A 230,686-nucleotide genomic window follows, 5' to 3' on the forward strand; every position below is an offset into this window, starting at 1 on the left:
TCCCTGAACGGATTGCGGCGCGTCTGGATACTGTATTAGCCAGGAGTGACAAAGCGTAGATGTTTACCAAAATTCTCGGTACGGGCAGCTATTTGCCTAGCCAGGTGCGCAGCAACGCGGATCTGGAAAAAATGGTGGAGACTTCGGACGAGTGGATTGTCACCCGTACCGGTATCCGTGAGCGCCGCATTGCTGCGCCGGATGAAACAGTAGCGAGCATGGGTTACTCGGCAGCACAGCGCGCCCTGGAAATGGCGGGTGTGGCAGCCAGTGATGTGGGCTTAATTATTGTCGCGACGACATCCTCCAGCCACGCATTCCCCAGTTCAGCCTGCATGATCCAGCAAATGCTGGAAATCGACGATTGCGCCGCTTTTGACCTTGCGGCAGCATGCGCGGGCTTTACCTATGCGCTGAGTGTTGCCGATCAATACATCAAAAATGGCGCAGTGAAACATGCGCTGGTGATCGGGGCTGACGTGCTGGCACGGACCCTGGATCCGGCGGATCGTGGCACCATCATTTTGTTTGGTGATGGCGCGGGTGCTGTGGTACTGGGTCAGAGCAGCGAACCGGGCATCATTTCAACTCATCTGCACGCGGATGGTCGCTACGGCAAACTGCTGACTCTGCCTTATCAGGATCGTGAACAGCAGGATCAGCCAGCCTACCTCACTATGGCGGGCAATGAAGTCTTCAAAGTGGCGGTGACTGAGCTGGCACATATTGTGGATGAAACATTGCAGGCGAATAATCTCGATCGCGAAATGCTCGACTGGCTGGTACCTCATCAGGCTAACCTGCGCATTATTAGTGCCACAGCAAAAAAACTGGGTATGGGAATGGATAAAGTGGTGGTGACGCTGGATCGTCACGGTAACACCTCTGCGGCCTCCGTACCGAGCGCGCTGGATGAAGCTGTACGTGATGGCCGTATTAAGCCCGGACAACTGATTCTGCTGGAAGCCTTTGGTGGTGGTTTCACCTGGGGTTCCGCGCTGGTTCGCTTTTGATTACAGGAACGAAAGATGACGCAATTTGCTTTTGTGTTCCCGGGACAGGGATCACAGACCGTAGGTATGCTGGCTGAGCTGGCCGCTGAATACCCGCAGGTAGAAGCCACTTTCCGTGAAGCTTCTGATGCGCTGGGTTATGACTTATGGCAACTGGTCCAGCAGGGACCGGCAGAAGAACTGAACAAAACCTGGCAGACGCAGCCAGCATTGCTGGCCGCATCCGTCGCAATTTATCGTGTCTGGCAGAGCAAAAATGCCGCACAGCCGGTGTTGATGGCTGGCCACAGCCTGGGTGAATACTCGGCGCTGGTTTGCGCAGGGGTGCTGAATTTCGCCGATGCCATCAAGCTGGTGGAACTGCGCGGTAAACTGATGCAAGAGGCCGTTCCGGAAGGTACCGGTGCGATGCAGGCCATTATCGGTCTGGATGATGCGGCGATTCGTAAAGCCTGTGAAGAGAGTGCGCAGGGACAGGTGGTTTCTCCTGTCAACTTCAACTCCCCGGGGCAGGTTGTTATTGCGGGCAACAAAGAAGCGGTTGAGCGTGCGGGTGCGGCCTGTAAAGCAGCAGGTGCCAAACGTGCACTGCCGTTACCGGTCAGTGTGCCATCACATTGCGCGCTGATGAAGCCAGCTGCAGATAAACTGGCCGTTGCACTTGAAGCCATCAGCTTTAATGTGCCTTCGGTGCCGGTAGTCAACAACGTTGATGTGAAGTGCGAAACCACGCCAGACGCCATTCGTAGCGCGCTGGTGCGTCAGCTGTATAGCCCGGTTCGCTGGACCGAGGCGGTTGAATTTATTGCCACACAGGGTGTGACTCAGCTGCTGGAGATGGGTCCAGGCAAAGTGCTGACGGGTCTCACCAAACGTATTGTGGATAGCCTGACCGCTGCAGCCGTGAACGATCCTGCTTCACTGAATGCAGCGCTTACCCAGGAATAAGAGGAAAATCATGAGCTTTGAAGGTAAAGTTGCGCTGGTTACCGGCGCGAGCCGCGGCATCGGTCGCGCCATTGCGGAAACGCTGGCAGCGCGTGGTGCTAAAGTGGTGGGTACCGCCACCAGCGAAAGCGGCGCGGAGGCAATCAGTGCTTACCTCGGCAATAGCGGCAAAGGTTTGCTGCTGAACGTGACCGATTCTGCTTCGATTGAGAGCGTACTCGAGAAAGTTCGCGCAGAATTTGGCGAAGTGGACATTTTAGTCAATAATGCAGGCATTACGCGTGATAATTTGCTGATGCGCATGAAAGACGATGAATGGGCGGATATCCTGGATACCAACCTGACATCGGTTTTCCGTCTTTCCAAGGCGGTTATGCGTGCCATGATGAAAAAACGCGTGGGCCGAATCATCACCATTGGTTCTGTAGTTGGAACCATGGGTAACGCGGGTCAGGCAAACTATGCAGCAGCAAAAGCAGGTTTGATTGGCTTTAGCAAATCACTGGCGCGAGAAGTCGCGTCACGTGGTATTACCGTGAACGTCGTTGCGCCGGGCTTTATTGAAACGGACATGACGCGCGCACTGAACGAAGACCAACGTTCGGGCATATTGGCAGAAGTTCCGGCAGGTCGCTTAGGCAACCCGCAGGAAATCGCCAATGCAGTGGCATTCTTAGCCTCTGACGAAGCAGCCTACATCACAGGTGAAACGCTGCACGTCAACGGCGGCATGTACATGGTCTGATAATCACGAAATCATTTGCATTATTTGCGGCAAAAACCGCAGAATAGCGTAAAATCGTGGTTCGACCGGCCGGGATTTTGTTGCATCTTTTTCAACATTTTATACACTACGAAAACCATCGCATAAAGCGAGTTTTGATAGGAAATTGAATAGCATGAGCACTAAGACTATTGAGGAACGCGTTAAGCAAATCACTATTGAGCAACTGGGGTGCAAAGAGGACCAGGTTACCAACAGTGCTGCTTTCGTTGAAGACCTGGGCGCTGATTCTCTTGACACGGTTGAACTGGTGATGGCTCTGGAAGAAGAGTTCGATACTGAGATTCCAGACGAAGAAGCTGAGAAAATCACTACCGTTCAGGCAGCGATCGACTACATCACTAGCCACCAAGGCTAATGAATATCTTCAGGCGGTCGCTCGACCGCCTGAGTTTTATTGTTTGCCCCACATAGTTTTTTTATCCCTCCCTGGAGGACGAACGTGTCTAAGCGTCGTGTAGTTGTGACCGGTCTTGGCATGTTGTCTCCTGTCGGCAATACCGTAGAGTCTACCTGGAGTACTCTCCTTGCCGGTCAGAGCGGCATTACCCTGATCGACCATTTTGATACTAGTGCCTATGCAACACGTTTTGCTGGTCTGGTAAAAGATTTCAATTGCGATGAATTTATCTCGCGCAAAGATCAGCGCAAGATGGATGATTTCATCCAATACGGCATTGTTGCCGGTATACAGGCTATGCATGACTCCGGTCTGGTAGTCACTGATGAGAACGCCAGTCGTGTTGGTGCGGCGATTGGTTCTGGCATCGGTGGACTGGGTTTAATTGAAGAAAACCATAGCTCGCTGGTGAATGGCGGTCCGCGCAAAATCAGCCCGTTCTTTGTGCCTTCCACCATTGTAAATATGGTCGCAGGTCACCTGACGATTATGTTTGGTCTGAAAGGTCCGAGCATTTCTATCGCTACAGCTTGTACTTCAGGTGTTCATAACATCGGCCATGCGGCACGCATCATTGCTTACAACGATGCTGATGTCATGCTTGCGGGTGGCGCAGAAAAAGCCAGTACGCCGCTGGGCGTGGGTGGATTTGGCGCGGCGCGTGCGCTCTCAACCCGTAACGAGAACCCGCAGGCGGCCAGTCGTCCGTGGGATAAAGATCGTGATGGCTTTGTGCTGGGCGATGGTGCAGGTATCGTCGTGCTGGAAGAGTATGAGCACGCGAAAAAACGTGGTGCGAAAATTTATGCTGAAGTGGTTGGCTTTGGCATGAGTAGCGATGCCTACCACATGACATCACCACCGGAAAACGGTGCAGGCGCGGCGCTGGCGATGGCTAACGCACTACGCGATGCACAGCTGAACCCGGAACAGATCGGTTATGTCAATGCGCACGGTACTTCAACGTCTGCTGGCGATAAAGCCGAAGCGCAGGCGGTGAAGTCGATCTTTGGTGCGGCAGCCAGCTCTGTTATGGTTAGCTCTACCAAATCGATGACCGGCCACTTGCTCGGTGCGGCAGGCGCGGTTGAGTCGATCTACTCGATTCTGGCACTGCGCGACCAGGCGATCCCGCCGACCATCAACCTCGACAACCCGGATGAAGGTTGCGATCTGGATTTCGTGCCTCATACCGCACGCCAGGTCAGCGGCATGGAATATACGCTGTGTAACTCCTTCGGCTTCGGTGGAACCAACGGTTCGCTGATCTTCCGCAAGGTGTAAATCGTTTTGCCTGGAATAGAGGCCCGCAATGCGGGCCTTTTTTTATATTTTGTCACGTAGTCGCGTGGAATCTTACGGCCTTCAATGGTATTCAAAGCAAGGTCAATTCATTGAGGTCGTTATGATGTGGATAAATGGAACAGAACAGACGCAGCTTGCAGCGCGCGATCGTGCTGTACAGTTTGGCGATGGCTGTTTCACCACCGCTGCGGTGATAAACGGTCATATCCAGCTGTTACCTGCTCACCTGCAACGCTTAAAACAGGGTTGTGAACGCCTGCTGATGGCAGAGCCTGACTGGCAGCAACTCGAAGTGGAAATGTGTAGCGCCGCACAAGGGCAGGAGCGGGCGGTATTGAAAGTGATTCTGACGCCCGGTGCTGGCGGGCGTGGCTACAGTCGGAATGGATGCAGTCACCCCACGCGCATTATCTCCCTCTCTCCCTGGCCCCACCATTATCAGGCACTGCAACAACAAGGCGCACGACTGGTGACCAGCCCGGTACCGCTGGCACGCAACCCGCTGCTGGCGGGAATTAAACACCTTAACCGGCTGGAGCAGGTGCTGATTCGCCACCATCTTGACCAGACGGAAGCCGACGAGGCGCTGGTGCTTGACACTGAGGGGACGGTGGTGGAATGCTGTGCGGCCAATTTATTCTGGCGTGAGGGCGATAAGATATTCACGCCATGTCTCGATCAGGCTGGCGTTGCTGGCATTATGCGGCGTTTTCTGATGGCGCAGATGGCGGCTACAGGCCAGGCTTGTCAGCTGATTAATGGTAACAGGGATCGCATCCTTGCCGCAGATGAAGTGGTGATATGCAATGCCCTGATGCCGGTTTTACCCGTGCGTAGTATTGACGACGTTTCGTTCACCGCACGTTCGCTGTACCAGCAACTGCTCGCCAGTTGCCAGAAAATGGAAGCACCATGACCCGAATGAAAAAAATTGTCGCCGGCGCCGTGGCGATTATTGGCCTCGCTGCGGCCTTTAGTTATTGGCAGATTGAACGTTTCGCCGATACGCCATTAACCTTGCATCAGGAAACCATTTTCACTCTGCCAGCAGGCACTGGCCGGGTGGCGCTCGAAGCACAGCTGGAAAGTGAGCATGTGATTGCACCGAGTCTGTGGTTCGGTCCGTTGCTGAAGCTGGAGCCAGAGCTGGCGCGTTTTAAAGCCGGTACTTATCGCCTCGAAAGCAATATGACGGTGCGTCAATTGCTCGAATTGCTGGCAAGTGGCAAGGAAGCGCAGTTCCCGTTGCGTTTTGTCGAAGGTTCCCGCCTGAAAGAGTGGCTGGAGCAACTGCGCGCTGCCCCTTATCTCAAACACACCCTGCAAGATGATCAATTTGCCACGGTGGCGGCAGCGCTGAAACTTGATGCCAGCCAGCTGGAAGGCGGGTTTTATCCCGATACTTATCTCTACACCGCCAACACCAGCGATGTGGCGTTGCTGGAACGCGCCCATGCGCGCATGAACAAGCTGGTGGATGAGATCTGGCAGAACCGCATGGACAATCTGCCTTATAAGAAAGAGCAGGATCTGGTGACGATGGCGTCGATCATCGAGAAAGAAACCGGCGTCAGCGAAGAGCGTGCGCGGGTGGCTTCGGTGTTTATCAACCGCTTGCGGATTGGCATGAAGCTGCAGACCGATCCGACAGTGATTTACGGCATGGGCGATAGCTATACAGGCACGCTAACACGTAAAGATCTCGACACGCCAACCGATTACAATACTTATACCATTAGCGGCATGCCACCGGGTCCGATTGCGATGCCGGGCCGGGCTTCTCTGGAAGCGGCGGCGCACCCGGAAAAAAGCAATTACCTCTATTTTGTGGCGGATGGTAAAGGTGGTCACACCTTTACCACCAATCTGGTCAGCCATAATAAGGCCGTGCAGGCGTATCGGCTGGCAATGAAGGAAAAAAATGAAAAGTAAGTTTATCGTCATCGAAGGTCTGGAAGGAGCGGGCAAAACCACAGCGCGTGATGCGGTGGTTTCCGTGCTACGCGAGCAGGGCATTGATGATCTGGTATTCACGCGTGAACCGGGCGGTACACCGCTGGCGGAACAGCTGCGTGTGCTGGTCAAGCAAGGGATTGATGGCGAAACGCTCACCGATCAAGCGGAATTGCTGATGCTCTACGCTGCGCGTGTCCAGCTGGTGGAGAACGTGATCAAGCCTGCACTGGCGCGGGGAGCCTGGGTGATTGGCGATCGTCATGATCTGTCATCACAGGCCTATCAGGGCGGCGGACGTGGCCTGGATACTCAACTGATGAGTACTTTACGTGACGCCGTGCTGGGTGAATTTCGCCCGGATTGTACCTTGTATCTCGATGTCACCCCGGAAATTGGTTTGCAGCGGGCGCGGGCGCGTGGCGAGCTGGACCGTATCGAGCAGGAATCGCTGCGTTTTTTTGAACGTACCCGTGAGCGTTATCTGGCACTGGCTGCGGAAGATCCCACCATCATCACTATTGATGCCACGCAGTCGTTGCCACAGGTGACGCAGTCAATCCAGTCCGCCGTACGTCACTGGCTGGCAGGTCAAACGGCATGAACTGGTATCCGTGGCTAAACCAGCCGTATCGGCAAATTATTGCCCGTCATCAGAGCAATCAGGCGCATCATGCGCTGTTAATTCAGGCTATTGATGGCATGGGGGACGATGCGTTGGTTTGGGGTATCAGTCGCTGGCTGATGTGCCAGCAACCCGAGGGATTAAAAAGCTGTGGTCACTGCCACGGTTGCCATTTGATGCAGGCGCATACGCATCCTGACTGGTATCGTCTTGAGGCCGAGAAGGGAAAATCCTCGCTGGGGATTGATGCGGTGCGTGACGTCACAGAAAAGCTGTACCATTTTGCCCAGCAGGGTGGGGCGAAAGTGGTGTGGCTGCCTGACGCGGCACAGCTGACCGAAGCCGCCGCCAATGCGTTGCTGAAAACCCTGGAAGAACCGCCCGCCAATACGTGGTTCTTCCTGAGTACCCGCGAGCCGTCACGTTTGCTCGCCACGCTACGCAGCCGTTGTATGACCTGGCATCTCTCGCCTCCTGAGGAGGTTCATAGCCTGCAATGGTTGCAAAAACAGATTTCCCAGCCGGAAGAAACGCTGCGTGCGGCGTTGCGTTTGAGCAACGGGGCACCCGCAGCCGCGCTGGCGTTGTTACAGCCAGAGCGCTGGCAGGTTCGTCAGGCGCTGTGTGACGCATTGCCCGGCGCACTGTCGCAGGATGTGTTGCAACTGCTGCCATCGTTAAACAGTGATGATGTGGCTGACCGTCTGGCCTGGCTGCTTTCGTTGCTGGTGGATGCAATGAAAGTGCAGCAGGGGGCAAATCGCTGGTTAAGCAACGGTGATCGTCCGGATGTGGTGACGATGCTGGCACAACAGCTCAACAGCAGCGCCCTGAATGCCAGCGTGCAGTTGTGGATGCAGTGCCGCGAGCAGCTGCAGCAGGTGGCAGCGCTCAATCGTGAATTAATGTTGACCGATCGTTTGTTGAGCTGGAGCCGTCTGCTGACACCAGCGACGCTCAGCTAAGCGTAAAAAGAGAGAAGTATGTTTATTGTCGATTCCCATTGCCATCTCGATGGCCTGGATTACGAAAAGCAGCACCGCGATCTGGATGATGTGATTACCAAAGCGGCGTCACGTGATGTGAAGTTTATGCTGGCGATTGCCACCACGCTACCGGATTACTACACGCTGAAAGCGTTGGTTGGCGAGCGTGAAAACATCGCGCTGGCTTGTGGTGTTCATCCACTGAATCAGGAAACGCCTTACGATGTTGAAGAATTCCGACGCCTGGCCGCGGAGGATCGTGTGGTGGCGCTGGGTGAGACCGGGCTGGACTATTTTTACCAGCAGGAAACCAAAGCGCAGCAGCAGGCTTCGTTCCGTGAACATATCCGCACCGGAATAGCACTGAACAAGCCGATCATCGTACATACCCGTGATGCGCGTGAAGATACGCTGGCGATCCTGCGTGAGGAGCAGGTTGAGAAGTGTGGTGGTGTACTGCACTGCTTTACCGAAGATAAAGAAACCGCAGCAAAACTGCTGGATATGGGTTTTTATATCTCCTTCTCCGGCATTCTGACGTTCCGCAACGCGGAGCAAATCCGTGATGCGGCGCGCTATGTTCCACTGGACAGGATGCTGGTGGAGACCGATTCCCCCTATCTGGCACCTGTGCCGCATCGCGGCAAAGAGAACCAGCCAGCGTTTACCCGTGACGTGGCCGATTATATGGCGGTGCTGAAGGGCGTCGATATTGAGACGCTGGCGGCAACCACAACCAGCAATTTCTCCCGTCTGTTTCATATCCCGATGAGCCGTCTCGGCGGTTAACGCACTTTATTTCAAACTCTGTAATTAATCAGAAATTCATCAGATGTGTTGCGCCCGTAAGGGCGCAGCCAGTGCTTTTTTGCGGTAAATATCAGCAAGTCAGTGAGAATTAACTGAAAGCCAGACAGTGTGATGAGCGAAACGTGATAGCCGTCAAAGTAAGAAAATTCTATTTATTTTACTCTTCGTAATAAATCAAAAGACGCTCAGCGTCATCCCGGTAAAGGGTCCTCCCCCCGTTACCACGCGCACTGCGCGAAATGCACTCATACTCAGGAGCTTCAGGCTATGTTCAAAAACGCATTTGCGAACCTGCAAAAAGTAGGTAAGTCGCTGATGTTACCGGTATCGGTTTTACCGATTGCCGGTATTTTATTAGGTGTGGGTTCAGCTAATTTTAGCTGGTTGCCTGCCGTGGTTTCGCATGTGATGGCTGAAGCAGGTGGTTCGGTATTTGCCAACATGCCACTGATTTTTGCCATCGGTGTGGCGCTCGGCTTTACCAATAACGACGGTGTTTCCGCGCTGGCGGCGGTGGTGGCTTACGGCATCATGGTGAAAACCATGGCGGTGGTTGCTCCGCTGGTGCTGCATCTGCCGGCTGCTGAGATCGATGCCAAACATCTGGCCGATACCGGGGTCCTGGGCGGGATTATCGCCGGTTCCATCGCGGCGTATATGTTTAACCGCTTCTACCGTATCAAGTTGCCGGAATACCTTGGCTTCTTTGCCGGTAAGCGCTTTGTTCCGATTATTTCGGGCCTGGCCGCTATCGTGCTGGGTGTGCTGCTGTCCTTCATTTGGCCACCGGTCGGTTCCGCCATTCAGGACTTCTCACAATGGGCAGCCTATCAGAACCCGGTTGTCGCCTTTGGTATCTACGGCGTGGTTGAGCGTTCACTGGTGCCGTTTGGTCTGCACCATATCTGGAACGTACCTTTCCAGATGCAGATTGGTGAATTCACTAATGCGGCTGGCCAGGTGTTCCACGGTGACATTCCGCGTTATATGGCGGGTGACCCGACCGCAGGTAAACTGTCAGGTGGCTTCCTGTTCAAAATGTACGGTCTGCCTGCTGCTGCCATCGCTATCTGGCACTCTGCGAAACCGGAAAACCGTGCCAAAGTCGGCGGTATCATGATCTCCGCCGCGCTGACCTCGTTCCTGACTGGTATCACCGAGCCGATCGAGTTCTCCTTCATGTTTGTTGCGCCGATCCTGTACGTGATTCACGCGATTCTGGCTGGCCTGGCATTCCCAATCTGTATCCTGCTTGGCATGCGTGATGGCACCAGCTTCTCACACGGTCTGATCGACTTTATCGTGCTGAGCGGCAACAGCAGCAAAATCTGGCTGTTCCCGATTGTGGGTATCATTTACGGCCTGATTTACTACACCGTGTTCCGTGTGCTGATTGTCAAACTGAACCTGAAAACGCCGGGCCGTGAAGATAATGCTGTTGAGCAGAGCAGCGCGACCGGCAGTGAAATGGCGGGCAAACTGGTTACCGCATTCGGTGGTAAAGAGAACATCACCAACCTCGATGCCTGTATCACTCGTCTGCGCGTTAGCGTGTCGGATGTGGCTAAAGTGGACCAGAGCGAGCTGAAAAGTCTCGGTGCACGTGGCGTAGTGATAGCCGGTTCGGGTGTTCAGGCAATTTTCGGCACCAAGTCGGATAACCTGAAAACCGAGATGGACGATTATATTCGTAATATGTAAGTCACAGCGGCCCCTGACGGGGCCGTTTTTTTTATAAATACACCCGCAAATATTCCGTCAGACACAGCAGCGCCATCGCCTGACCATAAGGCATTGAGGTCAGCGGGACCTGGCGGTAATAATCCAAATCGCTGCCCATCGCGGTACCAAACGATACCTGTTTCAGTTCTCCGTCCTCGTCAATGTTGGCGATCACCCCGCGCAGGGCTTTTTCTGCCAGCGGCAGATAGTCGCGCGATAAATAACGTTTACGTACCGCCTTCAGAATGCCGTAGGCAAAACCCGCAGTAGCCGAAGCCTCGGGGTAGCTGTGCGGATCATCCAGCAGGGTATGCCACAGGCCGCTGCTATGCTGACAACCCGCCAGCGCTTTCACCTGATTCTCCAGCACCTGTTGCAGAAAACGGCGGGTGGCATGGTGTTCCGGCCAGTTCATCATTTCAAGGAAGTCGGGAATGACGATGGTGACCCAGCTGTTGCCGCGCGCCCAGCGTGCATTGGCAAAGTTATGGCGACCATCGAAGTTCCAGCCGTGGAACCATAAGCCACTGTGGCGATCCATCAGGTATTGGGTATGAAGCAGAAACTGATAACTGGCCTCCTCAACAAACTCCGGGCGCTCCAGCAGCTGACCGATCTTCGCCAGCGCCATCACGCTCATCATCAGCGTATCGTCCCACAGTTGCTGCGTATTCTCGTTGTTATAGACGATATGTTGCAGCCCACCGCTTTCGGTGCGCGGCATGTCATACATGACCCATTCTGCCCAGCGCTCCAGCACCGGTCGCCATGCCGGGTTGCGCGTCTCTTCATAGCGGTAAGCCAGCGTCAGGAAGGGGCAGACGGTATTGACGTTTTTGGTTGGCGTCCCCTCGGCCAGCCGGGTACTGAACCATGCGTCAATGATCTGTAACGTGGCCTGATCCCCGGTCTGCTGGTAATAATGCAGCATGCCATACAACCCGATGCCATGTGTCCACTCCCAGCCAGCCCAGCCTTTGGTGTCAATAACGCGGCCATCATCGAGGCGCAGCAAAAACTCGCCGCTCTGGTCAGTAATATTCACCAGATTCTGCGTAAGTTGATGGATCAACTGCACCAGTTCCTTACGCGGCAGCAGATACTCCGGCTGGCGTAACAGGTCACTATGCTTTACAGGGAATACCGTCATGATTCATTCCTATCGTTTTGAAGAGGCAGGCAGGGGATGCAACGTGCCCTGCTTACGAGGTAAGGGTGGTGCTGCGGGTTGGTGGCGATTGAGGTAGCCCACGTTGTTGTTGCCCCACAGATACTCGTAAGGCATACCGGCGAGAGTTTCGACAATCTCGCGCGCTTCCGGGGTGATGCGTTCCGGCACCACGCGTCCGGCTTCGCGCATCTTCAGCGTCTCGGCGCGCAGCACCGTGTGGGTATGCAGATTGAGTTTAAAGCGCAACGACACCAGAAATCCGCAGCTGAGCACGCAAACGGTACCCATACTGAGGATCGCCAGGATGGTATGACCCACTGCCGGGACCTGCATGGTCTGACCGGAGACAAAACCCGCCAGTTGCAACACGATGCCGACCAGCATCACGGCACCGGCCTGGGACGCTTTACGCGTCAGGGTCATAATGCCAGCAAAAATACCTTCACGGCGCTGGCCGGTGATCACTTCATCCACGTCAGCGATATAGGTGTAGGTATTCCAGGGAACATAGTTGATGCCGCCACGTCCCAGCCCGGCCAGGCCGGAAATCAGCACCAGCAGCGTCATGCTGTTGTTCATCCCGGCGTACCACAGCGCGGCATAGGAGAGGGCGCTAAGGCCGAACAGCACCACCACCAGGCGGTAGGCCGGGGCCGGTCCCAGACGGATGCACAGCGGAATCATCCCCATTACCGCAATAAATTGCAGCACCGCCATGGTGCCCATCAGGCTGGAGGCGATTTGCGCGCTTTGCATCAGCACAAACACCACGTACCAGGTAAAAACCGCGTTAAACACGTCCTGTGCGATATAGCCGCCGAGGTACATGCCGAGATGCTGGCGAAAGAGTCGAATACGCAGCGTTGAGGCAAGCTCGATATACAGCCGCTTCAGGCTTTGCAGCAGCGTAAGTTGCGCTTTCTCCTGTTCGGCACGTAGCGATTCTGCGGAGAAGTCCTGCGGGTGCCGCTCCCAGGTAAAACGCCACACCAGTGTCAGTACTAGTGCGCAAATCACCGCAAACACCAGGCTGGCATAGAAGAATGACAGTGGGTTGTCTTTGCCGAACCAGCCGATCAGAATGCCGGGCAAAAACGCCGCCAGAATAGCAGACAACTGTGCCAGCGCGATGCGCGCACCGGAGAAGCGGGTTTTCTGTTTAAAATCATCGGTCATCTCCGGCACCAGCGTCTCATAAGGCACCAGAATCATGGTGTAGACGATGTCGAACAGCAGATAGGTCAGCAGATACCACCAGAAAGGCATATCGGCTATCCACATCAGGCTATAGCTGAAGACGCAGGGGATACCCAGCAGGATAAAGAACTTGCGACGGCCAAAGCGTTTACCGAGCCATGTCGAACCAAAATTGTCGGTCAGGAAGCCCATTAGCGGACTGACCAGCGCATCCAGCACGCGGGCGGCCGCAAAGATAAAGGTCGCTTCAATGGGCGTCAGCCCACAAAACGTGGTGTAGAAGTAAAGCAGCCAGGCAGCGGTTAACGCCGTGGTGCCAGCACCGAGAAAATCCCCGGAACCATAGGCCAGGTAGTGGCCCAGACCAATCTTACGAGAGCGCATTGCAGGTTCTCCCTGAGACAAATGTGGTGTACATCCCTCATCACTCCGGACAACTGGCTCGGATTGGTTAGAAAGTAGAGCGGGAAGACGTGCCAAACCTTCGTGATTTGGCAAGGTTGTCTGCACAAGTGGCAAAATCGCAAAGAAACAGCCGTGATAAATCTAATTTATAAAACAGTGTTTCATTTTTTGGTGGGAGATCTGTCAGAAATGCGAAGCAGGCCACATCATGGTGAGCAGGAAGCAAAAAGTGGTGTAAACGCAGCCATTTAATGTAAGAAAAGTGGTCCTGAGGTTGAAAGAAGCAGAATTCCTCCCGCATACTGCCTGACTGAACTCCAGGCTTAAGGAAATGCATCATGGCTGAAGAAACCATTTTCAGTAAAATCATCCGTCGCGAAATCCCCGCCGACGTGGTTTATCAGGACGAACTGGTCACCGCCTTCCGCGATATCGCACCCAAAGCGCCCACTCATATTCTGATCATCCCTAACGTTTTGATTCCCACCGCCAACGATGTGCAGGCTGCACACGAGCAGGCGCTGGGGCGCATGATCACCGTTGCGGCCAAAATTGCCCGTGACGAGGGGATCGCCGAAGATGGCTATCGCCTGATCATGAATTGCAACCGCCACGGCGGCCAGGAGGTTTACCACATCCATATGCATCTGCTGGGCGGCAAACCGCTTGGACCGATGCTGGCTGGCTAACCCTCAGGCGGACCTTGCTATGCGTCAATGGCTGAGCGGCCTGTTATTGCTGACCCTTGCGGGCTGCAGCAGTGACAAGCCGATGATCAATACTTCGCAGTCGCTGGTGATGGAAGCGTCGGTGCTGTCCGCAGGCATTATTACCGATGAGCCAACCCTGGCCTCGCGTGATGGGCAGTTGCGTGCGTCGAGCGTGCTCTATAATCAACGCGAAACGCCGGTTACCCTGCACTATCGTTATTACTGGTATGACGACAAAGGGCTGGAAATTACTCCGCGCGAACCGGCGCAAACGCTGACGGTGCCCGCGCATGGCAGCATTGAAGCGGCTTCGCAAATCGGTAATCCGACCGCCAGCAAGGTGCGTCTCTATCTTTATCTCTGAGGAGTAATCCGTGATTCGCAGTTTACAACGTTCCAGCGCGCTGTTATTTGCGCTGATGCTGACCGGCTGTGTGATAAAACAGCAAACCCCGGCCCCGGTGGAACCCACCACACCGACCACGCCCACCCAACCTGTTCCGCCGCCGACGCCGCCGCAACAGCCACCACAAACCGTGCCACAGCCGCCGAAGTTGAAAACCATCAACTGGAATGCCAGTGTGCAGCCGTTGATTGCCAATATGGTGCAATCGGCCGGGGTGAATCCGGGTAGTGTGCTGCTGGTGGATCGAATGAAAAATAACACCAATGGTTCGCTGCAATCTGACAACGCCACCGATGCGATCCAGAATGCCCTGGCGAATAACGGCAAATTCACGCTGGTGACGCCGCAACAGCTGACTCAGGCGAAGCAGGCGCTGGGTTTGTCGGCTGACGATAGCCTGAACTCACGCAGCAAGGCGATGGGCCTGGCGCGCAACGTCAATGCGCAATACGTGTTGTACAGCACCGCACAGGGCGATGTGAAAACGCCGACGATTCAGATGCTGCTGATGCTGGTGCAGACCGGCGAAATTATCTGGTCAGGTAACGGTGTCGCACAACCCTGATCCGCAGCTGCAATATCTGATTCAGCAACAATGGCCGACGGCGCAAGCTGCCGGTCATTTTTTCACGCTGCCGGGGCTGAGCGGGCAGAGTGCGCGTATCACCAGCGAGCAGGGGACGTTACTGGCGCGACGTGCGCCACAGGCAGCGATTCCGTTTGTTGAGCGTCAGCGTGAATACCGTCTGCTGCAAAAGTTACAGGTTTCGCAGCTGGCTCCGCGTCCCTTTGGCTGGCGCGATCCCTGGCTGTTGCTGGAGTGGCTGCCGGGTGAGATGCTGCCGGTATCCGCCTTCAGCCAGCAGCGGGCGGCGGTGGTGGCGTTGCTGCAACGTCTGCACCAGCAACCGCTGACCGGGTATCGTCTGACCCTGACGCCGCTGTTACAGCGTTACTGGCAGCTGTGCCAGCACAAACACTGGCGCTGGCAGCGTCGTTTGCAGCGCCTGATGGCGGTGGGTGAGCCGCATCCGTTGCGCCTCGCGCCGATTCATATGGATGTTCACGCGGGCAATCTGATTGTCACCACGGACGGGCTGCGCCTGATTGACTGGGAATATGCGGCGGATGGCGATGTGGCGCTGGAACTGGCGGCCATTTGCGCGGTCGATCCTCATCAGCAGACAGAATGGGTCGCGGCCTATGCCCAGACCATGCAACTGGCACCAGCCCGGTTGCAGCAGCAAATTCGTCGCTGGCAACCCTGGCTGCACCTGCTGATGGCCAGCTGGTATCAACTGCGTGCCGAGCAGACCCAGGATGAAACTTTACAGCAACTGGCTCGCGCCAGCTGGCAAGACCTTTAATATCGCGCGCGTCATTCGCGCTACAGGATTGATGTTATGACGATGAATACACCCGGACCGCTGATGCTGGATGTCGAGAGCTATGAACTCGATGCCGAAGAACGGGAAATTCTGCAACATCCGCTGGTTGGCGGCCTGATTCTGTTTGCCCGTAACTACCATGATCCGGCACAGCTGGCTGAGCTGGTGCGCCAGATTCGCGCGGCATCCCATACCCGGCTGGTGGTGGCAGTGGATCAGGAAGGGGGGCGTGTACAGCGTTTTCGTGATGGCTTCACCACCTTACCGGCGATGCAATCTTTTGCTGCGCTGCACGAGCTGCCCGCCGCCGGTGAACTGGCGCAGCAGGCAGGCTGGCAAATGGCGGCCGAGATGATTGCGATGGATATCGACATCAGTTTTGCACCGGTGCTGGACATTGGGCATATCAGCGCCGCCATCGGCGATCGTTCTTTCCATACCGATCCGGCGATTGCTTTGCAGGTCGCGCGGCGTTTTATCGCCGGGATGCACGAAGCGGGCATGAAAACCACCGGCAAACATTTCCCCGGCCATGGCGCAGTGAGTGCCGATTCGCACAAAGAGACACCGCGTGACCCGCGCGATGCCGCGACTCTGCGTCAGCATGATATGGCGATCTTTCAGCAACTGATTGACGAGCGCGCGCTGGATGCAGTGATGCCTGCCCACGTTATCTATACTCAGGTGGATCCACTGCCTGCCAGCGGCTCACCATACTGGTTGAAAACGGTATTGCGTAACGAACTGGGTTTTGACGGGGTGATTTTCTCCGACGATCTGTCGATGGAAGGTGCCGCGGTGATGGGTAGCTATGCCGAGCGCGCGCAGCAGTCTCTAAATGCCGGATGCGATATGATTCTGGTGTGTAATCACCGCCAGGGTGCCATCAGTGTGCTGGATAATTTGACCCCGATCGGGGCGACGCGGGTGGCACAGTTATACCATCAGGGACGATTCACGCGTCAAAGCCTGCAGGAAAGTACCCGCTGGCAGCAGAATCAGCGCCAGCTGAGCGAGCTGCAAAGCCGCTGGTTGGCACATAAAGCGTCGGGCAGATAACGCCACTGCCCGGAACGTTCACCACGCTGAGGAAAATCATGATCATCTATTTGCACGGTTTTGATTCAAGCAGTCCGGGCAACCATGAAAAGGTGCTGCAACTGCAGTTTATTGACCCGGACGTCAGGCTGATCAGTTACAGCACGCTCCACCCGAAGCATGATATGCAGTTTCTGCTGAAGGAATCTGACAAGTTATTGCAGCAGGCTGCCGATCCGCGACCACTGATTTGTGGTGTCGGGCTGGGTGGCTACTGGGCCGAGCGCATCGGTTTTCTCTGTGGTATCCGCCAGGTGATCCTCAATCCCAACCTGTTTCCCGAAGAAAACATGGAGGGCAAAATTGATCGCCCGGAAGAGTATGTTGATATCGCCACCAAATGCGTGAGTAACTTCCGCGAAAAGAACCGCGACCATTGCCTGGCAATTCTGTCACGCCATGATGAAGCGCTGGATAATCAACGCAGTGCCGCAGCGTTGCACCATTTCTATGAAATTGTCTGGGATGAAGAGGCCAGTCATAAATTCAGGAATATCGCACCGCATCTTCAGCGGATCAAAGCCTTCAAAACATTGGCTTAATCCTGCCTGCGCCGCGCTCTGCGGCGCAATGTTTATGTAACATTCTGATAATGCCGCTGAAAGATTGATGTACATCAATTTTGTTGTGATATCCCGATCCCGCCATGATATTCTGCCCCCAGCTCGCGATTTAACTTCGCCAACCCTATGTTTATTAAGGTTTTTAGTAACCATTAATTAACTTTTGGTTTACAACTTTGAGGGGGTCTTTGTTGACTACATCTATGAAAAAAATCGTTATTGTCGGCGGTGGTGCCGGCGGCTTAGAGCTGGCCACCCAGCTCGGACATAAGCTGGGCCGGAAAAAGAAAGCCGAGATTATTCTGGTTGATCGTAACCACAGCCATTTGTGGAAACCGCTGCTGCATGAAGTTGCCACCGGATCGATGGACGAAGGAATTGATGCGCTCAGCTATCTGGCGCATGCGCGTAACCACGGTTTCCAGTTCCAGCTGGGTTCACTGACCCAGATTAATCGCGATAACAAAACCATCGGGCTGGCCGAGATTCTCGACCCCGAAGGTGAAGTGTTGGTCCCGCAGCGTGAGCTGGCGTATGACACGCTGGTGATGGCGCTGGGCAGCACCTCGAATGATTTCGGTACGCCGGGCGTGAAAGATCACTGCATTTTCCTCGATAACCCGCACCAGGCACGTCGTTTCCACAATGAAATGCTGAATCTGTTCCTGAAATTCTCGGCCAGCGAAGGCCGTCTGGATAAAGTGAACATCGCGATTGTGGGTGGTGGCGCGACCGGCGTTGAACTGTCGGCGGAGCTGCACAATGCGGTGAAACAGCTGCATAGCTACGGTTACAAAGGGCTGGATAACTCGGCGCTGAACGTGACGCTGGTGGAAGCGGGCGAGCGTATTCTGCCTGCGTTGCCGCCGCGTATTTCGGCAGCGGCGCATCATGAACTGACCAAACTTGGTGTCCGCGTGTTAACGCAGACCATGGTGACCAGTGCCGATGCTAACGGCCTGAATACCAAAGGTGGCGAATTTATTGCCGCCGATTTGATGGTGTGGGCAGCGGGTATCAAAGCACCAGACTTTATGAAAGAGATTGGCGGGCTGGAAACCAACCGTATCAATCAGCTGGTGGTGAAAGATACGCTGCAAACCTCGCGTGATGAGGACATCTATGCCATCGGTGATTGCGCTTCCTGCGCACTGCCGTCCGGTGGCTTCGTACCACCGCGTGCGCAGTCGGCACATCAGATGGCGTCACTGGCGCTGGAAAATATCCTTGCCCAGATGAAAGGCAAGCCGCTGAAGGCCTATGTCTACAAAGATCATGGTTCACTGGTGTCGCTGTCGCGCTTCAGTACTGTCGGCAGCCTGATGGGTAACCTGATGCGTGGATCAATGATGGTGGAAGGGCGTATTGCCCGTTTCGTCTACATTTCCCTGTATCGTATGCACCAGATTGCGCTCCACGGTTATTTCAAAACCGGTCTGATGATGCTGGTGGGTAGCCTCAACCGCGTACTGCGCCCACGTCTCAAGCTGCACTGATGTATTCCGGGCGGCGTTTGCCGCCCGATCCTCGCTGTACCCACCTTAACCCATTGAAAAGCATAAGCCTGCCTGATGGAAGAAGGCGGTTCCCGCTGTTCTCAGAACTCTCTGAAAAGCTGGCCCTGGCGGCTTTGCGCTGCGTTTCCTCCATTAATCTGATGTTGCAAAATCGGGCCATCTGTAAAACTTATCTCAACAGACACGGCGCGTCGCGCACGCCGGTTATGTCCCAGCTGCACAGGATGCTGTGCGCGGCAGGATTGCGCGGTAACAACTTTTCAGGAGGACATTCCTGTGAACAAATCAATGTTAGCGGGTATCGGTATCGGCGTAGCAGCGGCCTTAGGTGTTGCTGCTGTTGCCAGCATGGATGTCTTTGACCGTGGCCCGCAATATGCTCAGGTGCTCTCAGCGACACCGATCAAAGAGAGTATCAAGCAGCCGCGACAGGAATGTCGCAATGTGACCCTCACCCACCGTCGTCCGGTACAGGATGAGAACCGTCTGACCGGTTCGGTGCTGGGCGCGGTAGCGGGTGGTGTGCTGGGTCACCAGTTTGGTGGCGGACGTGGCCGCAGTGTGGCGACGGTGGCAGGCGCTCTGGCAGGGGGTTACGCCGGTAACCAGGTGCAGGCAGGGATGCAGGATCGTGATACCTACACCACCACGGAACAGCGTTGTAAAACGGTGTATGACAAACAGGACAAAATGCTGGGTTATGATGTGACCTATAAAATAGGTGACCAGCAGGGCAAAATCCGTATGGAAAAAGACCCTGGCACCCGCATTCCGCTCGACCGTAATGGTCAGCTAATCCTGAATTCGAATCAGGCCTGATTGGGCAAAGACATTTCACAGCGTAAAGGCAGCCTTTAAGGCTGCCTTTTTCATATTCTGTCACGCGTGATGGCGGGAATGAGTAAATATTATTGACGCCTTTCGTCAAATGATGGCTTAAAAAACAGATTGGTTTTTATCGACGTTCTGGGGCTATGGATGTTTTTATTGTCCGGGGTAGTGGTGGGGTTATTTTTAATATTTAATGGCGGGGGATTTATATATTTACGCCTCATCCCTGAGGCTTTGACAGATAATTGATTTTATTATAAATCAGATACCTGAATTATTGGTCAACCCACTCAGGGTTGCGCCAAGACCACTAACCACTCCGCCAACGGTACTCAGGACAGAGCCAAGCAGGCCAGTAATCGTCGTGGTGAGGCCACCTATGGTGCCACTCACATCAGCGACGCCAGGAATAGAAAGTGCTCCGCCACTAACTTGTGAAATTTCCTGTTCAGATAGCTCACGCATTGATTCGTTCATAGTCAGACTCCAGATTGTCAAAATGGTGGACTGGATAATAACGATCTTCAGGAATCGGCTTTCATATTTAAAAGCCTCATATTCAGGATAGACGGCATTCTCTGGATTAAAAGATGGTACTGAAAAAATAGTTGTTACGACATATAACTCTTTGCTGTGTTGATAAAAATAAATTTTATTTCAGGTCCAGCAGTTTCGATATAAGTGGCGCTGAGGAAACAACTATTCAGGGAAAAACTCAGAGATCACCTGAATAATTTATTTACCTGCCGGCCAGGTTGCCATATCAATCACCCGGTCTGCCGAGGCTATCGTGGATGGCCGATGGGCAATCATCACGCGGGTAATATTCAACGCCCGAATGGCGGCATTTATTCGCGTCTCATTATCTACGTCGAGATGGCTGGTGGCTTCATCGAGGAATAACACCTGAGGCCGACGATATAACGCGCGGGCAATCAGCAGTCGCTGCTTCTGTCCGCCGGAGAGGCTGCTGCCCAGTTCACTGATTAGCGTCTGATAGCCCATCGGCATCGCCAGAATATCATCATGGATTTGGCTGAGACTGGCGCAGACTTTGATCCACTCCTCGTCTGGCTGGGTATCAAACGCGCAGATATTTTCCGCTACGGACCCGGCCAGCAGCGTATCTTCCTGCAATACGCAGGCGATGCAGGCCTGCCAGTTCGCCACGCCACTGGTGCGGATATTGATGCCATTGACATAAATTTCCCCGGCGCTGGGTTTGAGCAGACCGGCCATCATTTTGAGAAGCGTGGTTTTCCCTCTGCCGGAAGGCCCCGTGATGGCCACGCACTCCCCGGCATCAATCGCCAGATTGACGTCGCTGAACAGCAGGGGACTGAAAGGATCATATTGAAAAGACAGTCCTTTAACCGCGAGAGCAGCGGGTTCGCCGTGGCTGAGCAACGGATGAACGGGCTCGCCGACGGGGGTTTCCGGTTCGGCCAGCACAATATCCGCCACGCGATCCTTATGCAATGACAGCATACGTAACTGGAGCAACGTTTCCAGCAGGCTGGCGGTGCGGTCAGAAAATTGCCCACGATAGGTACTGAACGCGACAAACATCCCCAGCGTCATATCCCCGGCAATCACCGCGCTGGCCCCGAGCCACAACAGGGTAATTTGCTGCAACGTGGCGATCAGGTTGTTACCACCGGCAAACAGCATTTCATAGCGTGTTTTGCTTATTGTGGCATTGGCGTTTTCGATATTCAGATTAAGCCAGTGCTGCGCCCGGAGCGCAGGCAATCCCAGCGCCTTAATGGTGTGGATACCGTAAAGCGACTCCATAAAATGCGAGCCGGAACGGGCATTGCGGACGATCTGCTCCTCCGAGGCCTGCCGCCAGGCCCGATAGGTACCCAGCCGGAACAGGCACCACAGCAAGGTGAAGGCCAGCACCACCCATAACAAGCTCCCGCCATACAGCAGCATCATAATCATCAATCCCACGGTCATGATGCCGTCCATGATGCCGCTGACCACATTGCTGGTCAGGGTGGTTTGCAACGTCTCCAGCGAGGTGAAGCGAGACTGAACATCCCCCAGTTTGCGCTTTTCAAACCATTCGGTTGGCAGCGCCAGCAAATGGTCAAACAACCTCGCCTTGCCCTGCACACTGATCAGCGTGCTCATCACCAGCGATGTCCAGCCGCGCAGCGCACTGACGGCGGTGCGGAACAGCACAAAAAACAACAGCCCCAGGCAAATCAGCGTCAGCAAGCCGGTATCACTGGCCGGAATGGCATGATCCAGCACCATTTGCATACCGACGGGTAGCAGCAGGCTGGCGGATTCCACCAGCATGGAGAAGCAAAACAGTTTGATGAGGGTGGTGCTCAGGCCGGCAATGCGTCCGGTCAGCGACCAGAGGGAAAGACGGGGGCGGGGTGGTGCGCCTTGTGGTACATCCCCTGTCGGCCAGAGTTCCAGCGCCACACCGGTAAAATGCAGCGAGACCTCCTGCATGCCGAGGACGCGATGACCGGCTGCCGGATCGTGAATCACCACGCGATTACGACGCACCGCTACCAGTACCACAAAATGGTTGAGGTCCCAGTGCAGAATACAGGGCAGCTTGAGCGCACGGAGATTATCCATTTCCAGACGCAACGCGCGTGATTTCATACCGGCGACTGCCGCGGTGTCGATCACCGTACGCAGGGTGGCCCCCCGCGAGGAGATGCCCGAGTGCTGACGTAATAAGCGCAGGTCTGCGGGCAATCGATACCAGCGAGCGATCATTGCCAGGCAAGCCAGGCCGCATTCAGCGGCTTCCGTTTGCAGGATCACCGGCATGCGACGACGCAGGCTGATATGCAGACGGGAGAACAGCTCCTTCATTTCACCGTTGGTCACTGACAGGCCCCGTTATGCTGTTTTTCAGGAAGTAATAGGGAGACAGCATCCACTGGTACAGCGGACGCTTTTCGAGAAAGACCGTGGCCTGCAATTGCATACCGCTGGCCAGCGGCAGATTTTGGCCCTGCCAGCGCAAACCTCGCTGATTCAGCGCCACACTGGCTTTAAACCATGCGCCTGCCAGCTGCCCGTTTGCTAAGCGGGGCGCGCTGCCGTAGCTGTTGAGTTCCCGCAGCGGCACTGGCGCGGCGGACACTGACAGCACCTTGCCCGGAAACTGGCCATATTTTTCCGCTGGATACGCGGCATAGCTGATGTTTATCGTGTCGCCCGGTTTGATATAGGGCACGCTGTCGTTGGGGAGCCAGATAATGAGACTCGGTGTGTCGTCTCCGGCAGGCACCAGCTGCGCGAGGCTATCGCCATCGCTGACCATCTGTCCTGCCGTCACGCTCAGCGATGAGATGCGTCCCGCTGCGGGGGCGGTAATCAGGCGTTCGCTACCGGCATCGGCTTCTGCCAACTGACGTGCGATATCGGCCTGGCGAATGTGATACTGCGACAGCTGCCCATCAAAATCAGCGGCACGGGTGACCTGCTGGCTGAGAAGATCGGCGATCTGCATATCCTGTTGCACCCGCTGAGAATTCAGGCTGTGCCACACGCTAAGTTGTTGGTAAAAAAGATAACGTTGATTGTTTTGCTGGTCGGTGGTGATCAGTCCCTTGCGGATAAACCGGCTATAGTCGTTCATGCTGCTGCGCATCACGTCGAGTCCTGCCGTGGCTGAGTCCACCATCTTCTGGGTTTGCTGTCGGGCGTTGCGTAACTGGTCAAGTTGCTGCTGAACGGTGGTGAGCGTCGCGCGGCGGTTTTGCTCCAGCTGGCGCACCATATCGTCCATTTGTTGTTGCTGTTTGATCAGCAATGCCCGCGTGGTGGCGCTGAGATTGCCGGAGGGAGAGACGCGGCTGATATCCAGCGCATACAGCGGGGTACCGGCGCTGACCACCTGACCGGTGGAGACCAGCAGGCGGGAAACCACGCCCTGTTCCGGCGCGAAAAGGTTGATGGTGTGCGGCCAGGTGATCACTTCGCCACTGACGCTGGCCCGTCGCGTATAGCTGCCCAGCCACAGGAAAAGCAGCAGGCTGGCGAGCAGAATCGAGGTGACGAATAACGTTACCCACACCGGCCAGCCGGTTAACAGCAGAACAGGTCCGGCGTAGCGTGATTGTAAATGTTCGCTGACTTCCTTGCGAAAAAGCATAAACCCACTCTGGTAAAAAATGGACTCATGCAAAGATAGTCAGGAACCGAATAATTATCCAACGCAGAGAAAAAAGGCGCGATAAATCGCGCCATTATGTCAGGCAGAGATGTCTACACGCGATGATTCGCCAGATCGCCAACGAATTTTTGCACCCAGTCCATGCGCGACTTACGTTCGGCTAAATCGCGGGTGAATTTCAGGCGCGTTGGACCATCCAGCTTCCATTGTTTCGGGTCTTTTTGCAGCAGACCAATCAGCCAGCCAGGATCGACATGATTCTGAGGGGCGAATTCAAAGAAGCCGCCTTTTTCACTGGCCTCAATGCGTCGTACCCCCAGCTCGCGTGCCACTAAACGCAGCGCGGCGATATCCAGCAGGTTACGTGCCGCATCGGGTAAGCTGCCGAAACGATCAATCATCTCCACTTTCAGCTCGGCCAGCTCGCCATCATCACCGGCGCTGGCGATGCGTTTGTATAACGACAGGCGCGTGTTCACATCGGGGATGAAGTCATCCGGCAGCAGGGCGGGCATACGCATCTCGATCTCCGTCTGGTTGCTGGTAAGATCTTCCAGCGACGGCTCGCGCCCGGCCTTCAGAGCGTCAACCGCGCTTTCCAGCAGCTCCATATACAGCGTGAAGCCGATGGTTTCCATCTGGCCACTCTGATCTTCACCCAGCAATTCCCCGGCACCGCGGATCTCCAGATCGTGGGTCGCCAGGGCAAAACCGGCACCCAAATCTTCCAGAGAAGCGATGGCTTCCAGTCGTTTCTGCGCATCGGTGGTCATGGCTTTGGGATGCGGTGTCAGCAACCAGGCGTAAGCCTGATGGTGCGAACGACCCACTCGACCACGTAACTGGTGCAGCTGCGCCAGGCCAAAATGGTCGGCGCGTTCGATGATGATGGTATTGGCGCTCGGCACGTCGATACCGGTTTCGATAATGGTGGTGCATACCAGCACGTTAAAACGTTGATGGTGGAAATCATTCATCACCCGTTCCAGGTCGCGTTCACGCATTTGACCGTGACCGATGGCGATGCGCGCTTCCGGAACCAGTTCTGCCAGGCGCTGGGCGGCTTTTTCAATGTTTTCAACGTCGTTGAACAGGTAGTAAACCTGGCCGCCACGCAGCACTTCACGCAGGATCGCCTCACGCACCACCAGGCTGTCAAACTCACGTACAAAGGTTTTCACCGCCAGACGGCGTGCCGGTGGCGTGGCGATAATTGACAAATCGCGCATGCCGCTCATCGCCATATTCAGCGTTCGCGGAATCGGGGTGGCGGTGAGGGTCAGAATATCGACATCGGAACGCATCGCTTTGATACGCTCCTTATGGCGCACACCGAAACGGTGTTCTTCATCGACAATCAACAGGCCGAGATCGTGCCATTTCAGGTCACTCATCAGCAGTTTATGGGTGCCGATCAGAATATCCACTTTGCCTTCAGACGCCTGTTCGAGGATCTGGTTTTGTTCTTTAGCGCTGCGGAAGCGTGACAACATCTCAATACGCACCGGCCAGTTGGCGAAGCGGTCACGGAAGTTGTCGTAATGCTGCTGCGCCAGCAGGGTGGTGGGCACCAGCACCGCCACCTGTTTGCCGTTTTCCACCGCCAGAAACGCGGCGCGCATCGCCACTTCGGTTTTACCGAAGCCGACATCACCGCACACCAGACGGTCCATCGCCAGCGGCTGACACATATCGCTCAGCACCGCATTGATGGCCTGCGCCTGGTCTGGCGTGGTTTCAAACGGGAAACCTTCACAGAACAGTTGATATTGATCGCGGTCGTGCTTAAAGGCGTAACCGGCTTTGGCGGCGCGCTGCGCGTAGATATCCAGCAATTCTGCCGCCACATCGCGTACTTTCTCCGCTGCCTTCTGACGCGCGCGTGACCAGGCATCGCTGCCCAGTTTGTGCAGCGGCGCGTTTTCGTCGGCACCTCCGGCATAGCGGCTGATCAGATGCAGCGACGACACCGGCACATAAAGTTTGGCGTCACCGGCGTAGGACAGCATCAGGTATTCCGCCTCGATACCGCCAGCCTCAAGGGTGGTGAGGCCGATATAGCGCCCCACGCCGTGTTCCAGATGCACCACTGGCTGGCCGGGATGCAACTCCGCCAGGTTGCGGATCAGCACATCCGGGTTGATGGTACGACGATTATCCTGACGACGGCGGCTGACGCGCTCGCCCAGCAAATCGCTTTCGCAGATAAAAGCCAGCTGACGTTCGCTATCGATAAAGCCCCGCTCGCTGGCACCAATCATCAGGCTGTGCGTGTGCTGGCTGGCGTCCGCCAGACGGGTAATCGGCTGTGGGCGCAGTTTAATACGCGCCAGCAATTCCTGCAGGCTTTCGCGGCGGCCCTCGCTCTCCACCGAGAACACCACCGAACCGGTAAACTGTTCGAGGAACTGGCGTAACAGGTCGAGCGGCGCTTTTGCCTGAGCCTGCACCGTCAACTCCGGCAGCACCTGATAGCCGAGATTGGTGTTGGCGGCTTTTTCCGGCAGTGTGTCGTGGCTTAACTGGATACGTGGCCAGGCTTTCAGCTCGCCAAGCAGCGCATCCGGGCGCAGCCACAGCTCCACCGGCTCCAGCAGCGGGCGCATCGGGTCGATGCGTCGATTTTCGAAGCGGGCGTTGATGTCCTGCCAGAAACGCTGCGCGCTGCTTTCCAGGTCGCCGCTATTGATAATCAGCGTGTTAGTGGGCAGGTAGCTAAAGAGCGTTGACAGTGATTGTTCGAAAAACAGCGGTTGCCAGTACTCAATCCCGGCGGGCAGCGTGCCTTTGCTTACCTGCTGATAAACGTGTTCCGGTTCGCGGCGCACATCAAAGGTTTCGCGCCAGCGGCTGCGGAATTGTTCAATGGCGGCTTTATCGGTGGGAAACTCGTGCGCTGGCAACAGATTGATGGCATCAACGGCTTCCAGTGTGCGCTGTGTGTCGACATCAAACAGACGCAGGCTGTCGATCTCGTCGTCAAAAAAATCAATGCGGTACGGCTGGTCGCTGCCCATCGGGAACAGGTCGAGCAGTGCGCCGCGCGTGGCGTATTCACCGTGCTCCATCACCTGATCAACATGGCGGTAACCGGCCTGCTCCAGCTGGTCACGCAGGGCATCGCGCGAGAGCTGCTGGCCTTTTTGCATGACCAGCGCGTGGCCGTGCAAAAAACTGTGTGGGCAAACGCGCTGCATCAGCGTATTCACCGGCATGATCAGCATGCCATGCGTTAGCGTCGGTAATTGGTATAAGGTGGAAAGACGGGCGGAGATGATATCCTGATGGGGCGAGAAGCTGTCGTAAGGCAGCGTTTCCCAGTCGGCGAGGTTACTGACCGGCAGATCGGTGAACTGGCGAATCTCCTCCTGCAGACGCAGGGCAGATTGCATATCCGGGGTAATCATCAGCACCGGACCTGTATGGCGTTCGGTGATGCTGGCACATTCCACCGCCTGAGCGGCACCTGGCAGTTGACCGAGTTGACGATGGTCACCGGCTTTCGCTGGCAGGGTATAACGACTCTGTTCGGACATGGGGTCTCGACATTCTCTCCTTTTATTCCAGGGCGTCATCATTCCATAATCCGCCCTGAGGATCACCTGTCGCGGTGCTTTTTTCCGGTTGCGTTACTTAATCGATTGCTGTGTATAGTGCATACGCGGGCGGTCAATGTTGGCCCAGGAGAGTTCCTGTTCCAGATGGTAGCTGTGATTACCATCGTCCCACTTCACGTAATAACCGGTTGGTGCATCTCCCTGTTCAAAAACGTTAACAACCTCGCCTTTTATTTCTCCCGATTTGTGTTTCACAATACTGCCTTTGGGAAACTTAAACATATGTTGTACCCCCACAATCAACATTACTACATCATTCAGTCTACCCCAGTGACTGGTCAATAAACGCACAATTAACGTCATTATTTTGTCACTATTTTGTGCAATGACCTGCAGGGTGACGTATTTTGACGCAACTTTGCCGCAGACTCAGAGGGTTAGAGGTTTCATAAAACAGGCAGCTCCTTTATCATCCCTCTACTTATTTTCAGGCTACTGCCAAGACGGATCTCATGTATCAACCAGTCGCGTTATTCATCGGCCTGCGCTACATGCGTGGACGTGCTTCAGACCGCTTCGGTCGCTTCGTCTCCTGGCTCTCGACCATCGGCATCACGCTGGGCGTGCTGGCGCTGGTGACGGTGCTCTCGGTGATGAACGGCTTCGAGCGCGAGCTGGAAGGCAACATCCTCGGTCTGATGCCGCAGGCGCTGGTCACCAGCGACAAAGGCAGCATCAATCCGCAACAGCTGACACCGCAAAGCCTTAATTTGCAAGGCGTGACACGCATCGCGCCGCTCACCACTGCCGATGTAGTGTTGCAGAGCGCCCACAGTGTCTCCGTTGGCGTGATGCTCGGTATCAATCCTGATGAGAAAGATCCGCTCACCCCGTATCTGGTCAATACCCAGCAGAGCGTGCTCCAGGCAGGCCAATATAACGTCATCCTCGGCGAGCAGCTGGCGGGGCAACTGGGCGTTAAACGCGGCGATCAATTGCGCCTGATGGTGCCCTCTGTCAGCCAGTTCACCCCGGTTGGCCGTGTGCCCAGCCAGCGTATCTTTACCGTTGCGGGGACGTATGCGGCCAATAGCGAAGTCGATGGCTACCAGATCCTCGTCAACCAACAGGATGCCTCACGCGTGATGCGCTATCCGCTTGGCAACATCACCGGCTGGCGTCTGTGGCTGGATAAGCCGCTCAGCGTGGATGCGCTGAGCCAGCAGAAGCTGGCCGATGGGCTGGTATGGAAAGACTGGCGTGAGCGCAAAGGTGACCTGTTCCAGGCGGTGCGCATGGAGAAAAATATGATGGGGCTGCTGCTCAGTCTGATCATTGCCGTCGCCGCCTTTAACATCATTACGTCACTCGGGCTGCTGATCATGGAAAAGCAGGCCGAAGTGGCGATTCTGCAAACCCAGGGCTTAACCCGCCGTCAGATTGTGGCGGTGTTTATGGTGCAGGGAGCCAGCGCGGGTATTATCGGCGCGTTGCTCGGCACGCTGCTCGGGGTACTGCTCGCCAGCCAGTTAAACCATCTGCTGCCGGTGATTGGCCTGTTCCTGGATGGTGCCGCCTTGCCGGTGGACATCAACGTCTGGCAGGTGGTCACCATTGCGCTGGTGTCGATGGCCGTAGCGCTGCTTTCCACTCTTTATCCGTCATGGCGCGCTGCCGCCGTTCAACCCGCTGAGGCTTTACGTTATGAGTAACACCCCTTTGTTGCAGTGTCGTGACCTGTGTAAACGCTATCAGGAAGGCAGCGTGCAGACCGATGTGCTGCGCAACGTGGCTTTCAGTCTCCAGCCTGGTGAACTGACGGCGATTGTCGGCAGCTCCGGTTCTGGCAAAAGTACCTTGCTGCATCTGCTGGGTGGTCTGGATGCCCCGACCTCCGGTGATGTGGTGTTCGACGGCAAATCGCTGAATGCCATGTCCTCCTCCGCGAAGGCCGAGCTGCGTAACCGCGAGCTGGGCTTTATCTATCAGTTCCACCATCTGCTGCCGGATTTCACCGCGCTGGAAAACGTGGCGATGCCGCTGCTGATTGGCAAAAGTGCCAAAGGCGAAGCGGAGGCCCGCGCTCGTGAGATGCTGGCGGCGGTGGGGCTGGAAAAACGCGCGGCGCATCGTCCCTCTGAGCTATCCGGTGGTGAGCGGCAGCGTGTGGCAATTGCCCGTGCGCTGGTGAATCGTCCACGGCTGGTGATGGCCGATGAGCCGACCGGTAACCTCGATGCACGCAACGCCGATGCCATCTTTGAGCTGCTGGGAGAACTGAACACCCGCCAGGGCACCGCCTTTCTGGTGGTAACCCATGATTTGCAGCTGGCAAAACGTCTCAGCCGTCAGATGGAGATGCGTGACGGCCAGCTGAGCGAACATTTGACGCTGGGAGCGCTGTAATGACGCCTTCGTTATCCCTGCTGCTGGGGCTGCGTTTTAGCCGTGGCCGTCGGCGTGGCGGCATGGTGTCGCTGATCTCGATTATCTCAACGGTCGGTATCGCGCTGGGCGTGGCGGTGCTGATCATCGGGTTAAGTGCGATGAACGGCTTCGAACGTGAGCTCAACAGCCGCATTCTGGCGGTGGTGCCACATGGGGAAATCGAGCCGGTTAATCAGCCATTCCGTAACTGGCAGCCGATGATTGCCCCGATTGAGCAGGTGCCGGGTATCGCCGCCGCAGCGCCTTATGTGAATTTCACCGGACTGATTGAGAGCGGGGCGAAGTTACAGGCTTTGCAGGTCAAAGGGGTCGATCCACAACAGGAACCCCGTCTGAGCGCACTGCCGCGTTTTGTCGCCGATAACGCCTGGTCACAGTTTGCGGCCGGTAAACAGCAGATTATTCTGGGTGGCGGTATTGCGACATCGCTGAATGTGAAGCAGGGCGACTGGATCACCATCATGATCCCCAACAATGATGGTCAGAATAAGCTGCTGGAACCCAAACGGATTCGTTTGCAGGTGAGCGGCATTCTGCAACTGAGCGGTATGCTCGATCACAGTCTGGCGCTGGTACCGCTGGCTGATGCGCAGAATTATCTGGATATGGGTGACAGCGTCAGCGGTATCGCGCTGAAAATGAACGACCCGTTCAAAGCACAGAAGCTGGTGCGTGATGCCGGTGAAGTGACGCATTCTTACGTCTATATCCGCAGCTGGATTGGCACATACGGTTATATGTATCGCGATATCCAGATGATTCGCGCCATTATGTATCTGGCGATGGTGCTGGTGATTGGTGTGGCCTGCTTCAATATCGTGTCAACGCTGGTGATGGCGGTGAAGGATAAAAGCAGCGATATCGCGGTGCTGCGTACCCTTGGTGCCAAAGATGGTCTGATTCGTGCCATCTTCATCTGGTACGGCCTGCTGGCCGGATTGCTGGGTAGCGTCAGCGGTGTGGTGGTTGGCGTGGTGGTGGCGCTGAATCTGACGCCGATTATGCGCGGACTGGAGCATCTCACCGGCCATCAGCTGCTGGCAGGGGATATTTATTTTATTGATTTCCTGCCGTCGGAACTGCACTGGCTGGATGTGATTTCGGTGCTGGCTACGGCTATAATTTTGAGCCTGCTTGCCAGCTGGTACCCGGCGCGGCGCGCCAGCCGCATCGATCCAGCCCGCGTATTAAGCGGGCAATAACTGCAAACCAGCGCAACTGCGGCAGAGCGGTTGCGCAGATTAAGGAGCCTTTATGCGCACTCTCCGTCGCCGCGTACGACTCGCCCGCTATAAAAAGACGCGCCGTAAAGTGCATCAGCGTTTTCGCCAGCGTATTTTTGAGCGCGACCGGAAAGCGGAGCTGGCGGCACATCCATTGCCGCATGTGGTGGTGCTGACCGGGGCGGGGATCTCGGCGGAGTCGGGTATTCGTACCTTTCGTGCTGCTGATGGTTTATGGGAAGAACACCGGGTGGAAGATGTGGCGACCCCGGAAGGCTTCCGGCGCGATCCGGCGCTGGTGCAGGCGTTCTACAATGCGCGCCGTCGTCAGTTGCAACAACCGGAGATTCAGCCGAATGCGGCACACCAGGCACTGGCTGAGCTGGAGCAGGTGTTGGGGGATAATTTCCTGCTGGTGACGCAGAATATTGATGATTTGCACGAACGCGCCGGAAGCCAGCGCGTGCTGCATATGCACGGTGAGCTACTGAAGGTGCGTTGCGTCAGTAGCGGCCAGGTGATTGACTGGCAAGAGGATCTCACCCCGGACGATCGCTGTACCTGTTGTCAGTTCCCCTCACTGCTGCGCCCGCATGTGGTGTGGTTTGGCGAAATGCCGCTGGGCATGGAAGAGATTTATCAGGCGCTGGACCGCGCGAATCTGTTTATTGCCATCGGTACTTCCGGCCACGTCTATCCGGCCGCCGGTTTTGTCCATGAGGCGAAGGTGCAAGGCGCGCATACCGTGGAACTGAACCTGGAACCGAGCCAGGTGGGTAACGAGTTTGCTGAGAGCCAGTATGGTCTGGCAAGCGAAGTGGTTCCGGCGTTTGTGCACACCTTTCTGCGTGGGTTGTATAAATAACCGCCGCTGACGAAATTTGCGCGATAAATCGCGCCGCTACGCAACCAGCACGCATTTGTAGCGGCGCGATTTATCGCGCGTGTTGAGGCGCTACCGTCCCGCCTTCAGTTTCTGGAACAACGTCTCGTACTGTACGCTGGCATCCCCCACATCGTTCTGCCACTCACCGTTTTTAATCACCTCTGCCGACGGATACAACGATGGATCGTTGGCAACCGCCTGCGGCAGCAGTTTTTTCGCCGCCAGATTCGGCGTCGGGTAGCCGATGGTTTCCGCCACTTTTGCCGCCACGTCCGGGCGCAACAGGAAGTTAATTAACTTCAGCGCGCCGGCTTTGTTTTTCGCATTAGTCGGGATCGCCAGATTATCCATCCAGAAAATGCCGCCTTCTTTCGGCCATACCACCTGCAACGGTGTACCGGCCTGACGGGCCACATACGCTGAACCGTTCCAGATCATGCCGAGATTCACCTCGCCTTCCATATAAGGGTTGCCAGGGTTATCGGAGTTAAATGCCAGCACGTTCGGCATCAGTTTCTTCAGCTCTTCGTAAGCGGCTTCGATCTCTTTCGGGTCGCGTGTGTTGCCCGAATAACCCAGCTTGCGCAGTGCCATCTGGAAGACTTCACGCGCGTCATCGGTCAGCAGCAGGCTCTGCTTGTATTCCGGTTTCCACAAATCCGCCCAGCTGGTGATGCTTTTCGGGTCGATCGCATCGGTATTGACGCCAATGGCGGTGGCACCCCAGATATAGGGAATCGAATAGTCATTATTGGGATCGAACGGCTTATTCAGCAGGTTCGGATCGAGGTTGTGAAAGTTGCTCAGCTGCGACTTATCAATCTTTTGCAGCATGCCTTCATTGCGCATTTTGGCGATGAAATAGGTGGAGGGCACCACCAGGTCGTAAGCGCCATCTTTCCAGGTTTTCAGCTTGGCATACATGCTTTCATTGGATTCGTAGGTGGAATAAATCACCTTGATGCCGGTTTCTTTGGTGAACTGCTCCAGCAGGCCCGGTGGGACATATTCGGTCCAGTTGTAGAAATAGAGCGTGTTGCTGTCATCCGCCTGCGCGCTCTGCATACCCAGTGCCAGCGCCCCAGCCGCCAGCCAGTGAGACCATTTTTTCATCGGTTGTCCTCTATTTGGTTTTATCCCGCAATAACAGCTGGCTGGCTGTCACCAATAGCAGCGACAGCAGCAGCAAAATAGTGGCCAGTGCATTCACCTCAGGTGATACGCCGACTTTCACCATCGAATAAATTTTCAACGGCAGAATTTCAAACGTCGGGCCGGTGACGAAGGAGGAGACCACCACATCGTCCATCGACAGGGTAAAGCTCAACAACCAGCCCGCCGCCACCGCAGGTAGCGCCAGCGGCAGCAGAATCTTGCGCAAGATAGTGATTTCACTGGCACCCAGATCTTTTGCTGCTTCCAGCATCCGCACATCAAAGCCTTTCAGGCGCGAGTAAACGGTAATCACCACAAACGGCAGGCAAAAGGTGATGTGAGAAAACAACAGCGACCAGAACCCCAGCGAGATGCCGAGCAGCATAAACAGCACCAGCAGCGAAATCGCCATCACAATGTCCGGTGACATCATCACCACAAACAGCATGCCACTGACGAAAGGTTTACCGCGAAAACGGTAGCGATACAGCGCCACCGCCGTCAGCGAGCCGATCAGCGTGGCGCAGCTGGCGGATAACACCCCCATCAGCAGCGAGTGCTGTGCCGCCTGTAACAGGCTGTCGTTATTCACCAGCAAGGCATACCACTGGGTACTGAAACCCTGCCAGTTGATACCGAAGCGTGAGGCGTTGAACGAATTGACGATCAGGATAATGATCGGAATATAAAACCAGGCATAAATCACTGCCATAAAGCTAGCGCGTAACCAGCGAGCCATCATTGCAGCTCCACTTTGTTATTCAGCAGGCGTGCAGCGCGCCAGTAAAACAGCAACATCAGCCCCATCAATAGCGTCATGACGATGCTGGTCGCGGCACCAAATGGCCAGTCGCGAATATTGAGGAACTGGCTTTTGATCACGTTGCCAATCAACAGATTTTTCGCGCCACCCATCAGGTCAGAAACATAAAACAGCCCCATCGCCGGGATCAAGACCAGCAGGCAACCGGCGACGATACCGGGCATAGTGAGTGGCAGAATGATGCGTATAAAACGTTGCAGCGTATTGGCTCCGAGGTCGCGCGCGGCCTCCAGACAGGCTTTATCCAGTTTTTCCAGGCTGGAGTAGAGCGGCAGCACCATAAACGGCAGCAGGATATAGATCAGCCCCAGGATCACCGCTTCTGGCGTGTACATGATGCGAAAGGGCTGGTCGATGACGCCCAGCCACAGCAGAAACTCGTTCAGCCAGCCCCGGGTGCTGAGAAAAATTTTCAGGCCGTAGATGCGGATCAATGAGTTGGTCCAGAACGGCACAATCAGCAGAAACAGCATCAGCGGGCGCAGGCGCTCCGGCAATTTTGTCAGGCACCAGGCAAAGGGATAACCGAGCAGCAGGCAGCACAGGGTGGCGATGACCGCCATATTCAGCGAGTGCAACAACACTTCGGCGTAAAGCGGGTCGAGCAGGCGACTGTAGTTGTTGAGGGTAAACACCATACTGACAAAATGTGCATCGTCGCGTGTCAGAAAACTGGTGACAAAAATCATCAGATTCGGCAGCAACACAAAGAGCGTCAGCCAGCCGACAATCATCACCACGATGGCGCTTTGCAGGCGGTTACGCATCAGCTTCATACGGCAGCACCACCTCCCAGCTCTGCACCCAGCTCACCGCCATTTTCTGGTTCAGCGAATGGTCAAAATCGGGGTCGTCCTCATTGAAAAATTCGCTCACCGTCAGGAGCTTGCCATTTTCCAGTTCAACGGTGGATTCCAGCGTCATCCCTTTATAGTTCCGCTCACGCACGTAGCCCACCAGATGCTCGCTGCGGCTGTCGTGATCGATCTCTTCAACGCGCAAATCTTCCGGGCGCAGCAGGACATGTAATTTGTCACCAGGCACCACCGGGAAAGGGCAGTGGATATCACATTCCCGTCCTTCCACGCGGGCGCGCACGCTGGGGGCGTTGTCACTGCTTACCACCTCAGCGTCAAACACGTTGATTTCGCCGATAAAGCGCGCGACAAACAAATTGGCCGGTTCTTCGTAGATCTCGCGTGGCGTACCGTCCTGCTCGATACGACCATCGCGCATCACCACGATGCGATCGGACATGGTCAGCGCTTCTTCCTGGTCGTGCGTGACGAACACAAAGGTGATGCCGAGCTTGCGCTGCAACGCTTTCAGCTCGTTCTGCATCTGTTTACGCAGCTTGTAATCCAGCGCGGAGAGTGATTCGTCCAGCAGCAACACTTTGGGTCGGTTCACCACCGCACGCGCAATGGCGACACGCTGTTGCTGGCCGCCTGACAGCTGATGAGGACGTCTGTCGGCAAAACTTTCCAGTTGCACCATGGCCAGCGCGTCATTGACGCGACGGTTTATCTCCGCCGCCGGGGTTTTCTGCATCCGCAGGCCAAACGCCACGTTTTCAAACACCGACATATGAGGGAACAACGCATAGCTCTGGAACACCGTATTGATATGGCGGTGCTCGGCAGGCGTGTCGGTAATGTCATTGCCATCGAGGACGATGCGACCCTGGTCGGCATCTTCCAGCCCGGCGATCAGGCGCAGAATGGTGGTTTTACCGCAGCCGGAGGGACCGAGCAGGGTGATAAATTCACCATGACGGATAGTCAGCTGGAAATCGGAGATGATGGATTTATCATCGAAGGCTTTACTGATGCCAGAAAGCGTAACCAGCGCCTGTTGTGCGCATGTTTGCGTCATTTTAGTCACTCAGTCTGAAAATGATCTGATTACAGCATAGTCGCACGCAGCGGCCAGCCGTGATGAAGGGCGGGATAATACCTGAAAAATGCGCCAATGCCATGTTTCCACGTGGAATTACCTTGAAAAGTCTGAAAAAGAACGGAGTATGCTGTAGCGACATGCAGCGGCACGGGAAATCTTTCTGCATCCGATGATTGAGCAAATCATCATGACGGGACTAACCTGATGGATAATGATTTGACGCAACAACGCGTCGCCAGTGACCAATGATAATAAATGCAGGTTCTTTAGAGGGATGACCGATGGATCAATTACTTGAGCGCTTTCTCAGTTATGTGGCGATTGAAACCCAATCCAAACCACAGGCACGACAGGTCCCAAGCAGCGAAGGGCAGTGGACGCTGGCGCGTCAGCTCCAGGAAGAGCTGCTGGCTTTAGGTTTTGTGGATGTGACGTTAAGTGACCATTGCTGTGTTATGGGCACTTTACCGGCGAATGTTGACTGGCCGACCCCGGTGATCGGTTTTATTTCGCATATGGATACCTCACCGGATTTCACAGCGAAAAACGTTAATCCGCAGATTATTGAAAATTACCGCGGCGGAGATATTGCCCTTGGCAACGGTGATGAAATTCTTTCGCCGGTGATGTTCCCGGTACTGCATAAGTTAATCGGCCATACGCTGGTCACCACCGATGGTAAAACGTTGCTCGGAGCGGATGATAAAGCCGGGGTGGCGGAAATCATGACCGCCATGGCACGCCTCGCCCAGGGGGACATTCCGCATGGTGCGATTCGTGTTGCCTTTACGCCGGACGAAGAGATTGGCCGTGGTCCGTCATACTTTGATATCGAAGAGTTTGCCGCCGACTGGGCTTACACCGTGGATGGTAGCGACCTGGGTGAGTTCGAGTTTGAGAACTTCAATGCGGCATCAGCGACAGTCAAGATTGTCGGTAACAACGTGCATCCGGGGACTGCCAAAGGGGTGATGGTGAACGCGCTGGAACTGGCGATGCGCTTTCACGCTGAAGTTCCGGGGCAGGAGAAGCCGCAATTCACCGAAGGCTACGAAGGTTTCTACCATCTGCATAACATCAAAGGCACAGTTGAACATGCCGAGATGCAGTACATCATTCGTGACTTTGATGCGGATAACTACGCCAAACGTAAGCAACTGCTGGAAGAGATTGGTCGCCGTATCAGCAAAGGGTTGCACGGGGAATGTTCGATAAAAGTCGAGATCAGCGACAGCTACCGTAATATGCGCGAGAAAGTGGAACCGCATCCGCACATTATCGAACTGGCGTTGCAGGCGATGCGTGACTGCGGCATTGAACCAAACGTGAAACCGATTCGCGGTGGCACCGACGGTTCAGCGTTGTCGTGGAAAGGACTGCCGTGCCCGAACCTGTTTACCGGTGGCTACAACTATCACGGCAAACACGAGTTCGCTTCACTGAACGTGATGGCGCAGGCGGTGGATGTGATTGTGCGCATTTCGGCGCTGGTGGCTGAGAAGAAATAAACCGTAGCGGCGCGATTTATCGCGCGTCTTTTCCGATATAGCGCACGGAATTGCGCGATGAATCGCGCCGCTACGGCTCAGTGCATGTTGTTAATCCGCGAAGTACCAATAACCGCTGTTCACCAGCGCGGCGACCTGCGCCAGAAGTGAAGGATCGTTCAGTGCTTCACCAAAGTCTTCCAGCGTGAGTACCTGACGATGTGCCAGCGCCGCCAGCACTTCCGGGTGGCTACAGGCCACGCGCTCGCCGTTGACGAATACCCCATCACCCAGCGTCAGCACGCGTAACCCACCGAGGCGCGTCAGGGCATCACCCTGTTGCAGCGCATCATAGATTTCATCTGGCTGATAGGGCGGCTCCGGCGGTGCGATATCCAGCTCGTGGCGTGACTGCGAAATAAATTCGCCAAACCACTGATTAAACTGTTCGGGCTGATTGATCACATCCAGCATCGCGGCACGGATACCCTCCACCTCGGAAGGAAGAATTTGTGACGGACATTCACGCGTCGGCACATCGGGATCGCTATAGCGATAGCTGCCCAGTTCGTGAGCCAGCACGTAGTCGGCAAAACCGCTGATCAGCTCGCGACCGCTTGGCGCACGGAAACCTACCGAATAGTTCAGTGCGTTTTCCAGTGAGTAACCTTCGTGCGGGAATCCCGGCGGGATATAGAGGATGTCACCCGGTTCCATCTCTTCATCAATGATGGCGTCAAAGGGTTCCACCTGGAGCAGGTCGGGATGCGGGCAATGCTGCTTCATCGGCACTTTCTCGCCGACACGCCAGCGACGACGACCGGTGCCCTGAATGATAAACACATCGTACTGGTCGAAATGCGGACCCACACCGCCGCCAGGCACGGCAAAAGAGATCATCAGATCGTCAATGCGCCAGTCGGGCAGGAAGCGGAATGGGCGCATCAGCGCCGCCGAAGGTTCATGCCAGTGGTTCACTGCCTGTACCAGCAGCGACCAGTTGTTTTCACCGAGATGATCGTAGCTTTCAAACGGACCATGGCTCACCTGCCATTTACCGTTGTTATGGCTCACCAGGCGGCTGTCCACCTCGTTTTCCATTGCCAGACCGGCCAGCTCATCAGGAGAAATTGGGTCAATAAAGTTTTTAAAACCACGTTTAAGCACCACCGGGCGTTTTTGCCAGTAGCGCTGAATAAAGTCGGGCCAGTTAAGATCGAGCTGATAATCCATAGAAGGGTTCCGGTTAGGGCCATGAATGCCTGCAAGTATAACAGCCCGCGCGCCTTTCTACTCGCGACGATGTTCAACTTCCTGACGCTGGAAAATGACTTCCATACGCGCGCCCCCAAGCGGGCTGGTGGTGGCGATAACCTGACCGGCGTACTGCTCCAGAATGTCGCGAACCACTGCCAGACCTAATCCCTGGCCTGGTCGCAGGGTGTCGGCGCGCTGACCGCGCACGAAGATTAAATCGCGCTTACTTTCGGGGATACCGGGGCCATCATCGTCGATAAACAGATGCAACGCTTTATCGGTTTGCCGTGCACTGACTTCAATAAACTCCAGACAATATTTGCAGGCGTTATCCAGCACATTGCCCAGCACTTCCATAAAGTCATTCTGATCGCCGATAAAGGTCAGTTCGGGAGAGATATCGAGGGTGATTTCCACCCCTTTACGCTGATAAACCTTATTCAGCGCTGAACACAGGCTATCGAGTAGCGCTGAGACGGAATGCAAATCGCGCTGCAACGGGTTGTGATCGGCCTGCATACTGGCACGATGCAGGTAATAACCGATCTGCTGCGAGATACGGCTGATTTGCTCCAGCATCACCGGCTCCGCCTGTTCCACTGTCAGGTCTTTACCGCTGCGCAGCGAACGCAACGTACTTTGCAACACCGCCAGCGGCGTCTTCAGGCTGTGAGTAAGGTCGGAAAGCGTGGTGCGATAGCGGGTATAACGCTGGCGCTCATTGGTGAGCAATAAATTCAGGTTGCGTACCAGACTGCGCAGTTCCTGGGGAGGATTATCATCCAGATTCTCCCGCTGACCGGTTTCCAGCTCGCGCACCTGAGAAGTGAGATGTCCAATCGGCCGCAGGCTCCAGTGCGCGGCCAGCCACAGCAGCGGGATCACCAGCAGCAGATTGGCTGCCAGCACGTAGCTGAACCATGACCACACCACATCGGAATGCTGGAGTTCCTGTGGGATCGAATCGACCACCACAATGGTCAGCGCCGGTAAGTTGGTGGTGGCGTCATAGCGGTTGACCGCAACCGAGTGGGTAAAGGTATCGTTGCTGTTAGTGTCCAGGGCGTGAAGCTGTTTCTGCGCCACCAGGTTGTTGCCCATCGCCGCCAGGCTGGTGCGGTTGCTGGTATCTATTTCGTAGAAGTCAGGCTTGAGTAGCCACTCGCGCCGAATTTTGCGGCGGATTTCCGGCACATCGCGCTGCTGCCACAGCAGTTTGCCGTGTTCGTCGTAGATAAATACCAGCGTCGGGAAGTTGAGCGTCATACGCTCTGGCTGGGCAATGGTCAGCCGGTTGTCCTGCCACTGCGCAAGGGTAAAGAACAGGTTGCTTTCGCCGCGCATCACGCGATAGGTGTTTTTGTCGAAACTCACCACATAACCCACTACCGCCACCATGCCGTAGGAGAGCGACAGAAACAGCACAATGGCTGCCGTCGCCAGCAGAAAGCGGGCGCGCAGGGAAAAGGGGCGCAGGCGATGAAACCAGTTCATTGATCAGAGATCGAAACGATAGCCCTGACCGCGTACCGTGTTGATCACTTCAGTCGGGTAGAGCGCGAGAATTTTTTTACGTAAACGACCCATCAGCACATCAATAGTGTGGCTTTCACGTAATTCAGCATCAGGATAGAGTTGCAGCATCAGCGAGTCTTTGCTGACCACTTTTCCGGCGTTGCGGATGAGGGTTTCGACGATGGTGTATTCAAAGGCCGTCAGTTTAACCGGCTCATCATTTACCGTCAGCTCGCGACGCGAGAGATCAACCTGGAACGGCGGCATTGAGATGATTTGCGAAGCATGGCCACTGTTACGACGCATTAACGCCTGCAAACGGGCTGCAACCTCTTCGATATGGAACGGTTTGGTGACGTAGTCGTCAGCACCAGCTTCCAGCGCTTCGACTTTTGCCTGCCAGCCTTCACGGGCGGTAAGCACCAGAATTGGCTGACGAATGGCTTCGCCACGCCAGCGGCGGATCAGTGACATACCATCTTCGTCCGGCAGGCCCAGATCAACCAGCGCGATGTCCGGAATATGCTCCTGGAGGAAATAATCAGCTTCTTTCGCATCTTCTGCGGCATCCACCTGGTGACCCATTTCGCGCAATTGCACGGCAAGGTGATGACGCAGCAGCGCATTATCTTCCACGACCAGAACACGCATAGTTTTTCCTTACTTTCAACTCATTGATGGAGCAAAGTATATGCGAAACCAGCTAAACCGCAGATTAACACAGGCGAGCCGTGACACGCCTGTGTTAACGGGTGATTATTTCAGATCATCAACCATCTGCACGGCACGGCCAAGGTAATTGGCAGGCGTCATCTGCTTCAGACGCACTTTCTCCTCTTCCGGCAGTTCAAGACCATCAATAAACGCCTGCATACCGGCAGCATCAACGCGTTTGCCACGGGTCAGTTCTTTCAGTTTCTCGTACGGCTTCTCAATGCCGTAACGGCGCATCACGGTCTGGATCGGCTCAGCCAGCACTTCCCAGTTGTGATCCAGCTCGTCAAGCAGACGGTCACGGTTCACTTCCAGCTTGGAGATACCTTTCAGCGTCGCCTGGTAGGCGATCAGCGCATAGCCGACGCCAACACCGAGATTACGCAGTACGGTGGAGTCGGTCAAATCACGCTGCCAGCGCGACACCGGCAGTTTGCTTGCCAGATGCTGCATCACCGCATTGGCCAGACCGAGGTTGCCTTCGGAGTTTTCGAAGTCAATCGGGTTAACTTTATGTGGCATGGTGGAAGAGCCGATTTCACCAGCGATGGTTTTTTGTTTGAAGTGATTCAGGGCAACGTAGCCCCAGATATCACGGTCAAAATCGATCAAAATGGTGTTGAAACGCGCCATGCAGTCAAACATTTCAGCGATGTAGTCATGCGGTTCGATCTGCGTGGTGTACGGGTTCCAGGTGATGCCCAGCGAGGTGACAAAGGCTTCGCTCAGCTGGTGCCAGTCCACTTCCGGGTAGGCGGCGATGTGGGCGTTATAGTTACCGACCGCGCCGTTGATTTTACCCAGCACTTCGATGTTGCCGAGCTGACGCAGCTGACGCTCCATGCGGTAAGCGACGTTAGCCATCTCTTTACCCATGGTGGAAGGGGTAGCGGGCTGACCATGGGTACGTGACAGCAACGGAATGTCGCGATATTCCTGTGCCAGGCCTTTCACTGCCGCAATGATTTTGCTCCAGTAAGGCAGGATCACCTCACGGCGTGCCGTTTCCAGCATCAGTGCATGCGACAGGTTGTTGATATCTTCAGAGGTGCAGGCAAAGTGGATAAATTCAGAGACTGCGTGCAGTGCCGGTACATCAGCCACTTTCTCTTTCAGAAAATATTCCACCGCTTTTACGTCGTGGTTGGTGGTGCGCTCGATGGTTTTAATGCGTGCAGCGTCGGTTTCGTTGAAATTAGTGACAATCGCATCAAGGAAAGCGTTTGCGTCAGCATCAAATGCAGGAACTTCCTTGATCTCTGCGGTCGCGGCCAGTTTCTGTAACCAGCGAACTTCAACCTCAACGCGGAATTTCAGCAAACCGTATTCGCTGAAAATCGCGCGCAGTGGGCTGACTTTATCGCCGTAACGACCATCGACAGGTGAGACGGCGGTCAGAGAGGATAATTCCATCAGTGCAACTCCTGAATCGTTTAACAAAGCGTGATGCCGGAAGGGCGCTTAATACGCCGTTCCCAGCCGGGATAAAATGGTTTTTGCCTCACGCAGCAAGCGCTGGCGCGAGAACATCAGCTGCAGGCGGCCACCGCCAACCTGCTGCCATAATACGGCAGAACGGATACCCGCCAGCAAGGTGGCGCGTACCCGGTTCTGGATCTGGCTGCTCTGTAATACCTGGGGCGAGCCGGTCACCTGAATACGCGGGCCAAGTGGGCTGATTACATCAACATAAATGGCGGCCATGGCGCTGGTGATGGTGTCAGATTCCAGCTCATAATGTGCCAGCTGACGATCAAGCTGGCTGATGCGCTGGGCCAGGGTGTTGAGTGCTTGTTTATTGCTGTGCAGCTTGCGCTCCAGCACCACCAGACTCAGGGTATAGCGCATCAACTCCGCGCCTGCACCCTGACGGCTGCTGCTGTTCAGCACCGCCATCATGGTTTCCAGGCCGAGCCGCAGATTGGCTTCATCATTGCCATACACCGCCAACGTTGAGCCAGGATTGAGATCCAGCAGGCTGCGCAGCGAGACATTCAGTGCGGCGTTATTACAATTGCCCTGATGCGCCAGCTGTTGCACCAGATGGGCCGCCTGGCAAACACCTGCCAGCGCCAGCGTAATCTCATAATAGTTCTTAGCCACGGTTACTCCTGTATACGCGTCGGCAACGCCGACCTCAGGCAGCTGCCCAGGGCAGACGCTGTTCGATAATGCCGCCACCGAGGCACACTTCACCCAGGTAGAACACGGCAGATTGTCCCGGCGTAACAGCAGCAACCGGCTCATCAAAACGCACTTCAATACGGTCATCACCCAGCGGGATAATTTCGCAAGGGATATCGGTCTGGCGGTAACGGGTTTTCACCGTACAGCGCAGTGGGGCGGTGATCGGTTGGCGATCAACCCAATGCAGCTGCTGGGCAATCAGGCCCACGGACATCAGGCGCGGATGATCGCCGCCCTGTGCCACAATCAGGCGATTGCGTTCGACATCTTTATCGACCACGTACCAGGGATCGTCATTGCTTTCTTTACGTCCACCAATACCCAGCCCCTTACGCTGACCCAGAGTGTGATACATCAGACCCTGATGTTCACCGACGATTTCGCCATCAACGGTTTCAATGGCACCCGGCTGGGCAGGCAGATAACGGCCAAGGAAATCGCGGAATTTGCGTTCGCCGATAAAGCAGATGCCGGTGGAGTCTTTTTTCTTCGCGGTGATCAGATCAAGCTGCTCGGCAATGCGGCGGACTTCCGGTTTTTCCAGCTCGCCGACCGGGAACAGGCTTTGTGCGACCTGCTGGTGGCTGAGGGTGTAGAGGAAGTAGCTTTGATCTTTGTTGCCATCAAGGCCGCGCAGCAGGCGGCTCTGACCATCAACATCCTGACGGCGGACATAATGGCCGGTGGCGATAAAGTCAGCACCGAGATCTTCTGCAGCGAATTCAAGAAACGCTTTAAACTTGATCTCTTTATTACACAGAATGTCGGGATTCGGCGTACGGCCCGCTTTGTACTCTTCGAGGAAATGTTCAAAAACATTGTCCCAGTACTCTGCGGCAAAGTTGACCTTATGCAGTTTGATACCGAGTTTGTCGCAGACGGCCTGCGCATCAGCCAGGTCTTCAGCGGCAGTACAATACTCCTCGCCGTCGTCTTCCTCCCAGTTCTTCATGAACAGGCCCTCCACCTTATAGCCCTGCTGTTGCAGTAACCAGGCGGAAACGGAAGAATCGACGCCGCCGGACATACCGACGATCACTTTTTTCTGGCTGTTGTCAGACATGACACACTCTTAAATTACGATAAAAACAGGCGGCGTATTCTAGCACGCGGAAGCCGGGTGCGCACCCTTGTGAAACGGCCACTGGAACGGTGCGACCAGTTGTAAGGGGTAGCGCGCTCCCTGTTGCCACAATCGCACACTTTCAGCCACCAGCGGTGAACGCAGGTTATCCGCAGTGAGAATCTGCTCTGGCGTCAGCCACCAGCAGCAATCGATGTCATCATCATGCGGGGTGGTCGCGGCACGTTGTGCCAAATCCAGGCCAAAAAGAAACCGCACAAAAGGCGTATTATCCGAGGCGATCCATTGTTGTACGCCAAGAAAATAGTGCGGTGTGGCATCAATACCGGTTTCTTCGAATAACTCGCGTTGTGCGGCTTCCAGCAGGGTCTCATCCGCCTCCAGATGACCGGCGGGTTGGTTCCAGGTGGCGTGTCCGCGTATGCGTTCTTCCACCACCAGTAACTGCCCTTCCGCCTGCACGATGCAGGCGACGGTGACATGAGGTTTAAACATCGATCCTCCCGGATTGTTAACCTGAAGTTATTGAATTCGGACTGACATCACGCCACTCACCCGGTGCCAGATTATCCAGCTGATGTTCCCCCATGGCGAAACGGATCAAGCGCAGGGTAGGGAAACCAATGTGCGCCGTCATACGCCGGACCTGACGGTTACGGCCTTCATATAAGGTGATTTTCAGCCAGCTAACCGGAATGGCTTTGCGTTCACGGATCGGCGGCTGGCGCGGCCAGAGCCACTCCGGCTCTGGTACCCGTTCGACGCCTGCGGGCAGGGTCGGGCCATCATTTAAGGTCACGCCGCTGCGCAGGCGGGATAAATCTGATTCCTGCGGTTCGCCTTCCACCTGCACAAAATAAATTTTCCCGGTGCGTTTGCCTGGCTGGGTCAGCTGCGCCTGTAGCGCGCCATCGTTGGTTAAAATCATCAGCCCTTCGCTGTCGCGATCGAGGCGCCCCGCGGCGTAGACGTCAGTCACGGGCACAAAATCTTTTAGCGTCCGGCGTCCGGCCTCATCGCTGAATTGCGGTAAAACATCGAAAGGTTTGTTAAAGAGTATGACGCGCACTGGACCCCGAGGCCGCGTATCACGACGGACAGGCTTGCGTGACGGGGCGCTGAATCGTTTATCCTGGTGAATTCGTTGGGAAGTTTTTCGCATGGGCTTTGCAGTTGGTGACAATCAGCGCATTATAACGCGAAACTGCGGTGATTGGCGCGGCGGAAATATTCAAGTAGTATTGACGCGCATCTTACAAATCATTAACAAAAAATCGCTCGAAGGAGAGGTTAATGGAAAGCAAAGTAGTTGTTCCGGCGGAAGGTCAGAAAATCACCCTGGATCAGGGCAAACTGGTAGTGCCAAATAACCCGGTCATCCCCTACATTGAAGGTGACGGCATCGGTGTTGACGTTTCCCCCGTGATGCTGAAGGTGGTTGATGCCGCTGTGAAGAAAGCCTACAACGGCGAGCGAAAAATTTCCTGGATGGAAATTTACACCGGTGAGAAGTCAGTAGAACTCTATGGCCAGGATGTCTGGCTGCCGCAGGAAACCCTCGATTTAATCAAAGAATACCGCGTTGCCATCAAAGGCCCGCTGACCACTCCGGTTGGTGGCGGTATTCGTTCTCTGAACGTTGCACTGCGTCAGGAGCTGGATCTGTACGTTTGTCTGCGTCCGGTTCGCTACTACAAAGGCACCCCAAGCCCGGTAAAACGTCCTGAAGATACCGATATGGTGATCTTCCGTGAAAACTCCGAAGATATCTATGCGGGTATCGAGTGGAAAGCCGGTACGCCTGAAGCTGACAAAGTGATCAAATTCCTGCGTGAAGAGATGGGTGTGAAGAAAATTCGCTTCCCGCAGCAGTGTGGTATCGGCGTGAAGCCGTGTTCAGAAGAAGGTACCAAACGTCTGGTGCGTGCTGCCGTGGAATACACCATCACCAACGATCGTGATTCCCTGACGCTGGTTCACAAAGGCAACATCATGAAGTTCACCGAAGGTTCTTTCAAAGACTGGGGCTACCAGCTGGTGAAAGAAGAATTCGGCGGCGAGCTGATCGATGGCGGCCCGTGGATGAAGTTCAAAAACCCGAACACCGGCAAAGAGATCATCGTGAAAGACGTGATCGCTGATGCCTTCCTGCAGCAGATCCTGCTGCGTCCGGCTGAATATGATGTTATCGCCTGTATGAACCTGAACGGTGACTACATTTCTGACGCCCTGGCGGCGCAGGTTGGCGGCATCGGTATCGCACCGGGTGCAAACATCGGTGATGAATGCGCACTGTTCGAAGCTACTCACGGTACTGCACCGAAGTATGCAGGCCAGGATAAAGTGAACCCAGGTTCCGTCATCCTGTCCGCAGAAATGATGCTGCGTCATCTGGAGTGGTTCGAAGCCGCAGACCTGATTGTTAAAGGCATGGAAGGCGCAATCGCCAACAAAACCGTGACCTATGACTTCGAACGTCTGATGGAAGGCGCTAAACTGCTGAAATGTTCAGAGTTTGGCGACGCGATTATCGCGAATATGTAAGCTGCCTTTTTGGGTGGAATGTAGAACGGGAGCCAGTGGCTCCCGTTTTTGTTGGTGCACTTGTACTAGCGGCCGGATGAGGTCAGTCTTTTGAATTTTTTGGCGTTAATTGTTATCTGAGCCTGGTTTCAATTGAGGGAAACAGAATCAACACTAATAAAAAGAATATTCTTAGTTAACTAAGGACATTTTCTTAAGTACAGAAGCCTAATCTTTAATGTTACAATACCTGTTCTTTAGTATTGGTTAGTGATGGTGGTCATAACAATTCATAAAATTTCGAATATCAAATAGTCATATACCTTATGAATATGTTAAAGATGAACCACAGAAAAGAGAACATCCCGGGGTAAAGAAAGACTATGTCAAAATTTTATGCAAATGACGATATAAATGAAAAAATTAAACTATTTCTGGAGGAGGCTTTTCCCGGGATAAAAGGCTATAAATATGGATATTTCATTATAAACAAAAAGGATTTAAATGAAATTCGCATTATAAATAATTTTCCTGAGTGGTTTGATTTATATGTGGAAAATGTGCATCAAATGGTAGACCCGGTAGTAATGAAGGCACTAACGAGAGTGGAAGGTTTTAACTGGAATGAGGAAATTATTATTTCTTCAAAGTTAGCCTTGCCGAAGGTAATGCTTCATGCGAAAGAGTATGACATCAATAATGGGCATACATATATAATTCATGACTACAAAAACAATCTAGCACTGCTGTCAATTTTTAATGACCAGATGGCTGATTTAGCAGGTGAAAACACACGAAATATTGATATTGAACTGTCTGTTTTTGTGAAGGTTCATCAAAAATTACTGTCTTTGTATGATTTTTTCAAAATAGATAACAATAATCACACTATTAAATTCACTTCCAGAGAGAACGAAATTCTTTATTGGGCAGCTGTTGGTGAAACTTATAGGGAAATTGCATCACATTTGGATATCACAGTGTCTACAGTGAAATTTCATATGGCAAAGATTGTGCAGAAGTTAGAGGCTGTCAATGCAAAACATGCAATCAGATTAGCCTCTGACTTAAAATTAATCAATGTCCCCACAGGTGATTAATAAAGCGAGATAGTTGTCAATGATATTTGTACATACTATGCAGATTTATTCTTTAAAGCATCGTTTAGACAAAATACTGCGTTGTCCTTAGTTGGCATAATGATCAGATAGATGTATTCTTTTTTTTCAGATGTCCCAATTTTTTGAACTTCTATGTTCCATCCGGCTTTAATTAAACTGCACAGCAGCTGCTCGGATGCGACGGCATAAATGCCATCGTAACCAGATTTTTTTGCGAAAGAATGAATATTCAGGAAGAAACGAAGTTTTAAATCCCTTGCGAATTCGTAATCTGTATCTCGCTCTGTGTCAATGAATAGACGTGTAACTTCTACATAATTACCTTCAGGTAATGTTATCTTATCGAAATATTTATAGAAAACCCCAGTAAACATGTTATCAAAATGCATGTCAATAAACCGGCATCCGCAAATTATTTTTCCTTCCTGTTTTCCTATAAGATAATGTGTATTCTCATTATCATATTCATCAAACTCCATGCCATCTTTGCATTTCACTAACCAATCCAATTTATCTTTAAATATTTTTTTTCTTATGAAATAAAATTCGGTGAGATCTTTTTTTAGCATGTTGCTGTAATTACATGATTCAAATGTAATCATTATAACGATTCTCGGCTATTTGAGTTTATTGAGATGAGTTTTAAAGAACAGAACTAAATTACAATGGATGATTTTGTGCGTTGATTAGAAACTCTTGCAACAAAAACTCTCTGTGATTTGTCTGAAGTTTTTATCAGTTATTGGCTTAAGTTTAGATGATTAGATGAAGGTATAAAAAGAGTGTCGTCACAAAACAGATTTCATCTTACAAGAAAGCATAAAATCATGTTATAGATTTTATTAATAATACAACATTATCTTTGCAGAAAGGATATCAATCATTACATGATTTCTTTAATTTTACATGTTAAATTTTAAAAGAATAATTAACGAAATTTTCGTGAATGGTGAGGTGGTCAAGTCTTAATTTTTTTAGTATTCGATTAGTATTCGACTCATCTATAGGCATGAAAACATAATGCACTGCCTCTCCTTTTTCAGAATAACCTGATTCTAACACTTTTACGCACCAACCTGTCCTCCGATATATATATAACATAGCCTCGCTTGCTATAGAGTAAATTCCTTCATAATTATTCCGTCGAGTGAAATTTATGATTGCGATAAAAATCAGTGCGCAGACAGGGTGATTAAATAACTTTAATTTATTTATGCGATCTTTATCAATAAATAGCCTGCTGGCTTCCAGATAATTTCCGGTTGAAATCTTAATGTTGTTAAAGAATAAGTTAAAAACACCACATTTCAACATGTTGGGTTTGTCAATTTCAATAAGTCGCACACCGCAAATCACCTCATTACAGTATTTTCCCAGTATATAATTGGCATCATGCGTGTCATATGCATCAATCTCCTTCTCATCAGTGCAATTTACTGCCCAATCAAGCCTGTCTTTAAAAACCCTTTTTCTAAGATGGAACAGACTGTTGGCTTCATTTTGTGTAAGAAAAGAATACGGAACAACATATAGTTGAATCATGTAATATTTCCTTTTAACTTTATATTTAACCTTGGAATGGATATACAATTAAAAAACACAACTATACCAAAGTCAATAAACAATACCTTGGTAAATTTTTTTGTATTGGAAATTGAAGGTAAAGTTAAAAAATTAAACAGGCATCACAACTTGATAGTCACGATTGTGATATCTTATATAGTTTTTTTTGTGTGATATGCTTTAAAAAAAGCATGCCTCAGTAACTTAGTGAATATCGACCGTAATATATTGCACTTTTTTGATGTTCATTAAACTTACTGTCTTTGTGTGAGCCTTTTAAAAAAGATAACAATAATCATCGTCTCACAATATTTAAGCGATAATTTGCATGATTTACAGCTGACAACCTGAATATTCTGTCCGTCAATTTGATAACCCGTGAGCGCTAATAGGCTCATTAACAATAACGAATAGAAGCCTCCCACCTCAACCTGAGAGGCTTTGAATGTTCTTTACTGTTAAAGAAATAGTCCGGAATAAAATGCGTAAACACCGATTAGCATAAAAATCCAGGAGAAGACTCCGAGCCAGTCATGTGTGTTCATTGGGCTACATGGTCCGGCCTGATTCGAAAGGAGAAATATCGTAAACAATCAGATTAAATATACTAAAAATCGTCGCTTGGGCGTGCCTGGTCTGAATCCATTCATAGTGTATTCCTGTCACCAGTGGCATTTTCACCAATATTATCAGAAGGTTTATTGTCGCCATTCTTCAGCCTGCAATCACCCCCGTCCTTCAAAACCATCCATATAGGTTTCCGATATTGCCTTGGCCATATTTTCTCGCCAGTGGGGTGATACATTTTCCTTGTATTCTTTACCGGCGAATTGGGATGTGCCATGAATGGATTTTATGAATTCATCACTACGGTAATAATTAACGCGTTGTTGTATGTCCGTTGCCGTCAGTCCGGCCTCACGATCTTTTTTTCCCTGTTGCCAGAATTGTTCGAAAAAAGGCGTCATTAGGCGGATTGAGTCCGCTTTATTCATTCTGAAATTAGGATCATTGTCATCAACAGTATGAACAAAATGAATAGCATGGCGTTTTGCGCTATTGTCCGATTGGGCACAACTACTAAGAAAAACCAATGATAGCGCGATGGCGCTTATCGCCAGGGTATTTTTAAGCATGTTATATTCCATTATTTAGGTAAATATCAGGCAAAAGTTTGTGATTATTGCCATTATTCCATCTGGGGTATTTGATATATGACTGTAATGCCGTAAAAAGGGTGCCTGTTTACCACCCGGATTGTCAATCTTTTCCTTCAGAAAATAATCCAGGGTGATACAGATAACATTCCCGATAGCTGAACGGTGTTTTTTGTCGGATAAACCGTTATCGTCAGCGTTCAATGACAGGAGGGGTTATGCAGGGTGTAATGAAATTCATTAAGGGCTGGCTGGTTTTTTCACTGCTATGGGGCATTTTTATGTGGTTTGTTTCCTGGCAGGCGCAGGGAAAAGAACCCGGCCTCGCGATAGTGATGAGCCTGTATGCTGGCCTGATTTATCAGGCGTTAATGACCATGGTGGCGCGCTACAAAACCCGTAAATCACAGGCCTGATTTTTCGCATCTGCTCAAGGCTCAACACGCAGCTTTGCGCTGCACTGACACTAATTTGCAAAGCCTCAGGCAAGCTAGGCGCACTTTTGGATCATTTTGTGGGTGAGTGGATAATGAGGAAGATGCCGCTAGCTGCCTGGTTTTTTCTGTTGCTGTCATTTGGATCCTGTGCGCAGCCGGTACCCGCGCCCCCCAGTATGCATGTGTACAGTGGTCGTCACTTCAATGCTGGTAACAACGGTCTGGCGGATGTGGCTGAAACGCCGGATGAACATATTCAGGAAAGGCGTGATGATGTGGGATACCATCAGTAATGCTGGCTGGAGCCTGAATGTTGATGAATAAAAAAGCTGCGATCGCAATGATCGCAGCGAAGATGAGTGGTTAACTCTGCAATATTACCTGTTGTAGTACTTCCAGGCCTGAGTCCAGCTGATACCTGTTTCTGGCTCGTAATGTAACTGAGACCATTCACCGGTCTGGCTACACCAGCCAGCAATGACACATTGGAACAGCTTGCCTTTGTGTTGCACCACATCACCGGCTTTATAGTCGCTACCGTAAACCCATTCCGAATACCCCGTGGAATCAGAAAGTGCCGGAACGGTGATATCTTTCACCAGTGTGCGGGATTCCTTACCAGCAGCGACGGACACAGTGACTTTCAGGTTCTGTACCTGATTGGTTTTGTTAACCGTAAAACTCTGTGTAGCCAGCCCATTGCTGCCACCCTGGGCACTCGATGGAAGTGTCCATTGATAGGCCGGCACGCTGGTTGCTGTGGCAGAAGAAGACACGCCACCGGCAAAAGTGATGTTGCTGCCGTTGTCTGTGGGGAGGATGACTAATTCCAGAGCATCAATAAATGCCTGATCATGGTTTTGTGCCTCCTGAGTGACTTCAATCGGATGAGTTTGCGTGGCGGATCGCGCACCTTTCACACTCGAAGCATTGACTTCGACAAGGTAGTTCCCAGCGGTCAGACCAGCTTTAATCTGTCCATTCGGGTCAATACCATTAGCCACAATCTGGGAGCCCTGTTTCAGGGTCCATTGATAACTGGCCTGGTCAAAATTTGCCCTGGCCTGCATTTGGGCCGGATTGGCGGATGGCATACTGTCTGCACCGGTAATCCCGACGCCGGGTTTCACCACGTTAATGGTCACGATGGCTTCGCCGGATTTTTGCTTGCTGTTAGTGGCGGTCAAACGGAATGTTGCTGAAACATCGAACAGACCCTTGGGTACCACAATTTCAGCGGATTCTTTATCGTAGGATTTAAGCGTAATTTCGCTGTTACCCTCCGTACGTTCCCACCTCCAGATCACATCCTGCTGATTACTGCTGCCGGTAACCGTATAGCCAAAACCCACATCATTGGTACCGACGACGGAGAGCGTCGCGGTATTCAGCGATACCACCGGGGCCAGACTTTCGTCGGCGCTGGAGGTGCAAAAGTCCTGGCCGTTAAAGTTGTAACTGGCCGGCCCGGAGAGGATCTCATTGACTTTGGTCGGGATACCTTGCTGCGAATCGATAACCCTGGTATCAACAACACCGTTATAGTCTTCGGTAAAGTTATAGTAGCTGCCGTTCGCCAGCTTATTACAAACAGCCGCGTTCATACTATTCAGAATCAAACCATTATCGTTACTGGCCGCCCAAACAAACAGGCCACCTAATTTATATTTTTTAAGCAGGTCACCTTTGGCAATGACTGAACGCTGCGAGTCAAAGGTTTCAACCTGAGCCGTTGGATTACCCTTTACCGGGGCAATGGGTTTCCAGATATAGGCAGCTTCAGCCTGTTTATCGTAATAGGTATCCTGCTTCTTGCTGATAAAGGTGTCGTACAATTCGCGATAGTCAGTCACACCATTTTCAAAGGTTCCATTACTGCCAAGTCCTTTACGGCTGACCTCTTCGCCATTGGCAATCCCATGCCAGAAAAGTTTGTCATGCTGCGGTTTGACGCTGACACTGTGCCAGCCCCGGCTATAGGCAGCGGCACCGACCACCAGTTTTTCGGAGGGGAAGTCCGGGTTATTATCGAGAATGGCTTTCACTGCGCCTTCGGCACTGAAACCGCGTTGCGCCTGTTCGCCAGTCATATCGTTACCCTGGCCATCAATAATGATATTGCCCGCTTCGTCTTTGAGTTTGTTCTGATTAGCTTGTTGGTAATAGGTTCCGGCAATCGGTTTGGCATAGACTCCCGCATGATGGCCAGGGTTACGGGCAAAGGCACCGTACATGTCGTAAGTCATGATATTGATAAAATCAAAATCATCTTTCAGGCTGTTAAAATCGATCGCGGCGAGTTTAGCAGGTGAGGCGCTGACGGCGGCACTCAGTTGTTTACGTTGCGCGCCGCTATATTGGGTATCCATCGCGGAACGAAGTTGTTTGACCAGCGCTGTATAGTGTTCTCTTTCATTCTGATAACCATCAATCGCCAGGTCGCCTATGGCTGACGTTCCGGTAAAACCGACGAATTCCCAGTCAAGATCGATACCGTCCACGAAAGGATATTCGCTCAGGAAATTCATAATGGATTTAACGAAAATATCACGGCCTTCTTTGGTTTCTACCATGGCGTGAAACGGCGCACTCATTGACCAGCCGCCGACGGAGACCATCACTTTCAGCTGCGGGTTCGCTTTCTTCATTCTTTCCAGCGCTTTCAAACCAAAATATGAGGCCTGAGGATCGTAACGCGAGACAGAAAAATCACCCTGCTGTTTAGCTGGTGTATCATTACCCTCCCAGCTGGTTTCTCCGTTTTCCACCGGGAAATTACCCTGGCCGCACATGGCTTTAAGGATTTTTTGCCCGCGCTCGTTGCCTTCAGCGATCAGCCCGGTATTGTTGGTCACTGGCAAGGTAACATTTCCCGGACGTTGTGCACCAAAATCACAAAGACCGAGGAAGCTCCAGAATATATGAGTAAGGTTTTTCGCCGGAACTAAATCGGCGGTATATGATCGTTCCCAATAAGCCCATTCATCGAAATACATGCCGACGATCTTATTGCTGTTGAGCTGAAAGGGGACATTCTTTTCCAGATTTGCTGCAAATCCATTCTCATTTTCACTGAGAATCAGGTTGCTGCTATTCCCTGATGAAGGATAAATATCACCTGGGTTAGCATATTCAACTTTGTAAACCTGGTAATTTTTGGGGCTGTGCGGATGCAGCCCCTCCATATCACTGCTCCATGCTTTCCATTGTATTTTCGTTTTCAGTCGGTCACCACGATGGCGGCTCACATCGCCTGCGCTACCGCTATGCTCTTCAGCAATGGTACCGCTTTCGTCAGGTGTGACTTCAACCGCAAATGCATTACCACCATAAATCGCCGATAATGTCGCTATTGCAATTACTGATAACTTCTTCATCCCTAAATCTCCAATGTTTAATTCCGTTACAAGAATAAACAAAATATGTCTAAAGGGGCTTGAGGAAATTCTTTGCAATAATAAGAATGAGAGAAGTGGCAGGAGAAATTTCTAAGTCAGGCAGGATAATAAAAATAAAGGGGAGTAGGCAGGACGATATTTGCGCCTCCATGCGCAACCTGAAATGCTTATTTCCTTCCCAGCAGAAAACCGACGACTATGCCGACACTGGCTGCCAGCGCTAATCCGGTCACCGGATTATCACGTACGCTTTTAATGACGCAATCAGCAGCATCCTGAGCCGCATAGCTGGCTTTTGCCGGATAACGTCGGGCTGCACCTTTGAGCTGATGGCGGCGTGAACCAGTGACTTCGCCTACTTTCTCTTCTACTGCTCCTGCTGCTTCATTCAGTTTTGCTTCCGCTTTTCCAGTCATAAATGACTCCCTGATGGTTGTGAATCTCTCTTTCAGCGTAGTCAGGGAATACGTCACCAGCAACCGCGAGGAACAAGGGGTTTGCAGGAAACCAGAATTCTGTCCAGGCTTGGTACAGGTAATAAGCGTCAGGAGGAGCGATGAAACGCGATGTGTTAAACGAGGACGATTATGACGAAGTTTGCCGGGTGATTGGTGATGCGGTGATTGTGCTGGCGGAATGCGGGCACGAAACCAAAAGAGAAGAAATCACTGACCTGCTGAAGCGAACCCGTCACCATCGCGCCCATGATGAGCGCGATGAGCAACGTATGCTGGAACATGCTATCCGGCTGGTCAAGCCATGATAAAAATACCGGACGTCCGGCCTGATTTATTCCAGCAGCACACCCTGAATCAGGCTGGCTTTCACCACCGTGACATCCTTAATGTTCAGAGCGCGCATATATCCTTCGACCAGCAGCAAATTGCTCACGTCGGTGGCACGATAATCGCCAGTCAGTTCGCTATCGCCTTTCCAGACCTGTTGTTTTGACGCCTGCTCAAGCGCTGCCAGATCGTATTGATTGCCTCTGATTTTCAGCTGATTCTTAATAGAAAAACCGTGCACACCCCCGATACCGACCACCCGACGGTTGCTGAGGTCCTGTTTAATTTGCGCCGGGACATCGTTGTGGGCATAAAACTCGACAAAACGCAGTACGGAAGGGCGCCAGGAGCCGATGGGATTCGGAGAGGTCGCGGAAGGTTGGTTTTTCAACACATCAACAATGAAATTTTTCAGCGTCACCGAAGCCAGCTTACCCTGATACACATCGGATACCGCTTTCCCCTGCTGTTCGCGCCAGGCTGTCATCTGCATTGAGCCGCCACCAATATCCCACACCAACAGATCTTCATCGCGGAGTTTAGGGTCATTGAGGGCCGCTTTAGCGGAGCGGAAACCCAGCTCAGCTTCCTGCTGCTGGCTGATAATTTTCAGCTGCACGCCCGCCTGCTGATTGAAACGATCAATCACCGCCTGGCCGTTACCGGCAGAACGAAAAACGGCAGTCGCAACGCCGCTGATACGTTGTGGATGATAGCGTTGCGCCTGCGTCACCAGCTGTTGTAAGGCATGCAATCCCTGCTGCTGGATCGCCTCATCCAGCTGATTGTTGCCGGAGTGGGCCAGGGCGTCGTTGAAACCAATCGGGCGCTGGTCCTCAAATAATACTTTTCCCAGTTGATGCTGGCAGATATTGACTTCAGTGACGGCAATTTTGGTGGTGCCAGAACCCATATCGATACCGGCTCGCGTTTGCCAGCAATCGTCGGCAAAGGCCAGAGACGGCAGGGTGATAACGAACAACAGCGATACAACACGCACAGCAAATCTCATAGTGACTCCTGTCAGAGAGAAGATAAAAAGGAACGTTAACCTGCGACGCACGGCTTACGGGCATGTCCAGGTGATCATGGTGTTTTGATAGGGGTTGATTAGACGGAACTGTTTATCCGACAGTCGCTGGGCGTAATAGCCTTCGGGCGTCACTGCCGAGGGGACATACTGAAAACGGTCAGAGGAGTGCAATCTGCCGCTTTGCACGGTGACATCATCTTTGGTGACAGAAAACGCGTTAACCAGGTCAAAAATACGCGCTTCGGTGTTGCCCATCGCCTGACCATAAATGGTGGCGACCTCGCCGGGACAATCCACGCCTTTTGGGGTGGAACTGCAGCCAGCCAGTAACAATAAGGTGAGAACTACGGTGATTCGCAACATGGTCCTGTTCCTGATTCGATCCCTGGTTTGCCGTGGCAGCAAAGTCTGCACAATGACCACGATATGCTGATCATAGCAGGTCTGGTGCCGCTTCCCATTTGCTATTTGTGTAATCGTTAAGCGAGGGAAATGTTAAAGGGTGACTTTGCTAGCAGATAAACGGTATTCTTGCCAACATTGCGCATCAGCTTAGCAGAACAAGGGAAAAGTAATGAAAGAAGAAGAAGCCAGTCTAATGATTCTTCAGCACGCCATTGATCAACTCGAAGCCGATCAAAAACAGCAGGTCATGAACTGTGTTTCGGCGCTACGTGAGGTGATGCAGCAATTCAATCCTGATGACGCCGGTCTGGCGCTGATGTTAGTGGCGGCTGAGGTTGCCGCGCAAGAGTAGGGCCCGCAGCGCGCCGTCAGGTCCGAACGGCGCGTGTTTCCTCACTGGTTCATTTCTCCCACCAGCCAGCGGTGGATCACCCGCACGATATAATGCTGCTGCTCCGCGGAAAGTGGCTGATGTGCGGCAATACCGTGCCATTTCGCCAGGCAGCCGCGACAACAGGTTGCGGTAGCATGTTGGGCGATAAACACCGGGTGGTCGCGCATCGGCGTCTGCTTGCCATCGTTGTGCGGTTCGGCTTCCGCCAGACGACGCGCGATAAAATCCGCAGCGTGCTGGTCGATGATATCCGGTCCCTTATCCAGACAATATTGACGTTCTTTCGCTCCCAGATGGAAGCGACGGCGAAAGGGCGATTGCGCCAGGCGAGCAAACAGCGCGTTTTCATCTCTCATAACATCCTCCGGCCGCAATAATAACGCATTATCGGGTTTTATACTGTGTAAAATCACAGGGACCAGGCATTGCTGCATTCGGCCGGAGGAGCCGTTTATTTACGCGTTATCAGGTCTTGCAGCCAAAATTGAAATACAGGTCACCTTTTGTGGTGTGCCCGTTATATAATATTCAGCATACTCATGTTGTGTTGGCGTATCATCAGGGAAGAGGATAACGACGTCTTCATCAGATACATTATTTTTATCGCAATAAGCCTCGACGATATTGCAGGCAATGGGCATTTTATTAATACCCGCACTGTCAAGGTAAATGCCCTGATGGAAAGGCACATCCATCTCACGGTTATCAACCCGATCCTTTAATGAGAATGCGTGCTGAGGAAAACTTCCCTGCCTATTTTCATCAACTGACTCAAAAAGTATCGTTTTGGTTAAAACATCCAGAAGCGTGTATTTCGCCAAAAACTCCGGGATATCATGATGCCTTTCTGGTGGCCCCAGACGCGCGGAAATAACACAGCGGAAAACTGCTTTTGCATTAACCTCATTAAATAGGTCAACTATCGTCTGTTGCTGGTTTTCATTGGGTGCACCAACCAGGACCTGCTCGCCATTAGCACTGCGTTGCTTCAGCGTATTATCATGATCCCAGCAGATAAAAAATTGAGGGGGATTTTTTCCTTCTTTCTTACGTTCTGCAATGATGTCGTTCATGGTTTTATCGACAGCATGAAGCGTAGCCATGAGGTGGGCTTCTTTCACCGGCTCGGCATGGATATGAACGCCATCAATAACGTCGCTGCTGACATTATATTTTGTATAACTTTCCATGTTGATCTGGTTATTATTACTGAATTTTTTGCAACCCAGCAGGCCACTAAAACATTTTGCTTTGGGTGCTTCATCACGCTGAGTGCGATAGAAATCGCCACGGGAAATATTGAAATCGTTCATACTATTCCTCATTTTCCATTAAATTAAGATGCGTTGCCATGACGATTCTAGAATGGTCAGATAACGCAGCTTAATGATTATTTCGTGAGTTTTCCCAGACACGGTTTTTCATATGACCGTCGGATTTCCGGCAGAGAAAAAGCGGTTGAGGTCACATTAATCCTTATCCTGGTTCGATTGGCCTCAGGCTGTGCTAAACCTGACTAAGAGTCCAAAAGGAGGATGAGATGAAAAAGACACTGTTTCTGATTGGTACTTTTAGCCTGGGTCTGCTGCTGGCAGGCTGTGCATCTGATCATGTTATGCATACCAATGACGGTCAAACCATTGTCACCGAGGGCAAACCGATGGTGGATAAGGATACTGGCATGATTACTTACAAAGATATCTACGGCAAAGAACAGCAGATAAATCAAAGTGAGATCAAAGACATGTCTTCTGTTGATAACTGATTTAATCCTGCGATAACCCTCCGGCCCGCATCTGGCGGGCCACTCGTCGCCGCAACAGCGCATTTTGTGATAACCTCCGTAAAACCCCAATGAAATCATTATCTAACCTCAGCGGAGGATCCAATGAAGGCGATAGCTATTGTCGCTGGCCTGGTGGCGTGCCAGATCGCACCCGCCTGGAGTGAAAGCGAATTCCAGGTCACCTGTCCGGGACGGCCCACGATGACGGTGTCGCGTGCTGAGTACGGTCTTAGCATGTTGATGTGGCCAACAGACCATTTCCAGATTGCGGCTGGCCAGCAACGTACCCATTTGCAGGATGGTGATAAGGTGGCAATCACCCGCTTCCGCAATGGCGATCAGTTGATCGTCAATAAAAACAACGGCGACACCTTTTTCGTTTACGCCGACAGCGATAAGCTATTGCCCTGCAAACGCACGGAAAAACGCGATATTGATATCCTCTCGCTGGAACGTTATGACGATAACCAGCATCCACCTTCATAATGAATTGCCGCCACAAGGAGCCGCCAATGCAACTCAAGGTTACGGAAAAGGTGACACATCAGGATCTTGATGAAGTTCGCCTCGGGCTAACTGCGTTTAACAGCCGGTTTATCAATATTGATGAATTGAAATCGATTGGCGTGTTTGTCACCGATGATGAGGGTAAAAAACTGGCCGGGCTGACAGGCTCCACTGCTGGTAACTGGTTGCGCATTGATATGTTGTGGGTGAGTGATGCTCTGCGTGGTCAGGGGGTGGGCAGTAAATTGATGCAGGCGGCGGAAGAAGAAGCGCGTGCGCGTGGCTGCCGTTATGCCCAGGTGGATACCGCCAGCTTCCAGGCCCGACCTTTTTACGAAAAACTGGGTTATACGCTGCGTTTTAGCCTGGATAATTATCCGCGCCACCATCAGCGTCATTATCTGAGCAAAACCCTCTGATTAACCCGGCGGCAGCTGACGTAAATCCAGCGGCGCCTGTTCCGCTTCATCAATTGCCGCCAGCCAGCTTTGCAGTGTCATTTTTTGCCACGCCAGATGACCGCGGGTAGTACTCATCAGCACCACGTCCGGGCGCAATGAACGATACAGATCGAGTGACTGGAGCAGCTCAGCCGGATTGCTCTCCGGCACCAGTACACTAATCCAGCGATTATGCTCACGCGTCAGCGTATCACCGACAAACAAATAGGTACGCCCATACGGGGAGTGGTAGAGAAAGCTGCTACTGCCAGGGGTGTGGCCGGGGGTGGGTAACAGATGAAAATCGCCAAAATGCGCTTCCTGCTGGCTGAAGGTGTCATCAGGTTCAATCACCCGACTGACCGGACCAAGAGCGCGGCTGTGACAATACAATGCGCTATTAAAACGCTGCTGAATCATCAGCGCCCCTGGCGCGGCTTCATGCCAGTGGGTGAGATAATGACGAATGACACCGCCAGCATCGGCCAGCACTTCATGATCGAGCAGGTTTTCAACCCGGCCAATCAGCAGGTTGCCGCGCGGATGGCGCAGCATAAACCCATGCATCATCAAATCACTTTCCGCTTCTTCGGCGGGAAATTCCGGTGTGGAGATCCACAAATCGTCGTATAGCGGCTTCATTGTCGGTCTCCTGCGGCAATGCCGTTAGCGCAATGTCGGGTGGCCGGTAAAGGCGAACTGAGCTTCTCCGTTACGAATCTGCAAACTGGCGCTGGCACCAAGGGGGAGCGTGACGGTGTCAGCTGCATGACCAAAAGCTAAATCGCTGATCACCGGTAGCTGATACTCATCCCGGATACGCTGCCAGACGGTGGCAAAATCAAAGCCGTTGTCGTAGTCAGAAAGGGAGGTACTGGTGAAGCTGCCGGTCACGATCGCCTTTTGCCGCGCCAGGATGCCGCTTTGATGCAGCTGAATCAGCATGCGTTCAATACGGAAGGGATGTTCATTCACATCCTCGATCACCAGAATGCCATCTTCAATCTGCGGCAGCCAGGGCGTACCAATCAGCGAGCAAATCATCGCCAGATTGCCACCCCATAAGGTGCCCTGCCAGTGCCCTTCATCAGGGCTGTCGCTGCGCCAGTTAAGATTGACTGTAGGTGATGTCAGCGCTTGCCAAAAGTGGTTAACGGTAAAATCAGATAATACCTCTGCGCCGAAATTGCCGGCCAGCATCGGTCCGCTAAAGGTGATGAGCCCGGTCTGTGCCAGCAGCGCCAGCTGAATCACGGTGAAATCGCTGTGACCACACAGGGCCACCGGCTGGTTCAGCAACTGGCGCTGCAAACCCACGTAGTCAAGGTTATCCAGCAGCCGCGATGCACCATAACCGCCACGTACCGCCAGCACGATATCTGGCAGAGGGCTGAGGGCTGCCAGTTGATTGACATCGTCCAGCCGTTGCTGGTCATCACCGGCAAAACGCTGGAAACGGCGCACAATGGCGGTCTGATTTTCAAGATGATGGCCTTCAGCCTGCAAACGCGTCACTGCGCGCTGGGCGGCATCCTGATTGTGGCAGTAACCGGAAGGGGCGATCAGACGTATCGAACGGGGGGCAACCATAACTCTCATCCTGCTGTGGGCTGGCTTGTCGATGATGACGAAATGCGTAACGGAAGTCACGACCTGGCAAGGTTTTTTACGTATTTAGGACAAACGGCAATTTTACCTGGCCGTAAGCCAGGTATGATAGCTTGCGCCGAATCTATTGCGGAATACAAAATTCAGTGAAAATCCGACTACTTATGCTCTCTGCGCTGTTGCTGGCGGGATGTGCCAGCGAACCGCAAACTGTTGTGACTCCAGAGAAAAATACACCGTTAACCCAGGCCCCACCGTCGAAAATCAATGATGCCTGGTCAATGTTTACTGAAGATGCCGCCAGTCATTATGGCGTTGATGAGAAGTTAATCAGCGCCATTATTAGTGTCGAATCGGGGGGGAACCCCACGGTGACCAGCCGCTCCAATGCAGTTGGATTGATGCAGATTAAAGCCTCCACGGCGGGCCGGGCGGTGTATCGCGCCCAGGGACGCCGTGGTCAGCCAAGCTCCTCAGAGCTACGCGATCCGGCGAAAAATATTGATATCGGTACTGCCTATATCCGTATTTTACAGGAGTCAGAGTTAGCGGGGATCCGCGATCCGCTGACATTGCGTTACGCCACCATCGTCTCCTATGCCAATGGGGCAGGGGCGTTGCTGCGCACTTTCTCGCGTGACCGCGATCGCGCCATTGCGATGATCAATGCCATGAGCCCCGACGAATTTTATCAGCATGTGCAAAACAAGCATCCGGCGGCCCAGGCACCGCGTTATTTGTGGAAAGTGACCACCGCGTATCGCACCATCGGTTAACGGCTGACGTATCTTGTAGCGGCGCGATTTATCGCGCGGTTACGTGTTCGCTGCTGGAAAAACATGCGCGATAAATCGCGCCGCTACGTCTGATTATCCCTCCAGCAGGAGTCTTGCTGTGGGGTAATCGACAATCAGCACATTCACGTAGCCGCCGCGTAATGCGCCGCGAATCGCCTGCGCTTTCTCTTTGCCACCGGCCAGCGCCACCACCTGCGGACAGCTTTTGACCTGTGCCAGCTCCATGCCAATAACCGGATCTTCTGCCGCGCTCAGCACCGGTTTCCCCTCGGCATCAAAGTAATGCAGGCAAATATCACCCACCGCACCGCGTTGTGCCAGGGTGCGCAGCATCTCTTCATCGTAATAGTTGCCGGAATTACGCAGCAGCGCCGAAGGTTCGAGATCGCCAATGCCGACAATCGCCAGGTCCACCTGCTCAAATTTCTCCAGTACCACCGCAACATCAGGGTTAACCGATAACCGCTGGCGATCCTGCACTGAATGTTCAATCGACTGTGACGGCAGCAGCCATGCCGGACAATTTAGCAGCGCTGCCAGATTCTGCGTCAGAATGGTGGCCTGGACATTGCCGTTGGTCCCCACACCGCCCAGCAGTTGGATGACGCCGCGACAGGGGGCATTAAGCGGATGCAGTGCATCCACCATCGCGCGGATGGTACCACTCCAGGAGGAGATGCCAATCAGCTCGTCGGCGCGTAAGCGGGTTTCCAGATAATGCGCGGCCGCCGAGCCAATGGATTGCTTAATTTGCAGAGCGGATGCCTGCTCCGGTACATCTACCACAATCGCCTGCGGCAGCTGGTAAGCCTGTTCAATGGCTTTCTCCAGCTCCGGGAATACGTTGGCGGGTGGCACCACACTGATTTTAACGACGCCTTCTTTCACACTGCGGTTGAGGATGCGTGAGACAAAGGATTGCGACAGTTTCAGCAGCTGCGCGATGTCCGATTGCTTCATCCCCTCGAGGTAATACAGGGTGGCAATTTTCACCATCAGCCGTTGTTCGTCCTGTTTTGCCATGGTTTTTTCCCTCTTCAGATCTGCCTGGTATTGTTAATCACCCGCTGAGAAATAACAACGCAGAACAATTTGTGATCGTTTTCGCTTTTTCAGGATCCGGCATTGGACGACATCCATTGGCGGGTGCATAGTCATTATGCATATAAAATCGCAATTGAATATATATTCAAGCGGAGAAAAACCAATGAACGCGAACCTCGTCAAAGTTACCCTGCTGGCTTCACTCCTGACGTTGTCTGCTGCCTCGCAGGCGGCGGATAAGGGCCTGCTGGCCATTATTACCCCGTCACACGATAACCCGTTTTTTAAAGCCGAAGCGGATGGTGCGCAGGAAAAAGCTAAAGCCCTCGGCTATACCACGCTGGTCGCTTCACACGATGATGACGTCAACAAGCAAAACCAGTTGATCGAAACGGCCATTGCGCGCAAAGCCAAAGCGATCATCCTGGATAACGCCGGGGCGGATGCCACCGTCGGGCCGGTACAGAAAGCGAAAGATGCCGGTATCCCCACCTTCCTGATTGACCGTGAAATCAATAAAACCGGTGTGGCGGTGGCGCAAATCGTCTCCAACAACTATCAGGGCGCGCAGCTGGGCGCAGAGAAGTTCGCTAAATTGCTGGGCGGCAAGGGCGACTATGTCGAGCTGCTGGGTAAAGAGTCTGACACCAATGCGGGCGTGCGTTCACAGGGCTACCACGATGTGCTGGATGATTACAGCGACATGAAAATGGTGGCACAACAGAGTGCTAACTGGAGCCAGACCGAAGCCTTCAGCCGCATGGAAACCATTCTGCAGAAAAACCCCAATATCGTCGGGGTGATCTCGGGTAACGACACCATGGCACTGGGTGCGGAAGCCGCACTGAAAGCCGCAGGCAAAACCAACGTGATTGTGGTCGGTTTTGACGGCAGCGATTACACCCGCGACTCGATCCTGAATAAAGGCAATATCAAAGCCACGGTATTACAGCCGGGCTGGGATCAGGCGCAGATGGCGGTGGAACAGGCGGATTACTACCTGACCCACGGCAAAGCGCAGAAGGAAGAGAAACAGCTGATGGATTGCGTGCTGATCGACGACAGCAACGCTGCGAAGCTGAAAACCTTCCGTCTGGCGCAGTAACGCGGAGGTCGGCATGAAGGGCAAGGCAGCAGGCAGATTGATCATGGCGGCGCTGACGTTGCTGCTGACGGCATGCACCGTGGTGGATCTTGATGCAAACGGCAATCCCATCATGCCGAAAGATCCCCACGCGAAACCGGGTTACACCAACCAGACGCCGCAGCAAATCGCGGAAGAAAGCTGGCAAAGCCGGGTCGCACAGCCAGCAGAAAAACAGGCGCTGAGCTGGGGTGATATGGAAACCAAAAGCCATACGCTGAAAGCGGGCACCAGTGAAAGCGTGTTTGTGCGCGCGGGCGGCACGGTGACGGCGCTGGATAGCAGTAACGATCGCGAACGCGTCCTGACCGTCACCATCAATGGTAAACCGGTGAAGGTGTTGATCGGTCCGGTGCTGCGCAGCAATGCGATTCGTGATGCGGCGGGCTTCCGTTTCGAAGAGTTCACCAATCAGGTGCAGTACGCACAGTTGACCAAAGCGCTGAATCGCCACGCGGTGAAACAGCTACCCACGGTGGATGCCAGCTGGGTGGGTAAACCGCTACAGGCGATTCTGGCGGTCACCATGGGGCCGGGGACGGTGGATGAAGTGGTGGCTGTGCAGTTGCAACAGGGGAACGGATGATGAGCGACGAAATTATCCTGCAGGCGAATCATATCTCGATGTTGTTCCCCGGCACGCTGGCGCTGGATCGGGTGGATTATCGTGTCTGGCGCGGCAAAGTGAACGTCATTATCGGCGAAAACGGTGCCGGTAAATCGACGCTGATGAAAATTCTTGCCGGAGTCCAGCAGCCTACTACCGGCGAAATGTTTCTTAACGGACAGAAAGTGGTGTTCGCGAGTACACGCGATGCGGCACGACACGGCATCGGCATGGTGCATCAGGAGCTGAACCTGTTTGAAAACCTCAGCGTGTCTGAAAACATTTTTCTCGGGCGTGAGATTCAGCGTGGTATCCGCCCGATCAACGAAGCGGAACAGGCGCGCCGTACCGCCGCGCTGATGCAGCGCCTCGATCAGCCGATCTCGCCGCAGGAAAAGGTGGGCAACCTCAAAGTCGGACAGCAGCAACTGGTGGAAATCGCCAAGGCGCTGGCGGAGGACGCCGACATCCTGATCCTCGACGAACCCACCTCGGCGCTGAGTAAAACCGAAGTGGAGATTCTGTTCCGGGTGATCCGTGAACTGACGCGCCAGGGCGTCTCGATTATTTATATCTCGCATCGGCTGGAGGAGCTGATGGCGATTGGTGATGTGATCACCATTCTGCGCGACGGTCGCTTCCAGGCGGAAGCGCAGGTGAGCGAGATCGATGTGCCGTGGATTGTGCGCGAGATGCTCGGCAGCGAACCGGTTAGCAACTTTCTGCCGCCGAATCGCCAGTTTGGTGCGGCGGTGCTTGAGGCAGAACACATCACCTGTGTCAGCCCGAATGGCAACACGCTGGTGGATGATGTCAGCTTCCATGTGCGTTCCGGGGAGATTGTCGGCATTTACGGGCTAATGGGTGCCGGGCGTACCGAGCTGTTCGAGTGCCTGCTGGGTAGCCAGCGTAACTATCTCGGCAAGCTATGGCTCGATAGCAAGCCGTTGCCCACGCGTTTGCCAACCGCAGAACGTATCCGCATGGGGATGAGCCTGGTGCCGGAAGATCGTAAACGTGCCGGGATCTTTCCCATCTCTTCTGTCGCCAGCAATCTGACCATCGCCAGCCTGTGGCGACGCCTGTCGCACCGCATGGTCATTGCCCAGCAGGCGGAGCGCGAAGCGGTGAACAGCACGGTGGGCAATCTGGCGATCAAAGTGTCATCGCCGGAGGTGGCTATCAGCGCCTTGAGCGGCGGTAATCAACAGAAGGTGGTGATTGGTCGCTCGCTGTTAACCAATCCGCGCCTGCTGCTGCTGGATGAACCGAGTCGCGGCATTGATGTCGGGGCCAAAGCAGAGGTGTTCCGCATGATGGTGCGCCTGTCGGAGCAGGGTATTGCGGTGCTGTTTTCCACCTCCGATCTGAAAGAAATCATGGCCGTCGCCGACCGTATTCTGGTGATGTCCGGCGGCAAACTTACAGCCGATCTTCCGCGCGCAGAAGCAGAAGAAGCGGCGCTGGTTAAAGCAAGCGCACAGGGGTTCTGAAGATGAAAAGCAACAGCGCCGTGGCGTTCGCCGCCCAGCCAGCAAAAGCCTTTAACTCACGCGAAGGGCTGATCCTGCTGCTGTTAAAACTACGCACCTTTATCGCGTTGTTCCTGATTGTCGGTTTCTTCTCGGTGACGGTGCCGGATTTTCTCGCACTCGGCAGCATGGTGATTATGGTGAAGCATATCGCCATCAACGCCTTCCTGGCGCTGGGTATCACCTTTGTCATTATCACCGCCGGTATTGATCTCTCCATCGGTGCGACGCTCGGGCTGTGCGGCATGATCGCGGGCTGGCTGATCACCAAAGGTATCGTGCTACCGATGTTTGGTATCGCCATCTTCCCCAGCGTGTGGGTCATTGTGCCGCTGGTGCTGCTGGCAGGAGCCTTAATTGGCGCCGCCAACGGCTGGATCATTACGCGTTATAACGTCGCACCCTTTATCTGCACCCTTGGCACCATGTATATCCTGCGTGGTACCGCGATGCTCACCTCCGGCGGCGAGACGTTTCCTGGCCTGCAAGGCAATCCGCTGCTCGGCAATACCGGTTTTGACAAAATCGGTGCCGGGTATTTTCTCGGCCTGCCGTGGGCCATCTGGATGATGGTGCTGCTGGCGCTGGTGATCGCCTATATCGCCCGGCGGTTGCCGTTTGGCCGCCAGGTGTATGCGATTGGCGATAACGAGCGGGCGGCAGAACTCTCCGGGGTGAAGGTGAAGCAGGTGAAAATCTGGGTTTATACCTTGTCCGGATTCTGTGCAGCGATCGCCGGAATTGTGGTGTCATCGCAGCTGGTGGCCAGCCATCCTGCCAACGGCACCTCGTTTGAAATGAACGCCATCGCGGCAGTGGTGCTGGGCGGTACGTCGCTGGCAGGGGGACGTGGCACTATTCTGGGCACGCTGGTGGGGGCCTTCGTTATCGGCTTTCTCGCCGATGGTTTAATCATGATGGGGGTCAGCGAATTCTGGCAAATGGTGATTAAAGGCATCGTGATTATTGTCGCGGTGATCATTGACCAGATGCAAAGCCGGATGCAGCAAAAAGCCGCAGTCGTGGCGCAGAAGGCGCTGATCGAGGAGGGGGGCAGCAACGCAAAAGTTTAATCGGTTGGGGTGCAGGCGGCCCTTGTCTGTCCCCCTTTTTTTGCTATGCAGGAATATATATTCAGATTCGATTTAAAATTCAGAGGTAACCATGAATCCTTTCAAATACTCTGTGGCTGAGCTGACCGCCAAAGCGCGGGCGGTGCGTCGGCGGATTATCCAGCTCAATGCGGGCAGCCCGGCAGGTGGACACACCGGCGCCGATCTGTCGCAGGTGGAAATCCTGACAGCCCTCTATTTCCGCATTCTCAATTGTGCACCCGATCGGACTAACGATCCGCAGCGCGACATCTATATCCAGTCCAAAGGCCATGCGGTGGGCGGTTATTACTGCGTGCTGGCGGAAGCGGGCTATTTCCCCACCGACTGGCTGCCAACCTATCAGCATGCCGACTCGCACCTGCCGGGCCATCCGGTGCGGCAAAAAACTCCGGGTGTCGAGCTGAATACCGGCGCACTCGGCCACGGTTTACCGGTGGCAGTCGGGATCGCGCTGGCAGCGAAAAAGGATGGCAGCAACCGCATGATTTATGTGGTGACCGGCGACGGTGAACTGGCGGAGGGCAGTAACTGGGAAGCGGCGCTGGTGGCGGCGCATTATGGCCTCGATAACCTGGTGATCATCAACGACAAGAACAAGTTACAGCTGGCAGGACACACGCGCGACATCATGAACACCGATCCTCTGCCGGAAAAATGGCGTGCATTCGGCTTAGAAGTCACCGAATGCAACGGTAACGATATGGCGGCGGTGGTGGCAACGCTGGAGAACCTGCCGCGCAATGGCAAACCCCAGGTGGTGGTGGCTGATACCGAAAAAGGCTTTGGTGTTTCGTTTATTCAAAGCAAGGCCGAGTGGCATCACCGGGTACCGAAGGGAGAAGAGGTCTCACAGGCACTGGAGGAGCTGAAAGATGAGTAATGCACAACACCTGGCCAACGTGATGGTCAACGCGTTTATTGACGCGGTCAATCGTGGTATCGATCTGGTGCCGGTGGTGGCGGATTCGACATCTACCGCCAAAATATCTCCCTTTATCAAGGCATTCCCGGATCGGCTGGTGAATGTCGGTATTGCCGAGCAAACCCTGGTGGGCACCGCTGCCGGGCTGGCGATCGGCGGCAAAGTGGCGGCGACCTGTAACGCTGCGCCTTTTCTGATTTCACGCGCCAATGAACAGGTGAAAGTCGATGTTTGCTACAACAACACCAACGTCAAACTGTTTGGTCTGAATGCCGGAGCCAGTTACGGCCCGCTGGCCAGCACCCACCACAGCATTGACGACATCGCCGTGATGCGTGGCTTTGGCAACATCGAAATCTATGCGCCTTCCTGCCCGCTGGAGTGTCGTCAGATCATTGATTACGCGCTGGAACATGTTGGGCCGGTGTATATCCGTCTGGATGGTAAAGACCTGCCGCAACTGCACGATGAAAACTACCAGTTCCGCCCGGGTCAGATTGATGTATTGCGCACCGGGCGTGACATTGCGCTGGTGGCGATGGGATCGACGGTACACGAAATTGTCACGGCGGCAGAGCAGTTGCAGGCACAGGGGATCGATGCAGGTGTGATCGCCATTCCATCGATTCGCCCTTGTGATACCCAACAGCTGCGCGAACTGTTAAATCACTATCCAGCGGTGATCACCGTGGAAGAACATAACGTTAACGGCGGTGTAGGCAGCCTGGTAGCGGAGGTGCTGGCCGAAGGAGGCTGTGGCATCCCGCTGTTACGGCTGGGGATCCCGGATGGGCAATACGCTATCGCCGGAGATCGCGCCTCTACCCGTGCCCGGCATAGCATTGATGCTGCTGGCGTAGTGAACAATGCAGTGCGCATTTGCGCAGGAGCGTGAACATGGCAGGGCCGTTAATACTGGCGATTGATGAGGGCACCACCAACGCCAAAGCGATTGCCGTGGACCGCAGTGGCACGGTAGTGGCGCGTGGCAGCCAGCCGCTGACGCTGGCCCATCCACAACCGGGGCTGGCGGAGCAGGACCCGCTGGCGATCTGGCAGGCGGTAAAACAGGCAGTGACGGATTGCCTGGCACAATGTGACGGTGCGCCGGTAGCCGCCGTGGCGATCAGCAATCAACGTGAGTCGGTGCTGATCTGGCAGCGGCGTGACGGGCAGCCGCTCACCCCGCTGGTGAGCTGGCAGGACCGCCGTTCCGAATCGTTCTGCCGTGATTTGCGCCAGGCGGGCAAAGCGGCACGCATCACCGGCCTGACCGGGCTGGCGGTTGACCCGATGTTTCCCGCCGCCAAACTGACCGGCATGTTGGCGACGCTGCCGGACGGTCTGGCGCGCGCGCAGGCAGGAGAGCTGTGCATTGGCACCGTTGATAGCTGGTTAAGCTGGCAACTCACCGGCGGCGAGTGTTTTGTGACCGACCATGCCAATGCGGCCCGCACCCAGTTGTATAGCCTGCATGCGGGTGACTGGGATGATGAGCTGCTGGCGTTGTTTCATATTCCGCGCGCCGCCCTGCCACAAATTGTCCCTTCTGCCAGTGCGCAGGGAGTGGTAACCATTGGCGATATCCCCGGTTTAGCACCCGGTACGCCGCTGCTGGCGCGTATCGGTGATTCCCATGCGGCGTTACAGGCACAGCGCAACGGCAGCGAGGAGGTGGTGAAGGCCACTTACGGCACCGGATCGTCCCTGATGATGTCGATGGCTACCCCGTTGCTGACGGAAAACGGCCTCAGCACCACGGTGGCCTGGCATGACGGCACTTTGCGTTTTGCCTTTGAGGGCAATATCACCCACACCGGTTCTGGTGCAGCCTGGCTCGGGCGCATGATTGGCGTCAGCGATCCGCGGGAACTGACGCGCATGGCGCAAAGCACGCCAGATAACCAGGGGGTCTATTTTGTTCCGGCGCTGTCCGGGTTGGGCGCGCCCTGGTGGGATCTGAAAGCACGCGGCATGTTATGCGGCTTAACCGATGCGGCGACACCTGAGGTGCTGGCGCGGGTGGCACTGGAATCAATCACCTTTCAGATCGCCGATGTGTTTTTCGCCATGGAACAGGCGAGTGGCGTGCAGCTGGCGACGCTGTGCGTGGATGGCAGCGCCACGGAAAACAGCTGGCTGATGCAGCTGCAGGCCGATGTGTTACAGCGTCCGCTGCACCGGGCACCGACGCCGGAAGTGTCGGCGCTGGGCGCAGCATTGCTGGCCGGACGTACGCTGAGCTGGTGGCAGCAGGGCAGTGAAATGGCGGCGTTGCAGGGTGGCAGCGTCATCTATCCACGTGAGGAGCGGGCGAAACAGATACAGGAAAACTATAAAGGCTGGCTGGACGCAGTCTCACGCTGCCGTTATCAGCCCCATTAGTCTGGAACAGTGCGGCGCGGGCAGGCCGCGCCGTAAGGATTACTGGAATCGATTTGCCTTGTCACGCGCCAGGCGTTCCAGCGCAAAGATCACCTGCTGCAGCTGGCGCTCCTGCACCGGTTCGATCGCAGTAAAGCGAAAACTCAGACGCGGGGTGATGCGGGTTTCATTTTTGCTGGTGACGGTGCTGCGCTCGCCAATATGCAGCAGTTGTGCCGTCACCTCAAAATGACCATATTCCCCCAGTTCGACGCGCAGATTTTTAAACGAGTCGCCCTGGCTCAGGCCTTCGGGCAGCTTTTCATCCACCAGTACGCCAATGCCACCCAGCGACAGATCCTGCAAACGAAAACGCACTTTGTTGCCGTCCGGCCATTCGCTGTGGCACCAGAATGCCGGCTCCAGTGGCGCGCTGACGCGAAAAAATTCGCGGCGCTGAATTTGCCACACCAGCTCCGGCAAAGGGGCACTGAAGGCAGGCAGCCCTTCATAAGTCACTTGCTGCAAACCGCTCAGGCTGAATTCCACCTTCGCTCCCTGGGTTTCCGCCGCGATGTTGACTTCGCCGCTACTTAACGCCAGGGCGTTATCCTGCGCATTGCTGCCGAGGTCGAAGATCACCTGATCTTCGTCCGTAGCCAGCATTCGGCTAATAAACTGACTGTGGGAGACGCTCACCATCAGCGGGGTCTGATAACGTAACAGGTCTTTCATCACATTCAGAACCGCCAATGTGCCTCGTTTCAGATATTGTTCTTTATCGGCTTCTTTCACGTCCTGCTCCACTTTCCGATCGTTACCATCACGCCTGCGCGGCTTTGTGACTGTTATCGGTACAGGATAAAGAAGCTTTAGTCTGCTAACTATTTTTTCCCGTTGCGTTTGTGCAGCAGATCAAAAATCCCGGACTATACTTATCGCTGTGAACACCTTGATTAATAAAGTAAGGAGCAACAAATGGGTATCATTTCATGGATTATTTTTGGCCTGATTGCCGGGATTATTGCTAAATGGATTATGCCAGGTAAAGACGGTGGCGGATTTATTATGACCGTGGTTCTCGGCGTGGTGGGTGCGGTTGTCGGCGGCTGGATCAGTACCCTGTTTGGCTTTGGTAAGGTGGATGGATTTAACTTCGGCAGCTTCGTGGTGGCGGTCATTGGTTCCATCGTGGTGCTGTGGATTTACCGTAAAGTTCGCAGTTAGTTATTAGCGCATTCCGTAGCGGCGCGATTTATCGCGCGTCTTTTAAAACCCGCGCGATAAATCGCGCCGCTACGGGATCTTAAGATTTAAAAATCATAACCAATCGTTGCCGTCACGGTACGTTCCGCACCACGGTAGCAATAACCGGTACCATAACAGGCCGCAAGGTATTTACGGTCAGTCAGGTTATTGGCTGTCACCTGCAACCACGCCCCTTTCAGACCTGAGTGCCACGCGCTCAAATCAGCACGCACTGAAGCATCAAACAGCGTCACCGACGGCAGACGCGTAGTGTTTTCGTTATCTGCCCATTGCTTGCCAATGTAACGTATCCCCGCACCGGCACTCAGACCATAATCAAACTGATAATGACCCCAGAAGGACGCCATGCTGTTGGGGGTGACGTAAGGCGTATGGCCATCGTTGCCATCCACCGAGTCCTTAAAGCGCAGATGGTTCAGGGTATAACCGGCTAGCGTGCTGAAGCGCGGAGTAAGCTGATTGCGTGCCTCCAGTTCGATCCCTTGTGAATGAACCTTGCCGGAAGGCGTATAGGTACCGGATATCACGTCACGGTTGGCGACATCGTTTTGTGTCAGGTCGTATACCGCAACCGAGTACATATCCCGCGTGCCCACCGGCTGGTATTTCACCCCGGCCTCATATTGCTCGGAGGTGGTCGGTTTCAACTGGTTGCCATTGGGATCGGTCAGTGAGGCTGGCGTAATTGCCTGGCTCCAGCTGACATAAGGCGAAATACCATTATCGAAGGCATACAGCAGGGCTGCGCGGCCACTGATATGGTCGTCCTGGCGGCGGCTGGTGCCATTTTCGGAGACGATACGGTCATAACGGCCGGAAAGATCCATATGCCAGCGATCCAGCTGTAACTCATCCTGCAAATAGAGACCGGTCTGATAGTAACGGCGCGTCTCGGCGGCCCAGTCATAATCCGGCATGGTACCCACCGCTTCGCCGGTCCACGGATTGAGTGAGCTGGCATAGCCGCTGGCACTCAAAATATCGTTCTTATAACGATGATACTCAGCGCCGAGGGTGACACGATGCTGCAATGCGCCGGTGCTGAAATCCGCCTGCAACTGGTTATCCGTCGCCCACGCTGACAGCGAGGAGCGCTCACCGGAATAATAACGGGTCAGCAGGTCCGGGTTGGTAGCATCCCAGCCAATCTGGTAGACCTGGTCCAGATCAACATTGGAGTGGCTGTAGCTGCCGGTGGTATGCACTGACCACACTTCATTGAAACGATGGGAGAAATCATAGCTGTAGATCTGCTCGTGTCGCTTGAACTGATCCAGCGCGCTATCCCCTTCATAGAAACTGTCGCTCAGCTTGCGGCCATTATGGCTGTACAGCGTACCCTCGGCAGGGACGGACCCGTGATAACCACCGGAAGGATCTTTTTGCAGGTAAGCACGCAGAATCAGGCTGGTATCTTCGTCCGGCTGCCACATCAGCTGGGGCGAAATAGCATACTTCTCTTCGCGGGTATGATCGTATTGCGTGTCGCTGTTGCGGGTGATGCCGGTGAGACGAAACGCCCATTGATCGTTGATTGCATTGGTGTAATCAAAGGCGGCGCTGTTGGTGGCATGGGTGCCGGTTGACAGCCGGAAGTGCCCCTCTTCAGCGAATTGCGGGCGTTTGCTCACCATATTCACCAGGCCGCCGGGTACTGTCTGACCATATAACGCCGAGGAAGGACCTTTGATCACGTCGATGCGATCGAGGAACCAGGGATCCACCTGCAACACATTGAAACTGCCGCCATCACTCATCACGCGCAGGCCGTCGAGGAAGGTGTTATCCACATCGCCACCGTGGAAGCCGCGCAGCGAGATGGTGTCATAACGGGTGGCGGCACCGCCAAAGTTGGTAAACACGCCGGGGGTGTAATTCAGGGCCTGATTAAGATCGGTTGCCCCCTGGTCTTCCATCTGTTGCCGTGTGACCACCGAAATTGACTGTGGTGTGGTGATGAGTGGCTGGTCGGTTTTACTCGCGCCACTGCTGCGGGTGGCCAGGTAACCCTGGGTTGGCGAGGTGGCGCTCTCCTGAGGTTGAGCGGTCACCACCAGCGAGTCCTCGGCGAAACTGAGGCCGGGTAACGCCAGTGCCAGCGAGCACAACACACGGCAACGATTGAGGGTAAACAGGCGGGTCATGATAAGTCCTCAGACAGAAAAAGGCAGTGGGTTGCCAAAAAGCGTTAATAGAAATAAAAATTAGAGTGAGAATTATTATCTTTTAGATAAGGTCATTTCAAGATGTAAAAAAATCATCATCGCGCTGTGAGGAAAATTAACAGCTGCAGGACTGATCAGGGGAGGGTAGCGGCGCGATAAATTGCGCCGCTAAAGGGCATGGTGATTAATGTGTGGCAGTCAGCGTCGGCATATTGGGAATATCCCGTGCGCTATTACAGGTTTTATCTTTCGGACAATATTTGTCGAGCAGCATCAGCGTCACGCCATTAGTCCAGCCGAAGCCGTCCTGCAGGGGATATTCACCACCGCCACCACCGCCAAGCTGGGCACCTTCCACCACGTATTTTTCTACCAGCTTGTGCTGTTTGTCATAGGTCATCTGGACGTTTTGCAGGAAGCGCTGACCAATCTGCTGTGCCAGCTGCGGTTGTTTATAATGTTCCAGCCCGGTCACGGCTACCCATTGCAGGGGGGCCCAGCCATTCGGTGCATCCCATTGCTGGCCGTTATTCACCGTGGTGGTCACCAGCCCACCGGGTTTCAGCAGCTGTTTCTCCACTGCGCTAGCCGTGCGATCTGCCTGTTTATCACTGGCGAGCTGCATATAAAGCGGGAACAGGGTGGCGGCGGTTAGCTGCGGTTGCACCTGCTTTTTCTGCCAGTTGTAATCGGCGTACCAACCCTGTTGCTCATTCCACAGATAACGATTAATCGCCGCCTGGCGTTTCTCTGCCTGCGCGGCAAACTGCTGTGCCCGATCGTTGTTTTTTGCCAGCTTCTCCGCTTTGGCTAAGGTCTGTTCCAGATGGAACAGCAAACTGTTCAGATCAACAGGTGCCAGCTGCGTGGTGCGGATCGAGGCCAGATTATGCGCATCAGTAAACCAGCGGGAACTGAAATCCCAACCGGAGGCTGCACCTGCACGCAGATCGCGATACACCTGTTTTTTGTCACGCTGTGGGGCTTTCTGCGCGGTGTTGACGTCATCCAGCCAGGATTCGGTGCGTGGCACATCGCGATCGTCCCAGTAGCGGTTAAGCAGGGTACCGTCGCTCAGCTTAATCACCCTCTGGCTGGCCTGGCCTGCTGCGACGTTGTCACTGCCTGCCATCCAGTAGTCATATTCCTTCTGCAACTGCGGCAGATACTTCGTATACACGCCATCACCGTCATGGCTTGCCAGCAAATCGATCATCAGGCTGAAGAACGGCGGTTGCGAGCGACTCAGATAGTAACTGCGGTTGCCGTTGGGGATATGGCCGTAACGATCGAGTTCAGAGGCGAAGTTATCCACCATATCCTGCACCCGGTCCCAGTGGCCGCTCTCGGCCAGTCCGAGCATGGTGAAGTAGCTGTCCCAGTAATAAACCTCACGGAAGCGACCGCCGGGTACCACATAAGGTTTTGGCAACGGCAACAGAGAATCGTACTGGCTGGTATTGGGTGTTGAACGCGTCAGGACCGGCCACAGGCCATCAATGTGCGCACGCAGGCTCTGCCCGGCAGGTGGCACATATTTATCCTGTGCGGCAGGCAGGGTGAAGTTGGCATCGACGAAATGCTTTAAGTCGAAGTTGCGTTGGTTCTTCTGCATCTGCCAGTCGGCAAGAATTGAGGACGGATTATATTTCGGAACCGCATCGGCGAAGGTTTTCTGGTCCGGATAAAATTTGGCCTGCTGAACAGCATTGAAGAGTGGCCCAAGGCGCACATCCGGTGGCTGTGGCTGGCTGCTGAGCATCCGGCTGTTATCTGCGGCCTCGGCAACGACGGACCCCATCAGCAGGGCGGTACTGAGCAACAGGCGAAGATGCCCTGGCGTGAATACGACATTTTTTATCATCGGTTTTTCTCCTTGTCCGAAAAAGTGGTGCGCTAACGCATTGACCACCCAAACAACTTTAGTCGCTATCGCCAGCGATAGCCGCTTGCAGCACCGGAAATGTGAAGCACCCTGAATTAATCACGGCAGAAATTGCATTAACGCTGAGGTTTTTACTTGCCCTGCGGCGCTATTTCCCTGAGTCTGAAAGAAAAAAATGGAGAGCAGTATGGAGATCATCTGGTATCACCCATCGATAGACCCGGAGAGCTGGCTCAGTGGGTTACAACAGCGATTACCGCAGGCGAAGGTGCGTTACTGGCAGCCAGGCGATAACGCTCCGGCGGATTACGCGGTGGTGCGATCGCCGCCAGTGGAAATGCTGAGCGGACGCGCATTAAAAGGCGTGTTTGGCATGGGGGCGGGCGTAGACGAAATCCTCAATCAGGTACAGCTTCACCCGCACATGTTAGGAGACAACGTGCCGCTATTCCGGCTGGAAGATACCGGTATGGCGCAGCAGATGCAGGAATATGCGACCTGGTGTGTGCTGGGCTGGTTTCGTCGCTTCGCTGACTATCAACGCCTGCAACAGCAGGCGCAGTGGCAGCAGCTTGATGGTTACACGCGGGAAAATTTCACCATTGGCATCCTCGGCGCGGGCGTACTGGGCCGCAGTGTGGCACAAAGCCTGGTCCAGTGGGGGTTTCCGGTGCGTTGCTGGAGCCGCTCGCCGAAAACCCTGGCGGGAATACAAACCTTTCATGGCGCTGACCAGCTGGCCGCCTTTCTGGATGGCACCCAGGTGTTGATTGACCTGCTGCCGGCCACACCGCAAACCAGCCATATGATTGACAAAAAATTGTTTGCCTGCCTGCCACAGGGGGCGTTTTTCCTCAATATTGCGCGCGGTGCACATGTGGTGGAGGACGATTTACTGGCGGCACTCAACAGCGGGCAGCTGGCGGCCGCGACGCTGGATGTGTTCCAGACCGAGCCATTACCGGCAGACCATCCACTCTGGTCACATCCGCATGTCACAATTACGCCACATAATGCTGCAATGACGTTGCCGCAAGAGACGATGGATTATATTGCAGATGCCATACTGAAGCTGGAGCAGGGGCAGCAGGCCCCCGGTCTGGTTGATCGTCAGCGCGGTTATTAAATCACTTTGCCGTTTGCCTGTTGCAGACGGCCTGTCAGGAGAAACCGATGTATCCCGTCGATTTACATATGCATACCGTTGCCAGTACCCATGCCTACAGCACGCTGCATGACTATGTCGTGCAGGCGAAACAAAACGGTCTGAAGCTGTTCGCGATTACCGATCATGGTCCGGATATGGCCGATGCGCCGCATTACTGGCACTTCGTCAACATGCGCATCTGGCCGCGCGTGATTGATGGTGTCGGTGTGTTGCGTGGCATTGAAGCCAATATCAAAAATCAGCAGGGTGAGATCGACTGTAGCGGCCCGATGCTGGACGCGCTGGATTTGATCGTGGCCGGTTTCCATGAGCCGGTGTATGCCCCGCGCGATAAAGCCCACCATACCGAAGCGATGATCGCGGCGATGGCTGGCGGCCTGGTGCATATCATCAGCCATCCGGGTAATCCTAAGTTTCCGGTCGATATCCGCGCCATTGCCGAAGCGGCGGCGCATTATGATGTGGCGCTGGAGATCAACAACTCGTCGTTCACCCATTCACGTCCAGGCAGTGAGCCCAACTGTCGTGCTATCGCTGAAGCGGTTCGTGATGCCGGAGGCCGTCTGGCGTTTGGTTCCGATTCCCATACCGCCTTTACTCTCGGTCATTTCGAGCATTGCCTGCGCATTACGCGGGAAGTGGATTTTCCCGAAGATCGCGTGTTAAATGTCACGCCGCGCCGCCTGCTCGATTTTCTCGAACAGCGCACCGGCAAGCATATTGCCGAACTGGCGGATTTTTAAATTTTTTCCTCAAGGAATCCTGTTGTATGAATGAGTTTTCCATTCTTTGCCGCGTCATCGGCTCGCTGTTCAATCGTCAGCCGCAGGACCCGCTGCTGATGCCGCTGTTCACTTTGTTACGTGAAGGCAAATTACAGGCGCAGTGGCCGCTGGAGCAGGATGAGCTGCTGACCCGGTTGCAACAGAACAGCGACCCGCAGGCGCAGGCGGCGGATTACAACGCCTTGTTCGTGGGCAGCGATTGCAGCGTGCCACCTTACGCATCGCAGTGGCCGAACGGGCCAACCGAAGCTGAGGTGCGCGCGTTTCTTAGCTCGCGTGGCATGCCGCTGGGTGAAGCCCCTGCGGATCATTTCGGTCAGTTGCTGCTGGCAGCTTCCTGGCTGGAAGACCAGTCGGCGGAAGATGAGTCTGCCGCACAACTGGCGCTGTTTGATGATTACCTGCTGCCGTGGTGCGGTGCGTTCCTGGGCAAAGTGGAAGCGCATGCCAGCACCGCGTTCTACCGTACGCTGGCAATGCTGAGCCGTGAAGCGATCCAGGCGATGCGCGACGAGCTGGCGGAAAGCGAAGACGACGCGGAGTAACTTACCAGCGGGGAGCGCTGCTGCCGAGAGGCACACCCGGTGTCGCCCACAACTGGGGCGTGCCGGGCAAATAGGACGCGGCACGCAGCCTTGCACCAATGCCCCAGTGGGTAATTTCCAGCGCGGGCAGGGCATCGTCCGGTTGCGAGGCGATGCCGGTTTGCTCATTGCCAGGCGCAAAACCGTGCTGCTGCAACAGCAGCGCAGTGCGCGCCAGCGACAAACGCGCCTGCCAGCCGGTGCCGTTACTGCGTCGCTGGCGTAATCCTTCCAGCACCGCCGCTGCCAGCATATAGCCGGTGGCGTGATCCAGCGCCTGCACCGGTAAGGGTGTCGGTGTTGTGTTTCCGCTCCTCAGCATCCCCTGATGTGCAATGCCGCTCGCCATCTGCACCAGGCTGTCAAAACCGCGCCGGTTGCGCCACGGACCACTCCATCCCCAGGCATTCAGGCTGACATCCACCAGCCCCGGTGACAGTTGCTGGCGTGTGGCAGCATCCAGCCCCAGTTTTTCCAGCGCATCGGCGCGATAGCCATGCACCAGTACATCGGCCTGCGTCAGCAAACTGCGCAGCTGTGCCAGCCCGTCACGGCTTTTCAGGTCCAGCCGGGCGCAGCGTTTGCCGCTGGTGATCTCCTCCTCCAGTGTCGGCTCCTGCCAGTCGGGGGGATCGATACGCAGCACCCGGGCACCAAGGCTGGCGAGAAAACGCGTGGCGACCGGGCCAGCAATGATGCGTGTCAGGTCCAGCACACGAATGCCGTACAATGGCCGCGCCGCACTGAGTGCCCAGTCAGGGGGGGGGCCATCCGTCATGGCCTGTCGGGCGAACAACGGTTCCTGGCCGACGGCGATCCCCTGCGGATGTTGTTGCCACTGCTGCACGCTGCGCATTTCGGCGGCGCAGCCACCCGCATCCACCACCGCCTGTTCCAGCGTCCCGGCCGACCACTGCATCACTTCTGCCGCCAGCGCGACGCGATCCGCATGCACGCCGAGCACGCTTTCCATCGCCTGCCGATGATGTGACGCGTTGGTATGCAGGCGGATCCAACCATCCGCGGTGGCATAGTCACCGGCAAACGGGTCCCACAGCGCTGCGGGCGGGCGATTAAGGGGGATAAAGCTATGCTGGAACCAGCGCGAGGCCAGCCGCACATTAACACTTACCGGTGCCGGACGGCCCAGTAAATCGCTCAGCGCCTGGGTGGCGAGGCCGATGCTGGTGGCCGCCAGTTCACTGACGGCGTAGCAGGAACGAAAGGTATCGGGTTGGGAAAAGGCCAGCGGGGGCGCAGTGTCGTCTGCGCCGCGTAGTCCCTGCCACATCTGCTGCCAGAGTGCGGCAGTGAGTGAATAATCCATGCGAAGCCTCCGGATAAATCGCGGTTCACAAGTCGTTCAGCGACGGCGCAGGCGCGGAAATCGCGCGTGCATGCGCAGATTACGCAGGTTAATCACCGCAATCGCCGTACCCAGTACCACCAGAGAAGCGCCCAGGATCTTAAAACTGTTCAGGCTATCGCCCAGAATAGCAATCCCCATCAGCACCGCCAGCACCGGGGTCAGCAGCGAGTAGGGCATGATCAGATTGACGTTGTACTTTTTCAGCAGCGCGTACCACAGGGTATAAGCGACGATCGACGAAGCAAGGGCGCTGTAGAGAATGCCAAACCAGCCACGCCAGCCAGCATGGCTCAGAGAATAAAATTGTTGTGATTCAGTGAGCCAGGACGCCACACCGACAATCGGCACCGCCAGGAACGAAATCCATCCGGTTAGCGTTAGCGGCTTAATCGGCGGGGATTTTTTCACAATCATATTGCTCACTGCCCAGCCGGTGGCGCTGCACAGCAGGATGCAAAGTACCCACCAGGCGGGAATGGTTGGGCTGCCGGACAGCACCACCACGCCACTCAGGGATATCGCGATGCCAATCAGCTGCACCAGGCGTAGCTTCTCTTTCAGTATCACCATCGCCAGCAGCATGGCGATTGGGGTGCCAAGCTGCACCACAATCGCACCGGTCCCGGCGTCGGTATAACGCATGCCGACAAACAACAGCGAGAAGTGCATAAAACCAAAGGTGAAGGCCAGTGCCAGCAGCCACGGCAATTGTTCACGGGTGATGCGGCAGAAGGGGATCAGCACAATCGCCACCACCACAAAGCGCATCCAGGTCAGGAACAGTGGCGGAAGCTCCAGCAATCCCCACTTTATCGCTATGTTGTTGAAGGCCCAGATGGAGACCACCATCAGAACCACAAAAAAATGCCGCACCGCCACAATGTCATCCTTCACACAAATTTTGTTTTCACCGGCTAATCATGGCATGAAGCGATGTATTTGGTGCAGAACGGGTAAAAATAATTTCTGTAAATGCTTAACTGCGAAAAATATAAGACATTGCAGGTAATTACTGTCAGACTGGTTTTCCGAAATATGACCTTGCAGAGGACAGTCTTCGGAATGACACAGACCCGCGCGTTACCCCTTGCCTTAATTCAACTTGAAGTCCCGCCACCGGCCGTTGTGGCGCAAATTGGTGAACAACCCGCCTGGTTTATTGATGCGCTGGCATTACAGCCTGCTGACTACGTGATTGTGCGTCCACACCTTGGCGATGCGCTACCTGCGTTTGACAGCATCAGTGGGGCGATCCTCAGCGGTTCCTGGGCGATGGTCACCGACCATGCCGAATGGAGTGAACGCACCGCCGCCTGGATTCGCGCTGCGCTGGAAGCGGAGTTGCCGCTGCTTGGCGTCTGCTACGGGCATCAGCTGATGGCCTATGCGCTGGGAGGCAAAGTGGCCGACAACCCCAATGGCTGGGAGCGGGGACTCAAGGCGCTGACGCGCCATCCGCAGGCAGAAAATGATCCCTGGCTGGGTGCGCTGCCGGATGATTTCGAGGCCTGGTTGTCGCATCGCCAGTCAGTGATCACCCCTCCGGCGCAGGCGCAGGTCCTGGCGTCCTCTGAACAGGATGGTTGCCAGATTTTGCGTTATTCCGCACAGGCGTTATCGGTGCAATTCCACCCGGAATTCAGCCGCAACATCATGTTAGCCTGTCTGCCAGCGGGTGAGTCTGACGATGGCAGCGAGCTGGTGGGCGAAGATTGGGCGCGGGAACTGCTGCGCAGCTTCTGGCAGCAAACGCGACCTCAGCCGCGCGTGCAGGCTCAGGGCGCGTAATGACGGGTGCAGCGATAGACCCAGGCGGGTGGCACATTTTTCAGCACTCGCTGGCGCTGCCAGGTGAAATAACGTGACAGGCTGGGCTGCGTGAGCGAGGTGTATTGAAACTGCACAAACACGCCATGTGGACCCAGCGCATCATGGACGGCACGCAAAATCGCTTCGCGCGTGGTCGGCGGCAGCGACAGCAATGGCAGACCAGAAAAGATCGCATCATATTCCCCGCACAAATACTCCGCTGAACAGGCGCGAACCTGCATCCGATCATCCGGCAAGGTGCGTAGCGTCTTGACCAGCTCCGGGCTGATCTCAAACACATCCAGTTGCGCCTGCGGTGACATGCGGTCCAGAATCTGCCGCGTCAGTACGCCATTTCCCGCCCCCAGCTCGGCAATACGCAGGCTGTGATCCCAGTTCACGGCATCCGTCATGGTACGGCACAACGTGGCGGAGGAGGGGGTAATGCTTCCCATCTTGCGGGGGTTACGAATGAACTGATGAACAAAGTTTGCTTTGGCGCGCATTAACGTCAGGGCTGAAGCCAACATCTCTTTCTCCTGGTTAGTGTCCTGTTTCATATTGACCCTATTTAAGGGCCATGTTTCGCTTTTTGCTGCGTGGCAGGCAAAACTCAGAATTATCTGTGCTTAAACGTCGCGCGATAAATCGCGCCGCTACAGATACATGCATTGTTAACCGTAGCGGCGCGATTTATCGCGCGCAGTAATCTGTAATGCCAGAATTTCCTTCGGCGCGGTCACAGTTTCCCATCGGCAGATCTGACAGCGTGGCTTTGATCGATCAATGTTAATAACAGGTTTCAAAGTTGTTGCATATCACTTCTGTCCCGCAAGGAGAAAACCATGCGTTACGCCGCTCCTGGAGAACAAGGTTCTCTGATTACACTACAACAGCGTTATGGCAACTTTATCAACGGTGAGTTTGTGCCACCGGTGAACGGTAACTACTTCGTTAACACCTCGCCGATCAATGCTTCGCCGATTGGTGAGTTCCCGCGTTCTGACCGTGATGATGTCGATAACGCTATCGCTGCCGCACACAAGGCGGCGGATGCCTGGGGAAAAACCTCGCCGCAGGCTCGTTCGCTGGTGCTGCTGAAAATCGCCGACCGTCTGGAGGAAAACCTCGAATATCTGGCCGTCAATGAAACCTGGGATAATGGCAAACCGGTGCGTGAAACCCTCGCCGCTGATATGCCGCTGGCGGTGGACCACTTCCGCTATTTCGCCGGTTGCGTGCGCGCCCAGGAAGGGACGGCGGCGGAAATTGATGAATTCACCGCGTCTTACCACTTCCATGAACCGCTGGGTGTGGTGGGGCAGATTATCCCGTGGAATTTCCCGTTGCTGATGGCGGCGTGGAAACTGGCCCCGGCATTGGGAGCCGGTAACTGCGTGGTGCTGAAACCGGCGGAACAAACGCCGCTGTCCATCACCCTGTTTATGGAGTTGATTAAAGACCTGGTGCCACCCGGCGTGATCAACGTGGTCCATGGTTACGGTAAAGAAGCCGGTGAAGCGCTGGCCTCACATCCCGGCATCGCCAAAATTGCCTTTACCGGATCGACCGCCACGGGTGGCCATATCCTCGAACTGGCGGCGAAAAGCCTGATTCCGTCCACTGTCGAGCTGGGCGGTAAATCCCCCAATATCTTCTTTGAAGACATTATGCAGGCGGAGGAGAGCTTTATTGAGAAAGCGGCCGAAGGGGTGGTGCTGGGCTTCCTGAATCAGGGCGAAGTCTGTACCTGCCCGTCACGCGCGCTGGTGCAGGAATCGATCTTCGAGCCGTTTATGGCGGCGGTGATGAAACGTATCAAAACCATTAAACGGGGCAATCCGCTGGATACCGAAACGATGATCGGGGCCCAGGCGTCACAGCAGCAGTTTGATAAAATCCTCTCCTATCTGGAAATTGCCCAGCAGGAAGGCGCACAGGTGCTGCACGGTGGCGGCATTGAAAGCGTGGGTGAAGAGTTTGCCAGCGGCTACTACATCCAGCCGACGCTGCTGAAAGGCAGCAACAGCATGCGCGTGTTCCAGGAGGAAATCTTTGGGCCAGTGGTTGGGGTACTGACGTTTAAAGATGAAGCGGAAGCCATCGCCCTCGCCAATGATTCCATGTACGGACTCGGTGCCGGTGTCTGGACGCGCGATATCAACCGGGCTTATCGTATGGGACGCGCGATTAAAGCCGGGCGTGTGTGGACCAACTGCTACCATCTCTATCCGGCCCATGCAGCATTCGGTGGCTACAAAAAATCCGGCATTGGCCGCGAAACCCATAAAATGATGCTCGATCATTATCAGCAAACCAAAAACCTGTTGGTGAGCTACAGCACCCAGCCGCTCGGCTTCTTCTGATGCGTCAGGCAGCGGGTCCGCCCGCTGCTTTTTTCCTGCCATGCCCCATTCGGACTATTCCTGTCACCATTCGCTTCTACCCTTTAAGGGCTTTTTCATTTTTCAGACACAGGATGGTGAACCATGCGATATGCGGCAAGGTTGTCTGGCGGCCTGTTACTGGCAGCCAGTTTTACCGCTTCAGCCATTCCCAGCGCCATACCCACTGGTGTGACCTGGTACGATCCCGCCCGAGCCTGGAACGGTTTTGTTTTGTTTCCCGGCAGTGATAACCAAACCCACCTGATCGATATGACCGGTAAAGAGGTGCAGCGCTGGCATTACGAAGGTTTTCCCAGCTGGCCGGTTCCGCTGGATCGGGCCGGTGGTCAACCCGGCCATCTGCTGGTGCAGCTGGAACGGCAGCAAAAGCTGGCGACGGAGGCCAATCCCGGTAACGGGCTGGTGAATGCCAGCGTGGCGGAAGTGGACTGGAACGGCAAGGTGCAGTGGCACTATGGCAGCCAGCAGCAGCCGGTGCATCAGCATCATGAAATCCAGCGTCTGCCCAATGGCAATACCCTGGTACTGGGGGCCGCGTTGCGGCAGCTGCCGGGTTATTCTTATCGGATTATTGATAACAGCATTGAAGAGGTATCGCCGCAGGGTAAAAAAGTGTGGAGCTGGTCGGTGGCCGATCATCTGGATGAACTGGGTTTTTCTGCGGCGCAGCTTTTGATGCTCCGTAATAGCAACGATGCCGATTTCCTGCATATGAATACCGCGGCACCACTCGGTCCAAATCACTGGTTCGATCAGGGAGATCAACGGTTTGCCCCGGACAACATCCTGTTTAACTCCCGCAACGGTAATGTCGCGGTGATTATCGATCGTCACAGTGGCAAAGTGGTGTGGCGTATCGGGCCGGATTATCCGGCCCTGAAACTGGATACGCCGCTGCCACGCCCGCTCGATCAGATGATTGGCGAACACGATGTACATATGATCGGGCCGGGCCTGCCCGGTGCCGGTAATCTGCTGATTTTCGATAATCAGGGTAATGCCGGTTTTCCCCCCACCCGGCAGGGCTTTTTCTCTGCATCGCGCGTGATTGAGGTGAACCCGCAGACCCGGCAGATTGTCTGGGAATACACCGGTGAGAAATCGGGCCAGGCGATCTCCACCTTTTATAGCGCTTATATCAGCAATGCCCAGCGTCTGCCGAATGGCAACACGCTGATCAATGAAGGGCAGAGCGGACGGCTGTTTCAGGTGACGCCGCAGGGGCAAATCGTCTGGGAGTATGTCAGCCCGTTTTATGGCAAAGCGATGCCGCGCGACCATTATGTATCGAACACCGTTTACCGTGCCTATATGGTGGATTATCGCTGGGCGCCCGCAGGCACGCCGCACAGCGAGCAGGCGGTTGCTGCTGACTGCTCACGCTACCCGGCATTGCCTGGGTGTCTGCCGTCGAAATAATCCAGACTGGTCAATCTCTGCACCATTAGCTCACTTTCTGCACTCCGTTGGTGATTCTCTGCTCAACGCGCCAGGCCGCACCAGATGCCGCCTGGCGTGTTATCCCTTGCGCTCTGTGCGCTCATGATTAATTAATCAGTTATTTAAAAACTGGCATAGCGCTTGCAATTCTTCCTGCGCACCATCTTCGTTTTTTGCTTTTTTAAGTCATCAGGGTCTTCAGGCATGTTGCCTTTCTACTGGAGTTAAAAGCATGAGAATGAAAAGTCTGGTTGTTGCTGCATCGCTGTTGGTTTCTGTCCTCACGCAATCTGCTGTTCAGGCGGCTGACGCACCGCTGAAAATGCATGCTGACCTGCATGCCCAGCTGCCGGAAAAAATCCGCAGCAGTAAAACCCTCAATCTGGTCACCGATGCCCATTACCCGCCGTGCGAATCCTTCGCCGAAGATAATAAAACCATGGTCGGTTTCGAGCCGGATCTGTGGGATGCACTCGGCCAGGTGCTGGGGGTTAAAGTCAAACCGGTGTCGATTGATTTCGCCGGTCTGATCCCTGGGGTGAAAAGTGGTCGCTACGATGTGGCGATGGAGTGCATCTCTGACAGTGATGAACGTGAAAAGCAGGTTTCGTTTGTTAACTATGCCTACGCCACCAGCGAGGTGTACACCCTCGCCAGCGAGACATCCATCACCAATGATCCGCTGACCCTGTGTGGCCTGAAAGTAGGCGTACAGACCGGCACTGACTTTGAAAAAGCCATCAGCGAGATCTATAGCCCGAACTGTAGCAAAAACGGCAAACCGGCGATCCAGCAGGTGACTTTGCCTTCTGCGGACGCGGTACTGCTGGGCCTCTATTCGGGGCGCGTGGATTTCGTCCTCAATGATGCGGCCTCGGTCGATGATATTAAGAAAAAAGCGCCACATCCGATCCGCACCGTGCAGATGCCGCTGATGCCGAAATACTACCTCGGCATCGTGGTGGCAAAAGAGAACACTCAACTGGCGGATGTACTGCTGAAGGCGCTCAACGTGCTGCATGAAACCGGCACCTACGACAGGATCATGGAGAAGTGGGATCTGGAGGCGATGAAGCTGGATAAACCCGGCATCAACCTCACCAGCACGCAGCCATTATGACGGTGCAGCAACGCCAGTGTGATGTACTGATCATCGGCTCCGGCGGCGCGGCGCTGTGTGCAGCGCTGCGCGTCGCGGTCGGTGGCTTATCAGTACTGGTGCTGGAAAAAAGCGCCTGGCTGGGCGGCACCACGGCGATGTCCGGTGGTGCCACCTGGGTGCCCGCTAATCACCATGCGCGCGCAGCCGGGCTGGCAGATTCAGCGCAGCAGGCACTCGACTATCTGCGCGCAGCGGCCCCTGATGGCTGGCAAAGCACCGAAGATGCGCTGTGGCAGGCCATGACGCAACAGGCCGCGTCAATGCTGGCATTTATTGAACAACACAGCGCACTGCGTTTTGCCCTCACCGGAGAGAGCGATCCTCTGTGGCCACTGGCCGGGGCAGTGCAGCAGGGCCGGATGCTGGCACCACTGCCGTTACACCCCCGGCGGCGGTGGCGCCTACGGCCCACGCCGTTGCCGCGTCTATTTACCTACCACGAACTGCTGAGCAGCGATCTCTGGCACCAGCCAGTGCGCACGTATCTGCGTCATCTGCCGCAGTTGCTGCGTCGCCAGTGGCGCGGAGAGCTGACCAAAGGCGCGGCGCTGGTGGCCGGTTTGCTTGATGCCTGCCAGGCAGCGGGCTGTGAGTTGATCACTGAAGCGGCGGCGGAGCGGTTGCTGATGAGCAGCAGCCATCAGGTCAGCGGGGCACGTTATCTGCATCAGGGGAGGACGATAGAGGTCACGGCGCGCTGCGGCGTGGTGATTGCCAGTGGGGGATTTGAATGGGATCAACAACGCCGGAGCCAGCACTTTCCGGGGCCGTATGATTTTATCGCCAGTCCACGCGAGAACAGCGGCGACGGACAACGCATGGCAGAGGCGGTTGGCGCGCAGCTGGCACATATGGATCAGGCCACCATCAGTGGCGGCATCCCGGCGGCACACAACCAGCCGTGGAGTGGCTTATCGATCTTCTTTCATTACGAACCTAACGCGATCCTGGTGAATCGTCACGGCCAGCGCTTTACCAATGAATTTGTCTTCAATCTGGGGGCCGAGCTGGATGCGCGTGATGATCAGGGACAACCGCGACATCTGCCGGTATGGCTGATTAGCGATGTGCATCTGCTGCGGCGTGCGCCACTGCTGCGTTACTACCGCTGGCGATCACCCGGCTGGATCCGCCAGGCCGCAACCTTGGCACAGCTGGAGCAACAACTGGCGTTGCCGGACGGGGCGCTGCAAGCCAGTGTGGCGCGGTTTAATCAGGGCTGTGCGCGGGGGCTGGATGTGGATTTCTCGCGCCATCTCAGCGCTGCACATGGCAAAGCAGACCGGCGCTTGCAGGGCGGTCTGGCACCGATCTGCCATGCGCCTTTTATTGCTATCCCCTTTAACCGTACCTTCCTCGCCACCAAAGGCGGGCCGCGTACCGATGCCTGCGGCAACGTGTTGCATCGGGATGGCCAGCCGCTGGCCGGGTTGTATTGCGCCGGTGCGGCGATGGCGAATCCAATTGGCAGCAAAGCGGTGGGGGCCGGGACGACACTCGGTCCCAATCTGACCTGGGGCTACATCTGTGGCACCTCGCTGCTGGCGCGCCATCAGGCCTTAACTCAGGAGCCAACATTATGCACAGCGTAAAAACCGCGCTGATTACCGGCGGTTCACGCGGCGTCGGGCTGCACATGGCCCGCGAGCTGGCGCAGCAGGGTTATGCCATCGCGTTGCTGGTACGAAACGATTGCGATGCGGCGCAACAGGCCGTTGCGCAATTGCAACAGCAGGGCGCAGACGCGGCGTTCTGGCAGGTTGATATCACCGACCGCCATGCGGTGCAGCAGGTACTGGCACAGGTGGTGCATACACTCGGTACGCCGTGCCTGCTGGTGAATAACGCCGGTGCCACGGCTGCGGCACCGTTGCTGGAACTGAGCGATGAACAATGGCAGCAGGTGCTGCATACCCAGCTGACCGGCACCTTTGTGATCAGTGTGGAAACGGTACGGCTGATGGCACCGGGTGGCGTCATCATTAACATCGCAGGGGCCTCGGCGCATCGCTGTTATCCCAATGCCGGGGCCTTTGGTCCGTCGAAAGCCGGGGTGGTCAACCTCACGGCGCAGATGTCGATCGAATGGGCGTCACGGGGCATCCGCGTCTGCGGTATCAGTCCGGGGCCGATCCGCGATCCCGACAGCCCCTGGGCCACTGACGAGCCGGAGCTGGCACGGGAGGTGGCGCGGCTACCGCTGCAACGACCGGTGAGCGGGGATGAGGTAGCGCGCAGTGTCGCTTTCCTCGCCTCGGATGCGGCGGCGTCTTTTACCGGCCAGATGCTGATCCTCGACAGCGGTGGCCTGAATACCTGGTACATGACCGAACAGGAGGCGAGATGAGCAAAACGTTAATGGTGGATGCCCGGCAGGTCACCAAATCGTTTCACGGCGTGGAGATCCTCAAAGGCGTGGATCTCAGCGTTGAGCAGGGGGAAGTGGTGTGCCTGATCGGTCCGTCCGGTTCCGGCAAATCCACCTTTCTGCGCTGTATCAATCATCTGGAGAAGATCGATGGCGGCGAGCTGTGGGTCAATGGCGGCATGGTGGGCTATCGCCTGCAAGGGGACAAGCTTTACGAGCTGAAGGAGGCCGACGTGGCACGCAACCGCGTCAATATCGGCATGGTGTTTCAGCGCTTCAATCTGTTCGGCCATATGACGGCGCTGGAAAACGTCATGGAAGCGCCGATGACAGTGAAAAAAGTGCCGCGCGCGCAGGCTATGGCGGAAGCCAAAGCACTGCTGGATCGCGTCGGCCTGAGCCATCGTTATCATTCACGCCCGGCGGCGCTCTCCGGCGGTCAACAGCAACGGGTGGCTATCGCCCGTGCCATGGCGATGAAACCCTCGCTGATGTTGTTTGATGAACCGACCAGTGCGCTCGATCCAGAGCTGGTGGGAGAGGTGCTGGCGGTAATGCGCGATCTGGCACGCGACGGTATGACCATGGTGATCGTCACCCACGAGATGGGCTTCGCCCGTGATGTGGCGAATCGTGTCGCTTTTATGGATAACGGCGCGATTATTGAAGCCTCTGAATCCAGACACTTTTTCGCTGCTCCCCGCCATCCGCGCACCCGGGATTTCCTCGCCCGTGTGCACGCGGTGGGCGCAGAGTGATTGACAGATGCCGACGCAAACTGTAGATCTTAATTAATCAGTTAATTAAATTTGTCCGGTTGAAACGATGAAGAGAACGCTGATGACGGATAAAACATTGACCTCCCCGCTGAACGCCACAGCGGATCATACCCGCCATGTGGTGGCGCAGCGCTATCCAGGCCGCTGGATCTCTGCACTGGTGCTGGCCGTGCTGCTGGCGCTGGTGGCGCATTCGATGATCACCAACCCGAATTTCGCCTGGGGCACGGTGGGCAAATACCTGTTTTCACCCACTATTCTGCTCGGCTTGTGGACCACCTTCTGGCTGACGCTGGTGATTATGCTGCTGGCGATCGTGCTCAGCGTGGTACTGGCAGTGATGCGCCTCTCCAGTAACCCGCTGGTAGTCGGTTTCAGCCGGGGCTGGATCTGGTTCTTCCGCGGCACACCGGTGCTGGTGCAGCTGATTTTCTGGTACAACCTCGCGGCGCTTTATCCGCAGGTCAGTCTCGGTATTCCCGGCCTGTTTACCCTGTGGAGCGGCAGCACTAACGATCTGATTACCCCACTGGCGGCGGCGATCCTCGGCCTTGGCCTGAATGAATCGGCTTATATGGCGGAGATTATCCGGGCGGGCATCTCGTCGGTGGATGATGGGCAGCAGGAAGCGGCGCGGGCGCTGGGTATGACGCGCGGCCAGTATCTGAAGCGGGTGATTCTGCCGCAGGCCATCCCTTTTATCATCCCGCCGACCGGCAATCAGGTGATTGGCATGCTGAAAACCACCTCGCTGGTGAGCGTGATTTCCCTGTCGGATTTGCTCTACTCGGCGCAGGCGATCTACTCACGCACCTACGAAAACATTCCGTTGCTGATTGTCGCCTGTATCTGGTATCTGGCCGCCACCACCGTACTCAGTCTGATGCAGGCGCGTGTTGAACATCACTATCGCTGGACGCGGGGCTAATTATGCAACTCGGTCTGTTTAATCTGATGTCCTACAAGGACAACCCGCGCGGTGTGCAAGGGGTGATTGAGGATATGCGCAGTATGGTGCTGCTGGCGGAAGAGATCGGTTTCGATACCGCCTGGTTTGCCGAACATCACTTCACCAACTATTCACTCAGCGTATCGCCACTGATGCTGGTGGCACATATGGCAGGCTATGCCCGACGTATCCGTCTTGGCACCGCCGTGGTGGTGCTGCCGCTATATCAACCCATGCGTATCGCGCAGGAGATAGCCCTGGTGGATCGCCTGACGGAAGGACGGCTGGTGCTGGGCATCGGCAGTGGTTACCAGGCGTGGGAGTTTGATCGTTACGGTTTAGATGTGGAAACCCGGAGTCAGCAACTGCTGGCGCACTGGCAGTTTATCAGCGATGCCCTGACTCAGGGACATACCCAGTCGCCGGACCGTTTCGGCCAGCCGCTGCGCACTGATTTCCTGCTCGACACCCTGCAAAAGCCGCTGCCGCCGCTCTATCTCACCTCGTCCAATCCGCAGCTGATTGCGCAGTTCCAGCGCTGGCAAGCGACGCCGTTTTTTACCGCGGGTTATCGCGGTAGCCACAAGCTGCAACAGATGGTGGCGGATGCACGCCTTGGCTGGCAGCAGGCGGGTCTGAATGCCGACATGCCAGTGGCGGTGCAGCAGTACATCCACGTCACGGAAAATCGGCAGCAGGCGCATGCCGCTGCCGAGCGGGCGTTGTTTGTGGCCCGTATGATCGCCGCCCTGCGCGAGAACACCAGCGTCAGCGAGCAGGCGTTTATCCATGCGCCGCCGTTGCCGGATGAGCCGTCACTGGAGACGGTGAGTCACAACCTGATGATTGGCGACGCGGAAACCGTCGCCGAGCGCATGTTGGTGGAGATCCGTGCCATCCGCCCCAGCCATTACAACTGTTTCTTCCAGTTTGGCGATATGCCGATTGCCGATGCGCGCCGTTCACTGACGCTGTTTGGCGAACGCGTATTGCCGCTGCTGGAAAAAGAACTTGGTCCATTGACCCTTCGCACCACCAGAGGAGAGTGAAATGTATCGCGAGAAAATTGATGTGGTGTTTGACGACGGTGACAGCATCCTGCAACGCATGCTGGAACAGCAGCGACATGATGCCAGCCGCGCAGAGACGCTGCCGCCTGAGGCCTATAACAGCGACAGCTTTTTCCGCCTCGAAGAAGATAAGGTATTCCGCCAGGACTGGCTGTTTGTCGGCCATGTCTCGCAGGTCGCTAACCTGAATGACTTTTTCACCCTGGATGTAGTGGGTGAGCCGCTGCTAATTGTGCGCAACGATGAGGGCATTGCGGTGTTCTCCAATGTTTGTCTGCATCGCTGGGCACCGATTGCACAGGGCAGCGGTAACAGCCGATCGTTTATCTGTCCGTTCCACAACTGGACTTATAACACCCACGGCAAGCTGAGCGGTGCGCCATCGATGAATCAGGCGCAGGATTTTGACCGGCAGCAATGCAGCCTGCCAAAGATTCGCCATGAGGTGGTATTCGGCATGATTTTCGTCACTTTCAATGCTGATGCGCCGTCGATGGCCGAACGACTGGCCCCGATGGCAGAGCGTTTCGAGCGTTACCACTTTGCCGATCTGGTTACCGCCTACACGCTGGATTACGACTGCCCCTACAACTGGAAGATGGCCATCGAGACCTTTATGGAGTGCTACCACCACGCGGCGGTGCACCGCACCACGTTGGAGGACAGCTTCCCCGGTCGTCTCAGCTCCATCATTGATGATGGCCCGGGCTGGACCATTTGCCATCAGCCACTGCGCAAAAATGGTGAGCTGAGCGAGATTCTGACCGAAGGACTGCAACCCTTTAGCGGCCTGAACGATGAGCAGATGCGTTACAGCGAGCTGGTGCTGCTGTATCCCAACTGCCTGATTTCACTCAACCCGGATCGTATCTCCATCAGCGCCATTTTGCCGCTTTCCCCGCATGCCACCCAATGGCATCGCGTGGTGCTGGTATCGCCTGAATCTGCTGCACGTGATGACTTTGCCCAGACCGCCGCGAGTATGAAACAGGGCAGCCTGACCATTATCGATGAAGACCAGTGGATCAATGCCGAGCAGCAACGCGGCAGTCGCTCGCGTCTGGCCCGGCCGGGGCGGTTAAGCCACCTTGAAACCACCGTCTGGCATCTGGCCAATTACCTGAAAATCCGCATGGCGGAGTGAGGAGCAGGCAATGCGTTATGTGAAGCTGGGTCACTCCGGCCTGGAGGTCTCTGCACTTTGTCTGGGAACGGTGACCTATGCGCCACCGGCGCGCAGTGGCCGGAGCTGGACGCTGGATGAAGAGGCCAGCCGGGTGTTGATCCGCGAGGCGCTGGAGCAGGGGATTAACTTTTTCGACAGTGCCAACATCTACGCCAAAGGGGCGAGTGAAGAAATTCTTGGCCGTGCACTGCGGGATTTTGCACAGCGTGATGAAGTGGTGATCACCAGTAAATTATATAACCCGATGCGCAGCGGCCCGAACAGCAAAGGGCTATCGCGCAAGGCGATTATGCAGGAATGCGATCACAGCCTGCGTCGTCTTGGCACCGACTATATCGACCTGTACGAAATCCATCGCTGGGACAACGACACGCCGATTGAAGAGACGCTGGAAGCGCTGCATGACCTGGTGAAGGCAGGCAAGGTGCGTTATCTCGGTGCTTCATCGATGTTCGCCTGGCAGTTCAGCAAAGCACTGCAAATCCAGAAGTACGAACGCTGGAGCCGCTTTATCGCCATGCAGAACCACCTCAACCTGATCTACCGCGAGGAGGAGCGCGAGATGCTGGCGCTGTGTCAGGCGGAAGGTGTGGCGGTGACGCCGTGGAGCCCGCTGGCGCGTGGTCGTCTGGCACGTCCGGTGGAGGCGGCAAAAGCCAGCACGCGTGGCGCGGACGACAGCTATACCGATTTTCTCTATGCCGCGACCGTCCAGGCCGACAACGCAGTGATCCGTGTGGTGGAGCAGGTGGCGAAAACGCGTGGCGTGCCGATGGCGCAGGTGGCGCTGGCCTGGCTTTACAGCCGTCCGGCGGTGGTTTCAGCGGTGATCGGTGCCACCCGTTCCCTGCACCTGAGCGACGCACTGGCGGCGCTGGATCTGACACTGAGCGCGGATGAAATCGCCGCGCTGGATGCACCCTATATTCCCCATTCTATTGTTGAACATGACTAAGGCAGGGCACCAATGAAAAGCGCAGCACAAATCGCCGAGATCAAACAGGCCCTGATGGCTAAAGGGGTGGAGTATTGCATGGGGGCGTACGTGGATATCCACGGGGTGCCGAAGGGCAAAGTGGTGCCAATTGGGCATCTGGATCAGATGGCGCAGGGATCGGAACGTTACACCGGTTATGCCCTTGATGGTCTGGGCCAGTCACCGCACGAAGACGAGCTGACTTCTGTGCCGGATCTCGACCACATCATCCAACTGCCGTGGGAACCGAAAATTGCGTGGATGCCCGCCGATAACCACTTCCAGGGCGAACCCTATGCGCTCAGTACGCGGGTGGCGTTGCAGAATGTGATCAAACAGGCGAATGCCATGGGCTTTGGTTTTAACCTCGGTATTGAATGCGAAATTTATTTACTGAAGCGGGAACAGGACGGTCGGTTGGTGGTGCCGGAACCGGATAACAAGCTCAACAAACCTTGCTACGACTTACAGGGTTTTGTTGATCAGTTTGGCTGGCTGGATGAGGTTTCTTCCACCATCAATGCGCTGGGTTGGGATCTTTACTCACTCGACCATGAAGACGGCAACTCGCAATACGAGTTCGACTTTAACTATGCCGATGCGCTGACCACCTGTGACCGTTTTATCTTCTTCCGCTTTATGGCGAAACATTACGCCAAACAGCGCGGGCTGATTGCCACCACCATGCCGAAGCCGTTTGCCGATAAAACCGGCACTGGCGCGCATTTCAATATGTCGCTGTATGACATCAACAGCGGGGCCAACCTGTTTAAACGTGATGCCACCAGCGCCGATGATCCCTGGGGACTGGGGCTGAGCGACACCGGTTATCACTTTATCGGTGGCTTGCTGAAGCATGGCCGGGCGTTGTGCGCCGCGTTTGCCCCGACGGTGAACAGCTACAAACGTCTGGTGCGCCAGGGGGCAATGAGCTACTTCTCATGGGCACCGGTATTTAACTCCTGGGGGTCGAATAACCGTACCAACGCGGTGCGCGTCCCGGCGGGTGGTGGCCGTTGTGAATCGCGCAACGCCGATGGCGCGGTAAACCCTTATCTGGCGGCCACGCTGGCGCTGGCGGCCGGGCTGGAAGGGATTCGCGAGAAGATCGACCCGCGTCAGCCGAATGAAGACAATCTGTATGCCATCAGCGAAGCGGAGCGCCGTGCACGGGGCATCGATTTTCTGCCGCAAAACCTGCTGGAGGCGGTGGAAGCCTTCGATGCCGATCCGTTTGTCGCGGCGACGTTGGGAGACGCGCTGAAGAAAGAGTTTATCCACTACAAATTGCAGGAGTGGAACAGCTATCACCTGCACGTCAGCCAGTGGGAAATTGATCGCTACAGCACGATTTTTTGATGCCAACCGTAGCGGCGCGATTTATCGCGCGGGTTTTCCCGGCACGGCGCACGGGAATGCGCGATAAATCGCGCCGCTACGAAAATGTTTTCAGGCGTCGAGTCTTTCAAACACAAAATTGCGCATCACGTTGATCGCCTGCTTGTATTTGAAATTGGGGAACATCACATTACGGAACAGCACGCCATCAAGGTAGGTGGAGATCAGCATCGCCATATCGCCTGGATTTACCTCGCGGAACAGGCCGCTGGCGATCCCTTCTTTAATGGTGTTCTTCAAAATCAGTGATTCTTTTTCGTAGAACTTTTTAATCGCCTTATCAATGCTGGCAATACGCCCATTGGTGCTGGAGTAGTCCAGGCTGATTTTCGCCAGCTTCTGCAACAGATGAAACTGGAGAATATGGATCTCGATCCACAGGAAGATCAGGTCACGCGGGCCATTGGCGCTGGCTTTGATGTCGTCAAACTGCACAAAGGCACGCTCCACCGCTGACTCGATCACCTTGATAAACAGGTCTTCTTTGGAGCCGAAATAGTAATAAATCAGCGCTGAATTCAGCCCGGTAGCGGTGGCGATATCCTTAATCCGCACTGATGAGTAATTCTGGGTAGCAAACAGATCAAATGCCGACGATTGCAGCAACTCTGCCACGTCGCGCTGGGTTTTACGGGGTTTCCTGCTGCCGGGTTCTGCGGCTGTGGCATCCTTCATGGCGACATCCTTATGAAATTAACTAATTAATTAACTCTATCATATCGATAACGGAGAACGGCATGGGTTTATGCGCTTTTTATCGACTCGGCGAGCTGCCGCTGGTTAGCGGTGAAACGCTGCTTGAGACCTGCATCGGCTATCAAACCTTTGGTCAGCTTAACGCCAATCGCGACAACACGGTGGTGATTTTTAGTTATTACAGCGGCACCCATGCCAGCTATCTGCCGTTGATTGGCGCGGGAAAAACCCTCGACCCGGCGCGCTGGTTTATCGTGCTGGTGAATAAGCTGGGTAATGGCGTCTCGACATCGCCTTCCAATGCTGTTTTACAGCCTGGCGCAGCATTTCCCCGTGTCACACTACTGGATAACCTGCGTGCGCAGGAGCAGCTGCTGTTCGAGCATCTTGGCATCCGCCGTATCGCGCTGGCGTATGGCTGGTCAATGGGGGCGATGCAGGCATGGCATCTGGCTGTGGCGCGACCGCAACAGGTGCAGAGCCTGCTGGCGGTGTGTGGTTCAGCCCGTTGCTGGCCGAATAATCAGGTGTTTCTCGACGGCGTGCGTGCGGCGTTGTGCTGTGACGCGCAGTTTGCTGAGGGTCATTACTCAACGCCGCCGCTGCGCGGGCTGGCGGCTTTTGGCCGGGTTTACGCCGGCTGGGCCTATTCCGCCGCGTTCTTCCGCGAGGCACGCTGGCGCGATCTGGGCTTCGATTCACTGGAGGCGCTGCTGGTGGATTGGGAACGGGAGCATCAGGCGCTGGACGCCAATGATTTGCTGAGTGCGTTGTATAGCTGGTATCACGCCGATGTCGGCTTACTGGCCGGGGGAGACTGGCGTGCGGCGCTGGCGCAGATTGGCGCGCGTTGCATCGTCATGCCGTGCGACAACGACCGCTATTTTACGCTGGAAGAGGCGGCACTGGAGGTGGCGGAATTGCGTCAGGGCGAGTTACGTCCGCTGGTTTCACCTTATGGGCATTGTGCCGGTGCGCCCGCCCGATTTGCGGAGGCATCGGCACAGATAGACAGCGCCATGCAGGCGCTGCTTTATCTTTAATCGATAATACTGAGTTCGACCGTGCGGCCCTGATCGAACCAGGTTTCCAGCCCGGTGACGCGCAGTTCCAGCTTGCCTTCGATCACCTGACCGATATAGGAGATCGGCAGTGGCTCGTCAGCGGTATCGTCGCCGTACACCACGCACATTTGCTGGCGCGGGCTGTAGTAGCACACAGCACCGGTGACTTCGCCGTACTGTTCGCGGCGCAGTTTACCCACATCCTGCGTCAGGTATTTGTTTTCCCACGGAGCGACAATCGGCAGGGTGAAGAACACCATGTCGCCAATCAGTTTGCCGTGTTGCAGCACGCTTTTCAGCGGCAGTTTTTCGCGCAACACTTTCGCCAGATTGGGCACTTTGTCTTCCCATACTTCGATGACGCAAATCTTCTTGTCGGCAACATGCATAGCCAGTTTCATGATGTTTTCTCTCCCAGTCAGGCTTTAACGCGACGAAAACCGTCCCCGAGACCCCAGGGAAGAATAAAATCAACCCACATATGCAGGCGGTTAGCCCAGGACAGGGCGCTGTGGGACAGGCGCACCAGGTCACTCAGGGTTTCACACTCGGCAGCCACCTCGACATAGGTGTGCAGCATTCGGGCGGCATCCGGCAGGCTGACGAAGTCAAAGAAGTTGGCTTTATAACCCATGATTTCTTTGATCAGCAATTGCAGGGTTTTCAGATCCGCTGTCGGGTTGTCTTCCCCGACACGGATCAGCCCCCACAACATTTCATCCGCCAGCGTGCGGGTTTCCCCTTCGGCAAAAATGATGGTGCTGAGGTACTGACCACGGGCACCGGTGCCGCGTGGCACTTCGCCCTTACCGAGTGCGGCAATTTCTGCCGGTTGTTCAAACCAGATCTTTTCGCGTTGCGCGTCAAACAGCGCTATCGCTTCATCGACCGTCATAACGTTCTCCTGGTGTTGGCGTGAATGTGGCGGTTGCCACGAATTTAATTAATCAGATAATTAAATTGAGCAATATTTGTGCCATGAGAAGGAGAAAAATTAATCAGTTAATTAATATGGAGTTAGCGAATCAGAGGGGGATAAACAGGTGGATAGTTGCTGTGTCGTAGTGCAGGCTGCACCATAAAGCATATTTGCGCGATAAATCGCGCCGCTACACAGTACGTGCGCTAAACCGTAGCGGCGCGATTTATCGCGCAATTCGGTGGAGGTGCGCATTGCTGCGCACCTCAGGAGGTTACTTCACGCAGGCCGCACACTGATTGTGGATCTGCTGGAAGAAGTCGTTACCTTTGTCATCCACCAGAATAAACGCCGGGAAGTTTTCCACTTCAATCTTCCAGATCGCTTCCATCCCCAGTTCTGCGTATTCCACGCATTCCAGGCTCTTAATACTTTGCTGCGCCAGCACGGCTGCCGGGCCGCCGATGCTGCCGAGGTAGAAACCGCCGTGTTTATGGCAGGCATCCGTCACCTGCTGGCTACGGTTACCCTTCGCCAGCATCACCATGCTACCGCCGTTGGCTTGTAACAGATCAACGTACGAGTCCATACGACCTGCGGTGGTTGGGCCAAGTGAACCTGACGCATAACCTTCCGGCGTTTTAGCCGGGCCGGCGTAATACACCGGATGATCTTTGATGTATTGCGGCAGACCTTCACCGTTATCAATACGTTCTTTCAGCTTGGCGTGGGCAATGTCGCGCGCCACGATAATGGTGCCGTTCAGCGACAGGCGGGTCGATACCGGGTATGACGACAGTTGCGCCAGAATCTCGGACATCGGGCGATTGAGGTCCACGTTGACCACTTCGCCTTCACCCTGTTGACGCAGTTCTTCCGGGATAAAGCGGCCTGGATTATGTTCCAGTTGCTCAATCCAGATCCCTTCACGGTTAATCTTCGCCTTGATATTACGGTCAGCCGAGCAGGAAACCCCCATGCCCACCGGGCAGGAAGCGCCATGACGCGGCAGGCGCACTACACGGATATCGTGGGCGAAGTATTTACCGCCAAACTGTGCACCGAGGCCCAGCTTCTGCGACGCTTCCAGCAATTCCTGCTCCAGCTGCACGTCGCGGAACGCCTGACCGTGCTCGTTACCTTCAGTCGGCAGCGAATCGTAATAATGGGTGGAGGCCAGTTTCACCGTTTTCAGCGTACTTTCCGCCGAGGTGCCGCCGATGACAAACGCAATATGGTAAGGCGGGCAGGCGGCTGTGCCGAGCGACATCATTTTGTCGATCAGGTAGTTCTTCAGCTTCGCGGGGGTGATCAGCGCTTTGGTTTCCTGATAGAGATAGGTCTTGTTGGCGGAGCCGCCACCCTTGGCGATACACAGGAATTTGTACTCATCACCGTCGACGCTGTAGAGGTCGATTTGCGCAGGCAGGTTAGTGCCGGTATTGACCTCTTTATACATATCCAGCGCGGCGTTTTGTGAGTAGCGCAGGTTATCTTCGATAAAGGTGTTGTACACCCCCTGAGACAGCGCGGCTTCGTCACCGCCACCGGTCCATACGCGCTGGCCTTTTTTGCCCATGATGATGGCGGTGCCGGTGTCCTGACAGGTCGGCAGCACGCCTTTGGCCGCAATTTCGGAGTTGCGCAGGAACTGCAAGGCGACGTATTTGTCATTCTGGCTGGCTTCATCATCCGCCAGAATCGAGGCCACCTGCTGTTGATGAGCGGCGCGCAGCATAAAAGAAGCATCGTGGAACGCCTGCTGTGCCAGCAGGGTCAGCGCTTGCGGATCGACTTTTAACACTTCCTCGCCATCGAAATTCGCCACGGAAACATAATCGCGGCTGAGCAGGTAGTACTCAGTATCATCTTTGGCGAGAGGAAAGGGGTTTTGATAGTAGAAGGGTTTATTCGACATGTTGGCTCACTCAGTTATGTGTCGCCTGTCTGGTACAGAGAAGACAGGCAACATCATTAGCGATTCGTTATAGGTTTTTTCTCTCGCCAGCCCAGCTCAGGGCTGACTGGCGAGTATCATAGCATTTTAACATTCTTTCGCGGCTGCGATTTTTAACATCGAAGCAACATCATCAGAACATCAGCACCATCCACGGATACGCAACCAGCATCAGCAGAACCAGGAACAGCGCACCGAAGATGGTGCCCAGACGCCAGTAGTCTTTGGTCGGCAGATAGCCGCTACCGTAGTAGATCGGGCTGGGGCCGGTACCGTACGGAGTGATGATGCCCATCACACCCAATGACGTCGCCAGCATCAGACAGAACACCGGCATATTGATACCCGGAATGGCTGCTGCAATGGTCAGCATGGCAGGTAACAATGCGGTAGTGTGTGCGGTGGTGCTGGCAAACAGGTAGTGCAGAACGTAGAAGGCAATCAACAGCACCACAGCTGAGACTTGCGGGTCATAACCGTGCAGCAACTGTCCGCCTTCTTTACCCAGCCAGGCGATAAAGCCCACTTTCGCCAGACCATCGGCGAGCGCTACCAGGGTGGCAAACCAGGCGAAGGTGTTCCAGGCGGCTTTATTACTGGTGATATCGTTCCAGTTAAGGACGCCGGTCCACAGCATCAGCACAATCACCAGCAGGGCGGCCATTGCCGGTTCAATCCAGGCAGTGGCAAAGATCCACATCAGCAGTGCAGAAATCACGAACACCAGCAGCAGGATTTCATTGCGCGACAGTTTGCCCAGTTTTGCCAGCTCAGCGGTGGCCCAGCGGGGCACTTCATCGTTCAGTTTCACTTCTGGCGGATAGAGCCAGTAGGCCAGCAACGGCATGGTGAGGATCAGCAGCACACCCAGCGGCAGGAAGGCAAGGAACCACATGCCCCAGGAGATATCGAAGCCAACCACACTTTTTATCAGCGCTAAAGCCAGCAGGTTCGGAGCCAGCGCAGACAGGAACATAGAACTGGTGATACAGGTGGCGGTGATGGCAACCCACATCAGATAAGAACCAATTTTGCGCGCGCTCGGGTCATTAGGTTTTGAACCATACAGCGGCGGCAGGTTGGCGATAATCGGATAGATGGTGCCGCCACTGCGTGCGGTGTTGGAGGGGGTGAAAGGTGCCAGTAACAGGTCAGCGAAGGTGATGGCGTAGCCGAGTGTCAGGCTGCGACGGCCAAGATATTTCACCAGAATCAGCGCCAGACGGCGACCGAACTGGGTTTTATCGTAACCGGCGGCAAACATAAAGGCACCGAAGATCAGCCACACGGTGGAGTTACCGAAGCCGCTCACCGCCCATTTGAACGACTGGCCAGCCATCTTGAACTTCGGATCGGCCAGTTCAGCCGGGCTGAACAGCAGATACTGACTGAACAACGCGATCACCACCACGCCGGTCAGGCCAATCACCGCACCGGGCAGCGGTTCGAAGATCAGGCCGACAATCACCCCGACAAAGATAGCGAAGAAGTGCCAGGCGTAAGGCTCCAGCCCTGCGGGAGTTGGCACCAGGAGGAGCAGCACAGCGATCACCACCGGCAGACATAACATAATGAGCCGGTTTTTATTCCCCGGCGCGGCAGGCGGCGCTTTTAGGGGTTCACTCTGGGTAGTTTGTGTTTTCATGGTTTTGGTCTGCAAGTTGTGGAGAATGCGATTAACGTTCCGGGACAACAGGTGTTACCGTTATTAATACTTAGCTGATACTTTTTTAAGCTGCCGTTACGTCTTTTATGCTTCTTGAATTGCAATATTGAAGAGAGAAAATTGCGTAATGTAAATATGATGCGATTTATTAAAAATTCCATTTTGATCTGGATCAAAAAATCGATTCAGTATTAAATCCTTTTTGTCTTTGACATATATTCTTACTCTTACTTAATTCATTTTTGTTGCCGCCTGAATGCCGTAAAGCTCAAGGGTGGCGGTGTTGTCGTCTGGGATGTGTCTGATAACATCATGATTTATCATAAATTAATTTCCATGTAAATGAAAAAATTGATTTTTGACAACCTTTCGCTAACATTTTAAGTGGCGAATATTCAGTCTTAGTGTTTATTTCCAGAATAATTTAAAAGTTAAAAAACTAAACTTATTAATTATGTAACTAAAGAAATTGGTATATTGTTGGTATGAAATCGGACCTCTTAAATAAATTTGAAATAACTGCGTCTGTCAAAGAATTCGAAACTTTTAAATTTTGGAGTTGTTATCATGAATACGCTCACCCCGATTCTTAATCCACTCACTCTGCCGAAAGGCGCTGTATTGAAAAACCGCCTGGTGATGGCACCGATGACCACCTGTACCGGTTATTTTGACGGCGGCGTCACCAGCGACCTCGTGGACTACTATCGCGTTCGTGCGGGGAGTATCGGTACCGTCATTGTCGAATGCTGCTTTATCGACAACCGTGGCCCGGCGTTCCCAGGTGCCATCGCCATCGATAGCGACAACAAAATCCCGGGCCTGGCGAAAATTGCGGATGCAATCAAATCGCAGGGTTCCAAAGCCATTTTGCAGATCTACCACGGTGGCCGTATGGTGGATCCTGCGCTGATTGGCGGCAAAACGCCGGTCGCGCCCAGCGCGCTGGCCGCACCGCGAGAAGGCGCACCGACTCCCCAGGCGCTGACGGCGGAAGAAGTCGATGTGATGATCACCAAATTCGGTGATGCGGTGAACCGTGCCATTAAGGCGGGTTTTGATGGCGTCGAGATCCACGGTGCTAACACTTACCTGATTCAGCAGTTCTACTCACCGAACTCCAACCAGCGCGATGACAAATGGGGCGGCAGCCGCGACAACCGTGCCCGCTTCCCATTAGAAGTGCTGGAAATCACCCATAAAATGGCGGACCGCTTTGCGGCAGCTGACTTTATCATTGGCTATCGTTTCTCGCCGGAAGAGTTGGAAGTGCCGGGTATCCGTTTTGACGATACCATGTACCTGCTGGAAAAACTGGCGGCGCGCGGTCTCGATTATGTGCACTTCTCCGTTGGACAACTGCTGCGGCCGTCGATTGTCGATACCAAAGATCCGACGCCGCTCATCACCAAATATCGGGCGCTGCGTTCGCCGACGCTGGCGAAAGTACCGGTGATTGGTGTTGGCGGGGTGGTGAATAAAGAAGATGCGGAAAATGCGCTGGAGCATGGTTTCGATCTGGTGGCGATTGGTAAAGCCTGCATCGCCTACCCGGATTGGGCCGATCGCGTGATCAGAAACGAACATATGGAGCTGTTTATCGACAGCACCAAACGCGAAGAACTGGTTATCCCGGAACCGCTGTGGCGCTTCTCGCTGGTGGACGCGATGATCCGTGATATGAGCGACACCGGCCGTAAATACAAGGCGGGCGTGTTCCAGGAAAAAGTCGAAGCCGAAGCGCTGAAACTGAAAATCAATGTGACGCTGGATACCGACCGTATCACCGATATCTCGCTGGTGCCGGATGACACGCTGGACGTCGATTTCACCAGTACCTTTGAAAGCCTGCGTTCCCGCATTCTGGTGGCGAACAGCCCGCATGTGGATGCGGTAACTGGCGCTACCACCCAGAGTGAGGCGCTGAAAAAAGCGGTATCACGCGCACTGGCGACTTCCAGCAAAGAACATGTGATTGACGAGGGCGGTAACCCGAATGCGCCAGTTAATTACGATGTGGTGGTGGTGGGTAGCGGCGGTGCCGGTCTGGCAGCAGCAATCCAGGCGCATGATGATGGTGCTCGCGTGGTAATTATCGAGAAGATGCCGACTATCGGCGGTAATACCATCAAAGCGTCCGTCGGTATGAATGCGGCAGAAACCCGTTATCAGCGCCTGAAAGGCATCGAGGACAGCAAAGAGCTGTTTTATGACGAGACGCTGAAAGGCGGTAAATTCAAAAACAACCCGGTGCTGTTGCGCGAGTTTGTGGAACAGGCTCCCGGCGCGATTGACTGGCTGACCGATAAAGGCATTGAGTTGTGCGACATCACCATCACTGGCGGGATGAGCATTGACCGTACCCACCGTCCGGAAGATCGCTCCGCTGTCGGTGGTTTCCTGATCAGTGGTCTGGTGAAAAACGTTAACCAGCGCAATATCGAAGTGCTGCTGGAAACCTCAGTGGCAGAAATCCTGTTCGAAAACGGCGCGGTCAGCGGCGTGAAAGTGGTGGATGAGTACAATGACAGCCGTATCCTCAACGCGAAAAGCGTGATTGTGGCGACCGGCGGTTTCAGCGCCAACCGTGAAATGGTAGTGAAATACCGCCCTGAACTGGATGGCTTTGTCACCACCAACCACAAAGGGGCCACCGGTAGCGGTATCGCCATGTTGCAGAAAATCGGTGCGGATACCGTCGATATGAGCGAGATCCAGATTCACCCGACTGTCGAACAAACCACCTCGTACCTGATTTCCGAAGCGATGCGTGGTGGTGGGGCGATTCTGGTGAGCCAGGCGGGCAAGCGTTTCTACAATGAAATGGAAACCCGCGACAAAGTTTCCGCCGAGATTATCGCGCTGCCGGAAAAAAGCGCGTGGATCATGTTTGATGAACAGGTGCGTCAGAACAATAAAGCGGCGGATGAGTACATTGCCAAAGGTTTTGTCATCAGCGCACCCACCCCGCACGAGCTGGCGGTGAAACTGAATATGGATCAAGAAGCGCTGCAAACCACCCTGAACCGTTACAACCAGTTTGTTGAGCAGCAGAATGACGAAGACTTTGGCCGTAAAACCGCGCTGCGTCATCCGCTCAATCACGGACCTTACTTTGCCATCCGCATCGCCCCAGGGGTGCACCACACCATGGGCGGTGTCACCATCAATACCGACACCGCAGTGCTGGATGCGCAGAAACAGGTGATTCCGGGTGCCTGGGCGGCGGGTGAAGTGGTCGGTGGTATTCATGGTGCGAACCGTATCGGAGGTAACGCGGTTGCTGATATCATTATCTTCGGTATCAAAGCCGGACGTAACGCTGCGGCGTTGGCGTTAGGCTAAGCAACGGTTTTCGACAAACCATTCGTAGCGGCGCGATTTTTAAGACCCGCGCGATAAATCGCGCCGCTACACCTGAATGAGGCGATAATGACTACAGACGCAGGCGTCTATGCGTATTCCGCCGTTCTGATGGGTTCGCCCATTCTGCTTAAACTCTTCGAAGACAACTCATCCCTCGCGGCGCAGGTGTTCCGGCTGATCAAACAGCAGGAGAATCTGTTTACCGTTAATCGTGCCGACTCAGAAGTGATGGCGATCAACTCTGCTGCCGGTCGCCATCCGGTGGTGGTCAGTGAGCCGGTGTTTGCCTTGATCAGCGTGGCTCACGCGGTGAGCCTGTTGCCGCACAGCGCCTTTAACTTCACCATTGGGCCGGTGGTGAAACGCTGGAAAATTGGTTTTCAGGGCCATGAGGTGCCACCGGCAGCGGAGATCGCGGCGCTGCTGCAAGTGACCGATCCGCATCAGGTAGTGCTGAATGAAGCTGAACGATCGGTATTCCTGCAACAACCCGGCATGGAGATTGATCTCGGTGCGATTGCCAAAGGTTACATTGCCGATCGCGTGCAACGCTTTTTACGCCAGCAGGGCGTGCAGCAGGCGCTGATTAACCTCGGCGGCAACGTCCAGACGCTGGGGTCTCCCCCTCATGATGGGGCGGGTTGGGGCATCGGCCTGAAAAAACCGTTTGGCCGTGAAGATGAGCTGCTTGGTGTGTTACGGGTGCAGGGGAAGTCCGTGGTGACATCGGGTATTTATGAACGCTATTTCGAACGGGATGGCCGTTGCTGGCATCATATCTTCGATCCGCGTACTGGCTATCCGCTCGACAATGAATTGCTGAGCATCACGGTGATTTCCGATCGTTCACTGGATGGCGATATCTACACCACGCTGCTGTATGGCATGGGGGTGGAGCAGGGGCTGGCGTATCTTGCTGACCAGCCCGAACTCGACGCGATTTTTGTCACGCGCGACAGGGAAATTATCTGTTCTTCACCGCGTCAGTTTCGCTTTGAGCAACTGGACACCGCGTGGACGCTGCGTTACTGACAATACTGTTGCAGCAGCGAATGGTATTCCGATTGCAAGCGATAGCGATACACCGGGCGGCCGGTGGCACCGTAATGGATGCTGGTGAACAGGATGTTGATCTGTGCCAGCCAGATCAGATATTTACGGCAGGAGACGCGCGAGATATTCACCTCGGCCGCCAGTTCATCGGTGGAGAATTCTGTGCCCGGGTGGGCATCAATCCACTGACACAGGGTGCGCAGCGTCTGGGGTGTCAGTCCTTTCGGCAGGCGCTTGCTGTCATGCTGCGTCGCCGGGCTACCGTGAATCAGTAAATCGACATCGGACTGCTGATAATAATGCTGGTTATCCATCAGCGATTTTTTCTGCCGCCACTGGGTCAGTGCTTCTTCAAAACGCGGGAACTGGAACGGTTTGATCAGATAATCCACCACGCCATAATGCAGCGAGGTTTTGATGGTGGCAGCATCCGCAGCCGAAGAGATAATGATCACCTCCACCGGGCAGTTGGCTTTACGCAGTTCCGGCAGCAGATCGAGGCCGTTTTCCTGCTGCATATAAATATCCAGCAGCACCAGATCGACCGGTGGTTCGCTGTTGAGGATCTTCTCTTTCGCCTGCTGTAACGTTGTGGCAGTACCACAGCAGGTAAAGCCGGGCACCTGGCCGATATAGCAGCGATTAAGCTCTGCGACCATTGCATCATCGTCAACCACTAACACGTTGATCATGCGGTTTGATTTCCTCCATCCCAGGGTAGCTGAACTAAAAATTGTGTATACACGCCGGGTTCTGACTCCACGCTGACGTCACCGCCCAGGCTTTCGGTCTGCTGCTTCAGCAGGAACAGGCCGACACCGCGATCGTCACCTTTGGTGGAGAAACCTTTGGCGAAAATGGTGGGCAGAATCAATGGGTCAATGCCGGGGCCATCATCGCTCACTTCGCACGCCAGCCAGCCATTCTGATAATGCAACATCACATGGATCTCACCTTCAGTCTGGTCACCCAGTGCATCCAGCGCGTTCTCCACCAGATTGCCAATCACGGTAATCAGCACCGCCATCTGTTGCTCGTTGCCACAGTCGGGCAAAAAGCTGGCATCGCTGAGGGTCAGACTATGCCCGCGATCCGATGCGCGACTGATCTTGCTCAGCAGGAACCCGGCAATCACTGGCGACTTAATTTTCTGCACCAGCGAACCAATTTCGGTCTGATAGTTATTGGCGGTTTTCAGCACATACGTTTCCACCTGCGCATAATTTTTCATATGCAGCAGGCCGAGGATCACATGCAGCTTATTCATAAATTCATGCGAGCGTTCACGCAGCGCATCGACATAGTTTACCATGCCGCTCAGGCGCTGCATCAGCTGGCTGATTTCCGTCTTATCCCTGAAGGTGCATACCGCACCGATAATCCGTCCCTGGCTGCGCACCGGCACCGTATTGCTGAGCAACACATGGCCGTTCACATTCAATTCTTCATCACGGCGCGGACGGCCACTTTGCAGCACATCCTGCAGATGGGTGTTGATCACCGAGGCATCGTAAATGCGGTCGGCACTGATGGCGCTGGTGGCGATCTCGGCACTCAGCAGTTTTTGTGCCGCCTGGTTGACCAGCGTGACCTCGCCCTGGTCATCCACCGCCACCACACCTTCTTTCACCGAATTGAGGATCGCCTGACGTTGCTCGAACAGCGTGGAGATTTCATGCGGTTCGAGGCCGAACAGAATACGTTTCAGCACCCGCACCAGAATAAAGGTACCGAGTGCACCCACCAGCGCGCCAATCAACACCGTCCATAGCACGCTCCAGCGGCTCTGGTTTATCTGGTCAGTCACCGCACTGAGGGAAATACCAATCACCACCACGCCAATCTGCTGTTTTTGCGCGTTATACACCGGGGTAAACACGCGCAGGGCTTTGACCAGCGCCCCCTGATTCACCGAGACATTTTCATGGCCACGCAACGCAGGTTCGAGATCGTCACCGATAAAATGCTGGCCGACCAGCTCCGGGTTGAGATGGGAATAGCGAATGCCCTGCATATTGGTTACCACCACAAACAGCAGGTTATTACTCTGCTGGATTTCTGCGGCGATGGGCTGAATTGACCGGACATTGGGTGGCAGCAACAGTGCGCGTTGTACTTCCGGCGAATCGGCCAGGGTGCGCGCCACCGCCATGGCTTTATCTTCCAGCTGCGCGCGCGTGGTGGCACCAATCTGAAAGAAGTAAATAAGGTGGACGCTGAGCAGCACCAGCGCGATCACGGTGCTAAGCATCAGCGTGACCAGCGTATTGAGTTTCATCGGTCGCTTACGCGGTGGGAAATCCGGTGGAGAATAGGGTTCTGGCATAGGCAGGTATCGTCGCGTTTTTTTTAGGGGTGCGTGCAAGCACGCACCCGGACGGTCATTCGCTCTGCGGTTTCACGCGGTTAGCAAAGCTCTTTTTCAGCTTCTGCAACTTCGGCGGGATCACGGCGAGGCAGTAACCGTTGCGCTGACCCGCGCCATCCCAGTAATCCTGGTGATAATCTTCCGCCGGATACCATTCCCCCAGCGGTTCGATGGTGGTGACAATCGGATCTTTATTATCTTCCTGCGCGCGGGCGATAGCCGCGATGGCTTCAGCTTCCTGTTCGGCGTTGGCCGGGAAGATAGCAGAACGATACTGGGTGCCGATGTCGTTGCCCTGGCGGTTAAGCTGCGTTGGGTCATGGGTGACAAAGCTGATATCCAGCAGATCGCCGTAACCTATCTGCGCCGGATCGAAACCGATACGGATCGCTTCGGCATGGCCGGTGGCGCCGCTGCATACCTGCTCATAAGTGGGATGAGGGCGGGTGCCGCCGGTATAACCACTTTCGACTGACTCAACGCCAATCAGACCTTTAAATACCGCTTCGGTACACCAGAAACAGCCACCCGCGATCACCGCGTATTCAATTGCCATGTCTTTACTCCTGTCAGGGCGAAAGCGTTACTGTGGGGGCGCGCTTTCATGAAATCAACCTTGTTTAGATTAACATTTCTGGCTTAAAGTCGCGGTGTTTATCGAGCAACAGATTGCTCATCACGGTAAAACGACCTTCACCGGTATAGTGCAGGGTCGGCGGAAACTCCGGCTTCTCCGCTACATGCGCTTTGACGACCTCAAAAATAAACAGATTGTAGTTATCCACCATCGTATCGTCGTACAGCTGACACTCAAAACTGGCGAAGCACTCCTGAATCAACGGCGCGTTAACTTTTGTCGCCGGTTCTGCGGTCAGCTTAAAGGCAGCAAACTTGTCGATACGATCGCCGTGGCAGTTACCAATCGCCACTACGCTATCGATTAAATCGGATGAGGGTACGTTGATCACGCACTGGCCGCTTTGCCGAATCAGTTCATGGCTGTAATTGCCTCCGGCGATCATACAGCCCACCAGCGACGGCGAGAACTCCAGGATAGTGTGCCAGCCGAGCGTCATGATGTCGTGCTGATCGCCAAACTGCGAGCTGACCAGCACCACCGGTCCTGGCTCCAGATATTTCCGCGCCTTGCTGACCGGAAAATCGATTTTATGCAGATTCTGGTTCATTGTGCTGCTCCTTTTTCTCGAAGGATGTTTTAAGTGTAGCGAACCCTGGACAGGGCTTTACCTGTGCGTCAATTGCAGGCATGGTAAGCCGTCATCTTAAAAGGAGCTGCTTTATGGCGTCTGCGCGCGCGTTAACACAATCCCCCGCCACTTTACATCTGCTGTGCGGCAAAATTGCTGCCGGGAAATCGACGCTGGCACATCGGCTGGCTCAGGAAACGGGCGCGGTGATCATCAGTGAAGATGCCTGGCTGGCGCATTTGTTTGCCGATGAAATGCGTGAGGTGACGGATTATGTCCGCTGTGCCGCGAAACTGCGTAACGCCATGACGCCGCACCTGATCTCGCTGCTGCGCTGTGGGGTATCGGTGGTGCTGGATTTTCCCGCCAATACGCTGCAAAACCGGCAGTGGATGAAAACGGTGATCCAGACCGCCGAGGCTGCGCATCAGCTGCATTTTCTCGATGTGCCGGATGATCTGTGCAAAACGCGGCTGCATGCACGCAATGCGACGGGTGAACATGATTTCGCTGCCACCGATGCGCAGTTCGCACTGATCAACAGCTACTTTGTCGCCCCGCAGCCAGAAGAGGGGTTTAATGTGGTGAGCTGGCCGGCATCGTAGCCGTGTAGGTTAACACGTTGCTGGTGCATTGGTCTGCAGACTATGCTTAGGTATTGTTTTAAAATGCATATAAAACGAGAAAAACCATACACATTCCCGCTTTGATGTATAATTACTCCGGTTTTTTATACATATCTGGCTTAATAAATATAAAAAAGGGGGAATTTTAACTATGTCAGCGAACCTTGCTCCTCTCCCACTGGATAATATTGACGAGTGGGAGACACGTGCAGTACTTAAAAAGACAGCTGAAGCCCATCGTTACCTGGCCGAGTTGAAAGGCGTGGCGGCCAGCATTCCTAATGAAGCCATATTGATTAACACCCTGTCATTGCAAGAGGCAAAAGACAGCTCTGAAGTTGAAAATATCGTCACCACCCACGATGAACTCTACAAGGCTAATTTATTTCAGGAAGCAATCACCACACCTGCCACTAAAGAGGTGCAGGACTATGCTTTTGCCCTGAAACAGGGGTTTCACACCGCGCGTCAAAACAAATTGATCCGCTTTGGTGACATACTCGCGGTGCAACAGCAACTGGAGCACAATAATGCGGGCCTTCGCAGGCTTCCTGGAACAGATTTGAAGAATGCCAGCACTGGCGAAATCATTTATACACCCCCTCAGCATGCTGATGAAATCGCGTTGTTGATGGAAAATCTCATCGCCTTTATCAATGATGACAGCATGTGTGAAGCTGACCCCCTGGTGAAAATGGCTATCATTCACCACCAGTTTGAAAGTATTCATCCTTTTTATGATGGTAATGGCAGGACGGGGCGTATCCTCAATATCCTGTATTTGGTGGTTAAAGACTTGCTCAACCTGCCAGTGTTATACCTGAGCCGTTTTATCATTCATCACAAAGCGGCTTATTACGCTAATTTTCAGGTGGTGAGAGACTCAGGTAACTGGGAGCCCTGGCTGCTGTTTATGCTTGATGGTGTGATTGACACTGCCAAAAATACCATCTCGCTCATTACTCAAATGAAAACACTGATGGCTAGCGTCAAACATGGCATACGCGAGCAACTGCCTAAAATTTACAGTCAGGATTTACTCAATAACCTGTTTAACCACCCCTACACTAAAATCGAGTTTATTGTTGAAGAACTGGGGGTGACACGAATTACAGCGACTAAATATCTGGAACAATTGGTCGAACACGGCTTTTTAATTAAACAGAAAGTCGGCCGGGCTAACTATTATATCAATGAGCCATTGTGCAAATTGATCATAGCCCACAGTTAAAAACTCCAGTGTTTACGTATTATCGCACCACCAGTACATCAGAAAACCGCGTGGTGTAGGCGGGTGACAGCATCTCCCGTTTCATCGACCAGGCTTTCTGGATGCCCTGACCGGCAAACCATAATGCGCCGCGCTGGTAGGCATTCAGACGGTCGATGAGTTTCAACTTAAATTCAGAGGAGCTTCAACGGCTTTCTGCAAATCCACCTTCAGGGCTCTTGATCAATCAGAATAATCATTGATACTGTATATGAATACAGTATTTTTGAGTGCCCATTATGCAACTAATTATTCCCTCTGAGTCCGATGTAACGAGCCAACTTCCGCTCTTTATAGAACGCGTACCCTGCGGCTTTCCCAGCCCCGCTCAGGATTACGTCGAGGACAGTCTCGATTTGAATAAACTCGTTGTCAGACATCCTGGCGCAACATACTTTGTCAGAGTGAGCGGCGATTCGATGGTAGACGCAGGCATAAGTCACGGTGACTTACTGGTTGTAGACCGCTCATTATCTGCAGTTCATGGTGATATCGTGATTGCTGCGGTAGCGGGCGAATTCACGGTGAAAGAACTCCAAACTTCCCCACGCCTTCAGCTCATGCCGCGGAACAGGAATTACTCTCCTATCGTTTTCGGAACGGAAGAGGAGTTGGCAATTTTTGGCGTAGTCACGTTTACCCTGAAAGATCACAGACATGTTCGCGCTTGTTGATGTAAATAGTTTTTATACTTCCTGTGAGACCGTTTTTCGGCCGGACCTGCAAGGTAAACCTGTCGTTGTCGTTTCTAACAATGATGGATGCATCATTTCACGTTCAGCAGAAGCGAAGGAATTGGGGATTGGCATGGCTAGCCCCTATTTCAAGTTGCAGGATGAACTGAAGCGCCAGCAGGTCCAGGTGTTCAGTTCTAATTACGCGCTGTATGCCGACATGAGTCGTCGGGTGATGACAATCCTCGAAGAAATGGCTCCGCGGGTGGAGATTTATTCAATTGATGAAGCTTTCCTCGATGTGACGGGCGTAAGGAGCTGCATCGACCTTGCGGTGTTCGGTCGCGAAATCCGCAAGCGTCTGCTTAGAGAAACGGGTTTGACTGTTGGAGTAGGGATTGCCCCGACCAAAACATTAGCCAAGTTAGCTAATTACGCAGCAAAAAAATGGCCGGGTACTGGAGGCGTGGTCGATTTATCAAATGTTGATCGCCAGCGTAAACTGCTGGCACTGGTACCCGTCAGTGACGTATGGGGCGTTGGACGGCGTATTAGTAAGAAACTGAATCTGATGGGAATTGAAACTGCCTTACATCTGGCCGACTGTTCAAATTGGGTGGTGCGTAAGCACTTCAATGTGGTGCTGGAAAGAACCTCAAGAGAATTACGTGGTGAGCCGTGTTTGGGGCTGGAAGAGTTTTCTCCGACTAAGCAACAAATAATATGCAGCCGCTCTTTTGGCAGCCGTATCACGGAGTATGGCGATATGCATCAGGCAATTTGCACCTATGCCGAACGTGCCGCTGAGAAATTACGCGCAGAGAAGCAATTCTGTTGCTACATCAGCGTGTTTATCCGTACCAGTCCACATGCCCAGGGTGAAGTTTTCTATGGTAATCAGTCATCGGGCAAGCTGATGATACCTTCCAATGATACCCGGGATATTATACGTGTTGCCACAGAAGCCCTCGGCCGGATCTGGATTTCCGGTTATCGCTATATGAAAGCAGGCGTGATGTTGAGTGATTTTTTCAACCAGGGAGTGGCGCAACTCAATTTGTTCGATGATTATCAACCGAGGCCAAACAGCGCCGCACTCATGAAAGTGGTCGACAAGCTTAATAGATCTGGGCGTGGCTCAGTGTGGTTTGCAGGCCAGGGTACGAATAAATCCTGGACGATGAAGCGAGAAATGTTGTCCCCTTGTTATACAACACGGTATTCAGACTTGCCTATCGTAAAATAACTTTCAGATTATAGGGTTATGATTTACGAGCTGATGCAGTCGTCATTGTTGGACAGCACCACCAATCATCCCCGTGACCTTCCATTAAAGATTTTCTGTTTCAGGCCGATGCTCATAAGAGCATTTCCTGAATTTTACCCTTTTTCTGATCGCCATCGCCTCTGCGAACAAGGACACCGCGCCAGATATGTCACTCATCACCCATACATTAGCAAACCTCACAAAAGCCTTGCGTACTGCGTTGCGTGTCTCAATTGAATGCAATGAGCGTAGCGAAAACACCCATAAAATTTTAAACGTGTTACGTCAGGTTGAGCTGACGCTGATGCTGCATCAACAACCTATCTATGCGATTGCCGGTACGCAGGGAGCGGGTAAAACCACCCTGGCAAAAAGCCTGCTGGGCATTGACGATAGCTGGCTTGAAGCGAATCCGGGGCGGGGCGAGCAGATACCGTTATTTATTGAGCAGCGGCACGATGTTCAGGGTGATTATCCGCAATTTATTTATGTCTGTGCTCACCACAAAACCGGTGAAATTTTTGACAGCCAGCCGCGCAGTGGCGATGAGCTGAAACAGATGCTGCGTGACTGGTCGCAAATGGTGAATCAGGAGATAGAAGGGGGAAAAATCCTCTATCCGAAATTAATCATTAATAAGTCAGACAGTTTTATTGATGAAGAGATGGTCTGGGCACTGCTGCCCGGTTACGAGATCAGCAACAGCCAGAATCATCGCTGGCAGGGCATGATGCGGCATGTCATGGTCAACGCCAGAGGCGTGTTGCTGGTCACTGATCCGACGTTAATGGCAAATACAAACCAAAGCCTGCTGGTGAGCGATCTGTGCAGTGTGTTCGCCGATCGTTCTCCGGTGATCGTCGTGACCAAAACAGAAAGCCTGAACGATGCGGAGAAGGCCGAAGTAAAAGCGAGCGCCGCCGCACTGTTTCATGTGACCTCATCACCGGTGGTCGCTGCCGGTGTCGATAATAAAGCGCAGTGGATAGGCGAACTCAGCGCTGCATTTGCTGAGGGTATCCATAATAGCGCCGCTTCCGAAGCGGCCGCGATTGAACGTTTGATGGCTCTGGTCAATGACGATGTTGCGGATATTATTGATAACCTGAATCTGCTGTACGCGGAGCAGGACAGTGGCGAGGAGCGTACCGTTGCTATTCTTGAAGCGTTCGATAAAGCAGCCGGGCACTATGAACAGCAGCTGCGTAAAGCCATCAAAAGAGAAACGGACGGGCATCGGCAACAAGCCACTGATTATTGCCAGCGTCGTTATCAGGAAGAAGAAGAAGGGCTGGCTAATAATTTAAAAGGACTCGGTCGTCGCCTGATATTGCAGGGAGCGGAGATTGATCGTGAACGCAAAAATCGGGTACTGGACGCCTGGCAAGCCCGCTTTGAGCAGCAGTCTCTGGCTGATCACAATATGGTCGCTCTGGAAACGCTCAACCGCCGTGAGTTAAGGCATTACGGTCTCTCTCAGGAGACGCTGTCACCCCAACGGTTGACTTCGCCCGCGGCGACAATGGGCTATTTGTCGGTGGCTGAGGAGGATAATTCGTCCTCGCTGGCCCCTTTGCGTCATCTGCTGGGATCGGCTGCAACAAGCGATGCGCCGCCGCAATTAGACCAGCTTTCCACGCTATTAAAAGTGCTGCCTGCCATGACGATGGAATATGCACGCGGTTGGCTGGCGATCAACCAGGCGATGCCCGCAGCGTCAGAGCTAACCAGCGAGTTGCGGCCACAGCAAATTCTCGACGCGATTTTTAGCGCGCAGAGTAGCATCCACCCGGTGAAAACCGCGCTGATGGCGTTTATCGGTGCCGACGCAGCAGACGGCACGCTGGATGGCGAAGTGGGCACACCGCAAAATGAGGATAGCGGCGTATTTACGCCCGTCGCGATAGCAGGGAAAGCGATGCTGGTCGGCGCGGCGGTTTTTGCGTTGTATCAGGTGGCGGGCGTGGTGAGTGAGAGTGATAAAGCTCAGGCCTGGTATATTGAACGGATGATGAAGGAACTGGCGCAATATAATGAAAACGTCATCATCGAGCGTTATCAGGACACGATGGGCGATCTGCGTCAACTGATTGAAATCAACCTCAACCGTTTATTTGGTGTGCAGGATGTCCTCACGCAGAAAAGCTATCTCTGGTTAGCTATTCAGGGACTCACGACGGTACAGAAGGAAGCCCGGCAGTATGAAGCCAGTATCAAACAATATCTGGCGTGATATTTGCCACGAGCGCTATCGCTGGGCGGAAAATAGCTACATCAACCTGCTGCGTCAGGTTGATGCCGAGCGGTTAATCCAGCCTCATGCAGACATCTCCCGCCAGATATCGGTGATTGTCTATGGTCCGACACAGGTGGGAAAAACATCCCTGATTCTGACCTTACTGGGCGTCAGGGATGACTGTTTTAAAGAGCTTAACCAGTTGCTGCGTGGTGGGCAGACATTAGGTAAAGCGTCAACGGCGCGAACTTACCGTTACCGGATATCACGGGATGATGCCTGGTATTTTAGCCACAAAGACCAGGGAACAACCGCCTGGTCGGATGGCGGGGCGGCCGATATTTTCGCCAGCCTGCGTGAAGAGGTTCAGGCGGGCAGGCGCTACTTCGACAGTATCGACGTATTTATTCCGCAACGTTTCTTCCATCCTCAGCAGCGGCAAAATGGCTTGTTAATCCGCGACCTGCCGGGTATTCAGGCTGCGGATGACAATGAAAGGGAATATGTGACTCAGCTTGCCAGCCAGTTTATTCGCTCGGCGGATGTGATCCTGCTGACCGGCAAAGCGGATTATTTAGGCTTTCTGAAACCCGAGGAGTTGGGCAATGACCTACTGGCTGACTGGTTCTGGCAGCCACATCGCTACAAAGTTGTATTAACCCGGACTTTTAGCAACAGTTCCATCCGGGAAATGTTGCGCCGTGTTTCCCCCGATAAATGCTGGCTGCAGGCTTATTTGTTTGAGCAAATCAATACGCTGGAATTGCAACTCCCGGCGGAAATGCGCGAACACATTTATCCGCTCGAATGTGGTCACTCCTGGCAAACCCTGATTGAGGGGGGTGACGATTATGGTGACTATTGCCAGCGGTTGCGCGAGCAGATATTAACCGACCTGCGCCATAGTATGCTGCAGGCGGTCCATCCGCTTTCTCGTTTACGTACGGGATACGCGTTACCTGAATTAATTATCCGCCACCGGGACAGGTTGCAACAACAGTACACCGAGCTGCACAGCACGCTGGACAAAGAACGGGAATATTACCAGCGTAAACAACAGCAGCTGTCGCGCACTCTGGCTGAATATGCCCCCCATCTGACAAAGAGCCAGACACGCCTGGACAGATTGCAGCGGCTACGCGAACGGCTGAATAAAAGACAGACGCGCAACGCGCATCAATCCATCGCTGTGCCACCGATGGGCGCAAGAAAGGTCAGTGCCTTACTGAAAATGATTGCTGGGGCAAGAGAAGAGATGGCGCTTCATCCGGCGTTAAAGCACCTGCCTGCCCATTTCGCTGCGCAACAGATTAACCACCATGCCTTCACGGCGATTGAGCAAAAGCTGCATGGCTATCATACGGATAATTATCTCTTTGCCAGCAACTATAAGCATGACTATCAGGAAACGATCGAGGCGATCAAACAACACCTGAAACTGATCACCACATTAGCCGCTAATTTCCAGCGTAGTGAGCTGGAGAGACACATCAATGAACATCGCCGTCGCCAGCAACGTTTACAACGCCACGCCACCCGGCGAGACAAGCTCCTGACGGCAGTGGCCAATAAACTGGCGCGCATCATTGCGCAGCAACAGGAGTTAACGCACAGCCATACGCGTGACGAGGATCATTATCAGCAGCTGATTGGCGAGAGTCGTCGCTTTCAGGAACTGATTAGGATGGCAAAAAATGAAAGGGCCACTCTGATCGAACAACACATTATGCGTACGGATATTGGTCAGGCTGAGCGACTGGCCTGGGTACTCGCTGCCCGTGCGTTAAAGAAAGACTACGAATATGTCAGAGCATTAGGAGAGTAGTGCATGTCTGTGGAACATGACCCGGTTATTGCGCAGGATAATGACGAGCGGATGCTGGATGAATTGGTGCAGGAACTGTTTCTGACCTTGCTGACACGTGAGCTGGCGCAACAGAAAGCGGTTATTGAAACCATTAATGATAACGTCTCGTATCAGGCTGGCGAGTCATTAAAATCGTTAAAACGGGAGATCAAACTTTCCATCAGCACCCTGGCGGATGCGCAGCAGGAATATCAAGAGGAGCAGGCCATCGCCAGGGAGGAATATGAACAGCGGCTGGAGAGCAGCTTCAGGGAGGAGGGTAAACGTATTATTGCTCACCTGCTGACCTCGACAGAACACCAGACCCGGCTGGAGCAGCAGCTGGCTGCGCAGTTAACAGATTTACAGCAACAACATGCCACACATCATCAGCGATCAGGTCAGATGCTGAACAGCATTAAATGGCTGCTGGCAGGGCTGGGGGGCATCAACCTGCTGCTGTTTGCGGTTGTCATCATGATGTATTTTCTGGGGCATCGATAATCATCCGCGCATGCAGGCTTGTCCGGATATGGTGCGTCTGGTGCACCATGACTTTTCTCTGGCACGGATAAACGGACGCACAGGCAGCGCATGACGCGTCCTGATTAAACTGGCACAACTTCTGCATTCATTTCCTCAGGCTTGTATACAAGGCCGCATACCGGCCAATGACCTGGGGGAATACACCTTGCACAACAATGATAAAGAGAAGATTAACGCCAAGCGTCGCCAGATGATGAAATATTCCATGCTGGCATTAGGTGGCGTCGCGCTCAGCGGCATGCTGGGCAGCGCATCCGCTCAGGCGGCAGATGACGAAATCCTGATTGGCTACTGGCCGATTGTGGGTGGTCTGCCGTTATATGCCGGTATTGAGAAAGGGTTGTTTAAACAGGCTGGCGTGAATGTGCGTGCGGTGAAATTTGCCAGCCCGCAGCAGGTCGTGGAAGCGATGATCACCGGGCGGATCCATGGTTGCGCTAATGGCACGGCCACTGGCGCGCTCGGCCTGGGAGCCATTACCAGCCCGGACCTGTTCAAAATCATCTGTTCTAACCCCTCCAATGAAAAAATGGTGCTGGATGAGTTTCTGGTGCCAGTCAACAGCACCGCAAAATCCATCAGCGATCTGAAAGGTAAGCGTATCGCCAGCGGTCCGGGCATTCAGAACGTCACCATGGCGAAGATCATCCTGGAAAAAAATGGCTTCACCGATACCAAAGTGATTGAGCTGCCGGTGGGGCAGCATGCGCCTTCGTTAGCCGCCGGACAAATTGATGGCGTGTATACGCTGGAGCCGACCGGCACCGTCGCGCGCATGAAGGGCATGGGGAAAGTGCTGGAAACCGGGGTGATTGCAAAATATGTGCTGGGCGATGCCAGCGCGCCATGGTTTGGTGGCGCGGCGGCACTCACCAGCAGCTTTATCAAGGCTGATCCAGCGCGGGCGAAGCAGGTGATTGATGCCTATGGTGCCGCGGTCAAATTTATCCAGCAACAACCGGATGAGGCGCGCCAGTATGTGGCAGGTTACACCGGGATTGAGGCAGCGCTGGTGAAAGAGGTGCCGTTGCCGGGATTCGTGATGTATGACCAATTAACCGGCAGCAACCTGCAATGGTTCCAGAAATTTTATGACGTGTTCACTGAACGGAAAATTTTCAGCAAGCCGCTGCAGGTGGAATCCCTGATCTATCGGGCATAAGGAGAAGTGCAATGATGCAGATATGGCGTCGCAGATTGCTGCCGTTGATCGGTCCGTTGTTGTTATTTCTGCTGTGGCAGACGGCGGTCAGCGCCAAATGGCTTAACCCGGTATTGCTGCCTTCACCCGGCGAAACCCTGGGTTATCTGTTTAGCGCGCTGGCTGATGGCAGCATGAATCGGGACATCGGGGATACGCTCTACCGCACGTTGATGGCGTTTATCGTTGCCGCAGTGCTCGGCGTCCCGTTGGGGGTGATGCTGGGCAGTAGCGAGCGGCTGTATCGCAGCGTCGAGTTTCTGGTGGATTTCTTCCGCTCAACCCCTTCTTCGGCGCTGATCCCGCTGTTTATGCTGATCTTTGGCATTACCGATACCAACAAAATCGCCATTGCCGCGTTTGCCGCGGTACTGGTGATCCTGTTTAACAGCGCCTACGGGGTAATGAACGCTAAGAAGACGCGCATTATGGCGGCGCAGGTGATGGGTGTTTCATGCTGGCATGTGTTTAAAGACATCATGCTGATGGAAAGCCTGCCGCAAACCTTTGTCGGGCTACGGACCGGTGTTTCGATGGCACTGGTGATCGTCATCGTCGCCGAGATGTTTATTGGTTCGGAAACCGGACTGGGACATCGCATCATTGATGCGCAGCAGTTATTCAATATCAAAGACATGTATGCATCGATTCTGATCACCGGTGCATTCGGTTATCTGCTGAATCTGGGTTTTCTGCTGATTGAAAAACGCTGTGTGCACTGGAGTGGCAAAGCATGAACAAACCCGACTATCCTCAGCCCAATACCCATGTGACGATTCGCGGACTCGATAAAAGTTTTGCCGGACAACCGTTGTATCAGGATCTCAACCTCGATTTACCGCGGGGGAAGATTGTTTCGATATTCGGCCCCAACGGTTGTGGTAAATCGACGCTGATGAACATGATTGCCGGATTGATTCCGGTCGATCGCGGGCAAATTTTGTTCGACGGTAAAACCCTGGCCGAGACCAATATTGGTTATGTGTTTCAGAATTACCGTGATGCGCTTTTTCCCTGGTTAAGCGCCTGGCAGAACATCGCCTATCCGTTAAAACGGCAGGGGATGAAAGCGGCAGCGGTGAAACAGCGCGTGGCAGAGTTGGCGGAGATGTTTGATATTCGCTTCGATTTGCAGCGTTATCCGTATGAGCTGTCCGGTGGGCAACAGCAAACGGTATGCATCATGCGTGCGCTGGCGACCGGACCAGAAGTGATGTTTCTGGATGAACCGTTCTCGGCGCTGGATTTTGAGATGACGCTATTTATCCGCGATAAATTGCAGCAGGTTCAGCTGGCGACGGGTGTGACGATGTTGATTGTCTCGCATGATCTGGAAGATGCGGTATTTCTGGCGGACGAAATCCTGCTGCTGACGCGCCGTCCGACGCGTGTTGCCGAAATTGTCCCGTTTGAGCTACCCCGTCCGCGCACTGCCGAGATGATGAGCCACCCGGAGTTCGTCCGGGTAAAAGCGCATACGTTGGCGGTGTTTAAACGGGAAATGGCGAGTTAACTCACCTATCTCAGGTGCGAATGAATTCGCACCTGAGATAATGTAGGGTCGGCATCCATCACCGCCCGCCAATGTGACGCAACGTTGCAACCTGAATTTAATAGTGCCATTAAGACAAATCTAACTTTGTGCCGGAAGCAAGGACGTTATTCCTGTGGGCGTCATCAAGTAATTCACCATAGCGTAGTAAGAATTTATCAGCCCACTCAGCACCGTACATCGCAATACCCGCATTCAGAACGTCGCTGAAAGTTTCATATCCCCTGGCGGAATATTCGCCTTTCTCAGAAGGAAGCTGTATATCAGGTAAACGAATAACCGTGCCAATAGCAATCTTACCAGAAGCAGGAAGATCAGGGTTCTTATGACGAAGCTCCGTTTTAATTTGGCTGATGCTATCCCTGATGCGAAATTTCTCCTTAAATTCGCTGGCCAGCATATCAAATGGGAGATCCCAGGTAACAATGATACCGTCGGATTCTCTCCTGAAGGACATAGAGGATATTGAAGTTTCAGACAAATAAAGCGCTGTTCCCGCAGGGATGGGAGCAAAGCGACGGTCTGGTTGGTCAAAATCATTGTAGCGATTGAGGAAATCGTCAACCCACTGGGTGCCATGCTTGTTAATACCCGCATCCACCACATCATTGAAAGATTCGTACCCTTTGGCTTTATATACGTTCCCGCTTGAAGGGAGTTGAACACTTGGAAGACGAACAATTGTACCTACTGGTATACTTCCTGATACCGGGAAATGTGGGTTTTTAGTGCTAAGTTCAGATTTTATTTTTCCGATGTCTTCCTCAAGATTGAATTTATTTTTTAATTCACTGGACAACGTGTCAGGCGTAATGCTGCTGATAAGAACCGCTTTGCCGTTTTCAATCCTGAACGAATTAGAAAATGCTGGGTTTTCAGTTAAATAAAACGCTGTGTCGGCAGGAATAATAGCATCCCAACGAGATGTCTGACTATAGTCGATATAACGGCGCAGGAAATCCTGAGCGGTGTTTTTGCCGAGCATATTTGTTATTGCAGTATAGAGATCATGAAAGGATTCATAACCCCTCGTCTTATATACTTTTTCTGTTATCTGAAGGTCGATATCCGGTCGGTTCAGTATTGTACCACGAGGGATGATGTTTGATATTGAGATATCTGGGTTGCTGCGGCGAAAAGCATCGCTAATGTCATGTACTGATTTATCTTCATATCGATAATTCTGCTTAAACTCCCTTGCTAATACAGAAAGAGTAACAGGTACACTAAGAGTTATTTTTTCATCGCTGTTTGAGTATATCTCTCCATTTATCTTAAGTCGTGTTTCTGGAGGCAGAACGTTATTCCTGTTATTTATATCTGCATAATTGCTATTAAGATGATAGCATTTCATCGCCTGGTCAAAACCATCCCTGCTCTCAATGGCGTCTAAAAAGTCACCAAATGTCTCATATCCATGGGTTTCATAGATATCTCCTGACGATGGCAACGTAATATCTGGAAGAAAAATATCGGTCCCTGATCTGATATTTCCGGTTGCAGGAAGCTCTGGGTTTTTGCTGCGTAATTCTGCGACAAAATTCACGTTTTCATCCCTAATGCCATATTTCCGGATTAAATCATCTGCAAGGTTTTCTATTGTGCTATCAAGGGTAGTCGTGATTTTTCCAGCGGATCTCTGAAAGCGTAAAGCAGCGCTCAGAACGTCGGCAAGATCGAATGATTTAGCTACAGGCAGTATTTTATTAGCATTTGATTCCTGTGCTAAATCACCATTAAGGACAGAAAATAATGCCGCAGACTCAGGGCCATACTGCTTCTCAATGGCGGCCTTGATATCATTAAAAGATTCATCACCCCGTGTCACATAGGGCTGACCTGCTGCCGGAAGCTGAATGGCGGGCGGATTAAGCACGGTTCCCGGTGCAATAGTTCCGGATGCAGGCAGTTCTGGATTTTGTGCGATAAACTCTTCTTTAATTTCGTCCGTCTCTTCTTCGAGGTTGTAAGCCTGTTTATATTGGTCCGCAAGTGATTCCATGGTGGTTGTCTGATTAACCGTGATTGATGACCCGTCCCGTTTAAAAGAGACACCAATGAAACGGGCCAGACCAGAGGTTTTGATCTGCGTGTTTGGCATATGCCACGGAAAATTACGCAGCCTTGATAGACGCAGTTTACCCTTCGTGTCACGCGTGTAAGTTGCTTCGGTTGCCACGTAGCTGGGCTGGCGACCATTCCAGCTTACGTTTTCTGATACAGGTTTTTTCCCCGGTTTTGCTGGCGCAGGCATCGTATCTTTATAATATGTTGTGCCGTGACCACCTGGCTCTAACCGACAAGATGTGATGACAACATGTTTATACTGGGAAAATTCAGGGTTCGACTGAATAGTGGCGAGCACTTTTTCTGTCGTGGTACTTTTTCCCGATCGGACAATCATGATATCAGGTGAGGCTATAACTTTCCTTCTGTTCTCAAGCTTTTTATTACGAGTGACATGGTTTTCCTGTAACCCTCTTGCATACGCTTCTATTTGTTCCTTATCAGTCATATAAATAGGTTTCCCAGACTTATCAATATCTTTCTGGTAGACCATTTGTGAATGTTTGTAATTTTTTATTGCGCCTGGCGTATTAGTGCCACGTCCCAAATAGTCTTTATTGTCGCTGGCCACCTGAATGTGAGGTCTGTGCTTATTCTTGACTCCTTCGGCGACAGTTTTTGATGGGTTATCGGGAAGGGATTTCCATGCGTCATTGGCTCTTAAGGGGGACGTACGGAAAGGATTAAACTCCAAATCCTGTTTATTGATGGTAACAAAAGGTGATTTTGACTGGAAATGCCATACTCCTGCAGGGGGCAAATATTCTGTATTAATAAACCCATGTGGTACAGAGAAACTGACTTTAAGATTATCGGGAATAGGGAACTCTGTGGAGTGGGGAATTATACGATTTGATTCTAGTATGTATTTTTTAAAAGTTGAGACATCTCTTGTAGCAATACCGTGCGCATCGAAAATTAAAGTATCCGACTTTTCCGATGTGTTTTTCAACAATGAAAATGTCTTTGTGGGATGAGATAGTTCGATTTTGGCGCCGTAAGGATTTACTGATGTTCCATCTCCTGCAATTTTTCCTGCTGGAAGATCTTTTTTCCCCGGAATGCCAAAGAATTTTGACGACATGACACCATCAGACACAGAGCCGGGAGCAGATTTGACTTTTGTATTTATGGTCGATTTTTTTGGCCTGAGTTTCAGTTGCCTCAGGGCCTGATGCTGACTTCGCTCAGCATGTCGTAAAGCACTGGTGCTGCTAGCCGCCGCCCCTGGTATCTCAAGATATAACGACATCAGTCCGAGAAATTTGGCCTGGCTGTGTTTATCCTCTCTTTCAACCGGGTTGTGTTCCAGTTCTGCTTCAGCATAATCCAGACCATATTCAATCGCGGTGAGGCCCAGGCTAACGGCAATTTCCAGGGGAACTGAGGGTATCAACATCGCGACTAACGAAAAGAACTGGACTGCGTCTTTTGCCCAGCCAATATAACGTTTTTTGTTATAATCCTGTTCGGAGAGTATTAGCAGGTCATCACGGGTTATCCAGCCGTTTTCTTCAATTGTTGCCAGTTTGTCAGCTAACTTGCCTACGGCATTGGCCTCACTGCCTTTCGCTATTTCATTAAATGCATAAGGTTCATGTTTATTGAAGAATCTCAGGTCAACGCCAGGTTGAGTATACCTGCGCACAATTTTTCCACCTGCCTCACGGATGCTTGGCCAATGCGATCCGGTTCTGAAATGCTTTGGCAACCAGAATGCTCTCTTAAGGTCCGGGTCATCTTCGGCTTTCAGTAAAGCCTCTGTGGGTAAGGACGATTCAAGAAATTCCCATGTTTTCTGCGCATACTTCAAATCGGTAAGCGCATCTGGTCTGAATATCATACTGTCGAAAGTATCAGTGTCTTTTAATGTATCGAATGGTTTGATCAGTAAATATTCTTTTTCCGCTCCGGGTTTATTCAGGGGAAGGGCAAATACGCCTTCAATTTCATAATCGCCAAATTTCATGGTCGAAGGGTTAATTCCGCCATTGAGAAGTTTTTGTGCAGCCTGTTGCACGTGTTCAGGTGCACCAGTATTCCTGGCCAGCAGTGACAGACTTTGCAGAATGACACCCTGAGTGACCTCTCTGCGGGCTGTTTTCCGGTGAGGAGCCATCATGGTCAACCTGTCTGATTCAAGGTTGTTTATGACGCTTTTTGATGCATGGTAAGGGTAACGGCCAGATGACCAGGTGGCGGTGCGTGGAGGAGCAAACAGCGGGCGCAGAGCATCCGGCGGCAAGACATCTTTCAGGTCTTCAAAATGCATACGTTCAACCGTGCCACACAGCAGCGACTTTATAGAGTGAGTTTCATATATCGGCCGCTTGATGGCGTTGAAAGTACTGGTTGCAGCAGTGTTTGAACTGGGACGCGTTCGTTTGACGGGTATCAGCGTCTCTGGTGTATAAACGGGTTTTCCGTCAGGCCCCGGAGGTACTAACCGGTTAATTTCTCTCTGGATGAAAACATCGATGCGTGTATTGGCATTGGTGTCTACCGGCCAGCCTTCTTTAATATCCCTGTACAGTTTAATTAGCGATAATTCTGCCTTACGGGCCAGCTTCGCCTGTTCAGCGGCGGTCTGTTCAGCCGTACCTGAACGATAACGTTCAATCTCTGCATTTATACCAGGGGGGAAGCCGGCAGGGTAGGTAACCTGGCTATCCGGAAGAATGATAAATTCGAATAGGCTGGCGAACGTTTCTCTTAAAGCTTGTTTTTTGCCTTCGTCATTGACAAAAATCACCGTGACCATCCTGTCCAGAATGTTGCCGTACCGGTCACTCAGGTCTGCCAGAAACTCCTCAGGTTCGAGCGACAAAAAGGCGTCAGTTGCTCTGGCCTCATGATCAAAGATCACGCCCTCGGTTTTGCTGATGCGCTGGGTAACGTCATTTTGCAACTGCCGCAGGCTGCGGAGCTGGTTGGTTATTTCCACCTGTTCCGGATCGTTGACCACAGGCAAAGACCGAACGCTGTTTAACGTGAGGGCGAGTTCATGTAGCTTCGCTAAAGTGGCCTGGCAGGCTGCCACAGTAGAAGTATTATCCGCTTCACTTCTGAGACGGTTAATAACACTCAGTTGGTTATGTATCAGGGCCATCTCAGGCGCAATGAGAGTGCGAACATCTGATGTGCTATAGGCAGGTTTAGTTGTTGTAGTATTGAGAATTTTATCCATCAGATGTTGTATATACACCGGGTCATGCTGGATGGTGTTATCGCTCCTGCCTTTCAATGCGGGATAACGCTGTCTCATCAGGTCAAGGTCGGTTCCTGCGTGAAATTCTGTTGTGAACGCGTCCATGTAGGGTTGCCGTAGCCGGGTATCAAGCAGCGCCTGCGCCAGAGATGTTGCCCCATTATGGGCCTCAGCAGCCAGCCGCCGTAATGTCGAGCTCAGGTAACCATTGGCTAACAATGCAATCGTGGGTGGTAGTGTCTGCGAAGTCTTTGTTGTTTTTGCTGTCGCGGCTGTTGACGCAGTTTGGCTGGCTGGTGTTGTACTTTTGTCGTTGATTCGCTGTAGTTCGCGGTCGTAAGCTTGCCGCGGATTCCCGGCCATCTCGCGATCAGGCACCTTATAGTCCCCGTGCAAAACTTCGCCGGCAAGTTGGGAGATATAGAGTGAGTCCTGCTGAATTTGATCAACAGTTTTAGTACCTAACGCGGGATCTTCCTCCCTCATGCGTTGTATTACCGTCTGCGGACCCGATACGAGGACATCACCCGTACCCGCTGCCCAATTCGACTCTGCGGTTTTCTCATAAGCATATGCAGCGGCAAAGTCTGCCATATGCTGGGCGCGTGTCTTTTCCTTGATTTCCGATGAGATGTTAGTCCGGCCAGATAATGCCGCACTCTGGGCGCGTGAGATAAATCTCGCCGCCTGCTGTTTGACCTTTTGAGGTAGTGCAGCGACAGGATCCTGCTGTTTCGACACCGTCGTGCGGGTCTTGGTGGTGCCTGTGCTGCGACCCTCAACCCCGGAGAAGGTTGCCGTAAGACCTGCCGCCAGCGCCAGTAGCGGGTTTCCTGTCAGCAGCGCGGAGATGACTCCCGTTGCCACCCCGGACAGCGCAGAATGTGTTCCTGCATCCGCTGTCGGCTTCGGCTTATCTTCCGGTCGGCAGACCGGTGGTGGTGGGGCCTGCATCCCTTTTATCTGCTTCGGGGTGGGGCGGGGGTGTTCCGGGGCAGAAATCCGTTTCACTTCTGACGTAAATGCCAAAGACAGCACTGCCGCCTGTAAGGGATTCATCTTGCTTAACGTTTTTTTGTTTTTTGTCGGGGTCACCGACGCAGGGAAAGCGGGTGCAAAACTTCCCGTATGACCTTGCTGTTCTGCCTGCCAGGCTTGCCGGACTTCTCGCGGCAGCTGGCTGACAACCTCACGCAATAGCTGCAACACCTCTCTGATGTTATCAGCGGTTTCGGGCGCAAAGACCCCGCAAAGAAGTCTCATAAACGCATCACGTTTTACCTGAGAGCTGCCGTCATGCGCATTTTCACCGCTAAGAAGTTCATCCAGACCGCTACGCATGCGGTCGCTGACATTTTTTTCCCAGCGCTGCTCAGCCGTACCATCCATTCCCCTGAGGCGCAGGAAGTCGCGGCAGCAAGACACACTCCATGCCATACTGTTCACTTCACCGATTAACCCTTGCTTTATTTCAGCCAGGAAAGCGTCCGCATCCTGGCGGCTTAAGCCCGCAGAGCCGGGTGAGGTTTCCCGGTAGGCGGCCATCACCAGCTTCAAAAATTCTGTGCGGTCAATCTCGCCTTTTGCATTCATTGCGCTGTTAATCTTGTCATCCAGATTACTGGCATCAATGGTATGTTCCTGGCTGACCCCCTGCGGTAGTGGCCCTTTCAATGCCGCGACAATCTTCAGCACTTTTTTGCAGCGAGAGCCCGTCCACGCCTCCCCTTCAAGCGGCTGCAATCGACTGGTTATAAGGCGGGTTTTGTCCGCTTCGAATAGAGTCTGAACAGCTTCATCGCTTATTCCCGAACTGTATTTCGGAAGCAGGGAAAGTACTTCTTTCAGGAAGGCATCCCGCTCTTGAGTGGGTTGATAGCTATGCAGATTTGTATTGCCAAAGCGGGTTTTTAGCTGCCTGTCACTGATAAACGACGGGCGGGTGATGAGTTCCATTATCTCAGTGACCTGGCTGTAACAATGCGTGTCCCAGTTTTCTTTCTTCATTTGCTGGGCCAGCACTGCGTGACTTGCCCGGAGATGAGCGGCGTAATGCTGGGTTGCGCCTTTGGTTTCCAGCCAGCTGCCGATAGCGCGCACAAAAACGTTAACTTCTTCGGGGGTCACTTGCTCACGTTGGTCGGGATGTTTGATAGACAGTCCTTTACCTGCGGCAATCATCAGCCGGATAAAGTCACCTTTATTGGTGATGTTCTGCAACGCAGCCGAATCCATTTTCTTCAGATTGAGGCCCTTTATGCCCAGGTCAGGAAAGCACAAATGCCCGTTCTGATCTTTCTGATTAATGATTTCGACACCGTTTCTTTTCGCCATAGCGAGTACCAGCTCCCGGACATCACGACCCCAGGTGTCACCGTCAAGTTTTTTAACGTACTCGCCGACCAGACTGAGATCAGAATCCGTTAGTGGGAGGTCACTGATATCTGATAGTTGGTGGGTGGTGACGCCAGAAGTTTCTTCCGTGTAGTGTGCTGTATTTGTCGCTCGGTTTGAGGTTGTTGCGTTCAGGGGCATTTTTTTGATCCGGTTTAAAATAAATAATTCCCGCATTGAACGTCATTTAGAGGGGGGGCACTTTCGGTTTTCTGCGCGTCTTATCGTGAATTTCCCCCGTGGCGCAACGCACGTCTGACAAAATCCCCATCGCCGTCTACACTTAAATCTGACGATGTTCCAAGTCTGGTTGCTGTGTTACTAATAAACTTGTTTGTTTGTGGAGCGTTACCCATCGAAATACCGTCCTGTCGGAAAACCCTCCCCGCCGTTTGTGACTCATCACTGACCCTGGCGGATCACACCCAACCTGCCTCCGAACATCGATATTGCTATCTGCCATTGATACAGGAGGAGTGACGTGACCCCTGCGGTACATGAGAACAGCACCCTGCCGTCGCTAAGCGGCGGGTTATATGCCTTCTTTTTTGATGTCGACGGCACGCTGGCGGCGATTCAGCCTCAGCCCGAGTCGGTTTCGATTCCCGCATCGGTGCGCCAGCATCTGCAACAACTCTCCAATCTGAACCATGGTGCGCTGGCGCTGGTGTCTGGTCGTCCCGTTGCGCAACTGGATGCGCTGGTTGCGCCACTGGAAGTCCCGGCAGCGGGCGTGCATGGCGCGGAACGGCGTGATGCCAGCGGCAGAATGCACCGCCAGTCACTGCCCGCCGATATTGCGCAAACGCTGCAACGGGAATTGCAGAAGACCATGGATCAATGGCCCGGCACGCAGCTGGAAGTCAAAGGCATGGCGTTTGCGCTGCATTATCGTCGGGCGCTGGAGTATGAACAGGCCGTCATCAGTCTGGCTGAAGAGGCGGTGGCACGCTTTCCGGAGCTGGCGATCCAGCCGGGAAAATGCGTGGTGGAACTGAAACCACAGGGAATCGATAAAGGCGCGGCCATTCGCGACTTTATGCGGGAAGTACCTTTTACCGGACGTATTCCGGTATTTGTGGGTGACGATCTGACAGATGAGAAGGGATTCCTGGCCGTTAATGCGCTGGGGGGAATTTCTGTCAAGGTCGGAGAAGGTACAAGCCATGCGCGCTATCGCCTCAGCAGCGTAGATGCGGTGTGGAGCTGGCTTGAACAATTACTATTACAATCAAAGCATGACAACGTCGGTAAGGAGTCTGGGTTATGAGTCGCTTAGTAGTCGTATCTAACCGTATCGCCATTCCTGATGGGACAAAAGCCAGTGCAGGCGGTCTCGCCGTCGGTTTGCTGGATGCACTGAAAACCACCGGAGGATTGTGGTTTGGCTGGAACGGCGAGATCAGTGAGATTTCTGGTGAAGAGGAGGAGGAGGTCAGCGTCAGCGAGTATGACGGCATTACCTACGCCGCTCTGCCGCTGAATCAAAACGATTATGATCTCTATTATTGTCAGTTTTCCAATACCGTTATCTGGCCTGCCTTTCACTATCGCCTCGATTTGGTGCAATTTCAGCGCGAAGCCTGGGAAGGTTACTGCCGCGTCAATACGCTGCTGGCCGATCGCCTGAAACCGTTGTTACAGGAGGATGATATTTTATGGATTCACGATTATCACCTGCTGCCATTTGCCGCTGAGTTGCGCAAACAGGGTATTAATAATCGCATCGGATTCTTTCTGCATATCCCATTTCCGACGCCAGAGATTTTCAACGCGCTGCCGCCACACAAAGCGCTGCTGGAAATGATGTGCGACTACGATTTGCTGGGTTTCCAGACAGAATCCGATCGCGTGGCCTTCCTCGATAGCCTGAGTCAGCTGACGCAGTTGCAGAATAAAGGCGAGAAGAAACATCGCGCGTTCGGCAACACCTTTATGACTGAGGTGTATCCGATTGGTATCGAACCGGACAGTATTAAAGAGATGGCGGAAGGTGCGCTGCCACCGAAAATGGCGGCCATGAAGCGTGAACTGGGGGATGTGCAAAACATCATTGCCTGTGAGCGTCTGGATTACTCTAAAGGCTTACCGGAACGTTTCCTCGCTTATGAGGCGCTGCTGGAGCACTATCCCCAGCATCGCGGCAAAATCCGTTATTCGCAGATTGCGCCCACTTCGCGTGGCGAAGTGCAGGCGTATCAGGATATTCGTCATCAACTGGAGACGGAAGCTGGCCGCATCAACGGCAAATATGGCACCCTGGGCTGGACGCCGCTGTATTACCTCAATCAGCACTTCGACCGCCGTCTGCTGATGAAGATTTTCCGGCTGACTGATGTCGGGCTAATCACGCCGTTGCGCGATGGTATGAATCTGGTGGCCAAGGAGTACGTGGCCGCGCAGGACCCGGATGATCCAGGGGTGCTGATTCTGTCGCGTTTTGCCGGTGCGGCCAATGAAATGACCTCAGCGTTGATCGTCAATCCTTACGATCGCGACGAAGTGGCGGCAGCACTGGACCGGGCACTGACCATGCCGCGTACCGAGCGTATCTCACGCTATAACGACATGATGACGGTATTACGCGAGCATGATATCTCACACTGGCGTGAGAGCTTCCTGCGCGATTTGAACTCGCTGCCACAGCGCAGTGCCGATCACAGCACTGCGCATAAAGTCGCGACCTTCCCGAAGCTGGCGTAATGAAGGCGTTGCGCCGCTACGATATTTGCACGTATTCGTAGCGGCGCGATTTATCGCGCGTTTTCCCCTGTGCTGTAATCCACTGCACAGCGTTTCCACACGCTTATCCTGCTCACTGTCACCCGACGCAATCGACGTTATTTCTTTAACCAGTAAAAATCCTGCCCGGCAGGGGATTTGCGCACCAATGGCGAAAAAATGAGCGATTAGGCGTCGAATACGGCTTTTTTTTCGATGCAACCCTAAAGCCTGAGCGTAATGTGCCGATAGTTTGGTTACATCAATGCGTAAGCGCAGCGATTCATTCATATCTCTAATGTAACGCATTGTTACATCCACTGCCGTTCACTAAACACTCCCTACGAACCGTTAACGATAAGTTGCCGCACCGCGCCGACTCTTCACATAATGCTAGCACCTTGCTGGTAGTGCCTTTTCGCAATATTCCCCGTAAGTGATTAATTTGTCAGTGAATAACTCCGATGAATTTTGGAGTTTTATGCTAGATGTTTTTATCGGTGTAGCGAATTGTAGCGACCTAATCGCAACGATACAGATAAAAGATCGCTTTATAATGACATTATGCCGCATGGCTATTTGTAAGCGAATCGACAATGAAATATTAGCGAAACAAAGCAGATTTGCTCAATAAATGAGCAACAGAAAAGCAATGCTGAAGGGTTGAAGAAAAAATTTGCCTTAAAAGTGTGACGTAGATCACACTTTATCTAAAATTTCACACTTATCACGTTGTATGTCGAAATCAGACGATATAGATTTGCCTTGTTTTCAGATTAGTCTTAAAAAACTGTAAGCAGACGTCACGGAAGATGGTTAGAACTCAAGAAAAGATTGGCCTGGAGTTATGACTACTACTGATCAGTGTCCCGGTGGGAAGTGAAACAGTTCAGTACACGTTTGGCTTATGCCTGAATATTTTTTGCCATCTTTAGATTTACCAACCAGCAATCCGAACCATAGAGAAATATTTTCTATGGCCGTATATATGTCGTGTCTATCAGGATGGAAAAAATGGGTACATCAGAATTACTAAAACATATATATGACATCAATCTGTCATATTTACTGCTTGCGCAGCGTTTAATTAACCAGGAAAAAGCTTCAGCAATGTTTCGTCTGGGCATCGATGAATCGATGGCAGATGCATTGGCACAATTAACTTTACCTGAGATGGTAAAATTAGCGGAAACCAATCAACTGGTTTGCCAGTTCCGCTTTACTGACCACAACATTATTAATCGCCTGACTCAGGAATCCCGCGTGGATGATTTACAGCAAATCCACACCGGTATTTTATTATCCAGCCGTTTACTGCGTAACGCGTCGAAAGACGACGTTGGCACGAAAAAGAGGGCGGTATAATGAGCGAAAAAAGTATTGTTCAGGAAGCGCGTGACATTCAGCTGGCGATGGAGCTGATTACGCTGGGCGCGCGACTGCAAATGCTGGAAAGTGAAACGCAGCTAAGCCGCGGTCGCCTGATTAAGTTGTATAAAGAATTGCGCGGTAGCCCGCCGCCGAAAGGTATGTTGCCATTCTCCACTGACTGGTTCATGACCTGGGAACAAAATATCCACGCTTCGATGTTCTGTAACGCCTGGCAGTTCCTGCTGAAAACAGGTTTGAGCACCGGTGTGGAAGCCGTAATTAAAGCGTATCGACTCTATCTTGAGCAATGCCCACAATCGGACGAAGGCCCGCTGCTGGCGCTGACGCGCGCCTGGACGCTGGTGCGTTTCGTTGAAAGTGGCATGCTGGAACTCTCCGACTGCAAATGCTGTAACGGCAGCTTTATCAACCACGCGCATCAGCCGGTCGGCAGCTTTGTTTGCAGCCTGTGCCAGCCTCCATCACGCGCCGTAAAAAGACGTAAACTTTCTGTCGAATCTGCCGATACCTTTCCACAACTGCTGGATGAACAGGTTAAACACGCCGTTTAAGTTTGTTCGCATCGTGGAAGCCATCCAGCAGCGGTTAATCCGCTGCTTTTTTTTTGCTCTGCGTTTGCGAATAACACCTGCGGCTCTCTGGCTTAACTTCCACCAACACGTTACGGACGTAAGGATTTTTTTGTGCTGATTATTCTGGGTTATATCGTAGTCCTCGGGTCCGTGTTAGGCGGCTACATGTTGGTCGGTGGCCATCTGGGGGCGCTTTATCAGCCGTCGGAGCTGCTGATAATAGGTGGTGCCGCGATTGGTGCTTTTTTGGTCGGTAACAATGGCAAGGCAATTAAAAAGACCTTAAAAGCATTGCCCTTGTTAATGCGTGGCTCGAAATATAACAAAGCCGTTTACATGGATTTAATGGCATTGCTCTATCGCCTGATGGCGAAATCACGACAGCAGGGGATGTTGTCGCTGGAGCGCGATATTGAAGATCCCAGCCAGAGTGAAATTTTCGCTAACTATCCGCGCATTCTGGCCGATAAACAGTTAGTGGATTTTATTACCGATTATTTGCGTTTAATGGTCAGCGGAAATATGAACGCATTCGAAATCGAAGCGTTGATGGATGAAGAAATTGAAACCTACGAGCACGAGTGTGAAGTGCCAGCGCAAAGCTTATCCGCGGTCGGTGATGGTTTACCCGCGTTTGGTATCGTCGCGGCGGTAATGGGCGTGGTGCACGCACTGGCGTCGGCGGATCGTCCTGCGGCAGAACTGGGCGCGCTGGTGGCGCATGCCATGGTGGGAACCTTCCTCGGGATCCTGCTGGCTTACGGTTTCATTTCGCCACTGGCATCCGTGTTACGCCAGAAATGTGCTGAATCCACCAAGATGATGCAGTGCATTAAGGTGACGTTGCTTTCCAGCCTCAATGGTTATGCGCCGCAGATCGCGGTGGAGTTTGGTCGTAAGACCCTGTATTCCACCGAACGTCCGTCGTTCCAGGAACTGGAAGAACACGTCCGTAATGCTAAAAACCCGGCTAAACAAACCTCGGATGAAGCCTCATGAAGCATGGCAATCGCCCCATTGTGCTGGTTAAACGGCGCAAACATAAAAGGCATGAGGGAGGTCATGGTTCATGGAAGATTGCTTATGCCGACTTTATGACGGCGATGATGGCGTTCTTTATGGTGATGTGGCTGCTCTCGATCGCCAACCCGCAGCAGCTGATACAAATTGCAGAATACTTCAGAACGCCGCTTAAAGTGGCGTTAACCGGTGGTCAGCGGAGCAGTGATAGTGACAGCCCAATTCCTGGCGGCGGGGATGACCCGACGCAGAAGAAAGGTGAAGTGAAGAAAGCCGTGGATATGGATGCACAGAAGCGCCAGCTGGATGATATCCGCCTGAATCGCCTGCGCGAAAAGCTCGATCAGCTGATCGAAGCCGACCCACGTCTGAAGGCGCTACGTCCGCATCTGATTATCAACATGGTGGATGAAGGGCTGCGCATCCAGATTATCGATAGCCAGAACCGCCCGATGTTTAAGACCGGCAGCGCCGAGGTGGAGCCTTATATGCGCGATATCCTGCGCGCCATCGCTCCGCTGCTCAATGCGATCCCCAACAAAATCAGTCTGGCGGGTCATACCGATGACATCCAGTATGCCAACGGCGATCGCGGCTACAGCAACTGGGAGCTTTCGGCGGATCGTGCCAACGCCTCACGTCGTGAGTTGATGATGGGCGGTCTTGATGGCAGCAAAATGCTACGCGTGGTGGGCATGGCTGACACCATGAAGCTGAAAAACCGCGGTGGTGACGATGCAGTAAACCGTCGCATTAGCCTGCTGGTGTTGAACCATGACACCGAAGCGGCAATTGAAAAAGAAAATGCCGAGAGCGATGCCGTTCAGGTAAGCGACCCGGCACAGATTATTCCCGATATTACCGCGCCCGCCGTTCCGGCTGCGCCGACAGCACCAGCAACGTCAGCGACACCGGCAGCGCCGGCTGCAACGACGACGCCAGCGGCTCCGGCCAATCCGAACGCCAGTGCGGTGACTACTGACCACTCCTCACAGCCGAGGTGATCCCGTGAGCATGGACATCAGCGATTTTTACCAGACGTTTTTTGATGAGGCCGATGAGCTGTTAGCGGACATGGAGCAACACCTGTTGGGACTGGATCCCCAGGAGCCAGATTCCGAACAGTTGAATGCCATCTTCCGCGCCGCCCACTCGATAAAGGGCGGAGCCGGTACGTTTGGCTTTACGGTTTTACAGGAAACCACTCACATCCTGGAAAACATTCTGGACGGTGCGCGTCGTGGTGAAATGGCGCTCAGCACCGACATCATCAACCTGTTTTTGGAAACCAAAGATATTATGCAGGAACAGCTCGATGCCTATAAAACCGCGCAGGAACCGAACGCAGAAAGCTTCAACTACATCTGCGAAGCACTGCGTCAGCTGGCCCTTGAAGCCAAAGGGGTAGCCCCGGCAGCCCCGGCGGTGGTGGCAGTCGCCGAGCCTGTTGCACCCACTGTCAGCAGCGCGGGTTTACGCCTGCACCTGGTTGATCTGAAAGAGAAAGAACCGGATTTGTTGCTGGAAGAACTGGGCAACCTTGGCACGCTAAGCGATGTGGTGAAAAGCGCCAACGCACTGGAAGCCACCATTGAAGGTGTCGGCAAAGATGACATCGTCGCTGTGCTGTGTTTTGTGCTTGAAGAAGCGCAGATTCTTTTCCCGGAAGGCAGCAGCGCGCCGGTGGAAACCGCACCAGCAGCACCTGTCGTGGCTGAACCGGTACAAAGCGCCACCGTCACCGAGATCACCCCGGCGGTGAAGCGTGAAAACAAACGCGCGGCAGCCCCTGCCAAAGCCAGCGAATCCAGCAGTATCCGCGTCGCGGTCGAGAAAGTTGACCAGTTGATTAACCTGGTCGGTGAACTGGTGATTACTCAGTCAATGCTGGCACAGCGTTCTGGCGAACTGGATCCGGTGGCGCATGGCGACCTGCTGAACAGCATGGGTCAGCTGGAGCGTAATGCGCGCGATTTACAGGAATCGGTGATGTCGATTCGTATGATGCCGATGGAGTATGTCTTCAGTCGCTTCCCCCGCCTGGTACGCGATCTGGCCAGTAAGCTGGGTAAAGAAGTGGAGCTGACGCTACTCGGCAGCTCGACCGAACTGGATAAAAGCCTGATCGAACGCATCATCGATCCGTTAACTCATCTGGTCCGCAACAGCCTTGACCACGGTATCGAATCGCCGGAAAAACGTCTGGGCGCGGGTAAAAGTGCCGTCGGTAATCTGACGCTTTCCGCAGAACATCAGGGCGGCAACATTTGCATTGAAGTGATCGATGACGGTGCTGGTCTTAACCGTGAACGTATCCTGGCAAAAGCGATGTCTTCGGGTCTGCCGGTGAGCGAAAGCATGAGCGACGAAGAAGTCGGCATGCTGATTTTCGCACCGGGCTTCTCCACTGCTGAGCAGGTCACCGATGTATCGGGCCGTGGCGTCGGCATGGATGTGGTGAAACGAAACATTCAGGAAATGGGCGGCCACGTTGAAATCGCCTCGAAGCAGGGTAAAGGCACCACTATCCGTATCCTGCTGCCACTGACGCTGGCGATCCTCGATGGTATGTCGGTTCGTGTGGCCGATGAAGTGTTCATCCTGCCGTTGAACGCGGTGATGGAATCGCTGCAACCGCGTGCCGAAGAACTGAAACCACTGGCCGGTGGTGAGCGTGTGCTGGAAGTGCGTGGCGAATATCTGCCGCTGGTCGAGTTGTGGAATGTGTTCGATGTGCAGCACGCCAAGACCGATGCCACGCAGGGCATTGTGGTGATCCTGCAAAGCGCGGGCCGCCGTTACGCCCTGCTGGTGGATCAGCTGATTGGTCAGCACCAGGTGGTGGTGAAAAACCTTGAAAGTAACTACCGCAAAGTGCCGGGTATTTCCGCCGCCACCATCCTTGGCGATGGCAGTGTAGCGCTGATTGTAGATGTTTCAGCCCTGCAATCACTGAACCGTGAAAAGCGTGTGGCCGGTGCCGCAGCGTAATCGATAACGAAAAGGTAAATACAATGACTGGAATGGCAACCGTGACGAAAATCGCTGGCGAAACCGTGGGCCAGGAGTTCTTAGTCTTCACCCTCGGTGATGAAGAGTACGGTATCGATATCCTGAAAGTGCAGGAAATTCGTGGCTACGATCAGGTAACGCGCATCGCCAACACCCCGGAGTTTATCAAGGGGGTGACCAACCTGCGTGGCGTGATTGTGCCGATTATCGACCTGCGCGTGAAGTTCTCGCAGCCGGATGTGGATTACAACGAAAACACCGTGGTGATCGTGCTGAATCTGGAACACCGCGTGGTGGGTATCGTGGTGGATGGCGTTTCTGATGTGTTGTCGCTGACCCAGGACCAAATCCGTCCGGCCCCGGAATTTGCCGTTACCATGTCAACCGAGTACCTGACAGGGCTTGGCGCGTTGGGTGAACGTATGCTGATTCTGGTCGACATCGAGAAGCTGCTGAGCAGTGAAGAGATGGCGCTGATGGACACGCTGCGTAGCGCATAATTGTTGAGTAACGGGCCGGGATGACCGGCCCGTTATCATTTCTGATAGAAATAATTCCTTATAAATCAACATCAAGTTTGCAATTAATTCACTTTTCGCTCTCAATTTCGCCACCCTCTGGCCGATAAATCCACTGCATTTTTTCACTTTTCAGGGCAAGGTATGTTTACGAAAATCCGTGTTGTCACCAGTTTATTACTGGTGCTGTTGATATTTGGCTTTTTGCAGCTGGCTTCTGGCTCGCTATTTTTCAAAGCGCTAAGCAATGACAAAAGCAGTTTTAATGTTGCACAACTGGCAAGCAAAAATACCGCGGCGATCAACGACGCTTATATGAGTCTTAACCAAAGCCGCGTGTTGCTGACGCGTGTCATGCTGCGTATTGCCAATAGCAAACTTTCGGGTGAGACCGCCGATCTCGCCAGCATGTTTGAACAGAGCAAGAACTTTCAGAACAAGGCAGCGGATTTCTACTCGCTGTTTAAAAGCATTCCGGACACCCCGGGTCAGGATGCGCAAGTCAACAAACATCTGGATGAAACCTACAGCGCCTACAGCAGAGCGTTAAACCAGATGCAGGATGCGCTCCAGGCCAACGATGTAGAAGGTGCCGGTAAACTCCCGGTCGCGCCTTCACAGAGCGCATTTCTGACGGATTACACCCAATGGCGTGCCGATCAGGACCGCCTGACCGAAGCCGGTGTCACGGCCAACCTCGCCGCCTATAACCATATGCTGTGGCTGCTGGGGGTAGTGATGGCGGTAGTGGTGGCAGTGATTGTGCTGTGCTGGTTTGGACTGCGCAAAGTGCTGATCAACCCGCTTAACAGCAACATCAAACACATTCAGCACATCGCGCAGGGTGATCTGACGCAGACTATCGTGATTGAAGGACGTAATGAAATGAGCCAGCTGGCGACCAATCTGCACGAAATGCAGCAGTCGCTGGTGCGTACCGTCAGCAACGTGCGCGATGGTTCCGATGCCATCTTCACCGGTGCCAGCGAAATCTCCGCCGGAAATAACGATCTCTCCGCCCGTACTGAAGAACAGGCTGCCTCGCTGGAGCAGACCGCTGCCAGCATGGAACAGCTGACGGCCACGGTGAAACAGAACGCCGAGAATGCCCGTCAGGCTTCGCAGCTGGCGCTCAGCGCGTCGGAAACTGCGCAGAAAGGCGGCAACGTGGTGGATGGTGTGGTGCGTACCATGCATGATATCGCCGGCAGTTCGAAGAAAATTGCCGATATTATCAGCGTGATCGACGGCATTGCCTTCCAGACCAACATCCTGGCACTGAACGCGGCGGTGGAAGCGGCGCGCGCCGGTGAACAGGGTCGAGGTTTTGCCGTGGTGGCCGGTGAGGTGCGCAGCCTGGCGCAGCGCAGCGCGCAGGCGGCGAAGGAAATCAAAGGATTGATCGAGGACTCGGTGAATCGCGTCAATACCGGCTCGGCGCTGGTGGGGACGGCAGGGGAAACCATGAGCGATATCGTCAACGCGGTCACGCGGGTGACGGACATTATGGGCGAGATTGCCTCGGCATCCGATGAGCAGAGCCGTGGCATCGATCAGGTCGGCCAGGCGGTGACCGAGATGGATCGCGTGACGCAGCAGAACGCCTCGCTGGTGGAAGAATCTGCGGCGGCGGCCGCCTCGCTGGAAGATCAGGCCAGCCGTTTAAGCCAGTCGGTATCGGTGTTTAAGATCCCCCGCACCCAGGTTGCTCCGGCCGTGACGCGCCATCCGCAGATTGCGCCGAAAGTCGCCGATGTACCACGTAAAGCCGTGACGGCCCCGGTGAGCGACAGCAACTGGGAAACGTTCTGACGTCGTTGTTGTTCGTGTTAACCCCATGCGCCTTTTAAAGGCGCATTTTTTTTAATGTTAATTTTTTTAGTTATAAAACTCTGTCACAGGAATAAAAGACAGGATTTTACTTTGTAAAGTGGCTTAAACATCCTCAAAAATTCAGAGGCGCGGTCGATAACAGGGGAGCCGAAAACACCTTTTTGGGGAACCCATGTTAAAACGAATCAATGTAGTCACCAGCCTGATTGCCGTGTTGCTGGTATTTGGTGCTTTGCAGTTAATTTCTGGCGGGCTGTTCTGGTCTGCTTTACAAAAAGATAAGGAGGCATTTGCTGTCGCACAGGTGTCCACCGACAACGTTGCGGCGATGAGTGATGCCTGGATTGAACTTAACCAGACACGCACGGTGCTGAACCGCGCGATGTTACGTATGCAGGGAAGTATGGCTGCGCAGACCAATGGCGGCCAGCTCAGTGCGCTTATCGCGCAAACGGAAAAACAACTTGATGCGGCGTCAGGCTATTTCCAGCGTTATTACAATCTGCCCGCAACGCCCGGCTTTCCGGTGGAACTGCGCGATCGGCTGGAGGCGGACTACGCGGCCTATAACGACGGCCTGAAAGCGATGCTGGAGCGGTTAAAAGCGGATGATTTGCAAGGCATGTTCGCGCAAAACATTGAAGCTAAACAGGTGAAGATGAAAGCCTCGTATGAGGTCTGGCGTACCAAACAGGGCGAGCTGGCGGCAGCCGGGGCAGAGCAGAATCAGCGCGCGTTCGACACCATGATGTGGCTGCTGGCAACGGTGGCACTGCTGGTGATTGCCGTGATTATTGGCTGCTGGTTTGGTTTACGTTCGGTGCTGATCCTGCCGCTGCAACAGCTGCTGTCGCATATCCGCCACATTGCCTCCGGCGATCTGACGCAGCCGATTCAGGTGGAAGGACGCAACGAAATGAGCCAGCTGGCGGAAGGTTTACAGGAAATGCAGCAGTCGCTGGTGCGTACCGTCAGCAACGTGCGCGACGGTTCCGATGCCATCTTCACCGGTGCCAGCGAAATCTCCGCCGGAAATAACGATCTCTCCGCCCGCACCGAAGAACAGGCGGCTTCGCTGGAGCAGACCGCCGCCAGCATGGAACAGCTGACGGCTACGGTGAAACAGAATGCCGAGAATGCCCGTCAGGCTTCGCAGCTGGCGCTCAGCGCATCAGAAACTGCGCAGAAAGGCGGCAACGTGGTGGATGGTGTGGTGCGTACCATGCACGACATTGCCGGCAGTTCGAAGAAAATTGCCGATATTATCAGCGTGATCGACGGCATTGCCTTCCAGACCAACATCCTGGCACTGAACGCGGCGGTGGAAGCGGCGCGCGCCGGTGAACAGGGTCGAGGTTTTGCCGTGGTGGCCGGTGAGGTGCGCAGCCTGGCGCAGCGCAGCGCGCAGGCGGCGAAGGAAATCAAAGGATTGATCGAGGACTCGGTGAATCGCGTCAATACCGGCTCGGCGCTGGTGGGGACAGCAGGGGAAACCATGAGCGATATCGTCAACGCGGTCACGCGAGTGACGGACATTATGGGCGAAATTGCCTCGGCATCCGATGAGCAGAGCCGTGGCATCGATCAGGTCGGCCAGGCGGTGACCGAGATGGATCGCGTGACGCAGCAGAACGCCTCGCTGGTGGAAGAATCTGCGGCCGCTGCGGCTTCACTGGAAGATCAGGCCAGCCGTTTAAGCCAGTCGGTATCGGTGTTTAAGATTCCGCGTGCGCAGGAAGCGACCATGATGACGCGCCATCCGCAGATTGCACCGAAAGTACCCGATATGCCACGTAAAGCGGTGACCGCACCGGTCAGCGACAGTAACTGGGAAACGTTTTAACACCCTTAACAACTGACACCTGCACATTACCGTAGCGGTGTGATTTATCGCATAAACCCGCGCGATAAATCGCGCCGCTACAAATCGCACCACACGGTAGCGGCACGATTTATCGTGCAATGACGAGCACTATGCTGCCCCCCGCGCGGTAAATCGCGCCGCGACACGCTTACCGGGTCTTCACAGCTGGTCCAACCCCTTTCTTTCAACATAAAGATCACACTTCACACGCCGATAACAGAAGCGATCCGCCAACCAATGAGGTGTTTATGTTTAGTCGTATTCGTGTCGTTTCCGGCCTGCTGTGCGTGCTGGTGTTGTTTGCCTTGCTGCAGCTGTTTTCCGGAGGGATGTTTTTTCAAACGGTGAAAGCCGATAAGGACAATTTTGCTTATAACCAACGCCTCGTCACTCTGCAACGGGCGATGGGCACCTCATGGGTTTCTCTGGTTCAGGCGCGTAACACGCTGAACCGTGCCGGAATCCGTTATCTGCTGGATAGCCAGCAGGCGGGATCGGGCGCAACGGTGAAAGAATTGGTTGCGCTGGCCAGCGAGGAACTGAAGATGGCCGATCAGGGCTTTGCCGAATTTAACGCCAATCTGTCAGAAAAAGGCAAAACGGCAGAAAACGTGCTGACGTTACAGGCCAACTACAACGCGTTCCACGGTGCACTGGCGGAACTGATTGATTTTCTCAGCGCTGGCAATTTCAAAGGGTTTGTTGACCAGCCGACTCAGGGCTTCCAGGACAAATTTGAAAAGGATTACAACGCGTGGCTGGGTTACAACAAAATCCTCGCACAGCGCGGTATTGATGACAACCAGGCGGCGTATCACAAGTCCGTCTGGCTGATTGTCGCCCTGCTGGCGGTCACTCTGGTCTTGATCGCCCTGGTGTGGAGTGGCATGCGCGCTGCACTGATCCGCCCTCTGAAGCAGAGTATCGAACATATTCGCCATATTGCGCGGGGTGATCTGACGCAGCAGGTTGAGGTCAGCGTGACTAACGAAATGGGTGACTTGCTCAGCTCGCTGCAACATATGCAGCAGGAACTGGCACGTACCGTACGCATTGTGCGTGATGGCTCTGACGCCATCTATACCGGTGCCAGCGAAATCGCCATGGGCAACAACGATCTCTCCTCACGTACTGAGCAACAGGCGGCTTCGCTGGAAGAAACCGCAGCCAGCATGGAGCAGCTGACCGCCACGGTGAAACAGAACGCCGAAAACGCCCGCCAGGCTTCCCAGCTGGCGCTGACTGCCTCCGATACCGCGCAGCAGGGCGGCAAAGTGGTAGATGGCGTGGTCACCACCATGAAAGAAATTGCCGGTAGCTCGAAGAAAATCGCTGATATCACCAGCGTGATCGACGGCATTGCCTTCCAGACCAATATCCTGGCACTGAACGCCGCCGTTGAAGCCGCACGTGCCGGTGAACAGGGCCGTGGTTTTGCGGTGGTGGCCGGTGAAGTGCGCAGCCTGGCACAGCGCAGCGCCCAGGCAGCGAAAGAAATTAAAGGGCTGATTGAGGACTCGGTAAACCGCGTCAACACCGGTTCGGTGCTGGTGGAGAGTGCAGGCGAGACCATGACCAATATCGTCAACGCGGTCACGCGGGTGACGGACATTATGGGCGAAATTGCCTCGGCGTCGGATGAGCAGAGCCGCGGGATTGACCAGGTGGGTCTGGCGGTCAACGAAATGGACCGCGTGACACAGCAGAACGCCGCACTGGTGGAAGAGTCCGCCACCGCGGCTGCCGCGCTGGAAGATCAGGCCAGCCGACTGAAACAGTCGGTCGCGGTGTTCAATATTGGTAAAGAATTTGTCGCCCAGGCCGTTAACGTATCTACAGCGCCAAAATTATTGCATCCGGCGGCGCCAAAAGCACTGGCTCAACCGGCGGGCGCCCGCGCTGACGATAACTGGGAAACCTTTTAAGCCCTGAGGCCGTGGCAACACGGCCCACATACCCGGGTGCGCACTGGCAGCACAGTAGCAACCGCAGTAACCATAATTTAATCAGTTTGTTGCCGGGTGACCTGAGATGAAGAAATCGACGTTATTGGATCAAAATGAAGCGACATCGCTGCTGACGCAAATGGTACAGCGTCTGCCGCTTTCCGATGCGCATTTTCGTCGTATCAGCCAGTTGATCTATCAGCGTGCCGGTATCGTGCTGGCCGACCACAAACGCGAGATGGTTTATAACCGTCTGGTGCGTCGGCTACGCATGCTGAATATTGACGATTTTGGCCGCTATCTGGGTCTGCTGGAGCAGGATCCGAACAGCGCCGAGTGGCAGGCATTTATTAATGCGCTGACCACCAACCTGACCTCGTTTTTCCGTGAGGCGCATCATTTCCCGATTTTAGCCGACCATGCACGTAAGCGCAGTGGCAGCTACAACGTGTGGTGTGCTGCCGCGTCAACCGGAGAGGAACCTTACTCTATCGCCATGACGCTGGCGGAAACGCTGGGCACCGGGCCGGGGAAATTCCAGGTCCATGCCAGCGATATTGATACCCAGGTACTGGAAAAAGCGGTGGCGGGCGTTTATCGCCAGGAGGAGCTGCGCACACTGTCGCAATCACAGCTACAGCGCTTTTTCCTGCGCGGCACGGGTCCGCATGAAGGCATGGTGCGGGTACGTTCTGAATTGTCCAGTCAGGTGAGTTATGCGCAGCTGAATTTGCTGGCCAATGACTGGTCGCTGCCGGGGCCGTTTGATGCGATTTTCTGTCGCAACGTGATGATCTATTTCGATAAAGAGACGCAGGAGCAAATCCTGCGCCGGTTTGTTCCCCTGCTGAAACCGGGCGGTGTGTTGTTTGCCGGGCATTCAGAGAACTTCAGCCAGATCAGTAAAGAGTTCTGGCTGCGTGGACAGACAGTCTATGGACTGACCAAGGAAAGACGATGAGCAAAATCACCGTGATGTGCGTGGATGACTCTGCGCTGATGCGGCAGTTGATGACAGAAATCATCAACAGCCATCCCGATATGGAGATGGTCGCGACTGCGCCGGACCCGCTGGTGGCACGTGACCTAATCAAGCAGTACAACCCGCAAGTGCTGACGCTGGATGTGGAAATGCCGCGCATGGACGGCCTCGATTTCCTCGAAAAGCTGATGCGTCTGCGGCCAATGCCGGTGGTGATGGTGTCATCACTGACCGGTAAAGGCTCAGAAATCACGCTGCGTGCGCTGGAGCTGGGCGCAGTAGATTTTGTCACCAAACCGCAGTTGGGTATCCGTGAGGGAATGCTGGCCTATAGCCAGATGATTGCCGACAAAATCCGTGCGGCGGCGCGTGCCAAATTGCATGTCCGCGCGGCAACGCCGTCACCCGTCACGCTGAAAGCGGTACCGCTGCTGAGTAGTGAAAAGTTGATCGCCATTGGTTCGTCTACCGGTGGCACCGAAGCGATTCGTCATGTCCTGCAGCCGTTACCGGCTACCAGCCCGGCGCTGCTAATCACCCAGCATATGCCACCAGGCTTTACCCGTTCCTTTGCCGAACGGCTGAACAAGCTGTGCCAGATTACCGTGAAAGAAGCGGAGGATGGCGAGCGCATTCTGCCCGGCCATGCCTATATCGCGCCAGGCGCGATGCATATGGAGCTGGGGCGTAGCGGTGCCAACTATGTGGTGAAACTGAACGACGGACCGCCGGTGAATCGGCACAAACCTTCGGTGGATGTGCTGTTCCGATCGGTAGCGGTAAACGCTGGACGAAATGCAGTGGGAGTGATTCTGACCGGGATGGGTAACGACGGTGCGGCGGGGATGCTGGAAATGCATCGTGCTGGTGCCTGGACCATCGCTCAGGATGAAGCCAGCTGCGTGGTATTTGGTATGCCGCGTGAGGCAATTGCCCTCGGCGGAGCCAGTGAAGTGGTTGATTTAGGCCACATCAGCCAGCACATGCTGGCAAAAATTAGCGCCGGACAGGCATTGCGAATTTAACAGGCCCGTCCTGCCGGGCAAGACAACACAGGAGTAGATATGGCTGATAAAAATATGCGCTTTTTGGTGGTGGACGACTTCAATACGATGCGTCGTATCGTCCGCAACCTGCTAAAAGAGCTGGGATTCAATAACGTTGAAGAAGCAGAAGACGGCGCAGATGCGCTGACTAAACTGCGCGCAGGCGGCTTTGATTTTGTAATTTCTGACTGGAACATGCCCAACATGGACGGTCTGGAACTGCTGCAAACCATTCGTGCCGATGCCACGCTGGGCAAACTGCCGGTGCTGATGGTAACCGCGGAAGCGAAGAAAGAAAACATCATCGCGGCGGCGCAGGCCGGAGCCAGCGGATACGTAGTGAAGCCGTTTACCGCGGCCACACTGGAAGAAAAATTAGGCAAGATCTTCGAAAAACTGGGTATGTAAGGAGATGTGATGAGCGACCTTCCGAAACCAACAGAAGAAGTCTCGGCACAGGATATCATTGCCCGCATCGGCTCGCTGACGCGCATGCTGCGTGACAGCCTGCGTGAGCTGGGGCTGGATCAGGCGATTGCTGAAGCGGCGGAAGCGATTCCTGATGCGCGCGATCGTCTGGATTATGTGGTGCAGATGACGGCGCAGGCGGCAGATCGTGCGCTGAACTGCGTTGAAGCGGCGCAGCCGCACCAGGACAAAATGGAAGCCGGCGCTAACCAGCTGAAAGGCCGCTGGGATGCCTGGTTTGAAAACCCGATTGAGCTGGCGGATGCTCGCGAGTTGGTTTCGGATACGCGCGAATTCCTCACCGCCGTACCGGAGCACACCGCGTTTACCAACAAGCAGCTGCTGGAAATCATGATGGCGCAGGACTTCCAGGATCTGACGGGGCAGGTGATTAAGCGCATGATGGATGTCATCCAGGAAATTGAACGCCAGCTGTTGATGGTGTTGCTGGAAAACATGCCAGAAGTGAGTGCCGAGCAGCGTAAGCAAAGCAACAGCCTGCTGAATGGACCGCAGATTCACACCGATGCACCGGGTGTGGTGGCGAACCAGGACCAGGTTGATGATTTGCTGGATAGTTTAGGGTTTTAATTAATCCGTAGTGTTCCGTAGCGGCGCGATTTATCGCGCGGGTTTTGCCGATATCGTGGATAGAATGGCGCGATAAATCGCGCCGCTACGGACGGGATGTTGATTTACATCGCCCGACGCTGCGCCACGGCCAGTGGCGGGGCAACCAGCACCTGCACACCCAGCGCTTCAAAAGCAGCGATTTGCGCGGCCGTAATGCCGCTATCGGTAATCAGGTAGTGAATATGGCTCCAGTCGCAGGGCAGGGCGAACATCGAAACCTTATCAATTTTACTCGAGTCGGCCACCACAAACACGGTACTGGCTGACTGAATCATCGCCATCTTCACCTTGATATCGGTCTCGCTGGGGAAACTTAAACCCAGACGAGGAGAGATACAAGCCGTCGCCAGAAACAGCTTTTCGGCCAGCACGTTCTCAAAAAACGAGGCGGCTTTTTCTCCCGACGTCGACAGCGTGGGAAACTTAAACGTCCCTCCGGTCAGCAGGATATTGATCCCCGGTTCCCCTCCCAGTTTCAACGCAATGTTTACCGCTGTGGTGATCACTGAAAGACGGCGGATATGGCCAATAGCTTCGGCAATCGCCGTCGTGGTGGTGCCGGAATCGAAAATCACCGTATCACCGTTCTCAACATACTGCGCGGCAAGGCGACCAATGGCTTCCTTTTCGTCCAGATGCGTCTGACGTTCCAGCAATAATGCACCGGTATTTTGCTTACCGGTCATCAGGGTGGCCCCCCCATGATAACGCTGCACATGCCCGGCCTTCTGCAACATGCGCAGGTCGGTACGAATCGTCGCTTCCGTTAAGCCAAAGGTTTCTGTCAGCGCTTTTACTGTGACCGTGCCGTCTTCACGGATCATCTCAAGTATCTTCTCACGGCGCTGCTGCATGTCGGCCAGCTGCTCAGTTTTACTTTTCAATCGAAACTCTCCCTTTTTCCAATCACGGTCTGATCGTTGCGAAAAGAAACCCGAGCTGATTTTACTCTGCGCTCAGGGGATTTGCGAGGTGACTCGCACAAACATTGATTTTCGAACGAAAATATAAAATCGATATGGAATTGATTTCACAATAACAAAGCAGCACCTTTATCCATGCTGATTTTTGCGTAATTCTATAAAAATCAATAAATACATGAAGATAAAAATTATGCTGGTAATTTGTATGAAATTTGATCTCACCCACAAACCATTAACAAACGATAGCTTATATTTTTGTTCGAAAATGAGTGGCAAGTGTCACCCGCTGACCAGCCATAACTAAAGCTATCGACTGACAACCAGGGAGAGTAAGGATGAGTGGGGAATATGATGTAAATCTGCGTTACGGCGTGAATTCAGACCAGGACCTGACCGGTAAAGTCGCGGTGGTGACGGGGGGACTCGGTGGGATCGCCATGGCCAGTAACCAGATGCTGCTGGAAAAAGGTGCCCGCCTGGCGCTGCTTTACCCTCCCTTCGAAAGCGACAAAGTCGCCAGTGTCAGCAGCCAGTTTGATGCTGAGCGCGTGTTGCTGGTCTGTTGTGATGTCACCGATCCCCAATCGGTGGAGGAGGCCTTCTCCCGCGTTGAACAACATTACGGCCATCTCGATATCCTGGTGAACTGTGCAGGTTACGTGATGCTGCAACCGGTGCTGGAAACCGAGTTTGCCGAATGGCAGAAGCAAATTGCCGTCAATCTCACCGGGCCTTTTCTCTGCTCGCAGGCGGCAGGCAAGCGCATGATCCGCGCCGGTCAGGGCGGCAAGATTATTAATATCGCGTCGCAGGCCGCGTCTATCGCTATCGATAATCATGTGGCCTACACCTCGGCCAAAGCCGGACTGCTGGGCATGACCAAAGTGATGGCGAAAGAGTTTGCGCCGCATCGTATTAACGTCAACACCCTGTCGCCGACAGTGGTGCTGACCCCCATGGGTGAAAAAGCCTGGCGCGGCGAGAAGGGGGAACAAATGAAAACCCTGATTCCGCTGGGACGTTTCGCCTACACCGATGAAATCGCTGCGGCAGTGTTGTTTTTCGCCAGCAACGGCAGCGACATGATCACCGGCGCCGATCTGATGATCGACGGTGGCTTCACCATTTGGTAGTTCCGCGCCCGCACCAGAGAAGGCGACAACCCTGCAAACGTAATAATTACAATGAGAGACATCACCATGAAAACCCGTACCCTGCTGTTAACCGCCATTGCCAGTTGTCTGGTTTCGCATGTCAGCCTCGCGGCGGACAAAGGCACCATCATGATTCTGGTGAATTCCCTGGATAACCCGTATTACGCCTCTGAAGCGAAAGGGGCCAACCTGAAGGCGCAGGAACTTGGCTACAAAACCAGCGTGCTGTCGCACGGTGAAGATGTGAAGAAACAAAGTGAGCTGATTGATGCGGCCATCGGCAAAAAGGTGCAGGGCATCGTGCTGGATAACGCTGATTCCACCGCCAGCGTCGCGGCGATCAAAAAGGCGAAAGATGCCGGTATTCCGGTGGTGTTGATTAACCGTGAAATCCCGGTTGACGATGTGGCGCTGGAACAAATCACCCACAACAATTTCCAGGCTGGTTCAGATGTGGCCAACGTGTTTGTGGAGAAGATGGGTGAGAAGGGCAAATACGCTGAACTGACCTGTAACCTCGCCGACAATAACTGCGTCACCCGTTCCAAATCCTTCCATCAGGTCCTCGATCAATACCCCGATATGCAGAGCGTGGCGCGCCAGGATGCCAAAGGTACGCTGATCGATGGCAAACGCATCATGGACAGCATCCTGCAAGCGCATCCGGATGTGAAAGGGGTGATCTGTGGCAATGGCCCGGTGGCGCTGGGGGCGATCGCCGCGCTGAAAGCGGCCGGACGTAATGATGTCACCGTGGTGGGGATTGATGGCAGCAACGATGAACGTGATGCGGTCGAGGCGGGATCACTGAAAGCCACCGTGATGTTGCAGGCGCAGGCGATTGCCGCACAGGGTGTGACCGATCTTGATAACTATATCCAGAAAGGCACCAAACCTGAGAAACAGCGCGTGATGTTCCGCGGCATCCTGATCACCCCGGAAAATGCGAAAAACGTTCAGGATTTTAACTACAAATCTTAATTTCACGCAGGTGCGCCCGCTCGTCGGGCGCCAGGGAGAATGTGATGTACAGACGACTCTGGCTGCTGCTTCCTGTTGTGATCCTTAGCGGCTGCCGCATTGTGTCGCAGCAGGAGCTGGCCGACCTGAAGAATCCCCCCAATCCGCAAATGACAAATATTGCGGGCACATGGCAACAAAAGCTGGTGCCACAGGTGGCGCATGACGCGAAGCCGCTGGCACAACTGATGAAAGAACTGCAATCCGCGAAGGATTTTGATACCGCCTGTAAAACCCTGGGTTATCGCAGCCAGGAAGAGAATCCCTGCGTGTTCAGTGTGAGCGTGCAGGGCGAAGTCACTGGCGTTAACACCACTTCACGCAGTGGAAAAATGACGGTGAAAGATGCGTCCGGCGAAACGGTGACGGTGCAGATGGGGCCAATTATTCGCGGTACCGCCCTGCGTGATGCCTACAAAGGGGCCAGCTATCAGGACTTCAACGATCAGGTGTTGTTTGGTGACTATGGCCGGGCCATCAATCAACAGGCGTCCAACATGATGCAGACCTTTAAACCGAAAACCGGCGATAAAGTGGCGCTGGCTGGCGTGTTCAGCAGCTGGGATATTCCGCAACAGGCACCGGATATCACCCCGGCGCAAATCACCCGGCAATAAGGAGATGGCGATGCACAATCCTCAGCCTGCCGGACAGCCGGATGTGGTTATCGAAACCCGCAATGTCTCGCGCATTTATCCCGGCGTCACCGCGCTGGATCAGGTTAACTATCGTGTTTACCGCAACAAGGTTAACGTGCTGATTGGTGAAAATGGCGCGGGCAAATCTACCATGATGAAAATGCTGGCGGGGGTGGAGACGCCCTCGTCCGGTGAGATTTGGCTTGATGGTGCACCGGTCACGCTCAGTTCCACCCATCAGGCGGAACAGCATGGTATCAGCATCATCTTTCAGGAGCTGAACCTGTTCCCCAATATGAATGTGATGGACAACATCTTCATCGCCAACGAGTTTTTCCAGCGCGGCGTGATCAATGAAAAATATCAGTATGCGTTAGCGAAATCCCTGCTGGAGCGACTGGAGCTGGATGTGGATCCCTATGCTCCGCTGGGGGAGCTGGGCATCGGCCATCAGCAACTGGTGGAAATTGCCCGGGCACTGTCGAAAGACACGCGGGTACTCATTATGGATGAACCTACCAGCGCCCTGAGCCAGTCCGAGGTCAAAGTGCTGTTTAACGTGATTGACCAACTGAAGCGGCGTGGCGTCACCATCATCTATATCTCGCACCGGCTGGAGGAACTGATGGAAATTGGTGACCACATCACCATCTTCCGTGACGGACGTTTTATCAGTGAACGCGACGTTCGCGATGCCTCTATCCCGTGGATCATTGAACAGATGGTTGGCGACAAGAAAAAACATTTTGATTACCAGCCTGCGCCACAGGGTGAGACGGTGCTCGATGTCACCGGGCTGACGGCGTTACATCAGAACGGCGGCTACAAACTGAATGATGTGTCGTTTTCATTGCGTAAAGGTGAGGTTATCGGCATTTACGGTCTGCTCGGTGCCGGGCGTACCGAGTTGTTTAAGGGGCTGATCGGCATGATGCATTGCCAGTCGGGCAGTGTCTGTCTGAATGGTGCCACCCTCGACAAACAAAGCTTTCAGCAGCGGCTAAAAAAAGGCATCACCCTGGTACCGGAAGATCGTCAGACCGAGGGCGTGGTACAGCTAATGTCGATCACCGCCAATATGACCCTTACTGAACTCAGCCTGCGCGGTTTTCGTCGTGCGTTGCGGATGCTCAATCCGCAGCAGGAGCGGGGCCGGGTGGATGAGATGATCAGTCAGCTGGCGATTAAAGTCAGCGATGCGGAACTTCCCATCACCTCACTCAGCGGCGGGAATCAGCAAAAAGTGGTGCTGGGCAAAGCGCTGATGACCGGTCCACAGGTGGTACTGCTGGATGAACCCACACGCGGCATTGACGTGGGGGCGAAAACCGATGTCTACCATCTGATTGGCAACCTGGCGCAACGTGGGCTGGCGGTGATGTTCTCTTCTTCCGAGCTGGATGAAGTGATGGCACTGGCTGACCGTATTCTGGTGATGGCCGATGGCCGTATCACCGCCGATCTGCCCCGAAGCGAAGCGACCAGGGAAGCCCTGATTAGCGCTTCGACACCGCATGATTAAGTGAGGCGAACAATGAATCAAAAATATCTGCTGTATATGTATTTGCTGAAGGCGCGCACGTTTATTGCCCTGCTGATCGTTATTGGCTTCTTCAGCCTGATGGTGCCGAACTTTCTCACCACCTCCAACCTACTGATCATGACACAACATGTGGCGATCACCGGCTTACTGGCTATCGGCATGACGCTGGTGATCCTGACCGGGGGCATTGATTTGTCGGTGGGGGCGGTGGCCGGGATTTGCGGCATGGTGGCCGGTGCATTGCTCACCAATGGACTGCCGCTGTGGGGCGGTAACGTGATGTTCTTCAACGTCCCGGAGGTGATTCTGCTGGTGGCGTTGTTCGGTATCGCTCTCGGTCTGATCAATGGCGCGGTGGTGACACGACTGGGTGTGGCTCCCTTTATCTGTACCCTCGGCATGATGTATGTCGCACGCGGCTCGGCGCTGCTGTTTAACGATGGCAGCACTTACGCCAACCTGGTGGGGATGCCGGAACTGGGTAATACCGGTTTTGCTTTGCTGGGTTCGGGCACCGTATTGGGCATCTATATCCCTATCTGGCTGATGGTCGGTTTCCTGCTGCTCGGCCTCTATCTGACGCGTAAAACCCCGCTCGGTCGTTATATCTATGCCACCGGCGGTAATGAATCGGCTGCCCGGCTGGCCGGGGTGCCGATCATCAAGGTGAAGGTGTTTGTCTACGCCTTCTCTGGTCTGTGTGCGGCGCTGGTGGGGCTGGTGGTGGCATCACAGTTACAAACCGCGCACCCGATGACTGGCAACATGTTTGAGATGGATGCTATCGGGGCCACGGTGCTGGGCGGCACGGCGCTGGCGGGCGGACGTGGCCGGGTATCTGGCTCGATTATCGGCGCTTTCGTTATCGTCTTCCTTGCCGATGGCATGGTGATGATGGGCGTCAGCGATTTCTGGCAGATGGTGATCAAAGGTCTGGTGATTGTCACCGCCGTGGTTATCGATCAATTCCAGCAAAAATTACAAAGCAAGGTGGTGCTGCTGCGCAGACACGAAAAAAAGCAGCAATCAGCCGCCCTGTCTGAAGTCACTCATGGATAACAGGAGGCAATATGACACGCGATTTTAGTGGAAAGACAGTGGTGATTACCGGGGCCTGTCGCGGCATTGGGGCAGGCATCGCCGAACGTTTTGCCCGCGACGGTGCCCGGCTGGTGATGGTGTCCAATGCCGAACGGGTATTTGCCACGGCGGAAAAATTAACGCAGGAATATGGCAGCGAGATCCTCGCACTGCAGGTGGATGTGACCAATGAAACTGAAGTGCAACAGCTGTATCAGCAGGCTGTCGGGCGTTTTGGCAGCATTGATGTCTCGATCCAGAACGCCGGGGTGATCACCATCGATCGCTTCGACAGCATGCCGAAAAGTGACTTTGAAAAGATTCTGGCGGTCAATACCACGGGCGTCTGGTTGTGCTGCCGTGAAGCGGCAAAATATATGGTGAAGCAGGGGAGCGGCAGTCTGATCAATACCTCATCCGGGCAGGGACGTCAGGGGTTTATCTACACGCCACATTACGCTGCCAGCAAGATGGGGGTGATCGGCATTACACAAAGCCTGGCGCTGGAACTGGCTCCCTGGCACATCACCGTTAACGCGTTTTGCCCTGGTATTATCGAGAGCGAAATGTGGGATTACAACGACCGTGTCTGGGGCGAGATCCTCAGCAATGATCAGAAGCAATATGGCAAAGGCGAGCTGATGGCGGAGTGGGTGGAGAATATCCCACTGAAACGTGCCGGACAGCCGCAGGACGTTGCCGGGCTGGTGGCATTTCTGGCATCGGATGATGCGCGTTATATCACCGGGCAAACCATCAATGTGGACGGTGGTTTGATCTTTTCATAATAATCGCATTGGGCCGTAGCGGCATGATTTATCATGCTGTGATTTTTACACCGCTATCTAAAGGCGCGCGATAAATCGCGCCGCTACGCTCTGTGCAAACTTTAATGCTCCGTCTCAAAATCGCGCAGTTTTTCAAGCCCGCCGCTAAGTAATCAGATTGAGTAACCCTGCGAAATTTCAGAAATATGTTAAGGTTATCTTTACGCTGTTTTGTGAGAGACCTCTAATTTTTATCTGAATTGAACCCGATTTCGTTATGTTACCAGCTGTTTTGATACCTCAATGCCTGCGTTTTACCCTCGGTGCTGCGGCACTGCTTATGGCTGTGCCTGCTGCCCGGGCGCTGATGCCTGACAACAATATTTCCGCTACCCCATTTGGTGACGCGGCGCATTTCGTGAAGATGGCCGATGATTTACCCGCCCTTGGTTACCAGGCTGACAGTGAAAACCTCGCGAAAAAGCTGGCAGATATGGCGAAAAGCATCGGCGAGGCGAGTGAGAGCAGCAGCGATACCACATTTGGTCATCAGGCGGGCGTCTGGGCATTTAACCATTTCCGCGATGAAGTGGCAGAACGGGTGCAGAGCGAAGGACAGTCAATGCTCTCACCTTATGGCACTGCGCAGATTGATTTGAATGTCGATATGGATGGCAACTTTACCGGCAGTGGTGCCGAATTGCTGACACCCTGGGCCGATCGCCAGCGTTATCTCACCTTTAGCCAGCTGGGATTTCATCAGACGGATGACGGCCTGGTGGCCAACGCCGGACTGGGTCAGCGCTGGGTGGCCGGTAGCTGGTTGCTCGGTTACAACGCGTTTGTCGATCATATGTTCGATAGCAGTTTGCAACGCGGTTCGCTGGGTACGGAGGCCTGGGCGGATTATCTGCGTTTTTCTGCTAACTACTATTACCCGCTTTCGGGCTGGCACAACGGCGATCCTAATCAGCAGCAACGCATGGCGCGTGGCTATGATTTTACGACTCAGGGGTATCTGCCGTTTTATCGTCAGCTCGGCGTCTCGGTCAGCTGGGAACAGTATCTGGGGCAGGATGTGGATCTGTTTAATTCCGGCACCCGCTATCACAATCCCTCGGCACTGACCTTCGGTCTTTCCTACACGCCGGTGCCGCTGGTTACCGTCTCCGCCAGCCACAAAACCGGCAGTGAAGGGGAGAGCCAGGACCAGTTCGGCCTGCGGCTGAATTATCGTTTTGGCGTGGCCTTAAGCCAGCAGCTGGATGCCGCTAATGTGGCCGCTGCCCGCTCGCTTCGCGGTAGCCGCTACGACACAGTCACGCGTAATTACACGCCGGTGATGGAGTACCGGCAGCGCAAAACGCTGGCGGTATTTCTTGCCACACCGCCGTGGCAGCTGAACGGGAGTGAAAGTTTACCGTTGAAGCTGCAAATCCACTCGGTCAATCCGATCATCGCGGTCAGCTGGCAGGGCGATACCCAGGCGCTGAGTCTTACCCCGCCAGCCAACCCGAATGATCCCCAGGGCTGGAGCATCATTATGCCCGCGTGGGACAACACGCCAGGGGCGAGCAATCATTATCGCCTCGCGGTAACGCTGGAGGACAGTAAGCATAATCGTGTGACATCTAACTGGATCACGTTACAGCTGCAACAACCGTTCACGCTGAATCAAACCGAAGGCACACGTTTTGATGTGCTGGAGCCGTAAAAGAAAAGGGCAGCTTACGCTGCCCTTTGGGGCGTCCGGTTGACACGGGCCGGACGACAATGAGGGTAAACCAACTTAGAACTGGTACACCAGACCCACCGCAGTGATGTCGTCGGTAGCCAGACCCAGCGGGTTATTGTCCTTCAACAGGTTGATGCGGTATTCAGCATAAGCAGACATGTTTTTGTTGAAGTAGTAAGTTGCACCAATTGAGGTGTACTTGATGATGTCCGCATCGCCGATGCTCTCAATGTCTTTACCTTTCGAAGACACGTAGCCCACAGACGGACGGAAACCGTTCAGGAACTGATACTGGGCAACCGCTTCGAAGTTCACCGCTTTGTTGGCGAAGCCACCAGAAATCGGCGTGGCATTCATGGTCTGACCGTACATGGTTGCCAGGTAGATCTGGTTAGCGTCGTATTTGATACCGGTTGCCCAATGCTGCGCTTTATCACCGTGACCACGGGTAGCGGCATTCTGCGTCTCAGTACGATCGAGGCTGGCGTAAGCACCAACCAGGCTCAGGCCGAAGTCGAAATCGTAAGACGTCGAAAGGGCGAAACCATCACCATTCGAACGGCGTACCGCGATGGTTGAATAATCGGTGCGGTCGTTTTTGCCTTCGTACTGAGCAGCAACGTTCAGGCCTTTAACCAGACCGAAGAAATCTTTGTTACGCCAGGTCAGCACGCCAGTAGAGCGGCCAGACAGGAAGGCGTCGGTGTAACCTGAGTCACCGCCGAAGAACGGCAGCATATCGGTGTAGCCCAGCACGTCATAAACCAGACCGTAGTTACGGCCGTAGTCCAGTGAGCCGAACTCACCATATTTCAGACCTGCGTAACCCAGACGGGTACGGTTACCGGTTTGTGAATCAGTACCGCCTTCGGAGTTGCTCAGGCTGTACTGATACTGCCAGAAACCATAGCCGGTCAGCTGGTCAGTAATTTTGGTTTCGCCTTTGAAACCCAGACGGGTGTAAGAGGAGGTTTCACCGTTGTTGTTGTCATCGTCAGAGAACAGGTGTGAAACGTTGATTTTCCCGACCAGGTCAAGTTTGTTGCCATCTTTGTTATAGATTTCCGCGGCGTGAGCAGTAGAAAGTCCCAGCAGTAACGGCATTACTGCTGCCAGTAAAGAACGCTTCATCATTTAATTTTTACCCTATGTTATTTTTTAATTGTTGCCCTGCTATGGGGCGAAACGAAAATGACACAAAAGGTTCAAGATCGAAAGTGCAATAAATGTAACAATTTATTTCGTGTTGGCTTTTTGTGCGAATGTCGTTCGCGTATTCCAATATATGGAAATGGTTATTGTTTTTACTTATCTGTGAACATAACCGAAATCATAAATTTAAAATAACTAATTTCATGAAATTAATCATTTTATTGTTTTTTGGCTTTACCAGGTGATTTGATTTTCTAATGTCAGTATATAGGATGTGTCTATGTGATTTTGTTCAATAACATATTAGCAAAGTCACCTAATAGTTAGCCTGATCACTTTTTCTATAAATACACTGTTTCTGTTTATTTCTGAAATTATAATAACCTTAGTCACTAAAAAACTTTCCATCCTCGCGCCATTCCACAATGGCGAAAATAACCGCATTGGCGTTATTTGTTTGTTAAAATCTGTATTAAAAATAGCCAGTTCAATGGAGCGTTTTCGCGCACCAATATCGTGCCATTACGCACCATATGTGATCATTGCGCCCTGAATTGGTGCTCGCTTTGCCTCGCGCTGGCGAAATATTTGCTGGCCGGTCACAAAAGCAATATTTCATTTTGTGAATGCATAAATCCTCTTAAGAATTCTCTGACATATAGACACCATCAGACTGATATTCACTTTTTATGCATTTAATGTGAATAGAGGCATGACCTAACTCATTGATATTTCGTTGTGAGAATCCATTTATGCATTTTTTTCTCTGGCTGGCACGGTTACTGCAATATACAGTTAAGCCGAGGGTTACCGGTTTTTAACATTTTTAAAACAATGGCTTCACATCAAGTGGGGCAGGAGAAGGGTTATGTCAATGCAGGTTTCACGTCACGATTTCGATCAATGGATGATGCCAGTTTATGCTCCCGCCGCATTTGTACCGGTGCGCGCTGAAGGTTCAACACTCTGGGATCAACAGGGTAAGGATTACATCGATTTCGCCGGAGGAATTGCCGTCAATGCGCTGGGCCATGCGCATCCGGCGCTGCAACAGGCGTTGCAGGAGCAGGCCAGCAAATTGTGGCATACCGGTAACGGCTACACTAATGAACCTATCCTGCGTCTGGCTAAACAACTGATTGACGCCACCTTCGCTGACCGCGTGTTTTTTTGTAACTCTGGTGCTGAAGCCAATGAAGCGGCGCTGAAGCTGGCGCGTAAAGCGGCTCATGACCGCTTCGGTGCAGAAAAAAGCGGAATCGTTGCTTTTAATAACGCCTTCCATGGTCGCACCTTATTTACCGTCTCGGCGGGTGGTCAGCCTGCTTATTCTCGCGATTTTGCGCCGCTGCCGCCGGATATCCAGCATGCGCCGTATAACGATCTTGCGGCGGCGGCAGCCTTAATTAATGACCAAACCTGTGCGGTGATCGTTGAACCGATTCAGGGTGAGGGCGGCGTGGTACCGGCTGATCCTGCGTTCCTGCGTGGCCTGCGTGCACTCTGTGACCAACATCATGCCGTACTGATTTTCGACGAAGTCCAAAGCGGCGTAGGCCGTACCGGTTCGCTTTATGCTTATATGCATTACGGCGTGACCCCGGATGTCCTCACTACCGCCAAAGCTCTGGGTGGCGGATTCCCGATCGGTGCGATGCTGACGCGTGAGGACCTGGCGCTGGTGATGGGTGTCGGTACCCACGGCACCACCTATGGCGGTAATCCGCTGGCTGGCGCAGTCGGGGGCAAAGTGATGGAGCTGATTAACCAGCCCGCCTTTATGGCCGGGGTGAGTGAACGCCATCAGTGGTTTGTTGACGCCCTGGAAGACCTGAATCAACGTCTGCCGCTGTTTAAGGAAATCCGCGGTCTTGGCCTGTTGATTGGCGCGGTGCTCAACGATGATTTCGCCGGTAAAGCCAAACAGTTCAATCTGGCCGCAGCGGAAGAAGGTGTCATGGTATTGATTGCCGGTGCCAGCGTGGTGCGCTTCGCCCCGGCGCTCAATATCAGTGAACAGGAAGCGAAAGAAGGGCTGGCCCGTTTCGCCCGTGCCTGTGAACGCGTGCTTAAAGGAGCAGCATTATGATGGTAATCCGTCCCGTCGAACGTGACGACCTGGCGCAGTTGCTGTCGCTGGCGGGCAAAACCGGGGGCGGCCTGACGTCGCTGCCGGCGGATAGCCATACCCTGCAGGCCCGTATCGAACGCTCATTGCTGACGTGGCAGGACGCTCTGCCGCGTGCCGAACAGGGCTATGTGTTTGTGCTGGCTGACAGCGAGGATAATCGTGCGGTGGGGATTTGCGCGATTGAGGTGGCCGTGGGGTTACAGGATCCCTGGTACAACTTTCGTGTTGGTACGCAGGTGCATGCGTCAAAAGAGTTGAATGTCTATGCCAGCCTGCCAACGCTGTCGCTGAGTAACGACCATACCGGCAGCAGTGAGCTGTGCACCTTGTTTCTCGATCCTGATTATCGCGATGGTAAGAATGGCTACCTGCTGTCCAAATCGCGTTTTCTGTTTATGGCGAATTTCCGCAACCGTTTTATGCAGCATGTGGTGGCGGAAATGCGCGGGGTCAGCGATGAAAACGGCCATTCGCCGTTCTGGGATAGTGTCGGCAGCCGCTTTTTCTCAATGGAGTTCAGCAAAGCTGACTTCCTTAGCGGCACCGGGCAGAAAGCCTTTATCGCTGAACTGATGCCGAAGCATCCGTTGTATATCCATTACCTGAGCGAGGCCGCACAACAGGTGATTGGGGTGACCCATCCCAAAACTGCGCCTGCGCGGGCGGTGCTGGAAGCCGAAGGATTTCGCTACCTCAACTATGTCGATATTTTTGACGGCGGCCCGACGCTGGAGTGCGAAATCGACCGCATTCGCGCCATCCGTAAAAGCCAGCTGCTGACGGCGGTAGCCGGTGAAGCCAGCGACCAGTGGCCGCTGTGCCTGGTGGCGAACCTTGATTATCAACAATTTCGTGTTGCGCTGCTGCCGGTGGATATCGCCTCTGGCCGCGTGCGCCTCAATGACAGCCAGCGTGATGCGCTGTGCTGTGGCTATGGCGACAACCTGCGTGTCGTGACGCTCGGTCGCGAGGAGAAAAAAGCATGACGCATTTTATCAATGGTCAATGGCTGACCGGTGGCGCAGACGCCTTCAGCAAACAAAATCCGGTCAGCGGTGAAACGTTGTGGCAGGGCAAATCGGCATCGGCGTCTCAGGTCGCCGCCGCTTGCGAAGCGGCGCGTGCCGCGTTTCCGCACTGGGCGCGCAAAACCTTTGCCGAGCGCCAGGCGTTGGTTGAGGCATTTGGTCGCCAGCTGGAAGCCAATAAAAATGAACTGGCGGCCACCATCGCCCGGGAAACCGGTAAACCCCGTTGGGAAACGCTGACGGAAGTGCAGGCGATGATCAACAAAATCGCCATTTCTGTTCAGGCTTACCATACCCGCACTGGCGAGCAGGCCGAAGGTGAAAGCTCGTTGCGCCATCGTCCGCACGGTGTGCTGGCGGTATTTGGTCCGTATAACTTCCCGGGCCATTTGCCGAATGGTCATATTGTACCGGCGCTGCTGGCAGGTAACTGTGTGGTGTTCAAACCGAGCGAACTGACACCGATGACCGCAGAAAAAACCGTGCAGCTGTGGCAGAAAGCGGGCATCCCTGCCGGGGTACTCGGTATGGTGCAGGGCGGTCGTGACACCGGGCAGGCACTGGCGGCGGAAAGCCAGATTGATGGCCTGCTGTTCACCGGCAGTGCCGCGACGGGCTATCACCTGCATAAGCAGTTTGCCGGGCAGCCGGAGAAAATGCTGGCGCTGGAGATGGGCGGTAACAATGCCCTGATTGTTGAGGATCCGGCTGATATTGACGGTGCGGTGCATATCGCCATTCAGTCGGCGTTTATCACCGCCGGGCAGCGTTGCACCTGTGCGCGTCGCTTACTGGTGAAACGCGGAGCGGCGGGTGATGCGTTTCTGCAACGTCTGGTGGAAGTGAGTGGCCGTTTACACCCTGCGGCCTGGAATGCTGAGCCTCAGCCGTTTATGGGTAGTGTGATCTCCCCGGCCGCGGCCGGACAGATCTTTGCTGCCTGGCAGAAGCGGGTGGATATGGGCGGGAAAGTGCTGCTGGGTATGCACTGGCCGGATCGCGACAGCGCCATCATCACGCCGGGCATCATTGATATGACCGACGTGCGCGCATTACCGGATGAGGAAGTTTTCGGCCCGCTGTTGCAGGTGGTGCGCTATGACAGCTTTGAACAGGCGATTCGTCTCGCCAATCAGACGCGTTATGGCCTCTCCTGTGGCCTGATTTCTCCGCAGCGTGCGCAGTTCGATCAACTGCTGCTGGAAGCGCGCGCTGGCATTGTTAACTGGAACAAACCACTGACCGGGGCGGCCAGCTCTGCACCGTTTGGCGGCGTTGGTGCCTCCGGCAACCACCGTGCCAGCGCCTGGTATGCGGCGGATTATTGCGCCTGGCCAATGGCATCGCTGGAAAGTCCCAACCTTAATCTGCCGGGCAGTTTATCGCCGGGCCTCGATTTTTCTGCGGCGGAGGCCTCTGAATGAATGCGTTCGAAGCTAACTTTGATGGCCTGGTCGGCCTGACGCATCATTACGCCGGATTGTCGTTTGGTAACGAAGCTTCGACGCGCAATCAGCTGCAACCCTCGAACCCGCGTCTGGCGGCGAAACAGGGACTGCTGAAAATGAAAGCGCTGGCGGATATGGGCTATGTGCAGGGGGTTATCCCGCCACATGAGCGGCCCAATCTGCCGTTACTGCGTCAGCTCGGATTCAGCGGAAGCGATGAGCAGGTACTGGCCCAGGCGGCAAAACAGGCGCCACAACTGCTGTCGGCAGCCAGTTCAGCGTCGGCGATGTGGGTCGCCAACGCTGCGACGGTTTCTCCCTCCGCCGACAGCGCCGACGGTCGCGTGCACTTCACGGTTGCCAATCTCAACAACAAGTTTCATCGCGCGATTGAAGCGCCGGAAACCGCCGATTTGCTGCGGGCGATCTTCCGCGATCCGCAACACTTCAGTGTGCATGATGCGCTGCCGCAGGTCGCACTCTTTGGTGATGAAGGCGCGGCTAACCATAACCGCTTCGGTGCGACTTATGGTGACGCCGGGGTCCAGCTGTTTATTTATGGCCGTGACGGGAAGCAGCCGGGGGCTGAACCGGCGCGTTATCCGGCGCGGCAGACGCGTGAAGCCAGTGAGGCGGTGGCACGTCTGCATCAGCTCAACGCGGAGCGGACGGTTTTCGCGCAACAAAATCCGCGCGTGATTGACCAGGGAGTGTTCCATAACGATGTGATCGCCGTCAGTAATCAGCAGGTGCTGTTTTGCCATGAAGAGGCGTTCGTCAATCAACCACAGCTGCTTGACGATTTAGCGTCGCGGGTGCCGGGTTTCTGCGCGATTGAAGTGCCGGGCAGCAAGGTTTCCGTGGCTGATGCGGTGAATACTTATCTATTCAACAGCCAACTGTTGCAGCGTGCCGATGGCGGTATGCTGCTGGTGCTGCCGGAAGAGTCGCGCCAGCACAGCGGCGTCTGGCGTTATCTGACTGAGCTGGTGGCGAGTGGTGGCCCGATTCGCGAGCTGAAAGTTTTCGACCTGCGTGAAAGTATGTATAACGGCGGTGGTCCGGCGTGTCTGCGTTTGCGCGTGGTGCTGACTGAAGCGGAGCGTCAGGCACTGAATCCAGCGGTACTGATGAACGATCGCCTGTTTGCCACCCTGAATGACTGGGTCGATCGTCATTATCGTGATCGCTTAACCCAGGCGGACCTGGCCGACCCGCAACTGTTACGTGAAGGACGCACGGCGCTGGATGAACTGACACAGCTGCTAGACTTAGGCAGTGTCTACGCGTTTCAGCGCTAATGTCGGGGGCGAATATTTCGCCCCTGGCTTTACGTAAGGAGAGAGAATGCAGGATTTTTTACAACAAACATTGTCTGGCCGGGTGCCGCAGGAACGTCAGGGGCAAAATGCCCACCTGAGCTGGCAGTGGCTTGATGAGGGCATTCTGTCCTTAACCCCGCACGCACCGACGTCTCAGGCGCTGGTACTGTCGGCGGGGATCCACGGTAATGAAACCGCCCCGGTTGAGATCCTTAACCTGCTGCTCACGCCCCTGCTGCGGGGAGAAAAACCGCTGGCGGTGCGCTTGCTGGTGTTGCTGGGGAATCCACAGGCGCTGCGTAGCGGCAAGCGCTATCAGCAATATGATATCAATCGGTTATTTGGTGGCCGCTGGCAGCAGGTATCTGACGTAGCGGAAGCGCGACGTGCGATGCGGCTGGAACAGGCACTGGAAACCTTCTGGCACAACTGCATCGGCACTGAGACACGCTGGCATCTCGATCTGCATACCGCGATTCGCGGTTCGTATCATGCCCGCTTTGGTGTGATGCCACAAAATCTGCGTCCGTGGCCGGATGACTTTATGCATTGGCTGGCGGCGGCGGGTCTGGAAGCGCTGGTGTTCCATCGTTCACCGGGCGGTACTTTTACTCATTTCAGCTGTGAACATTTCTCCGCTGCCAGCTGTACGCTGGAGCTGGGTAAAGCGCTGCCGTTTGGCGAAAATGATCTTACCCAGTTCAGTGCGGCACAACAGGCACTGGCGGCGTTGTTATACGGTGATGCGTTGCCGGCGATCGAGGCGTCGCCTCGTCATTATCGTGTTGCCCAGCAAATTACCCGACATGGGGAAGATTTCGTATTGCACATGGGGCCGGAAACCCTGAATTTTACCGCCTTTCCGCAAGGTACCCTGCTGGCGGAGGAGGGGGACACCCGCTATTACGTGCAGCAGGCACGGGAATATGTGCTGTTTCCCAATCCGAACGTCGCACCGGGTTTACGCGCTGGCCTGATGCTGGTGGAAGAGAATGAACAGACCCAGGCGCTGGCGTTGTAACGATCGCACCTGGCCGTAGCAGCGTGATTTATCGCGCTGCACCCTTTCGTTTTACCGACAAGAACGTTACACTCCTCCTTGATTCCTGCGCTTTTTACCTTATTTGTCATACTCTTTTGCAATTCCTCACGCATTTCTTCTCAATCTCTCCATGATCGCCTGATATCTGTCTTTTATGCTTTCAGGGCTTTACTCAGCCTCTGAGTAGTTGACGTTCAGCGTCGTATGCTTGTTTCCGAAGACGCGACACTGGCTGTCGTCATGAAACTGAAAAGTAAGGACAATATTATGCGTAAACTGACTTCCCTCTTCCTGGCTACCGCGATGGCTCTCGGTGCTGCCAATATCGTCCATGCTGCGGCAGACAACCTGACGCCTCCGCCAGCCGGCAGCGAGAAACCCATGCATAAGCCGCCGATGATGCGCCATGGTGGCATGAACATGATGTTCAAGGGTCTGAACCTGACCGACGCACAGAAAAAGCAGATGCATGACATCATGCGTGAAAGCCATAAAGACTTTAAACGCCCGTCGCTGGAAGAGCGCCGCGCTAACCACGCCATCATTGCGTCTGACAGCTTCGACCGTGCGAAAGCTGAAGCGCAGGCAGAGAAAATGACCGCCAACGCGAAAGACCACGCCGTGGCGATGATGGAAACCCAGAACAAACTCTATAACGTCTTGACGCCTGAACAGAAAAAACAGTTCAACGCTAATTTTGAGAAACGTCTGACAGAGAAAGGCCCGCACGACGGTAAAATGCCACCACCACCGGCTGATGGCGAATAATCCATTTAGCCTGACGGTTTGAGACCGCCGACGTTGTCCATCGCACCAGGTGCTTTGGGCAGCGTCGGCGGTTTTGTTTTTACAGCAGAATCAATGGGTAATCGCCCGACAACAACGGGCGGCAGAGAATTTTATAGCCATCGTGATCAAAGCCCTGTGATGCCCGCTGTAGCTGGCGTGCTTCTTCTTCGCTGTTCACCGAACCCAGCCAGAACCAGTGATCAATCACATGGATCTGTGTCATCCCCTCACCACGTTCGACCATGCCGACAGCGCCTGACCATGGCCAGCACACTACGCGTAAATCCTCCAGCGCCGACTGCAAACGCTGTTGATGCGCGCTGATCGTCTCGTTACCACAGCAGGCTCCGGCACAGCGTTTCAGCGCAGCGCGAAAGCACCCCCGACCGCTGCGCAGACTCTCCAGACCGAGCAAGCCGTGGCACAGTCGTTGTTCATCGGCGATGCTTTTCAGCTTTTCCAGCGCCGCATGGCGGCTGCGAAACAGGCCATACAAATTGGGGGAAGAGGAAAAATCGAGATCGCGGGCATAAACCACCTGCGGGGCGGCATCATTCAGCTGGAGCGAGCAAAGCTGGCGGTTTTTTCGCAGACGTTTATTAAATAACGGTTGTTGCGTTTTGATCATCTGTGCTTCCAGCAACTGCGCGCCGAGATCACCCGCCGTCGGGATCCAGCTGACGCGCCGGGCCTGGCGCAGCATGCTGGCTTCATCGGGGGTGCGGAAATGGGACATCACGCGGCTGCGCAGATTGACGCTCTTACCGATATACAGCGGCAGGCTGTCACTCTCGCCGTGGAAAACATAGACGCCGGGCTGGTTGGGTAAACCTTCCAGCCACTGACGTAAATGCTCGGGATATTGATAAATGGCCGCTGCATCAAATTCAAGGCGGCTGCGGGTGGATTGTCTGACCAAAGAACGCTCCGATTACTGGTTACCTATCCAGTATATCAGCCTGGCGTTTTTCTCGCCAGCGACTACAGGCGGCGCGTTGCCAGCCAGCAAACCAGTGAACCCAGGGTGATCATTAACACACCCTGCCAGAAGGTCAGCGAGGGCGTCAGACCCAGCCACAGCGAGGCCAGTAAGGCAGACAGCACCGGGGTGAAGTAGGAGGCGGTCGCCAGCAGTGTCAGGTTGCCGTGCTGGATGCCGTGATTCCAGGCTGAATAGGCAACGGCGGTCGATACCCCCATAAACAGCACCTCAAGCGCCGGAATCAGGCTGAAATGCAGCGAACTGAAATCTTCCGTCCCAACAAATTTGATCCACAACGCCAGCGCGGTGATGACAAAGAACAGATTGACGCCGCTTTTGCCGCTGGCATATCGACGCGTGACATTGTTGTACAGCCCCCAGGCGATCGCGGCGATAAATGCCAGCCCATAAGCCAGCGGATTGCTGAGCAGGTTATGCCCGAGTTGGCTGAGTGAACTGCTTCCGCCGCTTTGCAACACCCAGATAATACCCGCCAGTGACAACAGTAACCCCGGCCAGAGCCACACACGAAACCGCTGTTGATTCATCGGAATAGCGAACACAATCGTCAGGCACGGCCAGAGATAGTTGATCATCCCCAGTTCCAGCGATTGAGCGCGATCCTGTGCCAGACCAATTGCCAGGGCGAGGCAGATTTCATAGCCAACAAACAGCACCCCGCCACCCCACAGATAACGTGCAGGAAGCTGACGCAAATCCGGCAGGCCGCGCGTCAGGCATAACAATACGGCGGTAGTGGTGTAAATCAGTGCTGCGCCGCCCGTCGCACCAAAGGCTTCACTGACGCTGCGTAACAGACCAACGGTGGTGCTCCAGAGTAAAATCGCGCTCAGCCCTACCAGGGTGGCACGCGGTAAATGTGCAGACATAGCAACGTTTCAAATGAGGCTGAGAAAGGCGTTTTCCGTCCAGGGGTGGAAAACGCCGGATGGGGTTATTTTTTCCAGAAATCGTCAAACACGGTAATCGGTGGGCGGCGTTTGTGTTCAGTTTTCAGATACCAGCCTTCGATGGTTTTAGCCGCAGCGGCATCGATGGTTTTCCCTTCCAGGTAGGCATCAATCTGCAGATAGGTCACTCCGAGTGCCACTTCATCCTGCAGGCCAGGACGATCGTCTTCGAGGTCGGCAGTGGGATGCTTCAGGTAGAGATGCTCCGGGCAGCCCAGCAGCTTCAGCAGCTGTTTACCCTGGCCTTTATTCAGACGGAAAATCGGGTTGATGTCGCTGCCGCCATCACCGTATTTGGTGAAGAAACCGGTGACCGCTTCTGCCGCATGGTCGGTACCTACCACCACGCCTTTGGTCATTCCGGCAATGCTGTATTGCGCTTTCATTCGTTCGCGCGCTTTTTCGTTGCCGCGAATGTAATCGGAAAGGGTAATGCCCGCGTCCTGCAAGGCGCGCTCACTGGCCAGCACCGCTTCTTTGATGTTGACCACCAGCGAACGATCCGGCTGGATAAATGCCAGCGCATCCTGACAATCCTGCTCATCTGCCTGCACGCCATACGGCAGGCGCACGGCGATAAAGGTGTAGTCCTGATCCCCGGTTTCTTCACGCAGTTCACGGATGGCGGTCTGCGACAGGATACCGGTCAGCGTGGAGTCCTGACCGCCGCTGATACCGAGCACCAGGGTTTTGATCCCCGGATTGGTTTTCAGGTACGACTTTAAAAAATCAACGCTGACGCGGATTTCCTGCTGGGGATCGATAACGGGTTTAACGCCTAAGGCTTCAATGATTTCCTGCTGCAGTGACATGAACCTCTCCTCAAGTCAGTTGCCTGGCGGCACAATACGAATGATGTCCTAAAGCTAACGCGGCTGGGCCAAAACAACAAGCCGTATGGCTTGTTGTCTCAGTTATTTGCTGGTAAATCAGGCGCTTTTCGGTTTCATTGCCAGCAGGAAAAACATCACAATCGCCAGCATAAAACAGCCGAAAATCGTACCCGTCATGCTGATAACCGAGGTGCCGCCGAGGCCGGTGACCGGCACGCTGATGGCACCAAGGGTGAACATCGTCACGCCAATAACCGCTGAAGCACTGCCCGCGCGATGTCCCTGGCTTTGCATCGCCAGTGATGAGGCGGTGGTGGCGATGACGCCGTTACTGGCGATGGTGAAGAACAATGCCACCAACAGCAGCGGCAGCGGTGCGCCGCTGATGCCTGCCAGCAACAGGCCGAGTGAGGCGACGAAGGCCAGCACCAGTCCGCCCTGCAACACCCGATACTCGCCCCACAATGGGCACAGGCGTGCGCTGGTCTGCGAAGCAATAATCAAACCGACGCCATTCGCAGCGAAGCAAAGGCTGAACGCCTGCGGTGACAAACCATAAATCTGCTGCAATACAAAGGGGGAGGCGCCGATATAGGCGAACATGCCCGCCATCATAAAGCCCTGGGTCAAACAGAAACCCATAAAGGGACGATGGGTGATGACCTGGCCGAGTGCCGCCCAGGCGGAGAACACCGATCCTTTACTGCGTCGTTCCGCTGGCAGCGTTTCATGCAATTTCCAGCGAGCCAGCAGGATCAGCACAATCGCGATTGCGGCCAGCACGACAAAAATACCGCGCCAGTTAAGCAGCGTCAGGAGCACGCCGCCCAGTACCGGCGCGGCAATCGGTGCCAGGCCGTTGACCAGCATCAGCAGCGCAAAAAAGCGCGTCAGTTCGTGACCGCTGTACATATCACGCGCCACGGCACGCGACAGCACTGCACCACCGGCACCGGCTAAGCCCTCAAACAGGCGTGCCACCAGCAGCTGGTTAATATCTTTGGCCAGTGCACAGCCAATTGAGGCAATAAACAGCAGCACCAGCGAGAGCAGTAACGGGCGCAGGCGGCCAAATTTGTCACTCATCGGGCCAAACAACAGCTGACCCGCTCCGAGGCCGAGCAGGCCCGCTGTCAGGCTTAACTGCGCGGTGGCCGTTTGGGTATGCAGATCCTGCGCCAGCTCTGGCAGCGCGGGGAGATAGAGATCGATACACAGTGGCCCAAGTGCTGCAAGCAGGCCAAGGATGATGGCGTAAACCAGGCGATTCGAATGTGCAGGTGTCATTTATCCTCTGTTTTTATTAAGTGTGAAATCAGGTTCTGATAAAGGTGTTGCAGGGTGACCGCTGACGCTTTCTGTGGCGTGAGTCGGCGCAGAGCGGTGCCATCAAACAGCACCGCCAATACTTCAACGCAGCCATCAACCTGGTCATCGCTGAGACCCGGATGGCTGGAACGAACCTTCTGTCGGGCATGGTTAAACATACGGGCATCGGCGGCTTCCAGCATGGCGGCGACGCGCGGATTACGACCTGCTTCGGCAGCGACATCCAGCATCAGCAAGTCATCTTCGCTATTCAGATTTTCACGTCCAGCGAGCAGGGCGGCGAGCTGATCGCTGTCAACCCGATCGCGCATTGCCGCCACGCGCCCATCCACGATGCGTTTTACCATCTCTTCAATGATGGCGTCTTTGCTGGGGAAATAACGGTAGATCTGCCCTACGCTAAGATTCGCCGCGCAGGCTAAGCGCGCCATACTGGCGGCATGGAAGCCTTCCCGGCGGAAACACTCGCGTGCGGCGCGAATGATTTCATCCTGGCGCTCACGGTGGCGCTGGTCTTTGTTTTCGCGTTGTCTGGTCATAACCGTCCTGAAAATAGTTTTGAGAGTGCTTATTCTCATTAGGCGATTATACGGTGGCGTATCGATGAGCACAGGTACTTTTACGCAATCCTGACGCTTCGGAACTGACTGAATCCGCAGCCATAAAGTTGATTAATCTGGATTTATGTTCCAGGCTTATAGCTACATGGACAAAGCGATGAGGAACAACAAGATGAATAAAGTGCTGGGATGTATCGTTGCCGCGATGACGCTGGCCGCGCTCTCTGGGTGTACGGCTTACGATCGCGCTGAAAGCTTCGTGACGAAGCCTGTGGTGAAGGATGTGAAAAAAGGCATGACCCGTGACCAGGTGCGTCAGATTGCCGGGCCGCCGTCAACGGAAATCACCATGGTACATGCGCGTGGGACTTGCCAGACTTATGTTCTGGGTGAACGCGATGGTAAGCCGCAGACCTATTTTGTCAGCTATAGCGACACCGGTCGCGTAATGAACTACGGCTTCCAGAGCTGTAAAGATTACGATACCGATCCGCAGGCTGCACAGTAAGCGCAGCAAAATAACAAACGGCCCGTCATTGACGGGCCGTTTTTCATTGGGGGGGGCTTATAAACCGTAAGGGCGCGGAACTTCGATATAACTGCCGTTGATATCGCGCTGGTAGTAATGACCTTCCTGCACGTAATAACGTCTGCCGTTGAAATCGAGTACCCGCATCCCTTCTACCGGTACTGGCTGTGGTGGCTGTACCACCACGTAGTTTTCTCCCTGACGCTGATAATAGCTGCCATTGAGCAGATAGTAGGTCAGGCCGCCAATCAACACTGCTGTCGCGGCATCGGGTAAGAAATGCAGCGGGCCGGGTCCTCCCCAGTGTGGTCCGGGACCGGGTCCCCATGGGCCGGGATGGGCGAGGGCGATGGCTGGCGTTAATAATGTTAACGCCAGCACCGAGGCGATAACTTTTTTCATGGGTCGTTCTCCTGCTATGACTGGTAGCAGGATTGGCTTTTCATCGATAAAACTCAAGCGGAAAGTGGCTGGTTTTTCCTCTATTTACCATGCTTAACACTTTCCTGACGGTAGCGCCATGATTGGTAGAGATTAGGGAGGAAAACCTGAGGGGGAATGACCAGATGCGCACTGAGTCGCATCTGGTATCGAGGGGTTAACGATGCGCCAGTTCGGCGTGTTCGTCGCTTTCCAGCACTTTTTTATCGGTCATACCGAGCCAGCGGCTGGTCAGTGAACCGGCGGTCATCGCACCGTTGACGTTGAGCGCGGTACGGCCCATATCGATCAGCGGTTCAATGGAAATCAGCAGTGCGACCAGCGTGACGGGCAGGCCCATCGCGGGCAGCACAATCAACGCGGCAAAGGTGGCACCACCGCCGACACCGGCAACGCCCGCCGAGCTCAGCGTGACGATTCCCACCAGTGTGGCAATCCACAGCGGATCAAACGGGTTGATGCCTACCGTCGGCGCAACCATCACCGCCAGCATGGTCGGATACAAACCGGCACAACCGTTCTGGCCGATAGTGGCACCAAACGAGGCGGAGAAACTGGCGATAGATTCCGGCACACCAAGGCGGCGGGTCTGGGTTTCCACATTCAGCGGAATGCTGGCTGCACTGGAGCGGCTGGTGAAGGCAAAGGTAATCACCGGCCAGACTTTACGGAAGAAACGCAGTGGGTTGATACCATTGACGGACAGCAACAGCGCGTGCACGCCAAACATAATGGCAAGACCGAGGTACGACGCCAGCACAAAGCCACCGAGCTTGATAATGTCCTGCAGATTAGAACCCGCCACCACTTTGGTCATCAGCGCCAGCACACCGTAGGGCGTCAGCTTCATAATCAGACGTACCAGCTTCATTACCCAGGATTGCAGGGTATCAATGGCAACCAGCACGCGTTCGCCTTTGGCTTTGTCATCTTTCAGCAGCTGCAGGGCGGCCACACCGAGGAATGCCGCAAAAATCACCACGCTGATGATCGAGGTCGGGCTGGCACCGGTCAGGTCGGCAAACGGATTTTTCGGGATGAAGGAGAGCAGCAACTGCGGCACGGTGAGATCGGCCACTTTGCCAATGTAGTTGCTTTGAATTGCGTTCAGGCGTGCGGTTTCCTGCGCACCCTGAACCAGGCCGTCGGCGCTCAGGCCAAACAGGCCGGTTACCATCACGCCGACCAGCGCTGAGATAGCGGTGGTAAACAACAGCACGCCAATCGTCAGGACGCTGATTTTTCCCAGCGAAGAGGCATTGTGCAGGCGCGCTACCGCGCTGAGGATCGAGGCGAAGACCAGCGGCATCACAATCATTTGCAGTAGCTGGACATAGCCGTTGCCCACAATGTTGAACCAGCTAATCGAAGCTTTAACCACCGGGCTGTTCTCACCATAAAGGGTCTGCAGCGCCAGGCCAAACAGCACGCCGAAGACCAGGCCTGTCAGGACGCGTTTTGACAGGCTCCAGCGGTCATTACCGATGCGAGCCAGCAGCACCAGCAACGCGGCGAACACCACGAGATTAATAATCAGGGGAAAATCCATGCTCTACTCCAGAGATTTGCCGCGCCTCTGCATGTGCGGGCGCGGAATACAGGGTGATTCCTTCGCAGGAATGGCGGCATGTTATCAGTTCATAAAACAGCAAGCTTATATCCAAATGGAATTGATTATAACAATATGCTGATTTTTGTCTGATTATTGCGCGGTGTGACTATTAATTAATCGACCTACGCCATTTTGTAGCGTGCTGAACAACTGTTCCGGCCAGCCGTTTGCACCAAAAGATGGCAGTCCGGGTGGAAACCACAGGGCATAACCCACCAATGCCAGGCACAGGGCGCGCTCCAGTTGGTTGCCTTTCTGGCTATTGAGCACTGGCAGGCGAAAGCGCCAGCGGCAGGGCCACAGCAGGGGAACACCCGCCGGGGTGAGCATATCGGCGACAATATGGCTGAGATAGCCGAGGGTCATGCCTTGCAATACATCGGCAGGAATCGGCCAGCTGGCGGGAACATTAATCTGGAATAGCCAGAGACTCACCGCCACCGCCAGTAAACTGTGGGTAAAGCCACGATGACCAAAGGCACGTGCAATCGGTTGAGAAAGCCATCTCAGTCGTTGTCCCAGCACCGATTTAGGGTGATCAATATCCGGTAGCAGGCAGGTCAGCAGCGTAGCAGGCACCAGATGCCACCAGTCGGCACTGGCCATCACGGGTGTCAGCTCGGCGCGTTTGGCAAAAATAGCGCTGGCAATGGCGAAAATGATGTGGCCTTCGGCCGTCATGATAAAACCTGGCTGCAAACTGTCGATGCATCCAGTATAGGGATTTATCCAGTGAATGAGAATATGTGACGCTGTAACCAGGCGTGAATTTAAGACGATACCCGCGCCAGAATGACGCGGGAAATGAGAGGCTTAGCGCGCCAGCCAGCCACCGTCCACTGCCACGGTGTAGCCGTGGACGTAGTCAGAAGCGCTGGAGGCGAGGAACACCACTGGCCCCATCATATCGTCCGGCATCCCCCAGCGTCCGGCCGGAATACGGGCGAGGATCTCTTCACTGCGCGATTCATCATCGCGAATCTGTTGCGTGTTATTCGTCGCCATATAGCCGGGGGCAATGGCGTTGACATTGATGCCATGCTTCGCCCATTCGTTGGCCATCAGCCGCGTCAGCCCCATTACCGCGCTTTTGGACGCCGTGTAGGAAGGAACGCGAATGCCCCCCTGAAACGACAGCATCGAGGCAATGTTAATGATCTTACCGCCACGCCCCTGAGCAATGAATTGCCGGGCGACCTGCTGTGAGAGAAAAAACAGGCTCTTGCTGTTAATGTTCATGACATCATCCCAGTCTTTTTCACTGAAATTCAGGGCATCTTCACGGCGGATAATGCCAGCGTTGTTGACCAGAATATCAATGTGACCTGCCTGTGCCACCGCCTGTTCCACAATGTGCGACACGGTGGACGGCTGAGTGAGATCGGCCTGAATTGACCAAAAACGACGACCTAACGCGATGACTTTTTCTGCCGTATCATCAGGCCCGGCACGGTTGACTCCGATAATATCGCAGCCAGCCTGCGCCAGTCCGAGCGCCATCCCCTGGCCCAGCCCGGTATTACAACCGGTGACCAGCGCCACTTTCCCTTCAAGACAAAAAGCATTCAGAATCATGGTATTTCCCCGTGCTTTAACGCAGCGCACTGACGCTGACGTGGTCCATGTCATCAAACACCTGATTTTCACCGACCATGCCCCAGATAAAGGTATAACGCTGGGTACCGACACCGGCATGAATCGACCAACTGGGTGAAATCACCGCCTGCTCGTTATGTACCAGCAGATGACGGGTTTCCTGCGGCTGGCCCATCATATGGAATACCGCGCTGTCGGCGGCCATATCGAAATAAAAGTAGACTTCCATTCGGCGTTCATGGGTGTGGCAGGGCATGGTGTTCCACAGGTTGCCCTCATCAAGACGGGTCAGCCCCATGGTGAGCTGACAGGTTGGCAACACATCCGGCACGATAAATTTATTAATGGTGCGACGGTTAGAGGTGGCAACATCACCCAGCGTGGCTTTTACGGCGTCATCGAGGGTGATTTTTTTATCGGGATAGCGGGTGTGTGCCGGGGCGCTGTTGTAATAAAACTTCGCCGGATGGCTGGCATCGCTGCTGCGGAAAATAACCTGCTTTGCCCCCTGGCCGACATACAGCGCTTCCTGATGACCGATTTCCCAGGTTTTACCCTCCACCTCAATCAGGCCGGGGCCACCGATATTGATCACCCCCAACTCACGGCGCTCAAGAAAATAGCTCACACCGAGCTGCTGACCTACCTCACTGCCAATGGTGACTGCCTGCTGAAGCGGCATCACGCCACCAATAATGATGCGGTCAATGTGGCTGTAGGTGAGGGTGTAATCATCCGGGGTGAAAATGTTTTCAATGAGAAATTCGCGGCGCAGGGCGGCGGTATCGAGGGTTTTAGCATGCTCGCTGTGAATGCTTTGACGTACGTCCATCTCAGGCCTCTTGATTAAAGAAGGAATAGGTCCCGATGCGGGTCTGTTGGCATCTTAGGCAGGGTGGGATATGAATTCAATAAAAATGAAACATTGTTTTATTTATTTGTGTTGGCGATCAAATCGGCAAAAAAAAGCCCGCTGTCAGAGCGGGCTATCGGGCTGTCAGCCATGCAGATGGGGAGCGGTCAGCTGGGTGAGATCGTCCAGCCGAACATTCGCCAGCGCCCAGCGCGCATCAGCGCGATGTTCGGCTGCCGGGACGACGATTGAACGCATTCGCGCCGCTTTGCTGGCAACCATGCCGTTAAAGGAATCTTCCAGCGCCACGCAGTTCAGAGGGTCGATAGCCAGCTTTGCCGCCGCATCAAGATAAACCTGCGGATGCGGCTTGCTGTAGGGGAGCCGCTCCGCTGAAGCCAGCACGTCAAAATAGTGACGCAGGTTAAACATCTCCAGCACTCGCTCCAGCATATGCATCGGTGAGGCGGAGGCGAGACCAATTTTCAATCCCTGTTGGCGGCATAACAGCAGAGCCTGCTCAACACCAGGCAGCAGCGGGCGGGTCTCTTCCACCAGCGTCAGTGCACGCGCAATGATACGGTCGGTGACTTCCTGCTGGTCCGGTCCGTTCCACGGTAGCGCTTCGTACCACATGCGGACAGTCTGATCGATGCGCAAACCTAAGGTGTCCGGCAATTCGTGGCGGCGGGTGAGATCCACCCCCAGGGTGGCAAAAACATCCAGTTCGGCGCGATCCCACAGCGGTTCTGAGTCGATCAGCAATCCGTCCATATCAAAAATGGCGGCCAGAACAGGGCGACGATATGACATACAGCGGCTCCGTTTGAAATTTGGCTAACCTTAACACGACTCAGCATGAAAACCGACCAGCCATCATGCCGCGCATTTTTCAGGAAAAAAAGCCGCAGTACAGGTAGACTTAGGGCAAATCTTATTCTGTTCAGGGAGACACCATGACTTACCAACAGGCTGGCCGCATCGCCATCCTTAAGCGAGTGGCTGGCTGGGTGATTTTTATTCCGGCACTTTTGTCCACCATCATCTCCGTTTTAGGTTTCATGTTTAAGCACAGCGAAAAGCAACCCGGCATCGACGCGGTGATGCTCGATTTTGTGCATGTCATGATTGATATGGTGAAGTTTAATACGCCGTTTCTGAGTTTTTTCTGGCAAAACTCCCCGGTGCCGGAGTTTAAAGGGGAAACAAATATTGGTTTCTGGATTATCTACTTTCTGATTTTCGTTGGTATTGCGATGCAGGCCTCGGGCGCACGCATGTGGCGTCAGTCACGCCATATAAAGGAAGGCATTGAAGACCAGCTCATTCTGGAGCAGGCAAAAGGCAGCGAGGGACGCAACCGTGCGCAGCTGGAGGAGAAAATCCACGTGCCGCGTCATACCATTCTGTTGCAGGTCTTTCCGTTGTACATCCTGCCGATTGTGATCGCGATTGCCGGTTACTTCGTACTGAAATTGCTCGGTTTGCTGTAAACCGTCAGGCCGGTCTGGCCTGACGTTGTACCACCGCATCTTCATCCAGCAACTGGTCGATGGCGAATTGCGCTTCGTCCGACCAGTTGCCACCGAACACGTTAGCGCGGTTCAGCAGATAGTAAAGTTGATACACCGGCTGACGCTGCGAGAAACCTTCCGCCAGCGGCCATACGGCGTGATAGCCTTCGTAAATCTGCCGCGGCAAATCGGCGTAATAGCTCAGCATTGCCAGGTCACACTCGCGATCGCCCCAGTAGCATGCAGGGTCAAAAATCCAGGGGCCGCCGGGACTACCGGCGCAATTCGCCGGCCACAAGTCGCCATGCAATAACGAAGGTTGCGGATGATGGTTCGCCAGGGCGCGTTGCACGCAGTCAACGATCCGATCCATATCGCCGTAGCTGACGCCTTTCTCCGCCGCCAGCTGCAACTGCCAGCCGATACGTTGTTCGGCAAAAAACACCGACCAGCGGCGCAGCCAGCTATTGGGTTGTGGCGTGGTGGTGATGTTGTTGTCGAAATCAAGGCCAAACTGTGGCTGTTCGCTCCATTGATGCAGATGCGCCAGCTGCTGGCCAAGCTGAAAGGCGGTGTGTTCATTCAGCGGGTCGGGCGGCAGATACTCCAGCAGCAGAAAACTGGTATCACGATCGTTACCTACGCCGTATACCTGAGGTACGCGCACCGTCTGGGTTCGCGCCAGCAGTGCCAACTGGTCGGCTTCCCAACTGAACAGGGTGAGCATATCGCGGGTATTGCATTTGACGAACACATCGAGGTTGCCATAGCGAATGCGCCAGGCTGGATGGACGTCCCCCCCGGGGAGTTCATGGCGTTCGGTGATTTCGGCATCGCCGGCATACTCGCTTAACAGTCGACTAATGGCTGACCACATGGGGTAATCCTCTTTATTCGCTGCCTGAGTTCAATTGTAACGCTCAAAACCTGAACAAAACCAGTGTGGACGCGCGCTTTTCACACCCGTCAGGGTTATTCTTTCAAAAAAGCCTCAAGAGTTGTGACTGCAACCTCAGGCCTCTCACCCAGCGCAACGGCAGCCAATCCGCTGGCGTGCTCAGCCAGCTCTTGTTCTTCCAGCGCACTGACCAAACCGAAACTGTTGGTGCCCAGCTCGTGCGGATGTCCATCGGCATCATTCAAGGTGGTGTTGTAGCCGCCATTGACCATGACACTGTTCAGCGATTGCACATCGCTCAGACCTTTTTCCTGATAAAGAATGGTCACAATGTAACGCTTCAGGTCGCTCATCTTTCACCTCATTGTTCTGGAACAGATTTCAGCGTAGACCAGCGTGATGAATTGAGCGAATTTGCAGCAATTAGCGCAAATATATGGCCGGATTTTCTCTGTCCGGGGTTCAGAAAATTCTTGTAGCAATTCGGCTGCTATTTCGCTAATTGCCCTCTATAATGCGCGCCGTTAATGAGAATAATCCCATTAGCGGCGCGGCCTCAGCGCAAAACCTGGCTTTTCCGGTGACTTCATACTTTTTTACAAAACTTACAGTAAATTGCGTTGATCGTCCGGGAAAACTCTTCAGACTCATCACTTTTTAAACCGTCGTACGGGTCACACTTAAATGAAAGCCTTTAACAAGCTGTCCGCTGTTCTCTTGCTCTCTGTTGGAGCATTTTGTCACCAGGCATTTGCAGATAACACCGTATTCACCTCCATGGATGACCCTTCAACGGCAAAAAAACCGTTTGAAGGCAGCGCGTCAGCGGGTTACCTGGCGCAGACCGGTAACACCACCAGCTCCGCACTCAGCGCAGCAACCTCCATGACATGGTATCGCACCAGTACCGCATTCAGTCTGTGGGGTAACGCGGCGAACAACTCATCGAACGATGTGCGTTCTTCCGAGACTTACAATATTGGTGGTCGTACCCGTTATAACCTCAATAGCGCTGATTATTTGTTCGGCCAGGCCAGCTGGCTGAGTGACCGTTTTAACGGCTATTACGCCCGTGATGTACTGACTGCCGGTTATGGTCGTCAGCTGATGAGCGGTCCTGTTCACTCACTGCGTGCTGAATTCGGTCCGGGTGTGCGTTATGACGATTTCGAAGACGGTGGACATGAAACTAAGGCACTGGGTTATGGTGCGCTGAGCTACCAGTGGCAGCTGACTGACACCACCAAATTTATCCAGGGCGTGTCTATCCTGACCAGCTTTGGCGAAGATACCACCCTGAACTCCGAAACCGGTTTGCAGGTGGCGATCAACGAACACTTCGCATTGAAACTGGCTTACAACGTGACCTGGAATAACAATCCGCCGGAATCTGCGCCGGATCGTACCGATACCAAAACCACCATCCAGCTGACTTACGCGATGTAACAAGCTCAAGGTGAACACCGCTGCCTGGCCTGCGCCACGCAGCGGTTTTTTTTTAGCTGACGCAGGCTTAGCGCATTTTCTGCGGGTTTTGCTCGCCGGTGAAAGCTGTTATTATCACCGGCGCTTTATCTCCCAGGCGTCATTCCGACAATGTGGGTCTGACATTACGCCGGGTTACCCTTATTTAAACTCAATGTTGCATGTAGGCTTTCGTGTGGCTTACCACTGCAATTAAGGATATGAAATGCCAGTAATTACTCTTCCTGATGGCAGCCAGCGCAGTTTTGATCGTCCGGTAAGCGTGATGGATATCGCGCTGGACATCGGCCCTGGTCTGGCGAAAGCCTGTATTGCCGGTCGTGTGAATGGCGAGTTGGTGGACGCAGTCGATCTGATTCATGACGATGCGCAGGTGGCGATTATCACCGCCAAAGATGACGCAGGTCTGGAAATTATCCGTCACTCCTGTGCGCACCTGCTGGGCCATGCTATCAAGCAGCTGTGGCCGAACACCAAAATGGCGATCGGGCCGGTGATTGATAACGGCTTCTATTATGATGTCGATCTGGAACACACCCTGACGCAGGAAGATCTGGATCAGCTGGAAAAGCGTATGCACCAGCTGGCTGAAACAAATTACGACGTCATCAAGAAAAAAGTGAGCTGGCAGGAGGCGCGTGACGTCTTTGCCGCACGCGGTGAGAACTATAAAACCACCATTCTTGATGAAAACATCAGCCATGATGACCATCCTGGCCTGTACCATCATGAAGAATACATCGACATGTGCCGTGGTCCGCACGTGCCGAATATGCGCTTCTGTCATCACTTTAAGCTGCAGAAAATTTCTGGTGCTTACTGGCGCGGTGACAGCAACAACAAAATGCTGCAACGCATTTACGGCACTGCCTGGGCAGATAAAAAGCAGCTGGCTGCGTATCTGCAACGTCTGGAAGAAGCGGCGAAGCGCGATCACCGTAAAATCGGTAAGCAGCTCGATCTCTACCATATGCAGGAAGAAGCACCGGGCATGGTGTTCTGGCACAACGACGGCTGGACCATCTTCCGTGAGCTGGAAGTGTTTGTACGCAGTAAGCTGAAAGAGTACCAGTACCAGGAAGTAAAAGGCCCGTTCATGATGGACCGCGTGCTGTGGGAAAAAACCGGGCACTGGGAAAACTATAAAGAAGCGATGTTCACCACCTCTTCTGAGAACCGTGAATATTGCATCAAGCCGATGAACTGCCCAGGGCATGTGCAGATCTTCAATCAGGGTTTGAAATCCTATCGCGATCTGCCGCTGCGTATGGCGGAGTTCGGTAGCTGCCATCGCAATGAGCCGTCAGGCGCGCTGCATGGTCTGATGCGCGTACGTGGTTTTACCCAGGATGATGCTCACATCTTCTGTACCGAAGATCAGGTACGTGATGAGGTGAACAGCTGTATCCGTATGGTGTATGACATGTACAGCACCTTCGGCTTTGAAAAAATTGTGGTGAAACTCTCCACCCGTCCAGAAAAACGTATCGGTACTGATGAAATGTGGGACCGTGCGGAAGTGGATTTGGCGGAAGCGCTAAAAGAAAACCAGATTCCGTTTGAATATCAACCGGGTGAAGGTGCATTCTATGGCCCGAAAATTGAATTTACCCTGCACGATTGTCTTGATCGCGCCTGGCAGTGTGGCACCGTTCAGCTAGACTTCTCCCTGCCGAAGCGTCTGGACGCCACTTATGTGGGTGAAAACAACGATCGCCAGACACCGGTAATGATTCACCGTGCAATTCTTGGCTCGATGGAGCGTTTCATCGGTATTCTGACCGAAGAATTTGCTGGCTTCTTCCCAAGCTGGCTGGCTCCGGTTCAGGCTGTGGTGATGAATATCACCGACAGTCAGGCAGAATATGTCACCGAATTGACAAAGAAATTGCAAAATGCGGGCATTCGTGTCAAAGCAGACTTGAGAAACGAGAAGATAGGCTTTAAAATCCGCGAGCACACATTACGTCGCGTCCCTTATATGCTGGTTTGCGGTGAGAAAGAGGTGGAAGCAGGCAAAGTTGCCGTGCGCACCCGCCGTGGTAAAGACCTCGGGAGCATGGACGTAGATGTGTTTGTTGAGAAGCTGCAACAAGAGATTCGCAGCCGACATCTTCACCAATTGGAGGAATAAGGTATTAAAGGCGGAAAACGAGTACAACCGACGCGTCCTAATCGTATCAACGGCGAAATTCGCGCTACTGAAGTGCGCCTGACTGGCGTTGATGGCGAGCAACTTGGCATTGTGTCTCTGCGCGAAGCTATCGAGAAAGCAGAAGAAGCTGGCGTAGATTTAGTTGAAATCAGCCCTAACGCCGAACCGCCGGTTTGCCGTATTATGGATTACGGCAAGTTCCTCTATGAAAAGAGCAAATCTTCTAAGGAACAGAAGAAGAAGCAGAAAGTTATCCAGGTTAAGGAAATTAAATTCCGTCCTGGTACCGACGAAGGCGACTATCAGGTAAAACTCCGCAGCCTGATTCGTTTTCTGGAAGAGGGCGATAAAGCCAAAATCACGCTGCGTTTCCGTGGTCGTGAGATGGCGCACCAACAGATCGGTATTGAAGTGCTTAACCGCGTGAAAGACGATCTGGTTGAACTGGCAGTGGTCGAATCCTTCCCATCGAAGATCGAAGGCCGCCAGATGATCATGGTGCTCGCACCTAAGAAGAAACAGTAGGCTTTCAAGTAATAAATTCCGCGCAGCGTTCGCGTTGTGCGGTTTTTTATTCGCCTGTCTGATTCATTTTATTAACAATGCGAAGTGGATATTTGTAAAAATGCCAAAGATTAAAACTGTACGTGGCGCGGCTAAGCGCTTCAAGAAGACCGCTTCTGGCGGCTTCAAGCGTAAGCACGCGAACCTGCGTCATATTCTGACCAAAAAATCAACTAAGCGTAAACGTCACCTGCGTCCGAAAGGCCTGGTGTCTAAAGGCGATCTGGGTCTGGTTATTGCCTGCCTGCCGTACGCATAAGTTTAATTTTTTTCAGTCCCGATAGATTTCGGGTTGCAGCAAGGCGGCAACTGAGTGAAGACCTGAGCTTACATTAGTAAGTGACTGGGATGAACGAAGGCAGCCAACCGCCGCTGCGGCACGAAAGATAAAGGGAAAATTCAGAATATAGAAACAGGAGAGTCACATGGCTCGCGTAAAACGTGGTGTAATTGCTCGCGCACGTCACAAAAAAATCTTAAAACAAGCTAAAGGCTACTACGGTGCACGTTCACGTGTATACCGCGTTGCCTTCCAGGCTGTTATCAAAGCTGGTCAGTATGCTTACCGTGACCGTCGTCAACGTAAGCGTCAGTTCCGTCAGCTGTGGATCGCACGTATCAACGCTGCGGCGCGTCAGAACGGCATCTCTTATAGCCGTTTCATCAATGGCCTGAAAAAAGCGTCCATTGAAATCGACCGTAAAATCCTGGCTGACATCGCTGTATTCGACAAAGTGACATTTACTGCACTGGTTGAAAAAGCAAAATCAGCTCTGGCGTAAGTCAGGTAAAAAAGGGAGCTTGCTCCCTTTTTTATTATCCGCAAGCCACGCAAAAGATTGACATTTTACGCGCCGCGCTTTTCAATAGTGCCGTTGAAATCATGACAAGGTAACGCAAGCATGCACGCTGCTATTTTCCGTTTCTTTTTTTACTTTAGCGCCTGACATTCGGGGGCTTTTGCGCATAAGAAAAGAAACGAAAAATCGCGCTGAAAGCCTCCCTCGTGGAGGCTTTTTTGTTTCTGGCGACACTACATTGGATCCACGGATCCCAACGAGAACAGACCAGCCTGACTGGAAGAAGAGGAAATCATGTCCCAACTCGCAGACCTGGTGGCCCGTGCCACGGCCGCCATCGACGAGGCGTCGGATATCGCCGCTCTGGACGCCGTGCGCGTCGAATTCCTGGGTAAAAAAGGACATCTGACACTGCAGATGACCACCCTGCGCGAGCTGCCAGCAGAAGAACGTCCTGCTGCCGGTGCGGTAATTAATGAAGCCAAACAACAGGTGCAGGATCGCCTCAACGCGCGCAAAGATACGCTGGAAAGCGCGGCGCTGAATGCGCGTCTGGCAGAAGAGACGATTGATGTCTCACTGCCGGGTCGTCGTTCTGAGAACGGTGGGCTGCATCCGGTAACCCGTACCATCGATCGTATCGAAACCTTTTTCGGTGAATTGGGTTTCGCGGTCGCCACCGGGCCGGAAATTGAAGATGACTACCATAACTTCGACGCGCTGAATATTCCGGGTCACCACCCGGCGCGTGCCGATCACGACACCTTCTGGTTCGATGCAACCCGCCTGCTGCGCACGCAGACTTCTGGCGTACAGATTCGTACCATGAAAAACCAGCAGCCGCCGATTCGCATCATCGCGCCGGGTCGTGTGTATCGTAACGATTATGATCAGACGCACACCCCAATGTTCCATCAGATGGAAGGGCTGATCGTGGATAAAGACATCAGCTTTACCAATCTGAAAGGCACGCTGCACGATTTCCTGAATAACTTCTTTGAAGAGAACCTGCAGATTCGCTTCCGTCCGTCTTACTTCCCGTTCACCGAACCCTCCGCTGAAGTGGATGTGATGGGCAAAAACGGCAAATGGCTGGAAGTGCTGGGTTGCGGCATGGTGCACCCGAATGTGCTGCGCAACGTGGGTATTGATCCGGAAGTCTATTCTGGCTTTGCCTTCGGTATGGGCATGGAGCGTCTGACCATGCTGCGCTATGGCGTGACCGATCTGCGCGCCTTCTTCGAAAATGATTTACGTTTCCTCAAACAATTTAAATAAGGGCAGGTTATCCAATGAAATTCAGTGAACTCTGGTTACGCGAATGGGTAAATCCAGCCCTGGACAGCGCTGCGCTGGCTGAACAGATCACCATGGCCGGTCTGGAAGTGGACGGCGTGGATGCGGTTGCCGGTGCCTTTCATGGCGTGGTAGTGGGTGAAGTGGTCGAATGTGGCCAGCATCCGAACGCCGATAAACTGCGCGTCACCAAAATCAATGTTGGCGGCGATCGCCTGCTGGATATCGTCTGTGGTGCACCGAACTGCCGTCAGGGTCTGAAAGTCGCAGTCGCCACCGTAGGCGCGGTGTTACCGGGTGACTTCAAAATCAAAGCCGCCAAACTGCGCGGCGAGCCGTCAGAAGGAATGTTGTGTTCCTTCTCTGAGCTGGGTATTTCCGACGACCACAGCGGCATCATCGAACTGCCTGCTGATGCGCCAATTGGTACCGATATCCGTGCGTATCTGCAACTTGACGACAACACCATCGAAATCAGCGTAACGCCGAACCGCGCTGACTGCCTTGGCATCATTGGTATCGCCCGCGATGTGGCGGTGCTGAATGGTTTACCGTTGAATGCACCGGTTATTGAGCCGGTGAAAGCCACCATTACTGATACTTTCCCGATTCGCGTTGATGCGACAGCTGCTTGCCCGCGTTACCTTGGCCGTGTTGTCAAAGGTGTCAACGTGAAGGCCGCTACGCCACTGTGGATGCGTGAAAAACTGCGCCGCTGCGGTATCCGCTCTATCGATCCGATCGTGGATATCACCAACTATGTTCTGCTGGAACTGGGCCAGCCGATGCATGCCTTCGACCTTGACCGTATCGACGGTGGCATTGTAGTACGCATGGCGAAAGAGGGCGAAAGCCTGACGCTGCTGGACGGTAGTGAAGCAAAACTCAGCAGCGATACGCTGGTGATTGCTGATCACCACAAAGCGCTGGCAATGGGGGGCATCTTTGGTGGCGAGCATTCCGGTGTAAATGAAGAGACGCAAAACATTCTGTTCGAATGTGCCTATTTTGATCCGCTGGCGATCACTGGCCGTGCACGCCGTCAGGGTCTGCATACCGATGCTTCGCACCGTTACGAGCGTGGTGTGGACCCGGCACTGCAATACAAAGCCATGGAACGTGCTACCCAACTGCTGCTGGAGATTTGCGGCGGAGAAGCTGGCCCGGTTATCGATCAGACCGACGCAGCCGCATTGCCGCCACGCGCCACCATCACGTTGCGTCGTGAGAAGCTGGATCGCCTGATTGGTCATGTGATTGCTGATGAGCAGGTGACTGATATTCTGACCCGTCTGGGCTGTGAAGTGACCGTTGCCGCCGGTGAATGGCAGGCAATTGCACCGAGCTGGCGTTTCGATATGGCGATCGAAGAAGATTTGGTTGAAGAAGTCGCGCGTATCTACGGCTACAACAATATTCCTGATGTGCCGGTGAAAGCGGGCCTGGTGATGACCCAGCACCGTGAAGCAGACCTGTCGCTGAAGCGTGCGAAAACCCTGCTGGTAGATAAAGGTTATCAGGAAGCGATTACTTATAGTTTCGTCGATCCGAAAATGCAGCAACTGCTGCATCCGGGCGAAGAAGCGCTGATTCTGCCGAGCCCGATTTCCAGCGATATGTCGGCGATGCGCCTGTCCCTGTGGACCGGTTTGCTGGGTGCTGTGGTGTATAACCAGAACCGACAACAGAGCCGTGTACGCCTGTTTGAGAGCGGTTTGCGCTTTGTTCCTGATACTCAGGCCGATCTCGGTATCCGTCAGGATCTTATGCTGGCGGGCGTGCTGAGCGGAAATCGCTATGAAGAGCATTGGGATCTGGCGCGTCAGACGGTTGACTTCTATGATTTAAAAGGCGATTTAGAGTCGCTGCTGGATTTAACTGGCAAACTTGATGAGATTTCTTTCCGTGCAGAAGCGAATCCTGCCCTGCATCCGGGACAAAGCGCCGCAATTTATTTACGCGACGAACGAATCGGATTTATCGGGGTGGTTCATCCGGAACTGGAACGTAAGCTGGATCTCAACGGCCGCACCTTAGTGTTTGAACTGCTTTGGAATAAGGTCGCAGACCGCGTCCTGCCTGACGCGCGCGAGATTTCACGCTTCCCGGCGAACCGTCGCGATATCGCTGTGGTAGTGGCTGAAAACGTGCCTGCAGCAGATATCATCGCAGAGTGTAAGAAAGTTGGCGTAAATCAGGTAGTTGGCGTAAACTTGTTTGACGTGTACCGTGGTAAGGGCGTAAACGAAGGTGAAAAGAGCCTTGCGATTAGCCTGATTTTGCAGGATACCAGCCGGACACTCGAAGAAGAGGAGATTGCCGCGACCGTTGCCAAATGTGTTGCGGCATTAAAAGAGCGATTCCAGGCAACCTTGAGGGATTGAACCTATGGCGCTTACAAAAGCTGAAATGTCAGAGTACCTGTTTGAAAAGCTCGGGCTGAGCAAACGCGACGCCAAAGAGTTGGTCGAGCTATTTTTTGAAGAGGTTCGCCGCGCGTTGGAAAACGGAGAACAGGTTAAACTGTCCGGATTTGGTAATTTTGATCTGCGTGACAAAAACCAGCGTCCGGGCAGAAACCCGAAAACCGGGGAAGATATTCCAATTACGGCCCGCCGTGTGGTGACCTTCCGTCCCGGTCAGAAGTTGAAAAGCCGCGTCGAGAACGCGTCACCCAAGGATGCTGACTGATTTCAGTAAAACAAAAAGGCCGCGCTTAGCGGCCTTTTTTATTTTGGTCAGAAAATCAACGTTCTCCATGCTTTTTCCACAATGTCAGGATTTCGTCAATGCGCGGAAAATAGCATGAAAATCGGCACTTACTGATAGTGACCTCTTCCGCGCTTTTGTTATAACAGCGGCAACACAAAACAAGAGGTTAAGCTGATGAAAAAGACAGCACTTTTATTAAGCATCCTGTTAGGGTTGCCGCTGCTCGCCAATGCGAATGTTTCCGTAAATATCAACACCCCGGGCGTATCGATTCATATCGGTGACCAGGATAAACGTGGTTACTTCTGGGATGGTTATGACTGGCGTTCACCGTCATGGTGGCAGCAACACCACAACCGCCGCGTCGGTACCAAAGGCCCGCACGGTTACTGGAATGGTAACGGCTGGCAGGCACAGCATCCGGGCAATAAAGCACCGCAGCAACGTCCGCCGCAGCACGATAACAAGCCGCAGCACGATAACAAACCTCAGCAACAGCCGAAGCATGACCAACGTGACAACCACAACGGTCAGCCGATTCCGCCACGTAATTAATGCCTGATCCTGCGGCGTCGCCCTGACGCCGCAATCGTGACCTTTCTTTTTGCTGTAATCTCACTACAATCAAATCTCTGTTTTCTCAGCCAATCTTATTTATGACTCTGCTGGATCAGCTGGGCCGCCGGGCAGATCGCCGCAGCCAACGCTGGCTTATTGCGCTCTGCGCGTTACTTATCATCCTGATGGTTATCAGCCTGTGCGCAGGCGATAGCTGGATTGCGCCAACGCGCTGGTTCTCCAGCGATGCGAAGCTGTTTGTCTGGCAATTACGCTTGCCCCGTACGCTGGCGGTGCTACTGGTGGGCGCAGCGCTGGCAGTATGCGGGGTCGTGATGCAGGCGTTGTTCAATAATCCGCTGGCCGAACCCGGTCTGCTAGGTGTCTCCAATGGTGCCGGTATTGGCCTGGTGCTTGGCGTGATGCTCGGTAATGGCTCATTATGGAGTCTGGCGCTGGCAGCAATGGCCGGGGCGCTGGTGATTACCCTGATCCTGCTACATTTCGCCCATCGCCATCTTTCCGTCAGTCGTCTGCTGCTGACCGGGGTGGCCCTGGGCATTATTTGCAGCGCAGTCATGACCTGGGCGGTTTATTTCAGCACCAGCCTCGACCTGCGCCAGCTAATGTACTGGATGATGGGCGGTTTTAGCGGCATCGACTGGCGCTATGGCTGGATGATGCTGGCGTTAATCCCCGCCATCCTTGCGCTGATTGCGACAGCGCGCGTGCTCAACCTGCTGGCGTTGGGGGAAACATCTGCACGTCAGCTGGGATTACCGCTGTTACTGTGGCGCAATCTGCTGGTGCTGACCATGGGCTGGCTGGTAGGGGTCAGCGTGGCGATGGCCGGTGCCATTGGTTTTGTCGGGCTGGTGATCCCACATCTGTTGCGGTTGAGTGGCTTTAGCGATCATCGCTATCTGCTGCCAGCCGCCGCGCTTGCTGGTGCGGTGGTGTTGCTGGGCGCGGACATCATCGCCCGGCTGGTACTGACTTCAGCTGAATTGCCGATTGGTGTGGTCACGGCCACACTCGGTGCTCCGCTCTTTATCGTGTTATTAGTAAAATCCTCGCGCTAGCTGCGGCTGGCTCCCTTTGTATTCACAACAGGAATTGACAATGAGCATTTATCAAACAGAACTGGTGACGCTTGATGGTGAAAAAACCACACTGGCGCAGTGGCAGGGTAAGGTCCTGCTGGTGGTGAATGTGGCGTCGAAATGTGGCCTGACACCGCAGTACGAGCAGCTGGAAGCGTTGCAAAAAGCCTGGCAGGCAGAAGGTTTCAGTGTGCTCGGTTTCCCGTGCAACCAGTTTCTGGAGCAGGAACCGGGTAGCAGCGAAGAGATCAAAACCTTTTGCAGCACCACCTATGGCGTGACCTTCCCGATGTTCGAAAAAACCGACGTCAATGGTCCGGCACGTCATCCGTTATATAGCCAACTGGTGGCGGCACAACCGGAAGCATTGCGTCCGGAAGGCAGTGGATTTTATGAGCGTATGGAGAGCAAAGGTCGTGCGCCGAAAGCCCCTGGCGATATCCTGTGGAATTTCGAAAAATTCCTGATTAACAAACAGGGTGATGTCGTGGCGCGTTTTGCACCGGATATGACCCCGGATGATGCGACCATTGTTACCCGCATCAAGCAGGCGCTGGCGTAATCGATGCTGATGCAGTGCCAGGGTGTCAGCGTCAAAGGACGTCTGGCCCCCGTTGACCTTCATCTGCAGACGGGTGAGCTGGTCCATCTGGTTGGGCCGAATGGGGCAGGGAAGAGTACCCTGCTGAACGTGCTGGCAGGGTTATTGCCCGCTGCCGGGGAGATACGCCTCTCCGGCCAGCCAGTAGAGCAGTTGAATGGCGCGGCGTTGGCCCAGCAGCGTGCCTGGTTGCCGCAACAACAACCCCCGCCCGGTCAGATGCCGGTGTGGCATTATCTGCGTATGCATTTATTGCAGGTGACGCCGGAGACGGACCGGGTGTTGGTGCTAATCCTTGAACTAATGGGTTTACAGGACAAGCTGATGCGCCACCTGACGCAACTTTCCGGTGGCGAGTGGCAACGGGTGCGGCTGGCGGCAGTGGCGCTGCAAATTCATCCGGCGATTAATCCGCGTGGCAGGTTGCTGATTCTGGATGAACCCATGAGCGCACTGGATGTGGCGCAGCAGCGTGCGGTCGATACCTTACTGGCGCAGCTGTGCCAGGCGGGAATTAGCGTTGTTGCCAGCGGCCACGACCTTAACCATAGCCTGCGTCATGCCGGGCGGGTGTGGCTGATGCATCAGGGAGCGATGGTGGCACAGGGTACGGCTGACAACGTGCTGACGGCTGAACAACTCGGCCCACTCTACCAAATCGATTTCCAACGCATCGAAACGCCGCAAGGGGCGCTGTTACTGGTGTCCTGAAGGGCAATGCCTTGCACGGGATAGGCTTTTGCCGCTAAAGTGTTGCTCGGGCAACGGATTTAAGGATTTTTCTGATGCGGCTGATGATTCTGATCCTGGCATTACTGCTGGTGGGCTGTAGCCATCATGCGCCGCCGCCCAATGGTCGCTTGTCCGATTCCATTACCGTCATCGCTCAACTTAACGACCAGCTTAGCAACTGGCACGGTACTCCTTATCGCTACGGTGGACTCAGCCGGGGCGGTGTCGATTGCTCTGGTTTTGTTTATCTCACCTTCCGCGATAAATTCGATCTGCAATTACCGCGTTCTACCGATGAGCAAAGTGATATCGGTACCCGAATTGATAAAAATGATCTCTTACCGGGTGATTTAGTCTTCTTCAAAACCGGGAGCGGTGAGAATGGCTTACATGTTGGCATTTATGATACCGATAACACCTTCATTCATGCTTCAACCAGTCAGGGTGTCATTCGGTCATCGCTGGATAATGTTTACTGGCGGAAAGTCTTCTGGCAGGCTCGCCGTATTTAGATTCTATTAACCTTATACGCTCGTTTAGCCAAAACTCTGCTGCTGATTTCTGTACTTAAATTAAATTTCTTAGCCCCAAAAATGCTCTTTTTTAAAATGGCACTTTACCCCAGCGGCATTTAATACTATCAATAATGCCTTAATGTAATTAATCGGTATGGATAATGTTCGTTGGTTATTTGGCTTAAGGATTATTTCAGCATGAAAAAGACGCAATCAGGCAAAAAAGCAGCTGTCTTCTGACGTTTGCTCCTATTGCCTGAGCGTTTTCATTGATATACGATGCGCCAATCGCCACTGCTTCTGGCTGTTAAAATGAAAGTTCATTTATCTGCCGACTATCAGTCGGAAACCTGGTTTTATCCAGCCTATTCATTAGCGGGCCAGTTAACTGCGGTTGAACTGGTTACGCAATTTGTCCACGACAGCGCGCCAATCACGCTGCCGCAGGATTTGCTATTGCCGCAATTAGACGATGCACAGCAATTGCGCCTGTTGCAGAGCCAGCTGACAGTGCTGGAAAAGTACCGTGACTTCTTTGAGTTAAATCAAATTACCGCGTTGGTTCGTATTGATGATTCAATGGCGGAAACGCTGCTGGATAGTGAATTTCTGTTAAGAAAATTCAAACAACTGCCGTTTATTGTTTTGGATATCAGCGAAACGTTCCCCCAATTATCGCAGGGGAAATCGCATCCGCTTTTGAGTGCGCTAAAAAGTGAATTTCGTTTATCGCTTTCACAATTCGGTGCCGGAGCGACCCCGGCAAATGCGGTTTATGATAATCTCTTTAGCGTGTTAAAACTGGATAAGAACTTTATTCAGGGACTGGCGAAACGTGCATCTTTTATACCCTTTATTCAGACGCTTATAGACAATTTCGGCAGCAATGCATCGCAGATTATTATTTGCGGCATTGATGATGCTGCCATGCTGGAGAAAGTGACGGAACTGAGTGGTGCCCACCTGCAGGGCAGCCTGTTTCCGGTGGTCAAAGCCGAACGCTTAAACGATCTGATATATCCCGACGTAACCCTTAATTCTCCGTCACAGCAGTAAACCTTTCGTCTGTCACCCCGGTAGTGCCCGCGTTACAATAGCCATTGATTCTCAAACCAATCGTGGTGTCTGAAAACTGAGCACCTCGCGGAGTGACTATGCAGTTTACCAATAGCTGGCAGCGGGAGTTGCCGGGATTCTACAGTGCACTGGCACCTACCCCGTTACAGGGCGGACGCCTGTTGTATCACAACGCCCCTCTGGCGGCGGAGATGGCGCTGGACCCATCCTTATTCACTGGCGACGGACATGGCGTGTGGGTTGGGCGGGCGCTATTGCCGGGGCAGGCGCCACTGGCACAGGTGTACAGCGGACATCAGTTCGGTGTCTGGGCCGGACAGCTTGGTGACGGACGCGGTATCCTGCTCGGCGAACAATTGCTGGCGGACGGACGTAAACTTGACTGGCATCTGAAAGGTGCCGGGCTGACGCCTTATTCGCGCATGGGCGACGGGCGCGCTGTCATCCGTTCCACGGTGCGTGAATTTCTCGCTTCAGAAGCCCTCCATCATCTGGGTATCCCCACCACGCGCGCCCTTAGCCTGGCGATTGGTGATGAACCGGTGTTGCGGGAAACCCAGGAACGCGGTGCGATGCTGATGCGTATCGCCGAAAGTCATTTACGGTTCGGTCATTTTGAGCATTTCTACTATGGTGGCGAGCAGGATAAGGTGCGTCAGTTGGCGGACTATGCCATTCGTCATCACTGGCCGGCATTGCAGGATCAGGCAGACCGTTATCTGTTGTGGTTCACAGACATTGTGAAACGCACCGCCAGCCTGATCGCCCAGTGGCAGAGCGTCGGTTTTGCCCACGGGGTGATGAACACCGATAACATGTCGCTGCTGGGGCTGACCATTGATTACGGTCCCTATGGTTTTCTCGACGATTACCAGCCGAACTTTATCTGCAATCACAGCGATTATCAGGGACGCTATGCTTTCGATAACCAGCCTGCGGTGGGATTGTGGAATCTCAACCGTCTGGCACATGCGTTGTCCGGGTTAATGACCACCGATCAACTGAAGCAGGCGCTGAGCCACTACGAACCGGAACTGATGCGGGTGTGGGGCGAGAAAATGCGCGCTAAACTTGGGCTGCTGACGCAGGACGCCAATGACAACGTGATTCTCACCGGATTGCTGGCGCTGATGACCCAGGAACGCAGCGACTATACGCTGACCTTCCGTCTGCTCAGTGACACACAACAGCAGCAAACACGCTCACCGCTGCGGGATGAATTTATCGACCGGGATGCGTTTGATCGCTGGTATGAAGGCTATCGACAGCGTCTGTTACTGGATGAAGCCAGTGATGAAGAACGGCAGAAGGTGATGAAAGGCGCGAATCCAGCGCTGGTGTTGCGTAATTATCTTGCCCAGCAGGTGATTGATGAGGTTGAACGCGGTGAAACTGCTGCGCTTGCGCGTCTGCATCTGGCTTTGCAGCAACCGTTCAGTGATGAAGCCGTCAGCGCGGAACTGCGCCAACGGCCACCTGAGTGGGGGAAAACGCTGGAGGTGAGCTGCTCCAGCTAAATCAGGTGATTAGAAGCGGCTGTCGACTGCGGCAGCCAGTTGCGCCAGCACTTCGGCGCTATCGTCCCAGCCGAGGCAGGGATCGGTGATCGATTGGCCGTAGACCAGTGGTTCGCCGCTGACCACCTTCTGGTTGCCTTCCTCGATGAAACTCTCAATCATTACCCCGGCTACAGCACGAGAACCGGCGCGGATCTGCGCTGCCACATCCTGGGCCACGTCACGCTGACGACGATGTTGCTTCTGACAGTTGGCATGGCTGAAATCAATCACCAGCTGTTCCGGCAGATTGAAATCACGCAGGTTTGCTGCCGCTGCTGCCACATCATCGGCGTGATAGTTAGGCTGACGGCCGCCGCGAAGAATCACATGACCATGCGGGTTGCCACTGGTCTGATAAATGGTCATCTGGCCATTTTTATCTGGCGACAGGAACATATGGCTGGCGCGGGAGGCGCGAATCGCGTCCACGGCAATTTGCACATTACCGTCGGTGCCATTTTTAAAACCAACCGGGCAGGACAGCGCCGAGGCCATTTCACGGTGGATCTGGCTTTCGGTGGTGCGGGCACCAATTGCGCCCCAGCTGATCAGGTCAGCAATAAACTGGCCGATCACCATATCGAGAAATTCAGTGGCGGTAGGCATCCCCATGTCATTGATATCCAACAACAGCTGACGCGCAATGGCAATGCCGCGGTTGACATCATAGCTGCCATCCAGGTCGGGATCGGAGATCAGACCTTTCCAGCCCACCACGGTACGCGGTTTTTCAAAATAGGCGCGCATCACAATTTCCAGTCGATCTTTATACTGTTCGCGCAGCACATTGAGGCGTGCGGCGTACTCCAGCGCTGCTTTGGGATCGTGCAGTGAGCAGGGGCCGATAATCACCAGCAGGCGCGGATCTTCTCCGGTGAGGATGCGGGCAATGCGCTGACGCGCAGTGGTGACACTGGCAGCAATCTCTGCCGAAATGGGGTGTTGTTGCGCTAAAGCGGCTGGCATTATCAGGCTGCCAATGCGCGCGGTACGCAGTTCATCAGTTTTGTTCATTGGGATTCTCGAAAATCTGTTCTTCGCAACGGTGAAATACCGGGAAGTGATGGTGGTCACAATAAACCATTAACCTGCGATTTCAACCTGCTAAAGCGAAAGGAAATAAAATAAGACGGCAGCCACGCTTTACAAGCGTGCTGACAGTACGTATTTGTCGCTACCGTCCAGAACGTTAATACATACGGCGCGTCAGCCCCATAATGTCGAGGATTTTGGTGGCGATCTCTTCGACTGAGTAATTGGTGCTGTTGAGGTAACGAATCTGGTGGGTGCGGAATAACGCTTCCACCTCACCGACTTCAAGCCGACACTGGCGCATTGAGGCATAACGCGTATTTTCGGCGCGCTCCTGGCGGATGGCTGCCAGGCGCTCGGGGTCGATGGTCAGGCCAAATAATTTATGCTGATGAGCACGCAGTGCGGGCGGCAGTTTCAGGTTATCCATATCATCGGCGATAAACGGATAGTTGGCAGCACGTACGCCAAATTGCATCGCCAGATAGAGGCTGGTGGGTGTTTTACCACAACGTGACACCCCGAGCAGGATGACCTGAGCATCTTCCAGGCCTCGCAGAGAAATGCCATCGTCATGGGCCAGGGTGTAATCGATGGCGGCGATACGGGCATCGTATTTGCCGAGATTGCTGGCTGTCAGTCCGTGGGTGCGATGGGCAACCGGCATGGAGGACACCCCCAGCTCACTTTGCAGTGGGCCAACCAGCGCCTGTACGATGTCCTGACAAAAACCCTCGCTCTCCAGAATAATTTCCCGCACATCTGGCGTCACGATGGAAAAGAACACCAGCGGACGCACGCCGCTTTGCTGATAAAGCGCGTTAATTTGTGCTTTAACTGCCTGTGCACGCTGCACATTTTCTACAAAGGGCAGGGTTACGCTATTGGTGTTGACCGGAAACTGCGACAGCACCGCGTGGCCCAGCACCTCAGCGGTAATGGCGGTGCCATCAGAAATGTAGAACACGCTGCGTTCAGTACTCATAATAGGAAATATCCCCATGATAACTTTTGCGTAACATTAGCGTCGTCGAAATTTCATTTTGCTTGATAATAAAATGAAATGTCCATATGACCCACAACATCGCTGACCTGCGTATTAATCTAAATACCAATATAGATGAAATGGCGTTTTGGAAATCACCCTTTTTCCCGGTTATTTTGCTTCGCGCACAAAATAAAGTCCGTTTCTGTTGCGCAACAAAATGCAACAGCTAACCCTCTGAAAATGAGAAATTTATCGCTGCAGCAATCTGTTAGCGTTATTTCGCCGCGTTGCGCAACTCTGCTAATTGCGGGTACTAATCCGATTTTTCATATCTTTCACTGCTTTAACGATTCAACACTTAGTCTTTATTTAACGCTTGTGCCAGGCTGTATTTGCGAATAGCAAAATGTTCCATGTGCCCCCAATCATTTAAAAGGATAATCTCGATGTCCAATAAAGGCGAACAGCCGCTAGTGCTCTGGTACAACCAGCTTGGCATGCATGATGTTGATCGGGTGGGAGGAAAAAACGCCTCTCTGGGTGAAATGATTACCAATTTGTCGTCGCTGGGTGTGGCTGTACCCAATGGCTATGCGACCACATCTTATGCTTTTAATCAGTTTCTCGATCAAAGCGGGCTGAACCAGCGTATCTATGATCTGCTGGATAAGACCGATATTGACGATGTCGATGAACTGGCAAAAGCGGGTAAGCAAATCCGTCAGTGGGTGGTGGATACCCCATTCCAGCCCGAGCTGGAAACGGCGATTCATGATGCTTATCAGCAATTATCCTCTGATGATGCGGATGCTTCCTTTGCGGTGCGCTCCTCTGCCACCGCAGAAGACATGCCAGACGCTTCCTTTGCCGGCCAGCAGGAAACTTTCCTTAATGTGCAGGGCATTGATGCGGTGATGGTGGCGGTGAAACACGTTTATGCTTCTTTATTTAACGATCGCGCCATCTCTTACCGTGTGCATCAGGGCTACGACCATCGTGGGGTAGCGCTGTCGGCGGGCATCCAGCGCATGGTGCGTTCCGATCTCGCCTCATCAGGTGTGATGTTCACCATCGATACCGAATCCGGCTTTGATCAGGTGGTGTTCATCACCGCTGCGCTCGGTCTGGGTGAGATGGTGGTGCAGGGTGCTGTTAACCCCGATGAATTCTACGTGCATAAACCGACGCTGGCGGCGAATCGCCCGGCAATTGTGCGGCGTAATATGGGTTCGAAAAAAGTACGCATGGTGTATGCCGATTCCCATGAACACGGCAAGCAGGTGCGTATTGAAGATGTGGCTGAGGCAGAACGCGATCGTTTCTGCCTGAGCGATGAGGAAGTGCAGGCGCTGGCGCGTCAGGCGGTCCTTATCGAGCAGCATTACAAACGCCCGATGGATATCGAGTGGGCCAAAGACGGCCACACCGGCAAATTGTTTATCGTCCAGGCGCGGCCGGAAACGGTACGTTCTAACGGCCAGGTGATGGAACGTTATACTTTGCAGGGCAAAGGTAAAGTGGTGGTGGAAGGACGCGCGATTGGTCACCGCATCGGTGCCGGTGAAGTGAAGGTTATTCAGGACATCAGCCAGATGAACCGTATCGAGAAAGGCGATGTGCTGGTCACCGACATGACCGACCCGGACTGGGAACCGATCATGAAAAAAGCCTCGGCGATTGTCACCAACCGTGGTGGCCGTACCTGCCACGCAGCAATCATTGCGCGCGAGCTGGGCATTCCGGCGGTTGTGGGTTGCGGTGATGCCACCGATCGTTTGAAAGACGGCCACAAAGTCACCGTTTCCTGCGCTGAGGGTGATACCGGTTACGTGTATGACGATCTGCTTGATTTTGAAGTGACCAGCTCTCAGGTGGATAGCCTGCCGGACCTGCCGTTGAAAATCATGATGAACGTCGGCAACCCGGACCGGGCATTTGACTTCGCCTGTCTGCCTAATGAAGGGGTAGGCCTGGCGCGTCTGGAATTCATCATCAACCGCATGATTGGCGTGCATCCAAAAGCGCTGCTGGAGTTTGATCAACAGACGCCAGAATTGCAGCAGGAAATTCGTCAAATGATGAAAGGCTTTGACGATCCGGTTGAGTTCTACATTGCACGCCTGACCGAAGGAATCGCGACACTGGGTGCCGCATTTGCGCCAAAACGCGTCATCGTGCGTTTGTCTGATTTCAAATCCAATGAATATGCCAACCTGGTCGGCGGTGAGCGTTACGAGCCAGAAGAAGAAAACCCGATGCTGGGCTTCCGGGGAGCGGGCCGTTATGTGGCTGACAGCTTCCGCGATTGTTTTGCCCTGGAGTGTGCTGCCGTGAAACGCGTGCGCAATGACATGGGGCTGACTAACGTCGAAATCATGATTCCGTTTGTTCGCACCGTGGCTCAGGCGGAAGCAGTGGTTGAGGAGCTGGCGAAGCAGGGACTGAAACGGGGTGAGGATGGTCTGAAGGTGATCATGATGTGTGAGATCCCGTCAAACGCGTTGCTGGCCGATCAGTTCCTGCAACATTTTGATGGTTTCTCGATTGGTTCCAATGATATGACGCAGTTGGCGCTGGGTCTTGATCGTGATTCGGGCGTAGTTTCGGCGCTGTTTGATGAGCGTAACGACGCGGTGAAAGCGTTATTATCGATGGCAATTCAGGCAGCGAAAAAACAGGGCAAATACGTCGGTATCTGTGGTCAGGGGCCTTCTGACCATCAGGACTTTGCCGCCTGGTTGATGGAAGAGGGGATCGATAGCTTGTCCCTGAATCCGGATACGGTGGTGGAAACCTGGCTGAGTCTGGCGGAGCTGAATGCGACAAAAGGATAACTAAACCCGCTAAAGAAGCGTTCGGAACCTTTCCGAACGCTTCTGCACAGTATAATTAATTCAGATATATCTCCTGCCGGCAGGCAAATCCCCTGGTAATTTCATACTCTCGCAAATAATGGCAGAGAAATCATTTCACTGCTTCTGCTATTCGCCAGCTTGCTGTCTTGTAATCGTATATTTCACATTTTGTTACCTTAATAAAATAAACCCATCAGGCAGGGCTTTTATTTCGTTTGTTCAGCCAGGTTGCGTGTTCGGGATGTCCCTTGTTGACGGGGTCTTTTTCTGATGCGTTTTATATTAATTTTATTTCACCAGGGTTGTTTATTTTGTTAACGTTTCAGAGAAATTTATTATTCACGTTGATGGCTTCTGTACTGTCATCTTCAGTTTTTGCTGCTCCACAATTCATTAACGTAGTGGCAAATGAGGCTACAGAACACGATTCGCCACTATTAAGCAGCTTCCAGCAAGAACATCTGGATTATAAACTGGTAAGGATTAATAAGGACGTTTTGTTCAGCCGTTCTTCTTCTTTTCAGTTCAGTTTAGATGAACAATCACCGCTTGTGGAGATTAAAGCTGATTCACTGGCTAGAGACTCTATGGGGAATGATATATGGCAGGGTATTTCGGCTGATACGAAAGACTCAGCGACCTTTTCTATCAGGAATGGTGTTGTTAATGGTAGTGTCCGACTCAGCAATGGTTCATTTTATCAATTAAATCCGGTTGGACAGGATTTATATGCTTTAGTAAAAGTAGACACTGCAAACATGCATGAACATGAGCATGATGATTTCTGGGACGAAACTACATCGGAGAAACAACAACAATTCACTGAAAATTTGCAGGAAAAGGATAACTTTGACGCGAATGAAGAAAAGGCAAAAATAAAAATACTCTACCTTTATACAAACCAATCACGCCACCGATTTGGTACAGAACCTGCTGGATTTGCTGGCTGGCTCAATACAGAATTAAATAAAAGTTATGCCGGTAGCGAAACGTCTACTGAATTTGAACTCGCCGGTGTTGCAGATACTAAAATTGATGAAGTAAGCATGTCAACGATGCGTGATCAAATGGGCAAGACAGATAACGCATTAGGAAAGTTTGTGGCTCAAAAAAGGGCGGAAACACGTGCTGATCTTGTGACGTTAATCGTTGAAAGGAATGAATACTGCGGAGTGGCGACGGGTTGGAATGCTTACTCTGTGGTTAATGCCCTCTGTGCTGTTGGTAGCACCTGGGCTTTGGCGCATGAGATTGGGCATAACTTCGGACTCAAACACAATGAAGACGAAGCCACCTGGCCGCTTTATGCAAATGGCTATGGGGTGCCGGGGAAATTTCGCACTATTATGTCAAAAACGTGTTCACCCACCTGTACCCGTATTAATTATTTTGCTGATCCCAGAAAAAATCATGGGGGAATCCCCCGTGGTACGGTTGCCAGCAATGATGCGGTGAGATTTATTAAGGAAAGACGTCTTGATGTTGCCGCGTACTATCCGGACTGGGAAAGTACGCGCCAATTAAACGATGGTGATCTGCCTCAGAATCAATATTTTGAAATCAGTCTGACTGAAAATGCGACGAATAAAAAAATTATTCGTGATGAAATCGTTACCAGACCGGGTTTACGTGATTGGCCGTATGATATTTCCGTAGCGGTTAACAAATATTTCCCTAATGATGTAATCATGGCGGGTGGGCTCGATAGCAACATAGTGAAGCCCATTGTTGGGACCAGCTATCAAAACCATATCTGGCTGCATCAGGACAAAATAGGTACATATAAGGTTGATGTTCAGCGCAAAACCTATGCTGTGGTACGGGATAATAAGTGGGCGGATGTTATGGCAATCAGCGGTGGCGATGGTCTGGCTGCCAACGCCACGGTGATGCTCACCATCAAAAATAAAACTTCAGGTCAGGCGCTGGAGAAATATTATTTCAACAATGGCGACCAGAGTCTTGCCGGGACATCATGGCCGCATCATCTGGCACAGACTATCAATAGTCATAATTCAGCCAATGTGATTGCTGGTGAATTGAAAGACGACAATTTCAACACCGTAACCGGCAGCGGTTACCGCAACCGGCTGTGGTTCCCGCTCGATAAGAAAAATGACCTGACGGCAGAGTTTACCACGCTGACTATTGCAGAGAATCCCTGGTTAAAAGAAGAGAATGTTTTCGGGGATAAATTCCAGACTGATTTAACGCCAGGCAGCGTCATCACTGTTACGGTGAAAAACAGTAATGGCACAGTTGCAGAACAACGCAGTGTGGCAATTCCTGCTGATAGTCTTAGCAGATATGACTGGCCTCCCTATCTGGCACGCGAAGTTAATGCAAACCTGACACAAATCAAAATGGCTGAAAAAACGGGTGATAACAGTTTTGTGGTGATTGCCGGATCGCAATACCGCAACTACATCTGGAAGAAAGATCGCGCTAACCAGACGGTTGTTGTCACTTTTAATAAATAGTTTGATAAAAGCAGCTGGCTGCTGTGCGAGCAGCCAGCTGGAACGTTATCAGATATTTCGCATGTTTTTCATTGTAATATCAATTTCCCTCTTAATATTTTCTGGTTAATCTCAGTAAATTCCTTCTCGAATCTTTGCATAATTCTTATGGTGTGCGAGAGAGAGCGTGCTGGCTATCAGTCTGTTTTTATTGAAGTAGTTTGGCTGGTGCTATTCGCTTTTTTATTGCCCGCTAATGTGCGTATGGTCAGAAGACTATTCCCCTTAATGGCTTTGTTTTCGTTATTTATATTTATGTGATTTATTATTACCAGGGAGGGTTTATTTTGTCGATTTTCAGAAAGAAATTTTTGTTTGCCGTGATTACCTCTGCACTATCATCATCGGTTTTTGCCACACCACAGTTGTTTACCATTGCTGAAAAAGGTGAGAATGCTCAGGATGAACCATTATTAAGAAGCTTCCAGGGAAAGTATAAAGACTACAAGCTTGTTAATATTAATAAAGATCTCCTGCTGCACAGGGCATCAACTTTTGTTGTCAATCTTGATAGTGAATCAACACCAATAGAAATACAGGGGAAATCTTTTTCAGAGGATAACACCGGATCTGATATCTGGCAGGGTGAATCAGAAAATGAAAAGGTTTCTGCATCATTTTCCATCAGGAATGGAAATATTAATGGTGGTATTCAACTCAGCAATGGATCGTATTATGAGATATTTCCGGTTAGCCAGGATCAGCAGATTTTGGTCAAAGTCGATACATCGGAACATGATATCGACGACGATGATGCGGTCGAGGATAAAACTCCGCTAGCACAACAACGCACGTTACCTGAAGCATTCAATGAAAATGAATATCGTAGCGCCAGTAATGAGCAGGCCAGAGTCAGATTGTTATATGTGTACACCAATCAATCACGGCATTGGTTTATGCCTGATCCGGCAAATAAAGTATCAAGCATAAACGCCGAATTAAATAAAACCTATTCTAACAGCGATACACTGGTTCAGTTTGATATTGCTGGGGTGCTGGATACCAACATGGATGAAAGTACCATGAATAGCATGTTAAGTCAGATGCAAAAAACGAATACGGCACTGGGGAAACTGGTTGCGGAAAAAAGAGCTGAAACGCGAGCCGATCTTGTGGTTATTATTTCAGAAGCGTACCAGTCTTGCGGCCTCTCTCAGAAGGATAAATGGGCTACTGTGGTACATACGACATGTGCAGTAGGGGTGCGTACACTAGCCCATGAAATCGGACATAATTTCGGGCTTAATCATGGTGAAAAAGAACTCACCTGGCCGTCCTATGCCCATGGCTATCGTGTGCCGGGTTATTTTTCAACCATTATGTCAAAAAGATGTAACTGTGAGGCCATCAATAATTTCTCTGATCCTTTGAAAAGTTATAAAGGCGTGCCAATTGGCACTGCCGCAGGTAATGACGCAGTGCGTTTGATCAGAGAGCGTCGTTTTGTTATGGCTGCTATGTATCCTGACTGGGAAAGTCAGCGGCAATTAAATGATGGGAATCTTCCTCAGAACCAATACTTTGAAGTAACCCTGACTGAAGATGCAACGAATAAAAAAATTATTCGTGATGAAATCGTTACCAGGCCGGCTTTACGTGATTGGCCGTATGATATTTCCGTGGCAGTTAATAAATATTTTCCTAATGATGTCGTAATGGCGGGTGGGCTCGATAGCAACATAGTGAAGCCCATTGCTGGGACCAGCTATCAAAACCATATCTGGCTGCATCAGGACAAAATAGGTGCATATAAGGTTGATGTTCAGCGCAAAACCTATGCTGTGGTACGGGATAATAAGTGGGCGGATGTTATGGCAATCAGCGGTGGCGATGGTCTGGCTGCCAACGCCACGGTGATGCTCACCATCAAAAATAAAACTTCAGGTCAGGCGCTGGAGAAATATTATTTCAACAATGGCGACCAGAGTCTTGCCGGGACATCATGGCCGCATCATCTGGCACAGACTATCAATAGTCATAATTCAGCCAATGTGATTGCTGGTGAATTGAAAGACGACAATTTCAACACCGTAACCGGCAGCGGTTACCGCAACCGGCTGTGGTTTCCGCTCGATAAGAAAAATGACCTGACGGCAGAATTTACCACGCTGAGCATTGCAGAAAACCCGTGGGTAGAGCAGAAGGATATCTTTGGTGATAAATTCCAGACCGACCTGGCACCGGGCACGGTGATTACCGTGGTGGTAAAAAGCGACAGCGGTGCGGTAGCGGAACAACTCAGTATCAGCATACCGGATAGCAATGACAGGGCGTTACTCAGTCGTTACCGCTGGCCGGCCTATCTGGCACATGAAATAAATAAATCTATGACGCAGATCCGACTGGGGGGGGAGCAGGCGGATGGCAGCGTCAAAGTGGTGGAGTGGTCGCAGTATAAAAACCTCATGTGGAAGAAAGAGCGCGCTAACCAGACGGTAGTGGTCACCTTCGATTAAAGCCTGTTGGCGGCAATAAACGCAGTCAGCAGGCGATTCGTGTTTTCAGAACAAAAAAAAAGCCCATCACAGGGGATGGGCAAAGACTACACACAGCAATTCTTCACTTTACTCAGGGGAAAAAGGTTGTTTTAAAATCAGTGGTTTGATCTCAAACATAGGAAACATGTTATTCACAGCCGCTGATGGCGTCTTTAAGAATCCTCTTATTAGTTTAAAGCTGGTAATCTTTTATCGACATTTTTGGCCGGTTTAAACCGTCATTCAGTACGAAAAATAATCTTTCCGTAATCAAAACTGACTTAAACAGGGTGAAATTGCGGTTTTTCTTAAAATTAACTTATGGAAAAATATGCTTGCGGCGGGGAACTCAGTGACGGCGATTAACTGAGGCTAATCGCCGCCAGGCAGGGGATCAGGCAGTGTGGTCGTCGTGTTCGGTCAGTTCTTCAACCACATCAACAGGATCGTCATCCGGGGGTGGCACTTCGTGCATCCATACCGATACCAGGCGATAAGAAACCGCCAGCACCACCGGACCAATAAATAGGCCAATCATGCCAAAGGCCACCAAACCACCAATCACGCCGGAGAGAATCAAAATCATCGGCAAATCGGCACCCATACGAATCAGCATTGGGCGCAGGACGTTATCCAGCGTGCCCACTACACAGCTCCACACCAGCAACACCGTGCCCCAGGTGGTATCACCGCTCCAGTAAAGCCAGATAATCGCGGGTACCAGCACGATCAGCGGACCAAGCTGCACCAGGCAGGAGAGGATCATCACCACGGTTAACAAGGTGGCGTAAGGAATACCGGAAATGGCTAACCCGATACCGCCCAGCACCCCCTGTACCAGCGCGGTGACCACCACGCCGAGCGCAACGGCACGAATCGCCTGACCAGCGAGCAGCACGGCAGCGTCACCACGGCGTCCCCCCATACGGCAGGCAAAGTGACGGATACCCTGTCCGACCTGTTCACCGCGCCAGTACAGCAGTACGCTAAACAGCAGCATCAGTCCCAGATGTAACATAAAGCGGCCAAAGTGACCGGCCTGCGCCACGAAGAAGCCAGTGGTGCGACCAATGTAGGGTTGTAACTTATTCATGATGGCGGTGCCGCCACCGTCCACCAGCAGGTGATAGCTGGAGAACAGCTTGTTACCCACCATTGGGACTTCTTTCAGCCAGTCCAGCTGAGGCAGTACCAGGTGGCCCTGGGTCGCCCAGGCAATCACCGGGGCGCTGTTATCGATCAGGCTATTGACCAGTACGGCGATAGGAATAATAAACAGCAGCAGCAACAGGATGGTCATTGCCACCACCGCCAGTGAACGGCGTCCCCACAGCAGATGTTGCAATTTGATCATCAACGGCCAGGTGGCGATCACCACCATGCTGGCCCAGGCAAAGCCCAGGATGAACGGCTGAACCACCCAAAGACAGGCGGTGATCATGATCAGAATAAACATCAGTGAGAACAGCATTTGCGGTAAATCCAGACCGCGTTGCAGGTTTTTCATAACAGCGTCTTGACCTCAATGGAATCCTTTACGGAGGGGCTTGCTGGCCCTGATTAATCATGATCTATTTCCTGGCGATTAAACAGAGGGATGCCGGGTGCTTTTTACGTTTCCTGAAAAAACAGCGGGCGACAAAAAAATGTGATAAAACGAATGGTTCATAAAAATCGACTACGCAAACGTTTACAACATCTCGGTCACCCAATAATGATCCCACAGATTTCCCAGGCACCGGGCCTCGTTCAACTGGTGCTGACATTCCTGCAATCCTTAAAAGAACAAGGATTCACTGGCGACACCGCCACCAGCTACGCCGATCGTCTCTCCCTTTCAACCGATAATAGTATCTATCAGTTGTTGCCGGATGCAGCCCTCTTTCCCCGTTCTACCGCTGATGTGGCGCTGATTGCCCGTTTGGCCGGTGAAGAGCGCTTTACCAGCCTGGTGTTTACCCCGCGTGGCGGTGGTACCGGCACCAATGGACAGTCGCTTAACCAGGGGATTGTGGTCGATATGTCGCGCTACATGAACCGCATCCTTGAAATCGATACCGAGCAGGGTTGGGTACGTGTTGAAGCCGGGGTGGTGAAAGACCAGCTCAATGCCTGGCTGAAGCCATATGGCTTTTTCTTCTCGCCGGAGTTATCCACCAGCAACCGCGCCACCCTGGGGGGGATGATTAATACCGATGCCTCCGGACAGGGTTCGCTGGTGTATGGCAAGACCTCCGATCATGTGGAAGGCCTGCGTGCCGTGCTGATGGGGGGCGACATCCTTGATACCCGAGCCATGCCGACGGCACTGGCGGAAAAACTGGCGCAGACTCCGACGGCTGAGGGGCGTATCTATCAGCAGGTGATGACCCGCTGTCGTGAGCAGCGGGCGTTGATTCTGGAAAAATTCCCCAAACTGAACCGTTTTTTGACGGGCTATGACTTACGCCACGTGTTCAGTGACGATTTGCAAACCTTCGACCTGACGCGCCTGCTATGTGGTGCTGAGGGAACGCTGGCATTTATTACCGAAGCCCGACTCGACATTACCCCGATCCCGAAAGTGCGTCGTCTGGTAAATATAAAATATGACTCCTTTGACTCTGCGTTGCGCAACGCGCCCTTTATGGTGGACGCGCAGGCTTTGTCAGTTGAAACCGTCGATTCCAAAGTGCTGAATCTGGCACGGGAAGATATCGTCTGGCATTCAGTCAAAGAGCTGATCACCGATGTGCCCGATAAAGAGATGCTGGGGCTGAATATCGTCGAGTTTGCGGGTGATGACGGCGAGATGATTGAGCAGCAGGTCTCGACGCTGTGTGCCCGTCTGGATGAATTGATGGCGCAGCAACAGGGCGGCGTAATTGGTTATCAATTGTGCAATGACTTAAGCGGCATTGAGCGCATCTATAATATGCGCAAAAAAGCGGTAGGTTTACTCGGTAACGCCAAAGGGCGCGCTAAACCGATTCCGTTTGTCGAAGATACCGCCGTACCACCGGAGCATCTGGCGGATTACATCGTCGATTTCCGCGCGTTGCTGGATAGCCACGGATTGAGTTATGGCATGTTCGGCCATGTGGATGCCGGGGTGCTACATGTGCGTCCGGCGCTGGATATGTGTGACCCTCAGCAGGAGATGCTAATGAAACAGATCTCCGATGAAGTGGTGGCGCTCACCGCGCGCTACGGTGGGTTGCTGTGGGGTGAGCATGGCAAGGGTTTCCGCGCCCAGTACAGCCCGGCGTTTTTCGGTGAAACCCTGTTCAATGAGTTGCGCCGGATTAAAGCCGCGTTCGACCCGGATAACCGTATGAACCCCGGCAAAATCTGTACGCCGCTTGGCAGCAATGAGCCGATGATGCAGGTCGATGCGGTGAAGCGTGGCACTTATGATCGCCAGATTCCGCTGACGATACGCAACGAATGGCGCGGGGCGATGGAATGTAACGGTAACGGCCTGTGCTTCAACTTTGATACGCGTAGCCCGATGTGCCCGTCGATGAAAATCACCCGCAACCGTATCCATTCGCCAAAAGGACGCGCAACCCTGACGCGTGAATGGTTACGCCTGTTATCGGAGCAGGGCGTTGACCCGTTGCTGCTGGAGAAAGCCTTGCCGGAGCAAGGTTCCAGCCTGCGTACGTTGATCCAGCGTACCCGCAACTCATGGCATGCGAAGCAGGGCGAGTATGACTTCTCCCACGAAGTCAAAGAGGCGATGTCGGGGTGTCTGGCGTGTAAAGCCTGTTCAACCCAATGCCCGATCAAAATTGATGTGCCGAACTTCCGTTCACGCTTCCTGCAGCTGTACCACACCCGCTATTTGCGTCCGATGAGCGACCATCTGGTTGCTACGGTGGAAAGTTACGCGCCGCTGATGGCGAAAGCGCCGAAGATGTTTAACTTCTTCCTGAAACAGCCGTGGGTGCGGGAACTGAGCAAAAAACATATTGGCATGGTCGATCTGCCGCTGCTTTCCTCGCCGAGTCTGAAGCAGCAATTAAGTGGACACCCGGCCATGAGCCTGACGCTGGAGCAGCTCGAAGCCCTCAGCAGCACTGAGCGGAAAAACTGTGTGCTGGTGGTGCAGGATCCCTTTACCAGCTACTACGAAGCGCAGCTGGTGACGGATTTCGTCAAACTGATAGAGAAGCTGGGTCACCGCCCGGTGCTGCTGCCGTTCTCACCGAATGGCAAAGCGCAGCATGTTAAAGGCTTTCTGCAACGTTTTGCCCGTACGGCTTCCATCACCGCTGAGTTCCTGAACCGTGTGGCGCGCCTTGGCATGCCAATGGTGGGCGTCGATCCCGCCACCGTGTTGTGTTATCGCGATGAATATAATCAGGTGCTGGGCGATAAGCGCGGTGAGTTTAACGTGCAGCTGGTGCATGAATGGCTGCAGCAGGCGGTCGCCGAACGCGCGGTGCAGAGTACCAGCGGGGAAGCCTGGTATCTGTTTGCTCACTGCACCGAAGTGACGGCGCTGCCCTCAACACCGCATCAGTGGCAAGATATCTTTGCCCGCTTTGGCGCAAAACTGGAAAACATCAATGTCGGCTGCTGCGGTATGGCAGGCACCTACGGCCACGAAAGTCAAAACCTGGAGAATTCACTGGGGATTTATGCGCTTTCCTGGCATCCGCAGATGCAAAAGCTGCCGCGTCAGCGTTGCCTCGCCACCGGATTTTCCTGTCGTAGCCAGGTGAAACGGGCAGAGGGGAATGGCATGCGCCATCCGCTACAGGCATTGCTGGAAATGTTGTAAACAAATTGTAGGCGTCACAACGCAGCTGGATTAGAATATCCAGCCTGCGTGGCGGACGAAATCACTCTGCAGGCTGGTGGCTTGATCCCACTCGCCGCTCAGCGCCAGTTGATGACACAAGCGAGTCAGCGACAGGCGCGCCAGTTGATAGGCCTGAATACGGAACAAACGGTCGCGATCGGCATTGCCCATCTCCTGCACTAAGCGGTGATGGAGCTTGCCCATGGCGTGCAGATAGCTTTGGTCATCGCCATTCAGCTGGCAGATTTCTGCCATGTCGAGACAGGTGTCGTTAAAGCGACGCAGCTGTTCGATAGTACAGTCGGTGCGGTTGAGCTTTGCCTGAGCCATATAGAAGTCGACGGTGATATCACGTACCGAAAACTTATATTCATCGATTTTGTGTTGTAACCAGGCTGAGACGGTAAGCGTCATATCGCCACCTTAAATGGGTTAATGATAATCATTATCATATTCAACCACATCAGGAATGCAATTCCCTAGAGAAATTTTATTGATTTACTTTGCCTGTTAGTAAAATTGGCAATAACAATTTCTTTACATTGTAGAAAGGCGTAACCTATCAATCTTGAGAAAAACGTAAAGTGTAAAAACAAAATTTTGCGGGTTTTTAACGGGTTACAGCTATCACAATGGAGCCGTTTTGCCGCCCGCAAAGCAGTGCGAAGCGACTATGCTTAAGAAAGCAACAGTAAAAAATAGCACGAGATGATTATCCCTGCAAAACAAGAGGTTGAAGTGATACCTGATATCACTACCATAGGGGGATAGCCTGAAAAGGCCCAGACTTACGAGGTAGCACTATGTCATCAGTAAATGCAGCTTCTTTCTCACCCGAAGATTTCGTCTGGAAAGGGCTGACGCTGACCGAATCGGCAGCAAAACAGATTCTTAACCTGGCCGCTGAAGACCCGGAAGTCAAGGGCCTGCGTCTGGGGGTGAAACAGTCCGGCTGTGCCGGTTTTGGTTATGTCATGGACCTGGTGAAAGCGCCTGCCGATGACGACCTGCAGTTCTCCTTCTTTGGCGCAACGTTGTTTGTGCCGCTTCAGGCAATGCCGTTCGTTGACGGAACCGAAGTGGATTATGTCCGTGAAGGCCTGAATCAGATCTTTAAATTTAATAACCCTAAAGCTCAGCACGCCTGCGGGTGTGGCGAGAGCTTCGGCGTCGAGTAAGTCAACTATGTCACGACACAGCGAAACATCTGACGATGTACAAATGTGGGAAGGCAAGCTCAATTATAAAGAGGGCTTCTTTACCCAACTGCAAACCGAAGAATTTGCTCACGGCCTCAATGAAGATGTGGTGCGGGCAATTTCGGCTAAGCGTAACGAGCCAGAGTGGATGCTGGAGTTTCGTCTTAAAGCCTTTCGTGCCTGGCTGGAAATGGAAGAGCCGCACTGGCTGAAAGCGCATTATGAGAAACTCGACTACCAGGATTACAGCTATTACTCGGCGCCATCCTGTGGCAACTGCGATGACACCTGTGCTTCCGAGCCAGGCGCTACCCAGGCCTCAGGTTCAACCCCATCCAGCGAATATTTGACGCAGGAAGTGGAAAACGCCTTTAACCAGCTGGGTGTGCCGGTGCGTGAAGGCAAAGAAGTGGCGGTCGATGCCATTTTCGACTCCGTTTCCGTTGCCACTACCTATCGCGGTAAGCTGGCGGAGCAGGGCATCATTTTCTGCTCCTTTGGCGAAGCGATTCAGGAACACCCTGAGCTGGTGAAAAAGTATCTGGGTACCGTGGTTCCGGCCAACGATAACTTCTTTGCTGCGCTGAACTCAGCAGTCGCGTCGGATGGTACCTTCGTGTACATCCCGAAAGGCGTGCGTTGTCCGATGGAACTGTCTACCTACTTCCGTATTAACGCGGCCAAAACCGGTCAGTTCGAGCGCACCATTCTGGTGGCAGACGAAGACAGTTACGTCAGCTACATCGAAGGTTGCTCGGCACCGGTGCGTGATACCTATCAGCTGCACGCGGCAGTGGTGGAAGTGATTATCCACAAAAACGCCGAAGTTAAATATTCTACCGTGCAGAACTGGTTCCCGGGTGGTGAAGGTGAGGGCGGTATCCTCAACTTCGTGACCAAGCGTGCCTTGTGTGAAGGCGACCACAGCAAAATGTCGTGGACGCAGTCAGAAACCGGTTCAGCCATCACCTGGAAATACCCGAGCTGCATTCTGCGCGGTGATTACTCCATCGGTGAATTCTATTCCGTGGCGCTAACCAGCGGACATCAGCAGGCCGATACCGGCACCAAGATGATCCACATTGGTAAGAACACCAAATCGACCATTATCTCTAAAGGTATCTCGGCCGGTAAGAGCCAGAATACCTATCGTGGTCTGGTGAAAATTATGCCAACCGCCACCAACGCGCGTAACTTTACCCAGTGCGACTCGATGCTGATTGGCCCGGATTGCGGTGCGCATACCTTCCCGTATGTTGAAGCGCGTAATAACACCGCACAGCTGGAGCATGAAGCCACCACCTCGCGTATCGGTGAAGATCAGATGTTCTACTGTCTGCAACGCGGTATCAGCGAAGAAGATGCGATCTCAATGATCGTGAACGGCTTCTGTAAAGATGTTTTCTCCGAGCTGCCACTGGAATTCGCCGTGGAAGCGCAAAAATTGTTAGCAATCAGCCTTGAGCACAGCGTGGGCTGATGGCCCGTTGCCGGAAGCAATGTGAAGGAAAGAGTATGTTAAGCATTAAAGATTTACAGGTTAGTGTTGAAGACAAAGAAATTTTGCGCGGCCTGAACCTTGAAGTGAAGCCGGGTGAAGTGCATGCCATTATGGGACCCAACGGTTCCGGTAAAAGTACCCTGTCTGCAACCCTGGCTGGCCGTGAAGATTATGAAATCACCGGCGGTTCCGTCACCTTCAAAGGCAAAGATTTGCTGGAGCTGGAGCCGGAAGAGCGTGCGGGCGAAGGCATCTTTATGGCGTTCCAGTATCCGGTGGAAATTCCGGGCGTCAGCAACCAGTTTTTCCTCCAGACGTCCGTCAACGCGGTACGTAAATACCGTGAGCAGGAAGAACTGGATCGCTTCGACTTCCAGGACTTTATCGAAGATAAAATTCATCTGCTGAAAATGCCGGAAGACTTACTGACCCGTTCTGTGAACGTGGGCTTCTCCGGTGGTGAGAAAAAGCGTAACGACATCCTGCAGATGGCGGCACTGGAGCCGGATCTGTGCATTCTTGATGAAACCGACTCTGGTCTGGACATCGATGCGCTGAAAATCGTGGCCAATGGCGTTAACAGCCTGCGTGACGGTAAGCGTTCATTCATTATCGTTACTCACTACCAGCGCATCCTGGACTACATCAAGCCAGACCATGTACACGTGCTGTATCAGGGCAAAATTGTGAAATCTGGCGACTTTACGCTGGTGAAACAGCTGGAGGAGCAAGGCTATGGCTGGCTTACCGACGAAGAGTGATACTGCCCTGCAACAGTGGCATCACCTGTTTGAATCGCGCGGTGAAGTGCGTTCATTGCAGGCACAGCAGCACTGGCAGCAACTAATGCGTCTCGGCTTGCCAACCCGCAAGCACGAGAACTGGAAATACACCCCGCTGGAAGGTTTGCTGGGCCAGCAGTTTGTGCTGCCACAACCGCAGGACGTGACCGCTGAACAGGTTGAGCAGTTAGCGCTGCCAATTGAAGCGGTGCGCCTGGTGTTCGTCGATGGGCGTTTCCAGCCCGCGCTGAGCAGCCGCGATACCGGCCTGTTTGAAATCCAGCATTCGCAGGCGGCAGAACGCCGTCCGCTGCCGGCAGCGATTCAGCCGGAAGTGTTTCTGCATCTGACTGAAAGTCTGGCAGAAGAAGCCACCAGTATTCGTCTGGCGCGTGGTAAAGCGGCGGCACTGCCATTGTACCTGCTGCATATCACCAGCGGCCAGGATGCCGGGATGAATACCGTGCATCACCGTCACCATTTGCAACTGGAAGCCAGTGCAGAGGCGGAAGTGATTGAGCACTACGTTACGCTGAACGATGCACCTCACTTTACTGGTGCGCGTTTCACCTTCGACGTGGCCGACAATGCCCGACTGTCGCACATCAAACTGTCGTTCGAGAGCGAGAAAAGCTACCACTTCGCCCATAACGATGTGGTTCTTGGTCGTGATGCGCAGGTCAGCACCACCAGCTTCCTGCTGGGTGCCGGTTTGTCACGTCATAACACCAGTGCACAGCTGAATGGTGAGAACACCAATCTGGCGATGAACAGCCTGGCCCTGCCGGTGAATCAGGAAGTGTGCGATACGCGTACTTACCTGGAGCACAACAAAGGCTACTGCATGAGCCGTCAGATGCACAAAACCATCGTGCGTGACAAAGGCCGTGCGGTGTTTAACGGCATGATCAAAGTGGCACAGCACGCGCTGAAGACCGACGGACAGATGACCAACAACAACCTGTTGATGGGGCGTCTGGCGGAAGTGGACACCAAGCCGCAGCTGGAAATCTACGCCGATGACGTGAAGTGCAGCCACGGTGCTACCGTAGGTCGCATCGACGATGAGCAGATGTTCTATTTGCGTTCGCGCGGTATTGAAGAGTCTGCTGCACAGCGTATGATCATTCATGCTTTTGCCGCTGAGCTGACCGAATCCTTAAAGAATCCGGTACTGCGTCAGGCAGTGTTGCAGCGTATTGCTGCGCGTATCCCGGGAGTTGAGTCATGAGTTTCGATCTCGAACGAGTCAGAGCGGAGTTTCCGATTCTGAAACGCGAGGTCAACGGTCATCCGCTGGCTTATCTGGATAGTGCAGCCAGCGCACAGCGTCCGCTGGCCGTCATTAATGCGGAAAGTTATTTTTATCAGCACGGCTATGCGGCCGTGCACCGCGGCATTCATTCGCTGAGTGCGCAGGCCACCACGGATATGGAAAACGTGCGCATCCAGGCGGCGCGTTTTCTCAATGCTTCTTCGCCGGAAGAGATTGTTTTCGTCAAAGGCACCACTGAGGGGATCAACCTGGTGGCAAACAGCTGGGGCGGCAGTCAGCTCCAGCCCGGCGACAACATCATCATTACCGAGATGGAGCACCACGCCAACATTGTGCCGTGGCAGATGGTTGCTGCGCGTACTGGTACAGAGATTCGTGTACTGCCGCTGAATGAGCAGGGCGAACTGGCGCTTGAGCAGCTGGGTGGATTAATCGATAGCCGTACCCGGTTGCTGGCGGTGACCCACGTTTCCAACGTGCTGGGCACGGTCAACCCGGTAAAAGCTATCGTGGCCCAGGCGAAAGCCGCTGGCGTTACCACGCTGGTGGATGGCGCGCAGGCGGTGATGCACCATGCGGTTGACGTACAGGACATCGGTTGCGACTTCTACGTTTTCTCTGGTCATAAGATCTACGGCCCGACCGGTATTGGTGTCCTGTATGGCCGCAAGGCACTGCTCGATATCATGCCCCCCTGGGAAGGTGGTGGTTCGATGATCGATCAGGTGCAGCTGCCGACCGGCACCACCTGGAATACCGCACCGTGGCGTTTCGAAGCCGGTACACCGAATACCGGGGGTATTATTGGTCTGGGTGCGGCCCTGAAGTGGGTCACCGAGCTTGGGCTGGACACTATCCATCAACGTGAATCGATGCTGATGCGTTATGCATTGGATAAGCTGGCCTCCGTACCGGACCTGACCATTTATGGTCCGACGACGCGCAGCGGTGTGGTGGCGTTCAACCTCGGCAAGCATCATGCGTTTGATGTGGGAAGCTTCCTCGATCAGTACGGCATCGCGATTCGTACCGGGCATCATTGCGCTATGCCGCTGATGCGCCACTATGCAGTACCCGCCATGTGCCGGGCCTCGTTCGCGCTTTACAACAGCGAGGAAGAAGCCGACCGTCTGGCGGCTGGTCTGACGCGTATTCATCGTCTGCTGGGCGGTTGAGCAGATTTCAGGAGTCACCAATGGCAAATTTGCCAGACAAAGAGAAACTGGTGCGCAACTTTAACCGTTGCGCTAACTGGGAAGAGAAGTACCTCTACATCATTGAACTCGGGGCAAAATTACCAGAATCGTCTGAAAGCTTATATCAGCCGGAAAACGTGATTTCTGGCTGTCAGAGCCAGGTGTGGATCACCATGACTCCACAATCAGATGGGACTATTGCCTTCGCCGGTGACAGCGATGCTGCCATTGTTAAGGGTTTGATTGCCGTGGTATTTAGCCTGTATCAGGGGCTGAAAGCGCCGGAAATTCTGGACCTGGATGTGCGCTACTGGTTTGAACAACTTGCGCTCACCCAACACCTCACCCCTTCGCGTTCGCAGGGGCTTGAAGCGATGATCCGCGCGATCCGTCATAACGCACAGTCCCTCAGCTAAGATACACTCTCCAGACCCCGGCCAATCTGACCGGGGTCTGTTTCTTCCGACAAAGAGAAAATTGCATGAGACCAGCTTTACGTTTAGCCGGTGCATTGCTGTTGTCCTGCTGCGGACTGTCTGCACCTGCGCTTGCCACGGAATACCCTCTGCCCGCCGCTAACAGCCGTTTAATTGGCGAAAACACCCTTACGACTGTACCTGATGACAAACGCCCGCTGGAAAGCATTGCAAAGCATTATAAGATAGGTTTGCTCGGCATGCTGGAAGCCAACCCCGGGGTTGATCCCTGGCTACCCAAAGCCGGTACGCAGCTGACGGTGCCGTTGCAGATGTTGTTGCCGGATACGCCGCATGAAGGCATCGTGATTAACCTCGCTGAACTGCGCCTGTATTACTACCCCAAAGGGGAAGATCGGGTGATTGTCTATCCCATCGGCATCGGCCAGCTGGGGGCAGCGACACCGATTATGGTGACCAGTATCGGCCAGAAAATCACCAATCCGACCTGGACGCCTACGCCGAATATCCGCAAGCGCTACGCGAAAGAGGGCATTACCCTACCGGGTGTGGTGCCTGCCGGGCCAGATAACCCCATGGGGCTGTTTGCCATGCGCCTGGCGCACGGTTCTGGCCAGTATCTGATTCACGGTACCAACGCCGATTTTGGCATCGGTATGCGTGTCAGTTCAGGCTGTATTCGCCTGCGTCCGGAAGATATCGAAGCGTTGTTTGCCGGTGTGCCGAAAGGCACGCGTGTGCAGGTGATCAATCAGCCGGTGAAGTATGCGATAGAGCCGGACGGGAAGCGTTTTATCGAAGTGCATCAGCCGTTATCGCACACCGATAAAGATGATCCACAAACCATGCCGATTGCGTTAACGGCGGCAATGAAAAACTTCCTCAATAGCCCGCAAAGCGATACTGCGCTGATTAAGGCTGCGCTGGAGAGACGTTCGGGAATGCCGGTGCTGGTGAGCAGTGGAGAGCCGGTTACAGCAGATACGGCGATGCCGCAGGTGGTGCAATCTCAGCAGGGGAGTGAGGCCACGCGTGCAACCATCAGTGAAGCGATGGGGACACCTGTCGCGAAGCCCTGAATTCTGGCTAAATCAGGACAAAAAAAATGGCGCCTTAATGGCGCCATTTTTAGTACCAGAACTCTTACTTACGGTAAGAGTGAGCCTGGTTGTCCAGACGCTGGTTAGCACGAGCTGCGTCATCTTTAGCAGCCTGAACGTCAGAACGGATTGCGTTCACGTCGTTGCTCAGCTGGTCAACTTTAGCGTTCAGAGTCTGAACGTCTGAAGACAGCTGGTCGATTTTAGCGTTGCTTGAGCAACCAGCCAGCAGAGTTGAACCCAGGATTACCGCGCCCAGTACCAGTTTAGTACGATTCATTATTTATACCCTCTAGATTGAGTTAATCTCCATGTAGCGTTACAAGTATTACACAAAGCTTTTTGAGTTGAGAATAAATTTTTGATGAGAACATGCTTAAACTTGATCGTTCGCTCAAAGAAGCATCGTTTCGCAGAAGATGATAAAAATATTTAGCTAAAACAGAGGGATTTAATCGGATTAACCTTAATTTTCTGGCTTTTTGAATAGTTATTATCGATTGGCAATTTCCAGTATCTGTATTAGCCACAGAATAAAAAAAGCGCCCGATAAGGGCGCTTTTTAATAAACATTGAATTAAAAATCAGAGTACGTGTACAGACGATGTATTGGTGGTTCCACTTGGCACCAGTGCACCGGATACCATCACCACCACGTCGCCTTTTTGCCCATAACCGCTTTCCAGCGCCATTTCTTTACCAATACGGTAGAAATCATCAGTTGAGGCAATCTCGTTAACCAGACGGGTTTCCACACCTTTGCTCAGAATCAGCTGGCGTGCGGTGGTCGCATTGGTGGTCAATGCCAGGATGGTCGCATCCGGGAAGTATTTTCTGATGGCTTTGGCTGATTTACCGCCTTCGGTCGCTACCACAATCAGCGGGGCTTCCAGCTTCTCGGCTGTCTCAACAGCACCACGGCATACCGCTTCCGTGATACGCAGTTTGCGTGAGTCCTGCAGTGAATCAATGCGTGATTTCATGACGCGGTCAGTGCGTTCACAGATGGTCGCCATGATAGTCACTGATTCCAGCGGATACTTACCTTTGGCGCTTTCGCCAGACAGCATCACTGCATCGGTACCATCGAGAATGGCGTTTGCTACGTCACCGGCTTCAGCACGGGTCGGACGTGGGTTTTTGATCATAGAATCAAGCATCTGGGTCGCGGTAATCACCACTTTGCGTGCTTTGTTGCACTTCTTGATCATCATCTTCTGCGCGAAGATCACTTCTTCAACCGGGATTTCCACACCCAGGTCACCACGGGCGACCATGATGCCGTCTGAGGCTTCGAGAATTTCATCGAAGTTGTTCAGGCCTTCCTGGTTTTCGATTTTGGAGATGATCTGGATGTGCTCGCCACCGTGCTGTTTCAGGTGTTCACGGATTTCCAGCACGTCAGAACGTTTACGGATGAAAGAGGCCGCGACGAAATCGACACCCTGTTCACAACCAAAAATCAGATCGCGTTTGTCTTTTTCAGCCAGCGCAGGCAGCTGAATGGAGACACCTGGCAGGTTAACGCCTTTGTTTTCGCCGAGGTCACCGTTGTTCAGCACTTTACACACTACGGCGTTTTCAGTGACTTCAATCACTTCCATGCCAATCAGGCCATCATCCACCAGCACGGTGTTGCCAATCTTCAGATCTTCAGTAAATCCGGCATAGGTCACCGCGACGCGGTCACTGTTACCAATAACTGACTGATCGGTGGTGAAGGTGAAGGTCTGTCCGGCTTTCAGAGACGCGTCGTTGCCGCCTTCCAGTTTCATGGTGCGGATTTCCGGACCTTTGGTGTCCAGCAGAATCGCCGCCTGACGACCGGTTTTTTCGATGACGGCACGCATGTTTTTAATGCGCTGACCATGCTCGGCGTAATCCCCGTGTGAGAAGTTCAGGCGCATGACATTCATGCCTGCTTCCAGCAATTGAGTCAGCATCTCTTCCGATTCGGTTTTCGGACCGATAGTACAAACGATCTTGGTCTTTTTCATGTCAGCTTATCTGTAAGTTGTGATGGATGATAAAGGTTGGGATTCGATGCGCAGGCATCGAAGTGGAAATTTGTTTGGTGTTGATAAGGGTAATACAGAGTAAGAATAGGAGACGATGGCTAAGCGTGCAGGGAAGTTGTGCGGTACGCGAGGGAACCGGCCAGGCGGTGTTGCGCAAATAATTTGAGTTCTCGCAATAAACACGTTAGCGCTGAAACCTTTCAAGTGAGACAACGCGGCATAGTATAGACGCTAAGTACGCGAAAACCAATATGAAAGCGGTAACATAAAACGATGCAGATCAAGGAACAGAGTGTTGCGCAACGGGAGAGTGAAAAGAGTGGTGCGTTCTAATGGACTCGAACCATCGACCCCCACCATGTCAAGGTGGTGCTCTAACCAACTGAGCTAAGAACGCATTTTATCCGTCATATTTCAGGTTGCAGCTGCGTTAGCGGCACTTATTCACCCCAGTCACTTACTGTTGTCAGCGCTTGGGAATTTATTCGCTTGCTGCCTTCCTGCAACCCTAATTATTTAGGATGAAGAAATGGTGCGTCCGAGTGGACTCGAACCACCGACCCCCACCATGTCAAGGTGGTGCTCTAACCAACTGAGCTACGGACGCACTTGGTGCGCTCTAATGGACTCGAACCATCGACCCCCACCATGTCAAGGTGGTGCTCTAACCAACTGAGCTAAGAGCGCAACACGCTGTCAGGGCGACAGCGGGGACGAATATTAACGGCACGCTGGTAAGCTGGCAAGGGGAAAAAGTGATTTTTCATCATGACTGACCAGCATCTGTGCTATGCGTCGTTTTTTTAGGCGTTGCGGGCCTTTTACGGCCCGCTCAGCCACTTAGCGGGCGGCGCGTGTCAGAATCACCTGGGCAGGCAGACGTTGCAAACGACGAATGCGCCAAATCATCATGATCGCCGCCGAGGTTAACCCGACGATAAAGCCACACCAGAAACCGGCCGGGCCGAGTCGGGGCACGACCCAATCTGTCAGCGCCAGGATATAGCCAACCGGCAGGCCCAGTACCCAGTAAGCAATCAGGGTGATAAAGAAGATCGAACGCGTATCTTTGTAGCCACGCAAAATACCGCTACCAATCACCTGAATCGAATCCGAGAACTGGTAAATCGCTGCCAGCAGCATCAGTTGCGCCGCCAGCGTGATGACTTCCGGGTTGGCGGTGTACAACGCGGCGATATGATGGCGGAAAGTGACGGTAAACAGCGCGGTGATGGCGGCCATACTGATGCCGACGCCTTGCGCGGTCCATGCCGCCACCCGTGCCTGTTCTGGCGAACCCTGTCCCAGCCGGTAGCCCACGCGAATCGTCGTTGCCACACCGAGTGACAACGGCAGTACGAACATCAGTGAACTGAAGTTCAGCGCAATCTGGTGCCCGGCGACCTTAACGATACCCAGTGGCGACACCATCAACGCCACCACGGCAAACAAGGTCACTTCAAAGAACAGCGCCAGCGCCACTGGCAGGCCGAGGGTAAACAGACGAGACAGAATCGTCCGCGAAGGTGCTGACCAGCCGGTTGCCATGCGAATATCGCGCATACTGCCCATCCGCTTCAGCCAGAAGCGCATCACCAGAAACATCACCCAATACACTGATGCCGTTGCCACACCGCAGCCGACACCACCCAGCGCAGGCATACCAAAATGTCCGTAGATGAACACATAGTTCAGCGGAATGTTAGTCAGCAAACCGAGGAAGCCGAGCACCATGCCGGGTTTGGTTTTTGATAACCCTTCACATTGGTTACGCGCCACCTGGAAGAACAGATAACCCGGTGCACCGAACAGCAGGGCATGGAGATAACCCTCAGCTTTGGCGGCCAGAAATGGATCGATATCATGCATGGAGCGGATCAGATATCCGGCGTTCCACAGCACCAGCATAATCAACACCGCCACGAACAGCGCCAGCCAGTAGCCCTGACGAACCTGTTCAGCAATGCGCTCGCGGCGTCCTGAACCGTTGAGTTGCGCAACGGTGGGCGTCAATGCCAGTAGCAAACCATGACCAAACAGAATGGCGGGAAGCCAGATAGAGGTGCCGACCGCAACGGCAGCCATATCCGTGGCGCTTACCGAACCGGCCATAATGGTATCCACAAACCCCATCGAAGTCTGGGCAACCTGAGCAAGGATGACCGGGATCGCAAGGGCCAGCAATTGACGCGCTTCTGTTAAATACTTCTGCACGTATCACCTGCATTTAAAATAAAAAGGAGAGCGGGGAGACATCCCCAAAGAATACGCGGCTTAGTGTAACGGTCGCTTGCGTATCCGCCAAACATTGTTCGCAATTTGTTAAAACAAGCGTGTAAATTTTGCGCACCGGCAAATTAAACCCGAGCGGGTCAGCTGTGATAAACTACGGCAAACTTCGCAGAGGCTGAGATTATGTTTACTGGAATTGTGCAGGGTAAGGCAGAAATTGTTGCTATTGAAGAAAAAGAGCTGTTTCGCACTCACATCGTAAAATTGCCGGAAGAGTTACTGCCGGGGCTGGCGCTGGGGGCTTCGGTTGCTAACAACGGTTGCTGTCTGACGGTGACGGAGATTGACGGCGACCGGGTGAGCTTTGACTTAATCAAAGAAACCTTGCGTATTACCAACCTGGGTGAATTGCAGGTGGGCGATCTGGTCAATATTGAACGTGCGGCGAAATTCAGTGATGAAATTGGCGGTCATTTAATGTCCGGCCATATTATGACCACCGCAGAGATCTGCAAAATTATTCAGTCGGAAAACAACCGTGAGGTATGGTTTAAATTACAGGACCCGTCGCAGATCAAATATATTCTGCACAAAGGTTTTGTCGGTATTGACGGCATCAGCCTGACCGTGGGCGACGTGACGAAGAGTAAATTCTGCGTGCATCTGATCCCGGAAACGCTGGAGCGCACCACACTCGGAGCGAAAAAGCTGGGACATAAAGTGAATATCGAGATCGACCCGCATACCCAGGCGATTGTCGAAACCGTTGAGCGCGTCCTGGCACAGCGTGAAGCCGCTGTACTGGCGCAGCAGACGTCTGACGAAAGCGAATAAACCCGCAATCAATAAGGCGCCATTTGGCGCCTTTCTGTTACTTAGCGTGCGACACGCAAACCGCCTTCAGCGCCACGGCTAAATACCACCTGCCACAACTGAATATCACGCGCCCGGAATGCTCCGGCACAAGCGCAGAGATAATAACTGAACATGCGTTTAAAGCGATCGCCATATTTTTCTGCCAGCTGCGGCCAGGCTTCGAGGAAACGTTCATGCCAGGCCATCAGCGTGGTGTCATAATCCGCGCCAAAATTATGCCAGTCTTCCATTACAAAATGGGACTCGCTGGCATCGGCAATCTGGCGTACGGAAGGCAGACAGCCATTCGGGAAGATATATTTGTCGATCCAGGGATCCACATTCATATCGGTTTTAACTGACCCGATGGTATGTAGCAGGAAAATACCGTCCGGCTTCAGATTACGGTCGGCCACTTCAAAATAGGTTGCGTAGTTTTTCGGGCCAACGTGCTCGAACATGCCAACAGAAACGATGCGATCAAATTGCAGATTCAGGTCACGATAATCCTGCAACAGAATGGTGACATCCAGACCGGCACAACGCTCCTGCGCCATTTTCTGCTGTTCAGCCGAAATGGTCACGCCATGCACTTTAACACCGTAATTGCGGGCGGCAAATTCAGCCAGTCCACCCCAGCCACAACCAATATCCAGCAATGACATGCCGGGTTCGAGTTGCAGTTTGCGGCAAATCATATCGAGTTTGGCCTGCTGTGCCTGTTCCAGTGTTTCCGCATCCTTCCAGTAACCGCAGGAATACTGCATAAAAGGATCGAGCATCAGTGAAAACAGGTCATTACCGAGATCGTAATGTTCTTTACCCACAATCCAGGCACGTTTTCTCGATTGCAGATTGGTCAAACGCGCCGCAGCGATTCGCAGTGTATCTTTAAAATGATGCGGTAATTGCTGATCCAGATGGTGTTTCAGTACGCGATGAAAGAACATGTCGAGGTTTTCACATTCCCACCAGCCGTCCATGTAACTTTCACCGAGGCCCAGCGACCCTTCCTGCAGGACCCGTTTAAAAAAATCCGGATGCTTAACCTGAATATCCCAGGGGCGAGTACCATTTATGGCAATATCGGCCCGTTCCAGTAATTCATGGGCGATACGAAACCAGTGGTTTTCTTCAAGGCTCACTTCTTCTATACACGATGAACTCATAGCTTCTCCATCACCTTTCCGATTTCAACCTGAGAAAAGAATAGTCAATTTCTCCAGGCTTGTGAGAGAACTCACGGAAAATCCGTGCGCCAGATATCCGACGTTTTACAGAGGTATGAATCTGAATAGAAATGTCTGGCACAACACAGGGGAGAACATCGTGCAGACACCATCCCAGCGACAGAGTCGCTAAATATTAATACAATTATGTTATTGATTTGTTACAGAAATGCTGACCCACGCAGTATATGCTTCCGTGGGTCAATATTCAACGACTTATCGTTAGTTTGCTAACTAAGGCCGTTGCGTTAGCGATTATCTTCGCAGGGACGGGAGTTGTGAGCAACATCACTTTGTGCGTTTGCCACAGCGGCACGCTGCCAGCCGAAACCAGCCCAGGCAAGCGCCACAGTCGCGAGCATGACCAGGCTGGTACTGTGCAATGCCTGTTGTAAGCCAGCGGAAACCAGCAGGCTGGCGATAAAACACAATCCCAGCTGCAGCAGATTTTGTAAGGATGCCGCTTTACCGGTGGCCTGAGGGAAAGGCAGCAGTGCGCTGGCGACCACGATCGGATAGATAGCACCATTGGCCAATGCCATGCCACAGAACGGCAGCAGCAGCGCCCAGAGCGCAGGTGTTGCAAGCTGGGCAACAGCAAACAGGCTGACGATGCTCAGGCTGTAAATCACCAGCAACCATGGCAGCAGTTGTTTGCTCTGGAACCGATTCAACAGGGCACGGCAACCAAAGCCACCTACGAGGAAGGCGATGGTCTGCGGTACATAACTCAGACCAATATCGGCGGGTGAAAGCCCGGCATCAGCGAGGATGAAAGGCGAACCGGTCAGCCAGGCGAAAAAGCTGGCGGAGCAGGCAGAATAAATCAGCACATTGCCGCTGTAGACCTTTGAAGCCAGTAACGTCAACCATCCGGGCTGTGGCGCGCGTGCCGCCTGGGTGCGGGTGGGGTTCGCCAGTTGCAGGGTACCGACCAGCAACACCAGCGTGACCAGCGTCAGCAGCAGGAAAATGCTACGCCAGTGGAAATGGCCCATCAGCCAGGCTCCCAGCAACGGGGCCAGTGCCGGTGACAACGCCACCAGCGGCATAATGGTGGCGAAAACTTTGTTCGCCTGCGCCTGTGGATAGCGATCAACCACCAGCGCCTGCCAGCTGACAGCCGCCGCGCAAACACCCAGCGCCTGGACAAAACGCAGTGCCAGCATCAGTCGCACATCGGTTACCCACAACATGCCGAGACAGCCCAGCGCGAAGATCACTAATCCGGCCAGCAGAATGGGTTTGCGACCAAAGCGGTCAGACAACGGACCCCAGAACACCTGCGCACAGGCAAATCCACCGAGGAACAGGCTCAGGCTGGCGCTGATGGTGCCGGGGGCAGTGGCAAAATCCTGCTGCATGGCACCGAAGGCCGGCAGGTACATATCCGTAGCAAGAAAGCCCAGCATGCTTAGCAAAGCAAGGTAAGGCAAAAATCCTTTTGATGACAACATGGTGATTCTCATTAGACAAATTAAACGCCGGGGAGTGTAAAAGGGTGCGGCAGTCTTTGTGAAACGCTAATATTTGCGAGGTGCTATCAAAAATTTTGCAGGCAAAATTATGTGGTCTGAATACGCGCTTGAAGTGGTGGATGCGGTGGCTCGCAGCGGCAGTTTTAGCGCAGCGGCGCAGGAGTTGCATCGCGTGCCTTCTGCCATCAGCTATACGGTACGCCAGCTGGAAACCTGGCTGGCCGTGCCTTTGTTTGAAAGGCAGCACCGGGAAGTGGTATTGACGGCAGCGGGTGAGCATTTCGTGCGTGAAGGCCGGAGTGTTATCAAAAAAATGCTGGCAACCCGACGCCAGTGCCAGCAACTGGCTAACGGCTGGCGTGGTCAGTTGAGCATCGCGGTTGATTGTATCGTTAAACCGCAGCGTACCCGGCAACTGGTAAAGGATTTCTACCGTCACTTCCCGGATATGGAGCTGATTATCAGCTATGAAGTGTTCAACGGGGTCTGGGATGCGCTGGCTGATGGACGGGTCGATGTGGCGATTGGGGCCACCCAGGCCATTCCGGTCGGTGGGCGTTTCGCCTTTCAGGATATGGGCGCGCTGAACTGGCGTTGCGTGGTCAGTCCCGGGCATCCCCTGACAAAAAGTACCCAGCTGGATGAAGAAACCTTACGGACGTGGCCTTCGCTGGTGCTGGAGGATACGTCGCGGGCGCTGCCGCGGCGGATGACCTGGACGCTGGATAACCAGCGACGTCTGGTGGTACCGGAGTGGGAAACCGGGATGGATTGCCTGCGGGCAGGTTTGTGCGTGGGCATGGTGCCGGGCCATTTAGCCCGGCCACTGCTGGATAGTGGCGAGTTAACCGAACTGACGTTGCCTGCGCCTTTCCCGGAGAGTCCCTGTTGTGTCAGCTGGTCGGAACAACGCGCTTCACCGGCATTAAGCTGGTTGCTGGATTATCTGGGCGATGCTGAAACGCTCAACCATGAGTGGTTGAGCGAAACGGTGGCTTAGCGGCGATAATCGCGGAACGGACCGTCAGCGACTGAGCGGCGTTCAATCAATGTTGGCTGCACTTCGATGGTCTGCGGCTCTTCGCGTTTACTGGTGATGCGATCGAGCAGCATTTCCAGTGCTTTTTCTCCCAGCTGCGCTTTCGGCTGATGAACGGTCGTCAGCGCTGGGGTGAAATACCGGGCGTTGCGCACGTTGTCATAGCCAATCACCGAAATATCCTGTGGCACACGTAGCCCCATTTCATCGGCGGCACAAATCGCACCCATCGCCATGATATCGCCGCCACAGAACACCGCCGTCGGACGTTGTTTCTGGTTGAGAATCTGCTGCATCGCCTGATAACCGGATTCTGGTTCGAAGTCGCCCTGCACAATCCATTCCGGACGAACGGTAATACCGGCTTCATGCAGTGCCTGCATAAAACCAGCATGACGACCGCCGCCAGTATTGCGCTCCATCTGGCCGGGGATGGCACCAATGTCGCGATGTCCACGTTCGATCAGGTAACGTCCCGCAAGATAGCCGCCCTGGAACGCGTTATCCTGCACGGTATCGGTGAAATCACCGCGAGACTCGCCCCAGTCCATCACCACCATCGGGATATTGCGGTTCTCTTCCAGCATGGTGAGCAGGTCGTCGGGATATTCGGAACACATCACCAATAAACCGTCGACGCGCTTTTGCGCCATCATCGAGAGATAAGCACGCTGCTTTTGCAGATCGTTATGCGCATTGCCGAGAATCAGCGTGTAGCCGCGGTCGAAACAGTGGTTTTCCACCGCTTCGATGATTTCCGCGAAATAGGGGGCTTCGCTGGAGGTGGCGAGCAATCCCAGTGTTTTGGTGTGGTTGACCTTCAGGCTACGCGCCACGGCGCTGGGCGAGTAGTGCAGTTCTTTGATCGCTTCCCATACGGCGTTACGCGTCTCTTCCGCGACAAAACGCGTCTTGTTGATGACATGCGAAACCGTGGTGGTGGAGACACCGGCGCGTTTCGCCACATCTTTAATTGTTGCCATGAAAATGGTACTCCCGGGCTTATCGCAACTTACTGATAAGTATATTGTTAAACGTTTGCGTCTGCTAATGGTTTTGCGCCCCAAATTTTGGGGCAAATGGCGAAGAAAAAGGCGTTAACTCTGAGTCTAAATCACTTTAACAGGCCACAAACACAGCGTGCGCAAAATCTGTTGCGCAACGAAAGGCGGCGATTCTAGCAAGCTGACGCGGATAACACGAGATTTTTGCCAGGGGCTGTGCGAAAATTACATTAACCCTTCAATTAATGTGACTAAGGAGTTGTGATGAGTACAGACCTGAAACTGGCGCTGGGTACTACCGTTGGCGCGCTGTTAATGATCATCGTGTTCAGCTTCACCGCGATCCTTCATTAATAAAAAAGCCGGACCTGAAATTTCAGTGTCCGGCTTTTTATTGCGCAGTGACCGCTTAGCGAATGGTTTTCGGTGTCATCATGCGGCGTGCACCAACATAATGCTTCTGCCAGTAATCTTCACCTAATGCGCTAATCTGAATATCTTTACCGGTACGCGGTGACTGAATAAACTTGCCGTTGCCAAGGTAAACACCTACATGGTCAGCGGTACCGCGATGGTTAATGCGGAAGAACACCAAATCTCCTTTCTCCAGCATATCGCGTTTAATCGGCGCCGCATCACGCAGGTGATACATTTCGTTAGCGGTGCGGGGGAATTTGTATTTCACCAGGTCTTTATAGGCATACCACACCAGACCACTGCAATCGAAACCGGTATGCGGTGAAGTACCGCCCCACTGGTAGGGTTTACCGATCTGACCCATTAATTTGTTCATCGCCGTTTCACGCGCCTTTTGATAGCGCTGACGGTGTGATTTGCTCATCCTGATGGTGGTGAGGTCGCTGGCGTCATCCTGCTCAGATATGACTTTCGCCACGCGCTGATGACCATATTTTTTGGTCGGCGACTTCAGCAGGGTTTTTCTGCGGGTGGTTTTGTGCAGCGCAGTTTCGGTTTTCGTGGGTTTCTTCAGTCTTAACTTATGAACACTGCTGGTAAGGCGTGATTTTTTGGTGCTGGTCTTGACCGGGCGTCGTTTACGGCGCTCATCTTCGCGTGCACTTTTTTTCTCTGCATTATGCAAACTGGCATTGATGGGCGCATGCGGTGACGCAGAAGCCACATTAAAAAACAGTTGGGCGAAAGCCAGCATAAAAAGCGTAATAAGTAAACGCATAGTCCGGTTACAGGTTAAGCAGTCTGCGATAAAACAGCCTGCGGCAAGTTAGAAAAATCTGATCAATGATCAGCGCCGGGATTGATTCTAATCCACTTTTTTTCCAAAAGGTAAGGCATTTTTCGATTAATCTGTTACCAGATGGTATCTGGGGCAAAAATGAGCGATTTCAGCCGGTTAACGCAGCATAATTATTGCCAATTATTAATCGGTTCATGCTTGCTAATGATATGAAAATGTTATTTGTGGCGTTGGAACTTAACAAACATGGCGATTAAGGTCGCTGAGAAGCAAAATCCCGTTTTCAGTGCGGGGGTGAAGTCGCTACAATAAACAAACACGAAGTGAGGAATTAAGGAAGGCAAAAATGAGTACTGTTGAAAAAATTCAGCGCCAGATCGCAGAAAACCCGATCCTGCTGTATATGAAAGGTTCGCCGAAACTGCCAAGCTGCGGTTTCTCTGCGCAGGCGGTGCAGGCTCTGTCTGCCTGTGGTGAGCGCTTCGCGTATGTTGATATCCTGCAAAACCCGGATATCCGTGCTGAATTGCCGAAATATGCCAACTGGCCAACGTTCCCTCAGCTGTGGGTCGATGGCGAGCTGGTCGGTGGTTGCGACATCATCGTGGAGATGTTCCAGCGTGGTGAGCTGCAACCGCTGATTAAAGAAACTGCTGAGAAGTATAAAGAAGCAGAATAATTGCAAAGGCCGACGCATCGTCGGCCTTTCTTTTGGTCATTCTGCATCGTCTTCCGATACATCGTCACTGAACGCGACCGGCCAGCCGCCAAGGCGCTTCCAGCGATTGACCAGCTCGCAAAACAGCGTCGCGGTTTGTTCAGTGTCATACAAGGCAGAATGCGCCTGGGTACTATCGAAATCCATACCTGCCGCTTTACAGGCTTTTGCCAGCACCGTCTGACCCAGCACCAGGCCGCTTAATGCGGCGGTATCAAAAGTGGCAAAGGGATGGAATGGGTTGCGCTTCAGACCGGCACGTTCGGCTGCCGCCATAAGAAAGCCATGATCAAAGGTGGCGTTATGCGCCACGATAATCGCGCGATTGCAGTGACTGTCCTTTGTGCCTTTACGCACCATCTTAAAAATTGCATGCAGCGCTTCATATTCGCTCACTGCGCCACGGAGTGGGTTGCTGGGATCAATCCCGGTAAACGCCAGTGCATCCGGGTTAAGAATCGCACCTTCAAAGGGTTCAACGTGAAAATGCAGCGTTTCATCGCGATGTAACCAGCCGTCTTCATCCATTTTGAGTGTGGTGGCGGCAATTTCCAGCAGGGCATCGGTTTTGGCATTAAAACCGGCCGTTTCGACGTCGATCACCACGGGATAAAAACCGCGAAAGCGTTGATGGAGAGCGTTTAAGTCGTTCGATTCAGACATCAGGATCTCATAGCAATAAATGGGGCAGCGCGCATTATGGCAAAAATTGCGGGAGGGTGCAGCAGGAGAGAGGAGCGCCAGCCCGTAAATACCCAGGCTGGCAGGCAGGCTTAGTTGCCGATGCCGTGTCCGGCGTGTTTGTTTTCGATCAGTTCGATTTTGTAGCCATCCGGATCTTCGACAAACGCAATCACCGTGGTGCCGCCTTTAACCGGGCCAGCTTCTCGGGTCACTTTACCACCGACATTGCGGATGCGGTCACAGGTGGCCGCAACATCATCGACGCCCAGAGCAATGTGTCCGTAGGCGTTGCCGAGATCATAGCTCTCGACGCCCCAGTTATAGGTCAGCTCAATCACGGCACCTTCGCTTTCTTCGGTATAGCCAACAAAAGCCAGGGTGTACTTATATTCGGTGTTTTCGCTCTGACGCAGCAAGCGCATGCCCAGCACACGTGTGTAAAAATCGATGGAACGCTGCAAATCGCCAACGCGTAACATGGTGTGAAGTAAACGCATAACATCCTCTTTTAACAAGCACAAAGGCTAAGTATAGCGAGTTAACGCTCTGAAGAAACAGCATTGCCGCACATCCGGTGCGGCAATCAAACTTTCTTATAACGTCGGGTAATCGGTATAACCTTCGGCACCGCCACCGTAGAAGGTTTCCGGACGCTGCGGATTGAGCGGCGCATCCTGTTGCAGGCGAGCCACCAGATCCGGGTTGGCGATAAAATCACGACCAAAAGCCACGGCATCAATCAGGCCACGCTGAATCAGGTCATCCGCTTTTTCAACGGTATAGGCTCCCGCACCGATGATCACCCCAGGGAACAACGCGCGTACTTTCTCACGGAAAGCGTCGCTATAAGGCTGACCACCCGCCCAGTCTGGCTCTGACAGGTGCAGATAAGCCAGTTTACGTTTGCCTAATTCCGAGATGTACCACAGTGCGGCGGCTTCTTCATCCGCGCCATTTTCCAGATTCTGGAAAGCACCAATCGGTGAAATGCGGATACCGATGCGATCGGCAGACCAGTTAGCAATCGCCGCATCCACCACTTCGAGCGCGAAGCGACCACGTTTGGCAATCGAACCGCCATACTCGTCTGTACGCTGGTTGGAGCCAGGGGCGAGGAACTGATGCATCAGATAACCGTGCGCCGAATGCAGTTCCAGCAAATCAAAGTCTGCTTCGCGTGCGTTGGCAGCAGCCTGACCAAAATCCGCCACGATCTGCTGAATTTCAGCCACGCTGAGTTCACGCGGTACGGAGGTATCTTCCCGGTACACGGTGCCATCGGTGTGACGCAGTGAGGTACGGGTACCGGCAGCCAGAGCAGAAGGGGCGACCGGCGGCAGACCATCTGGCTGCACGCTATTATGGGAGATACGCCCGGTATGCCACAGTTGCACCGCGCTGTGTCCGCCTGCGCCGTGAATGGCCTCGTTGATGACTTTCCACGCGGCGATTTGCTGCTGGGTGTGCAGCCCCGGCGCACCGGCATAACCTTTCGCCTGGAAAGAAATCTGGGTCGCTTCCGTGATGATCAACCCGGCGCTGGCGCGTTGCTGATAATACTCGGCCATCAGTGGGGTGGGGATATCGCCTGGCTCAATGCTGCGCAGACGCGTCAGAGGCGCCATGAAAACACGGTTAGGCACGGTAATCGCACCCACTTTCAGGGGGGAGAACAGCTGTTTACTCGCCATGATGACTCCTGTATTAGACCGGTCGTCTAGAAACTGCGGTTTTTAAAATCAGTGGCTGGTCAGCCACTGTTCAATGGTTTCGAGCGCCAGACTAATCGGGCCTGGCTCTCGTGAGATCTTGCTTTGCAGGCTGGCACCCAGCCACAAAAGATAGCAACGTTGTGCCAGCTGTTGCGGGGTTTGCCCATACAACAACGCCTGTTCCGCTGCCACATCATTGAGACAGCGGGCATAGGCATTAATCACCGCCGTTGCGCCATGTTGCAACGCATCCCGCATCGGTTCTGACAGGTCGCACACCTCGGCGGACAGCTTCACCCCGAGACAACCCATGATATGGCCTTGTTCGATAAATAAACGTTCCGCCGAACGAAAGTGTTGCAGGAAACGCTCTCGTGCTGTGGCATCAGGCTGATTGAGTTGCTGCTCAATCATCTGCAAATGATGGACAAAATAGCGCTCCAGCAGGGCCACACCGAAGGCTTCTTTCGAGCGGAAGTAGTGATAAAACGAGCCTTTCGGCACTTCCGCCAGCGTCAGCATTTCGCTGAGGCCCATCCCGGTAAAACCGCGTTGCAAACACAGCTGCTCGCCGGTAGCGAGCAGATGTTCACGGGTTTCGTTGCGTTGCAGAGTCTTGTTCATGGACAGCAGAGTAATAGACCGATCGGTCTAATGCAATCTTTAGCTGGCTGCCTGGCACGATCTGATCATATCCAGTTGCGGCTGATATTCGCGGGTCTGGATGTTAAACATGCCGAGCAGAGTATGAAACAGATTGTCCTGTGACACCGGCTGATCGGCAGCCTGCTGACGTAAACACCCCTGATTAATATGGTATGTGGCAGCGTAGCCCGGCGACATCCACATCAGCAACGGGATATGAGTTTGCTGTGAGGGGGCAAACAGATAGGGAGCACCGTGCAGATACATGCCATGTTCACCCAGCGATTCACCGTGGTCAGAAAGATAAACCATCGCCACATTGAAGCGATCGCTCAAACCTTTGAGTTTATCAATGGTGCGGCTCAGCATATCGTCGGTGTACAGCAGCGAATTGTCATAGGTATTCACCAGCGCCTGGTGGTCACAATCCTGGATCTGATTGCTGTCACAGGTTGGGGTAAAACGACGGAATTCAGCCGGATAGCGCTGATAATAAGCCGGGCCGTGGCTACCCATCTGATGTAGCACGATAATGCCGTCGTTATGCAGGCTGCCAATGTAGTTGTCCAGATTGTGCAGCAGAACATCATCAAGACAAAAACCGTCATGACAATATTGTGGCAGGTTCCACAGGGTCATATCAGTATGCGGGACACGATCGCAGGCACCTTTGCAGCCACCGTCATTCTCGCGCCACAGTACGCTCACCCCCGCATGGGCCAGCACATCGAGCAGACCTTCCTGATGGTGGGCCAGATTGGCATCGTACTGCTCACGTGGCATATTCGAGAACATGCAGGGCACGGAAACGGCGGTTTCGGTGCCGCAGGAGCTGGTTTGTGGATAGTAGATCACCTGCTGCTGCTTCAGCTGCGGATTGGTTTCTCGCGCATAGCCGCCGAGGGAAAAGTCTTCAGCGCGACCGGTTTCGCCCACCACCAACACCACCAGCGTTTTTTTCTGTTCGGCGGCGATTAATGGGCCTTTATGGGCATCTTCGCCGATCTTCACCAGTTGCTGACTGCCCTGTAACCAACGCTGATCGACATAATGGCCGGTACCGCTGACGATATTGGCCGGGGTGATCATTTTTACCAGCCCTTTGTTGTTGCGGATCAGCGAGGCATAATCTTTATAAAACAGCACCGCCATCAGCAGGATTATCAACAACGCCCCGAGGGCACCGGCCAGGCGCTGCAACAGGCTCCACCACCAGCGTTGTCCTGAGCGGATACGGACGCTGGTGATAAACGCCGCAGGCAGTATCCCCATCAGCAGCATCCAGATGACCCATGTGCGGCTGATCAGCGCACCGGCTTCCTGGGCATTCGACTCAAACACGTTTTCAATCATGTTGGTATCGATAACCGTACCGAAGCTGTGCATAAAGTAGTTAGCGGCGGCGCTGGTCAGCACCAGCAGTATCAATAGCGGTTTACGGATAAACGGCCAGGCGAGCAGGGTAAAAATAAAGTAGAACGCGGCGATCAGGACCACGGGAATACTGGCGGCGAACAGATAATCATGCAGCCGTGTGTAGGGAATAATTTGCCATGCGCGCAGCAAAAACAGGCCATTTAGCACAACACCAAAGAAAAACGCGGCGCTGAAATTAAACCAGCCAGAGTGACACTGTAACTTATTCGGGAATTTCATGAAAACTCATCAATGGAACAGAATCGCGCCAGAGTAGAGACAAAATATGAGGAAAACCTTAACCAAACTTAAACGCCCCCAGGGTCCACAGGGACAGATTAGTAAGTAACGGTAACTCGCTGGCTGGCGAAAAATT

At 53.7% G+C, this 230,686-nt stretch carries 210 protein-coding genes, 3 tRNA genes, 1 other RNA gene, 1 pseudogene and 1 other annotated feature (1 of these 216 only partly in view); of the genes and pseudogenes, 132 read left to right on the top strand and 83 right to left on the bottom strand.

The features are described 5' to 3' along the window. From plsX to ptsG, 12 genes are all read left to right on the top strand, one after another. Nucleotides 1-59, top strand: the 3' end of a protein-coding gene (gene plsX / locus AC6I8X_RS07800; protein ID WP_497840840.1) for a phosphate acyltransferase PlsX. The gene continues 982 nt to the left of window position 1, outside the view; the window shows 59 of its 1,041 coding nt (coding positions 983-1,041); the start codon falls outside the window, past its left edge; its stop codon occupies nucleotides 57-59. Next, the gene (locus AC6I8X_RS07805) at nucleotides 60-1,013 is read left to right on the top strand and encodes a beta-ketoacyl-ACP synthase III (RefSeq protein ID WP_299445693.1); all 954 of its coding nucleotides are present in this window, start codon (nucleotides 60-62) and stop codon (nucleotides 1,011-1,013) included. Between the two features lie 15 nt (nucleotides 1,014-1,028). Beyond that, on the top strand, nucleotides 1,029-1,961 hold the full coding sequence (gene fabD, locus AC6I8X_RS07810) for an ACP S-malonyltransferase (RefSeq protein ID WP_313690042.1): 933 nt from the start codon (nucleotides 1,029-1,031) through the stop codon (nucleotides 1,959-1,961). A 10-nt stretch (nucleotides 1,962-1,971) separates the two neighbouring features. Further along, nucleotides 1,972-2,706 carry a 3-oxoacyl-ACP reductase FabG gene (gene fabG / locus AC6I8X_RS07815; RefSeq protein ID WP_084873887.1) on the top strand — a complete coding sequence of 245 codons (735 nt, stop codon included), beginning with the start codon at nucleotides 1,972-1,974 and terminating at the stop codon, nucleotides 2,704-2,706. A 154-nt stretch (nucleotides 2,707-2,860) separates the two neighbouring features. Next, nucleotides 2,861-3,103, top strand: a complete 243-nt coding sequence (gene acpP, locus AC6I8X_RS07820) for an acyl carrier protein (RefSeq protein ID WP_416412739.1) — start codon at nucleotides 2,861-2,863, stop codon at nucleotides 3,101-3,103. 84 nt (nucleotides 3,104-3,187) lie between these two features. Continuing rightward, nucleotides 3,188-4,429 carry a beta-ketoacyl-ACP synthase II gene (fabF, locus tag AC6I8X_RS07825; protein ID WP_416412737.1) on the top strand — a complete coding sequence of 414 codons (1,242 nt, stop codon included), beginning with the start codon at nucleotides 3,188-3,190 and terminating at the stop codon, nucleotides 4,427-4,429. A gap of 124 nt (nucleotides 4,430-4,553) precedes the next feature. Continuing rightward, the gene (pabC, locus tag AC6I8X_RS07830) at nucleotides 4,554-5,366 is read left to right on the top strand and encodes an aminodeoxychorismate lyase (RefSeq protein WP_313687488.1); all 813 of its coding nucleotides are present in this window, start codon (nucleotides 4,554-4,556) and stop codon (nucleotides 5,364-5,366) included. Then, nucleotides 5,363-6,382: an endolytic transglycosylase MltG gene (gene mltG / locus AC6I8X_RS07835; protein ID WP_084873890.1), complete on the top strand. Its 1,020-nt coding sequence runs from the start codon at nucleotides 5,363-5,365 to the stop codon at nucleotides 6,380-6,382. Before pabC ends, mltG begins: the two co-directional genes overlap by 4 nt. Further along, on the top strand, nucleotides 6,372-7,007 hold the full coding sequence (tmk, locus tag AC6I8X_RS07840; protein WP_313687472.1) for a dTMP kinase: 636 nt from the start codon (nucleotides 6,372-6,374) through the stop codon (nucleotides 7,005-7,007). The genes mltG and tmk overlap by 11 nt, the downstream gene beginning before the upstream one ends. Continuing rightward, nucleotides 7,004-7,993, top strand: coding sequence for a DNA polymerase III subunit delta' (gene holB, locus AC6I8X_RS07845; protein WP_313687474.1), 990 nt, complete (start codon nucleotides 7,004-7,006; stop codon nucleotides 7,991-7,993). Before tmk ends, holB begins: the two co-directional genes overlap by 4 nt. An 18-nt stretch (nucleotides 7,994-8,011) precedes the next feature. Then, a complete protein-coding gene (locus AC6I8X_RS07850) occupies nucleotides 8,012-8,803 on the top strand; it encodes a metal-dependent hydrolase (protein ID WP_416412731.1) in 792 nt (263 codons plus the stop codon). A gap of 288 nt (nucleotides 8,804-9,091) precedes the next feature. Further along, entirely contained in the window at nucleotides 9,092-10,525 is a 1,434-nt protein-coding gene (gene ptsG, locus AC6I8X_RS07855) for a PTS glucose transporter subunit IIBC (protein ID WP_313687477.1), read from the top strand. 31 nt (nucleotides 10,526-10,556) lie between these two features. Here ptsG and bglB read toward each other — a convergent pair whose 3' ends face one another. Then, nucleotides 10,557-11,696 (bottom strand): beta-galactosidase BglB, encoded by a 1,140-nt coding sequence (gene bglB, locus AC6I8X_RS07860; protein ID WP_497840841.1) that lies wholly within the window; start codon nucleotides 11,694-11,696, stop codon nucleotides 10,557-10,559. Between the two features lie 9 nt (nucleotides 11,697-11,705). Further along, nucleotides 11,706-13,298: an MFS transporter gene (locus tag AC6I8X_RS07865; RefSeq protein WP_497840842.1), complete on the bottom strand. Its 1,593-nt coding sequence runs from the start codon at nucleotides 13,296-13,298 to the stop codon at nucleotides 11,706-11,708. A 359-nt stretch (nucleotides 13,299-13,657) separates the two neighbouring features. On the opposite strand from AC6I8X_RS07865, the gene hinT reads away from it, so the two are divergent. The 8 genes from hinT (at nucleotide 13,658) to AC6I8X_RS07905 (ending at nucleotide 19,820) form a co-directional block, all read left to right on the top strand. Then, nucleotides 13,658-14,008 (top strand): purine nucleoside phosphoramidase, encoded by a 351-nt coding sequence (gene hinT, locus AC6I8X_RS07870; RefSeq protein ID WP_497840843.1) that lies wholly within the window; start codon nucleotides 13,658-13,660, stop codon nucleotides 14,006-14,008. A gap of 19 nt (nucleotides 14,009-14,027) precedes the next feature. Next, on the top strand, nucleotides 14,028-14,393 hold the full coding sequence (locus tag AC6I8X_RS07875; RefSeq protein ID WP_084873898.1) for a YcfL family putative periplasmic lipoprotein: 366 nt from the start codon (nucleotides 14,028-14,030) through the stop codon (nucleotides 14,391-14,393). A 10-nt stretch (nucleotides 14,394-14,403) separates the two neighbouring features. After that, entirely contained in the window at nucleotides 14,404-15,000 is a 597-nt protein-coding gene (gene lpoB / locus AC6I8X_RS07880) for a penicillin-binding protein activator LpoB (RefSeq protein WP_299452079.1), read from the top strand. Next, nucleotides 14,984-15,802 (top strand): thiamine kinase, encoded by an 819-nt coding sequence (gene thiK / locus AC6I8X_RS07885; RefSeq protein ID WP_497840844.1) that lies wholly within the window; start codon nucleotides 14,984-14,986, stop codon nucleotides 15,800-15,802. Before lpoB ends, thiK begins: the two co-directional genes overlap by 17 nt. Nucleotides 15,803-15,838: 36 nt before the next feature. Beyond that, nucleotides 15,839-16,882, top strand: coding sequence for a beta-N-acetylhexosaminidase (nagZ, locus tag AC6I8X_RS07890; protein ID WP_497840845.1), 1,044 nt, complete (start codon nucleotides 15,839-15,841; stop codon nucleotides 16,880-16,882). Between the two features lie 38 nt (nucleotides 16,883-16,920). Next, complete coding sequence (gene ycfP / locus AC6I8X_RS07895; protein WP_313689306.1) at nucleotides 16,921-17,463, top strand: alpha/beta hydrolase YcfP; 543 nt, start codon at nucleotides 16,921-16,923, stop codon at nucleotides 17,461-17,463. A gap of 212 nt (nucleotides 17,464-17,675) precedes the next feature. Next, complete coding sequence (locus AC6I8X_RS07900) at nucleotides 17,676-18,980, top strand: NAD(P)/FAD-dependent oxidoreductase (RefSeq protein WP_299452089.1); 1,305 nt, start codon at nucleotides 17,676-17,678, stop codon at nucleotides 18,978-18,980. Nucleotides 18,981-19,277: 297 nt separating this feature from the next. Beyond that, entirely contained in the window at nucleotides 19,278-19,820 is a 543-nt protein-coding gene (locus tag AC6I8X_RS07905) for a glycine zipper 2TM domain-containing protein (RefSeq protein WP_084873904.1), read from the top strand. A 273-nt stretch (nucleotides 19,821-20,093) separates the two neighbouring features. Here AC6I8X_RS07905 and AC6I8X_RS07910 read toward each other — a convergent pair whose 3' ends face one another. From AC6I8X_RS07910 to AC6I8X_RS07930, 5 genes are all read right to left on the bottom strand, one after another. Continuing rightward, nucleotides 20,094-20,309, bottom strand: coding sequence for a hypothetical protein (locus AC6I8X_RS07910; RefSeq protein WP_299452098.1), 216 nt, complete (start codon nucleotides 20,307-20,309; stop codon nucleotides 20,094-20,096). Between the two features lie 258 nt (nucleotides 20,310-20,567). Then, nucleotides 20,568-22,694, bottom strand: a complete 2,127-nt coding sequence (locus AC6I8X_RS07915; RefSeq protein WP_497840846.1) for a peptidase domain-containing ABC transporter — start codon at nucleotides 22,692-22,694, stop codon at nucleotides 20,568-20,570. Beyond that, entirely contained in the window at nucleotides 22,681-23,967 is a 1,287-nt protein-coding gene (locus AC6I8X_RS07920) for an HlyD family secretion protein (RefSeq protein WP_497840847.1), read from the bottom strand. The genes AC6I8X_RS07915 and AC6I8X_RS07920 overlap by 14 nt, the downstream gene beginning before the upstream one ends. A gap of 113 nt (nucleotides 23,968-24,080) precedes the next feature. Next, nucleotides 24,081-27,524 carry a transcription-repair coupling factor gene (gene mfd, locus AC6I8X_RS07925; protein ID WP_497840848.1) on the bottom strand — a complete coding sequence of 1,148 codons (3,444 nt, stop codon included), beginning with the start codon at nucleotides 27,522-27,524 and terminating at the stop codon, nucleotides 24,081-24,083. 93 nt (nucleotides 27,525-27,617) lie between these two features. Continuing rightward, the gene (locus tag AC6I8X_RS07930; protein ID WP_084878417.1) at nucleotides 27,618-27,827 is read right to left on the bottom strand and encodes a hypothetical protein; all 210 of its coding nucleotides are present in this window, start codon (nucleotides 27,825-27,827) and stop codon (nucleotides 27,618-27,620) included. Between the two features lie 230 nt (nucleotides 27,828-28,057). Between AC6I8X_RS07930 and lolC the strand changes: the two genes are divergently transcribed. From lolC to cobB, 4 genes are read left to right on the top strand one after another with little or no spacing between them, the layout of a single operon-like run. Then, on the top strand, nucleotides 28,058-29,257 hold the full coding sequence (gene lolC / locus AC6I8X_RS07935) for a lipoprotein-releasing ABC transporter permease subunit LolC (protein WP_084873907.1): 1,200 nt from the start codon (nucleotides 28,058-28,060) through the stop codon (nucleotides 29,255-29,257). Beyond that, nucleotides 29,250-29,951, top strand: a complete 702-nt coding sequence (gene lolD, locus AC6I8X_RS07940; protein ID WP_084873908.1) for a lipoprotein-releasing ABC transporter ATP-binding protein LolD — start codon at nucleotides 29,250-29,252, stop codon at nucleotides 29,949-29,951. Before lolC ends, lolD begins: the two co-directional genes overlap by 8 nt. Continuing rightward, nucleotides 29,951-31,195, top strand: coding sequence for a lipoprotein-releasing ABC transporter permease subunit LolE (lolE, locus tag AC6I8X_RS07945; protein WP_497840849.1), 1,245 nt, complete (start codon nucleotides 29,951-29,953; stop codon nucleotides 31,193-31,195). The genes lolD and lolE overlap by 1 nt, the downstream gene beginning before the upstream one ends. 52 nt (nucleotides 31,196-31,247) lie before the next feature. Next, a complete protein-coding gene (gene cobB, locus AC6I8X_RS07950; protein ID WP_497840850.1) occupies nucleotides 31,248-32,081 on the top strand; it encodes a Sir2 family NAD+-dependent deacetylase in 834 nt (277 codons plus the stop codon). 90 nt (nucleotides 32,082-32,171) lie between these two features. Here the strand turns inward: cobB and potD are convergent, their stop codons facing one another. The 4 genes from potD to potA are packed head-to-tail and all read right to left on the bottom strand — an operon-like array spanning nucleotide 32,172 to nucleotide 35,955. Beyond that, complete coding sequence (gene potD / locus AC6I8X_RS07955) at nucleotides 32,172-33,215, bottom strand: spermidine/putrescine ABC transporter substrate-binding protein PotD (protein ID WP_497840851.1); 1,044 nt, start codon at nucleotides 33,213-33,215, stop codon at nucleotides 32,172-32,174. Between the two features lie 10 nt (nucleotides 33,216-33,225). Then, a complete protein-coding gene (gene potC / locus AC6I8X_RS07960; protein ID WP_299452118.1) occupies nucleotides 33,226-33,999 on the bottom strand; it encodes a spermidine/putrescine ABC transporter permease PotC in 774 nt (257 codons plus the stop codon). After that, the gene (gene potB, locus AC6I8X_RS07965) at nucleotides 33,996-34,847 is read right to left on the bottom strand and encodes a spermidine/putrescine ABC transporter permease PotB (protein WP_313688366.1); all 852 of its coding nucleotides are present in this window, start codon (nucleotides 34,845-34,847) and stop codon (nucleotides 33,996-33,998) included. Before potB ends, potC begins: the two co-directional genes overlap by 4 nt. After that, nucleotides 34,840-35,955, bottom strand: coding sequence for a spermidine/putrescine ABC transporter ATP-binding protein PotA (potA, locus tag AC6I8X_RS07970; RefSeq protein WP_497840852.1), 1,116 nt, complete (start codon nucleotides 35,953-35,955; stop codon nucleotides 34,840-34,842). Before potA ends, potB begins: the two co-directional genes overlap by 8 nt. 305 nt (nucleotides 35,956-36,260) lie before the next feature. Here potA and pepT point away from each other — a divergent pair, with 305 nt between their 5' ends. After that, nucleotides 36,261-37,487 carry a peptidase T gene (pepT, locus tag AC6I8X_RS07975; RefSeq protein ID WP_313688357.1) on the top strand — a complete coding sequence of 409 codons (1,227 nt, stop codon included), beginning with the start codon at nucleotides 36,261-36,263 and terminating at the stop codon, nucleotides 37,485-37,487. Between the two features lie 90 nt (nucleotides 37,488-37,577). Here pepT and AC6I8X_RS07980 read toward each other — a convergent pair whose 3' ends face one another. From AC6I8X_RS07980 to rluE, 8 genes are all read right to left on the bottom strand, one after another. Next, complete coding sequence (locus tag AC6I8X_RS07980; RefSeq protein ID WP_497840853.1) at nucleotides 37,578-38,699, bottom strand: ribosomal protein uL16 3-hydroxylase; 1,122 nt, start codon at nucleotides 38,697-38,699, stop codon at nucleotides 37,578-37,580. A 57-nt stretch (nucleotides 38,700-38,756) separates the two neighbouring features. Further along, a complete protein-coding gene (gene phoQ / locus AC6I8X_RS07985; protein ID WP_084873917.1) occupies nucleotides 38,757-40,217 on the bottom strand; it encodes a two-component system sensor histidine kinase PhoQ in 1,461 nt (486 codons plus the stop codon). Between the two features lie 3 nt (nucleotides 40,218-40,220). Continuing rightward, nucleotides 40,221-40,889 (bottom strand): two-component system response regulator PhoP, encoded by a 669-nt coding sequence (phoP, locus tag AC6I8X_RS07990; RefSeq protein WP_208714670.1) that lies wholly within the window; start codon nucleotides 40,887-40,889, stop codon nucleotides 40,221-40,223. A gap of 105 nt (nucleotides 40,890-40,994) precedes the next feature. Next, entirely contained in the window at nucleotides 40,995-42,365 is a 1,371-nt protein-coding gene (gene purB, locus AC6I8X_RS07995) for an adenylosuccinate lyase (RefSeq protein ID WP_313686246.1), read from the bottom strand. A 48-nt stretch (nucleotides 42,366-42,413) separates the two neighbouring features. Next, nucleotides 42,414-43,055 carry a high frequency lysogenization protein HflD gene (hflD, locus tag AC6I8X_RS08000; RefSeq protein ID WP_084873920.1) on the bottom strand — a complete coding sequence of 214 codons (642 nt, stop codon included), beginning with the start codon at nucleotides 43,053-43,055 and terminating at the stop codon, nucleotides 42,414-42,416. A 34-nt stretch (nucleotides 43,056-43,089) separates the two neighbouring features. Next, on the bottom strand, nucleotides 43,090-44,202 hold the full coding sequence (gene mnmA, locus AC6I8X_RS08005; protein WP_084873921.1) for a tRNA 2-thiouridine(34) synthase MnmA: 1,113 nt from the start codon (nucleotides 44,200-44,202) through the stop codon (nucleotides 43,090-43,092). A 39-nt stretch (nucleotides 44,203-44,241) separates the two neighbouring features. Then, nucleotides 44,242-44,718, bottom strand: a complete 477-nt coding sequence (locus AC6I8X_RS08010) for an NUDIX domain-containing protein (protein WP_497840854.1) — start codon at nucleotides 44,716-44,718, stop codon at nucleotides 44,242-44,244. Between the two features lie 16 nt (nucleotides 44,719-44,734). Next, entirely contained in the window at nucleotides 44,735-45,385 is a 651-nt protein-coding gene (gene rluE / locus AC6I8X_RS08015) for a 23S rRNA pseudouridine(2457) synthase RluE (RefSeq protein ID WP_497840855.1), read from the bottom strand. 131 nt (nucleotides 45,386-45,516) lie between these two features. Here rluE and icd point away from each other — a divergent pair, with 131 nt between their 5' ends. Together icd and AC6I8X_RS08025 are read left to right on the top strand one after the other, a co-directional pair. After that, on the top strand, nucleotides 45,517-46,767 hold the full coding sequence (gene icd, locus AC6I8X_RS08020; protein ID WP_084873924.1) for an NADP-dependent isocitrate dehydrogenase: 1,251 nt from the start codon (nucleotides 45,517-45,519) through the stop codon (nucleotides 46,765-46,767). A gap of 362 nt (nucleotides 46,768-47,129) precedes the next feature. After that, a complete protein-coding gene (locus AC6I8X_RS08025; RefSeq protein ID WP_497840856.1) occupies nucleotides 47,130-47,846 on the top strand; it encodes a helix-turn-helix transcriptional regulator in 717 nt (238 codons plus the stop codon). A 35-nt stretch (nucleotides 47,847-47,881) separates the two neighbouring features. On the opposite strand, the gene AC6I8X_RS08030 is transcribed toward AC6I8X_RS08025, so the two are convergent. From AC6I8X_RS08030 to AC6I8X_RS08040, 3 genes are all read right to left on the bottom strand, one after another. Continuing rightward, the gene (locus AC6I8X_RS08030) at nucleotides 47,882-48,469 is read right to left on the bottom strand and encodes an acyl-homoserine-lactone synthase (protein WP_497840857.1); all 588 of its coding nucleotides are present in this window, start codon (nucleotides 48,467-48,469) and stop codon (nucleotides 47,882-47,884) included. 307 nt (nucleotides 48,470-48,776) lie between these two features. Continuing rightward, the gene (locus AC6I8X_RS08035) at nucleotides 48,777-49,409 is read right to left on the bottom strand and encodes an acyl-homoserine-lactone synthase (protein ID WP_497840858.1); all 633 of its coding nucleotides are present in this window, start codon (nucleotides 49,407-49,409) and stop codon (nucleotides 48,777-48,779) included. A 746-nt stretch (nucleotides 49,410-50,155) separates the two neighbouring features. Next, entirely contained in the window at nucleotides 50,156-50,566 is a 411-nt protein-coding gene (locus AC6I8X_RS08040; protein ID WP_497840859.1) for an Exc2 family lipoprotein, read from the bottom strand. 239 nt (nucleotides 50,567-50,805) lie between these two features. On the opposite strand from AC6I8X_RS08040, the gene AC6I8X_RS08045 reads away from it, so the two are divergent. Both AC6I8X_RS08045 and AC6I8X_RS08050 read left to right on the top strand, forming a co-directional pair. After that, nucleotides 50,806-51,003: a DUF6404 family protein gene (locus AC6I8X_RS08045; RefSeq protein ID WP_084873931.1), complete on the top strand. Its 198-nt coding sequence runs from the start codon at nucleotides 50,806-50,808 to the stop codon at nucleotides 51,001-51,003. 122 nt (nucleotides 51,004-51,125) lie between these two features. Next, nucleotides 51,126-51,317 carry a hypothetical protein gene (locus tag AC6I8X_RS08050; protein ID WP_497840860.1) on the top strand — a complete coding sequence of 64 codons (192 nt, stop codon included), beginning with the start codon at nucleotides 51,126-51,128 and terminating at the stop codon, nucleotides 51,315-51,317. 84 nt (nucleotides 51,318-51,401) lie between these two features. Here AC6I8X_RS08050 and AC6I8X_RS08055 read toward each other — a convergent pair whose 3' ends face one another. Together AC6I8X_RS08055 and AC6I8X_RS08060 are read right to left on the bottom strand one after the other, a co-directional pair. After that, the gene (locus AC6I8X_RS08055) at nucleotides 51,402-54,401 is read right to left on the bottom strand and encodes a glycoside hydrolase family 18 protein (RefSeq protein WP_497840861.1); all 3,000 of its coding nucleotides are present in this window, start codon (nucleotides 54,399-54,401) and stop codon (nucleotides 51,402-51,404) included. Between the two features lie 188 nt (nucleotides 54,402-54,589). Next, nucleotides 54,590-54,838, bottom strand: a complete 249-nt coding sequence (locus AC6I8X_RS08060; protein ID WP_313686263.1) for a CsbD family protein — start codon at nucleotides 54,836-54,838, stop codon at nucleotides 54,590-54,592. A 140-nt stretch (nucleotides 54,839-54,978) separates the two neighbouring features. Here AC6I8X_RS08060 and AC6I8X_RS08065 point away from each other — a divergent pair, with 140 nt between their 5' ends. Further along, nucleotides 54,979-55,185, top strand: coding sequence for a DUF2767 family protein (locus AC6I8X_RS08065; RefSeq protein WP_299452160.1), 207 nt, complete (start codon nucleotides 54,979-54,981; stop codon nucleotides 55,183-55,185). A gap of 26 nt (nucleotides 55,186-55,211) precedes the next feature. Here AC6I8X_RS08065 and AC6I8X_RS08070 read toward each other — a convergent pair whose 3' ends face one another. Both AC6I8X_RS08070 and AC6I8X_RS08075 read right to left on the bottom strand, forming a co-directional pair. Next, nucleotides 55,212-56,219, bottom strand: a complete 1,008-nt coding sequence (locus AC6I8X_RS08070) for a Ppx/GppA phosphatase family protein (RefSeq protein ID WP_497840862.1) — start codon at nucleotides 56,217-56,219, stop codon at nucleotides 55,212-55,214. 54 nt (nucleotides 56,220-56,273) lie between these two features. Then, nucleotides 56,274-56,603, bottom strand: coding sequence for a hypothetical protein (locus tag AC6I8X_RS08075; protein WP_299452165.1), 330 nt, complete (start codon nucleotides 56,601-56,603; stop codon nucleotides 56,274-56,276). A gap of 211 nt (nucleotides 56,604-56,814) precedes the next feature. Between AC6I8X_RS08075 and AC6I8X_RS08080 the strand changes: the two genes are divergently transcribed. Continuing rightward, nucleotides 56,815-56,997 (top strand): hypothetical protein, encoded by a 183-nt coding sequence (locus AC6I8X_RS08080; RefSeq protein WP_313686269.1) that lies wholly within the window; start codon nucleotides 56,815-56,817, stop codon nucleotides 56,995-56,997. A 41-nt stretch (nucleotides 56,998-57,038) separates the two neighbouring features. On the opposite strand, the gene AC6I8X_RS08085 is transcribed toward AC6I8X_RS08080, so the two are convergent. Together AC6I8X_RS08085 and AC6I8X_RS08090 are read right to left on the bottom strand one after the other, a co-directional pair. Further along, nucleotides 57,039-57,395: a DUF4186 domain-containing protein gene (locus AC6I8X_RS08085; RefSeq protein WP_497840863.1), complete on the bottom strand. Its 357-nt coding sequence runs from the start codon at nucleotides 57,393-57,395 to the stop codon at nucleotides 57,039-57,041. Between the two features lie 99 nt (nucleotides 57,396-57,494). Beyond that, nucleotides 57,495-58,352, bottom strand: coding sequence for a hypothetical protein (locus tag AC6I8X_RS08090; RefSeq protein WP_313686273.1), 858 nt, complete (start codon nucleotides 58,350-58,352; stop codon nucleotides 57,495-57,497). 227 nt (nucleotides 58,353-58,579) lie between these two features. Here AC6I8X_RS08090 and AC6I8X_RS08095 point away from each other — a divergent pair, with 227 nt between their 5' ends. The 3 genes from AC6I8X_RS08095 to AC6I8X_RS08105 all read left to right on the top strand — a co-directional run bounded on the left by AC6I8X_RS08095 (nucleotide 58,580) and on the right by AC6I8X_RS08105 (nucleotide 59,751). Beyond that, complete coding sequence (locus AC6I8X_RS08095) at nucleotides 58,580-58,804, top strand: YgdI/YgdR family lipoprotein (RefSeq protein WP_313686275.1); 225 nt, start codon at nucleotides 58,580-58,582, stop codon at nucleotides 58,802-58,804. 123 nt (nucleotides 58,805-58,927) lie between these two features. Next, the gene (locus AC6I8X_RS08100; protein ID WP_497840864.1) at nucleotides 58,928-59,311 is read left to right on the top strand and encodes a hypothetical protein; all 384 of its coding nucleotides are present in this window, start codon (nucleotides 58,928-58,930) and stop codon (nucleotides 59,309-59,311) included. Between the two features lie 26 nt (nucleotides 59,312-59,337). Next, on the top strand, nucleotides 59,338-59,751 hold the full coding sequence (locus AC6I8X_RS08105) for a GNAT family N-acetyltransferase (protein WP_299452181.1): 414 nt from the start codon (nucleotides 59,338-59,340) through the stop codon (nucleotides 59,749-59,751). Here AC6I8X_RS08105 and AC6I8X_RS08110 read toward each other — a convergent pair whose 3' ends face one another. Then, on the bottom strand, nucleotides 59,752-60,414 hold the full coding sequence (locus tag AC6I8X_RS08110) for an MBL fold metallo-hydrolase (protein WP_313688494.1): 663 nt from the start codon (nucleotides 60,412-60,414) through the stop codon (nucleotides 59,752-59,754). It lies immediately after the preceding gene. A 24-nt stretch (nucleotides 60,415-60,438) separates the two neighbouring features. After that, a complete protein-coding gene (gene ldcA / locus AC6I8X_RS08115) occupies nucleotides 60,439-61,362 on the bottom strand; it encodes a muramoyltetrapeptide carboxypeptidase (RefSeq protein WP_497840865.1) in 924 nt (307 codons plus the stop codon). 152 nt (nucleotides 61,363-61,514) lie between these two features. Here ldcA and emtA point away from each other — a divergent pair, with 152 nt between their 5' ends. Then, complete coding sequence (gene emtA, locus AC6I8X_RS08120) at nucleotides 61,515-62,156, top strand: membrane-bound lytic murein transglycosylase EmtA (protein WP_208717101.1); 642 nt, start codon at nucleotides 61,515-61,517, stop codon at nucleotides 62,154-62,156. A gap of 93 nt (nucleotides 62,157-62,249) precedes the next feature. On the opposite strand, the gene AC6I8X_RS08125 is transcribed toward emtA, so the two are convergent. After that, nucleotides 62,250-63,200 carry a sugar-binding transcriptional regulator gene (locus tag AC6I8X_RS08125; protein ID WP_084873946.1) on the bottom strand — a complete coding sequence of 317 codons (951 nt, stop codon included), beginning with the start codon at nucleotides 63,198-63,200 and terminating at the stop codon, nucleotides 62,250-62,252. 184 nt (nucleotides 63,201-63,384) lie between these two features. Here AC6I8X_RS08125 and AC6I8X_RS08130 point away from each other — a divergent pair, with 184 nt between their 5' ends. The 7 genes from AC6I8X_RS08130 (at nucleotide 63,385) to AC6I8X_RS08160 (ending at nucleotide 70,926) form a co-directional block, all read left to right on the top strand. Next, a complete protein-coding gene (locus AC6I8X_RS08130; RefSeq protein WP_313688490.1) occupies nucleotides 63,385-64,326 on the top strand; it encodes a D-ribose ABC transporter substrate-binding protein in 942 nt (313 codons plus the stop codon). Between the two features lie 13 nt (nucleotides 64,327-64,339). After that, entirely contained in the window at nucleotides 64,340-64,951 is a 612-nt protein-coding gene (locus tag AC6I8X_RS08135; RefSeq protein WP_497840866.1) for a DUF2291 family protein, read from the top strand. Then, complete coding sequence (locus AC6I8X_RS08140) at nucleotides 64,951-66,465, top strand: sugar ABC transporter ATP-binding protein (RefSeq protein ID WP_299453146.1); 1,515 nt, start codon at nucleotides 64,951-64,953, stop codon at nucleotides 66,463-66,465. Before AC6I8X_RS08135 ends, AC6I8X_RS08140 begins: the two co-directional genes overlap by 1 nt. Nucleotides 66,466-66,467: 2 nt before the next feature. Next, nucleotides 66,468-67,577, top strand: a complete 1,110-nt coding sequence (locus AC6I8X_RS08145; RefSeq protein ID WP_208714696.1) for an ABC transporter permease — start codon at nucleotides 66,468-66,470, stop codon at nucleotides 67,575-67,577. A 91-nt stretch (nucleotides 67,578-67,668) separates the two neighbouring features. Continuing rightward, on the top strand, nucleotides 67,669-68,499 hold the full coding sequence (locus AC6I8X_RS08150) for a transketolase (protein WP_497840867.1): 831 nt from the start codon (nucleotides 67,669-67,671) through the stop codon (nucleotides 68,497-68,499). Beyond that, complete coding sequence (locus AC6I8X_RS08155; RefSeq protein WP_313688888.1) at nucleotides 68,492-69,436, top strand: transketolase family protein; 945 nt, start codon at nucleotides 68,492-68,494, stop codon at nucleotides 69,434-69,436. Before AC6I8X_RS08150 ends, AC6I8X_RS08155 begins: the two co-directional genes overlap by 8 nt. 2 nt (nucleotides 69,437-69,438) lie before the next feature. Further along, on the top strand, nucleotides 69,439-70,926 hold the full coding sequence (locus tag AC6I8X_RS08160; protein WP_497840868.1) for an FGGY family carbohydrate kinase: 1,488 nt from the start codon (nucleotides 69,439-69,441) through the stop codon (nucleotides 70,924-70,926). Between the two features lie 39 nt (nucleotides 70,927-70,965). Here AC6I8X_RS08160 and AC6I8X_RS08165 read toward each other — a convergent pair whose 3' ends face one another. Further along, nucleotides 70,966-71,700, bottom strand: a complete 735-nt coding sequence (locus AC6I8X_RS08165; RefSeq protein ID WP_299452207.1) for a flagellar brake protein — start codon at nucleotides 71,698-71,700, stop codon at nucleotides 70,966-70,968. Between the two features lie 183 nt (nucleotides 71,701-71,883). Between AC6I8X_RS08165 and AC6I8X_RS08170 the strand changes: the two genes are divergently transcribed. Then, a complete protein-coding gene (locus AC6I8X_RS08170; RefSeq protein ID WP_299452209.1) occupies nucleotides 71,884-72,132 on the top strand; it encodes a GlsB/YeaQ/YmgE family stress response membrane protein in 249 nt (82 codons plus the stop codon). Between the two features lie 86 nt (nucleotides 72,133-72,218). Here the strand turns inward: AC6I8X_RS08170 and AC6I8X_RS08175 are convergent, their stop codons facing one another. Together AC6I8X_RS08175 and treA are read right to left on the bottom strand one after the other, a co-directional pair. Then, nucleotides 72,219-74,318 (bottom strand): TonB-dependent siderophore receptor, encoded by a 2,100-nt coding sequence (locus tag AC6I8X_RS08175; protein WP_497840869.1) that lies wholly within the window; start codon nucleotides 74,316-74,318, stop codon nucleotides 72,219-72,221. Between the two features lie 205 nt (nucleotides 74,319-74,523). Beyond that, complete coding sequence (gene treA / locus AC6I8X_RS08180) at nucleotides 74,524-76,203, bottom strand: alpha,alpha-trehalase TreA (protein WP_497840870.1); 1,680 nt, start codon at nucleotides 76,201-76,203, stop codon at nucleotides 74,524-74,526. Nucleotides 76,204-76,411: 208 nt separating this feature from the next. Between treA and ghrA the strand changes: the two genes are divergently transcribed. The 3 genes from ghrA to AC6I8X_RS08195 are packed head-to-tail and all read left to right on the top strand — an operon-like array spanning nucleotide 76,412 to nucleotide 78,722. Further along, nucleotides 76,412-77,350, top strand: a complete 939-nt coding sequence (ghrA, locus tag AC6I8X_RS08185) for a glyoxylate/hydroxypyruvate reductase GhrA (RefSeq protein WP_313683381.1) — start codon at nucleotides 76,412-76,414, stop codon at nucleotides 77,348-77,350. Nucleotides 77,351-77,397: 47 nt separating this feature from the next. Continuing rightward, nucleotides 77,398-78,135: a phosphatase gene (locus AC6I8X_RS08190; protein WP_208714704.1), complete on the top strand. Its 738-nt coding sequence runs from the start codon at nucleotides 77,398-77,400 to the stop codon at nucleotides 78,133-78,135. Nucleotides 78,136-78,161: 26 nt separating this feature from the next. Continuing rightward, on the top strand, nucleotides 78,162-78,722 hold the full coding sequence (locus tag AC6I8X_RS08195; RefSeq protein ID WP_497840871.1) for a TorD/DmsD family molecular chaperone: 561 nt from the start codon (nucleotides 78,162-78,164) through the stop codon (nucleotides 78,720-78,722). A gap of 1 nt (nucleotide 78,723) precedes the next feature. On the opposite strand, the gene AC6I8X_RS08200 is transcribed toward AC6I8X_RS08195, so the two are convergent. After that, nucleotides 78,724-80,088 (bottom strand): CoA transferase, encoded by a 1,365-nt coding sequence (locus AC6I8X_RS08200; RefSeq protein ID WP_497840872.1) that lies wholly within the window; start codon nucleotides 80,086-80,088, stop codon nucleotides 78,724-78,726. Between the two features lie 36 nt (nucleotides 80,089-80,124). Beyond that, the gene (locus tag AC6I8X_RS08205; protein WP_208717104.1) at nucleotides 80,125-81,009 is read right to left on the bottom strand and encodes a DMT family transporter; all 885 of its coding nucleotides are present in this window, start codon (nucleotides 81,007-81,009) and stop codon (nucleotides 80,125-80,127) included. A gap of 183 nt (nucleotides 81,010-81,192) precedes the next feature. Between AC6I8X_RS08205 and AC6I8X_RS08210 the strand changes: the two genes are divergently transcribed. Continuing rightward, a complete protein-coding gene (locus AC6I8X_RS08210; RefSeq protein ID WP_299452224.1) occupies nucleotides 81,193-81,918 on the top strand; it encodes a glutamine amidotransferase in 726 nt (241 codons plus the stop codon). On the opposite strand, the gene AC6I8X_RS08215 is transcribed toward AC6I8X_RS08210, so the two are convergent. Continuing rightward, nucleotides 81,906-82,469: a class I SAM-dependent methyltransferase gene (locus AC6I8X_RS08215; protein WP_299452226.1), complete on the bottom strand. Its 564-nt coding sequence runs from the start codon at nucleotides 82,467-82,469 to the stop codon at nucleotides 81,906-81,908. The genes AC6I8X_RS08210 and AC6I8X_RS08215 overlap by 13 nt on opposite strands. Before the next feature lie 315 nt (nucleotides 82,470-82,784). On the opposite strand from AC6I8X_RS08215, the gene exaC reads away from it, so the two are divergent. The 11 genes from exaC to glnT all read left to right on the top strand — a co-directional run bounded on the left by exaC (nucleotide 82,785) and on the right by glnT (nucleotide 95,636). Next, the gene (gene exaC, locus AC6I8X_RS08220; protein ID WP_084873965.1) at nucleotides 82,785-84,305 is read left to right on the top strand and encodes an acetaldehyde dehydrogenase ExaC; all 1,521 of its coding nucleotides are present in this window, start codon (nucleotides 82,785-82,787) and stop codon (nucleotides 84,303-84,305) included. Between the two features lie 123 nt (nucleotides 84,306-84,428). After that, complete coding sequence (locus AC6I8X_RS08225) at nucleotides 84,429-85,766, top strand: aryl-sulfate sulfotransferase (RefSeq protein WP_497840873.1); 1,338 nt, start codon at nucleotides 84,429-84,431, stop codon at nucleotides 85,764-85,766. A gap of 253 nt (nucleotides 85,767-86,019) precedes the next feature. Further along, nucleotides 86,020-86,907, top strand: a complete 888-nt coding sequence (locus AC6I8X_RS08230) for an ABC transporter substrate-binding protein (protein ID WP_313683384.1) — start codon at nucleotides 86,020-86,022, stop codon at nucleotides 86,905-86,907. Beyond that, nucleotides 86,904-88,541 (top strand): FAD-dependent oxidoreductase, encoded by a 1,638-nt coding sequence (locus AC6I8X_RS08235; protein ID WP_497840874.1) that lies wholly within the window; start codon nucleotides 86,904-86,906, stop codon nucleotides 88,539-88,541. The genes AC6I8X_RS08230 and AC6I8X_RS08235 overlap by 4 nt, the downstream gene beginning before the upstream one ends. After that, the gene (locus AC6I8X_RS08240) at nucleotides 88,529-89,296 is read left to right on the top strand and encodes an SDR family NAD(P)-dependent oxidoreductase (protein ID WP_313683386.1); all 768 of its coding nucleotides are present in this window, start codon (nucleotides 88,529-88,531) and stop codon (nucleotides 89,294-89,296) included. The genes AC6I8X_RS08235 and AC6I8X_RS08240 overlap by 13 nt, the downstream gene beginning before the upstream one ends. Then, nucleotides 89,293-90,075, top strand: coding sequence for an amino acid ABC transporter ATP-binding protein (locus AC6I8X_RS08245; RefSeq protein WP_497840875.1), 783 nt, complete (start codon nucleotides 89,293-89,295; stop codon nucleotides 90,073-90,075). The genes AC6I8X_RS08240 and AC6I8X_RS08245 overlap by 4 nt, the downstream gene beginning before the upstream one ends. 67 nt (nucleotides 90,076-90,142) lie before the next feature. Next, complete coding sequence (locus AC6I8X_RS08250) at nucleotides 90,143-91,024, top strand: amino acid ABC transporter permease (RefSeq protein ID WP_497840876.1); 882 nt, start codon at nucleotides 90,143-90,145, stop codon at nucleotides 91,022-91,024. A 2-nt stretch (nucleotides 91,025-91,026) separates the two neighbouring features. Next, complete coding sequence (locus tag AC6I8X_RS08255) at nucleotides 91,027-92,094, top strand: LLM class flavin-dependent oxidoreductase (protein WP_313683387.1); 1,068 nt, start codon at nucleotides 91,027-91,029, stop codon at nucleotides 92,092-92,094. Between the two features lies 1 nt (nucleotide 92,095). Then, complete coding sequence (locus AC6I8X_RS08260; RefSeq protein ID WP_313683388.1) at nucleotides 92,096-93,259, top strand: aromatic ring-hydroxylating oxygenase subunit alpha; 1,164 nt, start codon at nucleotides 92,096-92,098, stop codon at nucleotides 93,257-93,259. A 10-nt stretch (nucleotides 93,260-93,269) separates the two neighbouring features. Beyond that, nucleotides 93,270-94,256, top strand: a complete 987-nt coding sequence (locus AC6I8X_RS08265; RefSeq protein ID WP_497840877.1) for an aldo/keto reductase — start codon at nucleotides 93,270-93,272, stop codon at nucleotides 94,254-94,256. 12 nt (nucleotides 94,257-94,268) lie between these two features. Beyond that, a complete protein-coding gene (gene glnT, locus AC6I8X_RS08270) occupies nucleotides 94,269-95,636 on the top strand; it encodes a type III glutamate--ammonia ligase (protein WP_313683390.1) in 1,368 nt (455 codons plus the stop codon). Between the two features lie 90 nt (nucleotides 95,637-95,726). On the opposite strand, the gene AC6I8X_RS08275 is transcribed toward glnT, so the two are convergent. Beyond that, a complete protein-coding gene (locus AC6I8X_RS08275) occupies nucleotides 95,727-96,350 on the bottom strand; it encodes a TetR/AcrR family transcriptional regulator (protein WP_313683391.1) in 624 nt (207 codons plus the stop codon). Nucleotides 96,351-96,412: 62 nt separating this feature from the next. Here AC6I8X_RS08275 and AC6I8X_RS08280 point away from each other — a divergent pair, with 62 nt between their 5' ends. Next, complete coding sequence (locus AC6I8X_RS08280) at nucleotides 96,413-97,414, top strand: alpha/beta fold hydrolase (RefSeq protein ID WP_497840878.1); 1,002 nt, start codon at nucleotides 96,413-96,415, stop codon at nucleotides 97,412-97,414. Here the strand turns inward: AC6I8X_RS08280 and AC6I8X_RS08285 are convergent. The 4 genes from AC6I8X_RS08285 to AC6I8X_RS08300 form a co-directional block, all read right to left on the bottom strand. Further along, nucleotides 97,411-97,836 carry a DUF3830 family protein gene (locus AC6I8X_RS08285; RefSeq protein WP_013508755.1) on the bottom strand — a complete coding sequence of 142 codons (426 nt, stop codon included), beginning with the start codon at nucleotides 97,834-97,836 and terminating at the stop codon, nucleotides 97,411-97,413. The two genes, AC6I8X_RS08280 and AC6I8X_RS08285, sit on opposite strands and share 4 nt — an antisense overlap. Before the next feature lie 17 nt (nucleotides 97,837-97,853). Then, nucleotides 97,854-98,330 carry a cucumopine synthase-related protein gene (locus tag AC6I8X_RS08290; RefSeq protein WP_313683393.1) on the bottom strand — a complete coding sequence of 159 codons (477 nt, stop codon included), beginning with the start codon at nucleotides 98,328-98,330 and terminating at the stop codon, nucleotides 97,854-97,856. A gap of 298 nt (nucleotides 98,331-98,628) precedes the next feature. Then, nucleotides 98,629-100,272: a class I fumarate hydratase FumA gene (gene fumA / locus AC6I8X_RS08295; protein WP_313683394.1), complete on the bottom strand. Its 1,644-nt coding sequence runs from the start codon at nucleotides 100,270-100,272 to the stop codon at nucleotides 98,629-98,631. Between the two features lie 172 nt (nucleotides 100,273-100,444). Further along, the gene (locus AC6I8X_RS08300) at nucleotides 100,445-101,956 is read right to left on the bottom strand and encodes an anion permease (protein ID WP_313683395.1); all 1,512 of its coding nucleotides are present in this window, start codon (nucleotides 101,954-101,956) and stop codon (nucleotides 100,445-100,447) included. Between the two features lie 588 nt (nucleotides 101,957-102,544). Between AC6I8X_RS08300 and AC6I8X_RS08305 the strand changes: the two genes are divergently transcribed. Together AC6I8X_RS08305 and AC6I8X_RS08310 are read left to right on the top strand one after the other, a co-directional pair. Continuing rightward, nucleotides 102,545-105,322: a flavocytochrome c gene (locus tag AC6I8X_RS08305; protein WP_313683396.1), complete on the top strand. Its 2,778-nt coding sequence runs from the start codon at nucleotides 102,545-102,547 to the stop codon at nucleotides 105,320-105,322. An 87-nt stretch (nucleotides 105,323-105,409) separates the two neighbouring features. Next, entirely contained in the window at nucleotides 105,410-106,375 is a 966-nt protein-coding gene (locus AC6I8X_RS08310; protein WP_497840879.1) for an FAD:protein FMN transferase, read from the top strand. On the opposite strand, the gene dcuR is transcribed toward AC6I8X_RS08310, so the two are convergent. From dcuR to AC6I8X_RS08330, 4 genes are all read right to left on the bottom strand, one after another. Beyond that, nucleotides 106,369-107,088: a two-component system response regulator DcuR gene (gene dcuR / locus AC6I8X_RS08315; protein WP_497840880.1), complete on the bottom strand. Its 720-nt coding sequence runs from the start codon at nucleotides 107,086-107,088 to the stop codon at nucleotides 106,369-106,371. The two genes, AC6I8X_RS08310 and dcuR, sit on opposite strands and share 7 nt — an antisense overlap. Beyond that, entirely contained in the window at nucleotides 107,085-108,722 is a 1,638-nt protein-coding gene (locus AC6I8X_RS08320) for a sensor histidine kinase (protein WP_409521667.1), read from the bottom strand. Before AC6I8X_RS08320 ends, dcuR begins: the two co-directional genes overlap by 4 nt. 55 nt (nucleotides 108,723-108,777) lie before the next feature. Then, the gene (gene msrA, locus AC6I8X_RS08325) at nucleotides 108,778-109,320 is read right to left on the bottom strand and encodes a peptide-methionine (S)-S-oxide reductase MsrA (RefSeq protein ID WP_299452274.1); all 543 of its coding nucleotides are present in this window, start codon (nucleotides 109,318-109,320) and stop codon (nucleotides 108,778-108,780) included. Between the two features lie 64 nt (nucleotides 109,321-109,384). After that, entirely contained in the window at nucleotides 109,385-109,951 is a 567-nt protein-coding gene (locus AC6I8X_RS08330) for a flavin reductase family protein (protein WP_313683400.1), read from the bottom strand. Nucleotides 109,952-110,064: 113 nt separating this feature from the next. Here AC6I8X_RS08330 and AC6I8X_RS08335 point away from each other — a divergent pair, with 113 nt between their 5' ends. Both AC6I8X_RS08335 and AC6I8X_RS08340 read left to right on the top strand, forming a co-directional pair. Further along, a complete protein-coding gene (locus AC6I8X_RS08335) occupies nucleotides 110,065-110,577 on the top strand; it encodes a P-loop nucleotide/nucleoside kinase family protein (RefSeq protein ID WP_313683401.1) in 513 nt (170 codons plus the stop codon). Nucleotides 110,578-110,749: 172 nt separating this feature from the next. Beyond that, on the top strand, nucleotides 110,750-111,829 hold the full coding sequence (locus tag AC6I8X_RS08340) for a Fic family protein (protein WP_497840881.1): 1,080 nt from the start codon (nucleotides 110,750-110,752) through the stop codon (nucleotides 111,827-111,829). A 19-nt stretch (nucleotides 111,830-111,848) separates the two neighbouring features. Here the strand turns inward: AC6I8X_RS08340 and AC6I8X_RS08345 are convergent. Next, nucleotides 111,849-111,989 (bottom strand): annotated as a pseudogene (locus AC6I8X_RS08345) (DUF4113 domain-containing protein); the annotation flags it as partial. Between the two features lie 118 nt (nucleotides 111,990-112,107). On the opposite strand from AC6I8X_RS08345, the gene umuD reads away from it, so the two are divergent. The 8 genes from umuD to AC6I8X_RS08385 all read left to right on the top strand — a co-directional run bounded on the left by umuD (nucleotide 112,108) and on the right by AC6I8X_RS08385 (nucleotide 121,151). Next, a complete protein-coding gene (umuD, locus tag AC6I8X_RS08350; protein ID WP_313683403.1) occupies nucleotides 112,108-112,542 on the top strand; it encodes a translesion error-prone DNA polymerase V autoproteolytic subunit in 435 nt (144 codons plus the stop codon). Then, the gene (umuC, locus tag AC6I8X_RS08355) at nucleotides 112,526-113,788 is read left to right on the top strand and encodes a translesion error-prone DNA polymerase V subunit UmuC (RefSeq protein ID WP_497840882.1); all 1,263 of its coding nucleotides are present in this window, start codon (nucleotides 112,526-112,528) and stop codon (nucleotides 113,786-113,788) included. The genes umuD and umuC overlap by 17 nt, the downstream gene beginning before the upstream one ends. Nucleotides 113,789-113,975: 187 nt before the next feature. Further along, complete coding sequence (locus tag AC6I8X_RS08360; RefSeq protein ID WP_497840883.1) at nucleotides 113,976-116,042, top strand: hypothetical protein; 2,067 nt, start codon at nucleotides 113,976-113,978, stop codon at nucleotides 116,040-116,042. Beyond that, nucleotides 116,011-117,870, top strand: coding sequence for a hypothetical protein (locus tag AC6I8X_RS08365; protein WP_497840884.1), 1,860 nt, complete (start codon nucleotides 116,011-116,013; stop codon nucleotides 117,868-117,870). Before AC6I8X_RS08360 ends, AC6I8X_RS08365 begins: the two co-directional genes overlap by 32 nt. 3 nt (nucleotides 117,871-117,873) lie before the next feature. Continuing rightward, complete coding sequence (locus AC6I8X_RS08370; RefSeq protein ID WP_313690301.1) at nucleotides 117,874-118,395, top strand: hypothetical protein; 522 nt, start codon at nucleotides 117,874-117,876, stop codon at nucleotides 118,393-118,395. 232 nt (nucleotides 118,396-118,627) lie between these two features. Next, nucleotides 118,628-119,599, top strand: coding sequence for an ABC transporter substrate-binding protein (locus tag AC6I8X_RS08375; RefSeq protein ID WP_497841021.1), 972 nt, complete (start codon nucleotides 118,628-118,630; stop codon nucleotides 119,597-119,599). Between the two features lie 11 nt (nucleotides 119,600-119,610). Further along, nucleotides 119,611-120,375: an ABC transporter permease gene (locus AC6I8X_RS08380; RefSeq protein ID WP_497840885.1), complete on the top strand. Its 765-nt coding sequence runs from the start codon at nucleotides 119,611-119,613 to the stop codon at nucleotides 120,373-120,375. Then, on the top strand, nucleotides 120,372-121,151 hold the full coding sequence (locus AC6I8X_RS08385) for an ABC transporter ATP-binding protein (protein WP_313690198.1): 780 nt from the start codon (nucleotides 120,372-120,374) through the stop codon (nucleotides 121,149-121,151). The genes AC6I8X_RS08380 and AC6I8X_RS08385 overlap by 4 nt, the downstream gene beginning before the upstream one ends. A gap of 109 nt (nucleotides 121,152-121,260) precedes the next feature. On the opposite strand, the gene AC6I8X_RS08390 is transcribed toward AC6I8X_RS08385, so the two are convergent. Beyond that, nucleotides 121,261-129,036, bottom strand: coding sequence for a hypothetical protein (locus AC6I8X_RS08390; RefSeq protein ID WP_497840886.1), 7,776 nt, complete (start codon nucleotides 129,034-129,036; stop codon nucleotides 121,261-121,263). A gap of 304 nt (nucleotides 129,037-129,340) precedes the next feature. Between AC6I8X_RS08390 and otsB the strand changes: the two genes are divergently transcribed. The 15 genes from otsB (at nucleotide 129,341) to cheZ (ending at nucleotide 146,824) form a co-directional block, all read left to right on the top strand. Then, nucleotides 129,341-130,129 carry a trehalose-phosphatase gene (gene otsB / locus AC6I8X_RS08395; RefSeq protein WP_313686664.1) on the top strand — a complete coding sequence of 263 codons (789 nt, stop codon included), beginning with the start codon at nucleotides 129,341-129,343 and terminating at the stop codon, nucleotides 130,127-130,129. Next, nucleotides 130,126-131,562, top strand: coding sequence for an alpha,alpha-trehalose-phosphate synthase (gene otsA, locus AC6I8X_RS08400; RefSeq protein WP_313686662.1), 1,437 nt, complete (start codon nucleotides 130,126-130,128; stop codon nucleotides 131,560-131,562). Before otsB ends, otsA begins: the two co-directional genes overlap by 4 nt. A gap of 1,032 nt (nucleotides 131,563-132,594) precedes the next feature. Continuing rightward, nucleotides 132,595-132,945 carry a flagellar transcriptional regulator FlhD gene (gene flhD / locus AC6I8X_RS08405; protein ID WP_084873996.1) on the top strand — a complete coding sequence of 117 codons (351 nt, stop codon included), beginning with the start codon at nucleotides 132,595-132,597 and terminating at the stop codon, nucleotides 132,943-132,945. Then, nucleotides 132,945-133,523, top strand: a complete 579-nt coding sequence (gene flhC, locus AC6I8X_RS08410) for a flagellar transcriptional regulator FlhC (RefSeq protein WP_084873997.1) — start codon at nucleotides 132,945-132,947, stop codon at nucleotides 133,521-133,523. The genes flhD and flhC overlap by 1 nt, the downstream gene beginning before the upstream one ends. Before the next feature lie 132 nt (nucleotides 133,524-133,655). Then, complete coding sequence (gene motA / locus AC6I8X_RS08415) at nucleotides 133,656-134,543, top strand: flagellar motor stator protein MotA (RefSeq protein ID WP_208714734.1); 888 nt, start codon at nucleotides 133,656-133,658, stop codon at nucleotides 134,541-134,543. Continuing rightward, entirely contained in the window at nucleotides 134,540-135,568 is a 1,029-nt protein-coding gene (motB, locus tag AC6I8X_RS08420) for a flagellar motor protein MotB (protein ID WP_313686659.1), read from the top strand. Before motA ends, motB begins: the two co-directional genes overlap by 4 nt. Before the next feature lie 10 nt (nucleotides 135,569-135,578). Then, complete coding sequence (cheA, locus tag AC6I8X_RS08425) at nucleotides 135,579-137,555, top strand: chemotaxis protein CheA (protein ID WP_497841022.1); 1,977 nt, start codon at nucleotides 135,579-135,581, stop codon at nucleotides 137,553-137,555. A 23-nt stretch (nucleotides 137,556-137,578) separates the two neighbouring features. After that, nucleotides 137,579-138,076 (top strand): chemotaxis protein CheW, encoded by a 498-nt coding sequence (cheW, locus tag AC6I8X_RS08430; RefSeq protein WP_084874001.1) that lies wholly within the window; start codon nucleotides 137,579-137,581, stop codon nucleotides 138,074-138,076. Nucleotides 138,077-138,238: 162 nt separating this feature from the next. Next, nucleotides 138,239-139,906 (top strand): methyl-accepting chemotaxis protein, encoded by a 1,668-nt coding sequence (locus tag AC6I8X_RS08435; protein ID WP_313689456.1) that lies wholly within the window; start codon nucleotides 138,239-138,241, stop codon nucleotides 139,904-139,906. Nucleotides 139,907-140,099: 193 nt separating this feature from the next. Continuing rightward, nucleotides 140,100-141,770: a methyl-accepting chemotaxis protein gene (locus AC6I8X_RS08440; protein WP_497840887.1), complete on the top strand. Its 1,671-nt coding sequence runs from the start codon at nucleotides 140,100-140,102 to the stop codon at nucleotides 141,768-141,770. A gap of 269 nt (nucleotides 141,771-142,039) precedes the next feature. Beyond that, nucleotides 142,040-143,716, top strand: a complete 1,677-nt coding sequence (locus AC6I8X_RS08445) for a methyl-accepting chemotaxis protein (RefSeq protein WP_313689450.1) — start codon at nucleotides 142,040-142,042, stop codon at nucleotides 143,714-143,716. A 106-nt stretch (nucleotides 143,717-143,822) separates the two neighbouring features. Continuing rightward, nucleotides 143,823-144,698: a protein-glutamate O-methyltransferase CheR gene (cheR, locus tag AC6I8X_RS08450; protein ID WP_310617006.1), complete on the top strand. Its 876-nt coding sequence runs from the start codon at nucleotides 143,823-143,825 to the stop codon at nucleotides 144,696-144,698. Beyond that, nucleotides 144,695-145,744, top strand: coding sequence for a protein-glutamate methylesterase/protein-glutamine glutaminase (locus AC6I8X_RS08455; RefSeq protein WP_313688502.1), 1,050 nt, complete (start codon nucleotides 144,695-144,697; stop codon nucleotides 145,742-145,744). The genes cheR and AC6I8X_RS08455 overlap by 4 nt, the downstream gene beginning before the upstream one ends. A gap of 39 nt (nucleotides 145,745-145,783) precedes the next feature. Beyond that, complete coding sequence (gene cheY, locus AC6I8X_RS08460) at nucleotides 145,784-146,173, top strand: chemotaxis response regulator CheY (RefSeq protein ID WP_013508787.1); 390 nt, start codon at nucleotides 145,784-145,786, stop codon at nucleotides 146,171-146,173. A 9-nt stretch (nucleotides 146,174-146,182) separates the two neighbouring features. Continuing rightward, nucleotides 146,183-146,824 carry a protein phosphatase CheZ gene (cheZ, locus tag AC6I8X_RS08465; protein ID WP_299452332.1) on the top strand — a complete coding sequence of 214 codons (642 nt, stop codon included), beginning with the start codon at nucleotides 146,183-146,185 and terminating at the stop codon, nucleotides 146,822-146,824. A gap of 104 nt (nucleotides 146,825-146,928) precedes the next feature. Here cheZ and AC6I8X_RS08470 read toward each other — a convergent pair whose 3' ends face one another. Continuing rightward, a complete protein-coding gene (locus AC6I8X_RS08470) occupies nucleotides 146,929-147,750 on the bottom strand; it encodes a DeoR/GlpR family DNA-binding transcription regulator (protein ID WP_416412656.1) in 822 nt (273 codons plus the stop codon). A 374-nt stretch (nucleotides 147,751-148,124) separates the two neighbouring features. Here AC6I8X_RS08470 and AC6I8X_RS08475 point away from each other — a divergent pair, with 374 nt between their 5' ends. From AC6I8X_RS08475 to AC6I8X_RS08505, 7 genes are all read left to right on the top strand, one after another. Continuing rightward, on the top strand, nucleotides 148,125-148,922 hold the full coding sequence (locus AC6I8X_RS08475; protein ID WP_313688507.1) for a GolD/DthD family dehydrogenase: 798 nt from the start codon (nucleotides 148,125-148,127) through the stop codon (nucleotides 148,920-148,922). A gap of 66 nt (nucleotides 148,923-148,988) precedes the next feature. Beyond that, nucleotides 148,989-149,924: a D-ribose ABC transporter substrate-binding protein gene (locus AC6I8X_RS08480; RefSeq protein ID WP_084874010.1), complete on the top strand. Its 936-nt coding sequence runs from the start codon at nucleotides 148,989-148,991 to the stop codon at nucleotides 149,922-149,924. Nucleotides 149,925-149,968: 44 nt separating this feature from the next. Continuing rightward, entirely contained in the window at nucleotides 149,969-150,580 is a 612-nt protein-coding gene (locus AC6I8X_RS08485) for a DUF2291 family protein (protein ID WP_084874011.1), read from the top strand. Between the two features lie 10 nt (nucleotides 150,581-150,590). Beyond that, entirely contained in the window at nucleotides 150,591-152,123 is a 1,533-nt protein-coding gene (locus tag AC6I8X_RS08490; RefSeq protein ID WP_313688511.1) for a sugar ABC transporter ATP-binding protein, read from the top strand. Between the two features lie 12 nt (nucleotides 152,124-152,135). Then, nucleotides 152,136-153,203, top strand: a complete 1,068-nt coding sequence (locus tag AC6I8X_RS08495) for an ABC transporter permease (protein WP_299452350.1) — start codon at nucleotides 152,136-152,138, stop codon at nucleotides 153,201-153,203. Nucleotides 153,204-153,214: 11 nt separating this feature from the next. Beyond that, nucleotides 153,215-154,012: a glucose 1-dehydrogenase gene (locus tag AC6I8X_RS08500; RefSeq protein ID WP_497840888.1), complete on the top strand. Its 798-nt coding sequence runs from the start codon at nucleotides 153,215-153,217 to the stop codon at nucleotides 154,010-154,012. A 256-nt stretch (nucleotides 154,013-154,268) separates the two neighbouring features. Further along, on the top strand, nucleotides 154,269-155,705 hold the full coding sequence (locus tag AC6I8X_RS08505) for a YchO/YchP family invasin (RefSeq protein ID WP_497840889.1): 1,437 nt from the start codon (nucleotides 154,269-154,271) through the stop codon (nucleotides 155,703-155,705). A 75-nt stretch (nucleotides 155,706-155,780) separates the two neighbouring features. Here the strand turns inward: AC6I8X_RS08505 and AC6I8X_RS08510 are convergent, their stop codons facing one another. Then, a complete protein-coding gene (locus AC6I8X_RS08510) occupies nucleotides 155,781-156,860 on the bottom strand; it encodes a porin (protein WP_299452354.1) in 1,080 nt (359 codons plus the stop codon). Between the two features lie 886 nt (nucleotides 156,861-157,746). Between AC6I8X_RS08510 and AC6I8X_RS08515 the strand changes: the two genes are divergently transcribed. The 6 genes from AC6I8X_RS08515 (at nucleotide 157,747) to spy (ending at nucleotide 164,617) form a co-directional block, all read left to right on the top strand. Beyond that, nucleotides 157,747-158,967, top strand: a complete 1,221-nt coding sequence (locus AC6I8X_RS08515; protein ID WP_497840890.1) for an aspartate aminotransferase family protein — start codon at nucleotides 157,747-157,749, stop codon at nucleotides 158,965-158,967. Further along, nucleotides 158,964-159,995 (top strand): arginine N-succinyltransferase, encoded by a 1,032-nt coding sequence (gene astA / locus AC6I8X_RS08520; RefSeq protein ID WP_313688094.1) that lies wholly within the window; start codon nucleotides 158,964-158,966, stop codon nucleotides 159,993-159,995. Before AC6I8X_RS08515 ends, astA begins: the two co-directional genes overlap by 4 nt. Beyond that, the gene (astD, locus tag AC6I8X_RS08525; protein WP_497840891.1) at nucleotides 159,992-161,461 is read left to right on the top strand and encodes a succinylglutamate-semialdehyde dehydrogenase; all 1,470 of its coding nucleotides are present in this window, start codon (nucleotides 159,992-159,994) and stop codon (nucleotides 161,459-161,461) included. The genes astA and astD overlap by 4 nt, the downstream gene beginning before the upstream one ends. After that, a complete protein-coding gene (gene astB, locus AC6I8X_RS08530; RefSeq protein WP_497840892.1) occupies nucleotides 161,458-162,786 on the top strand; it encodes an N-succinylarginine dihydrolase in 1,329 nt (442 codons plus the stop codon). Before astD ends, astB begins: the two co-directional genes overlap by 4 nt. 46 nt (nucleotides 162,787-162,832) lie before the next feature. Next, nucleotides 162,833-163,828 carry a succinylglutamate desuccinylase gene (gene astE, locus AC6I8X_RS08535; protein ID WP_299452363.1) on the top strand — a complete coding sequence of 332 codons (996 nt, stop codon included), beginning with the start codon at nucleotides 162,833-162,835 and terminating at the stop codon, nucleotides 163,826-163,828. Nucleotides 163,829-164,116: 288 nt separating this feature from the next. Continuing rightward, nucleotides 164,117-164,617 carry an ATP-independent periplasmic protein-refolding chaperone Spy gene (gene spy, locus AC6I8X_RS08540; RefSeq protein WP_313688438.1) on the top strand — a complete coding sequence of 167 codons (501 nt, stop codon included), beginning with the start codon at nucleotides 164,117-164,119 and terminating at the stop codon, nucleotides 164,615-164,617. A gap of 79 nt (nucleotides 164,618-164,696) precedes the next feature. On the opposite strand, the gene cho is transcribed toward spy, so the two are convergent. From cho to AC6I8X_RS08565, 5 genes are all read right to left on the bottom strand, one after another. Then, complete coding sequence (gene cho, locus AC6I8X_RS08545; RefSeq protein ID WP_497840893.1) at nucleotides 164,697-165,557, bottom strand: excinuclease Cho; 861 nt, start codon at nucleotides 165,555-165,557, stop codon at nucleotides 164,697-164,699. Nucleotides 165,558-165,619: 62 nt separating this feature from the next. Then, a complete protein-coding gene (gene yddG / locus AC6I8X_RS08550) occupies nucleotides 165,620-166,510 on the bottom strand; it encodes an aromatic amino acid DMT transporter YddG (RefSeq protein WP_497840894.1) in 891 nt (296 codons plus the stop codon). A 65-nt stretch (nucleotides 166,511-166,575) separates the two neighbouring features. Further along, nucleotides 166,576-167,403 carry an NAD(+) synthase gene (gene nadE, locus AC6I8X_RS08555; RefSeq protein WP_313688444.1) on the bottom strand — a complete coding sequence of 276 codons (828 nt, stop codon included), beginning with the start codon at nucleotides 167,401-167,403 and terminating at the stop codon, nucleotides 166,576-166,578. 117 nt (nucleotides 167,404-167,520) lie between these two features. Continuing rightward, nucleotides 167,521-168,711 (bottom strand): multidrug effflux MFS transporter, encoded by a 1,191-nt coding sequence (locus tag AC6I8X_RS08560; protein ID WP_299452372.1) that lies wholly within the window; start codon nucleotides 168,709-168,711, stop codon nucleotides 167,521-167,523. Next, nucleotides 168,708-169,292: a TetR/AcrR family transcriptional regulator gene (locus tag AC6I8X_RS08565; RefSeq protein ID WP_313688447.1), complete on the bottom strand. Its 585-nt coding sequence runs from the start codon at nucleotides 169,290-169,292 to the stop codon at nucleotides 168,708-168,710. The genes AC6I8X_RS08560 and AC6I8X_RS08565 overlap by 4 nt, the downstream gene beginning before the upstream one ends. Before the next feature lie 193 nt (nucleotides 169,293-169,485). Between AC6I8X_RS08565 and osmE the strand changes: the two genes are divergently transcribed. Next, nucleotides 169,486-169,821, top strand: coding sequence for an osmotically-inducible lipoprotein OsmE (osmE, locus tag AC6I8X_RS08570; protein WP_299452376.1), 336 nt, complete (start codon nucleotides 169,486-169,488; stop codon nucleotides 169,819-169,821). A 57-nt stretch (nucleotides 169,822-169,878) separates the two neighbouring features. Here osmE and AC6I8X_RS08575 read toward each other — a convergent pair whose 3' ends face one another. From AC6I8X_RS08575 to hxpB, 6 genes are all read right to left on the bottom strand, one after another. Beyond that, the gene (locus AC6I8X_RS08575; RefSeq protein ID WP_497840895.1) at nucleotides 169,879-170,244 is read right to left on the bottom strand and encodes a DUF6515 family protein; all 366 of its coding nucleotides are present in this window, start codon (nucleotides 170,242-170,244) and stop codon (nucleotides 169,879-169,881) included. Nucleotides 170,245-170,440: 196 nt separating this feature from the next. Next, nucleotides 170,441-171,832, bottom strand: coding sequence for an L-cystine transporter (locus tag AC6I8X_RS08580; protein ID WP_497840896.1), 1,392 nt, complete (start codon nucleotides 171,830-171,832; stop codon nucleotides 170,441-170,443). A 153-nt stretch (nucleotides 171,833-171,985) separates the two neighbouring features. Then, complete coding sequence (locus tag AC6I8X_RS08585; protein WP_497840897.1) at nucleotides 171,986-172,576, bottom strand: metal-dependent hydrolase; 591 nt, start codon at nucleotides 172,574-172,576, stop codon at nucleotides 171,986-171,988. A gap of 132 nt (nucleotides 172,577-172,708) precedes the next feature. Further along, nucleotides 172,709-173,470 carry a 2-dehydro-3-deoxy-D-gluconate 5-dehydrogenase KduD gene (gene kduD, locus AC6I8X_RS08590; protein WP_313690418.1) on the bottom strand — a complete coding sequence of 254 codons (762 nt, stop codon included), beginning with the start codon at nucleotides 173,468-173,470 and terminating at the stop codon, nucleotides 172,709-172,711. Nucleotides 173,471-173,486: 16 nt separating this feature from the next. Further along, the gene (gene kduI / locus AC6I8X_RS08595) at nucleotides 173,487-174,323 is read right to left on the bottom strand and encodes a 5-dehydro-4-deoxy-D-glucuronate isomerase (RefSeq protein WP_497840898.1); all 837 of its coding nucleotides are present in this window, start codon (nucleotides 174,321-174,323) and stop codon (nucleotides 173,487-173,489) included. 165 nt (nucleotides 174,324-174,488) lie between these two features. Beyond that, a complete protein-coding gene (gene hxpB / locus AC6I8X_RS08600; protein WP_313690404.1) occupies nucleotides 174,489-175,157 on the bottom strand; it encodes a hexitol phosphatase HxpB in 669 nt (222 codons plus the stop codon). 143 nt (nucleotides 175,158-175,300) lie between these two features. Here hxpB and AC6I8X_RS08605 point away from each other — a divergent pair, with 143 nt between their 5' ends. After that, entirely contained in the window at nucleotides 175,301-175,837 is a 537-nt protein-coding gene (locus tag AC6I8X_RS08605) for a YniB family protein (protein WP_299452391.1), read from the top strand. 4 nt (nucleotides 175,838-175,841) lie between these two features. On the opposite strand, the gene AC6I8X_RS08610 is transcribed toward AC6I8X_RS08605, so the two are convergent. Then, the gene (locus tag AC6I8X_RS08610; RefSeq protein WP_497840899.1) at nucleotides 175,842-176,735 is read right to left on the bottom strand and encodes a fructosamine kinase family protein; all 894 of its coding nucleotides are present in this window, start codon (nucleotides 176,733-176,735) and stop codon (nucleotides 175,842-175,844) included. A gap of 95 nt (nucleotides 176,736-176,830) precedes the next feature. After that, nucleotides 176,831-177,109 (bottom strand): type V toxin-antitoxin system endoribonuclease antitoxin GhoS, encoded by a 279-nt coding sequence (gene ghoS, locus AC6I8X_RS08615; RefSeq protein ID WP_497840900.1) that lies wholly within the window; start codon nucleotides 177,107-177,109, stop codon nucleotides 176,831-176,833. A gap of 331 nt (nucleotides 177,110-177,440) precedes the next feature. On the opposite strand from ghoS, the gene AC6I8X_RS08620 reads away from it, so the two are divergent. The 16 genes from AC6I8X_RS08620 (at nucleotide 177,441) to AC6I8X_RS08695 (ending at nucleotide 191,871) form a co-directional block, all read left to right on the top strand. Next, nucleotides 177,441-178,202 carry a DUF481 domain-containing protein gene (locus AC6I8X_RS08620; RefSeq protein WP_497840901.1) on the top strand — a complete coding sequence of 254 codons (762 nt, stop codon included), beginning with the start codon at nucleotides 177,441-177,443 and terminating at the stop codon, nucleotides 178,200-178,202. 244 nt (nucleotides 178,203-178,446) lie between these two features. Further along, nucleotides 178,447-180,375 carry a threonine--tRNA ligase gene (gene thrS / locus AC6I8X_RS08625; RefSeq protein WP_497840902.1) on the top strand — a complete coding sequence of 643 codons (1,929 nt, stop codon included), beginning with the start codon at nucleotides 178,447-178,449 and terminating at the stop codon, nucleotides 180,373-180,375. Nucleotides 180,376-180,378: 3 nt separating this feature from the next. Continuing rightward, nucleotides 180,379-180,921, top strand: coding sequence for a translation initiation factor IF-3 (gene infC / locus AC6I8X_RS08630; RefSeq protein ID WP_497841023.1), 543 nt, complete (start codon nucleotides 180,379-180,381; stop codon nucleotides 180,919-180,921). A gap of 100 nt (nucleotides 180,922-181,021) precedes the next feature. Then, on the top strand, nucleotides 181,022-181,219 hold the full coding sequence (gene rpmI, locus AC6I8X_RS08635) for a 50S ribosomal protein L35 (RefSeq protein WP_010275699.1): 198 nt from the start codon (nucleotides 181,022-181,024) through the stop codon (nucleotides 181,217-181,219). Nucleotides 181,220-181,385: 166 nt separating this feature from the next. Beyond that, nucleotides 181,386-181,742: a 50S ribosomal protein L20 gene (gene rplT, locus AC6I8X_RS08640; RefSeq protein ID WP_007892678.1), complete on the top strand. Its 357-nt coding sequence runs from the start codon at nucleotides 181,386-181,388 to the stop codon at nucleotides 181,740-181,742. A gap of 115 nt (nucleotides 181,743-181,857) precedes the next feature. Further along, nucleotides 181,858-181,983, top strand: a sequence feature (Phe leader region). Beyond that, the gene (gene pheM / locus AC6I8X_RS08645) at nucleotides 181,863-181,907 is read left to right on the top strand and encodes a pheST operon leader peptide PheM (protein ID WP_121626058.1); all 45 of its coding nucleotides are present in this window, start codon (nucleotides 181,863-181,865) and stop codon (nucleotides 181,905-181,907) included. It overlaps the preceding feature by 45 nt. Before the next feature lie 71 nt (nucleotides 181,984-182,054). Further along, on the top strand, nucleotides 182,055-183,038 hold the full coding sequence (gene pheS / locus AC6I8X_RS08650; protein WP_084874040.1) for a phenylalanine--tRNA ligase subunit alpha: 984 nt from the start codon (nucleotides 182,055-182,057) through the stop codon (nucleotides 183,036-183,038). A 14-nt stretch (nucleotides 183,039-183,052) separates the two neighbouring features. Then, entirely contained in the window at nucleotides 183,053-185,440 is a 2,388-nt protein-coding gene (gene pheT, locus AC6I8X_RS08655) for a phenylalanine--tRNA ligase subunit beta (protein WP_497840903.1), read from the top strand. 4 nt (nucleotides 185,441-185,444) lie between these two features. Beyond that, complete coding sequence (gene ihfA / locus AC6I8X_RS08660) at nucleotides 185,445-185,747, top strand: integration host factor subunit alpha (RefSeq protein ID WP_021506246.1); 303 nt, start codon at nucleotides 185,445-185,447, stop codon at nucleotides 185,745-185,747. 195 nt (nucleotides 185,748-185,942) lie between these two features. Then, entirely contained in the window at nucleotides 185,943-186,323 is a 381-nt protein-coding gene (locus AC6I8X_RS08665) for a DUF2502 domain-containing protein (RefSeq protein ID WP_313687294.1), read from the top strand. 101 nt (nucleotides 186,324-186,424) lie between these two features. Further along, entirely contained in the window at nucleotides 186,425-187,408 is a 984-nt protein-coding gene (gene btuC, locus AC6I8X_RS08670) for a vitamin B12 ABC transporter permease BtuC (RefSeq protein WP_299452475.1), read from the top strand. A gap of 40 nt (nucleotides 187,409-187,448) precedes the next feature. After that, nucleotides 187,449-187,991, top strand: a complete 543-nt coding sequence (locus tag AC6I8X_RS08675) for a glutathione peroxidase (protein WP_313687297.1) — start codon at nucleotides 187,449-187,451, stop codon at nucleotides 187,989-187,991. A 3-nt stretch (nucleotides 187,992-187,994) separates the two neighbouring features. Continuing rightward, complete coding sequence (gene btuD, locus AC6I8X_RS08680) at nucleotides 187,995-188,741, top strand: vitamin B12 ABC transporter ATP-binding protein BtuD (RefSeq protein WP_497840904.1); 747 nt, start codon at nucleotides 187,995-187,997, stop codon at nucleotides 188,739-188,741. Nucleotides 188,742-188,815: 74 nt separating this feature from the next. Then, complete coding sequence (locus AC6I8X_RS08685) at nucleotides 188,816-189,274, top strand: NlpC/P60 family protein (RefSeq protein ID WP_299452484.1); 459 nt, start codon at nucleotides 188,816-188,818, stop codon at nucleotides 189,272-189,274. Between the two features lie 315 nt (nucleotides 189,275-189,589). Next, nucleotides 189,590-190,333: an EAL domain-containing protein gene (locus AC6I8X_RS08690; protein ID WP_313687303.1), complete on the top strand. Its 744-nt coding sequence runs from the start codon at nucleotides 189,590-189,592 to the stop codon at nucleotides 190,331-190,333. Nucleotides 190,334-190,431: 98 nt separating this feature from the next. Further along, entirely contained in the window at nucleotides 190,432-191,871 is a 1,440-nt protein-coding gene (locus AC6I8X_RS08695; protein ID WP_497840905.1) for a protein adenylyltransferase SelO, read from the top strand. 9 nt (nucleotides 191,872-191,880) lie between these two features. Here the strand turns inward: AC6I8X_RS08695 and AC6I8X_RS08700 are convergent, their stop codons facing one another. Both AC6I8X_RS08700 and ppsR read right to left on the bottom strand, forming a co-directional pair. After that, entirely contained in the window at nucleotides 191,881-192,927 is a 1,047-nt protein-coding gene (locus AC6I8X_RS08700; protein WP_313687307.1) for a 3-deoxy-7-phosphoheptulonate synthase, read from the bottom strand. A gap of 175 nt (nucleotides 192,928-193,102) precedes the next feature. Then, nucleotides 193,103-193,930 carry a posphoenolpyruvate synthetase regulatory kinase/phosphorylase PpsR gene (ppsR, locus tag AC6I8X_RS08705; protein WP_313687309.1) on the bottom strand — a complete coding sequence of 276 codons (828 nt, stop codon included), beginning with the start codon at nucleotides 193,928-193,930 and terminating at the stop codon, nucleotides 193,103-193,105. Between the two features lie 449 nt (nucleotides 193,931-194,379). On the opposite strand from ppsR, the gene ppsA reads away from it, so the two are divergent. From ppsA to AC6I8X_RS08720, 3 genes are all read left to right on the top strand, one after another. Beyond that, nucleotides 194,380-196,767 (top strand): phosphoenolpyruvate synthase, encoded by a 2,388-nt coding sequence (gene ppsA, locus AC6I8X_RS08710; protein WP_497840906.1) that lies wholly within the window; start codon nucleotides 194,380-194,382, stop codon nucleotides 196,765-196,767. Between the two features lie 272 nt (nucleotides 196,768-197,039). Further along, a complete protein-coding gene (locus tag AC6I8X_RS08715; protein WP_497840907.1) occupies nucleotides 197,040-199,268 on the top strand; it encodes a zinc-dependent metalloprotease family protein in 2,229 nt (742 codons plus the stop codon). A gap of 326 nt (nucleotides 199,269-199,594) precedes the next feature. Further along, nucleotides 199,595-201,763: a zinc-dependent metalloprotease family protein gene (locus AC6I8X_RS08720; protein ID WP_497840908.1), complete on the top strand. Its 2,169-nt coding sequence runs from the start codon at nucleotides 199,595-199,597 to the stop codon at nucleotides 201,761-201,763. Between the two features lie 51 nt (nucleotides 201,764-201,814). Here AC6I8X_RS08720 and rprA read toward each other — a convergent pair. Next, nucleotides 201,815-201,922, bottom strand: an RNA gene (gene rprA / locus AC6I8X_RS08725) — antisense sRNA RprA. 256 nt (nucleotides 201,923-202,178) lie between these two features. Further along, entirely contained in the window at nucleotides 202,179-203,291 is a 1,113-nt protein-coding gene (ydiK, locus tag AC6I8X_RS08730) for an AI-2E family transporter YdiK (protein WP_497840909.1), read from the bottom strand. A 207-nt stretch (nucleotides 203,292-203,498) separates the two neighbouring features. Between ydiK and ydiJ the strand changes: the two genes are divergently transcribed. Beyond that, nucleotides 203,499-206,552: a D-2-hydroxyglutarate dehydrogenase YdiJ gene (ydiJ, locus tag AC6I8X_RS08735; RefSeq protein WP_313687544.1), complete on the top strand. Its 3,054-nt coding sequence runs from the start codon at nucleotides 203,499-203,501 to the stop codon at nucleotides 206,550-206,552. Between the two features lie 30 nt (nucleotides 206,553-206,582). Here the strand turns inward: ydiJ and AC6I8X_RS08740 are convergent, their stop codons facing one another. Further along, nucleotides 206,583-206,987, bottom strand: coding sequence for a hypothetical protein (locus tag AC6I8X_RS08740; RefSeq protein WP_084874057.1), 405 nt, complete (start codon nucleotides 206,985-206,987; stop codon nucleotides 206,583-206,585). Nucleotides 206,988-207,376: 389 nt separating this feature from the next. Here AC6I8X_RS08740 and sufA point away from each other — a divergent pair, with 389 nt between their 5' ends. The 7 genes from sufA (at nucleotide 207,377) to AC6I8X_RS08775 (ending at nucleotide 214,043) form a co-directional block, all read left to right on the top strand. Continuing rightward, nucleotides 207,377-207,751, top strand: coding sequence for a Fe-S cluster assembly scaffold SufA (gene sufA / locus AC6I8X_RS08745; RefSeq protein WP_084874058.1), 375 nt, complete (start codon nucleotides 207,377-207,379; stop codon nucleotides 207,749-207,751). 7 nt (nucleotides 207,752-207,758) lie between these two features. Next, a complete protein-coding gene (gene sufB / locus AC6I8X_RS08750) occupies nucleotides 207,759-209,252 on the top strand; it encodes a Fe-S cluster assembly protein SufB (protein ID WP_299452516.1) in 1,494 nt (497 codons plus the stop codon). Nucleotides 209,253-209,287: 35 nt separating this feature from the next. Beyond that, entirely contained in the window at nucleotides 209,288-210,034 is a 747-nt protein-coding gene (gene sufC, locus AC6I8X_RS08755) for a Fe-S cluster assembly ATPase SufC (protein ID WP_021185257.1), read from the top strand. Continuing rightward, nucleotides 210,009-211,286 (top strand): Fe-S cluster assembly protein SufD, encoded by a 1,278-nt coding sequence (gene sufD / locus AC6I8X_RS08760; protein WP_497840910.1) that lies wholly within the window; start codon nucleotides 210,009-210,011, stop codon nucleotides 211,284-211,286. Before sufC ends, sufD begins: the two co-directional genes overlap by 26 nt. After that, complete coding sequence (gene sufS / locus AC6I8X_RS08765) at nucleotides 211,283-212,506, top strand: cysteine desulfurase SufS (RefSeq protein ID WP_313689630.1); 1,224 nt, start codon at nucleotides 211,283-211,285, stop codon at nucleotides 212,504-212,506. The genes sufD and sufS overlap by 4 nt, the downstream gene beginning before the upstream one ends. A gap of 20 nt (nucleotides 212,507-212,526) precedes the next feature. Continuing rightward, nucleotides 212,527-212,943 carry a cysteine desulfuration protein SufE gene (gene sufE, locus AC6I8X_RS08770; protein ID WP_299452521.1) on the top strand — a complete coding sequence of 139 codons (417 nt, stop codon included), beginning with the start codon at nucleotides 212,527-212,529 and terminating at the stop codon, nucleotides 212,941-212,943. 65 nt (nucleotides 212,944-213,008) lie between these two features. Beyond that, nucleotides 213,009-214,043, top strand: coding sequence for a L,D-transpeptidase family protein (locus tag AC6I8X_RS08775; RefSeq protein ID WP_497840911.1), 1,035 nt, complete (start codon nucleotides 213,009-213,011; stop codon nucleotides 214,041-214,043). A 64-nt stretch (nucleotides 214,044-214,107) separates the two neighbouring features. Here AC6I8X_RS08775 and AC6I8X_RS08780 read toward each other — a convergent pair whose 3' ends face one another. The 6 genes from AC6I8X_RS08780 to AC6I8X_RS08805 form a co-directional block, all read right to left on the bottom strand. Further along, complete coding sequence (locus AC6I8X_RS08780) at nucleotides 214,108-214,344, bottom strand: major outer membrane lipoprotein (RefSeq protein ID WP_007374746.1); 237 nt, start codon at nucleotides 214,342-214,344, stop codon at nucleotides 214,108-214,110. Between the two features lie 304 nt (nucleotides 214,345-214,648). Next, the gene (pykF, locus tag AC6I8X_RS08785) at nucleotides 214,649-216,061 is read right to left on the bottom strand and encodes a pyruvate kinase PykF (RefSeq protein WP_497840912.1); all 1,413 of its coding nucleotides are present in this window, start codon (nucleotides 216,059-216,061) and stop codon (nucleotides 214,649-214,651) included. Between the two features lie 341 nt (nucleotides 216,062-216,402). Further along, nucleotides 216,403-216,479, bottom strand: a tRNA-Val gene (locus tag AC6I8X_RS08790). 133 nt (nucleotides 216,480-216,612) lie between these two features. Then, a tRNA-Val gene (locus tag AC6I8X_RS08795) sits at nucleotides 216,613-216,689 on the bottom strand. Nucleotides 216,690-216,692: 3 nt separating this feature from the next. Continuing rightward, nucleotides 216,693-216,769, bottom strand: a tRNA-Val gene (locus tag AC6I8X_RS08800). Between the two features lie 153 nt (nucleotides 216,770-216,922). Then, nucleotides 216,923-218,296: an MATE family efflux transporter gene (locus AC6I8X_RS08805; protein WP_497840913.1), complete on the bottom strand. Its 1,374-nt coding sequence runs from the start codon at nucleotides 218,294-218,296 to the stop codon at nucleotides 216,923-216,925. A gap of 201 nt (nucleotides 218,297-218,497) precedes the next feature. Between AC6I8X_RS08805 and AC6I8X_RS08810 the strand changes: the two genes are divergently transcribed. Continuing rightward, nucleotides 218,498-219,148 carry a riboflavin synthase subunit alpha gene (locus AC6I8X_RS08810; RefSeq protein ID WP_497840914.1) on the top strand — a complete coding sequence of 217 codons (651 nt, stop codon included), beginning with the start codon at nucleotides 218,498-218,500 and terminating at the stop codon, nucleotides 219,146-219,148. Nucleotides 219,149-219,189: 41 nt separating this feature from the next. On the opposite strand, the gene cfa is transcribed toward AC6I8X_RS08810, so the two are convergent. Together cfa and punC are read right to left on the bottom strand one after the other, a co-directional pair. Further along, nucleotides 219,190-220,338, bottom strand: coding sequence for a cyclopropane fatty acyl phospholipid synthase (gene cfa, locus AC6I8X_RS08815; protein ID WP_299452534.1), 1,149 nt, complete (start codon nucleotides 220,336-220,338; stop codon nucleotides 219,190-219,192). A gap of 308 nt (nucleotides 220,339-220,646) precedes the next feature. Further along, entirely contained in the window at nucleotides 220,647-221,855 is a 1,209-nt protein-coding gene (gene punC, locus AC6I8X_RS08820) for a purine nucleoside transporter PunC (RefSeq protein WP_497840915.1), read from the bottom strand. A gap of 109 nt (nucleotides 221,856-221,964) precedes the next feature. On the opposite strand from punC, the gene punR reads away from it, so the two are divergent. Beyond that, entirely contained in the window at nucleotides 221,965-222,876 is a 912-nt protein-coding gene (gene punR / locus AC6I8X_RS08825; protein ID WP_313689169.1) for a DNA-binding transcriptional activator PunR, read from the top strand. Here the strand turns inward: punR and purR are convergent. Continuing rightward, nucleotides 222,873-223,898, bottom strand: coding sequence for an HTH-type transcriptional repressor PurR (gene purR / locus AC6I8X_RS08830; protein ID WP_084874071.1), 1,026 nt, complete (start codon nucleotides 223,896-223,898; stop codon nucleotides 222,873-222,875). The two genes, punR and purR, sit on opposite strands and share 4 nt — an antisense overlap. Nucleotides 223,899-224,183: 285 nt before the next feature. Between purR and cydH the strand changes: the two genes are divergently transcribed. Continuing rightward, complete coding sequence (cydH, locus tag AC6I8X_RS08835) at nucleotides 224,184-224,273, top strand: cytochrome bd-I oxidase subunit CydH (protein ID WP_139810913.1); 90 nt, start codon at nucleotides 224,184-224,186, stop codon at nucleotides 224,271-224,273. A gap of 55 nt (nucleotides 224,274-224,328) precedes the next feature. On the opposite strand, the gene AC6I8X_RS08840 is transcribed toward cydH, so the two are convergent. Further along, nucleotides 224,329-225,114, bottom strand: coding sequence for a C40 family peptidase (locus AC6I8X_RS08840; protein WP_497840916.1), 786 nt, complete (start codon nucleotides 225,112-225,114; stop codon nucleotides 224,329-224,331). A gap of 367 nt (nucleotides 225,115-225,481) precedes the next feature. Between AC6I8X_RS08840 and AC6I8X_RS08845 the strand changes: the two genes are divergently transcribed. Beyond that, nucleotides 225,482-225,814 (top strand): Grx4 family monothiol glutaredoxin, encoded by a 333-nt coding sequence (locus tag AC6I8X_RS08845; protein WP_021185244.1) that lies wholly within the window; start codon nucleotides 225,482-225,484, stop codon nucleotides 225,812-225,814. Nucleotides 225,815-225,850: 36 nt separating this feature from the next. Here AC6I8X_RS08845 and rnt read toward each other — a convergent pair whose 3' ends face one another. The 5 genes from rnt to eptA all read right to left on the bottom strand — a co-directional run bounded on the left by rnt (nucleotide 225,851) and on the right by eptA (nucleotide 230,550). Continuing rightward, a complete protein-coding gene (gene rnt, locus AC6I8X_RS08850; RefSeq protein WP_299452546.1) occupies nucleotides 225,851-226,516 on the bottom strand; it encodes a ribonuclease T in 666 nt (221 codons plus the stop codon). 110 nt (nucleotides 226,517-226,626) lie between these two features. Continuing rightward, a complete protein-coding gene (gene gloA, locus AC6I8X_RS08855) occupies nucleotides 226,627-227,034 on the bottom strand; it encodes a lactoylglutathione lyase (protein ID WP_299452548.1) in 408 nt (135 codons plus the stop codon). A gap of 96 nt (nucleotides 227,035-227,130) precedes the next feature. Beyond that, on the bottom strand, nucleotides 227,131-228,228 hold the full coding sequence (locus AC6I8X_RS08860) for an alkene reductase (RefSeq protein ID WP_313686569.1): 1,098 nt from the start codon (nucleotides 228,226-228,228) through the stop codon (nucleotides 227,131-227,133). Nucleotides 228,229-228,276: 48 nt separating this feature from the next. Continuing rightward, complete coding sequence (locus AC6I8X_RS08865) at nucleotides 228,277-228,873, bottom strand: TetR/AcrR family transcriptional regulator (protein WP_313686571.1); 597 nt, start codon at nucleotides 228,871-228,873, stop codon at nucleotides 228,277-228,279. Between the two features lie 39 nt (nucleotides 228,874-228,912). Further along, nucleotides 228,913-230,550 carry a phosphoethanolamine transferase EptA gene (gene eptA, locus AC6I8X_RS08870; RefSeq protein ID WP_497840917.1) on the bottom strand — a complete coding sequence of 546 codons (1,638 nt, stop codon included), beginning with the start codon at nucleotides 230,548-230,550 and terminating at the stop codon, nucleotides 228,913-228,915. Nucleotides 230,551-230,686: the final 136 nt, after the last annotated feature.

Source organism: Pantoea sp. X-Soil-TKNS-1280, from assembly GCF_059730475.1.

What these genes read in the sequence shown, in the direction of transcription:
- sufS (WP_313689630.1), top strand. Translation starts at nt 211,283, where the DNA reads ATGAGTTTCGATCTCGAACGAGTCAGAGCGGAGTTTCCGATTCTGAAA.
- ihfA (WP_021506246.1), top strand. Translation starts at nt 185,445, where the DNA reads ATGGCGCTTACAAAAGCTGAAATGTCAGAGTACCTGTTTGAAAAGCTC.
- yddG (WP_497840894.1), bottom strand. Translation starts at nt 166,510, where the DNA reads ATGTCTGCACATTTACCGCGTGCCACCCTGGTAGGGCTGAGCGCGATT.
- astD (WP_497840891.1), top strand. Translation starts at nt 159,992, where the DNA reads ATGACGCATTTTATCAATGGTCAATGGCTGACCGGTGGCGCAGACGCC.
- AC6I8X_RS08440 (WP_497840887.1), top strand. Translation starts at nt 140,100, where the DNA reads ATGTTAAAACGAATCAATGTAGTCACCAGCCTGATTGCCGTGTTGCTG.
- AC6I8X_RS08580 (WP_497840896.1), bottom strand. Translation starts at nt 171,832, where the DNA reads ATGGATTTTCCCCTGATTATTAATCTCGTGGTGTTCGCCGCGTTGCTG.
- nadE (WP_313688444.1), bottom strand. Translation starts at nt 167,403, where the DNA reads ATGTCACTGCAGCAGGAAATCATTGAAGCCTTAGGCGTTAAACCCGTT.
- umuC (WP_497840882.1), top strand. Translation starts at nt 112,526, where the DNA reads ATGTTCGCGCTTGTTGATGTAAATAGTTTTTATACTTCCTGTGAGACC.
- hinT (WP_497840843.1), top strand. Translation starts at nt 13,658, where the DNA reads ATGGCTGAAGAAACCATTTTCAGTAAAATCATCCGTCGCGAAATCCCC.
- AC6I8X_RS07865 (WP_497840842.1), bottom strand. Translation starts at nt 13,298, where the DNA reads ATGCGCTCTCGTAAGATTGGTCTGGGCCACTACCTGGCCTATGGTTCC.
- AC6I8X_RS08330 (WP_313683400.1), bottom strand. Translation starts at nt 109,951, where the DNA reads ATGAACCAGAATCTGCATAAAATCGATTTTCCGGTCAGCAAGGCGCGG.
- AC6I8X_RS08380 (WP_497840885.1), top strand. Translation starts at nt 119,611, where the DNA reads ATGATGCAGATATGGCGTCGCAGATTGCTGCCGTTGATCGGTCCGTTG.
- mfd (WP_497840848.1), bottom strand. Translation starts at nt 27,524, where the DNA reads ATGTCCGAACAGAGTCGTTATACCCTGCCAGCGAAAGCCGGTGACCAT.
- cheA (WP_497841022.1), top strand. Translation starts at nt 135,579, where the DNA reads ATGGACATCAGCGATTTTTACCAGACGTTTTTTGATGAGGCCGATGAG.
- AC6I8X_RS08390 (WP_497840886.1), bottom strand. Translation starts at nt 129,036, where the DNA reads ATGCGGGAATTATTTATTTTAAACCGGATCAAAAAAATGCCCCTGAAC.
- AC6I8X_RS08780 (WP_007374746.1), bottom strand. Translation starts at nt 214,344, where the DNA reads ATGAATCGTACTAAACTGGTACTGGGCGCGGTAATCCTGGGTTCAACT.
- sufA (WP_084874058.1), top strand. Translation starts at nt 207,377, where the DNA reads ATGTCATCAGTAAATGCAGCTTCTTTCTCACCCGAAGATTTCGTCTGG.
- mnmA (WP_084873921.1), bottom strand. Translation starts at nt 44,202, where the DNA reads ATGTCTGACAACAGCCAGAAAAAAGTGATCGTCGGTATGTCCGGCGGC.
- AC6I8X_RS08495 (WP_299452350.1), top strand. Translation starts at nt 152,136, where the DNA reads ATGAATCAAAAATATCTGCTGTATATGTATTTGCTGAAGGCGCGCACG.
- AC6I8X_RS08865 (WP_313686571.1), bottom strand. Translation starts at nt 228,873, where the DNA reads ATGAACAAGACTCTGCAACGCAACGAAACCCGTGAACATCTGCTCGCT.
- AC6I8X_RS08100 (WP_497840864.1), top strand. Translation starts at nt 58,928, where the DNA reads ATGAAGGCGATAGCTATTGTCGCTGGCCTGGTGGCGTGCCAGATCGCA.
- sufB (WP_299452516.1), top strand. Translation starts at nt 207,759, where the DNA reads ATGTCACGACACAGCGAAACATCTGACGATGTACAAATGTGGGAAGGC.
- AC6I8X_RS08170 (WP_299452209.1), top strand. Translation starts at nt 71,884, where the DNA reads ATGGGTATCATTTCATGGATTATTTTTGGCCTGATTGCCGGGATTATT.
- AC6I8X_RS08200 (WP_497840872.1), bottom strand. Translation starts at nt 80,088, where the DNA reads ATGGATTATTCACTCACTGCCGCACTCTGGCAGCAGATGTGGCAGGGA.
- AC6I8X_RS08300 (WP_313683395.1), bottom strand. Translation starts at nt 101,956, where the DNA reads ATGAAAACACAAACTACCCAGAGTGAACCCCTAAAAGCGCCGCCTGCC.
- acpP (WP_416412739.1), top strand. Translation starts at nt 2,861, where the DNA reads ATGAGCACTAAGACTATTGAGGAACGCGTTAAGCAAATCACTATTGAG.
- tmk (WP_313687472.1), top strand. Translation starts at nt 6,372, where the DNA reads ATGAAAAGTAAGTTTATCGTCATCGAAGGTCTGGAAGGAGCGGGCAAA.
- rpmI (WP_010275699.1), top strand. Translation starts at nt 181,022, where the DNA reads ATGCCAAAGATTAAAACTGTACGTGGCGCGGCTAAGCGCTTCAAGAAG.
- AC6I8X_RS08230 (WP_313683384.1), top strand. Translation starts at nt 86,020, where the DNA reads ATGAGAATGAAAAGTCTGGTTGTTGCTGCATCGCTGTTGGTTTCTGTC.
- AC6I8X_RS08500 (WP_497840888.1), top strand. Translation starts at nt 153,215, where the DNA reads ATGACACGCGATTTTAGTGGAAAGACAGTGGTGATTACCGGGGCCTGT.
- AC6I8X_RS08740 (WP_084874057.1), bottom strand. Translation starts at nt 206,987, where the DNA reads ATGACGCTTACCGTCTCAGCCTGGTTACAACACAAAATCGATGAATAT.
- AC6I8X_RS08675 (WP_313687297.1), top strand. Translation starts at nt 187,449, where the DNA reads ATGAGCATTTATCAAACAGAACTGGTGACGCTTGATGGTGAAAAAACC.
- AC6I8X_RS08665 (WP_313687294.1), top strand. Translation starts at nt 185,943, where the DNA reads ATGAAAAAGACAGCACTTTTATTAAGCATCCTGTTAGGGTTGCCGCTG.
- AC6I8X_RS08150 (WP_497840867.1), top strand. Translation starts at nt 67,669, where the DNA reads ATGAATCCTTTCAAATACTCTGTGGCTGAGCTGACCGCCAAAGCGCGG.
- spy (WP_313688438.1), top strand. Translation starts at nt 164,117, where the DNA reads ATGCGTAAACTGACTTCCCTCTTCCTGGCTACCGCGATGGCTCTCGGT.
- ydiJ (WP_313687544.1), top strand. Translation starts at nt 203,499, where the DNA reads ATGATCCCACAGATTTCCCAGGCACCGGGCCTCGTTCAACTGGTGCTG.
- phoQ (WP_084873917.1), bottom strand. Translation starts at nt 40,217, where the DNA reads ATGAACTGGTTTCATCGCCTGCGCCCCTTTTCCCTGCGCGCCCGCTTT.
- ldcA (WP_497840865.1), bottom strand. Translation starts at nt 61,362, where the DNA reads ATGGTTGCCCCCCGTTCGATACGTCTGATCGCCCCTTCCGGTTACTGC.
- fabG (WP_084873887.1), top strand. Translation starts at nt 1,972, where the DNA reads ATGAGCTTTGAAGGTAAAGTTGCGCTGGTTACCGGCGCGAGCCGCGGC.
- ppsA (WP_497840906.1), top strand. Translation starts at nt 194,380, where the DNA reads ATGTCCAATAAAGGCGAACAGCCGCTAGTGCTCTGGTACAACCAGCTT.
- AC6I8X_RS08025 (WP_497840856.1), top strand. Translation starts at nt 47,130, where the DNA reads ATGTCAAAATTTTATGCAAATGACGATATAAATGAAAAAATTAAACTA.
- AC6I8X_RS08060 (WP_313686263.1), bottom strand. Translation starts at nt 54,838, where the DNA reads ATGACTGGAAAAGCGGAAGCAAAACTGAATGAAGCAGCAGGAGCAGTA.
- phoP (WP_208714670.1), bottom strand. Translation starts at nt 40,889, where the DNA reads ATGCGTGTTCTGGTCGTGGAAGATAATGCGCTGCTGCGTCATCACCTT.
- ppsR (WP_313687309.1), bottom strand. Translation starts at nt 193,930, where the DNA reads ATGAGTACTGAACGCAGCGTGTTCTACATTTCTGATGGCACCGCCATT.
- AC6I8X_RS08055 (WP_497840861.1), bottom strand. Translation starts at nt 54,401, where the DNA reads ATGAAGAAGTTATCAGTAATTGCAATAGCGACATTATCGGCGATTTAT.
- AC6I8X_RS08475 (WP_313688507.1), top strand. Translation starts at nt 148,125, where the DNA reads ATGAGTGGGGAATATGATGTAAATCTGCGTTACGGCGTGAATTCAGAC.
- cfa (WP_299452534.1), bottom strand. Translation starts at nt 220,338, where the DNA reads ATGAGTTCATCGTGTATAGAAGAAGTGAGCCTTGAAGAAAACCACTGG.
- pheS (WP_084874040.1), top strand. Translation starts at nt 182,055, where the DNA reads ATGTCCCAACTCGCAGACCTGGTGGCCCGTGCCACGGCCGCCATCGAC.
- AC6I8X_RS08480 (WP_084874010.1), top strand. Translation starts at nt 148,989, where the DNA reads ATGAAAACCCGTACCCTGCTGTTAACCGCCATTGCCAGTTGTCTGGTT.
- lolC (WP_084873907.1), top strand. Translation starts at nt 28,058, where the DNA reads ATGTATCAACCAGTCGCGTTATTCATCGGCCTGCGCTACATGCGTGGA.
- AC6I8X_RS08695 (WP_497840905.1), top strand. Translation starts at nt 190,432, where the DNA reads ATGCAGTTTACCAATAGCTGGCAGCGGGAGTTGCCGGGATTCTACAGT.
- ghoS (WP_497840900.1), bottom strand. Translation starts at nt 177,109, where the DNA reads ATGAGCGACCTGAAGCGTTACATTGTGACCATTCTTTATCAGGAAAAA.
- eptA (WP_497840917.1), bottom strand. Translation starts at nt 230,550, where the DNA reads ATGAAATTCCCGAATAAGTTACAGTGTCACTCTGGCTGGTTTAATTTC.
- glnT (WP_313683390.1), top strand. Translation starts at nt 94,269, where the DNA reads ATGAAAAGCGCAGCACAAATCGCCGAGATCAAACAGGCCCTGATGGCT.
- AC6I8X_RS08135 (WP_497840866.1), top strand. Translation starts at nt 64,340, where the DNA reads ATGAAGGGCAAGGCAGCAGGCAGATTGATCATGGCGGCGCTGACGTTG.
- AC6I8X_RS08435 (WP_313689456.1), top strand. Translation starts at nt 138,239, where the DNA reads ATGTTTACGAAAATCCGTGTTGTCACCAGTTTATTACTGGTGCTGTTG.
- exaC (WP_084873965.1), top strand. Translation starts at nt 82,785, where the DNA reads ATGCGTTACGCCGCTCCTGGAGAACAAGGTTCTCTGATTACACTACAA.
- hxpB (WP_313690404.1), bottom strand. Translation starts at nt 175,157, where the DNA reads ATGTCATATCGTCGCCCTGTTCTGGCCGCCATTTTTGATATGGACGGA.
- AC6I8X_RS08030 (WP_497840857.1), bottom strand. Translation starts at nt 48,469, where the DNA reads ATGATTACATTTGAATCATGTAATTACAGCAACATGCTAAAAAAAGAT.
- AC6I8X_RS08845 (WP_021185244.1), top strand. Translation starts at nt 225,482, where the DNA reads ATGAGTACTGTTGAAAAAATTCAGCGCCAGATCGCAGAAAACCCGATC.
- AC6I8X_RS08505 (WP_497840889.1), top strand. Translation starts at nt 154,269, where the DNA reads ATGTTACCAGCTGTTTTGATACCTCAATGCCTGCGTTTTACCCTCGGT.
- AC6I8X_RS08110 (WP_313688494.1), bottom strand. Translation starts at nt 60,414, where the DNA reads ATGAAGCCGCTATACGACGATTTGTGGATCTCCACACCGGAATTTCCC.
- AC6I8X_RS08445 (WP_313689450.1), top strand. Translation starts at nt 142,040, where the DNA reads ATGTTTAGTCGTATTCGTGTCGTTTCCGGCCTGCTGTGCGTGCTGGTG.
- AC6I8X_RS08245 (WP_497840875.1), top strand. Translation starts at nt 89,293, where the DNA reads ATGAGCAAAACGTTAATGGTGGATGCCCGGCAGGTCACCAAATCGTTT.
- AC6I8X_RS07910 (WP_299452098.1), bottom strand. Translation starts at nt 20,309, where the DNA reads ATGAACGAATCAATGCGTGAGCTATCTGAACAGGAAATTTCACAAGTT.
- AC6I8X_RS08085 (WP_497840863.1), bottom strand. Translation starts at nt 57,395, where the DNA reads ATGAGAGATGAAAACGCGCTGTTTGCTCGCCTGGCGCAATCGCCCTTT.
- AC6I8X_RS08605 (WP_299452391.1), top strand. Translation starts at nt 175,301, where the DNA reads ATGACTTACCAACAGGCTGGCCGCATCGCCATCCTTAAGCGAGTGGCT.
- AC6I8X_RS08320 (WP_409521667.1), bottom strand. Translation starts at nt 108,722, where the DNA reads ATGCCAGAACCCTATTCTCCACCGGATTTCCCACCGCGTAAGCGACCG.
- AC6I8X_RS08840 (WP_497840916.1), bottom strand. Translation starts at nt 225,114, where the DNA reads ATGCGTTTACTTATTACGCTTTTTATGCTGGCTTTCGCCCAACTGTTT.
- bglB (WP_497840841.1), bottom strand. Translation starts at nt 11,696, where the DNA reads ATGACGGTATTCCCTGTAAAGCATAGTGACCTGTTACGCCAGCCGGAG.
- holB (WP_313687474.1), top strand. Translation starts at nt 7,004, where the DNA reads ATGAACTGGTATCCGTGGCTAAACCAGCCGTATCGGCAAATTATTGCC.
- AC6I8X_RS08225 (WP_497840873.1), top strand. Translation starts at nt 84,429, where the DNA reads ATGCGATATGCGGCAAGGTTGTCTGGCGGCCTGTTACTGGCAGCCAGT.
- AC6I8X_RS07875 (WP_084873898.1), top strand. Translation starts at nt 14,028, where the DNA reads ATGCGTCAATGGCTGAGCGGCCTGTTATTGCTGACCCTTGCGGGCTGC.
- AC6I8X_RS07805 (WP_299445693.1), top strand. Translation starts at nt 60, where the DNA reads ATGTTTACCAAAATTCTCGGTACGGGCAGCTATTTGCCTAGCCAGGTG.
- AC6I8X_RS08250 (WP_497840876.1), top strand. Translation starts at nt 90,143, where the DNA reads ATGAAGAGAACGCTGATGACGGATAAAACATTGACCTCCCCGCTGAAC.
- ycfP (WP_313689306.1), top strand. Translation starts at nt 16,921, where the DNA reads ATGATCATCTATTTGCACGGTTTTGATTCAAGCAGTCCGGGCAACCAT.
- AC6I8X_RS08365 (WP_497840884.1), top strand. Translation starts at nt 116,011, where the DNA reads ATGAAGCCAGTATCAAACAATATCTGGCGTGATATTTGCCACGAGCGC.
- AC6I8X_RS08290 (WP_313683393.1), bottom strand. Translation starts at nt 98,330, where the DNA reads ATGACGGTCGATGAAGCGATAGCGCTGTTTGACGCGCAACGCGAAAAG.
- AC6I8X_RS08860 (WP_313686569.1), bottom strand. Translation starts at nt 228,228, where the DNA reads ATGGCGAGTAAACAGCTGTTCTCCCCCCTGAAAGTGGGTGCGATTACC.
- rluE (WP_497840855.1), bottom strand. Translation starts at nt 45,385, where the DNA reads ATGCGAAAAACTTCCCAACGAATTCACCAGGATAAACGATTCAGCGCC.
- potD (WP_497840851.1), bottom strand. Translation starts at nt 33,215, where the DNA reads ATGAAAAAATGGTCTCACTGGCTGGCGGCTGGGGCGCTGGCACTGGGT.
- ydiK (WP_497840909.1), bottom strand. Translation starts at nt 203,291, where the DNA reads ATGAAAAACCTGCAACGCGGTCTGGATTTACCGCAAATGCTGTTCTCA.
- AC6I8X_RS08340 (WP_497840881.1), top strand. Translation starts at nt 110,750, where the DNA reads ATGTCAGCGAACCTTGCTCCTCTCCCACTGGATAATATTGACGAGTGG.
- pheT (WP_497840903.1), top strand. Translation starts at nt 183,053, where the DNA reads ATGAAATTCAGTGAACTCTGGTTACGCGAATGGGTAAATCCAGCCCTG.
- msrA (WP_299452274.1), bottom strand. Translation starts at nt 109,320, where the DNA reads ATGGCAATTGAATACGCGGTGATCGCGGGTGGCTGTTTCTGGTGTACC.
- AC6I8X_RS08070 (WP_497840862.1), bottom strand. Translation starts at nt 56,219, where the DNA reads ATGAGATTTGCTGTGCGTGTTGTATCGCTGTTGTTCGTTATCACCCTG.
- umuD (WP_313683403.1), top strand. Translation starts at nt 112,108, where the DNA reads ATGCAACTAATTATTCCCTCTGAGTCCGATGTAACGAGCCAACTTCCG.
- fumA (WP_313683394.1), bottom strand. Translation starts at nt 100,272, where the DNA reads ATGTCGAATAAACCCTTCTACTATCAAAACCCCTTTCCTCTCGCCAAA.
- AC6I8X_RS08585 (WP_497840897.1), bottom strand. Translation starts at nt 172,576, where the DNA reads ATGACGGCCGAAGGCCACATCATTTTCGCCATTGCCAGCGCTATTTTT.
- purR (WP_084874071.1), bottom strand. Translation starts at nt 223,898, where the DNA reads ATGGCAACAATTAAAGATGTGGCGAAACGCGCCGGTGTCTCCACCACC.
- AC6I8X_RS08160 (WP_497840868.1), top strand. Translation starts at nt 69,439, where the DNA reads ATGGCAGGGCCGTTAATACTGGCGATTGATGAGGGCACCACCAACGCC.
- astB (WP_497840892.1), top strand. Translation starts at nt 161,458, where the DNA reads ATGAATGCGTTCGAAGCTAACTTTGATGGCCTGGTCGGCCTGACGCAT.
- AC6I8X_RS08075 (WP_299452165.1), bottom strand. Translation starts at nt 56,603, where the DNA reads ATGTTGCGAATCACCGTAGTTCTCACCTTATTGTTACTGGCTGGCTGC.
- AC6I8X_RS08155 (WP_313688888.1), top strand. Translation starts at nt 68,492, where the DNA reads ATGAGTAATGCACAACACCTGGCCAACGTGATGGTCAACGCGTTTATT.
- AC6I8X_RS07980 (WP_497840853.1), bottom strand. Translation starts at nt 38,699, where the DNA reads ATGGATTATCAGCTCGATCTTAACTGGCCCGACTTTATTCAGCGCTAC.
- AC6I8X_RS08560 (WP_299452372.1), bottom strand. Translation starts at nt 168,711, where the DNA reads ATGACACCTGCACATTCGAATCGCCTGGTTTACGCCATCATCCTTGGC.
- potC (WP_299452118.1), bottom strand. Translation starts at nt 33,999, where the DNA reads ATGATGGCTCGCTGGTTACGCGCTAGCTTTATGGCAGTGATTTATGCC.
- AC6I8X_RS07930 (WP_084878417.1), bottom strand. Translation starts at nt 27,827, where the DNA reads ATGTTTAAGTTTCCCAAAGGCAGTATTGTGAAACACAAATCGGGAGAA.
- potA (WP_497840852.1), bottom strand. Translation starts at nt 35,955, where the DNA reads ATGACGCAAACATGCGCACAACAGGCGCTGGTTACGCTTTCTGGCATC.
- AC6I8X_RS08215 (WP_299452226.1), bottom strand. Translation starts at nt 82,469, where the DNA reads ATGTTGGCTTCAGCCCTGACGTTAATGCGCGCCAAAGCAAACTTTGTT.
- AC6I8X_RS08610 (WP_497840899.1), bottom strand. Translation starts at nt 176,735, where the DNA reads ATGTGGTCAGCCATTAGTCGACTGTTAAGCGAGTATGCCGGCGATGCC.
- AC6I8X_RS08235 (WP_497840874.1), top strand. Translation starts at nt 86,904, where the DNA reads ATGACGGTGCAGCAACGCCAGTGTGATGTACTGATCATCGGCTCCGGC.
- AC6I8X_RS07920 (WP_497840847.1), bottom strand. Translation starts at nt 23,967, where the DNA reads ATGCTTTTTCGCAAGGAAGTCAGCGAACATTTACAATCACGCTACGCC.
- AC6I8X_RS08370 (WP_313690301.1), top strand. Translation starts at nt 117,874, where the DNA reads ATGTCTGTGGAACATGACCCGGTTATTGCGCAGGATAATGACGAGCGG.
- AC6I8X_RS08685 (WP_299452484.1), top strand. Translation starts at nt 188,816, where the DNA reads ATGCGGCTGATGATTCTGATCCTGGCATTACTGCTGGTGGGCTGTAGC.
- rplT (WP_007892678.1), top strand. Translation starts at nt 181,386, where the DNA reads ATGGCTCGCGTAAAACGTGGTGTAATTGCTCGCGCACGTCACAAAAAA.
- cydH (WP_139810913.1), top strand. Translation starts at nt 224,184, where the DNA reads ATGAGTACAGACCTGAAACTGGCGCTGGGTACTACCGTTGGCGCGCTG.
- gloA (WP_299452548.1), bottom strand. Translation starts at nt 227,034, where the DNA reads ATGCGTTTACTTCACACCATGTTACGCGTTGGCGATTTGCAGCGTTCC.
- cheW (WP_084874001.1), top strand. Translation starts at nt 137,579, where the DNA reads ATGACTGGAATGGCAACCGTGACGAAAATCGCTGGCGAAACCGTGGGC.
- AC6I8X_RS08040 (WP_497840859.1), bottom strand. Translation starts at nt 50,566, where the DNA reads ATGCTTAAAAATACCCTGGCGATAAGCGCCATCGCGCTATCATTGGTT.
- AC6I8X_RS08240 (WP_313683386.1), top strand. Translation starts at nt 88,529, where the DNA reads ATGCACAGCGTAAAAACCGCGCTGATTACCGGCGGTTCACGCGGCGTC.
- mltG (WP_084873890.1), top strand. Translation starts at nt 5,363, where the DNA reads ATGACCCGAATGAAAAAAATTGTCGCCGGCGCCGTGGCGATTATTGGC.
- AC6I8X_RS08010 (WP_497840854.1), bottom strand. Translation starts at nt 44,718, where the DNA reads ATGTTTAAACCTCATGTCACCGTCGCCTGCATCGTGCAGGCGGAAGGG.
- sufD (WP_497840910.1), top strand. Translation starts at nt 210,009, where the DNA reads ATGGCTGGCTTACCGACGAAGAGTGATACTGCCCTGCAACAGTGGCAT.
- AC6I8X_RS08285 (WP_013508755.1), bottom strand. Translation starts at nt 97,836, where the DNA reads ATGAAACTGGCTATGCATGTTGCCGACAAGAAGATTTGCGTCATCGAA.
- thrS (WP_497840902.1), top strand. Translation starts at nt 178,447, where the DNA reads ATGCCAGTAATTACTCTTCCTGATGGCAGCCAGCGCAGTTTTGATCGT.
- AC6I8X_RS08700 (WP_313687307.1), bottom strand. Translation starts at nt 192,927, where the DNA reads ATGAACAAAACTGATGAACTGCGTACCGCGCGCATTGGCAGCCTGATA.
- AC6I8X_RS08385 (WP_313690198.1), top strand. Translation starts at nt 120,372, where the DNA reads ATGAACAAACCCGACTATCCTCAGCCCAATACCCATGTGACGATTCGC.
- punR (WP_313689169.1), top strand. Translation starts at nt 221,965, where the DNA reads ATGTGGTCTGAATACGCGCTTGAAGTGGTGGATGCGGTGGCTCGCAGC.
- sufC (WP_021185257.1), top strand. Translation starts at nt 209,288, where the DNA reads ATGTTAAGCATTAAAGATTTACAGGTTAGTGTTGAAGACAAAGAAATT.
- flhC (WP_084873997.1), top strand. Translation starts at nt 132,945, where the DNA reads ATGAGCGAAAAAAGTATTGTTCAGGAAGCGCGTGACATTCAGCTGGCG.
- btuC (WP_299452475.1), top strand. Translation starts at nt 186,425, where the DNA reads ATGACTCTGCTGGATCAGCTGGGCCGCCGGGCAGATCGCCGCAGCCAA.
- AC6I8X_RS08140 (WP_299453146.1), top strand. Translation starts at nt 64,951, where the DNA reads ATGAGCGACGAAATTATCCTGCAGGCGAATCATATCTCGATGTTGTTC.
- AC6I8X_RS08125 (WP_084873946.1), bottom strand. Translation starts at nt 63,200, where the DNA reads ATGGCAAAACAGGACGAACAACGGCTGATGGTGAAAATTGCCACCCTG.
- cheY (WP_013508787.1), top strand. Translation starts at nt 145,784, where the DNA reads ATGGCTGATAAAAATATGCGCTTTTTGGTGGTGGACGACTTCAATACG.
- AC6I8X_RS08810 (WP_497840914.1), top strand. Translation starts at nt 218,498, where the DNA reads ATGTTTACTGGAATTGTGCAGGGTAAGGCAGAAATTGTTGCTATTGAA.
- AC6I8X_RS08575 (WP_497840895.1), bottom strand. Translation starts at nt 170,244, where the DNA reads ATGAAAAAAGTTATCGCCTCGGTGCTGGCGTTAACATTATTAACGCCA.
- ghrA (WP_313683381.1), top strand. Translation starts at nt 76,412, where the DNA reads ATGGAGATCATCTGGTATCACCCATCGATAGACCCGGAGAGCTGGCTC.
- AC6I8X_RS08260 (WP_313683388.1), top strand. Translation starts at nt 92,096, where the DNA reads ATGTATCGCGAGAAAATTGATGTGGTGTTTGACGACGGTGACAGCATC.
- lolD (WP_084873908.1), top strand. Translation starts at nt 29,250, where the DNA reads ATGAGTAACACCCCTTTGTTGCAGTGTCGTGACCTGTGTAAACGCTAT.
- AC6I8X_RS08375 (WP_497841021.1), top strand. Translation starts at nt 118,628, where the DNA reads ATGATGAAATATTCCATGCTGGCATTAGGTGGCGTCGCGCTCAGCGGC.
- astE (WP_299452363.1), top strand. Translation starts at nt 162,833, where the DNA reads ATGCAGGATTTTTTACAACAAACATTGTCTGGCCGGGTGCCGCAGGAA.
- AC6I8X_RS08775 (WP_497840911.1), top strand. Translation starts at nt 213,009, where the DNA reads ATGAGACCAGCTTTACGTTTAGCCGGTGCATTGCTGTTGTCCTGCTGC.
- flhD (WP_084873996.1), top strand. Translation starts at nt 132,595, where the DNA reads ATGGGTACATCAGAATTACTAAAACATATATATGACATCAATCTGTCA.
- AC6I8X_RS08190 (WP_208714704.1), top strand. Translation starts at nt 77,398, where the DNA reads ATGTATCCCGTCGATTTACATATGCATACCGTTGCCAGTACCCATGCC.
- pykF (WP_497840912.1), bottom strand. Translation starts at nt 216,061, where the DNA reads ATGAAAAAGACCAAGATCGTTTGTACTATCGGTCCGAAAACCGAATCG.
- AC6I8X_RS08275 (WP_313683391.1), bottom strand. Translation starts at nt 96,350, where the DNA reads ATGAAGGATGCCACAGCCGCAGAACCCGGCAGCAGGAAACCCCGTAAA.
- btuD (WP_497840904.1), top strand. Translation starts at nt 187,995, where the DNA reads ATGCTGATGCAGTGCCAGGGTGTCAGCGTCAAAGGACGTCTGGCCCCC.
- AC6I8X_RS08195 (WP_497840871.1), top strand. Translation starts at nt 78,162, where the DNA reads ATGAATGAGTTTTCCATTCTTTGCCGCGTCATCGGCTCGCTGTTCAAT.
- AC6I8X_RS08620 (WP_497840901.1), top strand. Translation starts at nt 177,441, where the DNA reads ATGAAAGCCTTTAACAAGCTGTCCGCTGTTCTCTTGCTCTCTGTTGGA.
- rnt (WP_299452546.1), bottom strand. Translation starts at nt 226,516, where the DNA reads ATGTCTGAATCGAACGACTTAAACGCTCTCCATCAACGCTTTCGCGGT.
- AC6I8X_RS08130 (WP_313688490.1), top strand. Translation starts at nt 63,385, where the DNA reads ATGAACGCGAACCTCGTCAAAGTTACCCTGCTGGCTTCACTCCTGACG.
- AC6I8X_RS08280 (WP_497840878.1), top strand. Translation starts at nt 96,413, where the DNA reads ATGGGTTTATGCGCTTTTTATCGACTCGGCGAGCTGCCGCTGGTTAGC.
- AC6I8X_RS08105 (WP_299452181.1), top strand. Translation starts at nt 59,338, where the DNA reads ATGCAACTCAAGGTTACGGAAAAGGTGACACATCAGGATCTTGATGAA.
- fabD (WP_313690042.1), top strand. Translation starts at nt 1,029, where the DNA reads ATGACGCAATTTGCTTTTGTGTTCCCGGGACAGGGATCACAGACCGTA.
- treA (WP_497840870.1), bottom strand. Translation starts at nt 76,203, where the DNA reads ATGATAAAAAATGTCGTATTCACGCCAGGGCATCTTCGCCTGTTGCTC.
- kduD (WP_313690418.1), bottom strand. Translation starts at nt 173,470, where the DNA reads ATGATTCTGAATGCTTTTTGTCTTGAAGGGAAAGTGGCGCTGGTCACC.
- AC6I8X_RS08265 (WP_497840877.1), top strand. Translation starts at nt 93,270, where the DNA reads ATGCGTTATGTGAAGCTGGGTCACTCCGGCCTGGAGGTCTCTGCACTT.
- pabC (WP_313687488.1), top strand. Translation starts at nt 4,554, where the DNA reads ATGTGGATAAATGGAACAGAACAGACGCAGCTTGCAGCGCGCGATCGT.
- AC6I8X_RS08210 (WP_299452224.1), top strand. Translation starts at nt 81,193, where the DNA reads ATGACACAGACCCGCGCGTTACCCCTTGCCTTAATTCAACTTGAAGTC.
- lolE (WP_497840849.1), top strand. Translation starts at nt 29,951, where the DNA reads ATGACGCCTTCGTTATCCCTGCTGCTGGGGCTGCGTTTTAGCCGTGGC.
- motB (WP_313686659.1), top strand. Translation starts at nt 134,540, where the DNA reads ATGAAGCATGGCAATCGCCCCATTGTGCTGGTTAAACGGCGCAAACAT.
- dcuR (WP_497840880.1), bottom strand. Translation starts at nt 107,088, where the DNA reads ATGATCAACGTGTTAGTGGTTGACGATGATGCAATGGTCGCAGAGCTT.
- AC6I8X_RS08485 (WP_084874011.1), top strand. Translation starts at nt 149,969, where the DNA reads ATGTACAGACGACTCTGGCTGCTGCTTCCTGTTGTGATCCTTAGCGGC.
- AC6I8X_RS08360 (WP_497840883.1), top strand. Translation starts at nt 113,976, where the DNA reads ATGTCACTCATCACCCATACATTAGCAAACCTCACAAAAGCCTTGCGT.
- potB (WP_313688366.1), bottom strand. Translation starts at nt 34,847, where the DNA reads ATGCGTAACCGCCTGCAAAGCGCCATCGTGGTGATGATTGTCGGCTGG.
- AC6I8X_RS08050 (WP_497840860.1), top strand. Translation starts at nt 51,126, where the DNA reads ATGCCGCTAGCTGCCTGGTTTTTTCTGTTGCTGTCATTTGGATCCTGT.
- AC6I8X_RS08145 (WP_208714696.1), top strand. Translation starts at nt 66,468, where the DNA reads ATGAAAAGCAACAGCGCCGTGGCGTTCGCCGCCCAGCCAGCAAAAGCC.
- kduI (WP_497840898.1), bottom strand. Translation starts at nt 174,323, where the DNA reads ATGGACGTACGTCAAAGCATTCACAGCGAGCATGCTAAAACCCTCGAT.
- AC6I8X_RS08455 (WP_313688502.1), top strand. Translation starts at nt 144,695, where the DNA reads ATGAGCAAAATCACCGTGATGTGCGTGGATGACTCTGCGCTGATGCGG.
- AC6I8X_RS08565 (WP_313688447.1), bottom strand. Translation starts at nt 169,292, where the DNA reads ATGACCAGACAACGCGAAAACAAAGACCAGCGCCACCGTGAGCGCCAG.
- otsA (WP_313686662.1), top strand. Translation starts at nt 130,126, where the DNA reads ATGAGTCGCTTAGTAGTCGTATCTAACCGTATCGCCATTCCTGATGGG.
- AC6I8X_RS07850 (WP_416412731.1), top strand. Translation starts at nt 8,012, where the DNA reads ATGTTTATTGTCGATTCCCATTGCCATCTCGATGGCCTGGATTACGAA.
- AC6I8X_RS08515 (WP_497840890.1), top strand. Translation starts at nt 157,747, where the DNA reads ATGTCAATGCAGGTTTCACGTCACGATTTCGATCAATGGATGATGCCA.
- cheZ (WP_299452332.1), top strand. Translation starts at nt 146,183, where the DNA reads ATGAGCGACCTTCCGAAACCAACAGAAGAAGTCTCGGCACAGGATATC.
- AC6I8X_RS08255 (WP_313683387.1), top strand. Translation starts at nt 91,027, where the DNA reads ATGCAACTCGGTCTGTTTAATCTGATGTCCTACAAGGACAACCCGCGC.
- AC6I8X_RS08305 (WP_313683396.1), top strand. Translation starts at nt 102,545, where the DNA reads ATGAATACGCTCACCCCGATTCTTAATCCACTCACTCTGCCGAAAGGC.
- cheR (WP_310617006.1), top strand. Translation starts at nt 143,823, where the DNA reads ATGAAGAAATCGACGTTATTGGATCAAAATGAAGCGACATCGCTGCTG.
- AC6I8X_RS08035 (WP_497840858.1), bottom strand. Translation starts at nt 49,409, where the DNA reads ATGATTCAACTATATGTTGTTCCGTATTCTTTTCTTACACAAAATGAA.
- ptsG (WP_313687477.1), top strand. Translation starts at nt 9,092, where the DNA reads ATGTTCAAAAACGCATTTGCGAACCTGCAAAAAGTAGGTAAGTCGCTG.
- astA (WP_313688094.1), top strand. Translation starts at nt 158,964, where the DNA reads ATGATGGTAATCCGTCCCGTCGAACGTGACGACCTGGCGCAGTTGCTG.
- AC6I8X_RS08490 (WP_313688511.1), top strand. Translation starts at nt 150,591, where the DNA reads ATGCACAATCCTCAGCCTGCCGGACAGCCGGATGTGGTTATCGAAACC.
- icd (WP_084873924.1), top strand. Translation starts at nt 45,517, where the DNA reads ATGGAAAGCAAAGTAGTTGTTCCGGCGGAAGGTCAGAAAATCACCCTG.
- AC6I8X_RS08310 (WP_497840879.1), top strand. Translation starts at nt 105,410, where the DNA reads ATGACTACAGACGCAGGCGTCTATGCGTATTCCGCCGTTCTGATGGGT.
- pepT (WP_313688357.1), top strand. Translation starts at nt 36,261, where the DNA reads ATGGATCAATTACTTGAGCGCTTTCTCAGTTATGTGGCGATTGAAACC.
- AC6I8X_RS08175 (WP_497840869.1), bottom strand. Translation starts at nt 74,318, where the DNA reads ATGACCCGCCTGTTTACCCTCAATCGTTGCCGTGTGTTGTGCTCGCTG.
- AC6I8X_RS08045 (WP_084873931.1), top strand. Translation starts at nt 50,806, where the DNA reads ATGCAGGGTGTAATGAAATTCATTAAGGGCTGGCTGGTTTTTTCACTG.
- AC6I8X_RS08690 (WP_313687303.1), top strand. Translation starts at nt 189,590, where the DNA reads ATGAAAGTTCATTTATCTGCCGACTATCAGTCGGAAACCTGGTTTTAT.
- punC (WP_497840915.1), bottom strand. Translation starts at nt 221,855, where the DNA reads ATGTTGTCATCAAAAGGATTTTTGCCTTACCTTGCTTTGCTAAGCATG.
- cobB (WP_497840850.1), top strand. Translation starts at nt 31,248, where the DNA reads ATGCGCACTCTCCGTCGCCGCGTACGACTCGCCCGCTATAAAAAGACG.
- AC6I8X_RS08090 (WP_313686273.1), bottom strand. Translation starts at nt 58,352, where the DNA reads ATGAACGATTTCAATATTTCCCGTGGCGATTTCTATCGCACTCAGCGT.
- nagZ (WP_497840845.1), top strand. Translation starts at nt 15,839, where the DNA reads ATGACGATGAATACACCCGGACCGCTGATGCTGGATGTCGAGAGCTAT.
- AC6I8X_RS08080 (WP_313686269.1), top strand. Translation starts at nt 56,815, where the DNA reads ATGAAAGAAGAAGAAGCCAGTCTAATGATTCTTCAGCACGCCATTGAT.
- sufE (WP_299452521.1), top strand. Translation starts at nt 212,527, where the DNA reads ATGGCAAATTTGCCAGACAAAGAGAAACTGGTGCGCAACTTTAACCGT.
- osmE (WP_299452376.1), top strand. Translation starts at nt 169,486, where the DNA reads ATGAATAAAGTGCTGGGATGTATCGTTGCCGCGATGACGCTGGCCGCG.
- AC6I8X_RS08065 (WP_299452160.1), top strand. Translation starts at nt 54,979, where the DNA reads ATGAAACGCGATGTGTTAAACGAGGACGATTATGACGAAGTTTGCCGG.
- AC6I8X_RS08095 (WP_313686275.1), top strand. Translation starts at nt 58,580, where the DNA reads ATGAAAAAGACACTGTTTCTGATTGGTACTTTTAGCCTGGGTCTGCTG.
- purB (WP_313686246.1), bottom strand. Translation starts at nt 42,365, where the DNA reads ATGGAATTATCCTCTCTGACCGCCGTCTCACCTGTCGATGGTCGTTAC.
- AC6I8X_RS08335 (WP_313683401.1), top strand. Translation starts at nt 110,065, where the DNA reads ATGGCGTCTGCGCGCGCGTTAACACAATCCCCCGCCACTTTACATCTG.
- AC6I8X_RS08510 (WP_299452354.1), bottom strand. Translation starts at nt 156,860, where the DNA reads ATGATGAAGCGTTCTTTACTGGCAGCAGTAATGCCGTTACTGCTGGGA.